This window comes from Flavobacterium lacustre (assembly GCF_027474525.2).
Classification (GTDB): domain Bacteria; phylum Bacteroidota; class Bacteroidia; order Flavobacteriales; family Flavobacteriaceae; genus Flavobacterium; species Flavobacterium lacustre.
Genome location: NZ_CP114882.2, coordinates 2,940,347 through 3,171,032 on the forward strand (window position 1 = coordinate 2,940,347; position 230,686 = coordinate 3,171,032).

Below are 230,686 nucleotides of genomic sequence, written 5' to 3' on the forward strand. Positions count from 1 at the left end.
AGCTATTCAATTCAGAAAATTTACAACTGGTGTAGGATATCATTTTCCAGTAAACGCTTACATTGGTAACGGAAAAATTAAAACCGTAATAATCCCATCTATAGAACCTACTCTAATTGATCGGTGGGGAACTCGAGGTAATGCAATATCATACGATCTAGCCAGTTCTCACTTATCTATTGGCGGAAATTTATCGCTAAGATGGCATTTGTCAAATCATGTAGCAATAGAATATATGTATAATATATTACCCCGAGTTGATATCTATGCCCAGTATTACAATAAAAACAGTGAGGGAATAGCTAGCATAAATGGGGTCCCTCTTGTGAGTAGCAATTATTTTAAATTGCTCTATAAAATCTAATAAATTGTAATCAATCTCCGATTGCATAATAATGAAATATAAAGAATAAACTACCCTTAATTTTTAGTTTTTGTAGTTAATTGCCATTTGGCAAACGAATTTTCATTGTACAAAAGTGACCAGTTTTGACCTACGATTCGATATTTAATTCGCACATAAATAAATCAAATTACCCTAAAAAAACAAGCAGATAAACCGCAAAAAAATCATAGGTTTTAATAGTAGAATATAGACTAAATCAACTTCATCAGTATTAAAAAAATAAAATAAAATCAACTTCAAAAAAATTAATTTTATGATTTAATCGTAAAAAAAAATAAATAATACTTTTTATATCTAAAATAAGCACATAAAATATTTTTTTTTAACATATGACTATTATCAGACTTCTGTATAGTATTTTATTTTATCTTTACTAAACAATAAAGATTATTCTATTGAATTAACACTTTTTACTGACAAAAAAAACAGCAAAATTAAAACCTTCAATTAAGACAAAATCAACAATCAATTAAGTTCTGTTTAGTAAAAATCAAAACTCATTATTCCAAACAAAACATACATTCCAAATTATAAACAAAAAAATAAAACATGAATTCTGTTAAAAGAAAATTACAATTAAACAAAAGCCCCGTAAAATAAGATCAATACTAATCAACTTTAAATATGAAATAAAAGAAAAATAAAAAACCAAACAATTACGACTCCTTTAATCCTACTTAAATAAAAATCGTAAAAAGAAAAACAATACAATATGCTAATGAATCTAAAAATAACACATTCAAGCCCCCAAAATCATGAAAAAGTTAATATTAATACTCGTAACATCACTTACTTTTGCCCAAAAAGGCACTGAACATTATATCTATTTTTCTGGAGCAGTAGATGTGCTGAATTTAGCTGTTGGCAGTAAACCTACAGAATATAAAAGCGGTTTAGATTATTTTCTTCAATTCGGAATGGTTGCTCGCAATTTTGAAATAAATATAGGCTACGAACGCTTTGGAATGGTTCAATTTAGCAAAAACACTATCGGCTTAGGATATCACTTCCCACTATACAGTCACATTGGTAATAAAGATATAAAAGTAGTCTTCATACCATCTATTGAACCTACCATTATAAACAGATGGGGAACATGGGGCGACGGATTATCATATGACCAAGCCAGTTCGCATTTATCAGTAGCAGGAAATTTATCTTTACGAGCGCACCTATCGGATTCTTTTGCTGTTGAATACTTGTTTAATGCCTTACCAAGAGTTGATATTTATGGTAAATACGACAATAATAATTGGAGCGGCAGAACCTCAATAAATGATGTACCTATCGTGGGCAGCAATTACCTCAAATTAATTTATAAAATTGATCATTAAAAAAACAACAACTTTATTGTCAGCTTATGATTCTAAAACTACTATTATAAATTAAAAAATAAAATAGGAACTTCATCTTGCAACTACTACCTACATATAGTTTCAAGATGAAGTTCTGATTTATTGAAAACTTGTTTCCACAAAAAATAATTTTTACTCTTCCAAAAGTACTGCTAAAACTATTTCTTCAGCATAAATTATACCTTAAGAATCTATCTGATTATACCTTTGCTACTCCATAAAAAAGCAATAAATTAGCACCATAAAAATTTTACTTAAAATACAATGAAAAATACTGCACTAACGCACATTCATGAGAGTTTGGGAGCGAAAATGCTTCCTTTTGCCGGATACAATATGCCTATTTTATATGAAGGTGTAAATGCTGAACACGAAACCGTAAGAAACGGAATTGGAGTTTTTGATGTTTCTCATATGGGTGAATTTTTACTGACAGGTCCAAATGCATTAGCTTTAATACAAAAAGTAACTTCAAATGATGCTGCAACATTAACCATAGGAAGAGCGCAATATTCTTGCTTACCTAATAATGAAGGCGGAATTGTTGATGATTTGATTGTGTATAAAATGAAAGACGAGCAATATTTATTGGTCGTAAATGCTTCAAATATTGAAAAGGATTGGAATTGGATTTCAGCACATAATGATTTAGGAGTGGAGATGAAAAACCTTTCAGACGACTATTCTTTATTAGCCATTCAAGGACCTAAAGCTGTTGAAGCAATGCAATCGTTATCCTCTTTAGATTTATCAGCTATCGCATATTATCATTTTGAAGTGGGTGATTTTGCAGGAATTGAACATGTTATTATTTCAGCAACCGGATATACAGGCTCTGGAGGATTCGAAATTTATTGTAAAAACTCAGAAGTTGAAACCATTTGGAACAAAGTTTTTGAAGCCGGAGCTGCATACGGAATCAAACCAATTGGTCTTGCTGCCCGTGATACTTTACGTTTAGAAATGGGATTTTGTCTGTACGGAAATGATATCAACGATACAACTTCTCCATTAGAGGCCGGATTAGGCTGGATTACCAAATTCACGAAAGAATTCACCAATTCTGAAAACTTAAAAAAACAAAAAGAAGCAGGTGTTACTAAAAAACTTGTTGCTTTCGAAATGCAGGAGCGCGCCGTACCAAGACACGACTACGAAATCGTTGATGCAACTGGAACTGCAATCGGAATCGTAACTTCGGGAACGATGTCACCTTCTATGAATAAAGGAATTGGTCTAGGGTATGTAACAACCGTAAATAGTACTTTGGATAGTGAAATTTTTATCAGAATTCGTAAAAATGATGTTCCTGCCAAGGTGGTAAAATTGCCTTTTTATAAAAAATAAAATGAAACTATTTTCGCTGTCCCTATTCTTGATTTCATTCTCTTTATTTAGTCAAAATGGAGACAAAACTTGCGAAATACTTTCAAAAATTAATATCTTAATTCAACAAGAACATTACAGTCCAAAACCGGTAGACGACAGTTTATCGGTTTATGTTTTTGATACCTTCATGGACCAATTAGATGCTAACAGAAATTTATTTACCCAAATAGAGTATCAAAAATTAGCGCAACATCGACTACAATTAGATAATTATATTGTACAAAAAAATTGTTCTTTTATGAACGATTTTGTTTCCGCTTACCAATTGGCTTTAAAAAGAAAGAAAAAAATACTTGATAAAATACAAAAAGAGGCTTTTGATTATAATACAAATGACACCGTTAAATTTTCAAAGAAAAACTTTCCATTTGATTTAGCAGAAAAAGACCTTGAAAGAGTTTGGAAAAAAAGACTCCGCTATGATATTCTTGAAGAAATTTCAAAATTGAGTACCAATTTAGATTCACTGAATATCCATTTTGAAAAACTCGAAAAAAACACCAAAACAAAAGTATTTGATACCAATTTATGTAAAGTAAGCAGTCTTTTGAGTAGCAAAAAGGGAATCGAAGAAGATCTTAAAAACAGCTTCCTGAATATTTTTTGTACCTATTTTGATCCACATACCAATTATTTTTCTCCAGATGCAAAATCAAGTTTTATGTCTGGTTTATCCACCAGTAACCTTTCTTTAGGATTGAATATTACTTTCAATGAAAAAGAAGAAATAATTGTAGACGAAATTGTTCCCGGTGGTCCGGCTGCCAAATCAGAGAAGTTCGAAAAAGAAGATGTAATTCTGAAAGTTTCCAATAAAAAAGGAGAAGAATATTTAGTTTCTTGTGCCTCAATAGAAAAAATTGGCGAATTGATTTATTCCGATTCCAATGCAGAAATTGAACTGACAATTCAGAAAAAAAACGGAAATATTCAAGCCGTACTTCTCAAAAAAGAAGTAATGAAAACAAATGCAAATTCCGTTTTTAGTTATATTGTCGAAAAGGAAACCAGAATTGGATACATCAATATTCCTAGCTTTTACTCCGATTTTGATGGTTCAACCGTTCAAGGTTGTGCCGATGATGTAGCAAAAGAAATTGTAAAACTTCAAAAAGATAACATCAAAGGCTTAGTGATTGATTTACAAAATAACGGCGGCGGCTCTATGGAAGAAGCCATAAAATTAGCTGGAATGTTTATAGATTCCGGTCCAATATCCGTTTTAGTAAACAGTAAAAAAAAGCAAGATATTATAAAGGATGTAAATCGTGGCAGCGCATACAACGGTCCGATTATAGTCTTAATCAACGGAAACTCCGCATCGGCAAGTGAGTTTTATAGTGCCACCATGCAGGATTATAATAGAGCAATCATCATTGGAAGCAAGTCATTAGGAAAAGCTTCTATGCAAACTATCATACCTTTAGATGAAAAAAAACAGCAGGATTTTGTAAAACTAACAGTTGAAAAATTCTACAGAGTAACCGGCGAAAGCAACCAAATAAAAGGAATCATCCCTGATATTTCGCTTCCCGTTTTATTTGACAGCATTACGACTCGCGAAGTAAGCTTCAAAACCGCACTACAACAAGACACTATTAGCACTAAAGCTAAATTTAATCCGTTAACGAACCCTAATTTTGAAAAAATAGTGGCATTAAGTAATTTGAGAGTAAAAAAATCGGAACTTTTTAATGAAATTAACATCACTAATACTGAAATAAACGCCTTGTATCTCCATCTGAAAAAACCAATCCGATTGACTTTCAAAGATGTATTTAGCGATTTTCATGAAATTGACGCCCTTTGGGAAAAAGTAAAAAAGATTGCCGAAAGTGAGTCCGGTTGTACCATTTTGAATAATTCAGAGGATATCCAAAAGATTCAATTCGATACTTTTCTACAAGATATAAATACCTACCGAATAAAAAACTTAAAGAAAAATCCTTACTTAGAAGAAGCTGTTGCAATATTGAAGGATTACACTACTGTGAATAAATAAAGGCAATACTAAATTCAATTCAGAACCAACAAATACAATTACGTATTAGAAAAACAACCGGGAGGATTTTATTTCGAAACATGCCCCAATTGAACACTAAAAATATTTGGTAAAATAAGGAATAACTGTATTTTTGCAGTACAAAATAAGAAATAGAAATGGGAAGAGCGTTTGAGTTCAGAAAAGGAAGAAAAATGAAACGTTGGTCAGCAATGGCCAAAGCCTTTACCAGAATTGGTAAAGATATTGTTATGGCTGTAAAAGAAGGCGGTCCAAATCCTGATGCCAATTCAAGATTAAGAGCTGTTATTCAAAACTCTAAGGCAGTAAATATGCCAAAAGAAAATGTAGAACGTGCCATAAAAAAAGCAACCGATAAGGACACTGCCAATTATAAAGAAGTTTTATTTGAAGGATATGCTCCACACGGAATTGCTATTCTTGTTGAAACAGCTACCGATAACAACAACAGAACTGTGGCAAATATTCGTAGTTATTTTAACAAATGCAACGGAACTATGGGCACACAAGGTTCAGTTGAATTTATGTTCGACCATACTTGTAACTTTAGAATTCCTGCAAACGGAATCGACCCGGAAGAATTAGAATTAGAATTAATTGATTTTGGTGCCGAAGAAGTTTTTGAAGATGAAGATGGTATTTTAATCTATGCGCCTTTCGGAAGTTTTGGAACCATCCAAAAAGAATTAGAACACAGAAGTATCGAAATATTGTCTTCTGGTTTTGAAAGAATTCCTCAAATCACAAAGAAACTTACCGAAGCCGAAGCTGCTGACGTTGAAAAATTAATAGAAAAAATCGAAGAAGATGATGATGTGATGAACGTATATCACACGATGGAAGAATAATAAATATCAGATTACAATTTTAAACTCCAAAGAAATTTGGAGTTTTTTTTTATTTAAAATTCTGTTATAATAAAATAGACCAATACTAAATTTTAAGCTTTAAATAGCTCAGGAATAAAAACTAAAAACTCCATCAACTTTATAGCTGATGGAGTTTTTTTATGTCTAAATATAGAATACTCTATTTTATAAATTCTATTTTTTGAGCTTCTTCTTCATTAATACTGTCAAAGAAACCTTGTTCATTCATCCAGTCATCACTAAATACTTTACTCATGTATCGGGAACCGTGATCAGGAAAAATGGCAATTACATTACTGTTTTCGTCAAATTCACCTTCTTCAGCATATTGTTTAATAGCTTGAAGCACCGCTCCGGAAGTATATCCAACAAACAAACCTTCTCTTTTGGCTAATTCTCTTGTAGAATGTGCACTTTCCTCATCGGTCACTTTCATGAACTTATCAATGATTTCAAAATCGGTTGCTGTAGGAATCAAGTTTTTACCCAAACCTTCTATTCGATACGGATAAATTTCAGCATTGTCAAACTCTTTAGTTTCATGGTATTTCTTTAACACCGAACCAAAAGCATCAACTCCTAAAATTCTAATATTTGGATTTTGCTCTTTTAAATATTTTGCAGTACCTGAAATAGTTCCTCCAGTTCCGCTACAAGCAATAAGATGGGTCAGTTTACCGTTAGTTTGTTTCCAAATTTCTGGACCTGTCGTCAAATAATGCGCATCAACATTCAATTGGTTAAAATACTGATTGATGTAAACTGAGCCTTTGGTTTCTTCGTGCAATCGTTTAGCAACACTGTAATACGAACGCTCATCATCAGCAGAAACGTGTGCAGGACACACATAAACTTTTGCTCCCAAACTGCGAAGCATATCTATTTTATCTTTAGATGATTTTGAACTCACGGCAAGAATACAACTATATCCTTTGATAATACTTACCATAGCTAAACTAAAACCAGTATTACCGGAAGTGGTTTCTATAATAGTATCACCAGGAGTTAATATTCCCTTTTTTTCAGCCTCTTCGATTATGTATAATGCTATTCTATCTTTTGAAGAATGTCCTGGATTAAAAGCTTCTACCTTTGCGTAGAAATTACCTTCTAACTCTTCGGTGACTTTATTTAGTTTAATAAGTGGAGTGTTACCTATTAATTCTAAAATATTATTATAAGCATTTATTTCTTCTTTCATAAAAAAAATAGTTAATCGAGAAAAATTTTAACCTTACCTCGATAGAGTGCAAATTTAACAAAAAAAATCTAATTAGTTTTTAATTTTCTCTAAATCTAATAAAAAACTATACTCTTTTGCTAATTCCTTAAGCGCTTCAAATCGTCCGGAAGCACCTCCATGACCTGCATCCATATTTGTATTCAGGAATAAGACAGTATCTCCCGTTTTTTTAGTTCTCAATTTCGCCACCCATTTAGCTGGTTCCCAATACTGTACCTGAGAATCATGCAGTCCTGTAGAAACATACATGTTTGGATATTTTTGTGCTGTAACATTATCGTAAGGTGAATATGACAACATGTAATCATAGTATTTTTTAACATTTGGATTACCCCATTCGTCGTATTCGCCTGTTGTAAGCGGGATACTGTCATCAAGCATTGTTGTTATAACATCTACAAAAGGAACTTGAGCAATCACTCCATTGTATAATTCCGGAGCCATATTAACTACCGCTCCCATCAATAATCCTCCGGCAGAACCTCCTTCAGCATATAAATGCTCTGGAGAAGTATATTTTTCTTTAATCACATGTTTGGAACAATCGATAAAATCAGTAAACGTATTTTTCTTTTTTAATAATTTACCATCCTCATACCATTGTCTGCCTAAATCTTCTCCTCCACGAATATGAGCAATAGCAAAAATAAAACCTCGGTCTAATATTGATAACCGTGTCGATGAAAAATAAGTATCCATCGTAATTCCGTAGGATCCGTATGCATAAAGCAATAACGGATTCTTTCCGTCTTTTTTCAATTCTTTGCGATATACCATAGAAATTGGCACTTTGGTACCATCTGTTGCTGTAGCCCAAATACGCTCTTCGATGTAATTACTTTTGTCAAATTTACCACCAAGTACCTGCTGTTCTTTCTTGATTTCTTTTTCTTTGGTGGTCATATTAAAATCAATAACTGAAGATGGTGTTGCCAAGGATTGATAGCTGTAACGCAAAACATCGGTATCAAAATCTACATTGGTAGTCGTATAAGCATTGTAAGTTTCACTTCCAAAAGGCAAATAATATTCCCCTGCTCCACTCCAAGGCATAATTCGAATATGATTCAATCCGTTAGAACGTTCTTCTACAACTAAATAATTTCTGAAAATTTCAATATCTTCGATTAAGACCTCTTTTCTATGTGGAATTAAGTCTTTCCAATTTTCTTTTGAAGTCGCATTTTCAGGTGTTTTCATTAATTTAAAATTGGTCGCTTTATCTTTATTGGTAAGCACGTAAAAAGAATCTCCAAAATGCGAAATACTGTATTCTAATCCGCGAACTCTAGGTTGAAAAACCGTAAACTCTCCATCAGGGTTGTCTGAATTCAGGATGCGATATTCGGTAGTCAAAGTACTTCCGGACCCAATTACAATATATTTTTTTGATTTTTCTTTACTCACCGAAACGTTGAATGTATCGTCTTTTTCATCAAAAACTAAAACATCATCAGCTGAATTTGTTCCCAGTTTGTGTCTAAAAATTTTATCGGCACGCAAAGTCACCTTATCCTGTCTGGTATAAAAAATCGTTTTGTTATCATTCGCCCAAACCGATCCTCCGGTAACATTTTCTATTTTATCCGAAAGGATTTCTCCCGTTTCAAGATTCTTTATTTGTATGGTATAAATACGTCTTCCAACGGTATCAACTCCAAATGTGGCAAACTTATTATCCGGACTGACACTTAAACCGCCTAACTGAAAAAAGGAATGTCCTTTGGCCAAATCATTACAATTGAACAAAATTTCTTCATTTGCCGAAAGGCTGCCTTTTTTTCTGGAATAAATAGGATAATCCTGTCCTATCTCAAAACGAGTGATGTAATAATATCCGTTATATAGGTAAGGAACGGATTGATCATCCTCTTTAATCCTGCCTTTCATTTCCTCGAATAAATCTTTCTGAAAGTCTTTCGTATGGGCAGTCATCGAATTGTAATAGGCATTTTCCTGATTCAAATAATCAATCACTTCCGGATTTTCTCTCTCATTCATCCAAAAATAATTATCAATTCTGATATCTTTGTGTTTTTCGAGCGATTTTGGTATTACTTTTGCTTTCGGAGCCAATAAGTCTGTTGACATTGTTTGTGCTTTTGTATTAGTAAATGAAGTTACAAAAATAACACAAAGACCGGGTAAGATGAATCTGTTTTTCATTATTTTTTGTTGAAAGTGAGCTCGCAAGATACTAATTTCGTAACAAATTAATTTAAAAAAGTTAAAAAAATGGATTTAATGGGAATGATGGGAAAACTTAGAGAAACCCAACAAAAAATTGAAGATACTAAAAAGAGATTAGACACAGTACTAATCGACGAACAAAGCAATGATGGTTTATTAAAAGTGACGCTAACGGCGAACCGAAAAATTACATCAATTGCCATTGACGATTCTTTATTAGAGGACAAAGAACAACTGGAAGATTATTTAATTTTGGTTTTAAACAAAGCCATCGAAAAAGCTACAAATGTAAATCAAGCAGAACTAGATGCTGTAGCCAAAATGGATATGCCGATGATTCCGGGAATGGATAATCTGTTTAAATAAAAAGTTTAAAATGTAAGGTTTAAAGTTTTGGCATTGCACATCACTTTAAACCTTACCTATTTTTACGCTAAAAAACCAATTTTTCTAAGGTTTCCAACACATACGTGTGCATTACTTCCCTGTAATCCAGATGTGTAACGATTCGTAATTTTCCAAATCCCATAGCGCTGATTGAAATGTTTTTTTGTTTTAATTTTTCAATTAAAACTACTTCACTAATACTGGGAACCACAGAGAATATCAAAATATTAGTTTCTACAGGTTCTACAGCCGCAACCCAAATGGCGTTCTTTAAGACTTCGGCAAGTTCTTTTGCTCTTCGATGATCATCCGCAAGTCGCTCTACATTATGGTTTAAAGCATAAATTCCGGCTGCTGCCAAATAGCCTACCTGACGCATACCACCACCCAATATTTTTCGGATTCGCAACGCTCTGTGAATCGTTTTTTTATCTGCTAATAAAACAGAACCTATTGGTGCTCCAAGTCCTTTTGACAAACAAACAGAAATGGTATCAAATAATTTTCCAAAGGCTTTTGGATCTTGATTTTTGGCTATTAATGCATTCCAAATTCGGGCACCATCAAGATGAAATTTTAAATTATTAGCATCGCATACTTGTCTTATTTTTTGTAAATCTTCTAATTCGTAACAAGCACCACCACCTTTATTAGTCGTATTTTCAACACAAACTAAACTCGTTAAAGGACTGTGATAAAATTCAGGATCATTTATAGCTCCGGCAACTTGCGCTGCAGTTATCATTCCGCGATGTCCGTTTAGCAAGCAGCAGGAAACACCGCTGTTAAAAGAAACTCCTCCGCCTTCATAATTATATACATGTGCATACTTATCAGCTATCAATTGTTCGCCAGGCTGCGTGTGTAATTTTATAGCGGTTTGATTAGCCATAGTTCCAGACGGAAAAAAAAGACCGGCTTCCATGCCAAAAAGTGCTGCAACTTTAGATTCTAATTCAATAACTGTTGGATCTTGCTTATAAACATCGTCACCTACAACAGCATTAAACATATATTGCAACATTTCTGGTGTTGGCTTGGTAACGGTATCACTAACTAAATTTATTTCCATTATATTTATTTTATTTTCAATACAGAAAATTCGAATTGTCTCTTCACAAAATTTTCTTATTTTTGCCCTACAAAATTACTATAATTTATGACAACTACCGAACAAATAAAAGGTATTGTAGAGCGCCTTGGTGCGTTGAGGAGGTATCTTTGACGTTGATGCCAAACTAATTGAAATTGCCAACGAAGAAGAGAAAACTTTTGCTCCAGACTTTTGGAATAACGCAAAAGATGCCGAAATCATTGTACGAAACCTTCGAAACAAAAAAAAATGGATAGAGGATTACAATAAAGCAGTTGAAATGACTGATGAATTGGAACTTGCCTATGATTTTTATAAAGAAGGGGAACTTACCGTAGAAGAATTAGACGAACAATACTCGCTCACCCAAGCCCATATTGAAGCCATCGAATTCAAAAATATGCTTTCTGACGAGGGTGATACACTGAGTGCTGTTGTCCAAATCACATCTGGAGCAGGCGGAACTGAAAGTTGCGATTGGGCTGAAATGCTCATGCGTATGTACATGATGTGGGGCGAAAAATACGGATATAAAATTAAGGAACTAAATTTCCAAAAAGGAGAAGCTGCCGGTATAAAAACGGTAACTTTAGAATTTGAAGGGGATTATTCCTTTGGTTATTTAAAAGGAGAAAATGGCGTACACCGATTAGTTCGGATTTCTCCATTTGACAGCAATGCCAAACGACACACTTCATTTGCCTCAGTATACGTATATCCGCTTGTAGATGACAGTATCGAAATTGAGATTAATCCTGCCGATATCGAAATTACAACTTCGAGATCTAGTGGTGCAGGTGGGCAAAACGTAAATAAAGTTGAAACAAAAGTACAATTGTTTCATAAACCAACCGGAATCCAAATACAATGTTCTGAAACACGTTCTCAACAAGACAACAGACAACGCGCCATGCAAATGTTGCGCTCTCAATTGTACGAAATTGAGTTAAAAAAGAAACAGGCACAACGCGCTGATATCGAAGCGGGTAAAATGAAAATAGAATGGGGATCCCAAATCAGGAACTATGTAATGCAACCTTATAAGTTAGTCAAAGATGTTCGTACCGGTTATGAAACCAGTAATGTTGATGGTGTAATGAACGGTGAAATTGACGAATTCCTTAAAGCCTATCTTATGATGATGGGACAACGAGAAGAAGAATAAATACATTAAATATTCAAAAATAAAACCTATAATTAACTTTATAGGTTTTATTTTTTTATTTCCAAAGACACTAAATCGATATCGTATAAATTATTGATAAATCAACAACCAAATCCATTAATTACCTTGATTATTATACATTTTTTTCAATAAAATTTCATAAATTTGAGAATATCTAATTTTAATCTGATTTAAAAATGAGCAAGATACTACCTGAAAAATACAGACATCCTTACGACTTTAATGAAAAATACGAGAAATCAGCCGTTTATTTCTCAATGGAATTTGCCATTGACCAATCCTTAAAAATATATTCTGGTGGTTTAGGATTTTTAGCCGGTTCTCACATGAGAAGCGCCTATGATTTGAAACAAAATCTAATAGGAATTGGAATTTTATGGAAAAAAGGATATTATGATCAATACCGAAAAGAAGATCTTTCGATGGGTTCTCTTTTTATAGATAAAAACTACAGTTTTCTGGAAGATACCAATATCCGATTTACCATAAAAATCAATAATTGTGATGTTTGGGTCAAAGCCTATTATTTAAATCCAAAAACTTTTGGAACCGTTCCCATGTTTTTTCTTTCGACAGACGTACCGGAAAATGATTATTTGGCACGATCAACAACTTTTAAATTATATGATTCTGATCCAAGTGCCAAAATTGCACAAACCATGGTTTTAGGATTAGGCGGTGCCAAATTATTAGATGCATTAGACTATGAACCGGATATTTATCATTTGAACGAAGCACATGCAGTTTCCTGTGTTTTTCACTTGTACAACAAATACAAAAGTGTCGAAAAAATCAAAGAGAAAATGGTTTTTACCACGCACACACCCGAAGAAGCTGGAAACGAAAAACACGACATCAATCTATTAGATAAATTAAGCTTTTTTGACGGTATTCCGTTAGACAAAGTTCGAGAAATAACCGGAATTTACGATAATACATTCAACCATACTTTAGTAGGATTGCGATTGAGCCATAATGCCAATGGCGTTTCAAAACTACACGGAGAAGTTTCCAGAGAGATGTGGAAAGATTTTCCCGGAATTTGTCCCATCACACACATTACCAATGCACAAAATAAAAAATACTGGGTAGATCCTTGGTTGGATGAAGCTTTTAAAGCAAAAGACAGAGCCGCTTTAATCAGCAGAAAGAAAAGATTAAAAACAAAACTTTTTGAAGTTGTAGCCGATCAAACCGGAAAAATATTCGACCCTGAAGTATTAACTATCGTATGGGCACGAAGATTTGCAGAATACAAGAGACCCGATCTTATTACACGGGATTTAGAACGCTTCAAAAATCTTCTGGCCAACACGGAGCAACCCGTTCAAATTATATTTGCAGGAAAACCATATCCGATGGATTATAATGCGATACATATTTTTGATAATTTGACTTACATGAGTACCAATATCAAGAATATGGCAGTTCTTGTAGGACATGAATTAAAATTATCCCGTCAATTAAAAAAAGGAGCCGATGTTTGGTTGAATAATCCTAGAGTTACCCGTGAAGCATCAGGTACTTCGGGAATGACAGCTGCAATGAACGGCGCTATCAATTTTTCTACAAATGACGGTTGGGTACGTGAATTTAAAGACCTGAATAAAACTCAAAATTCATTTGTTCTTCCCATTGTTGACCACTTATTACCAACCTATCAGCAGGATCAGATGGATTTAAATAATCTATATCAAATGCTTGAAAACGATATACTTCCGCTATATTATAAAAAACCTGAAAAATGGTGGGATTTAGTTGAAACCAGTATGAAACAAATTGTCCCTTATTTCGATTCTGATAGAATGGTAGATGAATATTATAAAAAATTATATAAATAGCCACAAAAAGCTGATTTGAAATAAAAAGCTCGTTTAGGATTTCTTAAACGAGTTTTTTATTGTTTTAAAAAAGCCTTGAAACAAGTATTTTTTATTGACAGGAATTTTTTAGAGGTTATTTTGGAGAATTCAAAGTTCTATTGTCAAAACCTATATTTTTATTTTAAAGTTGCGAAATAGACTCGGACAAATATAACGAATTGCATTAAAAACTTAAAGCCATTCAATTAATGAAACTCCAATTCCAACAGTTGTTTGTTCATGATTATAATCAATAAGAGTTTCGCCATACCCTTGTGAAACCCTAAAATAACCTTTCAGATTGCCTTGAATTGGATACGACCATGAAATGGTTACATTACCTCTAGTTTTTGAACCAAAATTTAAATTATGGCTTCCTTGTAAAGAAAAAACATTCTCGTTTTTAGTATATACAACATTTAAATCCCCACGTCCTAAATATTCTGAAATATCAGGATTTTCATCTTTTTCAGCTCGCAAACGAAGCCAAGGTCGTAACATCACACTCCAATTCTCCCGTTCGAATCCGGCATGAAAAATAATACGATTCCAGCCTCTTGAAAAAGGATTTCCTTTCCCATTTGATTCATGATTGAAAGCAACACCCACCATTCGAGCATTAAAACCTAATAAATTAAAACGAACAGGAAGGTTTAAAATAATTTCCGGCTCATAATTAATTTCTCTAAAAGGGCGTGACAAACTTTTATTATACAATTGCCAATGTGATTTTTGAGTATAAGCCACCCATAAATCTCCATGTCCCCAAAATATACTTTGCAAAATTTTTGTTTTAAAACTCAATTGGAATTTTGCTTCTATATTATTGTAATTTGTTCCTTCTGGTGCTACAAAATCAGGATCGGCATTCCCTGAAAAAGGAGCTTCATTAGGACTGCTGGACCAATGTACCGGTAAAATAAAAATAGGCTTGTATGGCGTTACCAAAAAAGTGCCTCTTGTAGCTGTAGTGTCCAGTTCCCATCTTTCGGTCAAGGTACGCGCTTGCGTCTTGGCATTAAACAAAGACCTAACCTGTGCATTTGACACAAAATAAGTAGAAAAAAACAACATCAAACAAAATTTCAGCAACAATAGTCTCATTATTTACATCCTTAAATTGACTTGTAAAAATACCTTAACACACTGTTAATCTGTTATATATTTAATAGTATTCCTTATATAAATCACACTTTTAAATCCTGTAAAAAAAGAACATCATTAGGAAATTTAACTGTAATTCATTTTATTTGGTATCTATTCTATTACCGTAACTAATTTTTAACTGATGAAATCCTACTCTATTCAAGAAATAAATGAAATTTTAAAAGGTGTTATTGTCGGTAATACCAGCCATAATATTACTGCACCGGAACAATTGGAAGTAGCAAAGACTACTGAAATTTCATTTATCGGAAATAAAAAATATGAAAAATTTTGGGAAGCATCAAAAGCATGTGCTGCGATTGTAAACGAAGATATTTCAATTGAACCCGGAGAAAACAGGGCTTTTATAAAAGTAAAAAATGCCGATTTGGCGATGTCTCAAGTATTGGAACTTTTTGCTCCACCAACTCCATTATTTGAAGTTAACATTCATCCGACAGCTGTAGTCGATAAATCTGCAGTTATAGGAAACGGAACCCGAATTGGAGCAGGAACTTATGTTGGACCAAATGTAGTTATTGGAGAAAACACAACTTTATATCCTAATGTCACCATTCTTGACGAATGTACCATTGGAAAAAATACAGTAATTTGGTCTGGAGCTGTCGTTAGAGAACGTTGCCATATTGGAAATGATTGTATTTTACATCCCAATTCAACCGTTGGAGCTGATGGTTTCGGATTTCGTCCATGTCCGGAAAGAGGTTTGGTCAAAATTCCACAAATAGGAAACGTAATCCTTGGAAATGGCGTTGAAATTGGTGCCAATTCTTGTGTAGACAGAGGAAAATTTAGTTCAACTGTTCTGGGTGATGGCTGTAAAATTGATAATTTAGTTCAAATTGGACATAATAGTAAGTTAGGACGCTTTTGTATTATGGCAGGACACAGCGGATTAGCCGGTTCCGTAACTTTGGGTAATGGAGTAATCATTGGCGGAAGCGCATCTATAAAAGATCACGCAACTATTGGTGACGGAGCAACAGTTGGTGCTGGTTCAGGTGTTACTTGTGATGTTCCTGCAGGAAAAGTGGTTTTAGGTTATCCCGCAGTTGACGCCAGAGATGCCTTGAAACAATGGGCAATTTTAAAACGATTAGTAAATGACACTAAGAAATAAGGATTTCTATCTTTATAAAATGTATACAAAAAACAGAGGTTCGCTTCTGTTTTTTTGGTTTAGTTTAAATCCGATTTAATTCTCTTTTTAATCAATCCTAATTCATAAAAATTATTTCTATGGTTTTTGTAAATTAGCAAACCTTATATTTGTAAAAACACTATTCCGATATGGACTTAAACTTCAACAAAAACGAAGACCACAATAAACTTTTACTTTCTCAATTGCGCCAAAAATTTACTAAAGTCAAATTAGGAGGTGGCGAAAAACGCATTCAAAAACTACATTCCGAAGGCAAAATGACAGCCAGAGAACGTATCAATTATTTGTTAGACGACAAAGCCAAAAGTATAGAAATCGGAGGATTTGTTGGTGAAGGAATGTACGCTGAACACGGAGGCTGCCCTTCTGGTGGTGTTGTTGTAAAAATAGGATTCATCAAAGGAAAACAATGTATCGTGGTGGCCAATGATGCAACCGTAAAAGCTGGTGCCTGGTTTCCGATTACGGCAAAGAAAAACCTTCGGGCACAGGAAATTGCTATGGAAAACCGACTGCCAATTATTTATTTAGTAGATAGTGCAGGCGTTTATTTGCCTTTACAAGATGAAATTTTTCCGGACAAAGAACACTTTGGACGTATTTTTAGAAATAACGCATTAATGAGCAGCATGGGAATTACTCAAATTGCTGCTGTTATGGGAAGTTGTGTTGCAGGAGGTGCTTATCTACCTATCATGAGTGATGAGGCGTTGATAGTAGATAAAACAGGAAGCATATTCTTAGCAGGAAGTTATTTAGTCAAAGCAGCCATTGGTGAAAGCATCGATAACGAAACTTTGGGCGGAGCAACGACACATTGTGAAATTTCAGGAGTTACAGATTACAAAGCTAAAGACGATAAAGATGCTTTAGACAAAATAAGAAATATTGTTGACAAAATTGGTGATTATGACAAAGCCGGTTTTAGCCGAATACATCCTGAAAAGCCAGCTTTAGACGAAAAAGATATCTATGGTATTTTGCCAAAAGCAAGAAACGAACCATACGATATGATGGAAATCATCAAGCGTTTAGTTGACAATTCTGAGTTTGAAGCGTACAAAGATGGTTATGGCCAAACTATTATCACCGGTTATGCTCGAATTGACGGTTGGGCTGTTGGAATCGTAGCCAATCAAAGAAAAGTGGTAAAAACTAAGAATGGAGAAATGCAATTTGGAGGCGTAATCTACTCCGATTCAGCCGACAAAGCCACTCGATTTATTGCAAATTGCAATCAGAAAAAAATACCTTTAGTTTTTATTCAAGATGTGACCGGTTTTATGGTAGGATCAAAATCGGAGCACGGAGGTATTATTAAAGATGGCGCCAAAATGGTCAATGCAGTATCCAATTCAGTAGTACCAAAATTTACCGTAATCGTAGGAAATTCTTATGGTGCCGGAAATTATGCCATGTGTGGCAAAGCCTATGACCCAAGACTTATTTTTGCCTGGCCAAGTGCAGAATTAGCTGTTATGGGAGGAACACAAGCCGCAAAAGTATTAGCTCAAATTGAGGCTTCTTCGCTTAAAGCAAAAGGAGAAATGGTAGACGAAAAGAAAGAAGCTGAATTATTTGCAAAAATAAAAGCCCGTTACGACGAACAAGTTTCCCCTTATTATGCTGCTTCCCGTTTATGGACTGATGCGATTATTGATCCTTTAGACACTCGAACATGGATATCAATGGGAATTGAAGCTGCCAACCACGCACCAATTGAAAAGAAATTTAATTTAGGCGTAATTCAAGTTTAACGATTCATTTACAGTTATTTATAAAAATAATAAGTACATTTATATTGAATTATCCTTTTGAAAAATAAGAATGCCACACTCTTTTTCAACAGATATTCAGCCCCTTTGAAAAATCTTAACCTTTTTATTCTAATCCTTTAAAATTAGAAAAATGAAAAAGATTTTACTCCTTTTTTTATGTACTGTATTTTTAGGAAATTTGTTTGTTGCTGCACAGAATCAAGATCAAACAGAACGTTTGCTGCGCAAAAAAGAACTCGTTTATGTTGAAGGCGGAATCAATATGTCCTTACCTGTACATATTCAAATGTACCGTTCTCACAGACTTGCCATTGGAATAAACCTGAGAGCAGCAAAACCTATATCATCAAAAACAGAATTTGGAGTTCGGTTTGAATTTGATTATCGATTCATAAAGAAAAACAGCCGAAATTTAACTCCAGAAAGCACATTGGAAGAAAGGGCTTTACACAGTAATTTTAGCTTAATCACTATTAAACCTAACTTTCAATTTAATTGGAATTCGCATTGGTTTTTGGGAGCGGAAACCGGAATTGGATATGCAATTTCGGATGAAGACCCAAAAATCGGTTTGGGTTTCATCTCCGAATATGATAGTAGCGAACAATTTGGTTCGTGCTCTGGTTTGTATATTGGAAGGTATTTTACCATTAAAAATCAAAAAAAGAAATTAGGTATTTCTTTGAGTTTTACCAATTTTGTTGCCAATTGGCATGCGGAAAACTCGCTTGGTCTAAAGTTCAATTATCGCTTAAAAAATTAACTTAGCTTTTGATTGTGAAAAATTTATAAAAAAAGAGAGCTGATTCAATAATCAGCTCTCTTTTTATTTAAAATGGGTTATTTTTTTAATTTAAGCTACCGGTATACTTTCATTTCTGATAATTTTTCCTGTAGCAGTTTGTTTAAATTTAGGAATAAACACAATATCTTTTGGTTTTTCATATCGATCCAAAACATCAAAAACGGAGTCTGCAATTTCTATAGGTTCCCCTTCTATAAAAAGCACTAATTTTTCTCCAAGTGTAGCATCAGCTTCTCCGTGAACGAAATAACGTCTTGGAATTAATGTAGATAATTTTTCTTCGATTTTTTCAGGAATCAATTTAATTCCACCACTATTAATCACATTATCATAACGACCGACCCAAACAAATTGAGTATCTGAAATTAAATTTACAATATCATTTGTAACGATTTTTTCGCTGCTGATCTTTTTTGCATCAATAACTAAACATTGATTTTCGTTAACAGAAACCGTTACATTTGGCAAAGTTGTAAAAGCATCTGCTCCTATTCGTTTTGCGGCAATATGTGTAATTGTTTCAGTCATACCATACGTTTCATAGATTTCGATTGGTAATTTTACCAATTCTTGTTCTAATGATTTATGAATTTTCACACCACCTATAATTAGTTTTTTGATGTTGTGCAATTGATTGATAGAATTTTTTGCCTGCAAAGGAACCATTCCACAAAAATCAAATGTTTCGTCAATAAACTCTAGAGGATTTGAACTTGGAGCAACAAACTCCATATCTAATCCTAAAATAAAAGATCGAACAAACATCATTTTACCTGCAACATAATTTGTAGGCAAACAATGTAAAACTTTATTTCCCGGAACTAAACCAAAGAAATCACCGGTAGCTAATGCTGAATTAACCATGGCTTGTTTGTCTACTTTAATAATTTTTGGAGAACCGGTTGTTCCTGAAGTGTTTATTTCTAAATATGTTTTATCATCAAACCAGTCTAATATAAAATCACCTAATGGTTTTTCGTAGTAATCGCCTTCTTTAATAAAAGAATAAGCAATTCGAATCAAATCTTCTTTAGTTAAATGAAAGCCATTTAATTTAAATTTGTTGTGAACGTTGTGGTAAGTTGGGTTATTCATTTTCGTTTTTTATTATATTATTATCAACTAATAGTATTTTACCTGTAAGTTTTTCCTTCCAATTATTCCAATTGTATTTACTCGAAAAAATTTTGAGCAAGATAGGGAAAATAATAAAAACTGGCAATAAAACATCCAAAGAAGCGGAAGGAATTGAAACATCTCTAAAAATAGAATGCGTTTGAAAAGCAGACCAATCCGAAGTGACTAATAATGCGCTAACTAAGTTGTTGGCGGCATGAAAACCCAACGCTAATTCCATTCCTTCATCCATCAAAGTGATGATTCCAAGAAATAATCCTGTACCTATATAATATATCATGATGATATTTCCCATTTTTGCCACTTCGGGATTTGAAATATGCATCATACCAAAAATCACTGAAGTCATCAGCAATGGAAACCATTTATTTCCAGACAAATTCGCAAATCCTTGCATCAAATATCCTCTAAAAACATATTCTTCGGTGCTGGTTTGAAAAGGAACTAACACAACTCCGATAACCACCAAAATAGCAAATGGAACTGGTTTGAAATTGATTGTGAAATTTTCCGGATTAGACCAATAAAAAAACAATGTGGTTATGATGGTAAAAACGGCCCATAAAAAAAAGGAGAAAAACACTCTGCTCCAATCTATTTTGGGTCTTGATGTTGTAACGGAAAGCATCGTTTGATTGTGCAGATAACGAACAACAAAATAGATTCCAATTAAAGCAAAAACAAAGGAAATCAGCAATAAAAATAAAGTCATATTCGGTTCAAAAAAACGCATTACTTCTTCATTTGAACTTGGATAGCGTTTTTTATTTACAAGAGTTTCATAAACAATCCCTAACAACATTGGTATTTGGCCCACAAAAGAAGCCATAATAATTAATAAAGAACCCACGATGTATTTCCAAAACTTATTCTCAGGGCGTATTCCTTGTTCTATAAACATAGTATTCTATTTAATTTGAATTCATTAATTAGTTCTGAAAAAAATATTTTGTTACCTCTAAAATACGCTTTCTATTTTGAATTTTCTTTACTTCGCAAAAAAAACATGATACAAATATACCATAATCCACGTTGCGGAAAATCAAGAAATTGCTTGTCTTTTTTGGAAGAATCAAAAAAAGAATTTGAAATTATCAAATACCTTGAAAAAACACCTTTATATGAGGAATTAGTTTCGCTTATCAAAAAACTAAATGTTCAACCCATTGCATTGGTTCGTGTAAAAGAAAAAATTTGGATAGAAAATTTTAAAAACAAACAACTATCTGATGAAGAAATTATACAAATATTAGCATCAAACCCTATTCTCATTGAAAGACCCATAGTTATAAAAGGAGAAAAAGCGATAATTGGTCGTGTATTAGATGATGTGTCTGCATTTATTTAAAGCATTAACATTTATTTGTGATTCATACTATTAAACCTAAGCCTATTTTTGTGGTCTAAAAAATATAACCAAAAAATAAACTAATGAGAAAAATACAATTTGTCTTAATTCTTGTGCTCTTTTTCACAAGCCTTATCAATTTTGCGCAAGAAGCACCTCAAGCCAAAAGCAAAGTAAAAGTAAGCGGTAAAGTGATTGAAAAAATAAGCAAGCAACCGCTGGAATATGCAACAATAACATTCAAAGACCCAACGAATCCAAAAGCACTTTCAGGTGGAATTACAAATGCTAAAGGAGAATTTGACATAGCGGTATTGCCGGGAGTTTATAACATTACAATTGAGTTTATTTCTTTTAAAGCAATCGAAATCAAACAAAAAAACATACAAGCCAACAGTAGTCTAGGACTAATTTTTTTAGATGAAGACGCTTCGCAATTGAATGAAGTAGTTGTTCGTGCCGAAAAAACAACTGTCGAAATAAAATTAGACAAAAAAGTGTATAATGTAGGTAGTGATTTAATGGTAAAAGGCGGAACTGTCAGTGATGTTTTAGACAACATTCCTTCTGTTTCTGTTGATGTTGAAGGAAATGTAAGTCTTCGTGGTAATGAAAATGTTAAAGTTTTAATTGACGGAAAACCTTCAAACGCGATTAACATTGCCGAAGCTCTGCGTTTGATTCCTGCAGATGCAATTGAAAAAGTAGAAGTTATAACAAACCCATCTGCACGATATGATGCTGAAGGTGGCGGAGGTTTATTAAATATTGTTTTGAAAAAAGGAAAAAACTTAGGTTTAAATGGAACTTTTATTGCTTCAACCGGATATCCTGATAATTATGGAATAAGTGGAACGGTAAACTTTAAATCCGAAAAATTTAATTTATTTACTAATCAAGGCTATAATTACAGAAACAGCCCTGGAAATATGATTAACGAAACGGAATATCTAAACGCCGATAACACAACCAAAAACTTTGTTATTGAACCTCGAATTAATGAGCGTTATGGTAAAGGATATAATGGGAATTTTGGTATCGAATTGTATTTAGATAAATCAACTTCGTGGACCAATACCATCAATTACAGAAAAAATAATGGTGATGACACTGATAATATCTTCCAAAAATATTATGATGCTGATTATGTGTATGATTACACCCGAAATCGTATTAATGTAGAAGACAATAAAAGTGAAAATGTAGAATTTACAACCAACTTCACAAAAAATTTCAAAAAAGAAGGGCATAAACTTACTGTAGATGGATCTTTTTCATCAAATGATGATAATACTAATGCTTTAGTTACTGATTCAGCTAACAATTCTGACATCATAAAATTAGACAAAACCCTTAACCATCAAACTCAAAACAGAAATTTAATTCAAATGGATTATGTTTTGCCTTTGGCAAAAGGAAGTCAATTTGAAGTAGGTTACCGTGGAGATTTCAACAAATTGCTAACGGATTATCAAGTAGCAAATGACGGTGTAATCAATTATAATTTTACCAATACTTTAGAATATAAAGAAAATGTAAACGCATTATACACACAATACGGATTAAAAGTAAATAAAATCTCTGTTCTTTTGGGATTGCGTTGGGAAGATTCTAATATTGAAGTAAATCAATTGTCAACGAATGATTTTAACACCAAAAAATACAATAATTTTTTTCCAAGTGCCTTCTTTACTTATGAACTTTCAGATAAAAGCAGCGCTTCATTAAGCTACAGCAGAAGAATTCAAAGACCAAGAGGACGAATGTTAAATCCGTTCAGTAATCTATCTAGTAATATCAATATTTTTATTGGAAATCCTGATTTAGATCCTGCTTTCACAGATGCAATTGATTTTGGATATATCAAAAGATGGGATAAATTGACTTTTAATACTTCCTTATACGTGAATAAAACAACGGATGTTTTCCAGATGGCAAGAAGAGAATCCGGTGAATTTGTTAACGGAACACCAATCATAATTACTTCGCCTATCAACGTCGCTACAGAATATCGAACCGGTTTTGAATTTACCTTAAATTATTCGCCATACAAATGGTGGAAAGTAAACGGAAACTTCAACTTCTTCAGAAACGAAACACAAGGTGACTTTACTTATATTAATTTTAATGATAATGAAGTTACTCAAAATTTTGATAATACAGCTACTTCTTGGTTTACCCGTGTAACATCAAAAGTAACCTTGCCTTATAAAATAGAATGGCAAACTAATGCTACTTATAATGCTCCACAAAAGAATGCTCAAGGTGAAGTTTTAGGGAATTTCAGTGCTAATTTAGCTTTTAGTAAAGATGTCCTAAAAGAAAAAGGAACCGTTTCGTTTAATGTAAGTGATGTATTCAACTCTAGAAAACGAATTATGGAAACCTATCTTCCTGGCGTTCTGAATTCTCATTCTGAAATGCAATGGAGAGAAAGACAGTTTACTTTATCCTTTACGTATCGTTTTAACAAACAGAAAAACGAAAGGGAAAAACAACCTAAGAAAAGTATGAATGAAGGTGGTGAAATGGAATTTCAAGGATAAAAAAAAAAGACTCGTGAAAACGAGTCTTTTTTTATTTAAACAACAATCAAATTAAAGTGATTGTTCTTGCTTTTTCTTAGCTTTCTTTTCTTTGTATGCTTCCCAAGTTGCTCCACCTACCCAATAGGATACGAAACCAACCAAGAAAAACATTAACCAAAAACCGATCGTTAAAACGGTTAAGAATAGCAAAAAGCCTAAATACTGTGAGAAATCAAACATATCTTCCGGAATTTTTGAATGTAAGTACAAATGTATGTTTATTATTTTTGCTTAGCAATAAAAATTGTAAAAACTACAGTGATTTTTTAAAAAGAGGAACTTCCTTGATTTTTAACCTCTTTTTTAAATAGATTATAATTATACCAAATCTTTGTAACCCGATATAATTCTAAATTATTAACAGAACATTTTTGATTAAGAAATATTCATTTTACTACCTTTACGGCCTTAAATAAAAACTATGTCAGCCGCAAAAAAAGATTACAAAAGAATTACTACAAAATCATTAATTGAAATGAAAGCCAATGGCGAAAAAATTTCAATGCTTACCGCTTATGATTATACGATGGCAAAAATCGTTGATACCGCTGGAATTGACGTGATATTAGTGGGTGATTCTGCTTCAAATGTAATGGCAGGACATGAAACAACATTGCCAATTACTTTAGACCAAATGATTTATCACGCTTCATCGGTGGTAAGAGCAATAGAAAGAGCATTAGTTGTAGTTGATTTACCTTTTGGAAGCTACCAATCTGATCCTAAAGAAGCCTTGCGTTCTGCTATCCGAATCATGAAAGAAAGTGGTGGACATGCGGTAAAACTCGAAGGTGGTAAAGAAATTAAAGATTCAATCAAAAAAATATTAAACGCAGGAATTCCAGTAATGGGCCATTTGGGTTTAACCCCACAATCTATCTATAAATTTGGAACTTACACCGTTCGAGCCAAAGAAGAAGAGGAAGCAGAAAAACTGATGGAAGATGCCAAAATGCTCGAAAAACTAGGTTGCTTTAGTTTAGTTCTCGAAAAAATCCCTGCTCATTTAGCCGAAAAAGTAGCCAAAAGCATTTCGATTCCTGTAATAGGAATTGGCGCTGGTGGCGGCGTTGACGGACAAGTTTTAGTAATTCATGACATGCTTGGAATGAACAATGAATTTAGCCCTCGTTTTTTAAGACGCTACATGAATTTATATGAAGGAATGACTAAAGCCATAAGCCAATATGTTACTGATGTAAAATCAAGTGATTTCCCAAATGCAAATGAACAGTATTAGTATTTTGTAATGCATTGGCACTTTCATAATATCCATTTAATAAAACCGCTTTACTTTTGTCCAATAAAATAATTTCTAACAAAAATAACCTCCAAATTCTTCACGAAGACAATCACCTAATTGTGATTAATAAGCGCGTTGGCGATATCGTACAAGGAGACAAAACGGGAGACAAACCACTATCAGAGGTCGTTAAGGAATATATTAAAGACAAATACAATAAACCCGGAGAAGTTTTCCTTGGAGTTGTACATCGCTTAGACCGACCTACAACAGGAATTATTGTTTTTGCCCGAACAAGCAAAGCACTAACCAGAATGAATGAATTGTTTAGCAATCGGGAAACACAGAAAACGTACTGGGCAGTTGTAAAAAACAAACCCGAAAAATCCGAAGATAAACTCGTTCATTATTTAAAAAGAAACGAAAAAAACAATACTTCAAAAGCACATCTCAAAGAAGTTCCCGAAAGCAAACTAGCCAGTTTAGATTATAAAATAATCAAGGAACTCAACAACTATTTTGCTTTAGAAATCAATCTTCATACCGGTCGTCACCACCAAATTAGAGCACAACTTTCGGCTATTGGTTCTCCTATAAAAGGCGATTTGAAGTATGGTTTTGACCGAAGTAATCCTGATGGCGGAATTCATTTACACGCCAGAAAACTAACTTTTATACATCCCGTTTCTAAAGAATCCTTAACCATCATTGCACCAATACCAAATGATGTGATTTGGAATGCAATTTGATTTTTGGAAAAAAAATTCAATATGTAAATTATAAAATTTAACTTGCAGTACACTTCCTAATTTGTGTAGGTATGAACTATAAAACAAGTTTGAGTTTTAGAAAAGAAACTTTAGTACAATTATTGAATGCAATAGTTATTCATGAAGATGAAATTATTGAAGCTTTGCATGATGATTTCAAAAAACCTGCCTTTGAAGCTGTTTTAACAGAAACCAATTATGTTATCACAGAACTAAAAGATACCATCAAAAATTTGTCAAAATGGGCAAAACCCCAAAAAGTATTTCCATCGATACTCAACTTTCCATCTACCGATTTTATTTATAAAGAACCTTATGGAAAAGTATTAATTATTGCACCTTGGAATTACCCTTTTCAATTGGCTTTATGTCCAATGATTGCAGCAGTTGCCGCAGGGAATCAAGTAGTAGTAAAACCTTCTGAACTTACACCAAAAACTTCGGCAGTAATCCGTAAAATAATTGAAAAAATTTTTCATATCAATCATGTAGAATGTATTGAAGGCGGACTTGAAGTTTCACAAAAACTGCTTGCTGAACGTTGGGATTATATCTTTTTTACAGGAAGTCCCTCAGTGGGGAAAATAATTGCCAAAGCTGCCGCCGAAAACCTGACTCCGGTCACCCTTGAACTTGGCGGTAAAAACCCATGTATCATTGACGAAACTGCCAATTTAAAACTGGCAGCCAAAAGAATTGTTTGGGGAAAATTCATAAATGCCGGACAAACCTGTATTGCACCTGATTATATCTTAATTCAAAAAGATATGAAAAGTCATTTCATAGCGTATTTGAAAACCGAAATCACTAAAGCCTACGGAGAAAATCCGGCGCTTTCTCCTGATTTTGCAAGAATCATCAATACTAAGAATTGGTTACGGTTAGCCAATTTGATTGAGGAAGAAAAAGTGATTTTTGGAGGACAAACCGATATCGAAAACAACTACATCGCCCCTACTCTCATTGAAGAAAACGATATGGAAAGTTTACTAATGCAAGAAGAGATTTTTGGTCCATTATTACCCATTCTTTCCTATGAAAAAGAAGAAGATATTAAGACTGTTATTTCTAAATTCGAAAAACCTTTAGCACTGTATGTATTTAGTGAAAATAAACGATTTTCTGAAAAAATTATTACGCAATATTCCTTTGGCGGAGGCTGTATCAATGATACTGTAGTACATTTTTCTAATAAAAGATTGCCATTTGGCGGTGTAGGACACAGTGGTATCGGAGCTTATCACGGACGTTTGAGTTTTGACACTTTTTCTCATAAAAAGAGTATTGTAAAAAAAGCAAATTGGCTGGATATACCGCTGCGATATGCCCCGTATAATGATAAATTAAAATCAATTAAAAAAATACTAAAATGGATGTAACCAAAGAAAAATCGGTAAGTGAAGCCATTAAATACCGGCGTTCTGTTCGAGTATTTACCAAAGAAGCTATCGAGGAACAAAAAGTCAAAGAATGCATTCAGTTAGCAAGTCTCGCGCCAACGAGCAGCAACATGCAACTTTGGGAATTTTATCATATCGTTTCTCCTGAAATTATTCAACAAATTGCTGGAGCAAGTTTTGACCAAAATGCAGCAAAAACAGCGCAGCAAATTGTTATTGTGGTTGCCCGAAAAGATTTATGGAAAAAAAGAGTACAATCAAACATTGCCTATTTAAAAAATCAACACGGCGATAAACCGGCTAAGGAATATACCAAAAGAGAAAAGTTTGCATTAAACTATTACCAGAAAATTGTTCCGTCCCTTTACATGGATTTTTTCGGAATTTTAGGAAGAATCAAATACTTTGCTTTTCAAATAATTGGTTTATTTAAACCCATTTACAGACAAGCCCGAAACAGTGATATGCGAATTGTAGCTCATAAAAGTGCAGCTCTGGCGGCTCAGAACTTTATGATTAGCATGGCTGCAATAAATTATGACACATGCCCCATGGAAGGTTTTGATTCCTTGAGAGTGAAAAAAATAGTACATTTACCTTTTTCCAGTGAAATAAATATGATAATCGGATGTGGAATTCGGGATGTAAATGGCGTTTATGGAGAACGCTTTAGAGTTCCATTTGAAGAAGTCTATTTTAAAATATAAAAATTAAAAACTAACCCCAAAATCAAACCAATTTAATAATGGAATCAACAAAAAAAAGAATAGAAGAAATAAAGAATAATGGATATGAATTAGATTTTAGCGATGTTTTCAATCATGCTTTCGAAAATTATAAAAAAATTGCTTTGTATGCCGGATTAGCCTTATTCGTTTTTTTAGTATTGATGGGTATTATTATCGCTGGAATAGCCGTATCTGTTATGGGAATGGCAGTATTGAATGAAAAGTTTATTGAAAATTTAAAACTTGAAAACCTTTCCGGAGTTTATGTTATCCTTTATTTGATTGTTGCTGTGTTTTTTTCAGCTTTGTTGAGTCCATTTAATGCCGGTTTTCTTAAAATGGCATACAGCGCCGAAAAAGACGAAGAGTTTCACGTTTCTACTTTTTTTGAATATTTCAAAGCGCCATATTTTAAAGAACTGTTTACAGCAACTATTTTAATTACCTTAGTTAGTTCCGGACTCTCTATACTTCTTGAACTTGCCAATATCCAAATACTTGGTTTTTTAACTTCAATGGCAGTCTCCTTTTTCACTATTTTAACTCTGCCCTTAATTATTTTTGGAAACTTAAAAGCAATTGATGCTATTCAATCCAGTTTCACTATTGTACTAAAACAACCTGTAACCTTGATTTTATTAGTTTTAGTCGCTTATATCGGCTCTTTTGTTGGTCTTATTGGTTGTTGCATCGGAATATTCTTTACTATTCCATTTATATATTCTACCCAATATGCCGTTTATTGCGCTATTGTTGGAATAGATTCAAAAACCGAATTAGAAGAAATCGGCTCAGACATCGAGTAATTTTAGTTAAAATTTGTAAATTAAATTTGAGAGTGTTTTTTTATGGATATTTTTTTCTAAATTTCTTATCTATAAAATTCGCTCCTTGAGTGTGTACAATTAAATTTAAAAAAAATATATGGCATTTTGCTATACCCACATATTATGTTCCATTTCAAACTCAATTATAAATTGTAGGGTTTCTTTTTTGACGCTAATAAATTACACACAATTAATGTTTATTAATCCCAAATCATGGATTTTAATACCTGCTTTAATTAGTGCTGTATTTTTATTATTCTATAATTTTTTTAGAATCAAATCTAAATTAAAAAGCGAGTTTATAAAGAACAACACTACTATTAACTCTGTAAATAAAGAATACCAATTGTATCTTTTATTTTTAGGAATTATACTGATTATCATAGAGATTATTTTTGAAATTTTTAAAGTAAGACCTAAAAGCGCCTTGTTTCAGAACGTTTTTATAGGACTATCTTTGCTGCTCTTATACATAATGAGTAAAAGATTCTCTTACATTTATAAAAACATTAAGTCAATTTTTATTGGCATTTACATTGTTTATTATGTTTTGGTAACAAGAAATTTAATTGTTCTCACAAACGATGTTATACCTTCAATAGCATTTGTCGTTTTCTTTTTCTTTTCATATACCGTGTTCAGACCTGTAAAGTTATATTGGTATTTAACCGGTGCCCTTTTTATATATATTCTTGCGATTTTTACTTTCGATTTAGTTCCTACAAAAAAAGCTATTATTCTGTTAAATTATTACTTTATAATTCTAATATTAAACTACGTAAGACATCTCTCGTTATTAAATTTAAACGATAAATTTCGGTTTGCCAATGAAATTGTAAACAAAGGAAATTCACTCACCATTGCAGGAAATAAAAAAGGAGAAATATCTTTTTGCAGTGATACAATAACAGCCATATTGGGTTATACTCCCGAAGAAGTAATAGGTTTTGGATTTTGGGAACTTACGGAAGATCCTGATTTTGTTGGCTCGGATTATCACAATGACTTTGTAGAAAACAGAGCATACATCCGAAAATTAAAATGTAAAAATGGGGAATACAAATTCATTCAATGGAAAGATAAAAAGTATTCAGAAGATTTAGTGATTGGCATTGGTCAGGATGTGACAGAACAAATACAAATCAAAGATCAATATAAAAACCTGATTGAAAATGCAAATGATATTATTTTTGAAGTTGATCATGATGGTAATTTTACATTCATCAATAAGTTTACTTTCAAAATTTTAGGATATACTGAAAAAGAAATTATTGGTAGAAATTATTCAGAATTTATAAAGCCAGATTACATCAGTAATATGATGAGTTTCTACGAAAATTTAGAAGAAAAAGAATTTGATTTCCCAATTGTAGAATTTCCATTACTGAAAAAAGACGGTGGAGAGTTATGGATTTCTCAAAAAGTAATAATTCGTCGAAATGATTTGGGCGAAATCATTGGATATTCGGGTATTGCCAGAGACATTACCAAATTAAAAAATATTGATGAAGAAAATAAAATTAGAAATTCAAAAATTGAAGAATACAATACAGCCATAAAAAAACTGTCTACCATAAATTTCAGCAACCATGAAAACATTGATTTTGTAATAAAATTAATCATTGAAACGGCTGCAAGAGCATCACATTCAGACCGTGTAAGCTATTGGAAATATACAGATAGTCGAATCGTATGCAAAAATTTATTTCGCTTGAATACCAATGATTATGGAGAAAAAATTGTTTTAACGAAAGAAAAATTCCCGATTTATTTTGAATCCATAAAAAGTAAAACATTAATTAGTTCCGTGGATGTTTTTGATAAATGGGAAATGTCAGAATTTACAGAGAATTACTTTTTGAAAAACAACATAAAATCATCACTTGACATTCCTATTTTTATTAATGGAGAAATTAAAGGAATTATATGCTTTGAAACCACTTTAGTAAAAAGAAATTGGGATAATGAAGATATCAATTTTTCCAGAACAATATCCGACATAATCTCATTAGCAATAGCGTTACAAAAGCGTCATGAAGTAGAGAAAAAATTACAATATAAAAGTGAGCTCTTATCTGCAATGACTATTTGTACTGAGAAATTTCTGAACAGTAATGATATCAATGACATTTTTTCTGATGTTCTGATTATAATGGGAAAAGCCACGAAATCCCATCGAGCCTATTATTATGAAAATAATGAAAATACAAAATCAATAAGCCAAAAATACAGGTGGATTATTAACAATGATACACTAACAGAAAATAATGAACAGCTACAAAATTTACCTTATAACTATTTTGAAGAATTATTAACTCCACTTCTCAACAATAAAATATATACCAAAAAAGTTAGAAAAATTAAGAATGAATCTCTAAAAAATAAATTATCAAATGTTGAAGTTGTCTCATTAATTCTTTTTCCAATATATATTAAAAATAATTTTCTGGGCTTTTTGGGATTCGATGATACCCAAAACGAACGAAAATGGTCAGAAGATGAAGTCAATATTCTACAAACTTTAGCCAGAAATATTGCTTCATCAATAGAACATATTACTAATGAAACAGCCATCTATGAAAGTGAAGAGAAATTTCGACTATTAGCTAATAATATTCCCGGAACAGTTTACTTATCTAAATATGATAAATATGCCACCAAAGTTTATATCAATGACGAAATAGAAAATCTAACAGGATATCCAAAATCTGATTTTCTAAATAACAAAATATCATTTATTGACCTGATTCATCCCGATGATAAAGAGCAAACTTTATTAGGTGAAAAAGAAGCGATTAGAAAGGGGAAACAAATACGTCAAACCTATAGAATTATTCATAAAAACAAAAATATTGTTTGGGTTGAAGAATTTGGAGAAACCATTTATAAAGACGGAGAAATTATGTTTATTGAAGGGATCTTCATTGATATCACCGAAAGAAAACAAGCAGAAACCTTCGTAAAAGCAAAAGAATTAGCCGAAGCGGCAAATAAAGCAAAATCTGAATTTCTGGCAAATATGAGTCATGAAATCAGAACGCCACTCAACGGTATTATTGGGTTTACTGATTTATTAATGAAAACAAATCTCGAGAAAACTCAAGAGAAATACATGATTACCATTAATCAATCTGCTAATTCATTATTGAATATTATCAACGATATTCTTGACTTCTCTAAAATTGAAGCCGGAAAATTAGACTTATTCATAGAAAGCCTTGAAATAAATGAAATATTGAGTCAAATTATGGACTTAATATTTTATGAATCGACACTGAAAAAATTGAATTTAGAATTAAACATTGCCTCCGATGTTCCCAAATACTGTTGGATTGACATCGTTCGTTTAAAACAAATTCTAATTAACCTCTTGTCTAATGCCGTAAAATTTACCGAAAAAGGAACAATAAAATTAGACGTCAACGTATTGGATATAATAGATGAAAACACGAGCAAAATTCGTTTCTCGGTAATCGATTCCGGTATTGGAATATTAGAAAAAAATAAGGCCAAAATTTTTCAGGCTTTTTCTCAAGAAGACAGTTCAACCACCAGAAAATTTGGAGGTACAGGTTTAGGACTTACAATATCCAATCAATTATTGGGATTAATGAACAGTCACCTACAACTTGAAAGTTCCATAAATAAAGGAAGTGTTTTTTATTTTGATTTAATTTTAAAAACCAGTAATTCAATTGCCGAAGAATCCATAGAAATAATACCTGTTGATGATAATCATATCAACCTAATCTTTGAGACAAATGAAAAATATAGAAAATTAAAAATAATGATTGTTGAAGACAACACAATAAATATGCTGTTGCTCAAAACAATTCTGAAAAATTTATTTAAAGATGTAATCATTTATGAAGTTGTAAATGGCAAGAATGCTGTAGACCAATTTGAAACCATACAACCGGACATTATCTTTATGGATATTCAAATGCCTATAATGAATGGTTATGAAGCTACCAGAGCAATCCGAAAATTAAAATCCGGACAAGAAATTCCGATAATTGCCATTACTGCAGGCACGGAAAAAGAAGAAAAATTTAAATGTCTCGAAGCTGGAATGAATGATTATATTTCAAAACCTATTCTTAAAGGAATTATTGAAGAAACCATTTTAAAGTGGACGGAATAGATTGATAAAACTTACACTGTTTTATTAATATAACTTTTAAACAGAAACTATAAAGAGTTATATTACCATAATAATAACGATTCAATTATAATGGATTAAATCAACATACTATCTTTTATTTAAACAAAGACAAGTAATAAGAAGCACATCGAAAAAAATTAGCAGTACCTTCGCGCCAAATTAAAGAAGTAAACTAAACAATTGTGTTTGCTTCATAAACACTATTTATGTCATTTAAATCATTAGGCCTATCGGATGCTTTATTAAAAGCCATCAGCAAAAAAGGATACACAACCCCTTCTCCAATTCAACAAAAAGCAATTCCACCCATCTTAGAAGGCAAAGATGTTTTAGCATCTGCACAAACAGGAACAGGAAAAACAGCAGGTTTTACCCTACCCATATTACAAATATTATCACAAGGAAAACACTTAAGCCACAGACCCATTCGTGCCTTAATATTGACCCCAACACGAGAATTGGCTGCACAAATTTTAGCCAATATAAAAGAATACAGTGAGTTTGTTGATTTACGCTCTGCCGTTATTTTTGGTGGTGTAAACCAAAATCCACAAGTTAGCCAATTGCGTCAAGGTGTTGATATTTTGGTCGCAACTCCCGGTCGATTGATCGATTTACAAAATCAAGGTTTGGTATCACTGTCCAAAGTGGAGATTCTGGTTTTAGATGAAGCTGACCGTATGTTGGATATGGGATTTTTACGAGATATCGAACGCATCATGAAAGTATTGCCATCCAAAAGGCAAAACTTACTATTTTCGGCAACCTTTTCAAAAGACATCAAGAAATTGGCAATGGGAATTTTGCATAACCCGGTTCAAGTGGAAGCAACACCCGAAAACACAACTGTTGATGCCATTATTCAAAAAATATATCCTTGTGCCAAAGAGAAAAAAACAGAACTAATCATCAAACTGATTACGGATGGCAACTGGAAACAGATTTTGGTTTTTACCCGTACCAAACAAGGAGCCAACAAATTGACTGAAAGCATGATTAGCGCTGGTATTAAAGCAGCAGCCATTCATGGAAACAAAGGGCAAGGTGCAAGAACTAAAGCTTTGGCCGGTTTTAAAGACGGAAGCCTGACCGCTTTGGTTGCCACAGATATTGCTGCTAGAGGTTTGGATATTCCATTATTGCCACACGTGATCAATTTTGAATTGCCCAATATTCCCGAAGATTATGTACACCGCATTGGTAGAACCGGACGTGCCGGAGCAAGCGGAGAAGCCATTTCGCTATTTAGTCCAGACGAAACTGTTTTTCTACGTGATATCGAAAAATTGGTAGGATTGAAATTACCTAAAGAGAACATCAAAGGTTTCGAACCCGACCCTAACGCATCAAAAGAGCCAATCAAACAAGGACAAGGAAGACAGCAACGCGATTCAACTCCGCGAAAACCAAAAACAGACTCTACAAACCGAAGCAGCAATAACAGCTTTGGTCCAAGACGCCCGAGTCAAAATAATGACAGACGTTCTAATAGATAATTAATTTTTATTCTTTTTTAGGAGCAGAAAGAGTTCGTTTTTTTAGAACGTATTTCCCGCTATACACTACAATCTTGTGGGGGCTGAACGCCAGCCTCCACAAGGATTTTCATTTCTATCGGGGCTATAATTCAAGATTTTTTTTCTAAAAACCTTTGCAATCAAATCTAATAAAAAATACGCTACGCTCCGCAAAGTCTTTGACTTTGCGGAGCTTGGTTGTTAAAATAAAATGGCATAAGCAATAGGTAAAAAGTTCTGTATCAGTAAGTAGAATTCTCCTATGCATTTCACGATTCTCTCATGCATTTTGCGATTCTCCTATGCGCATTTAGGATATTGCCATGCACATTCACGATTCTCCTATGCAATTTTACGATTCTCCTATGCGCATTTAGGATATTGCCATGCACATTCACGATATTGCCATGCAATTTTATGATTCTCCTATGCGCATTTAGGATATTGCTATGCACATTTGCGATATTGCCATGCACATTTGCGATTCTCCTATACAATTTTACGATACTGCTACGCAAAGTCTCCGACTTTGAGGATGTGTTCGTCAGACTCTGACTGACCTATACATTAAACAATCCAAAATAAAATCGGTTGAAAACAGAAAATCATTACCTCAAAGTCGGAGACTTTGCAGAGCATATAATCTGAAACCAAACTCCTCTTTATATTGAAAACTGTTGTTTCCAAATATAACAATAATGTTAAGCCTTACTTTACAAATTAGTATGCTATTCATACAGATTCAAATCTAGATTAAGAATAGTACCTACTCTGCTAAACTCTTCATTAATCTTTGCATTCAAGATAAGTGGTTCATTAGTTATGGGATGATTAAAAAATAACTGATGTGCATGAAGCATCATTCCTTTCAGTTCAAAATGCTCCAACCATAATTTATTTTGTTTGTTACAACCATGTGGCCGACTTCCTAAAATGGGATGAAAAATATGTTTGAAATGTTTTCGTAATTGATGCATCCGTCCCGTTTCAGGAATCGCTTCTACCAAACAATATCGGGACGTTGGTTTATTGTTAAATTCTAACTCAATTTCGGTAGTTTGCAATCGATGAAAGTAGGTTATTGCATTCTGGATGACGTCATCATCATTGGTTAAATCATAATCAATCGTTAGTTCTTCGGGTGACCAACCACGTAAAATGGCTAAATACTTTTTTTCGACTTCGCGTGTGGCAAAACGATCATTCATAATTTTTAAAACATCCTTGTCCAGTGCAAATAACAAGACACCAGATGTTTTGCGATCTAACCGATGAATAGGATAAACGTGTTGTCCTCCTATTTGATTTCTCAATTCTTGAATCGCATAAACTTTTGCATCGCGCGCATAAAATGATTTGTGGACTAACAATCCACTTGGTTTATTAATTGCAATAATATATTCGTCTTGGTACAGAATTTCTAACATTTAGCAAAAATAAAAGAGATTCCTCTCGAAATCTCTTTTTTGACGTATTTATTTCTATACTTTCTTTTTTCATTTTAGCTCGAAAAACAAAATAGAAGATTACGAATGATAAAACTGTTATTAAAATTGTATCACTGCTCCTCATAGTTTCCGACTTTGCAGAGCATATAACCTGAAACTACCCCAACCATCCATCTCTGTCCAAACTTCTATACTGAATCGCTTCGGCAATATGAGAGGAAATAACATTTGGAGCAGCATCTAAATCGGCTATGGTTCGAGCTACTTTCAAAATCCGGTCATAAGCACGAGCAGACAAATTCAAGCGTTCCATGGCAGTTTTCAATAATTGTTTCGAAACATCATCGAGCGCACAATATTCGCGAATGTGTTTGGTATTCATTTGGGCATTGTAATGGATATTTTCCATTTGTTCAAAACGGTTAGTTTGAATTTCACGTGCAGATGTCACTCTTTTGCGAATATCAACACTACTTTCTGCTTTTCTATCATCGGAAAGTTTCTCAAAAGGAACTGGAGTTACTTCAATATGAATATCAATTCTGTCTAATAAAGGTCCCGAAATTTTGCTCAAATACCGTTGCATTTCGTGTGGCGAAGACGTTTGTGGAGAATCTGGATCATTAAAAAATCCACTTGGACTCGGATTCATACTCGCCACCAGCATAAACGAAGACGGATAAGTAACCGTAAACTTGGCTCTCGAAATAGTTACTTCTCTATCTTCTAATGGCTGACGCATTACTTCCAGAACATCACGTTTAAATTCCGGTAACTCATCCAGAAATAAAACGCCGTTGTGCGCCATAGAAATTTCACCCGGCTGTGGATAACTCCCTCCCCCGACAAGCGCCACGTTCGAAATAGTATGATGTGGACTCCTGAACGGTCGTTGATTCATCAAACCCACTTCTTTTAGTTTACCGGCAACACTATGAATTTTGGTGGTTTCGAGTGCTTCACGCAACGTCATGGGTGGTAAAATACTAGGCAAACGTTTAGCGAGCATAGTTTTTCCGGCTCCAGGTGGACCAATAAGAATAATATTATGTCCGCCGGCTGCTGCAATTTCCATGCACCGCTTGATACTTTCTTGCCCTTTTACATCCGAAAAATCAAACTCCGGAAAGTCTAATGTTTTATAAAACTCTGCTCTGGTATCTATAGTTGTAGGTTCTAAAGTTCCTTTGCCTTCAAGGAAATCAATTACTTCTTGCAGATTATCTACACCATAAACATTCAATCCGGCTACGATAGCCGCTTCTTTTACGTTTTGCTTTGGAAGAAAAAAACCTTTAAACCCTTCTTCTTTGGCTTTTATGGCAATGGGTAATGCACCGCGAATAGGCTGTAAACTTCCATCAAGTGAAAGTTCTCCCATAATGATGTATTTATCTATTTCATCTGCTTTTATTTGGGCGGAAGCCACGAGAATTCCAATGGCTAAAGTCAAATCATAGGCAGAACCCTCTTTTCGCAAATCGGCAGGCGCCATATTGATAGTGATTTTCTTGCCTGGCATGGCGTACCCATTATTTTTGAGTGCAGCGGCAATTCGGTAGCTGCTTTCTTTAATCGCATTGTCTGGTAAACCAACTAAGTGATACCCGATACCTTTATCAATATTGACTTCGACAGTAATAGTTGTGGCTTCGACACCAAAAACAGCACTTCCAAAAACTTTAACTAACATATCTTTAGATTTCTCTAAAAGTAAACAAAAATCAACATTATAATAGTAATCCTCCTATTAAATTTTAATTTTATATTATATCTGATGGAAATACTAACCCTATTTGAGTTCTCACTTCATCTACTATTTTGATAAGATCTAAACTGTTTTGATGGGACCAAAGAGTGCTTTCAATTTTATTTTCTTTGATACAACTGTGGCATTCTTCTATTTCATAAGTATATCCTTTGCCTTTTGTTGGCAATTTAAACTTCACTTTTCCATTATTTGTCACTAATGAATACGATTGTGCTTGATACCAAAGTGGATTCAAAATTATTCGGCCCGAGGTACCGCTTATTGTTGCTTTCATATTTGAAGAAGAAACAAAACTGGAATGTAAAACGGCTTGTGCTTGATTATAATTCAGAATCATGGCTGTTTGCAAATCAGCACCCGATTCATGAAAATTTGATTTTGCGAGAATTTCGTTTGGAATACCCAAAATTAAATAAGCTAGAAATAAAGGATATACTCCAATGTCTAAAAGAGAGCCGCCGCCTAACTTTAAATCGGTCATTCTATTACCATTTAGATTTTCAACATGAAAAGCAAAATCAGCATTAACGTATTTAACCGTTCCTATCTCTCCATTTTTAATTTTCAAAAGCGCTTCTCTGACGGACGGATTAAATCGGGTCCAAAAAGCTTCCATTAAAAATTTGTTGTTTTCCTTTGATGCTTCAATCATTTGCAACGCATCGGCATAACGCAAAGCAATTGGTTTTTCACACAGAACATGTTTATTGTTTTGTAACGCTTTAATCGTTATTGCTGTATGAGAATCATGGGGAGTCGCAATGTAAAGAATGTCAATTTCAGCATCTGCAATAATTTCTTCGTAGGATCCATATGCTTTTTTGCAATGATATAGTTGAGCAAATTCTTTCGCTTTATCTAAATTTCTTGAAGCCACAGCGGTTATTTCTGCTCCTTCAACAAGTAATAACTCTTTTGCAAATTGATGCGCAATAGATCCCAAACCAATAATACCCCACTTTACTTTTTCTTTCATTTTTATAGTATCATAAATTTTTTAACCAATAATTTTCAGCACACAAAAGCAATTTGAATGCAAAACTTAAAGAGCCCTGATTTACATTCAAATATAGTGCATCAATAGCACTTTTACAGAAAACAAGCCTTGAAAAACCATTCTGTAAAATGTTAATTATAGACTTAAAAAAAAGGGATTGACAAACCTAAATCTTAAATTAGCAAAACATTAGCACTGAAAACAGCTAATTTGAATTATTTTTGAAACTCATAAATTATATAAAATAAAACCATGGGACTATTTAACGCCATATTAGGCAACGCATCAGAAGTATCAATTGAAAATGTTTCTAAAGAGTTTCAACCCATTCTTATAGATGGAGAAATAATCGAAAAAGCATATAAACTCATCAAAGACATGTTTGTCTTTACCAATAAAAGATTAATCTTAGTCGAAAAACAATTGGTAGGAACCAAAGTGGATTATATGTCAATTCCATATTTCAATATCAAAAAATTTTCTAAAGAAAGCGCCGGAATACTCGATTTAGATGCCGAATTAAAAATTTGGCTGAACAATGATTCCGCTCCCATAGTGAAGCAATTTGGAAAAGGAGGTAATAATATAAATGAAGTATATAAAATCTTAAGCCAGCATATTTTAGGATAAATTAAAAGAATTATACAATAAAGGAGATACATTTTTAAATAAATGTATCTCCTTTTCTATTTTTAATACAAACATGTTCATTTTTAATAAATCTGCCTATTATTTCTTTTAAATACATTCAATAATTACCTCTAAAATCAATTAAAACCAATAATTAGGCATTAATAATTTATAAAATATCCCAATAATTTACAACATACCCATAAAATTACGGGGGGTAAAATATAAATATGATAAAAATTAATTTTTATTTATGATTTTTAATGGGGGTATGAAATGATTTTATATTTTTATCGAAATTTAAAACTAAAAACTAATAACTATGCGAAAGATTATTTTAAGTGTGATATTGATCACAATTTTGGTATTATCCCTTTTTTCAAATTATTTTCTTACTGAATCCACAACTTTAGGAGAACATGTTGTTGCCTTAAAATTAGATACTGGAGATACGGCTTGGATGATCGTTGCCTCAGCTCTTGTATTAATAATGACTCCGGGACTTGGTTTCTTTTACGGTGGTATGGTAGGTAAGAAAAATGTTATCAGTACCATGTTACAAAGTTTCATGGCTATGGTAATTGTAACTGTTCTTTGGGTTGTAATTGGATTTGGATTATGTTTTGGACCAACAATTGGTGGTTTTATTGGTAACCCAACATCAAATATGTTTTTTCAAGGTGTAGGCTCTAATACAGCTTGGGAATTAGCTCCAACTATTCCTTTTATCTTGTTTGCGTTTTTTCAAGCAAAATTTGCAATTATAACACCAGCTTTAATAACTGGAGCTTTTGCAGAACGCGTTCGTTTTTGGGCTTACTTATTATTCATGGTTTTATTTATATTATTGATATACGCTCCACTATGTCACATGACTTGGCATCCTGATGGAATGTTCTTTAAAATGGGAGTATTAGACTTCGCTGGTGGTACTGTAGTACACATGAGTGCTGGTTGGGCTGCTCTTGCAGGAGCAATGTTCTTAGGAAAAAGAAAAGTTCAAAAAGTAAATCCTGCTCGTATTACTTACGTATTATTAGGTACAGGTTTATTATGGTTTGGTTGGTTTGGTTTCAACGCAGGATCTGCTGTAGGTGCTAGCGGTCTTGCTGCACAAGCTTTAGGAACTACTACAGTTGCTGCTGCTGCTGCTGCAATGGCTTGGGTATTCCTTGATAAAATTTTAGGACACAAATTATCTGCAATGGGAGCTTGTATCGGTGCAGTTGTTGGTTTAGTTGCCATCACTCCTGCTGCTGGTTTCGTAAGCATTCCTCACGCAATGACAATTGGTATTATCGCAAGTATTATAAGTAACCTTGTAGTAAGCAAATTTCCTAAAGGAAAAATTGATGATGCTTTAGATGTATTTGCTTGTCACGGTGTAGGTGGTATGGTTGGTATGCTTTTAACAGGTGTATTTGCTTCAAAATCTGTAAATTCAATTGTAGGAGACAATCAAGGTTTAATTTTTGGTGATGCTACATTGTTTTTAATCCAATTAAAAGCGCTTGTTTTGGTTTCTATCTTCGCATTCTGTGCTTCTTACGCTTTATTCTTTATTGTTAACAAAATCACTCCATTAAGAGTTAGTGAAGACAAAGAAGAATTAGGATTAGATATTTCTCAACATGGTGAATATTTATAATAAATAAACCAATATCAAATAAATAACCAATTATTTAAAACACTCTAAAAATTAGTTTTTAGAGTGTTTTTTTTTTATCTCATACTTTCCATTTGGGCGTGCCACCATTAGAAAAAGGGGCTGCTCAAATTGTTTTAATAAAAGCCCCTTTCTCTAATGCTGTCGGGCTATACGCACTACTTCGGTAGTTTGCTGCTATCCCTCACGCAAAAAAACCAATAAACCCTACAACATTCCCCAAAAAAAAATCCCAATCTGTATTAGATTGAGATTTGATAGCAGTACGAATTGAAAATCATTAAATTAAATCTTATTTCAAATCAAACTTAAATATTAGCAAAAGCTATTTTTTAAATTTTGAAATTCCAATTTTCAACCAACTTTCGTATTCTTCAACAGAAACATAACTTATGGTTGGTTTAGCTGTATTAAGACTATTTCCTTCTAAATCAGTAAGAACATACAAAGGTTGCGTATTGGTTTTATATTTAGAAATCATAAAATCTGTCCACTTATCGCCTATCGTTTCAATTACAGAACCGGTTGTTTTCGAAGTGAATTGTTCGTTTTTTGGCAAGTCCCGTTTATCATCAACATACAATGATATCAAAACGATTTCGTTTTTCAACAGCGATAAAACACGATTGTCCGACCAAACATTATTCTCCATTTTTCTACAATTTACACATGCAAATCCAGTAAAATCAAGCATTATTGGTTTATTAACACTTTTGGCATAAGCCAATCCTTTTTCATAATCATCAAAAACCACAATCCCGTGCGGACCACTTTTAGCTCCCGATGGGAAAACTGCAATCGAATTTGAACCACCCGAACCTCCAACTCCAAAAGGACTTTCACCATATTCCATTGGTGGCGGAAAAGCGTTGATTAATTTTAATGGCGCTCCCCAAAGTCCAGGAATCATATATACCGTAAAAGACATCACTAATAATCCTAATAACAATCTGCCAACCGAAATATGAGGTAGCGGACTATCATGTGGTAAAGTAATTTTTCCAAATAAATAAAAGGCTAAAGCACCAAAAATAGCAATCCAAATCGCTAAGAATACTTCTCTTTCCAACAAATGCAATTGCAACACCAAATCAGCATTTGATAAAAATTTGAAAGCCAAAGCTAATTCCAAAAATCCTAAAACTACTTTTACCGTATTCAACCATCCACCCGATTTTGGCAAAGAATTCAACCAACCTGGAAACAAAGCAAAAAGCATAAACGGTAAGGCTAATGCTAATGAAAAACCAAGCATTCCTATAATTGGAGCAATCCCACCTTTTGAAGCAGCTTCTACCAAAAGTGTTCCAACTATTGGACCTGTACAAGAAAACGAAACAATCGCCAAGGCCAAAGCCATAAATAAAATACCAATTATTCCGCCTCTGTCTGCTTGATTATCAACTTTATTAGCCCAAGAATTGGGTAACATAATTTCAAAAGCCCCCAGAAATGAGGTGGCAAAAACAACTAATAAAACAAAAAATATCACATTAAACCAAACATTTGTCGACAATGCATTCAACGCATCGGCACCAAAAATCCAGGTTACTAAAAATCCTAAAAGAACATATATCAATATAATTGAAATCCCATAAATGATAGCATTCCGAATTCCAGCAGCTTTATTTTTACTTTGTTTGGTAAAAAAACTGACCGTCATAGGAATCATAGGAAAAACACAAGGCGTTAATAAAGCAGCAAATCCTGATAAAAAAGCGATAAAGAAAATTGACCACAAACCTCTTTGTGAAGCGGGTTTAGAATCCGATTTTTCTGTTTCTAAAGACGCAACTACCGGCTCCGCTTTAACCACTTCGGGTGAAACAATTGTATCCGCTTTCAAAGAATCGGTTGGCATCGTAACTACTGATTCAACACTTGAAACCGAAACAACTACTGAAGGAATATCAAATGTAAATTTCTTCTCTAAATTAATACAAGCATCTTTACAAACCTGATAATTTAAATCGACTTCAATTTTTGTAATCTTCAAATTAGTCACCGTTATCTCTTGTGTAATCTGAGCTTTTTTCTCAAAAAAAGTTTCATTTACACCAAAAATATCATTAAAAGCAGTTCTCGTTTTACTTTCTTTGGCTTTACCAACTAAGGTAAAATTTCCTTTTTGATTCTTAAAAATCACTTCCATTGGCAATGGTCCGCCATCTGGTGTAAATTGAGAATACATATGCCATTCGTTTTCTATTGTTCCGTTAAACGTAAGCAAATAGGTATTCCCTGATTTTTTTTCAATTTTGGTAGTCCATTTTACAGGATCTAAAATCTGAGCATTTCCTTTGGCAAAAGCCAAAAAAACAAGTAGTAAAAAAACAATTTTCTTCATTATTCAAGTTGTATTTTAAGCAGTTTTTTTGTTGTATTTGTAATTCTAAAACGGTCATCTTGCCGCATCCCTATGATCCAAACAATTTCAGTTCCAGAACAAAGTAACCAAACATTTTCTTTATCAATCAAAGATAATTTCTCGTCTTTAAAAAGTTTACTCACTTTCTTCGATTTTCCATTCATTCCAAAAGGTTGAAAACTATCTCCTTCTTTCCAATGCCGTAAAACTAATGGAAATTGCAATGCATCTTCGTCGACAAAGATAGTTGTATTTGAACCTATGCTAATGTCTGTTACTTTAGAAAACGAAAGATTTAAGGGAATATTAATTTGATTTTGAAGACTGTCAATGATATATTCTGTTTCTTCGTCAATGGTATGTAACGGACTTAAGATTAAAAAATCACGATCTTTCAACAATCTAAATTCAGCCGAAAAAACTTGTTTACCAGACTGACTGTCAACTAAATCATAAATATCGTCCCAAGCCGTAAAGCCAAATTCATTCAGCCATTGATACAAATACGATTTATAATTCGGTAATTTTTTTAACTGATTTAAATCAAAAAAAATAGCCTCTTCCTCCTGCTTTGCCACTTGCTGATACACCATAATGGAAGCATCTTCAACCAACATTTGCGCATCCTGCAAATAGTTTTGAGTGTTCTGAAAAGAGTCCATAAAATTAGGATTCAATTCTTTCAAAATCGGAATTAGATGATGTCGAATTTTATTGCGCAAATATTTATCCGAAGCATTACTGCTGTCTTCCCGCCATTCTATTTTATTTTCTTTGGCATAATGCTCAATTTCCTCACGCGTAAAACACAATAATGGCCGAATGACTTTATCATTTTGCTTCGGAATTCCGGTTAAACCTTCTAATCCTGTTCCTCGTGTCAAGTTAATAAGAAACGTTTCTATAGTATCATCCGCGTGATGTGCGGTAAGTAAATAATCGAAATTCTTAGCTTCTAATTGCTCGTAAAACCAGCTATAACGCAATTCTCTGGCAGCAACTTGTGTAGAAAGTTTATAATCTTTGGCAAAAGCCGTAGTATCAAATTGCGTTATAAAAATGGGGATGTTATTTTCCTGCGCATAGCTTTGAATGAAATTCTGATCCCCAAAACTTTCTAATCCGCGCAGTTGAAAATTACAGTGCAAAATTGCAATTTCAAAATCCAATTGTTGAAACAAATGCACTAAAACCATGCTGTCCAAGCCACCACTGACGGCCAAAAATAGTTTTTTTTGTTCCAAAAAAGGAAAGTCGTGAGCAATGTGTTTTTGGAGTTTCGCTAGCATTTTTCAAAAATAAAGATTAAAATTTAATATTGAATTTAGGAGGTAAAAGTTAAACAGTATTTTAACACAATACACAAAACAATTATATGGCGATTCAATTAAAAAAAGCTGTAATACTATTCTAAAACTTCAAGCATGGCTTTTGCTTTAAGCAAACATTCTTCGTATTCTTTTTCAGGATCTGATAAAGAAGTAATGGCACTTCCTACCGAAAAGGAAACGTATTCCTTTTCCTGATTATACAAAATACTTCGAATGACCACATTAAAATCAAAATCCCCGTTTGGCGTAAAATACCCTACTGCCCCACTATACAAACCGCGTTTGGTTTCTTCTAATTCCTCTATGATTTTCATCACCGAAAACTTTGGAGCTCCGGTCATACTTCCCATCGGAAATGTAGTTTTTATGGCATCAACCGCAGCATATTTAGAATCTAATTTTGATGTAATAGTAGAAATCATTTGATGCACCTGCAGGAACGAATAAATTCCGCAGGATTCCTTGACTTGAACAGAGCCTTTTTGGGCAGTTCGCGATAAATCATTCCGAACCAAATCAGTAATCATAATATTTTCGGCACGCTCTTTTGGGTCGGAAGCCAATTCTATTCTTGATTTTTCATCTTCAGCTGCTTCCAAAAACCGTTTCGCAGTTCCTTTTATTGGTTGGGAAATCAAATTATCACCTTCTTTTTTCAAATAACGTTCCGGCGAAGCAGAAAGTAAAAATTGCTTGTTATTTTTAAAAAAAACAGCAAAAGGCGGTTTTGAAATTTCATTGAGTTTTTGAAATTTCACTATGGGATTTAAAACTGCATTTTCGGCAAAAAACTCCATACAAAAATTAGCTTCATAAATATCTCCACGATGAATATGATCGAGCATGGCATTGACTTTCGATATATAATTGACTTTTGAAATTCGCTGTTGTACTGCAATTGTACTTGAAGCTACAGCTGTTTGCAATTGAAAAGTAGTAATTTCCTCGAAATCATCTTCCAATTCGTCCTCACACATATTCAGATATTGTATTTCGAGTTGATTTCCTCTCAATACAATTATTTTTTTAGGTTGAAAGAAGAATAAATCCGGAAATTCTAATCCATCAAAATTAGTGGAGGATAAAACCTCAATATCATTTTTTAAATCATAGGACAAATACCCAAAAAGCCAGTCTTTCGTAGTTTGTTGGTATTGTTTTAAATCTTCAAAAGCATTGAAATAATCGGTTTTTACAGACGTAAAAGCATCGACGGCAAGCATACAATCAAAACTCGAATATACTTCCGGATACGCATTACTGTCTAAAAAAACAACCTCTCGGAATTGTTGTGACCAAGCTAAAAGCTGCTGCTTAAAAGCTGCCAGATTAGAAATAGACTTATATATTGAAACTCTCAAAAACTAATTATTTTAGATTTCAAAATTACAATAAAAAATACCATCCATTAAAGTAGTTTTGAAAAGAATCTTCATTGGCTCATCTTCTTGAGGATTCTAAAAACATAGAAAAAAATATCATTGAGCGACCAAATAAATTTTAGCATCGTAATGTCAGATTTTTTGTTTATACGAAGTAGTAAATGAAATAAAACGTAACCTACTGACCAACTGATGATTTTTGTTTAAAAAAATTAATTATATTTGATATAGAATCAAACAAATCATAAAATAAAACGCTCCAAATTTTAGATTTTTGTGGATTTAGCAGTGCAAGAACTTTATTTTGAGAATTTAGTTAGGCATCAATAATACGTTTGGGATGGAAATGAAAGTGATATTGCACAATGTTATCTTATTTATTTAACCAATAAAAACCATATATTATGAAAATTGCTACTATCATTATCCGAACCTTAATTGGACTTTTACTGCTCTTTGCATCAATCAGTTATTTCTTGAACCTGATGCCTGAACCGGAAACTAACGGGAATTTTAAGGCTTTTAATGTTGGTTTAGTCGCATCAACTTATATCATGCCTTTAGCAAAAACAATCGAATTACTTTGTGGTCTGGCCTTTGTTTCCGGACGCTACGTGACTCTGGCTAATATTCTTATCATGCCGATAACCTTAAATATTCTATTCATCAATTTTTTTCTGTCACCAGATGGAATTCCAATTGCAATTCTGTTATTTTTAGGTAACCTATTTTTGATTTACAGATATTGGAATAATTATAAAAGTCTGTTCACAGCATAAGCTTATTTAAATTTTCCTATAAAAAAAACCCGATAGTCAGCTATCGGGTTTCCTTTTTATAAAAGTTTGATCAACTATTATATGTGTAATGCTCTATTATCTGTAGCTGCCAAAGCCGCTTCTTTTATAGCTTCTGCAAAAGTTGGATGCGCATGTGACATTCTTGAAATATCCTCTGCTGATGCTTTAAATTCCATTGCAGTTACTGCTTCGGCAATTAAATCTGCTGTTCTGGCTCCAATCATATGAACTCCCAGAACTTCATCAGTTTTTGCATCGGCTAATATTTTTACAAATCCATCTAAATCTCCGCTGGCACGAGCACGACCTAAAGCTTTGAAAGGAAAACTTCCCACTTTATACTCAGCTCCCGAAGCTTTTAATTGCTCTTCCGTTTGTCCCACTGCAGCCACTTCTGGCCAAGTATAAACAACACCTGGAATTAAATTATAATCAATATGTGGTTTTTGTCCAGCAATAATTTCAGCAACCATTGTTCCTTCTTCTTCTGCTTTGTGAGCCAACATGGCACCTCGAACGACATCACCAATCGCATAGATATTTGAAACTGAAGTCTGTAAATGATCGTTTACTTCTACTTGTCCTCTGTCTGAAATTTTCACACCTGCTTTATCAGCATTCAATCCATCCGTATACGGACGACGACCTACAGAAACTAATGAATAATCTCCTTCTAAAGTAATCGTTTCTCCTTTTGCATTTTCGGCTTGAACAACAACCGCATCTCCATTTCTTTCTACTGATTTCACTTTGTGTGAAACATAGAATTTCATGCCTTGTTTTTTCAATACTTTAGTCAATTCTTTAGACAACGCACCATCCATTCCGGGAATAATTCGGTCCATAAATTCTACTACTGAAACTTGCGCTCCCAATCGTAAATATACTTGTCCTAATTCGATTCCAATTACTCCACCACCAATAATAACAAGGTGTTTCGGCACTTGTTTAAGAGCCAAAGCTTCCGTAGAAGTAATGATTCTTTCTTTGTCAATTTTAATAAAAGGCAAAGAAGATGGTTTTGAACCGGTTGCAATAATGATATTTTTTCCTTCTATTGTTTCTGAACTTCCATCGGCTTTTGCAATAGCGACATGTGTAGCATCTACAAATGAACCTAAACCATTGAAAACAGTCACTTTATTTTTATCCATTAAGTAATTGATTCCGCCAGAAGTTTGATCTACAACTGCTTGTTTGCGGGCAATCATTTTTTCTAAATTCACTTTTACTTCACCGGAAAGTTCAATTCCGTGATCAGCAAAATGGGCAATTTCTGCATAATGATGCGAAGAAGACAACAATGCTTTTGATGGAATACAACCAACATTCAGACAAGTACCGCCAAGTGTCGAGTATTTCTCTATAATAGCTGTTTTGAAACCTAACTGTGCGCAACGAATTGCTGATACATATCCGCCGGGACCTGAACCTATAATGACTACGTCAAATGAACTCATAGTATGTGTTTTTATTTTTTAGTGTTGCAAAATTAAGGAATTAAGTTTTGTTTAAAGTTCAAAGTTTAAGGTTTTTTGTTACGAAAATGATGTTCTTTTCTTTATTTCAACAGATAATCCCAAATTTCTTCTCCTGTTTACTGAATTTGGATTCAAAAATAGATAGTTTCTAAAGTTCGACAACCGTTGTACTTTTGACTTCGCTAATCATAAAAGTGCTGTGTGTACTTCCAATATGTTCTAATGTGGTGAGTTTTGTGACCAAAAAAGCTCTGTAGGCTTCCATGTCTTTGACTACAATTTTGAGAATATAATCATAATCGCCACTTACATGATGGCATTCTAAAACTTCTTTGAGCTGAATGACTTCATTTTCAAATTTATCAATAAATTCTTTGGTATGCTGAATGAGTTTGAGATGACAAAAAACTACAAATCCTTTTTCGACTTTAGCACGATTGAGCAAAACAACATATTTGTCGATAATTCCTTCACGCTCCAATTTTTTAATCCGTTCGTAAACGGCCGTTACCGAAAGATGGAGTTTCAAAGACAATTCTTTGGTTGTTTTTTTGGTGTCATTTTGCAATAAATACAAAAGTTTTTTATCGATGGAATCTAATGTCATGGTCTTAAAGGTTTTGAATTTGAAATAAAATCTATAAAAATCCTGTTTACGAAACGAATTTAGAAAAATAATTTAACAAAAATATATTTAGCAGTTTTTAAATCTAATTAAAAACAACATCATTGATTATTAATCTAAAATAAAGTTATTTTGATGTAGAATTTCTTGATATAACGAAATGCCCTAGCCCCGATAGCAGTGAAAATCCTTTCTCTTCCTGACTTTTCAGGAGGAGAAAGATTGTAACGGATAGCGGGATTAAGCTCCTAAAAAATAAACTATGAAAAATTTTAATCCAGCAGATAACATTCAGGATTTACAGTACTTTGGAGAATTTGGAGGTGTAAATCCATCAATTTCCGATTCATCAACCTATACTTTTCTTTCAGCAAAAACGATGTTTGATACTTTTGAGGGGAATATGGAGGGTTGTTACTTGTATTCGCGCCATTCATCGCCTAGCAATTTGTATTTAGATAAAGCCTTGGCAGCAATGGAAGGAACGGAAACGGCCAATGTTTCGGCATCGGGAATGGGCGCAATAACTCCAACTTTGCTGCAATTGTGCGGTTCTGGCGACCATATTGTTTCGAGCAGAACTATTTATGGCGGAACCTATGCTTTTTTGAAGAATTTTATTCCCCGATTAGGCATCAAAACTACTTTTGTAAACATCACAAAACTTACAGCTGTTGAGGCGGCAATTACTCCGGAAACAAAGGTTTTATACTGTGAAACGGTGAGCAATCCTTTGCTTGAGGTGGCTGATATTGCGGGCTTGTCTAAAATTGCAAAAAAATACAATTTGACTTTTGTGGTTGATAATACCTTTTCACCACTTTCGGTTTCGCCGATAAGATTAGGGGCAGATATTGTGATTCACAGCCTGACAAAATACATAAACGGAAGTAGCGATACTGTGGGCGGCGTGACATGTGCTTCCCGAAGTTTTATTGATTCCTTGAAAAATGTAAATTCGGGCGCAAGCATGCTTTTAGGCCCTACAATGGATAGTTTACGGTCGGCAAGCGTGATGAAAAACTTGCACACATTACACATCCGAATCAAACAACACAGCCACAATGCTCTTTATTTAGCAACTCGTTTTGAAAAAGACGGACTGAAAACCGTTTATCCAGGATTAAAAAGTCATCCGAGTCATGCGCTGTACAAAAACATGATTAATCCAGAATATGGTTTTGGAGGAATGATGACTATTGATGTGGGCACTTTGGCGAAAGCCAATGAATTGCTGGAATTAATGCAATCTAAAAATTTGGGCTATTTGGCCGTAAGTTTAGGTTTTTACAAAACATTATTTAGCGCTCCGGGAACTTCAACATCCAGCGAAATCCCAATTGAAGAACAACTGGAAATGGGCTTGACCGATGGTTTAATTCGGTTTTCTATTGGCTTGGACAACTCTATCGAAAGGACGTATGAAATGATGAAAACGTGTATGATTGAATTGGGAATTTTGAAAAAATAAGGTTTAATTATTTTAATTTGTTTATTTACTTGTTTGTAGAATCCGTTTGAAAGCCATTTTCGAACGGATTTTTTTATATAAAAAAACCGACTTTCAATGAAAGTCGGTTTTGTATATTTATAACTTATATTGTTTTATACAAGGTTCAATTTACTGTTTTTTCGGCTGAAGCCAAAGTAAATAACCAAACCAATCAAAAGCCAAATTCCGAAATAAATCCAATTCCAAACACTCAATTCTGCCATCATATATAAACAACAGATTAAACCTAAAAGTGGAATCAAGGATAAATTTTCTTTGTAAGACCAAACTGTTAATCCAACTAAAACGATAAGGAAAATCCACATTGGAATTTTGTGCTTGAATAAATCAAAACCACTTTCGTATTTGATGGAATCCGAAATTGGTAATCCCGCCACAACCGAAGCATACTTCGCATCATCTTGCTGGTATTGACTTAATAAATGTTCAATATCCTGTGTTTGTTCGGTACTGTTTTTGGCATCAATACCCACTAAATAATCATATACTTTTTGAGTTTCCTCTTTGTTTAATGACGTTATGATATAAGAAGAATTGTTGATTTGAGTTTCATTTGTGATGAAATCCATGGTCGCTTTTTTGTTAAAACCAAAAGAGAATACTAAACCAATAATAATTAAAATCGGCATGATAAATTTAGAATTTACATAAGGCGTTTTGAATTTTCCTCTCGGAATATCGGTTTTATTTTGCAAAGCCAATACTCCAGCGCAAACCAAAACAAAGGCAAATAAAGTTCCAATACTACACAAATCCGTCACCATTGTTAAATTCAAAAACAAAGCGGGAACCGCTACCACAAATCCGGTTACGATGGTTGCATAAGAAGGCGTTTTATATTTTGGATGTACTTTAGAAAAACGTTTTGGCAACAATCCGTCACGACTCATACTCATCCAGATACGAGGCTGTCCCATTTGAAATACTAACAAAACACTGGCCATCGCAACTACAGCACTTACGGCAATAATTCCAGACATCCATTTTAAATCTAATTTTTCGAATACAAATGCTAATGGATCTCCAACATTTAATTCAGTATAACTTACCATTCCCGTTAAAACCAACGCAATCGCAATATATAGAAGTGTACAAATAATAATCGCCCACATCATTCCTTTTGGCAAATCGCGTTGTGGATCTTTACATTCCTCGGCTGTGGTTGAAATAGCATCAAAACCAATATAGGCAAAAAACACTGCAGAAACTCCTTTCAATACACCTGTTACTCCATTTGGTGCAAAAGGATGCCAATTAGCGGTATCCACATAAAAAATACCAACCGCTATAACCAAAAGAACGATACATAATTTCACAACCACCATTATATTACTCGCATTACGGGATTCTTTCATCCCACGATAAATTAATGCCGTAATTAAAACAATAATCAATAAAGCCGGTAAATCCGCTACAAAATGGAAAGAACCAATCACCGGTGAAGTGGTCCAGGCCATATAAGAATCTTGCAACGCCGGACTCAAATTAGCATATACTTTTCCGCCTTGCATGAGTGCTGTGGCATCATCAAAACCTTTAGAAGCCGTTAAATAATCCATTTGAACCCATTGTGGCAAATGAAGTCCGCCACTTTCGAGTAATCCGGTAAAATAATCACTCCAAGAAATGGCGACGGTTATGTTCCCAACAGAATATTCCATGATAAGAGCCCAACCAATAATCCAGGCTATAATTTCACCAAAGGCAACATAGGAATACGTATAAGCACTACCGGAAACTGGAACCATCGAAGCAAATTCAGCATAAGCAAAGGCTGCAAAACTACACGCAATAGCGGTAAACAAGAAAAGAAATATAACTGCAGGACCACCATCAGCGCTGGCTTTACCTATTGTACTAAAAATCCCGGCTCCTACAATTGCAGCAATACCAAAAGCAGTTAAATCACGGGCAGTCAAGTGTTTCCCTAAGGCTTCATGTCCGTCAGCATTATTTTTTTCAACCTGTTTTAAAATATCTTGTACTGTCTTTTTTCTAAATAAACTTGTAAGCGCCATATTGTAAATTTTATCATTAAAAATTAATATACTGTAAATTTTGCGGTTTTTATTAAAAGTAATGCAAATTTATTAAAAACCAAATATATAAAAGAATTTTACTTTTTCAAGTATTGACATCATTTATTTTTATTTCTAAATAAAAAGTCAAAAATAACCTTTTAAAAACAAGAAAAAATTAATCTGAGTTAAAATTACTGACTATATCGAAAATCCCTTTGTGCAAATGAAAATCAATTCTTTATGACAAACAACTTCTCAAAATAGTAACAGGATGCAACGCTTCTCTTTTTGTTCCGTCAAAAATTTGATGGCGACAACTGGTTCCGGCCGCTGCAATTGCTGTGGTTTCACTTGTGGCTCGCACCTTTGGAAACAACGTATCTTCGCCCATTTGCATACTTATGTCATAATGTTCTTTTTCATAACCAAAAGAACCTGCCATCCCGCAACAACCGGAATTGTATATCGTAACCGAACTGTTTTGGGGTAAATTCAACATGGCAAATGTGGCTTCAACAGAACTCAATGATTTTTGATGACAATGTCCGTGAATTTTTATTTCTTTTTGAACATCAGAAAACTGACCCGAATGTATTTTTCCGGATGTTATTTCTTTTTTAAAAAATTCTTCTATTGTGAATACGTTTTTCGAAAGTTTTTGAGCACTTTCTTTGTCATCTGCTAATCGAAGATATTCGTCTCTAAAAGTCAATATCGCTGATGGTTCTATTCCTATTAAAGGAAAATCTTCAGAAATCAAATCAGAAAAAATAGATACATTACTATTGGCGATTGCTTTGGCTTCTTGCAAAAATCCTTTCGAAAGGAAAGCTCTTCCACTTTCTTCATGGTCAACAATTTCGACTTCATAACCTAATTTTGTCAATAGTTCAAAAGCATCTATTCCTACTGAAACATCATAAAAATTGGTAAATTCATCACAAAATAAATAGACTTTCCCGTTCGGAAAAGAATCGGTCTTTGGCTCATCTGCTTTATTTTCATACCATTTTCTAAAAGTCTTTGGAGCCAAAAGTGGTACTTGCCTTTGAGGTGCAATCCCCATTCTCTTTTTTACAAAAGGCAAATTGACCATATAATTGGTAATCCGTGGCGTTATACTTCCCAGATTATTAAGTCTGGCATTGAATGCAAATATTTTATTACGAAGGGAAAATCCGTTTGCTTTTTGATATTGGTACAAAAACTCTGCTTTCAAGGCGGCAACATCAACATTACTTGGACATTCGCTGGCACAAGCTTTGCAACTCACACACAATTCAAAAACCTGATACAGTTCTTCGTAATCAAATTTATTGTCTTTATCCGAATTAGTAAGGTATTCACGAAGTGCGTTTGCGCGAGCGCGAGTAGTGTCTTTTTCGTTTCGGGTAGCGCGATAACTGGGACACAAAGTTCCGCCTGCCGATGGTAATTTTCTACAATCGCCGGAACCATTACATTTTTCGGCAGCTCGCAAAATCCCCATACTATCCGAAAAATCCTGAATCGTTTGGATTTCCGGTTCGACTCTCCCCGATTCCATCCTCAGATTCTCATCCATTTTGGGTGTATTTACAATTTTACCTTCATTTAAAATCGTATTGGGATCAAACGCTGCTTTAATTCGTTTCAACAATTCATAATTGGTTTCGCCAATCATAAAAGGAAGAAATTCACCGCGTACAATTCCATCACCATGTTCCCCGCTCAATGAACCTCTATATTTTTTGACCAAAACGGCCACTTCGGTCGCGATGGTTCTAAACAATTTTAAATCTTCTTTTTTCTTTAAATTCAAAACCGGTCGCAAATGCAATTCGCCTGCTCCGGCATGAGCATAATAAATGGCTTCCTGGCCGTATTTTTTCATCATAGCCGCAAATTCAGCAATATAATCCGGTAAATCACTTAATTCAACCGCAGTATCTTCTATTGAATCGGCGGCTTTATCATCACCTACAATACTTCCCAAAAGTCCAAGACCCGCTTTTCGCAACTCATTTATTTTATCGATATCTAAACCATAAATTTTAGGCAATGCATAGCCAAAATTATGCAGTTCAAGATCAGCTATCAAAGCATTCGCTTGTGATTCGGCATCTTCCATACTGTGTGAAGCGACTTCAAGCATAATAACCGCCTTGGGATCTCCTTGTATAAAAAAACTGTTTTTGGCTTGTTCTCTGTTGGTTTTTGTACAATTCAAAATAGTGTCATCCATCATTTCACAGGTGTACAAATGATGTTTCATGGCTATCATTACCGCTTCTAGACTTTCTTGAATGGTATGAAAATGAGCTACAACCATAACATTATTCGTCGGTGGCAAATCATCTGCTTTCAACGTGATTTCGGTTGTAAAAGCTAAAGTTCCTTCACTTCCGCAAAGTAATTTTCCTAGATTTATTGTTTTTTCAGTTCCGGAAAACAATTCTGACTGCAATAATAAATCGACTGCATAACCGGTATTTCGTCTGTGAATCTCTGGTTTTGGAAATTCCTTTATAATTTCTTTTTGAGTCGCTTCATTCGAAAGTTCCTCGTAAATGGTTTTGTAAATTTTGCTTTCAAGCGAATCCCCTTTCGTCTTTTCTATAAATTCTTCCGAAGAAAGTTCCTTGAAAACCACCGAAGTACCGTCGCTCAAAAGCGCTTTTATTTCAACAATTTTATCCCTTGTAACGCCATAGCGAATCGAAGTGGTTCCAGATGAATTATTACCAACCATCCCGCCTATCATACACCGATTTGAGGTTGAAGTATTGGGACCAAAAAACAATCCGTGTGGTTTTAGAAACAAATTCAATTCATCCCGAATGACGCCGGGTTGTACAGTAACGGTTTTTTTGTTGGCATCAAAAGAAACTATTTTGGTAAAATATTTAGATACATCAACGATAATTCCACTTCCTACCGTTTGTCCCGCCAAAGAAGTTCCTGCGGTTCTGGGCGTAAGAGAAATTTTATTGGCATTGGCAAAATGAATCAATTTAGTGATATCACCAACCGTTTTAGGTAAAGCAACAGCTATCGGCCTGAATTTATAGACAGAAGCGTCGGTAGAATAAATGGTTTTATGAAGTTCATCATATAAAAGTGTTCCTTCTAATGATGCGGACAATTGCTTTAATGGCAAAGAGTTTAACATGGCTATTATAGTATTATGCTTGTTTTGAAACTTTGAAAACAGCTTCTTCCGACAAATATAAAAATTTATAACGCATGAAAATTTAATAAATCAAATAAGAAAACAAGACCTTTTTTAATCCAATTGATTCTTTGGCACGGTCTTTCCTGATAAATACTTTTGAAAGAGAATTAGCAACCTAATTTTTATCAAAATTTTATCGGATTAACTTCGCTAAAAAAGCTATTTTTGAACTCTTTAAAAATGTATCGATTAATGATTAAAAACTGTTTTAATACTATCCTGATTTTATTTTTTTTATTTTCGTTTTCAAACGGAAATGCACAAAAAAATATCTTGTACCCTAAAAATGAATTCCGGGCAGTCTGGATTGCTACGGTAGTCAATATCGATTGGCCAAAAAATGGCGTAGATGCCGTAGAAAAACAAAAAACAGATTTTCTTGAAATTTTAGACACCTATAAAAAACTAAATTACAACGCCGTAATTGTTCAGATTCGCAGTGTTGGCGATGCTTTTTACCCATCTGAACTGGCACCGTGGTCGCGTTATTTAACGGGTAAAGAAGGACAATCGCCAAAACCTTATTTTGATACTTTGGCTTGGATGATTGCTGAAGCTCACGCCAGAGGTTTTGAATTTCATGCCTGGCTTAATCCCTTTCGCGCCACATTCGATTTAAAAACAGAAACCTTAAGTCCAAAACATGACCTTTTTAAACATCCGGAATGGATGATTAAATATGGCGGAAAATACTATTACAATCCTGCCCTGCCCGAAGTACAAAACCATTTAACGGCCGTTGTGGAAGAAGTAGTTCAGAATTATGATATCGATGCCATTCATTTTGATGATTATTTTTATCCTTACACGATTAGCGGAGAACAATTTAATGACACCCAATCTTTTGAAAAATACGGAAACGGACTCAGCTTGGCCGATTGGAGACGCTCGAATGTGAGTAATTTTGTCAAAAATATTTCCTTTAGAATCAAAGAATGCAAGCCTTGGGTACAATTTGGAATCAGTCCTTTTGGGGTTTGGCGCAATAAATCAGTAGATCCAAAAGGTTCTGACACACAATCCGGACAAACCAATTACGACGATTTATATGCAGATCCAATTGCCTGGATGGACAATAACTGGATTGATTACATCCTGCCACAATTGTATTGGAGCTTGGATCATCCAAAAGCTTCTTATTCTAAATTACTGAAATGGTGGTCGGAAAACTCAAAAAATACAGCAATTTATATTGGCAACAGTACCTACAAAATAAGAATGGATGCCGATAAAAAATGGAACCTTCCGAATGAAATACCAAATCAGATTGATTTTACCAGAACTTTTGCAAATGTGCAGGGAAATGCTTTTTTTAGCGCCAAATGGTTTGTAGAAAAAAATCAGGATGTGGCGAATTTACTTCTTGACAATCAATATAAATTCCCTGCAATTCCTCTTGCGGTTCCGCATCTGAGAAAAATTGTTGTTGATATTCCGGTCATAAATGCTATTGTTCGAGATACGGCAACTTGCCATTTTACAATAAAAAACCCACTGAATACAAAGGTGCGATATGTTGTAATTTATGCCGCAAAAAACGACATACAAATAGATGTAAATGATCCAAGTCAAATTGTAGATAAAATTGCTTTTGAAGATAAAAGCGGTAGTATTTATGTCTCTGTTCCCAATAAAAAATTAGAAGAAAATAAAACATGTGCAGTTACTTTTATCGATTTTTACGGCAATGAAAGCGTTGCCAGTTTAGTCGCTGTTCCTGACACAAGTAAAACCAATTAATGTACTAAAAATGAACACAGACAAAAGTCCTTGGTTTTGGATTCCTTTATTGAATTTCGCTTCCGGATTGCCTTACGCAATTATTATTTCAGTTTCGGTAATCATGTACAAGAGTCTGGGAATCAATAATGAAGATATTGGTATTTATACTAGCTTATTATACTTACCCTGGGTTATAAAACCATTATGGAGCCCTTTTATAGACCTGAACGGAACCAAAAGAAAATGGTTTTTAAGCATGCAATTACTCATCTCGATTGCGTTTTTAATTGTGGGCTTAACCATACCTTTAAGCAACTTTTTTATCTTGAGTTTAGCCGTATTTTGGATTGCAGCTTTTGCATCGGCATCAAATGATGTGGCGAGTGACGGATTTTATTTATTAGCCTTAGAAAAAGAACAACAATCTTTTTTTCTGGGAATCAGAAGTACTTTTTACCGCCTTTCTATGTTAACCGGAAATGGATTGATTGTAATCATTGGCGGCTATCTCGAACACTTGTATGGCGACAAACACAAAGCTTGGTCGTACACAATGATATTGGTGGCTTTACTAATGATTTTTCTAACGGTTTATAATTATTTTATGACGCCCAAAACAGCAGAAATCGCTGTTGAAAAAAATACAGAAAGTCAACACAACAAAAGCTTTGGAACTGTATTTATTTCCTTTTTTCAAAAAAAACAAATTGGTCTGATTCTGGCTTTTATCTTATTGTTTCGTTTAGGTGAATCCCAATTATTAAAAATGCTGACCCCTTTTTTAATCGATGCCAAAGAAGTTGGCGGAATGGGTTTAAGCACTGAAGACATTGGAATTATCTACGGAACTTTTGGTGTTTTCGCCTTAGTTATTGGCGGAATATTAGGCGGAATAGCTATTTCAAAAAACGGATTAGGCAAATGGATGATGCCCATGTTTTTGATGATGCATTTACCCATTATAGGTTTTATTTCATTAGCACATTTTCATCCTAGTTCCATACTCTACATTTATTTAGTGGTAGTGGTGGAACAATTTGGCTACGGTTTCGGTTTTGCCGCTTTTATGATGTACCTCATTTATGTAGCCGAAGGCGAATCAAAAACATCACATTATGCTATTGCAACTGGTTTCATGGCTTTAGGAATGATGATTCCCGGAATGTTAAGCGGTTATATCCAAGCGTATTTGGGGTATGGCAACTTCTTTATTTGGGTTTTATGCGCTACAATTCCAGGACTGATTTTATCTCGGTTTTTAATTTTCCCAAATGATTTCGGAAAAAAATCAGAACAAAAAGAAGCGTAATTTTTAAGGCAAACACGTTCCAGATGACAGTAGAACAAAAAATAGGACAATTCTTTTTTCCAGCCGTTTTTATTAATGACACCGAAGAAAACATACAAGAAACAGAACGATTAATTCGAGAGTACAACATTGGCGGACTGACTTTTTTTCACAGCAGGGCGAGTGCGGCAACGAATTATGAAACGAAGAAAAAAGTAATTTTAAACGACGATAGTTTTGAACGTTTAAAAGCATTGATTATCCGATACCAAAAAAGTGCAAAAACGCCTTTATTAATGAGCATTGATGCCGAATGGGGATTAGCGATGCGAGTAGAAAAAACACCTCAATATCCATATGCAATTACACTTGGTGCATTGCCGGACGACAAAGCGTATTTGGTTTACGAAGTTGGAAAACAAATTGGCTTAGACCTCAAATCCGCTGGAATTCATTACAATTTAGCGCCACTTGCAGATATTAATAACAATCCGAATAATCCGGTAATCGGCTATCGTTCGTTTGGTCAGAACAAAGAAAAAGTAGCTCGTTTTGCTTTAGAATATTTACGGGGAATGTCAGAAGTTGGGATTTTAGGTTGCCTGAAACACTTTCCCGGTCACGGAAACACGAATGTCGATTCCCATTTGGGTTTACCCATTTTAAATGAAAATTTAGAAGAATTACTTCAAAACGAATTATATCCTTTTATAAAAGGAATCGAAAATAATGTCGATTCGATTATGATTGGTCATTTGGCCGTTCCTGCGCTGAATGACGGAAAAGAGACTTCGGCGACTTTATCAAAACCAATTATTGAAACCCTTTTGCGAAAGCAATTAGGCTACGACGGTTTAATCATTTCGGATGCGTTGAATATGCATAGTGTTTCGAAATTGTACGACAAAAAAGGACAATTGGAATGGGAAGCTTTCAATGCCGGAAATGATGTATTGTGCTTTGTAGAAAATGTAGCGGAAGGCATTCAAGAAATCTTGAAAAATGCCAGTCCGGAAAGAATTGAAGCGAGTTTTTATCGAATTTGGAAGTGCAAACAAAAAGCAGGTCTTTTTGATTTAAAACCGACTAATACTTCTCCCTTTAATTTTGAAAAAACAGCGGAGTTAAATTTTGAAATCGCCAAAAATTGCATCACAAAAATAAAAGACAACAACACTGCGAAAATGCTTTTTGATGCTAAAAAAAGAAATTCTTTAGCCAAAATAAGCCTTTACAAAAATACGGACAACGTTTTTTTTAAAACAATTGCAAGGGAATTGGATTCGCCTGAATTCTGTATTGAAATAGGCGATGATCTTACAAACGGAATTATAGAAAAAATCACCGCTGATTTTGACACTATTCTTATTGCATTGTTTGTACCCAAAGCCAAACCTTTAAATCATTTTGACATAGAAGATGCTGTTTTATCTTTTTTAGAAAAACTGTTTCCTACTAAAAACTGTGTTTTATATGTTTTTGGAAATCCGTATGCTTTACAAGTCATTCCTAACTTAGTTCAGGCAACAGGAATCGTTCAAATGTATCAGGATTTTACAGAATTTCAGAAATGTGCAGCACTGCAATTATTAAGTAATTCAGCCTGCAACGGCAGTTTACCGGTTGTAATCAGCAACTTATAAGCAGCACGAATACTCTTGATAGTAATTTACTATCACTAAATAAATATTAATAATAAAAGTTTATCAAAAGTTATAGCATATAGTATACTTTTGTATCAAATAATTAATCAATTTTAAAACAAATAAATATGTCATTAGTAGGTAAAAAATTTCCAAGTATTGCAATTGACGCCATCTCTGAAATGGGCGATAATTTAAAAATCAACATTTTTGAAGAAGCTACAAACAATAACAAAAAAGTATTATTGTTTTGGTACCCAAAAGATTTTACATTCGTTTGTCCAACTGAATTACACGCTTTTCAAGCTGCTTTACCGGAATTTGAAAAAAGAAATACAATTGTAATTGGCGCTTCTTGTGATACAAATGAAGTTCACTTTGCTTGGTTAAATACAGCAAAAGATAACGGTGGAATTGAAGGTGTTACTTACCCAATTCTTGCTGATACCAACAGAAATTTATCTAATATTTTAGGAATCCTTGACATTGAATCTACTAGCTACAGCGACGATACAGATTCAATTATCATTGAAGGATCTAATGTAACATACAGAGCTACTTATTTGATTGACGAAACTGGAAAAATTTTCCACGAAAGTGTTAACGATATGCCATTAGGAAGAAATGTAAACGAATATTTACGTTTAGTAGATGCTTACACTCATGTACAAGAAAAAGGAGAAGTTTGTCCTGCAAACTGGGAACAAGGAAAAGACGCAATGACTGCTGACAGAAACAGTACTGCTGCTTATTTAGGGTCACACTAAGCTATAAAAATTCAACTTCAATGGCATTTTGATGATGTCATTGAAGTTATTTTTCCAACACTATAAAATAAAAGATATGTTAATAGAATTAAACGAAGATACTTTACAAAATGTAGTATCAACAAATGATAAAGTAGTAGTTCAGTTTTCAGCTTCTTGGTGCGGAAATTGCCGAATCATGAAACCAAAATTCAAAAAATTGGCTTCAGAAAACGACGCAATAACTTTTGTTCTTATTGATGCAGAAAATTCTCCGGAATCAAGAAAACTAGCCAATGTGAGTAATTTACCAACTTTTGCAACTTTCGTTGGAGGAAAATTAGTAAACGAAACGCAAACAAATAAACAAGAAGTATTAATTGATTTAGTAAAAGAAATAGTTTAATATTTTCTTTAGTTTAAAGTTGGATAGCCGTTTACTTTATCGCAACATATAAATAGTAATCCAAGAACCTTGAACTTTTTTAAATCTAAAACTTTAAACAAAATAAATTATGAAATTACCTGTTATTAAACATTTGTCGCAGTTTATTGAAGAAAACGACCAGGATTACATTATAGAAACTATTGAAGTTCTGGAAGCTATGACTGAAATTGCTTCACTGAAAGATGAAGAACTGGATGTCATTGGTGAACTTATCTCGAACATGTACGGCGCATTAGAAGTTCATAAAATGGTTAAAGACGGAATGGATAAAAAAGAAGCTTTAAACACTTTTATGAAACGGGTTTTAGGTGCTATTGATAAATAATTACTGTATCAAAAGGTTTTCCTAAATTCGCCTTTTTACCATTTTACTGCTTATTAAAATACAAAAACGTGCTCTACTAAGAGTACTTTTTTGTTTTATACCTATAACAATTACTATACATTCGTTAGGAATTGTTCTAAAATCTAAAATCACATCCCCGAAGTTTCGGGACAAAATATTAAATAATTTTCATACTTTTGAACCTCATTAAAAAACAATCAATATGGCATCCATAACATTAGGAGGAAATCCAATACACACATCAGGCGAATTACCAAAAGTTGGTTCAAAATTGGCTGATTTCAAATTAGTAAAAAATGACCTTTCAATCGCTACACTTGCAGATTTTGCAGGTAAAAGAATGGTATTGAATATTTTTCCAAGCATTGATACAGGAACTTGTGCAACTTCTGTTAGAAAATTTAACGAAAGTGCCAGTACTGTAGCAAATACAACGGTATTATGTATTTCAAAAGATTTACCTTTTGCCCAAAAACGTTTTTGTGGTGCTGAAGGTCTTGAAAACGTAGTGAACTTATCTGATTTTCAAAACGGAAGTTTTGGATTAACAAATGGTTTAGAAATAGTAGACGGTCCGTTAGCGCATTTACATTCAAGAGTAGTTATCGTTACAGATGAAAACGGCGTTATTACACATACAGAACAAGTAGCAGAAATTGCTGACGAACCTAATTATGAAGCTGCATTAGCAGTACTTTAATCCCAACTATGGAATTTCAAAAAGACAACCGTTTTGTTAAAGGCAGATTGAAAAGTGTAACCTTTGCATACAAAGGTGCATTCAAATTAATTACAACGGAACACAGCATTATGGTCCAGTTTTCGATTGGAATAATAATGACAATTGCCGGTTTTTATTTTAACATCACCGCTACAGAATGGCTTTTTCAAACTTTCGCAATTGGCTTGATTATGAGCATCGAAGGATTGAATACCGCTGTAGAAAAAATAGCCGATTTTATCCATCCAAATTATCATGAAAGAATTGGATTTATAAAAGATATTGCTGCCGGTTCCGTATTTTTTGCTGCAGTAACGGCAATAATTATAGGTTTAATAATATACGTACCAAAATTCATTTAGGCACTATTAAAATAACGAATGGCTAAAACAACAAAATCAACAGCTTTAGATAAAAAAAGCGATACTAAGAATGAAACAATCCGATCCTGGAAACTAACTAAGCAACATAAAATTGTTTTGGGAAGTCTTCTGGTCTTGTTTTCTGTTGCCTTATTATTAGCGTTTATTTCTTTCTATATCTACGGTCAAACCGACCAAAGTGCAGTTGCCGCTGTAACAGACAGAACGGAAACAGTCCAAAATTGGTTGGGTAAATTTGGCGCTTTTTTATCTGACTTGATTGTTTATAAAGGTTTTGGAGTCGCTTCGTTTATATTTGTCAGACTATTTTTCCTGACCGGATTATTTATGGTTTTGGAACTTTCGTTAAAAAAACTGAAAAACATCTGGTTTTGGGATTTATTTGCCATGATTATAGTTTCGGTTTTATTTGGTTTTTTCGCTACATCAGTTCCGGAATTAGGCGGAACAATTGGTTATGAATTGAATTTATTTTCACAGGATTATATTGGAAAAACAGGAACTTTATTGATTTTATTATTTGGTCTAATCATCTATTTAATTTTTAAAATTAAAATTTCACCGGAAAAAATTCAATCTTTTTTTGAAAATACCAAGAAAGAAATCAAAACTGATTTAGGGGCAAATCCTTTCAAAACAAAGGATAGCAACTACAATCTGGAAGAATTTGCAGTTCCGGAAGAAGAGAACGAATTAGACGAAATTCATTTAAAAACAAATGGTTCGCAATTTGAAATTAACAAAGAAGCATTAAAACCAACCATCAACAATTCTTCCGAAATTAATTTGGATCCCGTTTTGAAACCTATTGCAATGGAGGTAACTCCTCCGCCTTTCAATGCGCCAAATCCTGCAGAATCTTTTGTAATCGAAAAAGCCGAAGAAGAAGATATTATCGAGGAAAACCTTGCTTCTCGCCTAGTGGCTGATTTTGGTTTATTTGATCCAACTTTAGATTTATCGAATTATAAATACCCGACAATCGACTTGTTACGGGAATATTCTACGGGTGGAATTACTATCAACCAAGAAGAATTAGAAGAAAACAAAAATAAAATTGTAGATACACTTCGTAATTACAAAATAGAAATTGCTCAAATCAAAGCAACCGTTGGGCCATCGGTGACCTTATATGAAATTGTTCCGGAAGCGGGAATTCGTATTTCGAAAATCAAGAGTTTAGAAGACGATATTGCGTTATCACTCTCGGCTTTGGGAATTCGTATTATTGCGCCTATTCCAGGAAAAGGAACGATTGGTATTGAGGTTCCAAATAAGAATCCAACTATGGTTTCTATGAAAAGTGTGATTGGTTCAGCCAAATTTCAAGAAGCAGAAATGGAATTGCCAATCGCTCTTGGAAAAACCATTTCAAATGAAACCTTCGTAGTCGATTTAGCCAAAATGCCACACTTGTTGATGGCTGGAGCAACAGGACAAGGAAAATCGGTAGGTTTAAATGCTGTTTTAACATCGCTTTTGTATAAAAAACATCCTGCCGAAGTGAAGTTTGTTTTGGTCGATCCTAAAAAAGTGGAGCTTACGCTGTTTAATAAAATTGAAAGACACTACCTCGCAAAACTTCCTGATTTAGACGACGCCATTATAACTGATAATGCAAAAGTAGTCAACACCTTGAATTCACTTTGTGTGGAAATGGACAATCGCTATTCGTTATTGAAAGATGCGATGGTTCGAAATATAAAAGAATACAACGATAAATTTAAAGCCAGAAAATTAAATCCTGAAAATGGACACCGATTTTTACCATATATCGTTTTGGTGGTTGATGAGTTTGCCGATTTAATTATGACTGCCGGAAAAGAAGTGGAAGTTCCCATTGCACGTTTAGCACAATTAGCCCGAGCTATTGGAATTCACTTGATTATAGCTACACAAAGACCTTCGGTCAATGTAATTACAGGTTTAATCAAAGCCAATTTCCCAGCCAGAATAGCTTTTAGAGTAACTTCAAAAATTGACTCTCGTACCATTTTGGACACTCAGGGAGCTGATCAATTAATTGGTCGTGGAGATATGCTTTATACCAACGGAAATGATGTGGTACGGGTACAATGTGCCTTTATAGACACTCCCGAAGTGGAAAAAATTACTGAATTTATTGGTTCTCAAAAAGCATATGCAACCGCTTATTTGCTTCCGGAGTTTGTTGGAGAGGAAAGTGGCATTAATCTTGATATGGATATTTCCGAAAGAGACACTTTGTTTAGAGAAGCTGCCGAGATTATTGTAAATGCACAACAAGGCTCCGCTTCATTGTTACAAAGAAAACTAAAATTGGGGTACAACAGAGCCGGAAGACTAATTGACCAATTAGAATCGGCAGGAATTGTTGGTCCGTTTGAAGGAAGTAAAGCACGTAGTGTCAACATTCTGGACATGAGTTCTCTTGATCAATTTTTCAACAATGAACAAAACAATTAATACCATGAAATTCAATCGTTATTCTCAAAACAGCAAAGCAGGAAAAAACAATTTAAACCCAATAGGAAAATTGGTTTTTCTACTCACAGTGCTTTTGTTTAGTTTTTCAATACAAGCACAAGATAAAAAAGCTAAAGATCTTTTAGACCAAGTAACCGCAAAAGTAAAAAGTTACAACAGTATTGTTATTGATTTTAAATATTCTTTGAATAATGCCAAAGAAAACATCAATCAGGACAGTAAAGGAAACGTAACGATGAAAGGCAATCAATATATGTTGAATTTTATGGGCGTTACCAAAATTTTTGACGGAAAAAAAACCTATACTATTGTACCGGAAGATGAAGAAATTACCATTTCTAAAGTCAATGAAAAAGACGATAATGCGATTACCCCTTCAAAAATGTTAACCTTTTTTAATTCAGGGTACAAATACACTATGGATATTGTACAAGATATAAAAGGTAGAAAAATTCAATACATCAAACTCGTTCCATTAAGTGCAAAAGACCAAAGAAAAGAAGTTTTATTAGGGATTGACGTGCAAACAAAACACATCTACAATTTGATTGAAATGGGTAAAAAAGGAACAAAAACTACTTTAACCGTTAATTCTTTTAAAACCAATCAACCTTTGTCAAAAAATCAATTTACCTTTGTCGAAAGTAAATACCCAAATTACTACATCAATAAATTAGATTAATTCGTAGGTGAAAATTCTAGACAGATACATTCTTAAAACATTCCTGATTACATTTACTACGGTATTTGTAATCCTTTTTTTTATATTCATACTTCAAACCGTTTGGTTATTTATAGCGGAACTTGCCGGTAAAGATTTAGATTTATCGATGGTGGTTAAGTTTTTAATGTTTTCGATGCCTCGAATAATACCATTGGTCCTCCCCTTATCTGTACTATTGGCCTCTATCATGACTTTTGGAGATTTATCCGAGAATTATGAACTGGCCGCAATGAAATCTGCTGGAATATCGTTGCAAAGAGCACTGAAACCGCTAATTGTATTTATCCTTTTATTAAGTATTCTTGCTTTCGTTTTTGCCAATAATGTGATTCCGTTTGCAGAGTATAAATTTGTGAATTTCAGAAAAAACATTGCACAAGCAAAGCCGGCTCTCGCTATTGCCGAAGGTCAGTTTAGTGATGTTGGGTTTTACAATATTAAAGTTAATAAGAAATCAGGTGAAAATGGCAACATCTTAACCGGTATTACTATTCACAAAAAATCGAATATTGGCGATGGAAGCAAAACCGTTATCAAAGCCAAAAACGGAAAGCTAATCAGTAGCAAAGAATCCAGCATTCTGCAATTAGTATTAAACGACGGAAATTATTATGAAGATGTCGTTCCCAAAAAATACGAAGACAGAAACAAAATGCCTTTTGTGAAAAGTTCCTTCAAAAAAGACATCATCAATATTGATTTATCTGAGTTGAATAAAGTAGATATCAATGACGAAAGCGTAACGAATACCAACACAATGCTTAATGTTAGCGAATTAAATTACACTTTAGATTCGCTGAATAAAACCTTAAAAACAGATATTATTTCTTTTTCAGAGAATATTAATCAACGAATTGGAATCCCAAAAGAAACTAAATTCCACGTTGCTCCACCTACACCTATAATAGCCAAACCGGTTATTATTAAAAAGTACAGAAACCCTGTTCTAGATTCTATCAAAAAGACAAAAATTCAAGTACAAAAGAAAAAGAAAAAAAATCCTTTTCCAAAAGACATATTGTCTTTGTTTGATAACAAACAGAAAGTAGAAGTCTTAAAAATTGCAAGTAGTAACGTAACCAGCACAACCTATTCAATAGACAGCTCAAAAACGGAATTAGAGAATAAACAAAAAAACATCAATAAACATTTATCCGCATTGTATGATAAATTTGTGATTGCTTTTGCCTGTTTTTTAATGTTTTTCATTGGCGCACCATTAGGAGCTATTATTAGAAAAGGCGGACTGGGATTACCTATTGTATTTGCAGTATTGATTTTTATAACATTCCACTTTATAAATACTTTCGGAAAAAGAATTTCACAGGAAAGTGGATTAACTCCGTTTATGGGCGCTTGGATGTCTTCGTTTATTTTGACGCCACTCGCCATTTTATTAACGTATAGAGCTACAAACGACATCGGATTGATTAATATGGATGTCATTTTAGCTCCGTTTCAAAAAATATTTAAAAAAATATTTCCATCTCAAAATTAACACACCAAATGGTTACAAATAAAATACATCTTAATACGATTGAAGAAGCTATCGAAGACATTCGAAAAGGAAAAATTATCATTGTAGTAGATGATGAAGATCGCGAGAATGAAGGCGATTTCTTGGCTGCAGCCGAAAAAGTAACACCAGAAATGATTAATTTCATGGCTACACACGGGCGTGGTTTAATTTGTGCTCCTTTGACCGAAAGCCGTTGCAAAGAATTAGGATTACATGTAATGGTTTCGAACAATACAGACCCCATGGAAACTGCTTTTACGGTTTCTGTAGATTTAAGAGGAAATGGCGTAACTACAGGAATATCTGCTGCTGACAGGGCCAAAACTATTTTATCTTTAGTCGATGCCAAAACCAAACCACATGATTTAGCACGACCAGGACATATATTCCCTCTTATTGCAAAACAAGGCGGTGTATTGCGAAGAACCGGGCATACCGAAGCTGCGATTGATTTTGCCAGATTAGCCGGCTTCAAATCAGCTGGAGTGATTGTTGAAATAATGAACGAAGATGGTTCGATGGCTCGCTTACCACAATTGGTAAAAGTGGCTAAAAAATTCGATTTAAAATTAGTTTCTATTGAAGCATTGGTTGCCTACAGAATGCAACACGACAGTCTGATAGTTAAAAAAGATGATTTTGATTTGGAAACCCGTTTTGGCACTTTCAGATTAAGAGCATACCAACAAACTACCAACAAACAAATTCATATCGCTTTAACAAAAGGTACTTGGAATTTAGGAGAATCAATTCTGACCAGAATCAATTCCTCACAAGTCAACAATGATTTATTAGGAACATTGACGAATAATGCAGACCAACAACTCGACGATATGTTCAAAGTCATCAATGAGGAAGGAAAAGGAGCTGTTATTTTTATCAATCAAGATATGCAATCGGTAAATTTACTGAACCGCATAACTGAGCTCAAATTATTACAAAGTGAAGGCGTAATGAAAGCTCCAAAAATTGTTATCGACAATAAAGATTTTGGAATCGGTGCCCAAATATTACATGATATTGATATCTCAAAAATAAGATTGGTATCGAATACCGAGGGAACAAAACGGGTCGGGATGATTGGATATGGGTTAGAAATAACCGAATACGTAAAGTATTAAACTTATTTTTTATTTTTTTTCAAAAATAAGTTCCTTCTAAAGTATAGAGAATGAAACATTTAAAAAACAGACCTAAAAATAGATGCTTTTTTTCTAAAAATAGATTTGCATAACCAAAAAAGGTTCTTATATTTGCACTCGCAATCAGATAATGAAAGCGACATACTGGAGAAATGGCAGAGCGGTCGAATGCGGCAGTCTTGAAAACTGTTGACTGTAACAGGTCCGGGGGTTCGAATCCCTCTTTCTCCGCAGGAAATTTACCCTAACCCTTGTAAACAAAGGCGTTAGGGTTTTTTATTTTTACTTCTAGCCCACATTTAGCCCACATTCATTATATATACTATCAAAACTTATTTACAATAGAATATAAACCTTTTAAGTCGATTTTAGCTTGTAAATTCCATTCTTGATACATTGGAAGCATTTCACAAAAAACATCGTTATACGGCTTCGCAAACCCCTCTTTTATCATTATTTCATTCAATACCCTATCGTCATGCAGGACGATATACCCAAGTAATCTTCCATATTTGTCAGAAAGATTGTTTTCTTCTTGTATTAAAGTACAACTCTCCCCTATTATCAGATTGCTTTTTAAAAATTCAAACGACATATATCCGAGTTTAATTAAAAGTGCAGCTGGAAGATGTAATTCTTTTTCATCTTTTTTAATTTTAGCGCAATAACTCATTTCTGGCGCGTCTATACCGTATAATCTTATTTCAAATTCTCTTTTTGAATAGTAATCTTCTGCAATAAGTCCATCCCCATCAACAAATCTTTTTACTTTCAGAATAATTTTTCGTGTCATAGTTTCTTTAGCATTATAATGCCTTAATTAGCATCAATTAACAACTTGATTATAAATGTTTTACGTTGTAAATTTAATAATTAATTTATAAATAAACAACATATAACATGGCAAGACAGAAAGGGCATATTAAATATGTCGGCACACTAGGAGAAGTTAGACACTTCAAAATCAAAGGTAACGAAGGGTATTTTGCAGGTCTTAAAGGTGGACCAACTGCGGAACAAGTAAAAACTGCACCAGGCTTTATTCGTACTCGTGAAAACATGAGCGAATTTGCAGCTTGTGCAAATGCGGGTAAATCATTAAGAGTTGGTTTGTCTGCATTGATGAAACAAATGTCCGATAGTCAACTAACGGGACGACTTACTGCCATTATGAAGAAAATTAATATTGAAGATGGTTCCGAAGCCAGAGGGCAAAGAGCTGTTTTGGTTTCACAACAACCACAATATTTAAAAGGACTAGATTTTAATCGTAACATTTCGTTTAATGGTATTTTTAGAGCTCCATTTACATTAACTGCTGCAGCAGATAGAAACGAGAGTACATTAAGTATTCCAGAGTTTAATCCTCTTAATTTCTTAAACATTCCATCAGGTGCAACACACTTTAGAATTATCAATGCTTTGTCAATTGTTTCAGATACCGTTTATAATCCTACGACTGGAGCATACGAACCTGCTGAGCCTGTTTTAAATGAAATGTCAAACATTGCCTATTCGGATTATACTCCGGTCGATGTCGTAACCCCATCGATCGATGTTACTGCAGCCTTACCAGGTGCGCCAACAATGACAATAAATGTTGCTGTTTTGGGAAGTATCGGAATTGAGTTTTATCAAATGGTAGGTTCCAATTATTACCTATTCAATGCTGGTAATGCTTTAAAGATCCAAGAGACTTTCTAAAAAAACCATCATTTTGCAAGACTGCAAAGTTTGCAATGTTGCAAATTAAGCCCTTTCACTTGAGAGGGCTTTTTTTATTTGCATCAATTTATCTATAATGGGGGCTTATATGTGAGAAATAGTGCAAATAAGCACGGAATAAAGGTTAAACAAACTCTTGTGTTATTTTTTATAATAACTATGTAAAATTGCTCTTTTCAATTCAGTTATTAAAGTTAAGTTCTTTTGAAAATGTTGCTCTTTTTGTTCTAATAGCATCAATGTGTTTACTTGTTTTTGATGCATTTCAAAATCCAAAATCATTTCAGAAACTTTTGGATTAAAGTTTTTCTTGAATTCTGGAAGACGTAAAAATGGAATTACAGAACCGCAAAGCGACTGATGCCAGAATTTAGCTTTCCAAAGGCTGTAAGCTAACCAATAAACCGTTTCGGCATCTTCTTCGTTTTGAAAAATAATTACAAAACTATTTGTAAATGGTTCTTTCTGAGGCTTTCCACTATTCAATCCTTTGTTGAGGATATAAATTTGATTTCCTGAGTAAACAACATCCTTTCTGTGAGTTTTGACGATGAAATTTGGCATAGTTTCGGAATTAGAATGATGCTGTCGCTACGCTCCGCACCATATTATTTTTAAAAGAAAAAAAGAAAAAAAAGAAAGTCGTCATATCAGTGGAGGTTTCAAAAGGAGTCAAGTTTTTTTGAAAAAATACTACCCAACTGTTCTTATATAATGAAGTCGTCATCGTATAAGTAAATGTTGAATTGGAAATGTAAGGGTGGAGATTTTTTCAAAAACCCGGAGGGCTTGAACTTTACTTTTTGAAACCGGAACTTACCTTTACTTTCTTTTTATTTATTTTTTTTATAGCAGGATGTTTCTTGTGTGGTTTTTTTTGGGATGTTTCTTGTGGAATCGGCAATCAAACACCCCCAAGTACCGCAAGGAATGGAGCTAAAATGGAGCGATAGCGGAATTGTAGCGTAATGTATGAGGAGCGCAGTTGGCGGTGTTGCGGCAATCGAACAGCTACCATAAATGCGAGAGTTGAGCGTAGGAACGGAGCGAAACGTAGCAGATATGAGCGTGAAACGGCGGGGAGAAAATATAAGACAGCCTTTGGCGTTCCTTGATTTAGGGCAAAGTGAAGTTTTTACTGAACGGAGCTAACCCCGATGGCTGTGCGAAGGAGCAACCGCTGAAAAAATAGAGGGCTGCAGACATGATACTGCTGGAATGTAGTGAAACGTAGCCTGCGGAGTGTAGCGTAATGAAGCGGTATTGTGGATGCAACAGCCCGACCGAACGAAGGAAGAGAGCGTGTGAAGATGAGGAACGAACGGCAGAAAAAATAAGGTTGCCTATTTTTGGCTGCCTTATTTTTTAGGCTGTGAAGTGACTGTGGAATGGAGGGAAACCTAACTATTGAATTGAAATAATAAATTGCCTATTTCTCGAAAAAGTTCTTATGAAAATATAAGGTTGACCGACTGGAACAGCCGAACGGAACAAAGGGAACGACTAAAGAGAGACCGCTTGATTGCCCGTGTGCTTTGTAACGGAAATGTTGTTATGGAAATATGTTTATGAATTTATCGATGTTTGTATTGATGAACTACAATGTTGCACGTATTCTTTAAAATGACTTACTAGTTTTCATTGCTGAGGAATAAAACAATTACAGCGATGGTAGAATTGTGGTTTGGGAGGGTAAAAATACTTCTGCAATAGTGATCCTATTTTTTTTAATAATGTTTAGTTATCTGTAATAATTACTGTTTTAGAATTCATTTTATTTCATCCTATACTTTGCAATCATTATCATTATAAAAAACAATAGTAGTAAGAAAGTAACTTTTATTAGAAAGTTATACTTAATAAAAAAAAGATTGTATTGATACATTTTTTTTGAATATATCCTTGTTTTATATAGTTTTATTGTATATTTTTGTATAAACATTGATACATCTTATGAAACACAAGAGTCACGAGAGCGACGACATATTAAAAAGACTTTTTGATCCTAAACCAATTAAGGTAAAGGAATCATTAAGTGAGCTTTTTGTTAATAGACTAGAAAGTCTGGAAGTACCTAAAACAACAGCATTAAACATTATGGGGATGTCTGCTAGAAGTTTAGATGGAATTATCACCGGTGAGCAGAAGATGATTGATTATACGCAACTTGTTAAGTTATCAAATTTTCTTGGTATTCAATTAGATGAAGTTGTCAATTTATACTTAGAAAAAATACAAGAAGTTCATGCAATTGGTTTAAATGATGTAATATCTGGTGATCTAGTAAAGTTTATTAATGAAAAGTTTGATTTAGCAGAATTACGTAAAGTTGGTCTTATAAAAACGTTAACAGATTACACCGAAATCAATAATTCAATTTGTAATTATTTTGGTTTAAGGTCAATTTTTGAATACAAAGAACCTAATATAAGTATAGCTTTTAGTGCAGGCAAACGTGCTAAAAGTAATTGTAGTTTGAATAATTGGATATATCTAGCCGAGCAGAAATGTATAGAGCTCAGAAATCCAAATATTTACAACAGAGAAAAATTGATTGAATACTTTCCAAGCATAAGATGGCAATCAATGGATGTTGAAAATGGTTTGATTAAAGTTATAAAACAACTTTTTAATATTGGTATTACAGTTGTTATTGTACCTTCTTTCCCATCAGTTCACGTTAGAGGCGCAACTTTTACTATTAATGACAAACCATGTATTGCTTTAACTGATTATGTTGGATTCTATCCTACTTTGTGGTTTGGTTTAATCCATGAGCTCTATCATGTGCTTTTTGATTGGGAAGATATTAAAAATACCGATCCACATATATCAGAAGAATTAGGGTTAGATAGTATATCGCCAATAGAAAGAGCTGCGGATGACTTTGCACGTGAATATTTGTTCTCCAAGTCCAAAACTATCGAATCTTCAATATTTATAAACAATGATAATCTTGTTAGAAGTTATGCTTTAAAAAATAATATAGATCCTAGTTTTGTATATGTTTTTAATGCTTATGATGCACCTAAAACAGATAAATATGCATGGGGAAGAGCTAAAAAACATAATCCCGACATTAAAAAATTAAAATCTAAATTACAACATGACTTTGAAAATGGTACATCCTTTACTGAGCACATAAAAAAAATACGAAACACAATATACTCCTAATAATATGAAGAAATCTATCATTACACAAGATGAATTACTTAAGTTACAGCAATTACAGGAAACGAAAAACAATGAATCGTTAAAAAGATTTATACTTGAACAAACAGAGTCTTTAGTTAAAGATAAGTTTTCTGACAAAGAACTTGATGCAGAAAATGAAAAGAGACTATTGCTATCTTCAATTGAAGATATTTGGAAAGTAAAGCATCTAGACGATCAAATTTTAAGAGAGCCAACAGATTATAAATCAATATTTAAGCAAGAATACTATAAACAAATTTACAGATTAAATGCTTGGTCATATAGTAGTGTTATTTCCCAAAAAAAATGGAAAGTTGGTAAATATACAAATGAGATTATTTATTATAGATTTTCTAATGAAGTATTACCTATTTTAAGAATAATTAATCCATATATTTTGCCTGGCATAAGAAGATACAAACATCATCAACATCTTACTGGGGAAGCCAAAATGAAATTAGAGAAATTTATTAATCAAGCTATAGATTTAATGGTTGAATGTAATGATTGGAATGAATTTAGAATTAAATACTGTAAAAAATATAATGTGCCATATCAATTGAGATTATTTTAAATTAATTTATATTAATTCAATAATTATTAACGAAATGAAGCAAACAAAAAATTGATGCTAGGAATACTTGGACCAGGACCGATTTTTGTGCAGATGAATGAGATAATATTTATTGTTTTCACCATTCAAATGATTCTGTTGGATAATTATCTATCCACAAACCTATTTTGTTTTTTTAGCCTTATCTTCAAATAAAGTTAATTCTTTTGATGTAAAATACCTTTTATATTGCCAATCAATATCTGCTTTTATTATTTCTGCTGTTAAGTATTTATTACTTCATCATAATATATCATAGCTATTGAACGCCCATATCTGTCAATATCAGTTATACTATATTTTATTTGTTTACGATATATTTCTTGTGAAGTAAATTGCTTTGCTTTATTGCCGAATGGCTGACTATTTTCAGGACAGTCAATTTCACTAAACGTAAAGTTGTTTGGTTGTTTAAACTGTCTAAAAACCACTACTGTATCACCGTCTGTAACACCAACTACTCTAGCCGTAAAAGTCGTTTGGCTAAACAAAGCCGAGAACTTAAAGTACAATAAATAAAAGACAAATGTGTTTTTTCGTACTTAACAAGTATACAAAAAGCTTGACTAATTGAACTCTTTTGAAATAAAAAACTCGCATGTAAAAGAGAGAAAGATATTTTAAATAAAATCGTTAACTACTAATAAACCACAAGCTATTTATTATTAATAAAAGAAATTAAATTATGTGAGTATTTTTGAGTGATTATACAAAAATATTATTAATCGACAAAAAAAAAGTATATTTGCCTTATATTTATTTAGAAAATGAACACATCTGTATTTGATATTGCAAATTACATTTTATCACAAACAGGACAAATAACTACTATGAGATTGCAAAAATTAATATATTATTGCAATGCTTGGTCTTTAGTTTGGGACGAAAACCCATTATTCAATGATAGAATTGAAGCATGGGTTAATGGACCTGTTGTGCCAACTTTATACAATGCACATAAAGGTATGTTCGAAGTGAAAAAATTCCATAACGGAGAAGCTACTAAAATATCAGGAAACAAAAAAGAAACTATCGATAAAGTTCTTGATTCATTAAAAGATAAATCTACAAAATGGTTAATTGACTTAACACATTTAGAATCTCCTTGGATTGACGCTAGGCAAGGTATGAATTCAAATGAAAGAGGTAATAACATTATTAGTAATCAGGCAATATACGAATATTATAGTTCCTTGTAATGGCATTAAACAGAGAAGTAAGGTTTGGAAACTTAAACCCTTCTACCGAAAAAAAGGTAAAAATATCTAATAATCCTGAAAGTTATAAGCAACAAAATATTTCATGGCAATTTGGTTTAATGGACTTTGATTTTGATTATGGATGGAATCATGTTATTGATAGAATTGAGTTTTCTCACGCTGTAAAAGAAGAGATGCAAATGTATTTAGCTCAAAATAATAGTGAAGAACTTTATAATGCTATTGATAAATTAAACACAAGTGATTTTGTTAATTTAACTTCTTTCTTCAATAAAATTAAAACTATACAAAGCATTAAATTTGAAGAATTACTTTATATTTTGAGTTCATTTAAAAAGAACTTCTTTTGGAATGAATTATATCCAAAGTTAAAAGATTTTGAAAGTAAAAAATGGTGGGAATTAGAAAATGAAAAATTCGGTAAATCTGGTAAATCAAAACATCATTGGGTAAGTGTGAAGAAAATTATAAAACCTGCACAATTGAGATTATTAAAATTAAACATTGACGATATTGATGAAATATTTAGCATCAGATTGACAGGAACTCAAAGAGTATGGGGCATAAGAGATTATAACTATTTTAAAATATTATGGTTTGATTTTAACCATGAAATATGTCCTTCTAATAAAGATTAAATATCATCACTTTACTGTCTAAATATTAATCATTAAAAAAGCATCAATAAAAATAAGAAAGTTACTTAGAATAGTATCCCTTACTTTTACTTTTTGTATGTTGATTAGTTTTCTAATATTTCTAAATTTCTTTTTAACTTTTAATTGAAATTTAGAAAATAAAGTAAAGCCATTTGAACGAAATAAAGGAATTTCATAAGCCTTTTTATTTCCTCCTCCACTCCCAAGGTTCCATTGGGTTTTTATCATACCATAAACCTACTTTTTGCAATCTTGCAGAGTTTTCAAAGTTTGCTAACTCTTCTGATATAGAATATCTTTTGTAGTGCCAAGCTAAACCGTTTTTAATAAGTTCAGCGGAAAGGTATTTATTATCATCGTAGTAAATCATAGCTATCGACCTACCGTATCTATCAATATCAGTAACAACATATTTTATTTCTTTACGATATATTTGATTTGAGGTGAATTGTTTTGCTTTTGTACCAAATGGTTGACTTTTTTCTGGACAATCGACTTCCGCTAACCGTAATGTAGTTTGATGGTTTAAACTGTCCAAAACCACTACTGTATCGCCGTCTTTTACACCAACTACTCTGGCTTTATAAGTCGTTTGGCTAAATGATAAGTTAATTGATACAAATAGAAATACTAGAAAAAAAAAATTATTCATAAATTTAAATATGAGTAAAAAAAAACCTCAGATAGTATCCGAGGTTGTTTATTTTTTTATAGTGCACCGCCAATGCAAATGAAGAGCAGGACACTTTTATAGTACAAATGTAGAATATAAATATTATTTATCATAACTGTAACCCAATTTATTTGTAATAATTTCATTGATCATAGCGTTATTCTCATATTTACTTAATATTTTATGTAATTTAGTTTCTAAATCATTCTTCCTATCTGAAGAAATATTATCCATTAAATACAATAATGCTTTTATAGCTGAATCAAGGCTATGACTATAATTGTTGTTAAATTTATAACCCTCCGGCTCTACTATCCCTTCATCGATGTGTAAATCAAAAATTACTCCACTATGAGCGCAGCTATTTCGAACAAAAACCAAGGTATCTAAAAAATTTTGTAATTTATATGGTTTTTTAATATTGTACTGTAATGACACTTTTTTACGGACTACATCATCTAAAATATGTTCATAAATTTTTACAATTGAACCGAAGGTATAATATTCAAATGTTTTCCAACAAGGGGCGTAAATATCATTTGGGTATTTTATGTGATGCTTATTTATTTGAATATTTTTAGTCTTAAAATTATTATTGTAATGCGATTTAATATCTTTTAAATAATCAGCTGACATAATATCAGGATCTGAATACCATATTGAATTATTATCATAGTGCATAGAAACCCAATAAATTAAATTTGTTCTGAAATTTAATTCTAATCTATTAATGTGTTTTATTAATAAATATCTTAAATCAACATCGAGATAATACAAATCTAACACATCTGAAAACTTAGTACCTTCCTTGAAATTATGGTCACTATCAATCTCAAATGGATGCCAATAAAACCCTAAACGATAATAGCCAATATCTAATAAAACTTCAGTTATTTTAGCATCATCTGAATCTATAGTCATACCTCTTTTACGAAGTTTTACTATTTGGTTTTCTATACTTGTAGCTATATTGGCCATTAATTATACTATTTATATATTTTTAAACTTTTCTTCAAATACACTTTCTCTGTTTTCTTTATTATAGAATGGCATACCAATTAATTTATAGCTTTGATTTTGATATAATTCAACAACGGATTCTTCTTCAATACCCATTAAAAAATCTTCTTTCCAAGAGTCTGTGCTAAGTAAATGAGTTCCTTTTGGTTCTATGAATAACTGAAATATGATTTCTTCTCCTGATTTTTTCTCTGTCATAAATAACACAAAATCCGGTTCAGTAGCTTTTGCATCGGAATATCTATACAATTTAAAAAACCTTTCGTTCCTAAGTAAATAAATATCTTCGTATTTTTCTCTTAACTCTTCAATTTGGCTTTCAAAGAATTTTACTAAAAACTTCTCTTCTGATGAACCATAATTTTCATTAAAAACATACCAATCTGCTTTATTTAAATCAACATAAAATTTAGGGTTAATGTCGTGGCGCATTGTTGGTTTACCTGTTTCGGCTTCCGATCCTTTATTTAATGAAAACGATAATTTTTTATTTTTAAAATGCTTTCTAACTGGTTCTCTATAAAATGATTTAGTACCTCTATATTCTCCAAATTTAGTAGTGATTTCATTTGCTATTTTATTTGCAATATCAATTACTATATCTAATTTTTGATGCGCTGTTAATTCTTTCGTGTCTTTTTCTAATCCTGAAACATCAACGCTAATACCTCCGAAATAATTAGCATCAGTTACAAAGTGAATCATTGATTTTATAGATGGGAAATATCTTCTTATGCTTTCAAAATTATAAAACGGTATTTTATTTAAACCTTTAAGAATTATTGTTTTATCCCAAACATTTAGCTTATGCGTATTCATATAATTTGCCGCTACACGATTTTGCTTGTTTCCAGCATCATCAAAAATGGTATTAACTGCTGAACGATTGGTTCTTAATGCATAAGTATAATTTTTTGTAATATCTGGCTCCTGGTATTCTAATAATGTTTTTGGATTGTTTAGTACTTTTTTATTTAAGAGAATAAAACCATTTCTGTAAAAATTAGTTTCTTTAAAATCCTCTTTCAAATATAAATCCACCTCAACTTTTTCGTCAGGGAATAATCCTATTTGCCGAAGTGCCTGATTTAACTCTGTTATGTATCGCGGATTGTGTGAACAATGGTAATGTAATGTTTCACAAATTCTTAAAGTATTTGTAACATCATCATCGTATTTTCTTTTATCTAAATCCTGCTCTTCTGTTAATTTATAAGGAAAATATCTTGCTCCTCTACCGATTAATTGTGCTTCTTGAACTGTTGTTTTACCTAGTGTTCCTGCTTTACCATCACGAGTATCATATAAACGAACAATATCGAAAAGATTTAATACATCCCAACCCTCGTTTAATTTATCAACTGCAAATATCGCTCTGTATTCGTTGTCAATATCTTCAAGTGAATTTATAGTAATTTGTTTATCATCAGTATCATTTTTAGAGTTAACCGATATTACTTTATCTTCTGAAAAGTCTTCTTTTAATTCATCAATTAAGCCTTGATACGTAATATTTAGACTTTCGAAATATTTCATTGCTTCAACAAGAACTTCGTTATCTAGCTTAATAATATCTTTTAATTTATCTTCATTTAAGTTTTTGATACTGCTAATGAATTTTTCCTCCATTATAGCACTTTCGGCAGTAGTCTTTGATTTAAGCATCACTACTGGCTTTGCTAATACCCCATTAGATGCAAATACTTTCTTTTTGTATTGGCTTATTATTGTTGCTACTAATGCTCTTTGTATCGGTTCAAAATCAATTTGATTCGTCTTTACTTCTTTAGAATATTTATCTTCTCTGAATTTAGCAAGTGGGTAATCGTATAATAATTTATTATTATATTTAGCTGCAATGTTTGGATGTGATAATTCTAATGTAGCTGTAAACTCCATCATTATGTTATCCGGATTGGAATGAAATATTCTATCTACCGTATTTTCCCAAGTAACTGAAATTTCTTTTTCTTGTGCCGTTAATGTTTTCTTGGTTAATGCATTGATATGATGCGCTTCATCAGAGATTAAAACTACCTTTCTATCTACAAAATCATCAAACGTAATACTGTTTTCTCTAGGGTTATTTAGTTTTGTATGCAACCCTTGAATAGTAGAAAACAAGATACTTACATCCTCTTCATTAGTACTTTCAAAGCTACTAACTTCATTAATTAACACATTTATTCCATTAATATTAATAACGTCTTTAAAAAGGTATTTCGAGCTTTTAGGGTTTAAGAAATTCTCTTTTGTTTTACGGATAATAGTATCTGTATTTACAAAGAAAATAAAATTACGATAGCCCATATTGTAAAGCTCTAATATAGCACCTGCCATTATTAAAGTTTTACCACTACCTGTAGCCATATGAAACAATACCTGTGATGGTTTTGCTCTTAATTTTGAATTATTAAGATAATAATCTAAAGCAGTAAACGCTTCTGTTTGATACTCACGAGAACCAAACTTTAAATTGTTTTTTATGATAGGAGATAAGGATACTTCTAGATCACCATCTTCTATTTTTGAAGCAATTCTTTTATCTAAACGCTGGTATGTATCTTGCTGAGAAATTGACATATATTAAAAAATTAGTGATAGGTTCTTATTTAAAATACCCCAAGGAAATTCATGATTAGGAGTCAAGTATCTAAACCCTGCAAATGAATTAACAGTAACAACCTTATATTCACTTATTTTTTGTCCTTCAATCCAACCATAAAAACCAACATTCTTATTAGAAAAATCTATCCAACCTACAATAACAATATCTTTTGAAATTGGATTTTGTTCCTCTGGATATCCATATGTCCATTTATCATTTGGTAAGTTAACGGTAGTTTTTTTTGCTACTTTAATATCAATTTTCTTATTATTAATAAGGAAATCAAATTCATCCGAATTTTTTTTTGTAAAATCGGTTTCATCTTTTTTATATATTATGTTATTCGTTTTCAAATAATGTTCAAATGCAATCTCTCCTAAACAACCCAATATTGCTTTATCAATTCTACTTTCTAAAGATAAACTGAATCTTGAATACAGACCATTTTGTACCATTTTACTAGCTTGATTTGACGCTAGTTTTAATGCTTCGTCAAAATTAAAATTTACTAATAGCATATTAATTATTTTGAAGATTTATAAAAAGAATAATTAACTTTCTTTATATCGTCGGATATATTATAACTTTTATCTTCTATTTCAGAATAATTTACATATAATTGATTTTTATCTAAAACTTCAACTAAATATTTTTTCATTTCTTCAATTGGCGCCGTTTTAAAACCATCTATTCTTTCTTCAAATTCTAACTTATTGAATCGATAATTAAGAAATGCTTTTTCATGCATTTCTTTCCAAATATTAATTAAAATCTCTTTAGTTGATGCATCTTGAATTAGTTCAATATATCTCTGATTATGTTGCATTAATTCTGCATAAACAAAAGACCCTCCTCCTTCCCAATTAACAAGTTCTGATATACCTGTTTGTTCACCATTAATAACAAACTTCATTCTTTCTACGGTAACGGTATTAATATAATCCATTTGTTCAATACCAATATATTTATATCCTAATTTATGTGCAGTTGCACAAGTTGTTCCACTGCCAATGTGAAAGTCTAAAATATAATCATCTTTAGTTAATTTATTACTAACCATATTGATTAGATACATAATTAAACTTTCAGATTTTGGATAAGAAAAAACTTCTTTGCCAAATATTTTCGTTAAGTCTTTACCCGCACTTTCAGTAGTTTGAACCCCCATTTTACTATCTATATAATTTAAAGGTGCCTCAATATCATATTCTTGCTTTTCATATGAAGGAGAAAATGATTTTGTTCTAATTGATATAGAAGTTCCATTCGTTATTTCATTTTCTAATTTTTTTTGACCCCATTTAAAGTTTCCTTTAAGTTTTACTTCCTTAACAAATAAACCGTCCTTAACCTCTGTATCTTCTAATAAATAAATATCATAACTATCTGTACCATATTTTCCTTTTTCATATAAACCATTTTTTAACCCTGTCTCTACAAAATTTGCAGGAAAAGCTAAAATGCCTACAGAGTTAGTTTTATTCATTAAACCGTTACTACTAGTTGAATTCTTCTCTACCCCTTTAAATTTAACACTATCCTTGTTTTTTTCATAACATAAGATATATTCAACAACCTTTTTACTCTTCTTCGGCAAATTTGAAGGTGTATCAGTTTTTTTCCAAGAAAAAATATCTATAAAATTTTCTTGTTTAAACAATTCATCCATTAAAACTTTTAAATAAGCTACTTCATTGTCGTCACAACTAATAAAAATAATACCATCATTAGTTAGAAGCTGCCTTGCTATAGTAAGTCTATTCTTCATGAATGTTAACCAAGAAGAATGATTGAAACTATCATTGTAATTAAAGCCATCATTGCCAGTATTGTATGGTGGGTCAATATAAATAAGCTTAATTTTTCCTCTGTGAGTTTTTAGAAGTGAAGCAAGAGCCAAAAGATTATTCCCTTTGATAATAAGGTTTTCATCTCCTTTCAACTCATTAACTTTATGTTCACCATTTTTGTTAAACATTTTGAAATTAGTAAATACTTTAGCATCTAATAATCTATCTACACTATCTGGAGCAAGTGTTTCGTTCCAGAAGGTTTCGTTTATTTTTTGGTCTTCTTTAGTTTGCCCTCCTTCAAGAACGCAATCTTTGTGAGGCCAAGCCAATACAACATCATTAGAAGTAGAAATAAAATTATCTAAATCATTGTCATTGGTTATTAACCCAATTTTATTTTTGAATGCAGTATAACTATCAGGAAGAAAGGATTTATTGTTTACAAAGCGTTGAAACTTGATTTTATCAAATACTAAAACAGTTGAAACTTCCTGAAAGAAATACTTCTTGAATGTTTCGTTTTTGAGTAGTAGACTTATTAGTTGCGGTTCGACTTTTAAAGCCAACTCTATGATTTTATTTTTGTTTAAATGACCGTCAACCACTAAATTATCTTCGTGTTTGAGTAAATCTATAAGTTCGTTCTGTAAATTTTGCATATTATGTAATCCTTGTTTGACAATTATTTTTTCAAATTTGAATGTAAATATAGAAATATTAAAAAGGTTTACTACAATTTTAATTAAGCACTATTGTAATATTATGATTTTTCATATACACCATACTCAGGTTGTGCTAAATAGACACCAATACAAGTTTTAAGTAAATTGTCTACGGTTCTTTCTTTTAGATTATATGAATTACTTAATTCAATAGCTTCCTTACGTGTAAACCGTTTTGGTAAGGCGTCAAAGAATTGTTTTTTATTGTCACCTCCTTTAAATGGACCTTGTTCTCCTTGTTTTGGTAAATTATTAAACATAATGATGCTATGCTGTAAATAGGTTTTTACTAAACTTACTGCACTTTCAAAATCAACATCTAAACTATATACTTCTTTTGCATACTCATTATTTGAAAACTTACGGATTGCTGTGAAAATCATGCAAAAACGATATAAAATTAATGCCAATCTCTTTACAACACTTAATGCATCATCACTGACAAAAGTGTTTACTTGTTCTAAAAAGTATCCAAATAAATCATTGAATTTATCCCATTGCTCTTCTGATAACTGTAATTGCATCGAGTCTCTTTCGAAATACTCTACCATTTTCAAAACCTTTTTTGACTGTGTTGTAAAATAGTCGGTTAAGTTTACTGGATTGCCTTTTGGCGAAGGATCTAACCATACCGCATCTGTTTTAAAAACATAAAAAAAGAATCTACTAAACAAACCATCTTCAGCCGATGGAATGATATTAAAGATTTGTTTAGGTGTTCCTGATAATGCAATAGCAAGTTGTGGTTCATTTACTTCTACGTATTCTGAATTGGTTTTACGGCTTACTGATATATTTTCATGATGAAACGCTTTTCGCAGCATATCCGAATAACTTCCCCATTCTTTTTTCATAGTCGTTCCTACGGTATCGGCTTCCGTTTCGCAAATAATCCCTTTACCTTCATTCCAATCTAAATGTTGAATCACTCTTGCATCACTAACATTGCCAGGAATGAAAACTACTTTAAATTTAGGTTCTGCAGGCATTTCTTGTTTTTCATCTGTTTTCCCTTTACCCTTCAACATTTTAAAAGCAGCTAAGTTTTCTTCATATATTTTTCTCGTTTCTAGAGATTCGGCTAAGATTTTTTCATGATACTTATCTGCTAATGCTTTTGAAAATTTTAATACTCCTTTGCCAGAAGCTGCAGGAGCTAAAATAAACGAATATAAGCACGGATAAACCGTACTGCCGTGATACACTCCTGATACATTAGGTAAGCAACCTGAAAGAATAGCCAGTGCTCCTGTTAAAAATACGTCTCTTTCCCTTTTATCATTGAATGCTTTACAACTTTCCAGTAATATTGGTGGCAAATTATCGTAAACTGATTGAGGAATGAACGGCGTTGATTTTAAAACATCTTCTTCCTCCGGAATTGTATTACTGCTGTTATTGTTTATTACAACTTGTTCTGAGGTTTGCAAGTTTGCAAACTTTGCAAACTTTGCAAAGTCTGCAATTTGATTTTTGTATGCGCTGTTAACTGCATTTTTTATTTCTCTTGTATCTAAATCAAAATTAGTCATGCAAAAATCTAATGTATCTTCTTCATAGATGCCAAATCGATTTGAATTACTAGCAAGTAAGTGAATAAAATTATTTCGATTTCCGTTGAAGTATTGTTCTTTTTGTTCTGTGAATTTCAAGCATTTATCTAGTAATTCATCTGTTGACTGTTGCCTCACAATCTCTTTTTTCGGTGTTTTTGGAGTTTCTATTACTTCATCTTTTAACTCGAAAATTGTAGCACTTTGATTTAGATATAAATCTGCATCAGAAGATAAAAAGCACAATCGGGTAATATCTTTACACTTTGGATCAAAATCAAACCCTGATAGGTCTTTATAATAAGTTGCCACTTGATGGTAAGCTTCGGTGTGTTGTTCTGCATTAGAATTTACTTTGATAAATACTTTGATTCCCGCACCACTTGGGCTGATAAAGGAAGCCATTGTTAAATTGCATTGATTTATTAAAACTGAAATATTTTGTAAATCTTCGAGAGGAATATGGTCAAAATCTAAACCTATAACCTGAGAATAGGTATTAACATTTACCTTTGTTCTAGTTGCTCCAAAAGTTGCTGAAGTAGTAAAGCCAATTAACCCACTCTTAATTTTGTCGGCTGTTTTATCATCCCCTTTATGAATTGCATAACGGATTGAATTGATATCACTTTTGTATTTTTCCTCTTTTATTTCTTGCAGTATTTCTAATAGATTTCTACTTCCTAAGTTGTTTTTGAAGTCTTTATACACGCTAACTGTCAATCCGTTATTTAGTATTTCCATTTATTTCTTAGGATTATAATTATCATTTAGTAATTTTTGAACATCAGAAAGGCGATAATAGATTTTATTACCTATTTGGAAAAAACCAATGATTTTTTTATCTCTCCAGTCTTGAGCAGTTCTTTTGCTGATATCCATTAGATTCATAAACTCCTGATTGTTATAAATTACATCTTCCGGGTTTTGAAAAGTCCCTGATTTTAATTTTGAATTTATTTCAGTTGTAACTACTTGGATTTTTTCAAGCATTTTTTCTGTTTTATCATACCAGTCTGCCATATCTTACTTTTTTAATAATGTTAGACATTCTAATAATTCGCTACGCTTGTAGTAACGACGCGCTCCAATACCATGAGCAAGTACTTTCCCTTTATTGGTCCACGCCCATAAAGTGCTGCTGTCAATTTTTAAGAATTTGCAGGTTTCTTCTCTAGTCAGAAGTTCCTCATCATCTTTTTTGGAGTTTAACTCTTTTTGGAGTTCAATAATACCGTTTTTAACGGATGTGCCTATCAACTGTTGTAATTGTTCAACGGTTAAGGTTTGAAGTAAAATCGCATTGTTTTGCATGACTTGTTATTTTAAAGTTTAACAAGTCAAAAGTCTAAATGAAGTCGTGTTGTGGATTGAATGGAATCGTGCAGTTTATGACACGGTTTTCGTGTGGTTTATTTTGCTTTGGTGTAAATACTCTCTCTAAATGCAATTTTACCAATATCACACAAAGGTTTTATTCTGTTTATATTGATATCAAATTTGTCTAATAGATCAAAATATGACTGTTGTTTTAAATCAAAATGAATTAAGTCTTCATAAGTCATTTTATGAAAAACGAAGCTGTAGTTGGAGAGATTTTCTTTGGTGTTGCTAAATTCTTCTTGTAAGTTTTTAAAAATAGTGAAAGCTTTATAATCCTTGAAAATTTTAGGATATGGATTTATTTCGTCAGAAACACTTAATTTATCTTCAAATTCAACAGTAATTGTTTGAGGAATTTTACTTGATTGCTCTTTTATAATATCTACAATTGATGGCATTTCAAAGTGATAATCATCAAGGTCAACATTTATTCCAAATTCAGAACTTCTATATTCATTGATATAAAATAATTCATTACAGTCTCTATTAAAATCTTCATTTTCATAAGCATCTTGATTTTTAAACTCACTCTTATCATAAGCATAGTAAAGCTGTGAAATGAAATAATAATATCCGTCTCTTAAATCGTGATTTCTAACTGTTATATTTTCTATTTTATTCAACTCATTAAAAAATAATGTAAACGTATCGTTAAATGAAAAACTTTGATAAATAGAAACATTTCCTTCCATAAACTTCTGCAGTCTATAAAAAGCATTATTTATATCTGAAATGATTGCATCAATATTTTTATTAGGTATTGGATATTGTTTCCTTAATTCAATTAATTTAACTTCAAATTTCCTTTTAAAATCAATGACTGTCTCTTCATCTTTGTGATTTGCCAAAATAGAATTACAAATCGCAATCTGGTGCTTGTAATTTCGTTCTTCGTAATTTTTAAAACAATCAATTACATAATCCGCTTTATCTTCAATCGTCATTGGAAAAGTAAAATAATCAATCTTACTTTCATTGGTTTTTAGCCAAACATCCAAATCCTTGTCTATTGTATCAAGGTTGAATTCATTATCATCTGACAATATTTTTTCTTTTAGATCAAATGGAATATTAAGAAATGATTTATAAACCGAATATTGATTTATGTCACAAACTCCATGAATATAATCCTTCAACGGCCTGTATTTATAACCTCTTGATTTGACAATACTTGAAAATGTATATTTATCTAACTCATCTTTGTCTATCAAAGCTAATTCTTCTATAAGTTCTTGATAAGTGCCGATAATGAAGTTTTTAGTTATTTTATCTCTCCAATCGTAAAAGTCATATTCCTTTGGAGTAGGTTTTGTAAATTCAATTAAATACGAAGCAATATCAGAATTGCATTTGTCAATTTTAGATTTAAACTTGGCGACTTTTTTCTTTGTTACTTCAAGCTTTTCGTAATTATCAGAACATAAGGAGTAATCAAGTTTACCTTTATCATTTTCTTCTTGTTCTATTGAAAATATTTCGAAATTTACTAAATCAACAATGTAGTCAACTATTTCTAATTCACGTTTACTAAACTCGCCCATCAGTTTATTTAATTTTAAGACGTGAAAATATCAAAATAAATCCAAACTAACTAAACCTTATTAAAAGTAGTTTGTCAATTCCATTGCAATGTCTTTGTTGCTTTTTCCAATGTAGGTTAAAAACATCCCTTCTGTAGTATGACCAGTGATGTACATTAAAAAAGAGGTTGGAATTTTACCATAATTATTTGAAGCAAAAGAACGTCTACCAATGTGAGAAGAAACGAATTTCCATTTTGGATAATCTTTTTCAACTTTTTCTTTTATTTCCGGATCAAACAAAATACCGTGAATAGGGTCATTTATCTTTGCTTTTTCACAAACTTTTTTGATATGCTCATTGTATTTTTGGTCTGAAATCTTTCTTGGAAAATTACCATCGTATTTTTTGAGTATTTCCATTATTTTAGAGTGTAATGGAATAGTCATTATTTTTTCGGTTTTAACCTGTGTAAATTCGATTAAAGGTTTTAGTTCTCCGGCTTTGTTTTTCTCGTATCTAATCATCGATTTATCAAAACGTAAAAAGTCAGAAACTCTTTGTCCGCAAAAACAGCTTATTAATAACCAATCACGAGCGTTTTCTAAACCATCGGTTAGTTCGCTTATTTTTATATCTTCAATTTTCTTGATCTCCACTTCGTTTAAATAGATATTATCAACTTTATAATATTTGGCTTTAATGCTATCTAATTGATGATGCGTTTCTACTCCGTTTGATTTAGCGTGTCTACAAAAGGTTTTAACAAAACGGATATTTCTAGCAGTAGTATTTGGAGCATAACCAACACTGATACAATATTTTTCGAAATCCATTTTGAATTTAGTATCAACATCCCGAATGTACAAAATTGATTTTGTGTGTTTTTGATAACGCTGCAATAAGTGTTTAATGACATTGCATTTTGTTATGGTGCTGCTTTTTACGTCGTTCTTTTTAAACTCAATGAAAGTGTCAATATAATCTACTAATTTATCAGTATGCTTTTCTTCTACTTGTGGTGGGTTTACAAAATCTTTTAACCATAAAGCATCAACAACCTTAACACCTTTACTATTGTTGTATTCTTTAAGAAGGTCGTTTCTTAATGTTGCTAAATCTGTGTCTAGGTTGGCAAAATCAATCAATTTCATAGCTTTCTTTGTAGGTCTTTGCTCAGCATCATCCCAGTTAACTGGATCAATATGATAATTTGTTTTAGCTTTGATGTCAAGAGTTCTGCCATCACGTAACCGAACATAAATCACTGCCGGACTTTTTTTGCTTTGAAGAAGTAGATAAATAGAAGCCATATTTTTACCTTTTTATATTACCTAAAGATACAAAATCTAGTCCACATTTAGTCCACATTTAGTCCACAATCATCAAAAAACATCCACATTAATCCAATCTAAATCAAACAGAATATTTTAAAAAACGTTGTAACACATTGATTTTATTGACACTTTGTGTAAAAATAGGATTCTTTGATTTTTTACGATTTGATAAATTGTAGTCCCTCTTTCTCCGCCAGTAGAAATACAAATTGAATTAAAACCCTTTAAATCGTATGATTTAAAGGGTTTTTTCTTTTCCTATACAATCAAATTATTCATTAATGCGTGAACTGAAAGGGATAAAATCGGTTACCCTAAACTACCCGAAATTAGGGTAACCGATTTTTATCTCAACCTAGCATTCACAAGGCATTACAACCAGTTCAATGACCAGTTTAAAAATTGTACATCTTGTGTGTTAGTCTTATTAGAATTAAATTTAATAACAACTAAAAGGTTACCACGATGAAAACAAAAGTATCTATTCTCTTTTATGCAAAGAGAGCAAAAGCCAGTGTAAACGGTTTAGTACCTATCTACACACGTATTACAATCAATGGCAAAAGAATTGAATTAAGTTCCAACAGATTTGTAGAATTATCCAAATGGTCTACAGAAGCAGGCAAAATGAAAGGCAATTCAGAAGAAGCTCGTTCAATAAATAGCCATCTTGATATGTTGAAAATTCAAATCATAGATATGCAAATGGAATTAGTACACAAAAAAATTCCAGTAACAGCCGAAACTCTCAAAAGTAAAATTCTAGGAGTGGATGAAAGAGCAAGAATGCTAATCCCAATCTTCCAAGACCACAATAACAAAATCAAAGAATTGGTTGGTAAAGAATATGCACCAGGAACATTAGAACGTTATAAAACATCGTTGAGCCATACTATTGAATTCTTACAATGGAAATACAAAGTTTCGGATATCGAGATAAACAAAATAGATCACGCTTTTGTAACTGATTACGAATTTTGGTTGAGAAGTGTTCGGAACTGTGCCAATAACACCGCCGTAAAATACATCAAGAACTTCAATAAAATAATAAAGCTTTGTCTGGCCAATGACTGGCTAGACAAAAATCCATTTGCTAATTACAAATCGAAAGTTAAGGAGGTTGAGAGAGTTTATTTGTCTGAAGACGAAATTCAAAACATCATCAACAAAGATTTCAAAACAGAAAGATTATCGCTAGTGCGTGATATCTTTCTTTTTAGCTGCTTTACTGGTTTGGCATACATTGATGTCAAAAACTTAACAAAGTCGCATATAAGCATCGGTATTGATGGTGATAAGTGGATATTTACCCACAGACAAAAAACAGAAACCGCTTCAAAAATTCCAATCCTTCCAGTAACGCAAATGATAATTGACAAATACGCCAATCATCCAAAAAGTAATAATGAAGATAGACTACTTCCGATTTTAACAAACCAAAAAATGAATGCTTATCTCAAAGAAATTGCTGGCGTTTGCGAGATTGAAAAAGAATTAACCTTTCATATTGCCCGACACACTTTTGCAACGACTGTAACGCTTACAAATGGCGTTCCTATCGAAAGTGTAAGTAAAATGTTAGGTCATAAAAATTTAAGAACTACGCAGCACTATGCAAAGGTTTTAGATAAAAAAGTAAGTGAGGATATGAAGATTTTGAAGGATAAATTCAACTTATTAGCAACTAATCAAAAACAAAAAATAATTTGATAATCAATTTAAAAAATATATCAACAAACCAAACTAAATCTTTTTAACATATTATTAATGCTAAATTAATATAATTTGATTAATTTTGATGCAAATTAAAGTACAAATGAATAAGTTTCACATTTTAGTAATAGTTCTACTTGGTTTCTTCTTGATGCCAACCGTAACTTTTGCGTGTGGAGGTCATTCAGAAAAAAATTCTTGCAACAAAGAAACTTCAGCAAGTACAGAAAAAATGGATTGTTGCAAAAACGATAATCATTCAAAAAACAAGAACCACGATGGTTGCAATGGAAAATGTGGACACTCAAATTGTGTAACTACTTCAACTCAATTTAGTGCCGTTTTTTTCGAAATAAAATTCAACAACAATAACTTTGACTTTTCAGAAAAAAATCAAAATTATTTTAATTCAAAAGCTAATCTTTCTTCTGGCTTTTGTTCTCTTTGGCTTATACCAAAAATAAGCTAAATTAAATTTTGACAGCCAAAGGTGTGTCTAATTCTTAGCAGTTCCCTGCTATAAATCATTTATTTTATGGACTAATTAGTTTTTAATCATAGCATCCTGCTATTGATTGTTTCACTATGCTTTAGTCTGTTCAATAAAAAAATCAATTAATCTTAATTCGAAACAGAAGTTACCAATCGATTTTCCGATACGGGCAATACGCTGTTTCATAAATTCAAATACAAATGAAAAATTTAATCATTATACTAAGTCTGTTCTTAGCTGTAATCACTATAGCATCAGCACAAACAGCTACAAAAAAAGAAGATCCTAAAGTAGTTTATGTTTGTCCAACACATCCCGATGAAACGAATCCAATCGCTGGTAAATGTCCAATATGCGGTATGGAATTGACTAAAATCACTGAAAAAGTACCAACTAACGCTCTTAAAGGAAGCCAGCCTAAATACAAAACGGTAACTAAATATGTATGCCCTATGGATGGAGCAACTTCTGATTCTCCTGGAAAATGTTCAAAATGTGCAATGATGATGGAAAAAGTTACTGAAAAAGTGCCAACCCAAGCACTAAAAGGAAGTCAACCTATGACTAAATTAGTGACAAAATATGTTTGCCCTATGGATGGAACAACTTCTGAATCAGAAGGAAAATGTTCTAAATGTGGAATGGGAATGGTAAAAGTCACCGATACAATAGATGCCCATCCACAAAAAGGAAGCCAACCAAAAACTAAAATAGTGACTAAATATGTTTGTCCTATGGATGGATATACTTCTGATACAAAAGGCGAATGTCCCAAATGTGGAATGCAAATGACCGAAATGAAAAATCAAAAAAAGGAAGAAAACCACAAACATTAATTGCAACAAAAAATAATCCTATTAAAGTATAGAAAATTAATAATTCTTTAAAAAAAATGAAAATGAAAAATATATTTCTTTCAGCCATAGCAATGGCATTCGTACTGGTTTCTTGTAACAAAAAAAACAAAGAAGAGGCAACAACAAATACTTCTATGATGGAACACGATTCCTCAATGGTAATGTCAGATGGTTCAATGATGGATAAAAATTCCGAAAAGGCAACATCTGCTATGAGCTCAAATACTTCAATTGATGTGATTGTTGCTAATTATTTAAAACTAAAAAATGCTCTAGCAAACGATAACAGTAAAGAGGCTGCAAATTCAGGAAATGACTTACTGGCATCAATTGGGAAAGTAGATATGAATAGCATTTCAAAAGAACAAATGAAAACCTATATGGATATTGCTGATGATTTAAAAGAAAATGCAGAACATATTGGTGAAAACGCTGGTAAATTAGATCATCAAAGAGAACATTTTGTATTAGTAAGTAAAGACATAAATGATTTAATAGCAACTTTTGGTACTAATCAAAAATTGTATCAAGATTTTTGTCCAATGGCAGATGAAGGCAAAGGCGCTATATGGATAAGCGAAACCAAAGAAATCAAAAACCCTTATCTAGGTGCTAAAATGCCTACTTGCGGTACTATAAAAAAAGAATTCTAGAATGAAAAAAATCATCAAAAAAATACTTTTTATTGGGTTAATTATTTTTTTGTTGATGCAGTTATATCAACCTGCTCGAAACATTAGTTTTGAGCAGGATATAACTGGTAATTTTACAAAAGTGTATAATGTTCCTAAAAATGTTGAAATCATTTTGAGAACTTCCTGCTATGATTGCCATAGTAACAACTCCCATTATCCTTGGTACTCTTACATCCAACCAGCACGGTTTTTTATGGAAAGTCATATTAAAGAGGGAAAAGAAAATTTGAATTTTAATGAATGGGGAAATTATAGTAGCCGAAAGCAAAATAATAAATTAGATAGAATTGTCAAACAAATAAAGTCCGATGAAATGCCTTTGGCATCATATACTTTAATTCATAAAAATGCAATCCTTACAGCCACTCAAAAAAAAGAAGTATTGGATTGGATAAATAAAACAAAAGATAGTATTTCATCTCAAAATTAAAAATAATGGTAGAAAAATTAATAACATTCTCACTACGAAATAGAGCCGTTGTATTGCTGGTTTCAGCTTGCTTATTTGCTTGGGGAGTTTACAGCGTCCAACAAAACCCCATTGACGCCATTCCTGATTTATCCGAAAATCAAGTTATCGTGTTTACCGAATGGATGGGAAGAAGTCCACAGGTTATTGAAGCGCAGGTTACTTACCCGCTGGTTTCCAATTTGCAAGGCATTCCAAAAGTCAAAAATATTCGGGGAGCATCTATGTTTGGGATGAGCTTCGTGTATATTGTTTTTGAGGATGATGTCGATATATATTGGGCAAGAACTCGGGTTTTAGAAAGATTAAATTATGCACAACGATTATTACCTCAAAATGTAGTACCTACATTAGGCCCTGATGGTACTGGAGTGGGACACGTTTTTTGGTATCATTTAGATGCAAAGGGTATGGACTTGGGAGAACAACGAGCCATTCAAGATTGGTATGTGAAGTTTGCTTTGCAAACAGTTCCAGGAGTTGCCGAAGTAGCCTCTTTTGGAGGTTTTGAAAAACAATACCAATTGGTGTTGGATCCACTAAAAATGCAGTACTATAATGTAAGTATGATGGAAGTGATGAATGCCGTCAAAGCTAATAACAACGATGTCGGTGGTAGGAAATTTGAAATGAGCAATATGTCATATATTATAAGGGGGCTAGGCTATATAAAAAACATAAAAGATGTAGAAGACATTGCTATTAAAAACTATAATTCCGTTCCGGTAAAAGTTAAAGATATTGGTTCAATACAAATGGGTGGCGATTTGAGACTAGGTATTTTTGACGAAAATGGCACTGGCGAAGTTGTTGGCGGAATTGTGGTAATGCGTTATGGAGAAAATGCTGACAAAGTAATTAAAGCAGTAAAAGAAAAAATGAAAGAAGTGGAGAAAGGATTACCTGAAGGAGTTACTTTCAAAACCTCTTATGACAGAAGCGAATTGATTGAAAAAGCAATCGAATCAGTTAAAGGAACGTTAATCGAAGAAATGATTGCCGTTTCTATCATTGTGTTACTTTTTCTTTTTCATTGGCGAAGTGCCTTAATTATTTTGATACAAATACCTATATCCGTTGCAGTTGCATTTATATTTCTGCAAGCTTTTGGTATATCTTCCAATATTATGTCACTGACAGGAATTGCTTTGGCAATTGGCGTTTTGGTTGATGATGGAATTGTAATGGTGGAGAATGCTTACAGGACAATTTCGGAGAAACAGGAAGAAATGGATAATAACCAACAAGCTACTTAAAATGAAAGATAAACTAAAAAAAATATTCAAAAAAGAAAACGATCCGTTAACTCCTGAAGATAAGTTGAAGCTTATAGAAAGCTCTTCTAAATTAGTGGGACCAGGCGTTTTTTATTCAACCATAATTGTAATTGCTTCATTTTTACCCGTATTTCTTCTCACAGGAATGGAAGGCAAATTATTTAGTCCATTGGCTTGGACAAAATCGTTTATACTAATTGTGGATGCATTTTTTGCCATTACGCTAACTCCTGTATTGATTAGCTTTTTACTAAAAGGCAAACTTCGTACAGAAAACAAAAATCCAATAAATAGAAAATTGGAAAGTATTTATACTCCCATTTTAACTCTTTGTTTAAAATGGAGAAAAACAGTTTTAGCAATTAATATTGTAGCGCTGTTAATTGGGGTATTAATGTTTACTCGTTTAGGTTCAGAATTTATGCCTCCACTCGATGAAGGTTCCATTCTTTTTATGCCAGTAACTTTACCTGATGTGTCAAATTCCGAAGTGAAACGAATTTTGCAGGTTCAGGACAAATTGATAAAATCAATTCCTGAAGTGGCTCACGTGTTGGGAAAAGCAGGAAGAGCCAATACGGCAACGGATAACAGTCCAATAAGTATGGTAGAAACAATTATTTTGCTTAAACCACAACAAGAATGGAGAGAAGGCAAAAAGAAAGCTGATATTGTTAATGAAATCAACAATAAATTGCAAATACCCGGGGTAACGAATGGCTTTACACAGCCAATTATTAATCGTATCAATATGCTTTCAACTGGTATCAGAACAGATGTAGGAATAAAAATTTACGGAGCAAGTTTAGATACAATTAATGTTTTGGCTCAAAAAATTAAAAAAACATTGGAAGGAACTTCGGGAGTTAAAGATTTGTATGCTGAACCAATAACAGGCGGAAAATATATTGATATTGAAGCAAAAAGAGACGTTATTGGCAGATATGGATTAACCATAGACGACATTAATAATGTGGTTGAAGCTTCTATTGGAGGTATGAAACTAACAACAACTATAGAAGGAAGACAACGTTTTTCTGTCAACGCACGATATGCACAAGAATACAGAAATAGCCTTGAGGCTTTAAAAAAACTGCAAGTGCAAACAATGCAATTTGGACCAATACCATTAGAAACTGTTGCCAATGTAAAAATAAGTGATGGCCCTCCAATGATAAATAGCGAAAATGCAATGCTACGTGGAACTGTGTTGTTCAACGTTCGGGAGCGTGATTTAGGAAGTACTGTAAAAGAAGCACAGAAAAAACTGAATGCAATGATGACTAAAATGCCAAAAGGCTATTATGTGGAATGGAGCGGACAGTGGGAAAATCAAATCCGCGCAAACAAAACATTAAGTTTGATTCTACCTATTGTTGTTGTCATTATTTTTCTCATTTTGTATTTTACTTATCGCTCTATGAAAGAAGCATTAATCACAATGATTACAGTTCCCTTTGCATTAATTGGGGGTATTTTTATGGTTTATTTCTATGGAATTAATTTGTCGGTGGCAGTTGCGGTAGGGTTTATAGCCTTATTTGGTCTTGCTGTCGAAACAGCGATGTTAATTACCATTTATTTGAATGAAGCGATGAACAAAATGGTCGAAAAACACGGAAACAGTTCCGAAACCATTACCGAAGAAATATTGAGAGAATACATTATTGATGGTTCAGCCAAAAGATTGCGACCCAAACTGATGACAGTTTCTGTTTCATTATTTGGATTAATCCCTATTCTTTGGGCAACTGGAACAGGTGCTGATGTGATGCTTCCCATTACCGTTCCACTTATTGGAGGTACCATTACCTCCACAATTTATGTATTATTAGTAACCCCTGTTGTTTTTGAAATGTCAAAACTTCGTGAATTAAAAACAAAAGGTAAAATAGATCTTATAGATGCAAAACATTAAATTTTATATCGTAATAAGTTGTTTGATTTTAAGCTTTAATATGAAGGCGCAAACACTTTCCTTGGATAATGTATTGAGTACAATCAAAACAAACAATCCTCAACTAAAAATGTACGATGCCGATATTCAAAGTATGGATGCAGCTGCAAAAGGAGCTAAAAGCTGGATGCCCCCTCAAGTGGAAACAGGTTTTTTTACGACTCCTTATAATACCAAAATGTGGAAAGCAGATGGAACATTTCCTGGAATGGGGATGTATATGCTGGGCGTTACGCAAATGATACCAAATGCTTCCAAGCTAAAAGCTGATTCTAATCTTATGAAGGCAATGTCTTCTGTTGAAAAAGAAAACAAAAACTATACAATTAATCAATTGATAGCATTGGCAAAAACAAATTATTATCAATGGTTGGTTTTAAATAAAAAAATAAAAATAGCCGATGATAATTTGTTGCTTTTAGACTATATGATTAAAAGTATGGAAATACGTTATCAGTATAATATGGATAAATTACCTACTTATTACAAAGCAAAATCGCAATACAGCGCATTAGAAAGTATGATTCTAATGTTGCAAAATGACATTTCACAAAAGCGAATTATGCTGAACACTTTGATGGCAAGAGATAAAAACACCAAATTTGAAATTGATGAAACCTACGAAATAAAAGATTTTAATTCGGCAATATCGGATACAACTTCTCTTTCTAAAAACCGAAGCGATGTGAAAGCCATCGAAAAAACGATGGAAATAAATCAGCTCAAAATTGTGGCAGAAAAAACAAAATTATTGCCCGAGTTTGGTATAAAATACGATCATATGTTTGCTTTTGGCGAACAACCTCAACAATTTACTTTAATGGGAATGATTACTATTCCAATGCCTTGGTCAACCAAAATGAATAAAGCCAATATCAATAGTTTTCAAATTAAAAATGAAAGTCTGAACTGGCAAAAACAAATGATTTTGAATGAAGCTACAGGAATGATTTCGGGTATGACCAATGAATTGAACACTTTAAAAAAACAATACGAGGTTGCACAAAAAAGTATAATTCCTGCCCTTAAAAGCAATTATGAAACTGCAATTTTAGCTTGGCAAAACAACACTGGAGATCTTTTTGCCACTCTTGATGCGTGGGAAGCATTAAATATGGCTCAAATTGATGCGTTAGATAAATTGCAAAGGATTTTGGCAGCACAAGTAGAAATTGAAAAACAATTAGAAACCAAATAATTATGAACAAGTATATAAAATATGGTTTAGCTTTTATCGTAATTTCCATTATTGGAATTGCAATCTATTTATTTGCAATAAAATCAGACAATCATTCAGAAATGGGACATCAAAACGAGATTTACACTTGTTCAATGCATCCACAAATCATTAGAGATAAACCCGGAAATTGTCCCATTTGCGGAATGACTTTAGTAAAAAAAATAACGGAGAATAATTCAGTTGAAGATAATTCAATCGACAATCTTATAAAACCTACCGACAATTTTATAGTAGGAAATTATCAAACGACAACGGCAATAGACACTACTTTGAGCAGTGAAATAAATCTACCAGGAATTGTGGGGTATGATCCCAATTCATCGGTAAATATTGCAGCTCGAATGAGCGGAAGAATTGAGCGAATGTATGTCAATTATAAATATCAAAAAGTAAATAAAGGACAAAAACTATTTGATTTATACAGCCCTGAATTACTGACGGAGCAACAAAACTTCATTTATATGGTCATTAATGATGTTGAAAACCCTTCAATTATTGATGCCTCAAGACAAAAATTATTGCTATATGGAATGACTCAAAATCAAATAAATGCGCTGTCTAATTCCAAAAAAGTAAACCCGCTAATAACAATTTATAGTCCTGCTTCCGGGATTATTGATGGAACAGCAACGATGGATAATACAACTATTCCTGTGATGCAAAGTGCGAATAACAACACTGAAGTTTTGAATGTTAAAGAAGGGAGTTATATAAAAAAGGGAGAAGTCATTTTTAAACTATTAAATACGGATAAAGTATGGGGAATATTCAATGTTATCCAAGGATACAATAGTCTAATCAAAGCCAATCAATCCATCAGAATTACTTCCGAACTTGACAAAGATGAATTTATGGATGCAAAAATAAATTTTGTCGAAACACAATTAAACGCAGCTGATAAAACCAATAGAATTCGAGTTTATTTAAATAACAATAAATTGAAATTACCAGTTGGTTTGCGATTGCAAGGCGCAGTGAAAACAAATGCCGTAAAAGGAATTTGGATTCAAAAACAGGCAATGGTAAGTATTGGAAACAAGAAAATAGTTTTCTTAAAAATGGAGAATGGCTTTAAGGCATCGGCCATAAAAACAGGAATTGAAATAGATGATTTTATCCAAATTATTGAGGGCATTTCAGTAAAAGACACCATTGCCAAAAACGCACAATATTTAATTGACAGCGAAAGCTTTATTAAAACCGAATAATGATGAAGACAATAAAAAAAATAAGTGTATTATCAATACTATTTATGGTAATGGTGGCTTGTAATACTAAAGAAAAAGAAGACCATAGCAAACACAATAAGAGTGCAGCAACAACATTTTACACTTGTTCAATGGATCCACAAGTCAAGGAGGACAAACCCGGAAAATGCCCTATTTGCCATATGGAGTTAACCCCAATAAAACAAGATGACACAGAGGCTAATGAAATAAGTTTGAGTAAACAGCAAATACAACTGGGAAATATCACTACCCAAACTATTTCAGAAACCCAAAGCAGTTTAGAGCAAAATTATACGGGAGTCCTGACAATTAATCAAGAGAAAATCAAAACCATTTCTTCAAGAGCAATGGGAAGAATTGAAAAGTTGTACTTCAAAACCGTCGGCGATTATGTGGCTAAAAATCAAGCCGTATATCAATTGTATAGCGAAGATATTGCCATTGCTAAACAGGATTATTTCACGGCATACAAACAACTATCAATGCCTGGCGATTTTGGAAAGAATGCCCGAAATATGCTCAATGCAGCAAAACAAAAGCTGCTATTCTTTGGTTTAACCAATGCCCAAATTGAAAGTTTAAAAACCGGTAAAGAGGTTTCTCCTTATACCATTTTTTATAGCACTGCCAGTGGAACAATATCGGAAATAAGTACCACAGAAGGCAGTTATGCAATGGAAGGTTCTAGCATCATTAAATTGGCGGATTTAAACAGTCTTTGGTTAGAAACACAAGTAAACGTAAACTATGCCAAGAATCTAAAAATAGGACAAAAAGCCCAAATAACGTTTGCCGATTTTCCTGATAAAACCATAAATGCGCAAGTTTCTTTTATCAATCCGGAAATAAATCCAGACACGCGTCTACTTTTAATTCGATTGGAAATACCAAATCCAAATTTGCAATTAAAACCGGGGATGCAAGCGATGGCAAAATTAACACAATCCAATTTAAAAGGATTGTATATTCCTGTTGATGCAGTTATCAGGGAGGAAAACGCTTCCTATATTTGGGTTGAAAAAAGACCGGGAGTATTTGAAAACCTAATGGTCGAAACTGGAATAGAAACCAATGGAATGATAGAAATAAAATCAGAAATAGACAGTACAAAAAAAGTGGTAATTACTGGTGCCTATGCTATAAACAGTGAATATAAATTCCGAAAAGGCAGTGACCCAATGGAAGGAATGAAAATGTAAATATTAAAAATTATGACACATACATATATTATTTCAGGAATGACTTGTGATGGTTGTCGCACCAAAGTCGAAAAAACATTGAATGCTGTTGAGGGCATTGAAGCAAAAGTTTCATTAAATCCGTCTATAGCCACTATAACAATGGAAAAACACATTCCATTAGCACAGTTGCAAGAAGCATTATCTGCCGTTGGAAAATACACCTTAGAAGTGACTAATGGTAAAACTCCACAACAAGTAACAACCAATGAAGATGCAGCAAAATCTTGTTGTTCTAAGCATTCCCACAGCGATAAAACGGAAATCAATGTTCCTGTTAATACAAGTGGCAAATACTACTGTCCTATGCATTGTGAAGGCGAAAAATTATATGACAAAGCGGGTGACTGCCCCGTATGCGGTATGGATTTAGTAAAAGCCCCAGAGTTGACGGTTAGCAAAGCCTTATATACTTGTCCAATGCATCCCGAAGTAATTAGTGAAACGTCGGGTTCTTGTCCAATTTGTGGTATGGATTTGGTGCCAATGGAACCAAGTGATAATGAAGACCAAAAGACGTATAAGGATTTGGTAAAGAAAATGAAAATTGCTGTTGTATTTACTGTTCCTATTTTCACCATTGCTATGATAGAAATGGTACACAATAATCCTTTACTTCAAATAATGGATGCCTCAAAATGGAATTGGGTGCAATTAATATTATCGCTTCCGGTAGTATTTTATGCCTGCTGGATATTCTTTGTTCGTGCATTCAAGTCTATTGTTACTTGGAACTTGAATATGTTTACCCTTATCGGAATTGGAACTGGAGTTGCTTTTTTATTCAGTTTAGTAGGAATGTTTTTTCCTAATATTTTTCCAAACGAATTCAAAACGGAAACTGGAACAGTACTGCTCTATTTTGAAGCTACAACTGTAATATTAACTTTAGTTTTATTAGGTCAACTTTTAGAAGCTAGAGCGCACAGCCAAACAAGTGGTGCAATCAAAGAATTATTAAAACTCGCTCCAACAGAAGCAACTTTAGTTATTGATGGAAACGATAAAGTAATATCCATTCAGGACATCAAAAAAGGCGATTTATTGCGAGTAAAACCAGGAGACAAAATTCCAGTTGATGGAAAAATAACCGATGGCGAAAGCAGTATAGACGAAGCAATGATAACTGGTGAACCTATTCCAGTTGATAAAAAGAAAGATGATAATGTAATTGCAGGAACTATAAACGGTAACAAATCCTTTGTAATGATAGCCGAAAAAGTAGGTTCTGAAACTTTGCTTTCTCAAATTGTTCAAATGGTAAATGATGCCAGTCGTTCAAGAGCACCTATTCAAAAATTAGCCGATAGTATTGCTAAATATTTTGTTCCCATTGTAGTCATTATTTCGGTAGTAACATTTTTCGTTTGGGCAAAATTTGGACCAGAACCAGCTTTGGTTTACGGTTTTATAAATGCAATTGCGGTTTTAATTATTGCTTGTCCTTGTGCATTGGGTCTGGCTACTCCAATGTCAGTAATGGTAGGTGTTGGCAAAGGCGCACAATCGGGAGTTTTGATTAAAAATGCTGAAGCTTTGGAAAATATGAATAAAGTGAATGTTTTAATTACAGATAAAACAGGAACCATTACTGAAGGAAAGCCATCAGTTGAAAAGATATTTGCATCAAACAATAACGAAAATGATTTGTTACAAAGCATCGCTTCATTAAACCAATACAGCGAACATCCATTGGCACAAGCAGTAATCAATTATGCCAAATCCAAAACCGTTTCATTAATTGAAGTCAAAGATTTTGAAGCCGTTGCAGGAAAAGGCGTGACTGGAACTGTAAACAATAGAAAGATAGCATTAGGAAATAAAAAACTAATAGAACAAGTAAAAGCAACTATTGCTGACGATTTAGAAAGCAAAATTATTGCCGAGCAGAAACTAGGAAAAACCGTTTCATATATTGCTGTTAATGGCGTTGCAGTTGGTTTTGTATCAATTACCGATGCAATTAAAATATCTAGTAAAGAAGCCATAAAAGAATTAATGCGTCAAGGAGTTGAAGTAATTATGCTTACTGGCGACAATGTAAATACAGCCAAAGCAGTTGCCGATGAATTAAACTTATCATCCTACAAAGCAAGTTGTTTACCCGAAGACAAATTGAACGAAATAAAACGCTTACAATCCGAAGGGAAAATTGTAGCAATGGCAGGCGATGGTATAAATGATGCACCCGCACTAGCACAAGCAGACATTGGAATTGCGATGGGAACAGGAACTGATGTAGCTATTGAAAGTGCAAAAATCACTCTAGTAAAAGGCGATTTACAAGGCATCGTAAAAGCCAAGAATTTGAGCCACGCTGTAATGCGAAACATCAAACAAAACTTGTTTTTTGCTTTCTTCTATAATGTTTTAGGAGTTCCAATTGCAGCGGGAGTTTTGTATCCATTTTTTGGAGTTTTATTATCGCCAATGATTGCAGCTTTAGCAATGAGTTTTAGCTCGGTTTCTGTAATTGTAAATGCTTTGCGATTGAGAAATTTGAAACTATAGAAAAATATAAATCAGGCAACAGTGATACTGAAGACCGGGCAACAGCGTAACTGACGAATAATTAAATACAATTTATTATGAAAATTCAAAAATTAATTTCGACAAAAACAATTTCATTATTAACAATGTTTTTAATGATTATCTCGTTAAGTGCCAATGCACAAACTAAATCGGATTCCAACCCTACTGAAAAAATTTACATCAATAAAAAGGGTGAAATTCACGATCACGGTTGGAACAAATTAGGATTTATTACCAAAGACAATATCGTGAAAGACAACCAAGGCAAGACCATCTATTTTATTGATGCAAACGGTAATGTTATTGATTCTAATGGAAAAAAGATGGGTATGGCTAAGAAAAATGGTTCTTACTACAACATAAAAGGTGAAAACGTGGTTAATATTGGAAAAACACAAGAAGAAAAATGCGAAATACTGGATGCAAAAGGTCATAATGTAGGTAGCGTACATAAAAATTACAAACTCCACGCGTGTGCCGCTCATTGCTTATTGTTGGAGAAAAAGATGAATGATGAAAAATCAAAAAATTAATTTTCTTAATAAATGGTTCGTCCTAAAACGAACCATTTATTTTATACTATAAAATGACTTTCTGTTAATTGTAAAAACGAATAAGTAATAAGATATAGCTGTATTAAAAATGAACAACCTTACTCAAATAATCCAACAATACAAAACCGATACTGAAAGTGTTTATACTACTTGGTTTGTCGATAATGACCAACGATTAAAAGCATTTCGGACTATTCGCCGTGGTGTTTTGCAAGTGATAGACGACATCAAAAACAAAATATTTCCTAACGATTTTAAAGGCAGTAGTTTAGAATTTGTATTGAGTTGTATAGCAGAACAAAAACAAGTCTTTGTTGGCGTAGCACATCCTTTTTATTGGAAACCAAAATTAAGAATTCCGGATATTTACGAAAACCAAAACAATAAAATTGCTTTCGGTCAATTTCTCGAAAACTGCATTAATGCCAAAACAGAGGAACAAGTAGTAAAAGAAATTGTAAAACTGGACGAACTCAAAATAAAAGGTCTTGGCCCTGCCGTGGCCAGTATTCTATATTTTTTGCATCCAACTTGGTTTCCACCATTCAATACAGCCATTCTCAACGGATTTAATTTTCTGTTTAAAGACAAAAAGAAGTTGGGCAGTTGGACGGAATACCTTAAAATTAGAGAGACACTAATCGAAACCAACTGCAAACACAAAAGTGAATTATCAAATGATTTAGGAGCAATAGCAGGATTGTGTTTTGAAATTGGAACACAAAAAATGCTTATTGGCAACGATGAATATTTAAGCGAAGAAGAACGCAATAAGTTTGAAAAGAATATACTAAAACGACAAAAAGAAATTCAGGAAGAAAAACTAGAAGAAAATCTTCACAACGAAATGCAATACCACTTACTTAAAATTGGAGTTTCACTGGGGTACGATGTTACACCAGCCAGTAATGATAAAAGTAAAGCGTTTAATGGTCAAAGTTTTTCGTTTATATCAATTGGTAAATTTCCAGAATTACCAACGGACAAAGACACTCAAAACACGATTAAACTCATTGATGTGCTTTGGTTTCAAAAAGGAACAAACAAAATTATCGGTGCATTTGAAGTAGAAAAAAGCACCAGTATTTATTCAGGCATTTTACGCCTTTCTGATTTATATTTTAGTATTTCTAACGGCGAAGAGGTATTTTACATCATCATTCCAGACAGTCGCGAAAAAGATGTAATTCAACAATTAAATAGACCGGTCATAAAAAATTCAAAAATGAATATCAAATACATTCTGTTTTCAGAATTGAGAAGTCAATGTGATGCGATTTGCAAATTTGGCTCAGATTATTCAATAATGGAAAAAATCGCAAAATCAATCTAAAAATGAAACTAAAATTAGCCCTTTCAATAACTTTATAGGCTAATCTTTTTCAATTAATTTACATACAAAAATTGAACGCCAAAATCAACCAACTTCTCTCCAACCTCAACGAACAACTGAATTTTATTGATTTAGAAATTACTGACCCCATAAAACACGCTGAAAAAGCAATAGAAATGATTGTCAAATCATTAGGGAATTTGAAAGTAATAATTATAAAAACCAATTTTAGAACCCAAACCGAAGAAATACTTTTTTTCAAAGAAGTTAAGCCCCAATTTTTTTCAAAATTAATATTTCATACAAAAGTGCTAAAAATTGAAACCAAACGACCAAAAGGAACAGACAGATCTCAAAGAAAATATTTACTAAACGAATTAGATAAATTAAATCATTATTTCGATAATAATTTGGAGTTTTATCAATATTACAGAACAGGAGCAATTTTCCTTGATGAAAAATATTTTTTAAGAGGAAAATATGATATTAGGTTATCATTAGATACTTTTTTCTTCACTTCAGACCAAGAATTTAATACAAGTCACGATTTTAAAGTATCAAAAATATTAGCCAACGATTTACTTGAAATATATCTAAAAGAACAGCTGACAATATTAGACAGAAAAGAAACAATGACAACTAAAACACAAGCACTACCAAAAGTAAAACTCACTTGGACAGATAGTAAATCTGCATTAATTGAAACGATATATGCCCTTTATTATCAAGGTAGCTTCAATAATGGTACTGCTGATATAAAAGACATAGCAAATTATTTTGAAGCAGTTTTCAATATCGATTTAGGTGATGTTTACAGAAGTTGGTATTCCATCAGAGGCAGAAAAACAGAAGAAACAACATATTTAGATGGTTTAACAAGAATACTAAAGAAGAAAATTGATCAAGAAAATAATAAGTCAAAATAGTAGTACCAAGTTCATACCAAGTTGGCATAACTACATAATAAATTAAATATGTAATATATTGAAAATCAATATTTAAAACTAAATAGTGTTTTAAATATTTAGAAATTAAAAAAGATATTTGATTTAAAACAGTTCAATTCTTTTCCGAGCTGGTATTTTTAATAAAACCAAACACAATATTTAATCTGTTTTAACCATAAAAAACAGTAATTGACAAAAATTCGTTACCAAGTTGATACCAACTTGGCAAACAAAATAAATCAATTAATTCAATTTTGTACCATAACAATTTAAAACATCAGTTATGGCAATCGAAGTTATCACTCGCGAAGATTTAAACGAATTCCGTACACTTCTTCTTTCCGATTTAAACACAATGTTTAATTCAAAACCGCAACAGCAAAAACAATGGCTCAAATCCAACGAAGTCAGAAAGCTGTTAAACATTTCTTCCGGCACTTTACAAAATCTACGTGTAAACGGTACACTAACCTATACCAAAATTGGAGGAATTCTGTATTACTCCAGTAATGATTTAGAGAAAGTTATAGAAACTAACAAAGTCGAAGCAACACCTAACCTATTCAATCGTAAATAACCTCAAAGATGAATTATATAAAACATCTAACAGGATTTTTCGAGAAAGTGGCTATTGACAAAACACTCAATCCAACACACGTAAGTTTGTATATGTCGTTGTTTCAGTTCTGGAATTGCAATCGATTCAAAAATCCAATCAGTATTTCTCGTGATGAGGTAATGCGAATAAGCAAAATCAGTTCTAAAGCAACTTATCATAAGTGCCTTAAAAACCTACATTCTCTAGGTTACATCAATTACGAACCATCTTATAATCCATTCAAAGGAAGCCACGTTTATTTATTCAATTTTTCAGATGATTTAAAACCAATACCAAAAAGCGAAAAAGCAACAATGCCAAAAAATGAACCAGTTTTTGAACTGGTTGATGAACAAGTAGTGAACAAGCTTTATACTGGTAGTGGTACAAGTAATGAAACAGGTACTGAACAAGCTCTAGTATCTTATATAAACAATACAAACATACCAAACATTTCAAACGATTTAAAGATTGTAAACTTGGACGAGCAAGCAAAAAATTTTGAAATTGTCGATGAGTTTTTAAAAAGCGCGGCTTCCGAAGAAAAAGAAAAAAGTTCCGGCAAAAAAGAAAAAGATGAAATTGAAAATTCCGATTTGTCATCCCGAGCGCAGTCGAGGGAACTCAATCCAACAATTGAAAATGTCAAAGTTTATTTTCTCGAACAGAACTTTCCGGAACTCGAAGCCATTAAATTTTTCAATTATTTTTCCAGCAACGGTTGGTTAGTCGGTGGCAAAACTCCGATGGTCGATTGGCAAGCAGCAGCACAAAATTGGATATTAAACGCACCTAAATTCATTTCAAATGAACAATCCAACAGAGCAAAACACCTCAACACAGGAACAGACAAAGATTATTCAGAGCCATTATAGCTACACGGAAATAATTGCTTGGCTGGAGAAAAAAGGCATTGAATTATACGGCAATCATTTCAAAATACTTGAAAGTGATTACCCCATAATTTACAAACTCATCGCCTATTTTCTTAAAGACGAAACAACTTGTTTTCAGTACGGCATCAACGGCAACAAAGGAATTTTACTTTCTGGCCCAATCGGCTGTGGCAAAACATCCCTAATGAATTTAATGAAACACTTGGCGACAACAGAGCATAAATTTTTCGTAAAACCGTGTCGAGACATAAGCTTTGAATTTATCCAGGATGGTTACCAAATCATTCACAAATATAGCAAAGGCAAACTATACGAATCAGAACCCAAAACAATATGCTTTGACGATTTAGGAACAGAAAACAACCTGAAATATTACGGAAACGAATGTAACGTAATGGCAGAAATTCTATTAAGTCGCTATGATATTTTTACAAGTAAAAAAATCCAAACGCATATAACTACAAACCTTTCGGCTACTGAAATTGAGAATGTTTATGGGAATCGGGTTAGAAGTAGAATGCGAGAAATGTTCAATCTGATTGCCTACGACAAAACCATAAAAGATAAAAGATAAACGATAAACGATGAACCACATAACCAACTTCTGGAACCATTTCAAACAAAACAATTTTGTTTTCTTGCTCTTAAACGAAATTCCAAAAGAAGAACTAATAAAGCACTTCACAGAATTAAACAACCTCTTACGCCTATTCAACAAAGATTTAGATCTCATAATCAAAAACGGTAAAGATAAATCCGAATTAATCATCACCGCCAACGGCAATCCTTACCTTTTCAAAGAAGTAGAACTACTAGTACATTATGCTCCAGTCGTAGAACGTTGGAAAATAACTGCATTTCTTCAACCTGAAACAAACCTAACAAAATACCAACAAGGAAAAGATAAACCACTTGAATATTACGGGATTAGCCTACGAATTAGTGATATGTATTTCGCATCGATAGAAAACCTAGAAAAACAAACCGATTTAGGGATTAGAATATACCTCAAAAACTACATAATTCACAAAGAAAACCCAAGACTTCGAGAAGCAGTTTACACCCACATAGAACACCTTATTGGCGAAAAATCATTTGCAAATGATGTTGCTTTTATTGAGATTGATCAATTAACTAGTAAAATAAATGATATTGAATTGCTAGACTTGTATAATTTAGCGGATTATGTGATTTTTTTCAAAAATCAGAAATAATTTATCGCTTAAAAAATATTAATGATAGGCATTTTAGATTTGAAAAATAAGTAAATTGAAAATAGTATTTCCCTTAACAATTTATTCTGTAAATTTCCGCTTTTTAAAATTCAATCGCTTTTGAGCATCTAATTGGTCGAATTTGCTATTAATTTCCACAATTTATGAATAATAAATATGATTTTTATATCGACGAAAGTTGTCATTTAGAAAATGATAATATTCCGGTTATGTGCATTGGTTACATAAAAGTACCAATGACCGATTATGTTGAATTACAAAAAAAATTCAATCAAATACTAGCAAAGCACAATCAAAAATCAGAGTTAAAATGGAATAAATTTTCAAATGCAAGAACTGCATTATACAAAGAATTAGTAGATTATTTCTTTCGCTCATCATTACAATTTCGTTGTGTTTTAGTCAAATACAAAGAGCGTCTAAATCATACCGATTTTAACCAAGGCTCGCACGACAATTTCTATTATAAAATGACCTATTATTTATTACGCCCAAATAATAGTAATGGCGATGAATACAGGGTTTTTATAGACATTCAAAATACGCGTGGTAGAGAAAAACTAAAAAAAATAAATGAAGTTTTTGACAATGAATACAAAGGCAAAAGCCCATTCAAACAATTCCAACATTTACATTCTCACGATAATAATTTCTTTCAATTAGCCGATTTTTTTATTGGAGCAATTACTTATAAAACAAGAGTAGTAATGAAGAATATCGAGAATCCAACTCCTAACAGAATGGATTTTATTCAATATTTAGAAACTAAATCAGGTTTTAATCTCGAAGAAGGAACAGAGCCGTGGGAAACCAAATTCAATATTTTTGATCACCAACCCAAAATAAAACTATAATGGATTTATTTAATTTGGATGATCACATACCTAATTTAGGAATTGACCCATCAGCTGAACATTTAGAAGAACTATTTCGATTATTCAAAGCCGATTTTATTGACAACGTTTTTTATTTTGATGGTTGCAAAGTAAAAATAGATATAGCAAATTCAAAAGAAGATGGTTTTGAAACCTATCCACACACTTTTGTAAAAATCATTACAAGAGGAGATAAAGGCAAAAGATGTTTTGACAAAAAAAGAGCCAACAAAATTCATTGGATAAAACCAATACTTGAAAATAAAGATACGGATGATGTTACTTGTTTCCAGTTCTTAGAAGCAGATGGTAGAATCAGGGACTATTTTTGGTTCAAAGAAGGAAACTTTCTAGTAGTAATGGAAAAAATCACTCCAGACTATATGATAATTTCTTGTTTTCATATTGATGATGCAAGAAACCAAAAATACTACGAAGACAAATATACAAAGAGGGTAAAATAAAAAAAGCCACAGGCTACGGTGCTGTGGCGTACGTTTTCACGAACCAGGTCCTTTTCCCTAGGGAAATGACTTTGCAAATATACATCGTCTTAAACCAAAAAACAAATTTTCTATCAAAAACGTGTTTTTGGCTAATTTCCAGTTGTATTTTCATAAATATTTATAACAATAAATATACCTAAAAGAAAATCAATTAACCAGTCCATTATTTCATTCAGCTGCACAAAACTTTCATTTAGTCCAAGTATTCCTAAACTCAAGTCTTTGTTTGCTTCATTTCGCTAATTTCTATAAAAATAGAATACTCTTGCAATAATAGTATTTCATCCTAAAGCATTAACCCGCAAATTAATGAAGTATTATGTATTGGCAATTAAATAAAATACGTACTTTTGCAGCTGTGAAAATTCTAAACTTCATATTGTCGATTCTTTTTCTGCTACTTTCCTTTATGCCTTGTGCAGATATGGAGCAGGATGTGTCGTGTAACAAAGTGACAATTAGCAATGAATCCAATCACACTCACAACAAGGATGCCTGTACTCCTTTGTGCATCTGCAACTGTTGCGGCTGTCAAGGTTTCGCTTACAATACTATTTACCCTTATAATTTATTTGCTGTCAAAATCATAATTGACAAAAAAGTGCCGGAATACAAATCAATTCTTACTTCCAATTTCTTCGGAAGTATCTGGCAGCCGCCTCAAATTAATGCTTAATTTTTTTGATTAATGTTTGTTAAATAAATAGCGATTAATGACCTGTGCATTAATCACGCTGTTGTTTTCCATTAATCACTTTACCGTATTTGACAAATTCAAATAACGGGAGTAATAAATTAAGTATTAAAAAGTAATCCTATAAATAGTGTTAGACAAAATCATTCATTTTAGTATAAATAATAAATTCATCATTGGTTTGATGACTTTATTTCTCATCATTTGGGGAGTTTGGAGTGCATCCAAATTACCCATCGATGCCGTACCAGACATAACAAACAATCAAGTACAAATCATTACGCTATGTCCAACCTTGGCTGGGCAGGAAGTAGAACAATTAGTCACTTTTCCAATAGAACAAAGCATAGCAAATCTTCCCGATTTAGAAGAAACCCGTAGCATTTCTCGCTTTGGTTTATCGGTAATCACAGTCGTTTTCGATGATGATGTCAATATTTATTTTGCACGCCAATTAATTAGTGAACGACTAAAAGAAGCTACCGATCAAATCCCTAAAGGCATTGGAACACCAGAATTAGGCCCTGTAAGCACAGGTCTTGGCGAAGTCTATCAATATATTTTACATCCAAAAAAAGGAAGTGAAAATAAGTATTCCGCAATGGATTTGCGTGCTATGCAAGATTGGATAGTAGCAAGACAACTCAACGGAACACCCGGAATTGCCGAAATAAATAGTTTTGGGGGTAAATTAAAACAATATGAAGTTGGCGTAAACCCAAATCGCTTAAAAGCAATGGGAGTAACAATTCCTGATATTTTTAATGCTTTAGAAAAAAACAATCAAAATACAGGTGGTGCTTACATTGATAAAAAACCAAGTGCCTACTTTATTCGTGGAGTTGGTTTAGTAACATCCTTGGAAGATGTAAAAAACATCGTAGTAAAAAGCAATCCCAACAGCGTACCGATTTTCATAAAAGATGTCGCCGATGTAAAGTTTGGAAATGCTGTTCGCTATGGTGCAATGACTTTTAATGGAAAAGTGGATGCTGTTGGTGGCATTGTGATGATGCTAAAAGGGGCAAACAGTAACGAGGTGGTTCAAAGGGTTAAAGAAAAAATGGTTATCATACAAAAATCTTTGCCCGATGATGTAGTAGTAGAGCCATTTATTGACAGAAGTACATTTGTAAAACGTGCTATTTCTACTGTTGAAAAGAACTTGGTTGAAGGAGCTTTAATCGTCATTTTTGTGTTGGTTTTGTTCCTCGGAAACCTTCGTGCAGGACTTATTGTCGCTTCTGCAATACCTCTTTCAATGCTTTTTGCCTTGGCATTAATGAGAATATTTGGAGTGAGCGCAAACCTAATGAGCCTCGGTGCAATAGATTTTGGGTTGATTGTGGATGGTGCCGTAATTATCGTCGAAGCTTCATTGTACTTTCTGGAACACAATAAAAGTAAAAAAAGACTCACCCAACTCGAAATGGATCTGGCGGTTGAAAACAGTGCCAAGAAAATGATGAGCAGTGCTGCCTTTGGACAAATCATCATTATGATTGTGTACTTCCCAATTTTATCATTGGTAGGAATCGAAGGAAAAATGTTTGGCCCAATGGCAAAAACAGTTTCGTTTGCCATTATCGGTGCTATGATACTTTCGTTAACATACATTCCAATGATGAGTGCCTTGTTTTTGCCAAAACACATCAGTCACAAGAAAACATTTTCGGATAAAATGATGGATTTCTTGTACGGCAAATACGAACCTCTTTTAGAAAAAGTAATTGCCATAAAATACAAAGTCGTAGGTCTTACTGTTGCTTTATTGTTGATTACCGTTTTTATTTTTACCAAAATGGGTGGAGAGTTTATCCCCAATTTAGCCGAAGGAGATTATGCCTTTGAATTTAAAATGCCGCTCGAAACTTCATTATCCCAAAGTATCGAAACTTCGATGCAAGGCGCAAGAATTGCCAAACAATTTGAGGAAGTAAAAATGGTGGTTGGAAAAACGGGTGCAGGTGAAGTGCCTACTGACCCAATGCCTCCCGGAGCCACAGATATGATGATTATCCTGAAACCACAAGACGAATGGAAATCAGGCAGAACGTATGATGAATTAGGCGATGCGTTAGAAGAAAAATTAAGCGTGATTCCTGGAGTTTTTGTAGAAAAAAGCCAACCCATTCAAATGCGTTTTAATGAACTAATGACGGGTATTAAACAAGATGTGGCCATAAAAATATTTGGAGAAAACCTGGACAGCCTTTCTGTATATGCCAAAAAAGTAGAAAGTGTAATCGTAAAAGTAAAAGGGGTTTCATCGCCGCAGGTAGAACAAGTGGATGGTTTGCCACAAATTAACATTGAATACGATCGTTTACGAATTGCCAATTATGGACTCAATGTAGAAGATATAAACAGTATTGTGAGTACTGCTTTTGCAGGAAAAGCAGCGGGTGTAGTTTACGAAAACGAACGAAAGTTTGATTTAGTGGTAAGGTTAGACAGTACGTCAAGAAGAAGTATCGACGATGTAAATAATTTATTGATACCAACACCTTCTGGTAATCAAATACCATTATCACAAGTGGCAAAAGTGGCTTTTAAATTGGGTCCCGCACAAATCAGTAGACAGGCTGGTAAACGTAGAATTGTTATTGGTTTCAATATAGAAGATAGAGACGTACAAAGTGTGGTAAAAGAAATTCAGGATAAATTGGCAACAAAAGTAAAATTGCCATCAGGGTATTTTTTTACTTATGGAGGTACATTTGAGAACTTACAAAAAGCATCCAACCGTTTGATGATTGCAGTGCCAATTTCTCTTTTGCTGATTTTTATGCTTTTGTATTTTACGTTCAATTCAATGAAACAAGCTGGTTTAATTTTCACGGCAATTCCAATGAGTGCCATTGGTGGTGTATTTGCTTTACTGCTTCGTGGAATGCCTTTTAGTATTTCGGCAGGGATTGGTTTTATTGCATTGTTTGGAGTAGCGGTATTGAACGGAATTGTATTAATCGGCACATTCAACCAACTCGAAAAAGAAGGTTGGGATGATGTCATAAAACGGGTAATTGAAGGAACAAAAATAAGATTACGACCAGTTTTAATGACGGCTACCGTAGCATCGTTAGGATTTTTACCGATGGCAATGTCACATAGTGCGGGTGCCGAAGTACAAAAACCATTGGCTACCGTAGTAATTGGCGGATTAATCTCGGCAACATTCTTGACCTTGTTCGTATTGCCTTTGCTTTACATTATTTTCAACACAAAACTAAAATTAAAAAGAAAACCAAGAGTGAAATCAATTACAACTATTTTAGTTATTGGATTATTATTTTCATTCAATAATGGTCAAGCACAATCCCGAAAAAGTATCGATGAAGTTTTGAACTTGGGCTTAAAAGACAATTTGCAATACAACATCAATCAATCGCAAATCGCAAAAAACCGGTTCCTGATAAAAGGAAACAAGGAATTTCCCAAAACGGGAATATTTGTAGAAAATGAAGATTTGCGCCCTTCGGATAAAACGGGTATTTGGAAAATAGGTTTACAACAAAGTTTTTATATGCCACAAGTAAACCAAGCCAAGAAAAATTACTATCGGGAGCAAACAAAATACTTCGAATACAACAAGGAAGTAATCAATACAGAGCTGAAAAAAAATATCCGTTCGGTATATTATCAATTGTGGTATTTACAGGACAAGACAGCTTTGTATCAGCGATTAGACAGCATTTATATTGGATTGTTGAAAACTACAATTCTAAAAGTAAAAACGGGAGAAAGTGCCGGTATCGAAAAAATTTCGGCTAATGTAAAACTGAAAGAAATTGAAACTAACATCATCCAACTTCAAAAAGAAATGCTAGTGCAACAACAGGCATTAATGCAATTGCTCAATAGTTCTGAAGTCATTCTACCGCTTTCCGAGCCTTTAGTAAAATTGGAATATGGGTTGCAAAACACAACAGAAAATCACCCTAACCTTCTTTTATTGCAACAAAATGTTGAAATTGCCAATAGTGAAATTGCCATCCAAAAAAGCAATCGCTTACCAGAATTTACAGGTAGGGTTTTTTCGCAGAAATTATATGGCGTTAAAGACCCCTATAGCGGTTTTTCAATAGCGACTTCATTCCCTGTTTTCGGAACTGGAGCCAATAGCAATAAAATAAAAGCGGCCAAAACCGAAAAAGAAACGCAAGAAAAACAATTGCAATACCAAACGCAAATACTGAAATCTTCTTTGACACAACGTCAAACCGAAGTCGAAAAAAGTGTGTCGGGTTTACAATTTTATGAAACTTCGGGTTTGCAACAGGCAGACGAAATCATAAAAGCCGCTAATCAATCCTATCGTGCCGGAGAAATTAGTTACGCCGATTTTTCATTGTATTTGAGCCAAGCCATCGAAATACGAAAAAACTATTTAGACAATCTAAATGCGTACAACCAAGCCATTATTCAATACAATTATTTCACAAATAAATAAATTAAAAAAAATGAAATCTTTAAAAACATATAAGAATCCCCTTTTACTACTTGCCTTTTGTCTCTTGCTTGTTTCTTGCGGTAAAACTGAAACTAAACCTCAAGAAGAACAAAAAGCAACAACAGAAGAAGCATCTTCTACAATTGCTTCGCTCACAGCCGAACAAATTAAAACTGTGGGTATACAATACGGAACCATCGAACAAAAAGAATTAACAGCCACATTGAAAGCCAATGGAGCATTACGGGTGCCTAATAATAACAAAGCCAATGCCACTTCAATGTATGGCGGCGTGGTCAAAAGTATTAACGTTCAGCTAGGCGATTTTGTTAAAAAAGGCCAAGTAATTGCTACAATCGCCAATCCACAATTCATACAATTGCAGGAAGAATATTTGAGTACTTCCAGTAAAATAATCTTTGCCGAACAAGAATTAGCAAGACAAAAAGAACTCAATTCAGGAAATGCAGGAGCATTAAAAAACTATCAAAATGCCGATGCAGAACTAAAATCAATTAGAACTCGCAGAGCCTCTTTACAACAACAAATCCAGCTGATGGGTATCAATCCAAGTAGTTTGAACAACAACAATTTACGTTCTGCATTGTCAGTGACAAGCCCTATAACTGGCACCATAAGCAATGTGTTTTCTAAAATTGGAAGTTATGTGGATGTGTCTTCACCAGTTGCCGAAATCGTGGATAACTCACAATTGCATTTGGATTTGAATATTTTCGAAAAAGATTTACCAATGCTAAAAGTGGGACAAATTATACATTTTAGAATTACCAATAATTCGGGTGAAGATTACAATGCTAAAGTATATTCAATAGGAGCTGCCTTTGAGAATGACAGTAAAAGTATCCCAGTACACGCCACCGTTCAAGGTAATAAAACCGGACTAATAGACGGAATGAATATAACTGCAATAGTAAGTTTAAATAATGTTACTACCGATGCTGTCCCTACTGATGCCATTGTAAGTGCAGATGGCAAAGAATATATTTTTGTGGTAACCGATAAAAGAGTCGAAGAAACAGAAGTAGAAAACGATAAATCCGAAAAAACAAAAACCCAAGTGACTACAACAAATTTTGAAAAAATAGAAGTCGCAATTGGCGTCTCTAATATGGGTTATACAGCTATAACATTGGTAAAAGACATTCCTGCAAATGCAAAAATTGTGACAAAAGGGGCATTCTTTGTAAATGCAAAATTGACAAACAAAGGGGAAGAATAAACAGTAATACTCATTGGATGCAATTATTAAAAACAGTAATTCACTTTTTTTTAAATAATTGCTCCAATGGGTTAATTAATCTAAAATTGTAGAAAACCAAAATCATTTAATATAATAGATTTATGGATATAAATGCCGAATTAATTATTGTTTTTAAACTGATTGTATCCTTTTTATTAGGAGCATTTATTGGTTTAGATAGAGAAAGACACGGTAGTGATGCTGGTATAAGAACCTATGCCGCAGTTTGTATTGGCTCAACCTTATTTACCGCTATTACTGCACATTTAGTTAATAATTCTGCGGATACTTCAAGAGTAATTGCAAATATTGTAACAGGTGTTGGTTTTCTAGGTGCAGGTATTATTTATCGCAATTCTAGTACAGGAACATCACACGGATTAACAACTGCAGCTACGGTTTGGTGTACTTCAGCTGTTGGTGTTGCCGTTGGATTAAATATGTTCATTATAGCTATAATAGGTGCTTGTGCGTTGTATTTTCTACTTTCATTACACCATCAAAAAAGGTATATAAAATGGAAGCAAAATATGATAAACAAGTATGGTGAAGAAGACTGCAACAATTAGTACTTAAAATAGTGAAATTAATTTAAAAGATAATAATTATGACTACATCAAACACAACTTCTACTGAATCAAAAGTTGCATCACCTATGGTAAAATCTAGTATTTATTAACATAAAAAAGAATTAGTCAACTTTGAATTTCAAAATATTTATAATTATGCTACAGCTTTTAGATTTTACAGGGGAAAATATCATAGCTACAAGGGCAAATGATTTATTGGGTATTAAAGATTATGAAAAAATTCATCCGTTTATCCATAATATTATTGGTACTGGTAAAAAAGCTCGATGGTATTTTGAAATGGACGATGATTCTGGTTCAAATGGTTTTTGGGAAGATGGTGTAATCGAAATCAATTATGGAAAAATGAATTTCACACATTCTGCTGATATCGAAAGAATTGCTATTGTAGGTGGTGAAAAATGGGAAAAGAGTATGCGTTCAATTATGAAACCATTTACAAAAGCGAAGTTGATGTATTTTGATTTGCCCGACAGAGAAAAAGCAAAAGAATGGATTCTAAATCAATAAGTAGAGATTGAAACGATTTACAATGATAATAAATAAACATAAATACTATACAAACGATAAATTGATTTGATTACATCAAAATTAAATAATTATGAAACTAAAATCAAATATAGACAAATTTGGAACAATAGGGCTTTTTACAACAGCCCTGTTGTCACCTTGTTGCTTCCCATTATTTGCTTTCGGGGTATCAGCACTTGGACTGGGAAGTATCGAACTATTTGGAGGTTGGACAATGTGGATTTTTCAAGCGATGGTTTTAATTTCAATCGGAGGACTTTACATTTCTTATCGAAAACATCTTTGTTTGTATCCTTTGCTAATTGCTATTCTGAGTGGAATAGTAATATTCTTTGCTTATTATTTTAGCAAAATAGAAAATCCAACTTACTTAATTTATACCGGAATGTTTGGACTTCTTATTGCTACAATCGTAAATTATTACCAAAATAAACTACACAGAAATTGCAAAACCTGTACAACCTTTGAAGGGAAAACAGTTGAATTAAAATCAACTTTAACTTGCCCCAACTGTGGTTACAGAAAAGAAGAAATAATGCCAACCGATGCTTGTCAATTCTTTTACGAATGTGAAAAGTGCAAAACAATACTCAAACCATTAGAGGGAGATTGTTGTGTTTATTGCAGCTACGGTTCGGTAAAATGTCCACCAATACAAAAAGGAGATAATTGTTGCTAATTAATATCAAAACAAAATGAAACACCAACACAAATACGATGAAAGTGGCAAACAGCTTTGCTGCACATTAGAGGAAAAAATAAATCGTAAAACCGACAAACAAACAGGGTGTTGCACAACCCTCAATGAGCCAGAACATTCTGACGATGACGGACACGACCATTCAGGCGGTGACCAAACCACGCTTCAAATGTTTCTACCGGCAATCATAAGTTTTACACTATTACTTGTCGCAATTGGTTTCGACAACTATTTTACACCAACTTGGTTTACAGATTGGGTTAGAACTGCGTGGTATATAATAGCCTATTTACCTGTTGGATTACCTGTGCTTAAAGAAGCATTTGAAAGCATCCGAAAAGGTGAAATATTTTCAGAGTTTTTATTAATGAGTATTGCTACCATTGGAGCTTTTGCAATTAGCGAATATCCAGAAGGTGTTGCTGTAATGCTGTTTTATGCAATTGGCGAAGTATTTCAAACATTAGCAGTTCAAAGAGCAAAATCAAACATTAAGGCACTATTAGACCAAAGGCCAGATACTGCAACTGTATTGGAAGGTAAAAATGCTGTTTCTAAAAAAGCATCCGAAATCACCATTGGAGAAATCATTCAATTAAAACCTGGAGAAAAACTGGCACTGGACGGAAAGTTAATTTCTGACACCGCTTCGTTCAACACTGCTGCCCTAACAGGAGAAAGTAAACCTGATACCAAACAAAAAGACGAAACCGTTCTTGCTGGAATGATAAACCTGAATACAGTTGTTTTGGTCGAAGTAACAACGGCTTATTCAGATAGTAAGCTCTCAAAAATCTTGGAAATGGTGCAGGAAGCAACCGCCAAAAAAGCACCAACCGAATTGTTCATCAGAAAATTTGCCAAAATATACACGCCAGCAGTAGTGTTTGCAGCTATTGCCATTTGTCTCATACCTATTGCTTTTGTCGATAATTATGTTTTCAGCGATTGGTTGTACAGAGCATTAATCTTTTTGGTTATTTCCTGTCCTTGTGCATTAGTAATCTCCATTCCGTTAGGATATTTTGGTGGAATTGGTTCAGCGAGCAAAAACGGAATATTATTTAAGGGTTCTAGTTTTCTCGACATTATGGCATCTATACAAGTGGTTGTTATGGATAAAACAGGGACATTAACCAAAGGTGTTTTCAAAGTGCAAAAAGTGGTAGCCGTTGATGTTCCCGAAGCCGATTTAGTAAAATATACATCGGCACTCGAAACCAAATCAACCCATCCTGTTGGAACTGCTATTATTGAATATGCCAAAGGTGCTGAAAAAAGTGTAACCGTTACCGATGTGGAAGAAATTGCAGGACACGGACTAAAAGGCAAAGTAGATGGAAACGAAATCTTGGCAGGAAATGTAAAACTGATGAAGAAATTCAACATCAATTACGATACCGAAATAGACAATACACCATTTACAATCATCGTTATTGCCATCAATCAAAAATATGCAGGATACTTTCTAATTGCTGATGAAATCAAAGAAGATGCTAAACAGGCTATCGAAAGTCTTCATAAAATAAATGTAAAAACTGTTATGCTTTCCGGCGATAAACAAGCTGTTGTTGATGCTGTGGCCAAAGAGTTAAATATAGATCAGGCTTATGGCGATTTATTGCCTGAAAACAAAGTTGAAAAAGTCGAGGAATTAAAATCTCAAAACTTAAAAATTGCCTTTGTAGGCGATGGTGTAAACGATGCCCCTGTCGTTGCCCTTGCCGATGCAGGAATTGCAATGGGTGGTTTAGGAAGTGATGCCACAATTGAGACTGCTGATATCGTAATACAAAATGACCAGCCTTATAAAATATTTACAGCGATAAACATTGGTAAAAAAACCAAGCAGATTGTGTATCAAAACATTGGTTTAGCATTCGCCGTAAAAGCAATTGTTTTGGTTCTTGGAGCAGGTGGCTTAGCCACAATGTGGGAAGCCGTATTTGCAGATGTTGGTGTGGCAATGTTGGCAATTTTAAATGCGGTTAGAATACAACAAACGAAGTTTTAAAGTTAATTATATATTTTAGAAAAGACGTTTGTTTTAAAAGGCAGATGTCTTTTTTTTTTCTTAATCATTATCTCATTCAGCTGCACAAAACTTTCATTTAGTCCAAGTATTCCTAAACTCAAGTCTTTGTTTGCTTCATTTCACTAATTACATTTATCATAACGAGAACATTCTTTTTCGTTCACTGGTGAAAGAACGTTTTACATTTCAGTTGCCACTCCTTTGCCAACGCTCCAAAAAAAATTACTGTCACGGTTTTTGAGACAAAAACACGTACACTGCGTGACTCGCGCCAGTAATTTTTTTCCCCAAGCTGTGTTACATAATTGAGTATTATAGTTCATTACAAAGCTTTTATATTGTTTTTTTGGTTTTTGCAATGAAGCTATAATATCATTTATGTAAAACAGCCGCCACACCCAACGCGCTTGCCAGTGGCTCCAGGACAACATTTTTAATTGCTTCCTCGCACCGGCCTGCAATAAAAAATGCTGCCCTTCGCCACTGTCATTAACAACGTTCGCCATTTCATAAGAACTTTTACTGAACTACCTAGTTTCAAGGACGTTCACGGTCACTGTTTTTAGCAACTTGATGTTTAAAGCGGTGAGTATTTGCATTGTTTTTGTGCGTGTTGCAAATTGCTTATCAACTCTATTTCTAACATTCACGACATAGGAATAAGCAATTTACAACACCCACAAAATCAAGAGAAGCCAGCAAGAGTGTGGTTTTTTATTTGCCAGAAAACAAGCAGTAATTGCTTCAGCGGAAAAGCCGATGCCATACCGTTCCTAAATATAACTCTGACCAGCCCGAAGCATCTTTTTTCTTTCAAGTCTATGGCACCAGCTTTTCCACTAAAGCAATCAGAAACACCCCAGTAAGCAAATAAAAAACCACACACTTGCTTTGAGCTGCTGCCGACGCACTACGTATTATTTTTTCATTGTTTTTGTAAGTATTGAAAATCACTTGAAAACCTGTACCATAAAATTAAAAACCTCCGTAAAGTGATTTTCAATACCCACAAAATCAAGTCCACGAAAGAGTGTGGATTTTTAAAACAGAAAAATAATTGGAATGGATTTGATATTTCTTTTTTCTGTTTTAAAAATCCACACCCTTTCCGAAGACGCCCTTCTATCTCATTAACGTTTTCAATCTGTCTTAAATAGAAACACCTCGGTCAAAAAGAAAATAAAAAAATAAATAAAAGAAAGTAAAGGTAAGCTCCAGTTTCAAGAAAAGAAAGTTCAAGCCTACGGTTTTCAATAAAATCTCCACCCTACGTTTTCGTTTCGCTACAACATTTGATTAAACTCAAAAACCCACTTCCGAACAACTTTATCGTAAAAAGCCGGGTAGTATTTTCTTGAAAAAACTTGCTTTTCTTGAAACCTCCACTTGTGAGATGACTTTCTTTTTTTTCTTTTTTTTTCTTTTAAAAATTTTAAGTGTGGCGAGTTCAACGAGGCACATCCCTTAAATCCGAAGCTATGACCAATTTTATCATCAAAACCCACCGAAAAGACACTCTTTACAACAAACCCCATTTATTCGTCCTTAACAGGGGTATGAACAGCGGGAAGCCCCAAAAAGAGCAGTTCACAAATAGTTTTGTCATCATTTTTGAGAAAGAAGAAGATTGCGAAAACCTATTTTTTGTGGCGTATAGTTTATGGCAAACAAAATTCTGGCACCAGTTTTTAATTGGTTCAGTAATTCCTTTTTTACGCCTTCTAGACTTCAAAAAAGAATTCAATCCACAGGCCAGTTTGATGATGGTGGAACACGAGCAGCATCTAAAAAATGTGGCAGCACTCAAACTTCTGGAGAAAAAAGAAAAGCAATATAAAGAGGATATGATGCTCATAAATGACATCCGTAAAGCCATTTTGTACCGCTATTGCAGAAAATAATTTTTATTAACCTAAATGATCTATACTATGAAACTGTTCATTCTATACCAAACCGATATTTGGAAAAGTAAAATATCAAGAGTCTTTTTCGGAATATTTGACAGCAGACCAAAAGCCATTGACTGCGCAAAATATAACGGATTATATTGCCCGAATGCAAAAGTAGTTATCGAAGAAGTGACCTTGAATATCTTCGAAGAAATCTAAACCAAAAAAGCCAGGTCTCACGACTTGGCTTTCTTAGTTAGTCCGGAAAAGGTTACCAATCATAACCGAACTATTTATTTTTAGATTTTGTCAACCATTTTAAAAGGAGCGAAACCATAAAACTAGCAGTGGCTCCCACGACCGCTAAGATAATTGTTTTTGCAATATCTTCCGAAAGAATATTGGGCAAAATGCTCAAAAATGTTCCGGATACGGTTCCAGCTCGGAGGGATAAATTAGTCTCCATCTCTCGATTTATTTTGGTTTTCTTCAGCTACTGTCATTTGGCTAACTGCCGAAATAACCCCACCTGCCACTGCCATATAACCGGCAACAGTTACCACCGTTACAGGCAAAACAATAGGTGCTGCCACAATTGTTCCACTGATGGCCAACAAAGCCAAACCAATACTTCTCAAAATCTTGAAAAACTTTGGTGTGGGTGCATTTATTCTTTCAACTAATTTCATTTTTTAATATTTTTTGTCATTCCCGTGAAAACGAGAATTAAGATTTAACAATCAATTCAACACTTTCTTTACTATCCAAAGCTTTATAAACCAAGGCTTTTAATTGGACAAAAGCTTTTCGAGACATAAGACCTAAACCTGGTCCTGAAAGTTTCATTACTGGAGCAATACAACCGTTTAATTCTCGTAAAGCATTATTTGCTGGATGAAATAGAATTAAGCTTCTGTTTTTTACATTAATAATTTCCAAATGCCATTCAAATTTCTTGCTGTATCGCTTTTTTATAAAATATTTCCCTTCCGGAATACAGGAAACCTTCGTTTCGTTTTTCTTCCAAGGCAATTCAATGGTATTGCAAATGAATTTACCCTCGCATTCGAGTTTACCATTTGTTCCATCGGGGAAATAAGTTCTTGACAGCCTTAAAACCATCTTACAATCCGCTCACCTGCACCAATGCCAATGGGTTGTAAGCACCGTTTTTCAAGGCGTACATTTGTCCATTAACTTCTTGGTAAAATTCAACTCCTAAAGCCAAAAATAATGGTTTGGTACTGTTTGGAGTCACGGCATTTACTTGGTTAATGACAACAGTTGCCACACCATCCCAAGGAAGGATTGCAGTTTCAGAATGTGCTTCCACAAAAGTTTCTGCTTCAAAATCAATCTCGGCACCAGCTGAAATGATTTTAAAATGCGTTGTTCCTGTAGGAGCAGCAATCATATTCGCCGGAATAAATGGATCAATATCAACAGTGATATCGCCAGACACACGGTCAATTGCTCCCACAAATGGTGCAAATAAACTGGTGCCCAGTTTTCCCCTGATGTTGAATTCAAAACCGGCAAGCAATTCCGCTTCGCCATCAATCACGTTTCTCAACCCTCTCAAACTGGTTACGTCCGCCTGGATCACTTTGACCATCGCTTGAGTCAATCTACTCACCATTCTGCCATCGGCAGAATTCAAGAGCAAAGCTCTCAAGGAGGTCCTCAAAATCTTGCCGGCTTTCCCGGCTCTTCCAAATTCGGAACCGTTCTCACGTGTTCTTTGGAATGCTGGATCGCTCGCAATTCTACTCGCGTCGATTCCCCCCTTTTCACGAGCCAAATGCCCGTCTTGGGTTTTGTAAAAAGTAATATCTCCAATAGTACCTTTTAATTTAATTATGCCTTTCTGTCTTGCCATAATTTCTAAAATTTAGATTAATAATTGCTCTAAATCATCTTTCTGTTGCAACATCTTCCGATTGATTTCGAAACAAATTTTAGTCAATTAAACAGAATAAAAAAGCAAGGACAGTTCCATATGTCGCAAAGTGACACAAATGGCTTAAATCGACATAAATTGCTATTTAAAAGCATCCTAAACCAATGTAAATTGCAGAAGAAATTTATATTTCAAAAAAAGTTACTTTTGTATAACCTTAAACATTGCTTACCTGCAAGTTTAAGCTAATCAAAGCCTAGTCAAAGGCATAGATAGTGTATGAAAATTGAAAAACAGAGGGTTTGCATCTATCCGAAAGACATACAGCGCATAACAGGCAAGAGTTATCGCCAAAGCACCAGATTAATGCAAAAAGTAAAAACTGACCTCAACAAGCTCGAAAATGAGTTTTTAACTATCGAAGAGTTTTGTTTGTATGCGGGATTAAAATATGAACAAGTAGCTCACTTAATTTTTGGTTAAATTTTGAAAAATATAGCAATCAATATTTTATCCAAACGGAACAGAAATGGTATTAAGCAACTAGTTCAATTTTTAGTATTCTTTTATTCAAATCGCCTTGTTTTATTAGATTTTATTCGTACTTTTACTACTCACAATTTAATGTAATTAATTACGATTAAAAAGGGGGTAAATTCGGTTACCCAAAAATAATTTAACTTATATCACTCTGGTTAACAACAATATAGAATGAGCAATTAAATCCCTCTTTCTCCGCTGAAAGCCCCTCAAAGAGGGGCTTTTTACATTTCAATTCTTTTCTTTTTTTACAAAATCCTATATTTTACGGCACCTAAGAGTTAGTTTGAATTAAGTTATTCAAAAATGAGTAATATCATTTTATACTTTAAATCTCATTCGACAGGTACCCTATTTGGTACCCTATGATGATGTCAAATAAATTAGGGTACCAAAAGTTGGCAATTGCCAACTATAGCTTGAGCTTGGGAACTTTCAAAAGTAGTTTTGTATAAAAAAAAAACAAAAACTTATGAAAAAATTGAAAGTGAGCTTCTATCTTAAAGGAGACAAAAAAAACCAAAATGGTGAAACTGCTATTTATGGAAAAATTTATTTGGGAAATGTTTATTCTACATTTTCAACTTCAAAACACATCCTACAGGAACGATGGGAAAAAACAAACAGCCTAAGAAAACCAGTTAGAATGGATAACGAAATCAATTTAAAAAACTACTTAAAATCACTAAGTGATTCAATAGAAGAAAAATATATTGATTTACTTAAAACTTACAATGGAAATGAAGATATAACTCCTTTGTTTTTAAAGAACTTTTGTTTCAATGAAAGAACTGAAAAGAAGATAACACTTTTAGAAATAGTTAAAAATCATAACGAATACTTTAAAAAACAAGTTAAAAAGGGTGACCGTGCAGATGGCTCCCTAGAAAAATATGAGCGTATGGGTGACGTTATTACTGATTACTTAAATTCCAAATTGAAAGTGAAAGATATAGAATTTGATAAGATAACTAGAAAATTTGTTTTTGGTTTTGATGAATTTTTGCGATTTGAACGAAGACATGGAAGTAAAACTGGGTTAGCCAACAACACAACAGTTAAATACATCCGAAATATATCATCAATGGTAAGTCATGCAAAAAAAATGGGACTAGTCGCAGAAAATCCATTTTCGATTTATGATAAAAAATTGAACGAAGTTGAAACAACATTTTTAACTTTAGAAGAGCTAAACAGTATTGAAAATAAAGTTTTTTCAAACAGAAGATTAGATGTAACTCGTGATTTATTTTTATTTAGTTGTTATACAAGCTATGCCCCTGTTGACGTTATGAATTTACGAAAAGGTAATTATACCTTAGATGAGGATTGCGATAAATGGTTAAAAACGAAGCGTCAAAAAACAAATGTGAGAACCAATGTACTTGTTATACCTCCACTTAAAAGGATTATTGAAAAATACAAAGATGACCCAGAATGTATTGAAGATAATAGATTAGTACCAAATAGAAGTAATAGTAACATGAATGCCTATCTAAAAGAGATTGCTGATTTATGTAATATTGATAAAAATTTAACATGGTACGTTGGTCGCCATACATTTGCAACTACTGTAGCATTGGCAAATGATATACCTATGGAGATTATTAGTCAAATCATGGGGCATAAACGAATAACTCAAACACAACATTATGCTAAGTTGATGGACACCTCTGTTAAAAAGCACATGAAGGGTTTATACAGTAATTTTGAATAAATCATTATATTTGAAATCCGCTATTATAGCGGATTTCATTTTTTAAACTAACATTATGGATTATTACACCGAAATTAAAGTATGTATTAAAGAAATTGGTCAAGCAAAAATTGAGTTCCAGACAAATACAAAAGATTATACTTTCAACGGTAAGCCCCCTAGAGATATTCCTCAAGACCGATATACCAAACTAAATGAGCTATTTGAATCCTATCTTTCAAATTACATTAGACAAAATTGTAAGGTTGAAGATATTATTAAACTTATTACAATCACAAAAGAGACAATCCAACAGTTGAAGCTGTCAGGAGATAATCATAGAGTTAATTTTTTACTTTCAAGAAGTAAAAATGAGTTATCAGAAACAGCAACTTTTAACCATGATGATATTAATTCAATAATCTCAACTCAAAAATTAGTATTGAGTAAAATACTTAATCATTTATATGAAAAAATTGATTATCTCAATTCAAGTATAGATAACGAATTAATAGGTGATATAGATAATGAAGACCTAAGCTCTAGTGAAACAGATACGAGCGATATACCATTTAAACATATTGGACGTGCTACATTTAAACTAAATAAAAAGGAATCTCTAATGTTATTATATATTTTAGAACAGGAACATCTTTTAGAGTTTGAATCAATTGAACATAGACGCTTGTTTATAGAGAGTAATTTCAACTTTACCGAAACAAGAAATAATGCAAACCAAGGAAATCCTTTTCCTATGAAAGGTATTAGTAGTGAACTATCTGATTTTAGTAGTTATTCAGAAAGAGCTTCAAACAATAAGACATTAGAAAAACTATTAAAAAAGCTCAACGAAACAATTCATCTTTTTGAATTTAAAAAATAAAGTTGGCAATTGCCAACTATAACTTGACGCTAGCAACTTCTGAAAGTACTTTTGCAGTATAAATTTTAATATATATACTATGAGGTACTTAGAAAATGAATCAGAGCCAATAATAAAGCTCCTAGAGGAAATCAAATCTAAATTTGATACAATTCGACAACCAAAAAAATACTATCGTAATAGCGATTTAAAAGAGTTATTTGGGTTGAGTGATAACACCATACTGACTTATCGTGATAAAAATATTTTACCCTTTTCTAAAATGGGTGAAATCTATTATTATCCAATCGCTGAAATTGAAAACCTTTTGTCAAAAAACAGTAATTTCGATTTGTTTGGTAATCGCTACTAACGAATAGGTGCAACACTACTACCTATTTAACTACTCAAAATCCAGTATGCTATGATTGATTTTATAGTAAACTGCCAGAAAAAATAAAAAGAATTGCTTCATAGTGCAGTTTTTTTCAAAGTTTCACATATTTATAATAAACGAACCAAAATAACGACTGGGACAACCTTATCCCTCTTGACCTTATTATATCCAATAACCAATGAAAAAACAGTATAACCAATTATTAAACGAATCAAATAAGAAAAGAAGTAACATTTACTACCAACTTAACCAACTAACAGAAATTACGGGGTTAAGCCCAAGAATGCTTAAATACAAAATGCTTAAAGTAAAAGACAAGTATGAAAGCGTAACCAATTTATTAAAAAAAGAAGGTAGAAATTGGCAAATACATCATTCAATTATAAATGAGTTTATGCCAATTAATAAACGAAAAAATAGTAATGAAAAAAATTACGATTGGAAAAGTTTTGTTAGTTGGAACCCCTATAAAAACTATGATTGCGATTACCATTTTGAATTGATTAAAGAAATGAAATCCAATCTTCCAGAGATTACGATAAAATATACCATAGAACTCGATGGAAGAGGTTTTAATCACGTTCATTTCATTTCCGATGCTTCGGTACCAGATATAAAAATGATGGTTGACAGAGTGATTTCGAAATATTTCTCATGGTATGAAATATCTTATCAAGTAAGCAAAATTAATAACAAATACAGTAGCATAAGCTACACTCAAAAGGCTCCAGTAAAAATTGGAACCCTATAATAACAAACAACTAAAAATTAAAAAAATGGAACAAGTAACAGACTTAAACCACAGCCCAAAACTAAAAGAATTACTTAAATTACATGTGTCAAGAATGTATGAAGAAGAAGCCCAGTTCGATGATTGGCATCTATTTGAAGAGTATATCTGGTTAAGAAACAACAACCAATTAGACGAACTTTTTCAAGAAGAGTATTTAATAAACCGATTGAACCATGAACGATAAAACCACACAAGATAAAATTGCAATAACTCAAACACAATTGAACCTTGAAGATGACTTTATAGTAAAACAGGAGTTACAAAAAAAACTAAAAAAGTTACAACTACAAAAAGAGATAGAAGGTATTAAAAGGCGTATTGAGCAACTGGAGTGACTTCCTCCCTCCCTACTCAAAATAAAAAGTAAAATATTGCTGTTACCTTCCTCGATATAGCTATAATCAACCTCTTTATTTTTTAGTATATAATTAGATTCAAAAAAATTTCTATAATTTTTTTAGCTTAAATTAAGGTTCCTTTTTACCCCCACACTAGCAACCTTTTATTATAAAATGGATAAGTATAAATATTGTTTTAAACAACCAACGACATGGATTCCTTTTAAGCTATTCGTGAAGTGTTTTAAATAAAATGCTCGTAATTATTACGAGCATTTTTGTTTTAGTAGTACTCTATTAATAATAATTGCATTTTATTATTATTATAGATATTTTACAAATTTATAATTGCCTATTTTTGAAGTTTAAAATTCAATTCTGATATAAATGAATAAATCCCAAATAGAAAAAAATGTTGATGAATTAGTACAATCATTCGATAAAGAAAACTTTATTTATGATTTACTAGTAGCTTATGGCATTTCAAAAACATCTATAACACGTTTGAAGAAAGGCGATTTCAATTTATCAAAAATTGAAGGAGAGGTTTTATATAAAAAGAAAGTGTTTTTTAAAGAAGTTGCAACGGATAAACTTTTTGCAACTATAGATGAATTAACAAAAAACGAAGAAGACTTAAAACACAATCCTCGTTTTGTTATTGTCACCGACTATAAAACATTATTAGCCAAAGATACCAGAACAGGATTAACTCTGGATACCCCAATTTTAGAAATCAATAAACGCTATGATTTCTTTTTGCCTTGGGCAGGTCAAGAAAAATACCAATCTAAAAACGAGAATCATGCTGACAGAAAAGCCTCTTATGAGATGGCTAAATTATATGATATTTTGGTTCACGAAAACCCAGATATTTATGAGGATGGCGGACATAATTTAAACATTTTTTTATCTCGTTTGTTGTTTTGTTTTTTCGCAGAGGATACAGGGATTTTTGAAGAAGAAGGAATTTTCACAAATACATTAGCACAACACACCAAACCAGATGGTAGTGATGTTAATTCGTTTTTAGACCGTTTGTTTAAAGTTTTAAATACCAAAGATAATAGCAACGAACCAACCTATTTGCAAGCGTTTCCTTATGTAAACGGTGGTTTATTCAGAGATACTATAGTTTCACCAAAGTTTTCGTTAAAGGCTAGAAAAATTATTTTAGAATGTGGTGATTTGAATTGGAGCGAAATCAACCCAGATATATTTGGTTCAATGATACAGGCAGTAGTAAATCCAGAATACCGAAGCGGTCTAGGGATGCACTATACTTCTGTGCCTAATATAATGAAGGTGATTGAACCATTGTTTCTTAATAAATTACGTGAAGAGTTTGAAAAAAGCAAAGGCAGACCAAGCCAATTACGAAAGCTAATTTACAGAATTTCTAAAATAAAATGTTTTGACCCCGCTTGTGGTAGCGGTAACTTTTTAATTATTGCATATAAAGAACTAAGAGCTCTAGAAATCGAAATTTTACAGGACATTTACAATACAGAAAGCCAAGTATCTATTGTTTTTACCGAAATTAAACTTTCTCAATTTTACGGTATTGAGTTAGACGATTTCGCACACGAAATGGCCATATTATCACTTTGGTTGGCTGAGCATCAAATGAATAAAATATTTATTGATGAATTACATGATTATGGAAGGGCTAAACCTATTTTACCATTAAAAGAGGCGGGTAATATTACACTAGGAAATGCAACACGTTTAGATTGGAAAACAATTTGTCCTATAACTAATGTTGATGAAATATATATATTAGGAAATCCTCCATATCTTGGTGGAAAATCTCAATCTAAAGAACAAAAGGAAGATATGAATATAGCTTTTGAAAGAGAGAAAAAAATCGGAGAGCTTGATTATATTTCTTGTTGGTTTATTAAAGCATCTAATTATATCAAAAACTTATCAAGTTTTGCTTTTGTTACAACTAACTCAATTTGTCAAGGCTCTCAAGTTCAACAATTATGGCCTAAAATTTACAATAATAATCAAGAAATATTCTTTGCTTATGAACCATTTAAATGGACAAATAATGCGAAAAATAATGCGGGAGTAGTTGTTACAATTATTGGAATAAGAGATAATTCAACAAATGAAAAATATATCATAAATGAAAAATTAAAGAGAAATGTAAATAATATAAGTCCATATATAACAGACGGAAGTAAATCGATTATTTATCAAAGTTTAAAACCTATTTCAAAGTTACCTCAAATGTTAACTGGAAATAGTCCTTATGATGGAGGTTTTCTATTATTAAGTGATGAAGAAAAAAACATTATTACTAATCAATTCCCAAATATTGATATGTTTTTCAAACGAATACATGGGTCGTATGATTTTATTAATTCTGAAATCAGATGGTGTATTTGGTTAAATGAAGAAAATTATGATGAAGCAGTTAAATATGATTTTATTAAAGACAGAATTGAAAAAACTTTAGCTTTTAGAAAAAAAGGGGGAGATGTTGCAAGAGGTTTAGTTAATCGCCCTCATCAATTTAGATATACTCATGAGGCCTTAAATAATTTAATTATTATACCAAGAGTATCTTCAGAAAGAAGAAAATATATTCCTTTTGGATTTTTGAGTTCTGATTTTATTGTGTCTGATTCTGCACAAGTTATTTATGACCCAGAGCCATTTATATTAGGAGTTTTATCATCTTATTTACATATGTTATGGGTGAGAATTACTGGTGGATATTTAGGAACAAGTATAAGATATTCATCAGGGCTATGTTATAATACTTTTCCTTTTCCGAATATTTCGGATAAACAAAAAGAACAAATCAATTTACATGTGTTTGAAGTATTAGATGAACGAGCTAAATACTCAGAAAAAACATTAGCTCAACTATATGACCCAGATAAAATGCCAAAGGGTTTAAAAGATGCTCACCATGAATTAGACCTTGCCATAGAAAGATGTTATCGTTTAAAACCTTTTGAAAGTGATGTTGAGCGTTTAGAATACCTGTTTAAAATGTATGAAGAAATGACTACTAAAAACAGTTTGTTTCAAAAAGAAAAGAAAACCAAGAAAGCCAATTAATTATGCCAGATATAGTTCACGTACAATACAACCAAACAGGTAAAAGCAAAAAAACCAATGAGTTTGGGATGAGAGAAATGCAGGAAAGAGCTTTTGAAGCACGAACTGCTCAATATCTTTTAATCAAAGCCCCACCCGCTTCTGGTAAATCAAGAGCTTTAATGTTTATTGGTTTAGATAAATTAATCAATCAAGGCGTTAAGAAAGTTATTGTTGCTGTTCCAGAGCGTTCTATTGGTAGTTCATTTTCAATTACCGATTTAAAAAAAGATGGCTTTTTTGCTAATTGGGAACCAAACGATATATACAATCTTTGCACACCAGGTGGTGAATCTAGTAAAGTAAAAGCTTTTAATAATTTTCTTGAAAGCGATGAAAAGATTTTGATTTGTACCCATGCTACTTTGCGATTTGCTTGTGAAGGTGTTGATGAAAACGTATTCAACGATTGTGTAATTGCTATTGATGAGTTTCATCACGTTTCGGCAGATGGTAATAATAGATTGGGAGAAGTTTTACGTTCAATAATGGCAAAGTCTAAAGCACATATTGTGGCCATGACTGGTTCCTATTTTCGTGGAGACAGTGTTCCAGTTTTATTACCAGAATTAGAAGCTCAATTTACCAAAGTAACTTATAATTACTATGAACAATTAAATGGCTATGAGCATCTAAAATCTTTAGGTATTGGTTACCATTTTTATCAAGGGAAATACACCTCTGCAATTGATGAAATATTAGATGAAAGCAAAAAAACTATTGTACATATTCCAAGTGTTAATTCTGGTGAATCAGAAAAAGACAAATACGAAGAGGTAAATAGAATAGTTGATAGTTTAGGAGATTTAGAATATCAAGATTCTTCAACAGGGGTAATGTTTGTTCGTAGTAGAAAAACAGGAAACCTTTTAAAAGTTGCCGATTTAGTAAATGACAATCAAAAAGAAAGAGATAAAATTCAAGAGTATTTAAGAGTATCAAATAATGCTGATGATGTAGATATTATAATTGCACTAGGAATGGCAAAAGAAGGTTTTGATTGGCCTTTTTGCGAACATGCCTTAACAGTAGGCTACAGAGGTTCATTAACTGAAATTATTCAAATTATAGGTAGATGTACCAGAGATAGTGAAAATAAATCTCATGCTCAATTTACAAATGTTATCGCTCAACCAGATGCTGAAGATGGAGAGGTGAAATTATCTGTAAATAATATGCTTAAAGCTATTACCGCATCACTATTGATGGAGCAGGTATTAGCACCAAATTTTAAATTTAAGCCTAAGTTCCCAGATGAGGATGAATCAGATGATGATGATGAGACTATTAGAATTAGAGGTTTTAAAAAACCTACATCACAAAGGGTTAAGGATATTGTAGAATCTGATATTAACGATTTAAAAGCTAAGATTTTACAAGATGATAAAATGGCTAAAGCATTACCTGGTAATGTTGACCCAGAGGTAATCAATACCGTTTTAATTCCAAAAATAATTCGTGAAACGTATCCAGATTTATCAGAGGAACAAGTAGAAGAAGTTAGGCAATATGTAGTAGTTGATTCTGTTGTTAAAAATAGTACAATTGAAACACAAGGCGATAAACGATTTATAAGAATGGCGGATAGCTTTGTTAATATTGATGACATAAATATTGATTTAATTGACCAGATAAACCCATTCCAAAAAGCATTTGAAATATTATCTAAATCAGTAACTGCATCTGTATTTAAAGCAATTCAAGAAACAATTGATGCTACAAGAATTGAAATGACTGAGGAGGAAGCTATTGTTTTGTGGCCAAAAATAAAAAATTGGGTTGCACAAACAGGAGAACAGCCAAGTATTCAATCCTTTGACCCACAAGAAAGAAGATTAGCAGAAGCAATTATATTTTTGAAAGAACAAAGACGTAAAGCAAAAGCAAATGAGTAACAAGAAAACATTAGAAGATATTTTTAATGATGATGAATTTGGAATACTAGAATCTAAAGCTAAAGTTTCAAATATAAAATCAGAAGATGAACGCTTAATTGATTCGTTCCGAGAAATCAATACTTTTTACGAAAAAAATAATCGAGAACCAAAAGCTGATGTTTTTGTAGTATCTGAAAGAGGTTTGGGAGTTGCATTAAGAGAGTTACGTAAAAATATTAAAAAAGTAGAAATCTTAAAGCCTTATGATGTGCACAATTTGTTAGGGAATATTACTGTAGAAATAAATTCAATAGATGACATTTTAAACGATGACGAATTTGGATTATTAGATACCGATGAAACATTAGAAATATTTAAGCTGAAAAATATTCCAAGTTCAAAAGACAGAGAAGAGACCGATTTTGTTGCAAGGAGAAAAGCAATTAAAGAAAATGAATTTATTCAATACGAAACTGCTTTTAAGAAAGTACATCAAGAATTAAGAGAAGGAAAAAGAAAGCTTCATGAGTTTAAAGATGTAGAACAAAACCTTGAGCAGGGAAAATATTATTTGCTAGATGGTTTACTATTGTTTTTAGAAAAAGATGGTATTGAAGAAAGACAAATTAAAGACCGAATTAGAAAAGACGGTAGAACAAGAATTATTTTTGAAAACGGTACAGAAAGTAATATGTACTATCGTTCTTTAGCTAAAGCTCTTTATAACAACGGAAGAATTGTTTCTGATACAGATTCTGAAACAGAAAACGAATTATTCAAGAATGCCAATATTGTTAATGAATCTGATTTAGAAACTGGATGGATTTATATTTTACAATCCAAGTCAACCAATAAAAATATTTCAGAGATAAAAGATTTATACAAAATTGGTTTTTCAAAAACTGATGTTCGAGATAGAATAAAGAATGCTCCAAAAGAACCAACCTATTTGATGGCAGAAGTTCATTTAGTAAGTACCTACAAATGTTATAATGTGAACCCTCATAAATTTGAACAGTTACTACATAGGTTTTTTGGAGATGTATGTTTGAATGTAGATATACATGATGACAAAGGAAGACGAATAACTCCTAGAGAATGGTTTGTTGTTCCGTTGCCAATAATTGATAAAGTTATTGATTTGATTCTTAATGGTGAGATTGTAAATTATAATTATGATGTTGCAAACAAATTCCTTTTAAAAATAAATTAATTATTCATCTCTAAATAATTTCATTAGTTAAGGTTAGACAATTAATAAAAGTCTAACCTTTTTCGATTTTAGACAAATTATTATTATTTATTTTCAAGAATTTTAAGAGATTTTTCTAACAACTCTTTTACTTGGTTTACTTCTGACTGCAAAACATTTGTGCCTTTTGTTGGGACAAACATTTCTCTTATATCAACATCTAAAGCTTCTGCAATTTGCAAAAGTAAACTTATTGTAGGTAAATTTTTTTCAGAATTTATATTACTTATTGTAGTCATAGAAACCCCTACCTTATTTGCTAGTTCTTCTCTGCTGATTCCTTTTTTATTCATCAACTCTTTTAGTCGTAATACTTCCATTTATTTATTTTTAAGAATACAAATATAGTAAAAATAAAGTAATACTTTATTTTTTAAAAATAAAATCAATTAAAATTTGCTTTTAAGTAAATTATTGCTTTACTTTGTAATGTATTAATCAAGTGATACTTTATTTATGACTGCTACAGAATTTAAAAACGGAATTAAAGAAATCAAAGAAAGTTTAAGAGGATTAACCCTTCAATTGGTTCATGCTAATGGATATAGACCATACTTTAATTTAAGAGAATTCGGTAATGCAATCTTAAATGAAGAGGTTAAAGGAAATGATTTTAAAGTTAATCAAGTTTGGACAACAGATGGAATTGTAGGAGTTAAATCAATTCAACACTTGATTGAATTAATAAAAACAACTACTGTCACTGCAATACAATTTGAGAGTTTTTATAATTACAAAACTACAGAAGAATTTATCAGAAGCTTCGGTTCATTAGACTAAACATTAAAAATACAAAAAATGGATATAACATCAAGAACAATGGAAATTGCACAAACTATCTTGGAGCAAATTAGATATACTGATAGAAGTGCATTAATGGCTTGGGGAGCTAAAAATTTTTCTGCAATCAGTGAATCAAAAGAATTTCAAGGCGGACTTGCATTTCAGGTTAATGGACTAATTCATAAAGGTTGGATAAAAGTTTGTCTTAGATATGTTGATGATTACACAATAATATTTATCACTGAAAACCGTGAAGTAGTTAAAACTTTTGAAGGTGCTTACTGTGATATGTTAGTTGCTGTGATTGATTGGATTGAAGGTAAATAATATTAAATTATGTTCAAAAATAGATTATAACCATACGTTGCCCAATTGAAAAATTTATTAAACAGCAATATCAACTAAAAAAATTGTGCAAAATACACCACCCTAAAAATTCACACTTTTCATTAAATATTAACCTATAATACCAATTTAATAACAGCTATGAAGAAAGCTAGATATATCCGCCAAAGTACCAGTCAACAATCTAACCTCCGCCAATTAGCGAAAGCCCATCCAGATGAAAAACTTTTTGTTGATATTATTAGTGGTTCGGTTCCATTTGATGAACGCCCACAAGGCATTAAGCTCATTCAAGCAATTGAGGCTTCTGAGGTAAACTATGTGAGTTTTCATGCCATCGATAGAGCTGGAAGGTCAACTATCAACGTATTACAGACATTAAAATATTTTTTCGATAAAGGTGTTGTAGTCAAAATCGATAATCTTGGGCTTGAATCAATGATAAACGGAAAAGCAAATCCAGTTTTTAACCTAATTACAACAATCCTTTCGGAGCTATCGAGTTTAGAGAAATCATCACTTTTAGAGAGGCAGGCAGAAGGGATTATACAGGCTCGTCTACGTGGAGCCTATAAGGGGCGAATGAAAAATACAAGTGATTCCCCAGCTATGACCTTAGATAAACATAAGAAAACCATAAAAGCTTTAAAAGCTAATCCTAATCTATCACTCAGACAAATTGCAAAATTGGCCTCAGATGTTGATTATAAGGTTTCAGCTAATACGGTAAAAAAAGTAAAAGGATTATTGAACCGAACGGTTGAATAGGTATGGAAATAAAACTTTTTTAGAATATTTCTTCTCGATTTGGTTAATAGAATTAATTTAAAATATAGAGTTCACCTGAGATAGAAACATTTGAAATTTTATGCTTCTTTATACCTATGCACTCAACTTTATTTTCATCAAACAAAACAATATTAACTCCACCTAGATGCAATGAACTATTAAAAATTATGCCATCTGCATTAGTGATATACCTTATAAATTCACAAATAAATTGAGTTGGAATGTATTCAAGTTCTGAATCAGTTCTTTTGAGTGGCTTAGACAAATCACTGCTTATGTATTTTTTAAGTAATAGACTCTTAGTATAATTCAAAATGTCACCCATATTCAGAAAAGCATTCGCACATTCCGTAAAATCTACTAATATAACTTTATTATCTTCTTTAATTTTAAATTCACCTACGCTAACTTCATCTAAATAAGTTGTCCTTGTTTCATAAAATGTTGTTTCTGATGACTTACTAAGATACAAATATGGAATGCCTTGAGGATTAGCCCTACCGCCAGACACTATCATTTTATTTGGACAACCCATTTCTTGCAAAGAAAATGAAGTATCTTTATTAGTATGAATTCTTGCTCTAAATAAAACATCATTAGGATTTGCTAAAGATTGCTGATTAAAAAAACCATCCCAACCTAACTCAATAATTTTATCAATATCTGTAAGAAATCTTCTTCTCCATTTTAAATCCTCTTTTAGTTCATCCCAATAGTTTACACAACTATTAATTTCGTCAATATAGTCAACACAAACATTGGGAGAAGTAAAACTTGATTTTAACAATCTCATGATTTCAGCCAAAATTAACGAACTGATGTTTTCAGATGAAAACAATTTCCAATCCCTATCTATAATTTCTACTAATGATGTAGATTCTTCCTTTTCTTGAAATATATTAAGAAATTCAGCGAAAAAATCTAACAACTCTTCAAGAGATAAAATTTCAATATCTAAATCATCACTACAAAAATCACATTTTCCAGAAACTGACGAGGATTCGACAAATTTTTTAAGCTCCGAATCTTGAAAACAATTAACACAAACATTCATAATTGCTATTCTATTATTCTATTAATCAATTCAAGATGATTTTTAATTGAAATCTTTTTAACTGTACCTAATCCTGGGTATTTAGATTCTTCAAAACATTTCAAAAGTTCATCTGTAGCTGAATTTTGAATATTCTTGCTTTTTATAAAAGTTACAGCTTTTTCCAAGGCTTCTGCAAATTTCCCTTGAATATTTGCTCTGTCGTAATTACTGGTAGAAGTAAAATGTCTAATCCAAACTTCTTTATTTTCTTTTTGGTACGTTAAATGAATTGCGACTGCATAAGGTGCACTTCCCCCTTCGATAAAATCGCTCACTAGAACGGTATAATCTGAAAATCCATAATATTTATCTTCTTTATAGAATAAATGTTCTTCAGAAAACCTTTCTTCTGCCATTTCTAAATAATCACTATTTCTTTTTTGCCCATTAAAATTATCATCAAGTCTGATTAAACACTTTGTATCTTGAAGTTTCCTTTTTAAGGTTTTATTTTCAGCAGAAACAATATATTTTACTTCTGGCGAAGTAACTAATTTTAAAAAACTCTCATTGCTAGTATCAGTTAATTCAGTGCAAATAACCATTACATCATTATATGTAGTTTCTACAATAAGTCGAGAAATTTCCTCGTACTTATTTGTAACTATAAAAGCGGGAATCCATTTTGAAACATCACCTAAGCATCCATTTAAACCCTCAAAAATTTGATTGGTATTTTTTATATCACCAACTTGAGGATTAAGGACTAATGCAAATTTGACGTTGCATTCTATTAATTTAGGTAATGCCAATCTCATACTGTTAAATGTATCTTTAACTGGTTCAATGATTGGTATTACGTTATTAATATCACCAAGAACATCCGCAAATTCACGTAATGCTATTAATTCAAATTGACGACCTCTTAAAAATGGAAAATACATAGAATTAGATTTGAATAGATTTATTAAGTTTAACTAATAATTGTGCATGCACCTTTTCATTAATATTCATTGCAAGTCCCATTTGTCTCAATTCCTTTTGAAAAGTTGCTATTTTTAGAGTATTAGACTTTCTTAATTTTAGTTGATTAATAAATAATCTATTTAGTTCATCTGATGGAATTTCTGCTATTAATTCTTCACATTTTGAAAACATATTAAAACTATTCATTTCTGGTAATTTCCCATAATAATTTTTAATAATGTCTTTATATTCCGAAGTTCTTATAGACCTTATGATTGTATTAGGACATATTTCAGAATTTTCTACAGAAGCCCGAATCTCTTTCATTTTCAGAGATTTATTTCGTTCTACTAAAATAATAATTCCAACTGATTCGTCATATTTTAAATACTTATCAGCTAAAGCTTCATGGGTTATTATATAATTATGTTTAAATATTTTTTTATAATCTAATAACTGGTTGCTTAATCTTTTATTTGAATCTAATTCTGTCTTAATTTCAAAAGCTTTACTAGTTCCATTAAACATTACAATATCTGCAATTGAATTACCTACTCTAAATTCATTGATAGCTACCGTATTTTTTACGCCATATTTATCTAGAAGTAATTCATTTATAAAGGTATTTTTATAAATGTACTCATTACGGTACTTAGATTTTAGTTCTTTATAAATATAACTTATATAATCATGATATGTATTAAACTTAATTCCAACTTGTGCTAGGTCATATTTTTTAATATTGGAATTTATAAATGAATAGTCATCATTTTGAATTAATTTTGAAAAATAAGTACTTGAAAAAACGGAAGAATAACTTCTCATTTTGTTTATCACAAAATTATTGTCAACATGTTTCATTTATACTTAATTTCAATTTATCCGTACAAATATAAACATTTTGAACTTATTCTTTTTATAATTAGAATTTAGCACAAAACAATCATTAAAAATAGATTAAGCAATATCCCTCTTTTTATTATATTTGTCCCATTAACACTTTGAAAGTTCTTAGTCCGATTGGTACCCTCATTGGTACCCTGTAAAATATAGCTCTGTAAAACATTGAAAACATTGGCTTGAAGCGATTTAAAGAGGAACCTCTTTCTCCGCAGAATTCGGGAAGCACTTTAAACAAAGGCTTCCCGTTTTTTTTACCCCTGTTTTTTACTCAAATTACCCACAAACTTCACAATACCAAAACAGATAAACTTTTGAATTAACAAAAAACTCAAATACTACTGCAAAAAAAATTGATTTCATCAACACAGATAATGATGCATTATCTTCCTGAAAAGCTACTATCAGAGAATTATTAGTTAAAAACGACATTGAAATCATTGAAGGAATTAAAATTATACCGAGCAAATGGAAGTTTAGGAGAAAGTAAAATCTCAACTACTAGGTATTTTTAAAACCAAAGAAACATATACTAAAAGAGCATTTTATAATAGATTTTCACTCTTTTTGTTACTTTAAAAACAATTATTTTGTCATAAATAGTTACTGACTTTATGAAAACAATATCAACAAAATATTGAAAACAATGCGTTCTATAACATTGTTAGACGTTTCTCAGTCCATAAAAACACTTTCGGTCAAAGTATTTATAATACAACTTATATTTAGCAAATCAACAACAACCGATATTCGCCTTTATTTTCTATTGGTGCTCTGTGAATACAAGGTAGCACCTGTTGTTGTGGATGATCTACCGCCAAGCGCCATAGATGGCCTAATCCTAAATTAACAGGTACTGCATGAGGTAGCGCCTGATAATGCAAATCAAAATAATTTTCCTTCAAAAAGTCTTCAAATTCCTCCGATGGGCCGTCATGTAAGGCTGCTAATTTATTCCGAATTTCAGGAATTAGAATTTTTTGTTTCGCTTGCGCATTTGAAATAATATCACTTGCTGCTCCGTGATAGGTGCATAAAAAAGTATCTGTTGCAATGGGCGAACGATCCACATGAAACGAATATACATCTGTGGATATGAAATCAAATTCATCATCACGTTCATAACATTTAAGTAAATTAAGAGCCGGAGAGGCTCCGAAATCGGTTAACAACCGTAAATCATTTAAGATAATTTCCCTTGCTATATTTCCCTTTTCTGATAGTTGAAGTGCCAATAAATCTTTAGGATAAACCTCCGTTATATTTTCTTTTATCTTTAATTTGGCTACAATCTCGTTAAAATCTCCATCCAAATTTCGGTACCAACACAAGGCATTCCTTTCTCCCTTAAAATCCGTATGTACAAGTTCAGAAAAACCGGATACCGTTCCAATTTGGTTACTATCTGAAAAAATATTGTGCATAGTATGATATTAAGAAGCTAGTTTATTCATGCGTTACAAAATTATGTAATAGTAGTTAGCTACGCCATAATTATTTTATAAACTTTAATATTTACCCAAATACACAAAATCACTGTAAAGCGTATATGTAATAAAATACTGTTAATTAATTCTCTTTAAATCTAACAAAACCATATCAAAAAATTGTAAAACAAAATCTCTTTTATCTTACAGTTTTTTTGTTATAATAGGCTATTATTTATTATTATATGGAGAAATGACAAATGAAAAACTTAAATTTTTACTTGCAGGAACCCTATATTTCTCCAAAGTAATTGGACCACATGTAGCATTCCCTACTCCTTCCTGAATACAATCTAAATTCAGAAAGGTTTGAGGTTTTCTAATATCAATTAAAGCAAAATCATGTTTTGCGTCCCACAATTCTTGTTCACTATAATGAAGGGCGCTAAATGATAATCCGTTCTTTGCTGTAATTTTGATTCCTGTTCCTTTTTTATCAGTAATGTTTAACCATCGAACCTCCTCACGATTACCCATATTTTGACTCGTCACATAATGCTCTGATGCCATACCATCAACTGTAGTTTGATAGTCTCCAAAAAATGCACTTCCCTTACGGTCTTGATAATTTTCATGTGGTCCACGGCCATACCAATTTACTGCCTCAAAACCAGGAGCTAATTGAACTTGAAGACCAGCACGATGAATTATAAAATCTCTCGATGGTGTTTCAAACAGTCCGTCTACCTCGATTTTACCATCATTAAATATCGTGTAGACTATTTTATAAGGTAATATTGTAGCTTGCCCATTAGCAATAGTTACATAAGTCTCTGCTGTTATTTTGACCGATTGCCCATTTTCGGCAACCTTATAGTCAAACTTTTTTGCATCATAAGTGGTCGGATAATATTTTTGATCCGCATATTTGTCGTTATTTAAACTTCTGTACCAGTTCAATTTTAAACCTTCACCATTAAAAATTAAGTCACTACCATTATACATCAAGGCATCCAAAATCCCTGTAGTAACATCTACTTTAGCCGTAAATGTTTCACCAGTAATATTTAAATGATCATTTTCTTTAGTAACAGTCAATCGTTTGGTTACTTTAGAAGATTCAAGTTTAACTACCGGTCTAGCATTTATTCTTACTTGTTCTTTAGCTATCAAATATCCTTTATCAGCCCAAATGGCTTTCTCTTTTAAATGAAAATAAACATTTACAAAATATTCAGAATCCTCTTTAAAGTTTGTATCTAATGGAATATTAATCGTAGTTTTTTGATTTGGTTCTATCCCAACCGAAGGTAAATTACCCGATTTGATTACTTTACCATTCTCAACTTCTTCCCAAGAAATAGTAAATTTATCTAGGTTTGTAAAGTCGTATTTATTTTCTATTTCAATTTGTCCCTTTTTTATATCTAGCGGGCGAATTTTAATGTATTGGTATATTTTTTTAAGTTCAATCAGTTTTGCAGTTACTCTACAATCAGGGGTTGTCAGCCCATTGTCACAAAAATCATTATCATTTGGTGTGTCTCCAAAATCACCTCCATAATAAAAAACATCCTTAGGATTTATTGCCTGATTAACCATTTGATAAGCAACAGGAACATCTCCTTTTGTTGATATTTTCCCTAATAAAGTGCTATTATCACCACCAACAGGAATAGGTCTATTTATTGCCTGATCTACCCAGTCCCAAATACAACCACCAATTAATCGGTTTGAATTTTCTATAATTTCCCAATACTCTGCCAAATTCCCCATAGCATTCCCCATAGCATGCGCGTACTCACAAATAAAATAAGGCTTTTTAGAACCATTTTTATCGTTTTTTTCCAAATTAACTAAATCAGGATACATCTGACTATCCATATCGGCAGATTCATTTCTTCCTTCATAATGTACCGGTCGCGTAGGATCCATCATTCGGGTCAATTTTGCATTCGAATCATTATTTATACCGTTTCCACTTTCGTTACCCATAGACCAAAAAGTAACCGATGGATGATTTTTATCTCTCTCAATCATCCTCCTAACACGGTCGTTAAAAGCGGGTATCCATGAAGGCATTTCGCTTATGGAACTATTACCATGATCTTCAATATCTGCCTCATCCATAATATACAACCCATAATAATCGTATAACGCATAACTTTTTGGCTGATTAGGATAATGACTGGTACGTATCGTATTGATATTATTTTGTTTCATCATAATAACATCTTGAATAATGGTTTCTAATGGAATTGATCGTCCAAACTGAGGATGAGTCTCATGACGATTTGTTCCTTTAAAAAGTACTTGCTCATTATTTATATATACTTTGCTCTCTTTTATTTCTATTTTTCTGAATCCAAATTTTGAAGAAAGAACTTCCGTTACATTACCTCCTTCATCTTTTAAACTAAGTATTGCAGTATATAGATAAGGTGTTTCTGCAGACCATAAAATAGGATGATCTAAGTTTGCTTGTATTATTATTTCTTTTTCTGAATTTTTATCTATTGAATTTATTTTAGAAGAAAAATTTAAAACTTTCATTCCACTACTATCCAGTAAATCAACTTCTAAAGTACATGCTTTGACTTTTTTATTATCATTATTGGCTATTTTTCCATTTACTTTAAACTCAACATTAGAGAGATCATTACTTAGAAAATTTGAGTTTAAAGCGAAATCTCTTATATGTACTTTTGGAGTAGCAAATAAATAAACATCTCTATGAATTCCACTCATACGAAACATATCCTGATCTTCAAGATAACTACCATCAGTCCATCTAAATACTTGAACAGAAATACTGTTTTTTCCTGATTTCACAAAATTGGTAATATTAAATTCAGACACATTATTAGCACCTTGACTATATCCTACTTTTTTACCATTTACCCAAATGAAGAAACCGCTATACACTCCATCAAAATGAACAAAAATCTCGTTTCCATCCCAATTTTGAGGAATTTCAAAGTCTCTTCTATATGATCCTACTGGATTAACTTCAACTTCATTTGTATATCCCTTTTGAGGTTGAATAAAAGGTGGGTTATTCTTAAAAGGATAAGTAATATTTGTATAAATTGGTGTACCGTAACCTAGCATTTCCCAGCATGAAGGAACTGGAATATCACTCCACTCTGAGACATCAAAATCTTTCTTAAAAAAGCTCATAGGTCTTTCTTTTGGCTCTTTAACCCAATTAAATTTCCATGTCCCATTCAACGACATATACCACTCTGATTTTGGCTCAAGCCAAGGATAATTATATGAAGTATCTTTTTTAAGCGATTCTATTGTGGGGTAAGGAGTATAAGTAGCATGACCTGATTCTTTGTTAACGGCAAATATTGTTTCATTTTCCCATTCATCATTTCCTCTTATTGCTTCTAATCTAGGCATTTTTAATTTAGATGGAAAAAGTTTCCATTTCATCTTTTGAGGAGATTGCATAATAGTTGCACCTTCTACGTCAGCACCTTCAAAACCAAGAAACATTTTACTATTTCGTTGAATAAATTCATATTCACCATTGCCTACGGCTTTTAAAATAAATTGCTGATTTGAATTATTTGTGTTTGTGTCCCATTGAATAACTGGATTACCTAACCCGGTATTCTTATTAGAATTATCAATACTTTTTTTAGTAAAAGGGTTCGAAATTAAATAAAAACCATCATTAATAGCAGTAATTAGCCACACTTGTCCTTCCTCATTAGGTTTAGCTGCTGTCAAGAAAAGATTAGCCTCATTATTTACATCATTATTATTACTAATGACCAATCCAGAAGGACTTTGAAGCTTATACAACTTATTAGAATTTATTTTTTGAGCAGTAGCAATACAGCCAAATATTGAGGTTAGAAATAAAAATACTACTAGTTTAAAAAAAATGCTATCCTTCATAATCATTAATTTCGAATTACAAAAAAGCTATATTTTTGCTTTATTCAATGCTTTAAAACTCTTTTTACAGTATCTGATTTATTATCCTTAAATTATTTCTTGTTTTCGGTTTTCCATTTCAAAAGTTGCAAATAATAACCAGCAACTACAGACCTAGCCTTAAAACCTACCATATTCCCGTCTAAAGTCTCATGCCAATCACTTAATGGAACTCTACTATTAGTTTCATTTGCATATTTCCAAATTGGATCTACTATCGCATCAAAATCCTCCTGATTATCTGTCAAAGTAGCTGTCCACATTATCCAGTCAGATTTAGTATAATTTTCACGGCTGTCTAATGGTAAACCATATTTATTTTGTTTCGTCAAATAATAAGCAATTTCTGTTTTTCTAATAGTTGAAGGAAAAACATTAAGATCTAAAATGGTATCCCAAGCCAAGTTGTACTTTTGACTCCATGTTCCCGGTTTTTCAAAAGCTAAAGTGTAATGATCATTATCTTTTGCCAATTCCATCCACTTTAAAGCCATTTCTTTTGCTTCAGCTATATATTCTCTCTCCGTTTTTTTATCCCCTAAGATTCCAGCTAACTTTCCATAGGCTGCCAATGCTTCAATAGCTTTTGCAGAAAGATTTGCATTTCTAGCCAAATGTCCAGCAAAGTCGTCTGTAGATAATTGGTTTTCAGGATCAAAACCACTTTTTCTTAAGTAAGTAGCCCATTCTGTAAGTGTTGCCCAATGTTTTTTGGCATAATTAGCATTGCCTTCCTGTTGTGCAATTGCCGCTACAACAATAATTGCATTTCCTGCTTCTTCAACCGGCATATCTTCTCCATAAGTTTGTCCTGTAGCAATAGGGTATGTTCCTAAGTCATGTGCAGGAAAAGGCTTTTTCCATTTTCCAGATTCACTGTAATAAAAAATTCCATTCAACATCCCTTCCATTAATTTGGGATTGTATAATAAAAATAAAGGTGCTGATGGATATGTTAAATCGACCGTATTTACAGAGCCATTACTGTTATTTTCTTTTGATAGAAAAAGAATATCTCCGTTTGGAGCTTCAGTAATAGAGTGCGCTGCAATAGCTTCTCTGTATGCTAAAACACATAAATCAGCATATTTCTTACCACCCGCTTTTGTAGCGTCTAACTTCAGCTGAGCATCAAAATCATTGCATCTTTGCATTATTTTTTTGTACTCTTTATGCGCTTGATAAAACTCCCCTTCTATTGTATTCCCGTCTTTTTTCCACCATGGTTTTAGGTTCGTGCCAAAATAATTTACTGCATATAATTCATCATAACCTAACATAAATAATTGCTCTATCTCTTTGTTATCAACAGTGCCTATATCGATAATAGTATTCATCAACAAATTAGTTCCTTTTTTATTTGATGAATTTGGAACTGCTTTATTGGATAAAAAAGGCTCTAAACTTTTATTTGAAGAAGAAATATATTGTTTGGCATTTTTAGAAGATGGTATTGCTACATAAGCATATCCCCAATCGATACGTAAATCATCCCCTTTTTTTTGAAGAATCGGCTGCTCTGCAGTTCCTGCTTTAAGAATTGATAAATTATCTTGGTTGTATTTCCATGCTTCCACTTTTTGTCCTGGTGAATCAACAGCAAGAGCACTTGAAGCTCCAAAATAAAGTTGCACGTTATGCTTCTTATTATCATTAGCACTAACAACAACCGAAACATAAGTTACCGGTCTACTTAATAATTTTAAATCATCTAAAAGAAGTGGTGATGTAAATGTTACTTTAAGTTGAGTTTTACCACAATCAAACGTATATTTTGTACTTGTTGCTTCTAAAGTTACCTTTGTTTGATTTGCTTTAAGTATTTCTATATTTTTCATTGAAAGATCCTCAGTAACTAAACCAGCATCCAACCATTGTCCTCCAGCCGTGTTCTCAATATGAATAGCAAGTACATTGTTTTTACTTTTTAGCTTTTTAATAACGGCTTTTTCAATTTCAATAAATTTATATTGATGTTTCCATCCGCTTACATCATAAATTTTTTCTCCATTAAGATATACATGGATATTATCATCATGACGTAATTTTAAGAACAAACTTTTTAAGTTTTTATCTTTCAAATCAAAAGTTCTTCTGAACCAAAGATTTTTAGATTTCCAACTCGTTTTTGCCTGGGAATCATCATCTGTAAAAGGAGCTTGACCTGATTTCCAAGAAGAATCATTAAAATCACTTGTAAACCAATTGTCTGCAGGTGCTAATTCGGAGTATTTTGCAGTGTATTCTTCTTCGTCAGTAGTTGGCAATACTGTTTTGTAGTTTATAGATTGATTGCCTAAAAACCTATATATTTTTCCATCAACTTTTACTAATCCTGTTAATGAATGGTCTGTTCCTGTCCAGTGTTGAGTTGCAGTACCATTTAGTTCATTTCCTACTGACCAAATGCTTTGATAAGGGGTATGTGTAACTAAAGGGTATGCTGGCGCCCTTAATTCTTGCGCATTACTCTTATTACTTATAATCAGTACAATTGCTATTATTAATATATTAAATTTTGTAATTATCTTCATAAGTGAATTTTAGTTAAATGAATAATTGGTTTATTTTTAAAATCAAAACATTTCATACAGAAGTTTGTTTTTAAAATATGGTTAGTAATTCGTTAATAACAACAAATATAGTAAAACGATTTAGTGAGTAATAAAAAAACACATACTCCATTTTATTATATGGCCATAATGTTTTAATTTAAAACCAATAAAAAAAATTAATAAAAACCTAAATTTTAGAATTAAAGAGTTTATTGAAAATTTCATCCGTGAGGTAAAATTTAAAATCCCATCTTGTAACAAGATGGGATTTTATTTAACAATAAACTTATTATCTAATTTGCTTTTCGTCTAAAACTGCAGCCCATCCGCCATTTCTCACCATCTTTATTTTTACAGTACTATTATTGTCTACTGTTAATGTTTTTTTTCTGTAATCCATCGCTTGATATCCTGCATTAATTCCGTCTTCAAATGATGTCAAATTGTATTTTTTATCTTTTAAAAAGTCTAATTTAATTTCAAAATTCCTTTCTTTCTCAGCGCCATTAGTTATTCCTCCTATAAACCACTTTGTTCCTTTTCTTTTGGCTACAATGGCATACTCGCCAACCTTAGCTTCTAGTACCACGGTTTCATCCCAAGTAGTTGGTACAGCAGTTATAAATTCGGTGCTTTCTTTTTCTTTATAATAATTGGTAGGACTATCCGCAAGCATTTGTATACCACTTTCAAAAACCACAAAAAGAGCAAGCTGATAGGCTCTGGTGCCAATACTTGCAGAATTAGGTCGCTCTGATATGTATACTTCCGGCTGCATACTTATCATGGCTCCAGGAGTATAATCCATAGCTCCAACAGCATTACGCATAAATGGAAAGTACACGCTATTATCAGGTCTACATCCTCCCATTTGTTCCATTCCTCGAACACCTTCATAGGAGATTAGATTAGGATATTTATATTCTAACCCAGATGGTTTAAAAGCTCCATGAAAGTCCACAAATATTTTATGTTTTGCAGCTTCTTTTACTACATTTTCATAGTAATTAACCATTACTTGATCACTACGATCCATGAAGTCAATTTTCACACCTGCAACTCCCCATTCACTAAACGTTTTAAAAAGTTCCATATTTTTATCAACGGTAAGCCAAGTAAGCCATAACACGACACCCACATTTTTTTCCTTTCCATAGCGTATTAGTTCGTGTACATTCACATTTGCATTTGGTGAATAAGGATCAGTTGTACTATTAGCCCAACCTTCATCCATAATAATGTATTTAACACCATTTTTTGAAGCAAAATCTATAAAATACTTATACGTATCTAAATTGCACCCAGCAACAAAATTAACATCTGGACCAAACGGTGAAGCTCCGTTCCACCATTCCCAACTAGCTTGCCCCGGTATTATCCAAGAAGTATCTTTTAGCTCATTTTTAGGTGCCAATTTTAAAGTCATTGTATTTTCAATAAGTTGCTTATCATTTTTGGTGATAACAAAGTAACGCCATGGGAAATTTCGTGTCCCAGTTGTTTTTGCAATATAATTAGCTTCTTTTACAATAGCGACACTTCGGTCTCCATCTGGTCCAAATTCTAAAGGAACTTTTGGAAACGTAGATACAATTCCACTACCAGTTCCTTTTACAAACATTCCTGGATAGTCAGACAAATCAGATTCACTAATTAATATCTTATAATTCTTTTTTGTGTCAATTAGAATAGGGAGTGTTGACATCTTATCTGAAGGTTTCCAATTACTCGATTGAATATGAGAATATTCTTCTTCAGATGATGTTTTAAATCCTCTAGTTTGTTGAAGGTGTAGCAGGTAATTACCTGTAAAGTTTACCGAAAAATCTTCATTTACGACTTCAATTTCACTTTTTTTATTGGTTATAAAACGATGTGCAATACCATCATTAAAAGCACGAAATTCTACTGAATAGCCTTCCTTAAAATTTAATACTAAATAATTATAACTAGCTGTAACCGATGCATATTTAAGAGGAACGACAGGATGTATCACTTCACTTTTGTTTCCTTTTTTAGTTCCGGATAAGGAAGGATTCAGTCCTAAAGTTTCGTTTTTAAGAATTAATGCAATATGGTTTTTGGATGCTAATTCTTCGTTTCCAATACTAATTGAATAATATATTTTATCTGCCAGAGCAATTGAAACTTTTATGGATCCGTTTGGTGATAGTAGTTCAAAATTCCTTTTTTGTGCTTCGCTGGTGCTCCATCCAAACAGTAAAAAAAAGCACGTTAGTAATTTAATTGTTTTCATATTTAATTGTTTTTTTTTATATAAATTTTATTCTTTGCATTCTTTTTATTTTTTATTTATAACTGAATTAAATGGAAGGAAAAAGACTTGTTTTAGTTATTTTATCCGATGAAAATTCAACTGAAAGTCCTTGTCCATAACTTTCTTGGAAATATTCTACACGAATTGGCAGAAGGCCTTTCTTTAATATCATTTCAGATTTTTTTTCGTTAAAACCATGTAATCCATCATTGTCAATAACCAATTGGTTGTTTATATACAGTTTACTACCGTCATCAGAAGCGATATAAAAAGTGTATTTCCCATCAGCTGGAATATTTATATATCCATTGTAGACTAAGCCATAATTATTGCTGTCATGGTTAATTTTACTCAAATCAAAATCAGGAACATAGCCTGAATCAACAGGTGTAAGTTTGTTGAAATCTGGGATTTTATCCCAAGTTCCTTTGTATAAACTATAATTTAATCCTGTTTTCTTGTTATAAAATATTTTTGAAATAACAGAACTGCAGGCGCCATTTTCTGCAGGACATGCAATAGCGTTTACACGTACCGGAACTGCAACTTCGAATGTTTTTGTGTAAAGTTGTGAATGACGGGTTGGCACGGAACCATCCGTTGTATAATATATTTTATCAGTTCCTTTTGTAACAAACTCTACCTTAGCTTTCGTTTCAAATTGAGACTCGCTTGAAGTATTTTTAAATTCGGGTCTTTCGGCAACACTTCCGTATTTTTTTAGCAATTCATAGTAAGGAGTATACTCTTTGTTTGTTACACTAACAGATTGAATAATCGAGAGCGCATTGTTCCAACGGTCGGCAAAACCATCAATAAGTGGTTTAATGTCCGTAAGATTATATTCTAAATTTTGACCAAATTGAGAAAGCGATACTATTCCGGAAGCATCCTGTAATCCGTCATTCCAATTATTTAACAAACGAAATGCTTCGAAATTTTTCATGTACTTAAGTTGTCCTTTTTTACCTGAAAGTAATTGTTGATCATAATCAGGGAATTGTACCTGAACCGAAACGGTTTCATTGGTCGGAAATTCCGGTAAATAAATACGTGTTTCAAAATCGTTTCCAGCATATAACCAGCTCCCCACTTTAGCCGCAGCACTGTATGGAATATTTTGACCATTTACTGATACAGTCGTTGGAGGAAAAGAGCCCGGGAAACGAAGTTCATAACCTCTAGAAGACAACATACCCGGGAATGATCCCTCAACTGGTGCTATACTAATAGTCATTGTGTTCCCTGAAAGTTCTGAAGATATTGGAGTATATGTAAAAGTTCCTTTCTTGAAATTGTTATTATTTCCTTCATCTTCATAAAGTTTCAAAGCTCCTTTTTTGCCAGGATAAAAAGAAAGAATTAAAGGATTGAGTGGTTTTTCATCTGTTCTTTCCGCTTTTGACTGCATTGGAATAATGGCTCCTTCTTTTACAAAAACAGGAATATCACCTAAAGTAAAAGGCATCGTAACTTTTTTGTTCCCCTTTATTATACTTCCTGTACTACATTCGTACCATTTACCTTCAGGCAACCATGTTTCGTGTGACAAAAAAACATTCCCCTTGTCGATAGGTTTAGTAATGGGATGCACAATCATATCCCGACCAAACATATATTGGTTGGGTATACCATATGCGTTTTCTTCCTTTGGATAATCATAATACATTGGATGAACTGTAGAAACACCTGTTTCATAGGTATTACGTGCTTCATTATATAAATATGGAACCAAAGAATATCTCAGCAAATAAGCATCTCGCATAATAAGGAAATTTTCGAGTGGATATGCCCATATACGTCGTTCATGATGTGATGCAGAAGTTGCGTGTGTTCTAAATATTGGACTAAAAACACCCCATTGAATCCATCTAGTATACAGTTCAGGAGAACCTGCATCACCCTGATGCCCACCAATATCATGACTCCAATAACCAAATCCTACATTGGCCGCGGTAGCGGTGAAATAAGGCTGATAATTTAAGGATTCCCAACTTACATGAGTATCCCCGGAAAACCCGATTTGATACCTATGATTTCCTAATCCTCCCCAACGGTGAAATATAAGTGGACGCACTTTGTTTTGGCGTTCCATGTCACTATAATGTACATAATTTAAGTAAAAAGTAGGATTAACGCCTGGAATATTAGTACTTCCCCATTGTTGCCAATCCAGCCACCAAAAATCGACACCTGCTTTTTCAATTGGGTGTAATACGAGATTCATGTAATTGGTTGCAAATTTTTTATCTGTAATATCAAAAGGCACATATTTTTTTGAAGCAGGATCTATTCCCATTGCCTTTGCCATTTCCGGATATGCTTCTTCGTAGGGTTGTATTCCTGAAGCAGGATGCAGATTCAAACAAGTTTTAAGATGTTGCTCATCTGTCCATTTTAAAAACTTTTCTGGAGAAGGAAAGAAATTTTTATTCCATGTAAAACCAGTCCATCCGGCATCTTCTCCAGCTTGATCTCTTTGTCGTTGCCCATTTTTGAAAAATTCAGGCAATGATTTCACATGCCAATCCATATCAATTACAAATACATCAAGAGGAACATCATGTGTCTTGAACTCACCAACAAGTTCACGAAATTCTGTATCAGTGTATTCTCTGTATCGCGACCACCACGCCCCGAAAGCAAATCGTGGAGGCATAGCAATTTTACCTGCAATATTAGTATAGTCTTTTAGAGCCATTTTATAATCAGAATCATATGCAAAAAGATACATATCCTGAGGTTTATCACCAGGTCGTGCCATTACCCAAGACCATTCGGACTTATCAAAAAGTGGGCGCTCACTGTCGTCTATCAAATACCATCCATCGCGTGAAATTATACCTTGTTCCAATTCCTTTGCCGGACCATCAACTCCATCCAAAGTTCGGGTTGTACCCAAAAGGTTTCCTTTGTTTGACATCCCCGGTTTCCAGGTAGTTATCTTACCATTAACTGTAAAATCTATGCTCAAATTATTCTCGGTAAACTTGCCTGTACCGGATTTATATTTAAGTTTTACCACATCTGTAGTTATTTGGAGTACACCATTAGTCTCCTTTTTAGTAAACAATGGTACTGGAAGATTTCGATTAACGAAAGTTAACGAAGCATTGTCTATAAACTTTCCATCTGCACTCCATTCCATTCGTATTACACGTGGAGAAAGTACCGTGAATCTGGCATTTCCAGACACTACAATTGCCAATGGGTTTGCTTCAGGTTTTAATTCCTGAGCGAATAACGTTGCCGAAGCAATACAAAAAATTGCAACTAAAATTTGTTTTGTTTTCATATTCTATTTTAAAATCAATTTTAAATAAATACTTTAAATAAACTCATCAAAAGCTTTGATTATTTATAATTTGAAAAATTTTATTTGAAGTATATACTTTTTATTTTGGGTTTATTTTTTAATAAATTTCTTAATATATTTAGCACCATTAATTTGAATTTGCAGCAAATACATCCCTTGTTTCAAATTCCCTACATACAAATCGTTGTAATACTTTTTTGGATTAACCAATAGTCTGCCTTGAATATCATATATTTTTATATCTGCTGATGATAAATCAACATCGGATATAATATGCAATAGCTGATCAACAGGATTTATCATAATGATATTAGGACTTATCTGTGGATTCTGAATACCTAAAGTACTTTCATAAAATTGTGACATCGGTATTACTTCTCTGCCTTGCAAAAAATTTGACCATTCCAGTTTGCAACTAGCAGCACTGCTGTTTTCAAAATATTCTAATTTGATATCATATTTCTGTCCGGCCACAAGAGAAATTTTTCCTCTGTATTCTCCTGTATCATCAATCCATCCATCAACAATCAGTTTGTCATTAACCCATAACCTTCTTCCATTATTACTAGTCACATAAAAAGTATATTCACCACTATATTTTGGTTGTATTTGACCTCTCCAACGCACTGTGAATTGATCTGAATTTACACTAGAGTTTGGAGCAGTAAATGCCCAGTCAAAATTAATAGTAGCATCTACTCTGTTGAATACCGATGTTTCAAAATTCATTCCGTTGAAATAGTTTCCTGACAGACCAGTTCCACTCCCAATTATTGGATTCACATCCGGCATTAAATCAAGCTTCCAGCGTTGGGCATCATTTCCATTGTCTGTCCATTGTTGAATATTTGTCCCCGGTTCCGAAAGATTATTGCTTACATCAAGACATTTATTAGTCCCCTTATGGGTTAACTTATAATAACCGTCAGGCATCAAATCCAGTTTCCAGCGTTGGGCATCATTATCAGTATCATTCCATTGATGAACATTGGCACCATCATTAGCGCTGTTATTATCAACATCCAAAACTTGATTGGTTCCCTTATGCTTCAGCTGATAAAATCCATCACTTTCTAAAGTAATATACCAGCGTTGTGCATCAACATTTCCGCTATCAGTCCATTGATGAACATTGGCTCCCGGTGAAGTACTGTCTCTGTCTACACTTATAACCTGATTCGTTCCTTTGTGGGTTAATTTGTATAGTCCTCCCGAAACAATTGGAGCTTGAATTAATTCCAATTTCCAACGCTGTCCATCGTTACCGTTGTCTGTATATTGTATTATATTGGTAAGAGGAGCATTACTGTTTTGATCTGCTGCTAAACATTGGTCGGTTCCTTTATGTGTTATCTTAAAATAACCATCTGTCATCGCTTCTAATTTCCAATGTTGACCATCATTACCCGTATCAGCTCCTTGTTGAACATTGGCTTCAGGCTGACTACTGCCATTATTAACTTCTAAACATTGATTGGTACCTTTATTAGTCAATTTATAAAAACCGTCTGATTCAAGAGTAACAACCCAACGCTGAGAATCGCTGCCGTTATCTGTATTTTGATGCACATTAGCACCTAGCTCACTGCTATTATCTTCTACTTCTAAACACTGATTGGTGTCTTTGTGTGTCAATTTATAAGTTCCGCCTGAAACAATTGGAGCTACCGGTAAGGATGTACATGAATTGTCGGGTGTTCTTGGTTTTACCCCATAATTAGTCATATTTATAGGTTCGATTAAACCAGCCGCATTAAAATACATATGATCAATGGCAATTTTTCTATCTCCGCTTGAAGCATTTTCATAACGATGATATACAATATAATACTCATCACAATCTCCCATCTTTATAACGGAATGATGTCCTGGTCCTTTATCCTCACTATTCGAGCTAAGAATAACACCTTGATAGGTCCAGGGTCCTATAGGAGAATTAGAAGTAGAATACCGAACATTATAAGAATCATTTCCCCAATATCCATTAGAATACATCATATAGTAAATCCCATTTCTCTTTACCATAAAAGGTCCTTCGGTATAATTTGGAGGAGTTATATCAGTAGGTTCAGAAACTGAAACCATATCGGCACCTAATGTACGTACCGACAATTTGCTTTGGCCTGACCCCCCATAATAAATATAATTTTTACCGTCATCATCCGTAAATACCATGGCATCAATAATATCAGTCATTTTGGGGTCTGTTGCGATAAGCGGCGTATCATTTGTATCTTTAAAAGGGCCAATGGGTGTATTACCTATTGCCACGCCTATTTTAGCTTCAGCTGTGTAATAGAAATAATATTTGCTATTGCGAAAAACAACTGCCGGTGCCCAACCATTATTTTGTGCCCAAGGACTATCTGGATAAAGATCCATAATAACACCTTCGTCTTTCCAATTGGTTAAGTCAATTGAAGAATACGCATGAAACTGTGTACCGTAAGTGGCTGTAGTATAGATGTAATACTTATTTTCAAAATAATGAATTTCGGGATCTGCCCCTGAAAATAAAGGATTTCCACTCAACTGTGCCTGCATGGGAGCAGCCAAGCTTATAAACATTAAAAATACCGTAAGACGAAATCTCAATTTATCAATGAGATTATTCCTATTTATTTTAATTCGTATCATAATTTATTTTTTTGTAAGATATTTTTATGAATTAATTCTTCGTTTTGAAAAACAAGAATAGTGTTTGCTATTATTTTTTAATAAATCGTTTTGTAATTTTAGTACCATCTTTCTCAAAAACAGCAAAATAATTTCCCGTTGTTAAACCCGAAACATCTAAACTATTATCCTTAATTTTTTGCTCTAAAACCAAACTTCCGATTGGAGAAAAAACCTGAACCTGAATTCCCTTCATTTCAGTAGTAAAGAAAAGTGTATTTTGCACCGGATTTGGATATACATTTATATCCATTCCCTCAATTTCGTTATCTGCTTTTAATAAGGAATTAGCAAATTTGGCAGTACTTGTGGTAGGTTTTATTAAATCCAGTTTCCAGCGTTGGGCATCGTTACCATTATCTGTATATTGGTGTACATTTGTTCCCGGTTCAGCCAGATTATTTACAACATCCAGACATAAATTGGTGTTTTTATGGGTGAGTTTAAAATAGCCATCACTCATCAGTTCTATTTTCCAACGCTGTGCATTAGTGCCTAGGTCTGTCCATTGCTGCACATTGGCTCCAGCCTGACTGCTATTGTTATCGACATCCAAAACTTGATTGGTCCCTCTGTGGGTTAATTTATAAAAACCATCTGATTCCTTAGTAATAACCCAGCGTTGAGCATCAGTTTCATTAGGATTATGTTGCTGCACATTTGCACCTTGCTGAGTACCTCCTCCACTCACATCTAGTCTTTGGTTAGTCCCTTTATGAGTCAGTCTGTAAACACCTCCGGAAACAATTGGAACTTCAATCAAATCCAGTTTCCATCGCTGCGCATCATTATTAGCATTAAGATTATCTGCCCATTGCTGCACATTGGCTCCCGATTGATTGCTATTATTATCAACATCCAAACATTGATTGGTCCCTTTATGAGTCAATTTACAATAGCCATCAGACATCATCTCAATTTTCCAACGTTGTGCATCAGTAGCAAGATCTGTCCATTGTTGCACATTGGCACCAGCTTGACTACTATTGTTATTAACGTCCAAAACTTGGGCTGTTCCTTTATGAGTTAGTTTATAAAATCCATCAGCCTCAAGTGTAACAATCCAGCGTTGTGCATCGTTACCATTGTCCGTACTTTGCTGGACATTTGTTCCCGACTGGCTTCCGTTATTATAAACATCCAGACATTGATTGGTCCCTTTATGCGTTAACTTATAAATACCTCCTGAAACTATACTTTGGGTAGGACAAGATTGATCTGGTACTCTGGGCGTAACACCATAATTAGTCATATTAACAGGTTCAATCAAATCAGAGGAATTGAAATACATTCTATCTATAGCAATTTTCCTGTCGCCTGACGTACCATTTTCATACCTATGGTAAACTATGTAATATTCATCACAGTTCCCTATTTTTAATACTCCATGATGTCCAGGACCTTTATCTTCTATGTTAGAACTTAATATTTTACCTCTATATGTCCAAGGTCCCATAGGAGAATTAGAAGTAGAATATTGTACATTGTAAGTATCATTAAACCATGATCCGTTAGAATACATCATGTAATAAATCCCTTTGCGCTTTACCATATAAGGCGCTTCAGTATAATTTTGAGGTGTTATATCCGTGGGACCGGTAGCCAAGGAAATCATATTGGAGTTTAATTTACGCACCACCATTCTGCTTTTGCCTGATCCCCCATAATAAATATAGGCTTGTCCATCATCGTCGATAAAAACATTAGCATCAATAATATCATCAGTGTAAGGATCTGTTCCGATAAGCGGTGCTCCTATATCCGTAAAAGGACCAATTGGCGTATTACCCACGGCCACTCCTATTTTAGTTTCGGCAGTGTAATAGAAATAATATTTATTATTACGAAAAACAACTGCTGGTGCCCAGCCATTATTTTGTGACCACGGACTATCCGGATAAAGATCGAAAATAAGACCTTCGTCATACCAATTGGTTAAATCATTTGAGGAATAAGCATGAAACTGGGTGCCGTAAATAGCTGTAGTATAGATATAATATTTATTATTAAAGTAATGAATCTCAGGATCAGCCCCAGTAAACAAAGGATTTCCACTCAACTGTGCCTGCATGGGAGCTGCCAAACCTATAAACATTAAAAATACTGCAAAATGCAATCTCAATTTATCAATGAGACTATACCTATTTATTTTAATTTGTATCATAATTTATTTTTTTATAAGATATTTTTATGAATTAATTCTTAATTAAAAAAAGGAAAATTGTGTTTGATTTATTTTTTAATAAACCGTTTTGTAATTTTAGTACCATCTTTCTCAAAAACAGCAAAATAATTTCCCGGTTAAATCTGCAAGGGTCCTCAGTAATTCTTGCGGACTATTTCTTTCGATAACAATCACTCTGAATCCATCGGTGTGACTGATAAAGAAGGGTTCAACAAGGAAACCAACACGAGTAATTTAAATCCTTTTTTCATATTCAGATAATATTAAATTTTGGAAATATGATATCGCCATGATTATCTTTATTAGCTTTTACACTTGGAAACCATGGCGATTTCATAATTATTTTTTTATGATTTTTATTGAATTCTCTTTTCCATCTTTATTTGTAACGACAAAATAGATTCCTGAACTTAATTTAGAAACATTAACACTGTTATTTGCATCCACTTTTTGCTGTGCAACCAGGCTACCCATAACAGAAAAAATTCGAACATTAATTCCTTTCATTTCTTTGTTAAAGAAAAACGAATTGATTACTGGATTTGGGTATACTTGTAAACCTTTTTGATAAATAGGATCTGGCATTCCAAGCGATGTTTTTTCAAAAGAGATGACCTTGTTATCTAAAACCGGCGTTTCATTCAAGTGAACATATACAATTCCATTCGCAATCCACCAGCCTTCTCCAGAATTCGGAGCTATAACATTCAGTGCGATATCGTTCAAGAGAACCTTCGTTGGAATTACTGCATTGTACAATACAATATCATAAGCGCGTTTTTGAGGCGCACCATTATAAGTACCTTGCTGTGTTGGTATAGTCAGTTTTTGTTGTGCGTCATCATAGGTTAATCTAGTTAGCGCATAATTACCTGCTTGATAGTTGCGATTATCCCCTTCATCTTCATATAAAGAAAAATCACCATCAGCTCCAGCATATACTTTTAAAGTAAGTAAATCGTCCAGCTTTTGACCAATAAAATCAGTATAGGGTTTTAGCGGTATAATTCCTCCAGCTTTGATGTAAGCAGGCATTGCACTATAATTGACAGTTACTGTTTTTGTGGCAGGTCCTGTTACAACTTCATTTGTAAAGTAATTAGTCCATTTACCATTAGGGAACCAAACACTCGTAGAAGCCGTTTCTCCACCTGTTACAATTGGCGAAACTAATATGTTTTCTCCATAAAAATATTGCTTATCAAACGAGTATGCCTCTGGCGATTCTGGATGATAAAAATACATCCCTCTCACAATTGGTAAACCACCCGTCGAAGATTCATGAGCCAAAGAATAAGTATAAGGCACTAAAGCGTGACGCAATCTAATAAAATCTTTTGCTTGGTTTATTACATTAGGATATTGCCAAGGCAAACGATTACTATCTGTATTTTCATCAGCGTGCAAACGAAATATCGGCTGAAAAGTTCCAAACTGAAGCCAACGTATGTATTTATCGTCACTCAACGTTCTTCCTTTAAAACTACCCATATCATGTGACACATAAGGTATTCCAAGGTTTCCTTCTCGAATAGTAAACTTTGCTGCAAATTTCAGTAAGTTCCATTCATCAAATGTATCCCCTGTAAAGTGGAGTGTATAACGGTGGTCTGACCAAGCCATATCTGGCACTCCGTTATTTCCATATCCATTATAACCACCTCCAATACGCGAAAATGCAAAACCACGCATGTTTCGGTCCTCCATATTTTTCACATATAAATGACTAAGCCATGCTTCTACCGGTAGTCCTTTTACTTCCGTATTCACTGTTTGATCTACCCAATCCAACCACCAAAAACGAATTCCCTGATTATTAAATTGCGTATGCAGATCAAAATAAGCTTTCGCATGACTTTTTTTGCTGTAATCAAAAGATAATCTATCACCAACTCTCCCTAAAAGGCCTCCTCCTGCGGTAGCATCTGCTGCTGCGAACTTTGGATCATTACTAAGAATAGAAGGGTGTATATTAAGAGCAATCGCTAGACCTTCGCCTTTACCCCAATTAATAAAACTTTGAGGGTCTGGGAACAGGTTGTTATCCCAACTCCAACCATTCCATTTGTCTGGAGACTTCCAATCAGTATCAACAACTAAAACATCCAAGGGAACTTTCTCCGATCTAAATCTTGGTAATAAAGTATTTTTATAAAAATCACTTGTATAAGGTGCGTATTTTGAATACCAAACTCCAAAAGCCCATTTAGGCAGCAAAGGCGGATTTCCTGTAATTTTATAAAAATCTTTTAATGCCGCTTGATAATCTGTTCCGTATCCGAAGAAGTAACCGTCTTGATATCCGCCAGAATGTGATGGTCTGGAAGATACCCAGCCGTCAGCTTCTGTTAATGCCGTTTTACTATCGTCAATCAAATGCCAACCATCTTTACTCATAAGGCCATCCCACAAAGGTGTTTCCCCAGATTTTAGATCAAGCGAACGTATCCCGCCTCCTAGGTTTGTTTTTTGGAATTTACCAATAGTATTTGGCAGCGGCTGCCCAACAGGACTAACTCCAAGCCAATCGATATTTACTTTTCCGGAATCTCCATTGTCGTATGAAATTTTAATAATATGAGGCCCAGCACTTAGTGAAACATTTTGTTGAAAAACATTCCAGGTGTCCCAATTATCAGTAGGAGGCAGTGCTATTTGGCTTTTTACTCCATCAATGTACAAACTCATAGTACGTGTTGTAAGTTGGCCATCTCCTCCAGTACCGTTAGCATATTGCATGGAAATTGTATAATCCCCATTAGCTAATGGTTGATCAAAGCGCCAAGTAATAGCAGGCCCTGAATTTTCAAAGCCGGAAGCAAAACCTGTCCCAGTATAGGCTGGGTGGTTAGTATCGACACTAGCCCCTCCTTCCAATATTGCGCTTTCGGCTTCATTCACAGTGTTTACAGTTGGCACCGGACTCAGTGCCAAGTAATCAATATTTACATTGTAAGTATCACCCGCATCACAGACAACTTTAATGCTATGAGATCCTGTTGACAATGAAATCTTTTTTCGAAAAATACCCCATGTATCCCAATTTGCAGTTGGACTCAGTGTTATTTGAGTTTTAACACCATCAATATACAAACTAACTGTTCTGTCATTTCCCATTCCATTGCAATACTTTAATATAAAATTATAATCGCCACCAGAAATGTTCTCATTCAAATCCCATTGTAATCCTGGTCCAACCTTAATATACCCTGCAACAAAACCTGAACCTGAATAACCAGAATGGTCAGCGGCTAAGCTAGCTCCTCCGAATAGCGCTAGGTTTTCTGCTTCGCTTTTATATTCAGCAGTGCCACCAAACCAAGGAGTTGCTTCAACAAGCTGCCCTTTAACAGTTAAACTGACTTTTAGATTAGATGCACTAAAGCTTCCTGAATTTTGTTTATAGCGCAATAATAATTTATCTGTTCGAATCTCGAGCCAGCCGTCATTTACAATAGATGTATATGCAGGTGTCGGTAAATCGAGGTTGGTTATATTGAAACTTTTTTTAGTTTCGAATATGCCGTCGCCTGAATATTCCGTTTTAATCAAAATTGGGCTAAGCACAGTAAATTTGGCATTACCATCAGTTACTACACCTTGCTGTGCATTAATTGTGTTAAAAAGAAGTAGGCAAAAGATGCTTACAAGTAGATTTTTTTTCATTTTTTGCTGCTATTAATTTTTTATTTTTTCAATATTTTCTTTGTGATTTTATTAGCATCTTTATTTATCGTAATGAAATATATACCTGTTTGTAATTTTGAAACATCAACACTGTTGCTATCATCTGCATTTTGTTTTAAAACCAAACTTCCCGTAGGAGAAAAAATACTTATCTGGGATCCTTTTATATCGGTGTTAAAAAAAAGTGTGTTTTCAACTGGATTTGGATATAGATTTAAAGAAGATGTTATTTCGTCTTGTGGCGTCAATCCTAATGACTCGACTTTTATTAATTTCCATTGTCCACTAGCTTGTCCGTTAACATCTTCCCATTGTTGAACGTTTGCGCCATTTGCATTACTGAAATTTGAAACTTCAACCAATTTACCGCTAATTCTAGGGATAATTTTGTAATATCCATCTCCTGTGGAAACTAACACAAACTGTTGGTTTGGGGTTGCATTGTATGGGTATTGATTGACATTAGTACCATTGTCAGCATTATAATCATCAATATTCAAGGATTGCCCGCTATTTTTTGCAATAATTTTATATAAACCATCTCCTAAATGAGTGAACATAAATTTTTGATTATCCCCGGCAGTTGCTGTTCCTTGTGCTACATTGCCACCAGTTGACTGACTAGAACCCCATACATCCATGTTTAAACCGCTGTTGCGATTTTGTAAATTATAGGTGATATCTCCTAAATTGACATCTCCATTGGCACGAACACGTAAGGATGTCGCTTTATTATTCCAATCTGTAGTCAAAACAGTATCTGAAAAAAAATCTTTTGACTCTCCTGTGAAATTATCACCTTCATACAGCGTAACCTTAAACCCTTTTGAAATTTTAAAAGAACTAATATCGTTGTCTGATACCCCTTTGGATTGGAGCTGTTCTAAAGTATAATCGCCAATATCAAGCGCAACATTATAACCTGTAAAATTTACATCTTGAAAAACATTCATTACAGAACTGTCTATAGCGATAGAACCTGTAGCCGGACTATTAGTATCTACAATTTTTATAGACGAAATTCTATCGTTCCAAGCGGCAAGCCAAGCGGTGTTTGCCGTAAAGGTTTGAGATGTACCCGTAAAATTATCATTTTCATAAACTGTAACCTCATAACCAAGAGGAATGGTTAAAGAAGTAATGAAGTTATCAGGAACACCTCGTGACAAAAGCTGTGCTGTTGTATAATCTCCCTGTGAAAGTTGGGAATAAAATCCAGCATAATTAATGTCTTGATATACATGTACCTTGTTTAAACTAGCTACCGATTCAAACAAATGAAGACCGCTTGTTTGAGTGGATAAATCAATTGATTCCGTTGGTAGTTTCCTCCAATCATAATTAGTTAAAAATGTGGATTTATCTACTGCGTGTGACCATACGTAATCAGCAGTATAATTAATGATTTGCAAATAATGTTCTTTTCTGGATTTAGGTAAATTCCCAATGCGTACAAACTCTGTAAACCATTTTGCAAAAATTCCTTTGAATAGACCACCATCACCTTGTCCTGTTTCATTTAAGTAAAATGCTCCACCATTAAATTTTCTATAATTCATCATAAAATCAGAAGCCTTGATACCATCATCAATATAGGATTGTTCTCCTGTAACGATGCTGAGTTCCAAACAAGCAGCGATAAACATTCCCGAATTATAAGAGAATTGCCAGCCAGGATCAAAATTATTTGGACTATCCCAAATTCCTCCTTGAGCGTTAAATACATTAGTCTTCATCCAGGCATGAATGTCTTTTGCCATTTGCAAATTCGAACTGTCACCTTCTAATTGATACAATTTAACAGCGATAACAATAGCTGGTCCATTTGAAATGGAATTATTACAAGCAGAATCACATCCTTTTTTCCAGGCTATCGCTCCATTTGCATATCCTGTTTTTATTTCAGCCCATATTTGATGTACAGCATCCAGAAACTCTGTATCCTTGGTTGCGTTGTAACAGTTAAAACTAGCTAAACACAGCCATTCTAAATCATCATAGTAATCATTTCGATATGTACCTTGACCGTAAAGATTGTATTTTCGTATTCCAGCAATAATGCTTTTCATACGATCTATATAAACAGTATTACGAGTTCTTTGATAAGCATCTGCTAAAGTTTCAAGAGTATGTGCTTGTGTCCAGTACCCATAACCATACGGATCATTATCCGAAGTGCTGTTATGTTTATAATAACTTTTATCAAAGGACATGAAAATAGCATTAGTTGCATCTTGTACCTTATCTGCACGCTGATCAGCTGTTTGTGCAAATAAATTTGAAACACATAGCATAAATAATAAGACACCTGAATTTCTAGTTTTCAAAATATTTTTATTCAATATTTTCTTCAAAATCATTGACTTAAGTGATTAGAATTGCCTTTATTTAAGATATTTATAAGCTGTAATTTTTAATGTAATCATCACAAAGTTCATCAACTGTTTTATTGGTTTCTTTTTTCCAAACAGCATCGGTATAAGTTCCGGTTCTACATTTATCGTCTAATGTATCGACTATGCCTTTTTTAACTTTTAAATCTATCCAAAGTAAAAACCGTGCAGTAGTTCTATAAGATGCCTCGTATTTATTTCCTTTGTCGTCTAATGTTTTGGGTAAAACCCAACCACTTGATTCATTGCTAACGCCATAAATTTCTCTTACATAATCTGCAATTCCTTCTACGAGCCATCCTGGAGTATTTTTATTGTATTTGTATGCCTGAACTAAATGAAACCCTTCATGTACAATCACATCTATATCTTTTTCTCTTCCAGGGTTTGTGAAAAATTTTGTAAAAACAGTGATTTCATTATTCATTGCATGAGCCGGATGGTCAGTATCTTCATTACTAAAAGTGATGATAACACTCTTTGTCGCTTTTGGATTAAAATGATTCAGCATTTTAGGATAGACAAGAAAAAAGCGTTCTGCTATGTTCTTTTTGAATTCTTGACTGAGCTTTGGATCATTATTTTTTAATGTCAGTTGGAAGCCATTTTTAATGATTATACTATCTTCAAAAATGGAATTATTTGTATTTATTTCAGTTGTAGCAATATTGTGCTTTTTATTATCTGAAGAGCTAATTTCTTGTTGAGAAAAAGAAATTAGTGGTAATATAAGGATTAAAAAAAAGCTTGTATTCTTGATTTTGAAATTCATATAGCAGTTTTTATGCTGTTTGTTTTTTAACAATATTCAGCTGGGATTTCTAATTCTGTTCTTTGATGATGCAAAGTATAGTGGTTTATGGTACAAATGGACAGAAGAATCTATTTGAAAAAATACCTTTTCAACAAACGGTGATAAGACGTTGTTAATTATAGTTTTGCCATGATTTGATTATTTTTAATAGTAGCAAATGGAGAAATTAAATTAGCATATCCATAGATCAATTCTTAACAATGTAAAGTACTTTTAATCCTATAAGCAGATTTTTTTTTATAAAAAATGAAGCCAAAACTTTCCAATACAATTTAGATTTAAAAGTTTTGACTTCATAATTGGTAATTTAATTATCTTGAAAATATATTTATTACTAAGACTACAATTTCTTTAACCTAATGGTCATTTTTGCAGGATTAATAATGAGTTCATAATTTCCAGTGGTTTCAATAATCCATTTATTATCTGGATTAGCATTAGGCATCAACATCATTGGTGTAGCTTCGCCATCAACTATAAGTTTAGTACCATTTACTGGAGCCATTAAAGCTCTACCATTCCAGTCACCCTGTTGTGTATAAAGTTTAAATTCACCAGCGTCAAATTGTCCTTTATACGAAAAGACTTCAGGGTTCTTAGGATCCCATGTGGTTTGTTTAGCTCTTCCAATATCCCAACCTATACCAGTTATTGCATTACCAACCATATAAACATTTTCATAAGGTGTATAGGCAAAAATGTAAGTCAGTTTTGAGCGGCTTACGAACAAAGAATAACGACCCGCTTTAGTTACATTAAAATTAGTGGCTGTTTGAGATTGTGTCTTGTTATAAGCAAGATTAAATTCATCTAAAGGGTTATAAGATGGCCATTCGCTGCCTGGTTTGTCGATTATTTTAAATGATCCTACGGAGAAATCTCCAGTATACGTATATTGTGATCTTTCGATTACTTCATTAATTTTTTTACCAGTATTATAATCCCATCCTCCACTTATAGCATCGCCTACCAAGAACAACGGTAATGGTCCTTGACTAAAAGCGGTTGCCGAAAATGAAGTAGATGCCACTTCTGGTTTTTGATATTGAGGACTATTTTCTACTTGAGCTATTATTTCTGCTTCAAATTTGGCAGTAGAACCGCCAGCATATCCCCATTTTTCAATTAATAACTCATTTAATTCTCCAACTGTAAAGGATTTAGTAAATACATCAACAGGCATTTCTTGCAGTAACGTAGTCGCTTCTGCAAAATTATTACCTACAATATCCATACGGAAAAAATATTTCAAAGTAGTTCCAGTTCCTCTATCATTTCCTGGAGTCCAGGTAAATGTGATGGCTACTGCATCATCATTACCAGCTGTCATAACGACTTCATCACTAGATGGTGTTAAAGTCATAGGCTTAACAAAGCTTGGTTCTTTAAGCCAGTCAGCATTCTCTAGTCCCTTATCTTCACAAGAGATTAAAATTATACTCATTATTATAAATGAGATTATATTTTTTATATTTTTCATTTTATTTACGTGTTTATTTAAATTCTACCAAAAAGGTGCTTGAACTAAGTTAGGATTCTTTACAATTTCAGATAAGTGTATTGGAAACCAATAAAAAGATTTTCTATATACTCTTTTTTGATAAGCAGTTCTCTTATAAAAATCTGTAGCATTTTGACCATAGAAATTCATTCCGTAAAAATCTGTGTTCAATACATTCTCGGCTTCTTTCCATCTTCTTAAATCATCATAACGAATACCTTCTGTACAAAGTTCCACTCTTCGCTCCATGTGTATTAATTTTCTAACATTAGCTTGATCACCAAGATCTATATGAATACTTGTAGGACTTGTAGAACCTGTAGTATAAGTTCTTACTCCTGCTCTTTCTCTAATCTTGTTCAAATAAACCAAAATGTCAGCATCGCCTGGATTCGATTCATTAAGTGCTTCAGCATAATTTAAATACACTTCTCCCAATCTGTATACAATTCCTGAACGAGGTGTAAAGTAATTATTAATAGGATCACGTGATGGATCAGTTTTCTTTCTTGATAAATACCCGTTTTGTGGAGCATCATGTGTATTATTGTTGTCTTTTTTACCATTAAAGAACTCTAATTTTCTGGAGTCTTTACTATACCATTGTCCATTAAAATTAACAGCCAAATAAAATCTTGGTTCACGGTTGCAGTACATATTATAAGTTCCAGCCAAAGTAACTTGTCCTTCATTTTTCACTTCTTTCCATTTTGTTGCTCCGTTTGACCAATAGCCATCTTCTGATGAGAAACCATTTTCTACATAACCTGATCCAGATTCTGATATTGGCAATCCATTAGCAGTAAAAAAAGCATCTACTAACGATTGTGTTACACCATATCCTCCAAATCCTCCACTTCCTCTTGGTGCTGAATGTTGATCGTATTCTCTGTAATTAGAATCAGGTCTAGCAAACAATACTTCAGTATTTCCTTTACTGGCATCTTTAAAAAATAAATTTTGACAAGACATAAAAGGATCAATTCCTCCATTAGCATTCAACTCTATATATAATTTATGACCTGCTGCTTCAGCCGTTTGAATTAAGTCTTTACTTGCATCAGCTGCTACTTTCCATTTATTGGCATCATAAGTAGTACTAAATAAATGTTTACCTTCTTTATCAACGTGACTGGAATACTCAGAATTACCATTAACTAATGGACTTGCAGCAAAAAGCAACATTCTGGCTCTAACAGCCTTACACATAATAGATGTTGCACGACCATATTTTCTTCCGTCAGCATAAGATGTAGGTAAAATTTTAGACACATCGTCTAATTCTTTATCAACCCAGCTTACAATTTCATCATAAGGTGTTTGACCCACTAATAAATCAGAAAGATTATAATTTACCGGAGTAATTTCTTCTGGTTTAAAAGGAACAGGTCCATAAGTATTAATCAATAAAGAATAATAATAGGCTCTTAAAAAACGAGCTTCTCCAATAATCAATTTCACATCCTCTTCTGTAAATTTTTGCTCAGGCATCGCCCTTACATTTTCCATAAGAATGTTACACTCTCTTATTTTTTGAGGAAGTGAAGCCCAATATCCTGGACCCCAATTTGTATTTGTTGACCAACTACCCAAAGCAATTGGAATCATTTCCCAACCATAATTACGCCATCTTTCAGAAGGAGTCATATCATCGCCTAAGACTTCCCAGCCTAAATCACGTTGATAGCCCCAAAGAGGATCCGGAATCATAGAGTAGCAACCTGCTAACCACTGCTCTGTTTTTGTTTTACTACTAAAGACATTATCCAAAGTAAGTTCGGTATCATTCTCCTTATCCAAATAATCAGAGCAGGAATAAGACAACGTTAATCCTAAAAAAAGGAATATTGATTTGATATATAATTTTTTCATTTTCATTATTTTTTTTATTATAAACTGATTTCTAAACCAAAAAGAATTGATTTTGAAGATGGATATTTCAAGCCTGTTCTTGTGTCTAACTCTGGATCCCAAAGTTTAAATTTTGATAAGTAAAACAAATTGTTTCCGCTTACATACCCTCTTAATCCGGTTAATTTAATTTTTTCAGCCGTAGTTTTTTTCAATGAATATCCAAGTTCAATTGATTTCAAACGAATGAAGCTCATATCTTTTTTCCACCAAGTAGATGAAACAGAGTTGTTAGTGTTTGTACCATAACTCAATCTAGGCCAAAATACATCTTGACTTTGATTTTCTTCCGTCCAACGGTCGTTATAATTAGTGTAAATATTACCTAAAGTACCTGTACCGCTTCCAGGAATAAAACGAGCAGAATCCTCACCACCTTGTCCTATGATTTCATATGTTTTTGCTGTTCCTTGCCAGAAAAAACTCAAATCAAATTGTTTGTACTTAGATGTACTTCCGAATCCATAAATAATCTGAGGATCTCTTGTTCCGCCTATGAAACCTTCATCTAATGCGTTTATAACACCATCAGCATTTTTATCTAAATATTTTATATCTCCAGGACGAACAAGACCACCAAGCTCTGATTTTGGTAAATCTGCATTTAACAACCCAGTAACTGCGTCAAAATCAGCTGTAGTATATAACCCTAAAGCGGTTTGTCCCCATAATGTGTTGTTTTGAATACCTGTAGATGATTTGTAAGGATACAATTCTTTTACAAGAGCAGGCTCATCTCTTTCTGTCACTTTATTTTGTACATATGTAAAATTGGCACGCCAGTTCATAAAGAAATCAGGAGTTATTTGCTTGTTAAGATTCAATGCAATCTCAATTCCTTTGTTTTCCATTTTTCCAAAATTAGCAAATGGAGTGTTGATGAATCCTCCCTGAGTAGGAACAGTAGCACGTCTGATAAAGATATCTTTCCTTTTTTCTTTGAAAATATCTACTGTCAAATCAAGCATATTCCATAACCCTAATTCTAAACCAACATCTGTTTTTGCTACTTTTTCCCAAGTCAAATTATCTACTCCTACTTCACCTTCTTGAATACCTCCTATATAATTACCGGTACCTGTACCCCAGCTGTATCCTGATGAATTACCATTAATTGTTGTTTGATAAGCGAACCTTCTTTCTGACCCAATATTATCATTCCCAACTAAACCATAAGAACCACGAAATTTAAGTTTGCTAACAATGTCTTTGATCGGCTCCATAAATTTTTCTTCACTAGCAACCCAACCCAAAGCTACCGATGGAAAAAAACCAAAACGCTCTCCTTTTGCAAAATTTTCGGATCCGTTATAACCAAAGTTGAATTCCCCTATATACTTTCTGTCAAAACCATAAGAAGCTCTTCCTGCAAATCCTTGATGTCTAAAAGGCTGAATCCCTCCATTATCATAACTATTTTGATTATACAGCAACAAACCATTTAGATCGTGTTTTCCAAAAGTACGTCCGTAAGTCGTACTCGCCTCTAAATAAACGCGTCTGTCTCCATATTCTCCCCCATTACTAAACCCAAGAAATTCTTGACCATACTGTTGAATATCATGAATTAAATTCCCTGAAATATCTCTTCCAAGAGCAACATTATAATAATCCGGGTCTTTATGACGAGTAACTCTGTTAGCAGAATAATTATCAAATGAATACACTAACTTCCCTTTTAATCCTGGAGTAATAAGATTGCCAAAGTCTTGCTCTAACGAAACGAAACTTTCAATTTTACTATTCCCTTGTTTGTAATATCCTTGTTGCGTTGAAACAGCCCATGGGTTTGGTCGTGCAGGTACTTTAGGAATGGTACCGTCCGAATAAATAGCAGGGTGCGCATATGGAGTAGTTTCAAAAGCAGTATTAAACAAATAATCAGTACTACTGTCTCCTTTGTTAAGTTGTTGTAAAAATCCACCAACATTTACTCTAAATAAAGTAGTTTTGGATAAATTAATATCTATGTTTGTTCGAACAGTAGCTCTGTTTAAACGAGTTTCTGAATCATAAGATTGTTTAGGATCAGTTGCAAGAATACCTTTCTCATTATAATAAGAAGCCGTCAATGCATATCTCAAAATTTCAGATCCACCAGCAACATTCAAGCTGGTTCTTGTGGTAGCCGAATAATCATTAGTAATTGCATCTATCCAGTTTACATCTGGATACAAATCCGGATCATAACCATTAGCGGTTTTTGTAATACGATCTTCAGTAAATGGTTGTGGTTTATTAGCATCAGAAGCTAATTCGTTTATCAAGCTCATGTAAGGGGCAGCTTTAATAAATTTAGGCAATTTTGTAGGCTCCTGAATAGCTGACTCCGTTCTAACTTGTATGATTGGCTTTCCTACAAAACCTCTTTTGGTATTTACTAAAATAACACCATTTGCACCTCGCACTCCATAAACCGCACTTGCAGCAGCATCTTTCAAAACAGAGAAAGATTCAATAGACGCTATATCAACATCGTTTAAATTTCTTTCGATTCCATCTACCAATACAAGAGGGTTTGTACCTCCCGCAAAAGTAGAAATTCCACGAATCTTAATATCTGAGGCATCATAACCAGGCTCACCAGAACGCTGAACCGCAATTACACCTGTAATTTGACCTCCCAAATTGTTTCCAAGCGTACGAGAAGTCCCAACTTGTAATACAGAAGGCTTTAATGTACTAATCGCCCCAACAACCGAGGCTTTTTTCTGAGTACCGTAACCTACAACTACCACTTCCTTAAGTTCACTAGTTTCATCTTCTAACACAACATTTAGTGTTTCAGAATTACTCAAGGACTTTTCGACTGTTTTCATTCCAATAAATTCAAATACAAGTACTGCTTGATTTGAGTTTACTGAAATCGTAAAAACTCCGTCATAATTTGTTTGTACAGCATTATTAGTACCTTTTTCAAACACATTCACACCAGGTATTGAATTTCCCTTAACATCTGTTACTTTACCTGATATTTTAATTTCTTTCTGAACATAAAGCTCCGAATAACTGGTTTTTGCATACGTATTCCCAATGCAAAGCATTAGAAATAGCAGACAAACAAATCCAGACTTACGAAAATTAAACTTACTCAAGGTAAATAAGCTTAATTGCGTTGTTAACATTTTCCAAGTCGTTTTCATTTGAGTTTAAATTTTTTGGTTTTTTAATTTGTTAGTTGTTTTTTAATTAAAATAAATCTTTTAAGGATAGTTCAAAACACAGGTAATTCAACAACTATTAATAATCAATTTTAATTCATTAATTTTTACAGCTTATTAAAATATCATTGCTTTTTTTTATCAATAAAATAATTTATGCATTAAAAAATTCATTTTAATTTTTGACCAAATTAGGATAATGAAGACATAATTTTCGTCTCATTTTGTTTCATAATTGTGTTTAAATGGTTCATATGACCAACTAAAACGTTGTAAATATGCAATATGAATCAAAATGAATACTTAATATGGTATTAAAGAAAATTAATTTTTATGAAGCGCTCAACCGGCAAGTATTTTCAATACGCAAACAATCGTTTATCTTTTATTATAGACAACTATTTTAGTTAACAATATTATTTTAAACGGTAGTAAAATGTAGTTGGTTTTTCAAATAATACCGTTTATATTGATTAAAAAAAACGGATGGATTTTATAGTTTTTTACCAAAATTGTTTGAATCATTTCAGGTTATCGTTTCAAGACTTTCAAAATGGGATAAACCCCAAATTACCTCTAGAAATTAAGAGTATACAATCATTGCAGGAATTCAAGAATTATATTTTGACAGAAATAAATAATAAAACCATAATAGTCAATGATTTAATGACAAAATCAGCTTTTGTTAAAACAAAAAAAGTACTATTTGCACAAAAAAAACCTAGAATACTGATTTACATTAGTTTATATTCAATTAATTCCAAAAAAAATGCTCCAAAAATACTTTTTTGGAGCATAAATATTGTTTTACGCTATGATAAGCAAGTCAGAAAACAAATAATCAAATACACGACATTTTATTTAAGATTTGTAGCGGAATTTTCAAATTATTTAATCAAATGTTCTTTTACGCCTTCGTTAGTTATAACAACGGGTTTTATATACCCATTTTCATCAAAATGCATTTCCTCTATACAAGTTTCTCTTGAATTTGCATCAGTTTCAGTAAGCGGTCTTCTATGGTAAATAATATAATACTTATCAGAATTAGGTACATTTATGACTGAATGATGTCCTGCTCCAGTAGCAATTTTAGGGTTTTGTGCCAATATTTTTCCAATTCTTTTGAAAGGTCCCATCGGAGAATCTGCTATAGCATAGGCCACGGAATAATCAGGTCCTGTCCAACCACCTTCAGACCACATAAAGTAATATTTATTATTTCTGATAAACATAAAAGGACCCTCAACATAGTTTTCAGGAGTAATTTCTTTGAAAACAGTTTTGTCTTTGAAAGGGATAAAACCCGTAAAATCACCCTTTAATTTTGCAATATTACAATGTCTCCATCCTCCATAAATTAAATAATGTTGCCCATCCTTATCTCTGAAAACAAATTGATCTATTGGTTGCGCACCATTATGGAATTTATCAACTAAGGGTTTTCCCAAATAATCTTTATATGGGCCTTCAGGTTTTGATGCGACAGCAATACCAATTCCTCCAATCTCCTTGTCATTCTGAATATCATTTGCTCCAAAAAACAAGAAATATTTATTTTTATTTTTAATGATAGAAGGCGCCCACATCGCTCTCTTTGCCCATTTAACAGCTGATGTGTCTATGATTCGGGAATGTTTTGTCCAATGTGTTAAATCCGGAGAAGAAAAAGCATCCAGAAAAACCTGATCATTATACGGAGCAGAAAAAGTTGGATAAACCCAATAAGTTTTATTAAAAATAATTCCCTCTGGATCGGCGTACCAACCTTTGAATATTGGGTTGTTGTTTTTATGATTATCAGAAACTATTGTTTGTGCAATTGTTCTTGAGTAAAAAACAACAAAAAGAAAAAATAAAATTTGTTTCATAGCCTTAATATTACAGATGCTGGTTAATAATATGTATTTAAATTATATGCTATTTTAAAGTAATGGTAACTCCACCTTTAAGAGTACCAGAACCTAGATAAGTTTTACCGTTAAGTAATAAATTTACATTTATTTTTTTCAATTCCTCATTGCAATTTCTTTTGCCTTGTTGACCGGAAATCTTAACTGTAACAGTATTCTTGTTTTTTTCTGCACTAAAAGTTAGTAACGAGTAATCCCCTTTCTCGAATCCAAATCCATCACCTGAATCTAAATAAAGCTCTCCCTTTGCCTTACCATTAGCATCAAGGCAAACAAAAAGACTTAATGGATCAAAGGAATTCTCTCCAGCATTCTGGATAACTTTACCTGCAGGAATAATACTTCCTCCTCTAATACTCAATTTTGCCTGATATTTATCTGTTTTCTCACCTTCTACAAGATTTAACTCTTCCCAAATACCAGAAGGAAGCATCGGATTTTTAGCAAATGCAGGCACTACCAAAAGATTCTCTCCCATCAAGAAAGCCTGTTCCTCAGCTCTAAGGCGAGAATCTTTAACGTCAGCAAAAAATACCGGAGCCATTACAGGCATTCCTTCTTTAGAGGATTGATAAAAAAGTGTGTACAAATAAGGAAGCAAGCGATAACGTCTTTCTAATGCGATACGGGAAGTTTTTTCAATTTCTGCGCCGTAAGCCCAAGGTTCTTTATTATTTGTTCCTGCACAGGCGTGCCCACGTGCAAAAGGCATAAATGCTCCAAAGCCAAGCCAATTTGCCCATAAGTCCCCACTTGTATCTCCAAGGAAACCTCCAATATCTGGACCGTTAAAAGGCTGACCCGATAATCCTAGTGTAAGAGACATGGGCACTGATAATTTCATGTGCTCAACACTAGCATAGTTATCGCCTGTCCATGTTGCCGCATATCGTTGTCCTCCCAGTAAATTAGATCTGGTTAAAAGAAAAGGACGCTTCGTTGGGTTTGTTTTTAAAATCCCATCATATGAAGCCTCTACCATTAATCGACCGTAAGCGTTGTGATAAAGTAAGTGTGAACCCTGAGGTAAATTACCACCGCCTTTATGTGGTGTATCATAAGGCATTGTTCCCAAGCGTTTATCTTCCGGAAAATCATTATCATTTACAGCAGGTTCATTCATATCGTTCCAAACTCCATCAATACCCGTATTTAAGAAATCTTTGTAAAGTCCAGCCCACCAATTTCGAGCTTTTGGATTCGTAAAATCAGGAAAAGCACAATCGCCCGGCCATACTTTTCCGTGATATTCTTCTCCGTTCTGTTTCTTAACCCATACATCATTTTCGGTACCCGTTTTATAAACAGAATAATCTTTATCTACTTTTACTCCGGGATCAATCATGTAAACAGCCTTAAAACCTTTTTTATGCAAATTATCATTTAAAACTTTAGGATTTTTAAATCGGATACTGTCAAATGTAAATACTCTATATCCTTGCATATAATCAATATCCATCCAAATTACATCGGCGGGAATTTTCTTTTCTCTGAAAGTTTCGGCTATTTCCATTACACGCTTTTCGCTGTCATAAGAAAATCGGCATTGATGATAGCCTAATGCCCAACGAGGTGGTAATTTGATTGTGCCTATTAATTCAGAAAGTCCTTTTATCACTTCCTGAGGCGATTTTCTATCAATTACATAGACCCTAAACAAAGCACCTTCAGAATTATAAATTATCTGATCTGAGTTTGTAATTAACTCTGCTTTCCATGTACTGTCAAAAATAATTCCGAATGCAGAACCGTCTTTACGCACACCCATTACCCATGGATGTGTCTGATATAATCTTTTGCCGCCTTCTACGCTGTAAGCACCGGTATCTGTATTCCATAATTTAATAGACTGACCGTTACGTAAAAGAGGTCCTGTAACTTCTCCTCCTCCATATAAACTTATATCTCCTTTCAAATTTAAAACAGCACTTGCCTTATTATTTTTGAATGCAAATTCAGGAATTAAAGACCAATCTAATGGCAGCTTACCTTTTGATTTGGTTTCAGATGCAAGAATCAATGAAGGTGTCTTAGTTTTATCAAAACCTTTAGGTATAAATTCTACTATACGATTGCCTACCACTGATTTTTTTAGCAGAGGGACTTGTTGGGCATAGATTGTTATACCTGCTGAAATAAATAATATTGAAGATATTATAGTTTTAAAATTCATTATTATAAATTTAAATGTTACTGTATTAGTAAAAGTGTAAAAATAATTATACTAAAACGATTTATCAAATAAATTGAAACAATTTATTCTAAAAATATTTTATAAAAATTATTTTCTATTAAAGCAAACGGCAAATTATTTTAAAGGCAACCAGAGAATAAAATATACTAGAGCTTTTGTGAAAATTTATAAACAGAAACCGTATGATAAACACCTTTTGGTTCTAATGTTATTGATGGGAAATTAGGTTGATTTGGGGCATCAGGAAAATGTTGCGTTTCTAAAGCAAATGCTGTTCTGTAATCATCTTTCGCTCCCGATTTAAAGGTGTTTTTGCCTTGCATAAAATTCCCACTATAAAACTGAAAACCTGGCTCTTCGGTATATACATTCATCACAACGCCTGACAAATCTCCAGTTACTGAACCTACATGAATCATATTATTCCCTTTAGTAGTGTTCAATACAAAATTATGATCGTATCCGCCTCCATTTACTAATTGAACGTTATCTGTATTGATACGTTCTCCGATCGTATGAGGTTTCGTAAAATCGAATGGCGTGCCAATAACCGTTTCCAATTTTCCTGTCGGAATTAAACCTTTATCAACTGGCGTATATTCTTTGGCATTAAATTGTACAATATGATTTAAGATAGTCCCATTCCCTTCTCCATTTAAATTAAAAAAGGCGTGATTAGTTAAATTCACAATAGTTGTTTTATCAGTTGTTGCTTCATATTCCATTTTTACTTCGTTGTCATTTGTCACGCTATAAGTGACCTTTACTTTTAAGTTCCCAGGAAATCCCATTTCCATATCTGGAGAAACATAAGTAAAAACCAAAGTCTGGTCATTAGTTTTTTCTGCATTCCAAACTACATCTTGGTATCCTTTTGTACCTCCATGCAAAGCATTTTCGCCATTATTAATGGGAATACTATAGCTTTTCCCTTTCAAATTAAATTTCCCCTTAGCAATTCGATTGCCCACACGACCGATAGTAGCACCAAAATAAGGTTCCGTTGAGTTTTGATAGTCTTTTATACTTTTAAATCCAACCACTACATCTACAAATTCGTTATTTTTATTTTTAACCAATAAACTAACCAAACGGCCTCCGTAGTTAGTAAAAGCTGCCTGAATATTTTCATTTTTTATCCAATAAAGGCTCACTTTTTTCCCTTCAACTTCCCCTATAAAATTGCTTGAATCAAGAATTGCCGGTTGAATATTTGTAGTTTCGGTTAGCGGTTTATCTGATGCTTGGATCTTTTTTTGCTCTTTTTTTTGACAAGAAGTCTGAAGTAACAATCCTAAAAAAAGAATGGTAACTAATTGTATTTTTTTCATTTTGGTAAATTTTTAATTTATATTTATTACATCGTAGGAATAGCTAAGGAAACTCCCTCAGATATTGGATTTCCAATAACAGGATTTCCATTTTTATCCCATTTTATTTGTTGCATTCTAGGCGATCTTTTCACACCGCAGCCGTCGCCAGGATTTGAATTTGCATGGTATAAAATCCAGTCTTCTTTTCCATTTGGTGATTTAAAAAACGAATTGTGTCCTGGAGCATACACTTTGGTTTTATCTGATTGTTCCAAAATTGGTTTATCTGTTTTCACCCATGCCGAAGGATCCAATAAATTATTTTTTCCGGTAAAAGTGAGCAATCCTAAACTGTAATTATCCGTCCAACAACCACTTGCCGAAAAAACAATAAATACCTTCTTTTTATGAGTTAGAAATTGAGGTCCCTCATTTACATTTACTTGTGCTGGATTTACGTCATCGTGTAATGCACCATACAATTCCCAAGAGTTTGTTGGACTGGAAATTAGAACTCTTTCTCCATCAATTTGAGTAGGAGTTTTCATTTTGGCGATATAAATATTTTGTTGGCCATTAGTGTCTCCTTCCCAACCAGCCCAAATCATATACAATTGTTTTTTATACGTAAAAACATTACCATCAATAGCCCATTTATCGGTTTGTGAGGCGATTTTTCCTTTAAAAATCCATTCGCCTTCCATTGGGTTTTTAGAAGAATTTTCTAAAGCATACATCCTGTGTGAATTGTTAGAACCGTTGTCTGCTGCAAAATACACATACCATTTGCCCTTAATAAAGTGAAATTCAGGTGCCCAAACTTCGGAAGAATATTGGGTATTTTTTGGAGCAATCCAAATGGTTTTTCTTTCAGCATTTTTTAAATCAGCTAAATTTTTAGTTTTCCAAAGCACTATTTGGTTTTGCATGGTATGAGTATAGTAATAATATCCGTTATGATAAGTACTATATGGGTCGGCACCATAATCTAAAATAGGATTGGTAAATGTTTGTTGTGCCGATACAGTGTTACTTCCGATACAAAATAGAATCAGTAATAGTGTTTGTTTTAACATGGAATTATTTATTTTCATATATAGCTGTTTATTATTTATTTGTGACCGATTTTTGGTCATGCTCCTTCCGTTACCTAATTAATGGATTGTATTACTTCTTGATTTATCTTTTTAATCTCTCTAAAATTCATTTTATCCACTTTTCTGTCATAGGTCATAAAACCATTTACTTCGCCTTCCACATCAGTAGTTTGTGTGTAAACTGCCGCCGAAAATCCTGATTTTGCCATTGTTTTTAATTGTTTGGCGTATTTTATATATTCGGCAGTTACTTCATCAGAATTTTTAAATTTAACGTACCCCCAGTTATTATCTGATTTCCATAAATGTCCTTCAAGCGGCAATCCAATTCCGCCATATTCTCCTAAAACGGTCACTCTTTGTCCGTCATACAAATACATATCAGGCCCAGGATAATTGTGCAAATCCAGAATATCACCAGTAGTAAAATGATTTCCGCCACTAGCTGGATTAATCAATCGTGTAGGGTCGTGAGCCATTGTCCATTCTGCAATTTCTGTAGTCTTGAATTGCCCCCAACCTTCATTAAATGGAACCCAGACAACAATACTTGGATACGAATATAAATGATTCATTATTTCTTTCCACTCTTTTCTGTAAATAGCTTCCGATTCCGCTGTACGATGCAATTCTGTTCCGTTAAAATATTTTAAGTTTTGCCAAATAGGTTGTTCATCGCCACTTGGCATGTCCTGCCATACTAAAATTCCCAGTTGATCACAGTGAGTATACCAGCGTTCCGGTTCTACTTTTACATGTTTTCTAATCATATTGAAACCTAATTCCTTGGTTTTAATAATGTCATATTTTAAAGCTTCATCGGTAGGAGCCGTATACAAACCATCAGGCCACCAGCCTTGATCCAGTGGACCAAATTCGAAGTAATTTTTGTTATTCAGTTGCATTCTTACAATTCCGTTTTCATCTCGTTTTTTTGAAATTTTTCGCATTGCAAAATACCCTTTTACTTCGTCTAAAACGGTTTTATTTTTCAATAATCTAATTTTGGTATGGTATAGAAAAGGAGATTCTGGTGACCATAATTTAGGAGTTGCAATTGCAATTTCAATGGCTTGTCCTACTACTGCTTTAGCACTTCCTATTAATTGGTCATTATCATAAATAGCAACTTCAACTATCTCTTCGGCTGATGATCCGGCAATTTCCGGAATCAATTGAATTGTTTTAGTATCTATATTTGGAGTAGTTTTTACAGTAGTAATATACTTTTTGCTAACAGGTTCAATCCAAACGGTTTGCCAAATTCCAGTTACAGGAGTATACCAGATTCCTTCGGGATTTTTCACCTGTTTCCCTCTTGGTTGCGGCCCTTCATTAGAAGGGTCCCAAACTTTAACTGTTAAGGTTTGATTTTTTGAAGTCAAAAAAGGTGTGATATCAAAAGAAAATGGCGTGTATCCGCCTGTATGAGAACCAATTTTGATTCCATTTAACCAAATTTCAGTTTTCCAGTCAACTGCTCCAAAATGCAATAATATGTTTTTTGATTTCCAATTAGCAGGAACGGAAAAATTAGTTTCATACCATAACTCATTTTTGGCACCAACCTCTTTCATAACCCCAGATAAACTTGATTCAATTGCAAATGGAACCAGTATTTTGCCATCATATTTTTTGGGCATATCATTACCCACTTCTTTTATGGCATAATTCCATAAACCGTTTAAGTTTTTCCATTGCTCACGTTCCATAATTGGCCGTGGATATTCGGGTAAAACAGCATTTGGATCTACTTTTTCGGACCAAATTGTTTTGAGCTTGTTCCCTTGAGGTTTCCATTGTGCATGAACTGCACAAATCAAACTCAAAAAGAGCAAAACAGTTATTTTATATTTCATTCTATTTTTTATAAGATTAAACTAAAAATCAAATTACCGGGACTAAATATCCCGATAATTTGAACCACTTAAACTAACCAACCACAGTTATTATCAAAAAATATTCTATTTTTTTATTGTGCAAATATTGTATCTCTTTTATTTAGAATTTACTTCAGATGTAATTTTTTTAATAAAATCAGTTTCTGATTTTTTATAGGGTGTTCCATCCGAGTTAAATATTTCATGAAACCATACTGGAGGTGCTGCAGTATATTTTTTTGTCCAACTATCCCAAGGGAATTTAGTTTGTGTTTTTCCGTCTACAAATCCCCAATTGATCATAGCAATTTTATTTTCTTTGGCAATGGGTAAAAATCCTTCAAATGTGCTGCCATTTGGTCTAGCCATGTATTCAGTACATAACAATGGTTTTCCGTAGCGTTTTAGTTCCTTAATCCTGTTTGTAAAATCAGCAGGTTTATCATAACAATGAAAAGAAATAACATCCGATTGTTCCAATTGTAATTTAAAAATGGGTTTCATCCCTTTTTCAGACCAATTACCTGCCCAAACTCCTGATGTTAACGGTTGCGAAGGATTACTTGAACGAGCCCATTCGAAAGTTTTTTCTAAGAGTTTATAAACTAGTTCTTCTTTATTGGCTGTTTCTACTTTTACATAAGCAGGTCTGTTCATGTTGTCTGGCTCATTCCAAACATCCCAGCCCAAGATCCGATTGTCATTTTTAAAATGCGCAACCGTTTCTTTAATGTATTTTTCTAAACGTGGCATTTGTTTTTCATCCAAAAGCGCTTTTTGTCCCGGAGATTGTACCCAGCCAGAATTGTGTAGAAAAGACTGAGGAGCTCTTTGTTTTCCAGATACAGGAAACGGATCCCAACAAGAATCGAATAAAACGAATAATGTCTTTATATGGTGTTTATCTGCAATGGTCAAATATTCATCCATTCTTTTATACAACCCTTCCGAATCATCTTTATGCAGTAAATCATGAAGATAAACGCGCATCACATTCATTCCTATCCCTTCTGCCCAACCTAATTCCTGATCAATCTTTTTGGGGTCAAAAGTATCAGCCTGCCACATTTCTAATTGGTTAATGGCATTACCAGGTGTGAAATTAGCTCCTACAAGCCATGGTTGTTTTGCATACCATGTATTAGCCTTCTCTTTGGTCCAGATTGTTCTTTCGGTAGCAGCAGTTTCTGTTGGGACTTGCTCCGTTTTAACCTCATTTTTGTTTTTGTTACAGCTAATCGTTAGTACCGAAAATAAAGCAATAGCTATTAATTTATTTTTATTTTTCATTTTAAAAGATATTTGAATTAAACTTTGGGAATCTTTGATTAATATTTTTCCCAACCGATGCTTTTTAGGAACCATTGTATTCTTTCGTTGTCCAGTCTTTGTTTTTTCAAAATTTCTGGAAGTTCTTTATAGCTTTTATCAAACTGATTAACCAATTCATTTACATTTTTTGGAGAATAAAGTAAAGCTTCCTTAATACTTCCCATTTTTCCCAATTCATCAATCAGCACAATTCCTGGATCTTTGTATTTCAATTGTTCAATAGCTTTTGCAATTCTTTTACTCTTACCTGCAATACCATTTGTCAAGTCTACAGCTCCTTCAGGGTATCTTACGCTAATATTTTTTACTTCATTACAAGCTAATGTTCCCAACTGTACCAAAACTGCAAATTCATTTTGTAAATACTTAAAGGGTAGCGATTTTCCGTTTAAAGTAACTGATTCCGGCATTACCGAAGACATCAGTTTTATACTGTAACCACGTGAAGCTGGCATATTCTCATATTTCCCTTTTCTGGAATCAATGTTAATCTGAAGTTCATTCCCTTTTCGTATTGACTTTAATTCGGTTACAGCAAAACTATTTTCATAATTTTTATCATTTCCATTATCTTCATAAACAGAGAATGAACCCGCTTTTCCAGGAAAAACAGTAACAACATAATCTTCATTGTTTCCGTTAAGATTCATCACACTATCCGAATAAAGAGGAAGTATAGCTCCTGCCTTAACATAGATTCCAAATTCATCAAGAGCAAAATTTCTTTTTATCACTTTTCCTCCTTTTAACAACGTTCCAGTATGCCAGTCATACCAGTCTCCCTCAGGAAGCCAAACATCCATTTCAGCAAAACCATTTTCTGATTCTTTGGTAACAGGTGCAACAAGAATATCCTTTCCGAACATGTATTCATTTTTGAAATCGTATGCTTCTTTGATTTGAGGATAGTCATAATACAATGGATAACATAAACCAATTCCTTTGTCGTAAGCATTACGCGCCATTGTATAAATATAAGGAGCCATCTCATAACGTTGCTTTATCGTATTCTTAATAATGGTAAATACTTCCTGATTGAAAGCCCAAGGTTCCTTGTTTTTATCAGCACTTTTACCAGTGTGAGTACGCATAATAGGACTCAATGCTCCAAATTGCAACCAACGCAAATACATTTCTGTCTCAAAATGCCCTCCGGTATGTCCACCGATATCATGACTCCAATATCCGTACAAAACATTGGAAGCTGTTGCGTTAAAATAAGGTTGATAATCCAAAGATTTCCAAGTCATGTGAGTATCTCCCGAAAAACCAATCTGATAACGGTGATTTCCTAATCCGCCCCAACGATGATAAAGCATTGGTCGCACATTGCTATTGCGTTCTTTATCACTAAAGAATAAATAATTAATCCACCAGGTATTACTTAACTTATCTACATTTTTATCGAATGGATGTTGCTGCCAATCCAACCACCAGAAATCTACGCCCTGTTTTTCCATTGGGTGAAGAATATTTTCAAAGAAAGCTGTGGCAAATTTTTTATCTGAACCAATCCACGGAATATTTTTTGTGGTCGAAGGATTTAATTCTAAATCTTTACTCATGCCCTTAAAACCTTCTTCATAAGAGGAAACTCCGTCAGCAGGATGCAGATTCAAGGTTACTTTTAAATTATTATCATGCAAGTATTCTAAAAATTTTGGCGGGTCGGGAAATAAATTTTTGTTCCATGTCCAACCAGTCCATCCACCTCTTCCTTCATCAGTATAATGCCAATCCATATCTACAACTAAGACATCTAACGGAATTTCATACTTATGAAAATTATCTATCAATGATCGAAATTCGCCATCAGAATAAGACCAATATCTGGACCACCAATTACCAAATGCATAACGAGGCGGCAACGGCATTTTTCCAGCAAATACGGTAAAATCTTTTAGAGCAGCTTTGAAATCATCGCCATAAGCCATAAAATACCAGTCTTTGCCATCTTTATTTTTACGTTCTGTTACCCAAGCCCAATTACTGTCATCAAAAAGAAAATTCTTGGAATCGTCAATAAAAGACCAGCCATCCTTAGAAAGAAGTCCATCTTCTAATTTACGTTTTTCACCACTTTTAGCTTCTGCAACACTTCCTCTCTGAAGATCTCCATCCATTTCGTCCAAGGTTCGTAAAGTTCCGCCAAGGTTGTTTTGTTGTTTCATCCCAGGCTTCCATTGGAAAGGTTTAATGCCTTTTGCAGCAGTAATCTGAAGATTATTTGCAGTAAAATCACCACTATTTTTTTTATATCTCAACTTCATTTTTGAAGTTTCAATTTCAATCCAATTTCCTTTTTTAAGTTTATATGCAACCTGTGGATATTTTCTTTCAGAAGCAAGAAATGAAGGATTATTTACAAAATTACCAGAAGGCTGCCATTCCATGCGTATTACACCATTAGTAATTACAGTAAAACGTACATTGTTGTCACTATAAGCGATATTGGGTTGCGATGCTTGTGCAAAGCTAGTTGATGAAAAAATAATAGAAAAAATTATATATATAATTTTTAAATTGTTTGAATTCATGATTAAATGATTTAATAAAATTTAATGTGTAATAATTAAGGTTTTAGTGTTTTCTATTTTTTTTACTTTTCTGTTTTTTTTCATTACGATTTAAAAAATAAGTTTTAAAAATTTAATTTTGTATTAGTAAAAATTAAGTAATATTGCAACTCCATAAAACCAAATCTATTAATAATCTTTAAAGTATTTTCGATTTTTTTAATAATACTTTAATTTATATACTAAAAAAAAATGTCATTTTAATTTTTGACCAAATTAGGGTATTGACGACATAATTTTAACCCCATTTTGTTTCACAATTATGTTCAAATGATTCAAATCCCATATAAATACAGCACGATTAAGCAATGCAAATCAAAATGCATTCTTATGACACAATTGGATAAGTTATTTTTATAAAAATTAATAAAACAGTAACATGCAAAGATTTTTCAAAATAGGGACATTAATTTGTCTTTTGTTTTTGTCAACTACAACTTTTAGTCAGGAATATTATTTTAAACATTATAAGGTCGAAAATGGGATGTCAAACAATTCTGTTTTGGCCTCTATTCAAGACAAAGATGGTTTTTTATGGTTTGGCACTAAAGATGGTTTGAATCGTTTTGATGGATATCATTTTAAAACATTTCGCAGTGGGGCAAACCCTAAAACATCTTTAGGAATAAACTACGTTCAATCGCTGCATGAATACAAAAATTATATTTGGGTAGGAACGGATAAAGGATTGTATTCGTACGATAAAAAGTTAGAAAAATTTACTTTTTTGAACGAGGCTATAAACAATCGTATCAATGATATTGAAAATGATTTAAAGAATAATTTATGGTTTATTTCTATTGGAACATTGGTTAAATATAATGTTGACACAAAAGAGACCACGATGTTCGACGGTAGAAATTCCTTTTATGCCACATCTATCACTTGTGATAAAAACGGAGTAATTTGGGTATCTTCTTATGATGATTTATATCGGTATTCTGAAGCGACTCAAAGTTTTGATAAAATTAAGGTGCAGTTACCTAATAGCACCTTTTTAATTTCGGTCATTTATGCATTAGATGCAAATTCAGTTTTAATTGGCACAAAAGACCATGGTGTTTACAAGTATGATGTTTCAACTGGAAAAACGTCACCTTTTATTAACGGCGCCGAAAGACCCATTTTTGTCAGACAATTTAAAAAGAACAATAGAAATGAATTATGGATTGCCAGCGAATCGGGAGTCTCTATTTATAATTTAAAAAATAAAACGATTAAAATTCTACGTAAGAGTCCAAGTGATCCTTATGCCATTTCAGATAATGCAGCTTATTGTATCACTATTGATAAAGAAAATGGGGTCTGGATTGGAACCTATTTTGGTGGAGTAAATTATCATCAAAAACAATATGATCAGTTCAAAAAATACTTTCCCCGCAAAAGTGAAAATGCAATTGTAGGAAGTGCTGTTCGTGAAATTCACAAAGACAATCAAGGCAATCTTTGGATTGGTACGGAAGATGCTGGAATTAATAAATTTAATCTACAGACCAAGAAATTTGTTAATTTTCAGCCCAATGGAACAAAATCAGGACTTTCTTTTTATAATATCCATGCTGTTTTACCAAGAGGAAATAAAATTTGGATAGGGACTTTTGAGCATGGATTAGATATTATGGATGCTAATAGCGGAAAAGTTGTAAAACATTATGACCACACTTCAAGCAATTTTAGAAGTGATTTTATTGTTACATTTTATGAAACTCCCGAAAAGAAATTATATGTAGTCACCTCTTTGGGAATCTATTTATATGATGATAAAAATGACACTTTTAACATTTCTGATATTTTTTCGGAAAGCACCCATTACACCTGTATGTTTAAAGACAGAAGAGGGAACTTATGGGCAGGATCTTATCGTGACGGACTGTTTTATTACGATTCAAAAACTAAAGAGAAAGTAGTTTACAAACATGATTTTAATAATGACAAAAGTATCAGTAATGACTTTATAACTTCTATTTTTCAGGATAAGCAAAATAATCTGTGGATAGCAACCGAAAATGGCTTGAATTTATTTGATTACAACAAAAAAGAATTCAAAAATTATACTACTAAAGATGGATTTCCCAGCAATGTAATTTATTCTATTTTGCAAGATGAAAAACAGAATTTATGCATCACGACTTCAAAAGGCTTAGTCCGATTTAATCCTAAAACAAAATCAGTTAAAATTTTCACTACCGCAAACGGATTATTAAGTGATCAATTTAATTATAATTCGGCTTTTAAGGATTCTAATGGAGATATGTATTTTGGAAATCTTAATGGTATGATTAGTTTTAATCCTAAAAATTTCAGTACAAATAAATTCAATCCTCCAATATTTATTACCGGGCTTCAAATAAACAATCAAGATGTAGTGGTAAATGATGAAGACTCTCCACTAGACGAATCTATTTCGTATATCAAAAAAATTACTTTAAAAAATCATCAGTCGAATTTTAATATTGATTTTGCTTCGTTAAGCTATACAGCACCGGAACTTACAGAATATTGGTACAAATTAGACGGTATCAACGATGATTGGATTTATTTGAATAAAAATAATAAAGTGTTTTTTACCGAGCTTCCATCCGGTGACTATAAATTTAGAGTTAAATCATTAAGCGTGAATGGAATTTGGAGTAAAGAAGCTGTTATTGACATTACAATTTTACCTCCATTTTGGGCAAGTAGTTATGCTTTTTTTGGCTATTTTTTACTAATAACGGGATGTCTATATTGGCTTTTACAAAGGTATCATCACATGAATATTAAGGAAAATAATCAAAAAATCACTTATCTAAATAACGAGAAAGAGAAGGAAATTTATAATGCCAAAATCGAATTTTTTACCAATATTGCCCATGAAATCCGAACTCCTCTAACTCTGATTAAGAGCCCTTTAGAAATTTTGCTGAAGAGAACGTATGAGTCTGCTGAAATTCCACAGAATTTATTAATAATGGAGAAAAACACCTCTCGCCTATTAAACTTGGTTAATGAATTGCTTGATTTTAGAAAGACCGAAATGGAAGGGTTGAAATTAACTTTTGTGGAAACAAATATATCTCTTTTGGTTAGACATTTACAATCAGAATTTGCTCCTTTAATTGAAGAAAGAAATATTCATTTGAAATTAGAATTGGGTGAAAAAAATATTTATGCTTTTGTGGATGAAGAAGCCATTAGAAAAATTCTAAGTAATTTACTTAGTAATGCTATAAAATATGCCAAAAGCGAAGTACTAATTACAATGTTTAGAGACGAAAATTCTCTGGAATTTATAGTTAAAAATGATGGAAATTTAATTCCAAAAGGTCTTAAAAGTAAAATTTTCGAGCCTTTCTTTAGAATATTAGGTACTGGAAATCAAACCGGAACCGGAATTGGCTTATCACTCGCACATTCTTTGACCGAATTACATAACGGGACTTTAAAATTGCAATTTCTGGACGATACGATGAATACTTTTGTATTACAATTACCACTGCGTCAAGAAAGTGAGTTCAATCTTTACAAGGATACTTCCGAAACTGATATAAAAGAAAGCAATGAAGAATTTGAAAATGAAATTATAGCTAAAAATATCAAAACACAAATACTTGTTGTCGAGGATAATTTGGAGCTACTCAATTTTATGAGTAAAGAACTTGGAAAAGAATATAAAGTTTTTAAAGCTACTAACGGAGAAGAAGCTTTAAAAGTAATTCATAATGAAATTATACATGTTGTTATTAGTGATATTACAATGCCAATTATGGATGGAATTGAATTATGCGACCGTATTAAATCTAATATTGAATCGAGTCATATTCCGGTAATTTTATTAACAGCCTTAAGCGCTGTACAATCAAGAATAAAAGGTTTAGAATCTGGGGCTGACGCTTATATCTCTAAACCATTTTCGATAGATTTTATTTTGGCACAAATAGATAATTTATTATCCAATAGACGCCATGTTATGGAATATTATGCAAGTTCTCCTTTATCCCATTTAAAGACTATTGCTCACAATAAAATCGACGAAGAATTCATTAAAAAACTAGAGGATATTATTGATCAAAATATGACCGATACCAACTTAAGTGTCGAATCATTAGCCGATATTTTGCATATGAGTCGTTCAACTTTATATCGTAAAATAAAAGATATCTCTAATTTAAGCCCAAATGAACTAATAAATAATGCCCGCTTAAGAAAAGCTGCAGAGTTACTACTTTCTGGTAAATACAAGGTCTATGAAATTTCTGAAATAGTAGGTTACAATTCGCAATCTAGCTTCAGCAGAAATTTTCAAAAAAGCTTTTCGATGTCACCTTCGGAGTTTATTAATAATGGAAATTAGGGAATAAAGTACCAATTTTAAAGCTATTTCAAATTTAAAAACCCTAACATTGATGTGTTAGGGTTTTTAAATTTATAAACGTTTTTACTAGAATTATAAAAGAGGTTTTCTTTAGTTTTTCTTTTCTGCCTTCACAAATACTCCAGCGGCTGTAAATTTAATTTCTAATTTAATTCCTGTGGCCGTTTGAACATATACTTCAAAACCTCCGCTAGACTGACTATGAGCGGATACTATAGTTGCATTTGGATAATTTGTAGTGATATAAGTAGTAATCTCTGCTAACAAATCAACTACGGCAATTGATGAATCATCATCAGAATTTGAATCATCATCAGCTTTTACCGAAATAAAGACTCCTGCTGCAGTAAATTTAATTTCTAATTTAGTTCCTATAGCCGTTTGAACATATACTTCAAAACCTCCTTCGGACTCATTATGAGCGGCTAAAATAGTTGCATTTGGATAATTTGTAGTGATATACGATAAAATATCAACCGACAAATCAGCCACAGCAATCGGTGAATGATCCTCAGAATGTGTGTCATCATCTACTTTTACAGTAATAAAAACTCCTGTAGCAGAAAAACTCAATTTTAGTTTAACAGCAGATGCAGTTAAAATGTATACATCAAAAGTACCATCAGATTCTTTATGAGCTGAAACTATTTTAGCTCCTGCATAATTAGTATTGATATAAGTTGTGATATCCGTCAATAAATCAGCGATAGCCACTATAGAATGATTACCTGAATGAAAACTTCCATCCGCACTAACCGAAACAAACTCTCCCGTTGCAGTAAAATTCAAATTCAGTTTTGCACCAGCGGCAGTAACAATAAATACATCAAAACTTCCGTCAGATTCTTTATGAGCTGAAACTATAGTTGCATCGGTATAATTAGTCGAAATATAAGTTGTAATGCCTGCTAATAAATCCACTACCGCTACCGAAATATGGTTGCCAGAATGTTTGTGTTTGTGATTTCCATTCGCTTTAAGCGCACTTGCTGATACAAATGTACCGTCTGCAGCAAAGTTCAATTTTGCTTTAGTTCCATCTACATTAAGAATTAATACATCAAAACTCCCATCAGATTCTAAATGCGCAGAAGTAATAGTCGCTCCTACATAATTTGTGGCAATATATGTAGTTATAGTAGTTAACAAATCAAGCACCGCCAGAGGGTTTAGCGTTTTTACAGCAACTAAATTTCCTTTAGCTGTAAAAAGCAATTTTAATACAGTTTCTGATTTAGATGTAGCACTCGATTTAAATGTCGTTCCTGCTGCGGGAGCTACATACGCCACATAAGTCCCATCTGAATTCAAATTTGCTTCTGTTGTCGTCGAACCTACATATTTTGATGCAATATAAGTCGAAATAGTAGTTGGCAAAGCTGTAGTGGCTACCACTTCATAAGTTGATGCAGCAGTTGTATCTGATGTTGTTGAAGCAGGGCCATCGTTTGAACAACTAAATAATAATACACATGATACTAGTAGTGCTAAAAGGGATCTTTGATTTGTTTTCATTTGCTTAAAAATTAAAAGTTAAGTAAAAGTGTTTCATACATTTTTTTAATTGATTTATAGATGTTTTATCTCTTCCCAAAAAAAGAAAAACTGTATTTATATCTATATAACAATTAGAAACAAAATCACCCTACCTAAATTGCTGTATTTTTTTTAAGTGATGTATTCAATTGAATCAAATAGCTGTTCAACTAACTTGAAATAGGTTTTAAAATTTGTTGGGTATTATTTTTTCCTTTTATTTCCCAATAAAAATAACAATCAATAAATTAAAATTTTAGAAGGGATTCATATTTAAAATCCCTTCTAAAAATAAACCCCTTAAAATTCGATTATTTTAAGGGGTTTTACTTTTTTTAATTCCTGTTTCTATACTCATTGGGAGTGAAACCCGTACTTTTTTTGAACATTCGGTTAAAATGCTGAGGGTATTTAAAACCGAGTTCAAATGCGATTTGGCTTACTGACTTTTCAGTATCAAAAATTCTTTCTTTCGCTATATCTATTAGTTTTAATTGTATGTGTTCTTGAGCTGATTTACCCGTTTCTTTTTTAATTAAATCTCCAAAATAATTAGGTGAAAGATGCAAACAATCTGCAAAATAGCTCACAGACGGAAGTCCTAAATTCTGAGGCGTTTCGGAATGAAAATAGGTATTTAATACCTTTTCAAATTTGGATAAAATATCAGTATTAATATTTTCACGGGTTATAAATTGTCTGTCATAAAAGCGAACACAATAATTTAAAAACAGCTCAATGTTATTTGTTATAATACTTTTGCTATGTTTATCAATCGATTGACTCAATTCATATTCAAGTTTACCGAACAAGTCTTTTATAATTTGTTGTTCTTTTAAAGACAAATGAAGCGCTTCATGCGATTCGTAAGAAAAGAAAGAATAGTGACTCATTTTTTTTCCTAATGATGTTCCTTTTATTAAATCAGGGTGAAAAAGAAGAGCCAATCCTGAAGGTTGATAATTTTCTTCATTATTAACTTCTAAAACTTGTCCGGGAGCAATAAAAACTAGTGTTCCGTCATCATAATCATAGTTGTTACGTCCATATCTTAATTCTCCACAATTTCCAGCTTTTAAAAAAATCCCATAAAATCCAAAATGCATCCGACTGTGATTTGGTAATGCTTTTGTTTTCGAATTATCAAAAACACTTATTAAAGGATGTTTTGTTTCAATTTCTTTGAGTTGATTGTATTGCGCAATTTTTTCAAGTTTAATAATCTGTTCCATACCCAGTTCTTTAATTTTATTATGCAAATATAGTGCGCAGATTGTTAATGTGTTAGCACTACAACTCAAATCAGTAATAATGGTACTAATAGCAGTAATCTGTATACTAAATAGAAACTGGTATTGAAGGAACTTTGTACTATTAAAATTCTATAGAAAAGAATAAAACAAAAACATATTAAATGAAAACAAGAATATTAGGAAACAATGGATTAGAAGTTTCAGCTCTTGGAATGGGTTGTATGGGATTGAGTTTTGGTTATGGTCCGGCAACAGATAAAGAGTCAGCCATTAAATTAATTAGAGAAGCGTATGAACAAGGAATCACTTTTTTTGATACAGCTGAAGCATATGGCAAAGCCAATGAAGAATTGGTCGGAGAAGCTTTGGCACCTTTCCGAAAAGATGTAGTTATTGCAACCAAATTTGGATTTAAAGAAGGAGATTCCAGCAAAGGACAAGACAGCCGTCCAGAACGCATAAGGGCCGTTGCCGAAGAATCCTTGAGACGACTCAAAACAGATGTGATTGATTTATTTTATCAACACCGAGTAGACATCAACGTACCTATGGAAGATGTTGCCGGTACGGTTAAAGATTTGATTGCAGAAGGAAAAGTAAAACATTTTGGACTTTCGGAAGCGGGTGTTCAATCGATTCGAAAAGCCCACGCTGTACAAGCTGTAACGGCTTTGCAAAGTGAATATTCCATTTGGTGGAGAGAACCTGAATTGGAAATCATACCAACATTAGAAGAGCTGGGAATCGGTTTTGTTCCGTTTAGCCCATTAGGGAAAGGATTTTTGACCGGCGCTATCACAGAAAACACTCAATTTGACCCTACCGATTTTAGAAATATCGTGCCTCGTTTCAGTGAAGAAAACCGAAAAGCAAATCAAAAGTTGGTCGAATTATTAGGTGCCATTGCCACGCAAAAAAAGGCAACACCGGCACAGATAGCACTTGGTTGGTTATTGGCTCAAAAACCGTGGATTGTTCCTATTCCAGGAACCACAAAATCACATCGATTGACCGAAAATATTGGTGGTGCTTCCATTATTTTATCAGCAGCAGATATTCAAGAGATTGATGCCGCTTTCGCCAAAACCAACGTTCAAGGAGACCGTTATCCAGCACATTTGCAACAAAGAGTAGGAAAATAATACAATAAAGTCAACTAAAATAACCCCTTAAATTAAATATTATGCAACATAAAAATAGAAGAGATTTTCTAAAATTAGGTGCGCTTGCCGGAAGTTCTTTAGTCGTATCTACTGCTTTTGGAATGCCGTCAAAGAATGAAAACATCAAATTGGAACCAAAAGAAACTACCAATGACAAAATTTTAGGAAATCGTTTTTTAGGCTCCGGCAACCACAAGATAGAAGTTTCGGCAATGGGATTGGGTTGCATGGGAATGTCTTGGAACAGAAGCTTTGTACCCGATAGAAAACCTATGATAGGCGTAATTAGAAATGCTTATGATATGGGAGTAACTTTTTTTGATACGGCAGAAGCTTATGGTGCTTACACAAATGAAGAGTTGTTGGGAGAAGCCATCGCGCCTTTCAGAGATAAAATAACGTTATGCAGCAAGTTTGGTTTTGACATCAAAAACGGAAAACTTACCGGAGCATTCAATAGTCAGCCAAAACACATCAAAGAAGTGGTGGAACAATCTCTGAAAAGATTGAAAACCGACAGAATAGACTTACTCTATCAACACCGAGTTGATCCTAATGTACCTATTGAAGATGTGGCAGGAACTGTAAAAGATTTAATAAAAGAAGGCAAAGTTTTGAATTTTGGATTAAGTGAAGCCGACGCATCCACCATTCGAAAAGCACACGAAATACAACAACTAACCGCTATTCAAACCGAATATTCGCTACTGACAAGAGATCCTGAAAAAGACATTCTGAATGTCTGTGAAGAATTAGGAATCGGATTTGTTCCTTACAGTCCGCTTTGCAGAGCCTATTTGACCGGATATATCAACGAACGCACCCAATACAATCCTAATAATGATAATCGTGGAAAATTACCGCGTTACCAACCAGAAGCCGTTATTGCCAATTGGAAAATAATTGACGTATTGACTGAATTTGGAAATAAAAGAGGACTAACCGCTGCACAAGTATCATTAGCTTGGTTGTTAGCACAAAAACCTTGGATAGTTCCCATTCCAGGTACAACCAAATTGGCACACTTACAGGAAAATCTTTGGTCTATTGATTTTCAATTTACACCAGAGGAATTAAAGAGTTTGACCGATACTCTTTCTAAAATCACTATTGTTGGAAATCGGTATTAAAACAAAAGCAGCTACAACTCTTGAATAAATTAAAGAATGAAAATGAAACTAATTATTACGTTAACCCTATTCATCTGTTTGTTTTCCAATTTTTCTGATGCCCAAAACAAGTTGGTGGTTGAACCTAAATATAAAAAAATGAAAAATGTACTCGTAATTGGAGCGAGCGGCAGTCTTGCTAAATATGTAATCGATACGTTGAAAAATGTACCCGATGTTCACCTAACGCTATTGGCAAGAAGCAAAAGCCGTATCGCAAATGACACCACCAACTGCACAGTTGTTGAAGCCGATGTAATGGATTATGCCAACCTAAAAAATACAATTGCCGGTCAGGACATTGTGTATGTAAACCTTGCCGGAAACTTGGAAACCATGACCCAAAACATTGTAAAAGCGATGCAAGAAGCCGATGTGAAAAGAATTATTGCCATTAGTTCCATCGGTATTTATGAAACGCCTTTAAAACCTGTTTTAGTTCCTTACCGAAAGTTGGCAGACGTAATCGAAAGTTCAGGATTGGATTATACCATTTTGCGTCCCGACTGGTTTACCAATGGCAACGAAATTGATTATGCGATTACCCAAAAAGGCACACCCGAAACAGGTTCAGCGATTTCAAGAAAGAGCATTGCTGCTTTCGTGGCAACGCTTGTTCAAAATCCAGAGTTACACAAGAATGAAAACTTAGGAATTAGCAAACCCAATTAATATGAACGCTTTAAAACAAAAACCATCCCCTTTTTGATAAACTGGGGCAGTTTTTCAACGAGAATTTAAAATAAAACAAACTCAAATAAGGTTTATCTGAAAGCAATTTTGACAAACCTTTTTTGTATCTAATCCTTAAAAGTGATAAGTATCCCTATAATTCATTCAACAGTTGCTAAAAATAAATTAAGGAAACATTAAATACAATAACTTGTCCTAATGAAGTCTTACCTTTGAAATAGTTTTTCAAAAGAAGGCTCTTATTAAAATAAAAAAACTATGAATACTACACCAGTAAAAGCATATGGTACTGAAGCTGCCGATGCCGATTTGAAAGAAATGAACATCAACCGAAGAGCTGTTACTTCAAAAGATATCGAAATTGAGATTTTGTATTGCGGCGTTTGCCATTCCGATTTGCACACTGCTCGAAATGATTGGGGATTTACGGTGTATCCTGCTGTTCCTGGTCATGAAATTGTGGGTAAAGTAACCAAAGTGGGAAGCGAAGTAACCAAATTAAAAGTTGGTGATTTAGCAGGAGTTGGTTGTTTAGTTGACTCGTGTCACACTTGCGACAGCTGCAAGAATGACCTTGAACAATATTGCTTAACCGGTTTTACAGGAACTTACGGTAGTGCTGATAAACATTTGGGCGGATACACTTATGGTGGGTATTCTCAAAAAATTGTAGTCGATGAACACTTTGTATTGAAAGTGCCTTCCAACTTAGATTTAGCAGCCGTTGCTCCATTACTTTGTGCCGGAATTACCACTTGGTCTCCGCTTCGTCATTGGAAAGTGACCAAAGGAAGTAAAGTTGCAGTAGTTGGTTTGGGCGGATTAGGTCATATGGCCATCAAATTGGCAAAAGGTTTGGGTGCAGAAGTTACGCTGTTTTCAAGAACGCCGGATAAAGAAAAAGACGCTTTAGCATTAGGAGCCGATGCCGTGATTATTTCTACAGATAGTAATCAAATGAATTCGGTAAACGGAAAATTTGATTTGATAATTGATACCGTTCCTTACGTACACGATGTTAATCCTTATGTTGGAACTCTAAACATTAATGGTACTTTAGTTTTGGTTGGCTATTTGGGAGGTTTAGAACCTTTTTTAAATACGGTTCCAATGATATTAGGACGAAAATCTGTTGCAGGTTCTGTAATTGGTGGCATTGCCGAAACTCAAGAAATGTTAGATTTTTGTGGAGAACACAATATTGTTTCTGAAATTGAGATTATCAAAATGCAGGACATCAACAACGCTTACGAGAGAATGTTGAAAAGTGACGTGAGATACCGTTTTGTAATTGACATGGCCTCGTTACAATAAATCTTTCAGGAATTCTTGTAAGGATTAAAATATAAAAACCGCAATATCAATAGACATTGCGGTTTTTTAATTTTATTTGAACAGTATTATTTAGACTTCAAATAAGCCAAAACATTCTTTTCAATTCGCTCATTGATATTTGAAATATCAGCTTTTACAAATTGCTCTCCAAGAATATTTTCATACAATTCGATGTATCTTTCAGAAACTGTTGCGATGTATTCGTCAGTCATATTTGGAATTTGTTGTCCCGTTTGTCCTTGAAAACCGTTTTCAATTAACCAACGACGTACAAACTCTTTTGACAATTGTTTTTGCTCTTCGCCTCTATCTTGTCTTTCCTGATACCCTTCAGAATAGAAATAACGAGAGGAATCCGGAGTATGAATTTCATCAATCAGAACAATTACTCCTTCTTTGGTTTTACCAAATTCATATTTGGTATCTACCAAAATTAATCCGCGAGCAGCAGCGATTTCTGTTCCTCTTTGAAACAAAGCACGAGTATATTTTTCTAAAACCAAATAATCTTCTTCGGTAACAATTCCTTTAGACAAAATATCTTCTCTTGAAATATCAGCATCGTGTTCGCCATTATCTGCTTTTGTAGTTGGCGTGATAATTGGTTCCGGAAACTTATCATTTTCCTTTAACCCTTCTGCCATTTTTACCCCACAAATTTCTCTTTTACCAAGTGCATATTCACGGGCAGCATGACCTGAAACATAACCGCGTATTACCATTTCTACCTTGAAAGGCTCGCATAAATGCCCAACAGCAACATTTGGATCCGGAGTTGCAATCAACCAATTCGGAACAATATCTTTAGTCAGCTCCATGAATTTGGTAGCGATTTGATTCAAAATTTGTCCTTTATACGGAATTCCTTTTGGCAAAACCACATCAAAAGCCGAAAGCCTATCTGTGGCGACCATTACTAAAAGTTCATCGTTTATGTTGTAAACTTCTCTTACTTTTCCTCGGTAAACCGATTTTTGATTTGGAAAATTAAAATTAGTGGTGGTGATTGTATTGCTCATTATTTTTAGTATTGTGTTGTTTTTTTATGAATGCAAATTTAGGATTATTTTAGGATATAAAGCAAAGAATCCCATTCAGTTCCACTAATTAATCAATAGCTGGATGAAATAGAATCTGATTCCGTTGGAGTTACAAACCTCGTTTTAAAATCAAAACCCGTTTATTCTAACAATATCGTAAATAAATACTTTGCAACTCCATCATTATCATTTGAAGCAATCACTTCTAAATGAGATAGTTTGTCTTTTAAGTTTTCGGGAGCGTTGCCCATAATTAACCCTTTTCCGGTAGCTTTCAACATATTTTCATCATTAAATCCGTCGCCAAAAGCAATTGCTTCCTGAAAACTAAAATTTTCTTTTTCTAAAATCTTAGCAATCGCCACACTTTTATCTACCGATTTATCCATGAATTCTAAACAAATTGGCAAACTAAACGCATGACTGAATTCTTCCGAATGATCGACCAAAATACGTTCTTTTAAGGCTACTAATTTTTCGTGATTATCGTGTGTGAAAAATATTTTTATGGCACTAAAATCCTCCAAAGTATCAAAATCAACTACCTCAGGCGGATAGGTCATTTCTTTTTGGAAACTGTTTAGTTTTTTATTGGTTTTTGAGGTCTGCCAAACTTCTTCTTTAAATAAAACAGTTGTAATTTCCGGATCAATTTCTAAAGACAAAACAGATTGTACTGCCTCACTTTTTAAATTAAAAGCAAATAGCAATTCTTTGGTTGGCGAATGAATTCTCGCACCGTTTGAAGTCACTAAATAAACCGGAAAACCCAATTCTTCAATGATAGCCATTGCGTCTAAATGATGGCGTCCCGTGGCCACAATTATTAAATAATTCTGATCGTGAAGTTCCTTAAAAATAGATTTGGTATAAGAAGATATTCGGTGTTCGGAGTTGAGTAAAGTGCCGTCTAAATCGCTAATTACTACTTTAATTTTTTCTTTTGTCATCGTCGTTTTTGGCTGTTCTTATTTTTTATACTTTCAAATTTATTGCATTTTGAACAGAAACACAAAGAAAAAAAGAGAGTTGTGAAAAGATTAATAGCGATTTTACCTTTTATTAAAATAACATTCCCGATTTTTAACTATTCGATTTGAGGTTTGAAGCCAAACCATTTTCCCGATTTTTGGATAAAAAAAACCACGGATTCTCGAATTAAAATTCGAAAATCCGTGGTTTATACTTGTCTGATTACCAATAATAATTAATTATTTTCTAGTCATTATTTTCAATCATCTTATACGCATCAATTACTTTTTTGACTAATCGGTGGCGTACAATGTCTTTATCATCCAGATAAATGATTCCGATTCCGTCAATGTCTTTCAAAACTAATAAAGCTTCTTTAAGCCCCGAAATGGTTCTGCGGGGTAAATCGACTTGGCCGGGATCGCCCGTAATCATGAACTTGGCACTTTTTCCCATACGGGTCAGAAACATTTTCATTTGGGAATGAGTCGTATTTTGTGCTTCATCCAAAATAACAAAAGCATTATCTAAAGTTCGTCCGCGCATGAAGGCCAATGGCGCAATCTGAATAATACCTTTCAAGATGTAATCCTCTAATTTTTCATTCGGTAACATATCGCGTAACGCGTCGTATAAAGGTTGCATGTACGGGTCTAATTTTTCTTTCATATCCCCCGGAAGAAAACCCAGGTTCTCCCCTGCTTCTACCGCCGGACGCGTAAGAATAATTCGTTTGACTTGCTTTTCTTTCAACGCTTTTACGGCCATGGCAACACCAGTATATGTTTTTCCTGTTCCTGCGGGACCTACGGCAAATACCATGTCATTTTTATCCATCGTATCCACCAGAAGTTGCTGGTTAGGCGTCATCGGTTTGATGATTTTTCCGCCCACGCCATGCACTAATATTTTATCATGGCCCTGCATTTTTCTTTCTTCTTGACCGTCCATAATCACGCGTTCAATCACATTAGTATCAATTGTGTTGTATCGTGTAAAATGCAACATCAACCGCTGAAACCGCTTTTCGAACTCGTCCAAGACTTCTTTTTCACCAAAAGCTTTTATTGTTGTTCCTCGGGCAACAATTTTCAATTTTGGGTAGTATTTTTTAATAGTTTCAAGATGAGTGTCTTGAGCGCCCCAAAAATCTTTTGGAGCGATGTCTATGAGCTCGATGATTCTTTCGTTCAAAAGCTGTCGTTTTTAAGTTATTTTAAATGTAAAGTCGCAATCTGACATCCTTTAATGTGGCCTAAAACGGCACATCTGCGGATGAGGCAATTTCTTGCTAAAAGACTGAAGACTGCAAAAAAACAGAAAAACTAAAAAGAAAGTATTTATCATAGTATTGCGTTTTAAATTCAAATTAAAAATCTATTTAATTAAAGCCTAAAATACTTTAGCTTTGCATTTCTCAAATTTAATTAAAATTAGGTTTAAGTTACGCCAATAGTTATAAACAAAATTATGTCAATAATTACCCTTACTACCGATTACGGCTTGAAAGATCACTTTGTCGGTGCTTTAAAAGGGAAGATTTTATCCGAATATTCAGATGCGGCAATTATCGATATTTCGCATGACATAGACCCATTCAACACTGTTGAAGCAAGTTACGTTATTGGCGCTTCCTATGCCAGTTTCCCAAAAGGAACAGTTCACTTGATTGGAGTGGATATGGAATGGAATAAAGAAAACCAACATATCGTCATGCAATGGAACGACCATTATTTTATTGCAGCCGATAATGGTATTTTGAGTATGCTGACGCAAAAAATTGTTCCCCAAAAAATAGTTACCATCAACATACACGACCGCCTTCACAATGAAGCCACCGATATGGATGTGTTTGTCAAAGTAGCCTGTCATATTGCCAAAGGTGGTTTGCTAAACGTCATTGGCAAAGAAATCAACACCATCAAACAAGTAACTGAATTGCAAGCGGTTTTAGCTGCGGACAGTAATTCCTTAAAAGGCCATGTCATTTATATTGATCATTTTGGAAATGTTGTCACCAATATTTCAAAAAAACAATTTCTTGATGTATCCAGAGGAAGACCGTATGAAATTGTAATGAAAACTAAAAATATCAAAACCATTTTGCCCAATTATTCGGCAATTGCGAGTTCTGATAAATATCCAATCAAATATTACGAAGGTGAAAAATTAGCCATTTTCAATGAAGCCGGTTTCTTAGAGATTGCCATTTTCAGGAGCAATCCTTCCAAAGTGGGTTCTGCCAATAGCTTACTGGGATTGAATTACAGGGATACAGTACTAATTAAATTTGTTTAAAGCAGCGCTACTTTGAACTTTTTGAATTTTAAACAAAAAAACAATGTTTGTACGAATAGTAAAATTGAGTTTTCACGAGGAACACATTCCTGCTTTTTTAGCCAACTTCGAAATAATGAAAGAACGGATACGAAATGCGCCCGGAAACCGTTTCTTAGAATTGTATCAGGATAAAAATAATCCTTCTATTTTCTTCACCTACAGTTATTGGGAAACCGAAGCTGATTTAGAAAATTACAGAAATTCAGAACTTTTTAATGAAGTCTGGTCTTTTACCAAAAAACTGTTCAATGACAAACCCGAAGCGTGGAGCGTAAATAAATTAGCAAGTTTAGAGTAATAGATGCCCGTTTCAAAATAAACAAATCAACGAATAAACATATAGAATGAAATCAATAGTATTACGGGAAATAAAATCCTTTTTCGGTTCCCCTGTCGGTTATTTGGTCATCGCCATTTTCCTGATTTTGAATGGCCTTTTTCTTTGGGTTTTCGAAGGAGAATACAATATTTTGAACACTGGTTTTGCAGATTTGACTCCTTTTTTCACCTTATCTCCATGGATTTTAATCTTTTTGATTCCTGCTGTAACCATGCGCAGTTTTTCGGATGAAAAAAAACAAGGTACTTTAGAATTATTACTGACCAAGCCCTTGTCGATTTGGCAAATCGTAAACGGAAAATTCCTTGGCGCAGTATTATTAATTACAATGGCAATTATTCCAACATTTATTTATGTAGCGGTAATTTCGGGTTTGGGAATGCCGGAAGGCAATATCGATATGGGAAGCACAATGGGTTCTTATTTTGGATTATTATTCCTGATTGCTGCTTATTCCGCCATCGGGATTTTTACTTCTACCCTGTCTGAAAACCAAATTGTGGCATTTATAGTTGCCGTTTTTGTCTGTTTCTTCTTTTATTTTGGGTTCGAAGGTTTGTCTGCCATTGTTCCGAATTTCTCTTCGAAAATAGCAGCTTTAGGAATGCAAGACCATTTCAAAAGCATGAGCCGAGGCGTATTAGACACTCGAGATATCATTTATTTTAGCAGTATAACGATTGTCTTTCTTTCGTTTACTGTTTATAATCTAAAATCGTTTAAATCGTAATGACAACTTCTAAGAAAAACAACCTGAAATCGGTACTCGGCATTCTTTCCTTTGTATTGTTTTTGAATGTGTTAAGCAATGGATTTTTTCATCGTTTTGACCTTACCAAAGACAAAAGATATACGCTTTCGAATACTTCGTTGAGTATCATCAAACAAGTCAAAAATCCGCTGTCTGTAAAAGTCTATATGCAAGGTGATTTGCCTGCAGAATTCAAGCGATTACAACAAGAAACACGTCAATTATTAGAAGAATTTCAAGGCTATAATTCTAATATTGTTTTTGAATTTGTAGATCCATTGGAAAACGAAGACGAAAGCATGGACAACATCAAAGAGTTGTACCGAAAAGGACTTACACCAATAAACATAACCGTTGACGACAAAGGAAAACAATCTCAAGCTATGGTTTTTCCTTGGGCAATTGCGGTGTATAACAATAAAGAAGTTAATATTCCTTTGTTGAAAAACAGAATGGGCGCTTCGACTACTCAAAAAGTGATTGGTTCCGTGCAACATCTGGAATATTCGATTGCGGATGCTTTGAATAAAATCACCAAAGAAAAACAGAAAAAAGTAGCCGTAATCAAAGGAAACGGTGAACCTCATGAAGCTTATATTGCTAAATTTCTGTTGCAGGTTCGAGAAAGTTACCACATTGGTCCGTTCACATTAGATTCTGTTGCAAAAAATCCTATCGGAAGTTTAGAAGCTTTAGAAAAATATGATTTGGCTATCATCGCCAAACCTACGAAAACTTTTACTGACGGCGAGAAACAGGTTTTAGACCAATACATCATCAATGGCGGTAAAACCTTGTGGCTTGTAGATCAGGTTGCGGTTGAAATGGACAGTTTGTACAACAGTTCCGGAGCCACTTTGGCCTATCCTAGAAATTTGAATTTAAATGATATGTTCTTTAAATATGGCTTCCGAATCAATCCGGATTTAGTCAAAGATGAGCAAGGAAGTCCAATCAAGTTAGCTTCCGGAGAACAAGGAAGTGCGACTCAATTTCAGGAATTTAACTGGAAATTTGCGCCACAGGTGTATCCAACGAGCTTGCATCCGATTGTGAAAAATTTGGGAGGTATCAAGTTTGATTTTGCCAATGGCATCGACACTTTAAAAAACGGAATCAAGAAAACCATTTTGTTGCAATCTTCCCAATATTCAAAGAAAATAGGAACTCCGGTTGAAATTAATTTGAATAGCGTGACAGAGGAAACGACTCCTGCCGATTATGTGAACAAAGGCAATATTCCGCTTTCGGTTTTGCTTGAAGGTTCTTTTCATTCGATGTTTGAAAACAGAGTGCTTCCTTTTGACCAAAAGACTTTTGAAGCCAAAGGAAAAGAAAATAAGATGATTGTCATTTCGGATGGGGATTTAATCCGAAACCAATTGGATAAAAACTTTCAGCCTGTAGAATTGGGTTACGACCAACGCTCAGGTAATTTGTATGATAATAAAGATTTTTTGATAAACTGTGTCAATTATCTGTTGGATGACAACGGACTTATTAACATTCGAAGTAAAGATCTTGATTTGCCTTTATTGGATAAAGAAAAAGTGTATGAAAACTACACCCGAACCCAATTCCTAACTATCGGGCTACCAATTCTTATTTTAGTGCTTTTTGGACTTGTGTTTACTTTCCTCCGCAAAAGAAAATACAGCCGGTAGATGTTAATAAAAAAATTTAAAAACTAGAATAGTTTACGATATATTTGTAAAGTGTATGGTTTTTAAAGAAATCAAAAAAGATACCCAAAATAATAAAACATAACAGATGAAATTTATAGTATCGAGTTCGTACTTATTGAAACAATTACAAGTTTTAGGTAGCGTTATCAACAGTAGCAATACTTTACCCATTTTAGATAACTTTTTATTTGATTTAGATCATAACGTACTAACCGTTTCTGCTTCTGATCTTGAAACTACCATGTCTGCGACTTTAGATATTGATTCTACCAGCAAAGGTAGCGTTGCGGTTCCTGCAAAATTACTTTTAGAAATCCTTAAAACGTTTCCAGAACAACCGTTGACTTTTACTGTTGAAGAAAACAGCACGATAGAAATCAGTTCAAATTCAGGAAAATATGCGTTGGCTTATGCTCCTGGAGAAGAATTTCCTAAAGCAGTAAACTTAGACGAACCATCGGTAACACTTGTTCCTGCTGATGTTTTGGCAACAGCCATCAGTAAAACGATTTTTGCTGCTGGAAATGATGATTTACGTCCGGTGATGTCTGGTGTATTCTTTCAGTTTTCACCACAAGGATTGACTTTTGTTGCTACTGATGCTCACAAACTAGTAAAATATGCGCGTACTGATGTAACGGCTTCTCAAGTAGCTGATTTCATTATGCCTAAAAAACCGTTGACTATTCTAAAAAATATTCTTACAACTTCGGACGCAGAAGTGAAGATCGAATATAACGATTCGAATGCTACTTTTTCTTTTGACAATTACATTTTAATGTGTCGTTTGATTGATGGAAAATATCCTAATTATGAAGCGGTAATTCCAAAAGAAAATCCAAATAAGTTAATGATTGAACGTTCTCAGTTTTTGAGTTCTGTACGTCGTGTTGCGATATTTTCGAATAAAACAACACACCAAATTCGTTTGAAAATCGCTGGAGCTGAATTGAATGTTTCTGCCGAAGATATCGATTACTCCAACAAAGCCGAAGAAAGACTGACTTGTGATTATCAAGGTGATGATATGCAAATTGGGTACAATTCCCGTTTCTTAACCGAAATGTTGACCAACTTACAATCGGATATGATTATGCTTGAAATGTCATTGCCAAACAGAGCCGGAATTCTAACTCCAGTAGACGGATTAGAAGACGGAGAAACAGTGACCATGCTTGTAATGCCAGTAATGTTGAACAGCTAATTTTCAGCATTCAAAATATAGAATTCGCTAACTAACCAAAACCATTTATATTCAAAAAAACCGCAATTTCTAACCAGAATTGCGGTTTTTTTTATGCTACAAAGTTGAAATTAATTATGGTAAGATTTTTATATCCTACAATAGTTCAAGCTGCTACCTAAATTAAATTACGCCCATTTTTTTCATTAAGAATGTAGCACTTCTGTTTTGGCAAATGCCGTCCCGAAGTTTATAATCAAAATGCAATTCGTCATTGTGTATTTCTACTTCAAAGCATTTATTGGTCAGCACATTTGGGTAATCATTTGTTGTCAAACACACTTCAATATCATGCGTGGCAATAGCACCAATGGCTTTCTTTGCAATTACTTTTTTCACAACCTCAATAGTTCCGTTGCGCTTATCATCAGAATTCGTACCGCGCAGAATTTCGTCTAATAATACAAAAGCAGGATTTCCTTCTAAAGCTTCCATGATTTGTTTTAAACGTTTGATTTCGGCAAAGAAATACGATTCACTATCCGATAAGGAATCTGATAATCGCATGGAAACTAAAACAGGTAAAGGATGTACATTCGCTTTATCAGCAGAAACAGACGAACCCATTCCAGCCAAAACCATATTGATTCCCAAACTTCTCAAAAAAGTACTTTTACCGGACATATTAGAACCGGTTAAAATCATGAACGACTGCGGATGAAATTGTACTTCATTCCCAATTCTGGTTGCAGGATTTAGCAAAGGATGACTCAGATTAGAAAAATCTATTTGAAAATCAGTGTTTAATGTCGGATACGTAAACGACGGATTATTATGGGAGAAATTCGCTAAACTATTGAGCATTTCGAATTCGCCAATAATTTCCAGCCAATTTTCTAATGCTTCGGTATGTTCTTTTTTCCATTGCAATAACGCTTTTAAAACATGAACATTAAAAAGAAATGTTGCGTTGAACAGAATGGCAGTGACAAAATTCCCAATGCTGTCCATGTTCCCAAACAAAGAAGCTAATTGCTTTAAATGCACACTGGCATTTTCTTTTTTGAAGGTGAGTTTTTGCTGCAGGTCTTTTAATTTTTGAGATTGAAAAGATTCCTCTTCAATTTTCTGCATCAATAAACCGTACTGTTTGATGGTTTTATCTATGTTGGATGCATTGGCAATTTCGATTTGAATGCGTTTCAAAAACAGTCCTAAAAACCCTAAATTAATAACTACCAATAAGGAAATGACCGATAAAAAGGCGGGATTTGAGGTCACTACATACGCTATAAAAGTGACCAAAAACAGTATAGGCAATACAAAAGAAAAGACAACACTGACTCTTGACAAAGGGCTGCCGGTAAATGAATTCCATTGCAAAAGCGTTTCATAACCGGATTTAGTGTCATCACTGACTTTGGCTAAAGCCAAAAACTCCTGACGCCAATCTAATTTCTCGTCTAATTCAAGAATCGCTTGTTGGTTTCTAACAATTTCTTCGTTTGCCAAAAGGGTTAAAAGTTGTTTTGCCAACGTTTTTTTTCCTATAAATGTAGCCGTCCTGTTCAGATTTTGGAATAATGAATGGTCCCCAAAAATATCCAAATCATAGGCATACGGATGATGGAAATCATTGAATTCTACTCCGTTTTCGAAAGGTATTTTTTCCCGGTTTAAATACGCGATTTCATTTTCATTAATAGCCAATAGTGCTTGTTTGATTTTCTTTTGAAAAAGCAGTCGGGAATGAAAGCGCATTAAAACAATAAAAAGCACAAAGAGCAAAACGGCCAAAACCATGAAGAAAACCGTACTCGTTTTGATGTAATAATAAAGGGACACCAAAAAAAATACAATAGTTAAAAGCCTTAAAATGCTGATACTATTGTATTTTTTGTTGATTTTATGTAACGCTTCCGAATATGCTTCTTTTTTTACTTTGTACACTTCCATAATTCAATTGATGAATTGCAAATATAGCAGGGTTATTTAGAAATGCGCCTATGTATTTCGTTTTAGCTTGCGCTAGTTATCGAATTATTTTCAGAACGAAAGATTCAGTCGTGTCGTCAATTAATCTATGGGTATGGCCAGAATTGGAATTTCAAAATTAGCTGCCATTTTTTTGGTTAAACTCGGTTTGAATATCCCTTCAAAAAAGCCTCTTTTGTAGGTCAACATTGTTAAAACATCAATTTCTTTATAAAGGATAAAGTCTAAAATGGTTTCTTTTACCGCATCGCTGGTAATGACAAAAAACTCAATTGGTTCCTGCATAAACTCGGCTTCCCATTTTTCTATTGTCTCTTTTGAAACATCGGAGCTGCTGGTTTTTACATACAGGCATTTTACTTTGGCATTTGTTTTTTTGGCAATATCCAAAACGGTTTTCAGTGCTTTTTTATCTTTCGTTCTAAAACGGGTGGTAAAGCCTATTGTTTTGATTTTTTTGAATTTAGCTTCTAATGGAACGCAAAGCATCGGAATATCAATTTCGGTGATTACGGAGCCGGTATTAGTCCCTACAAAGAAGGCTTCCCATCCTGTAGCACCAGAAGTTCCCATGATAACAAAATCGATTTTGTCCTCCTTGATGGACTTTCTGATATTAGACAATAAATCCCCATCCATCAACCGATGGGTCATTTTTATTTTATCTAAATGGTGTTCTTCGGCTATGGCACGGAGTTTTGGAATTTCATCCTTAAAAGCATCAAATTGAGACAACTCTAAGGAATCATAAATGACAGCATAGTTCTCCGGAAAAAACTGATTGTCATAGACCGGCAATTCAAATGTGTGCAATAAAACCAGTTCAGCATGAACTACTTTTGCAAATTCTAAAGCATGGACAAAGGCGTTATTGGCCACTTCAGAAAAATCTGTTGGGAATAGAATCTTTTTCATTTTTATACGAATTAATAGGGTTCATTTATCAAAGTAATCACAACAATTGAATTATAAATATATAATTATCATCTGTTTACAACAACCGTTTAAGTAGGATAAAATTCTCATTCAAACCGCTAAAACTATAACCAATAGCTATTTAAATCCTGCTATTCATGAATGGCCAGAATAGGCACATTTACATGATAGGATAATTTTTTTGAAAGACTGATTTGGAATAGTTTTTCAAAGAAATTTTTATGATAGACATGCATTGTAATCATATTGATTTTATGCAATTCGATAAAATCGAGTATGATTCCTTCCACATCATTTCCGGTGATGGAATGCAAGGTAATGTCTTGATTTTCTACAAGGGATTTCCAATCCTCCATGCTGTCTTTTTTGTTCGATATGTGGAGTGCTTCTACGCGTAAACAATCGATATGAGCCTGAAATACTTTGGCCAAAGCCATCACTTTTTCTAAAACTTTACGATCAGCGGGAACGTATTGGGTAATAAAAAGTATTTTTTTGATGGGTTGGTATTTACAGTTTTCGGGAATAGCCAGCACTACTGCTTTGGTATCATTCATCACTTTGGTCGTGATTGTTCCCAAAAAGGTTTCTTTTAATCCCGTGGCACCTTTGGTCCCCATAACAATATAATCAATGTTTTCGGCATTAGAAATTTCGATAATTTTACTGATTAGATTCCCATTTTCCAAAACATTACTGATTTTGATGTGTCCTAAATCATTGGCTTCAGCAATATTTCTCAACGCAGGAACCTCATCACGGTAGTTTTCAAAATTGCTTAATTCCGTCACTTCGTAGATTTCATATAAATAAGCTGAAACATCTATATAATCCGCCTGTGGTAATTCATAAACATGCAATGTAATAATCTCAGCACCGATACTATCCGCCAGTTTTAAAGCATACAGAAACGCATTTTTTGATGTATCCGAAAAGTCCGTAGGAAATAGAATTTTTTTCATGATATTTGTTAATTAATTGCCAATCAATTATTTACATAAAATTACAAAACTAATGCTGAAATACTATGATAATTGTCAGTTTGGCATTTTTTTAACTAAAAATAAAGTGAATGGTTTTGTAAGCAGGCTTGTTGCATTCCCAATTTTAGTTACTTTTGCATAAAATTTCAGATATGATTTCACAAGATTCCATTGTAGCATTAGCGACGCCTTCGGGAGCCGGAGCGATAGCCGTAATCCGTATTTCGGGCGATGATGCCATTGCTATTGGTCATTCTGTTTTTAAGTCTGTAAAAAACAAAGATTTAAGGATTCAAAAAACACATACGCTGCATTTGGGTCATATTGTGGATGACAGTAAGACTTTGGATGAAGTTTTGGTCTCTATTTTTAAAGGTCCAAATTCCTATACCGGCGAAAACACCATTGAAATTTCCTGTCACGGTTCTACTTATATCCAGCAACAAATCATTCAGTTATTGCTTCGAAAAGGCTGCCGTATGGCCAATGCCGGTGAATTTACTTTACGCGCTTTCTTGAATGGTAAACTCGATTTGTCGCAAGCCGAAGCCGTTGCCGATTTGATTTCATCGGATAATGAAGCTTCCCATCAAATTGCTATGCAGCAAATGCGTGGTGGCTTTTCGAATGAAATTGCCAAATTGCGGGAAGAACTATTGAATTTTGCTTCACTGATTGAACTCGAATTGGACTTTGCCGAAGAAGATGTAGAATTTGCCGACAGAACCCAATTTCATGACTTGCTGAACCGAATTGAGTTTGTACTGAAACGATTGATTGATTCATTTGCCGTGGGGAACGTCATCAAAAACGGAATTCCTGTGGCTATTGTTGGAGAACCCAATGTAGGGAAATCAACGCTTTTGAATGCTTTATTGAATGAAGAACGCGCCATTGTTTCTGAAATTGCGGGAACTACGCGTGATACTATCGAAGACGAATTGGTCATTGGCGGAATTGGTTTTAGATTTATAGACACCGCCGGAATCAGAGAAACCGAAGATGTGGTGGAAAGCATCGGAATCCGTAAAACGTTTGAAAAAATTGAGCAAGCTCAGGTCGTGATTTATTTATTAGACAGTAGTTTACAGTTTGCAGATGGCAGTTTGCAGATGAACCAAATAGAAATTGAAAAAATCAAGAATCAGTTTCCTTTAAAACCTTTAATTATTGTTGGTAACAAATCGGATTTGCTTTCTGAAAATGAAGCTGATACTCTTAAATCTGAAATCCACAATTTGAACTTAATCTCTGCCAAAGAAAATATTAGCGTAGACGAACTTAAAAATCAGCTCCTTTCGTTTGTCAATACCGGTGCTTTGCGCAATAATGAAACGATTGTTACTAATACCAGACATTACGATTCGCTACTGAAAGCATTAGACGAAATCCAGAAAGTAAAATACGGACTGGAAACTAATTTGTCCAGCGACTTAATGGCTCTGGATATTAAAGAAGCCTTGTATCAGTTTGGAATGATTACCGGACAGGTTACTAATGATGAGTTGTTGGGGAATATTTTTGCTAATTTCTGTATCGGGAAGTAAATCACCCCAATTGAATAACTGTATTCATTAAAGGTGGTGCTCCTGCCTTATGGTTTCCCTTATAGCAGTTTAGAGCAGATATCGTCGTATTTGACACCATAGTACTCACAAAACTCTTGTACTGTAATGAGTTGGTGTTTTTCTTTTTTATAATACTCCCGTATTTTACCAATGATGTTTCGGGCTTGCCTGTCGCCTATCCCTATTACATTTTGTACGTCACCCGTGGTGATAATTACTTTCTTCATTGGTTTTATTTTTATTGAATTACTCTGCATCTCACTTTTGAATCTGTTCCCTTTATCTACGGAGTATCCTCCCTTTATCCTCCCATCATCTTGCCCGTTGTAGCAGGAGACTTCTTTTTTAATTGGCTTTAGCATAAAAAAAGACTCTTTTTAGAGTCAAAAAGCAGTGTCTTTTTTCGGTTTCTCATTACCTCAAATATACGAAAAATAATACGGAAATGAGCCACTTTTTTTAGAAACTTTGGCACTAAACGGAAAGAAGCGGAAATGCGTATTTGCCTCACTGTCATTGGTTTTATATCTTTGAATATCAATTAAAAATCGAGCAGTTATGGCTAAATTAAATGGGATCTTAAAGATCGAGGGTACGTTAGATAATCTAACGTTTTACAAAAGTGGTGACGGACATATGGTTCGTACCAAAGGGGGTGTTTCTAAGAAACGAATTCTGAATGATCCTGCGTTTATTCGAACACGTGAAAACGGAGCAGAATTTGGAAAAAGTGCCAATGCCGGCAAAATGTTGCGTATGGCTGTGGGTCCATTAGTCTTTAAGGCGAAAGATGCAAAGTTATCGAGCAGGCTGTTGCAGCTTATGTCTAAGATTAAGAATCTGGACACTATTTCCTTACGTGGAGAGCGTAATGTAGCCGAAGGCATCCTGACTGCCGAAGGTCAAATGGCGTTACGCGGTTTTGATTTCAACATTCAAGCGCCGTTGCAAGGGGTTTTATTTTCCCCTTACACACTAGACACTGTAACTGGAGCCGTTACTATTCCGGATTTGAACCCATCAGAACAGGTTCGCTTTCCTGGCGGTGCAACCCATTTCAGTTTGCGCAGTGCATTTGTCAATCTGGATTTTAGCAGCGGGGTGTCAAGTGTAACCTACAGTGATGTAGCTGTTTTAGCGATTGACACCACTATTGCTACACAAACTATTACTCCTAATGGTGCTCCCGATGGTTCTGCGACGCAGCTTTACCTCTTGTTGATTGAGTTTTATCAAGAAATGAATGGTATTCAGTATCCGTTGAAAAATGGCGCTTTCAATGTTTTAAATATACTGGAAGTCGTGAAAAATTAGATTCTCTTGTTTGCCTTTTGAAATTTACTCCCCGTAGTTGTGTACTGCGGGGAGTATTTTTTTTTGTTGAAAAGTCGTACAAAATGTGAATAAATATCTCTTCTAACCAACAACAAAAACACATATCTTGTAGTCTAAAATTTGTTAAAATATATGATGACAAAAGCTAAAAAAGACACCCACCCATTAGCTATCAATATTAGAAAATTTCAACGCTATAACTATAACTATTTTAGTTGCGAAGAAGTTGTTTTTTTTGAATATCTAGTAGTAAAAGCAAATGCCTTTAAACAAGTTCCTTTTTTTCACAGTAGTGAAACTATTTTTAAAGAAACGGGGATCAGAAAACATGCTCTGAAAACCATTATTAAACGTTTTGAGAATTTGAATTATATTTCTATTGAAGTAAAAGGAATGCCAAGAGTAAAGTATTTCACTGTTCATTATCCCAAAATACAAGCCGATTTGGAGCACATTTATCTATTGGAGGATAACGGTAAACCTTTGTATGAATTCAGACAACTATTAGCTGAATTCTTTCTTCCTTTGGTTGATACCTATCAAGAAAAGAATATTATAAAGAATATTAATAAAGAAAATAAAAAAGAAAATGATGACGGATTATCAGATATGGATACGCAAAAATTAAAAAATTTTAATTCTACCCTCTCTTCTTTAAAATTAAAACTAGAATTAACTCCTTCGCAATATAGCTATAATGATATGGATGTCTTAAGGGCATTAAGGGAATACACCGCCGACGAAGTAGTTTACTATTTAGAAAAATATTATAAAAAGGGGGCTCAAAAAAAATTAAACGGCTTTTTAAAATTTGATGATTTGGCCCCTGAAAAATTAGTATTTATAGAAGAAGAAAAAATGGAAGAGGAAAAGTTTATCGATTCTTTTATTGCAAAACTTCAAAGCAATTATGATAATCGTATTAAGTTGCATAATGATGATAAAAAAAATAAACGTGGCAAATCATACACTGCTTTAGTTGTTAATAGAAACATAAGAAAAAAAATAAAAGATGCCTTAGATAACAAAGGAGAAATAAGCATAACAAATGCTTTTACGGCTTATACCGATGCCGTTTTGAAAGAAATCATCAACCCTGATAAATTTTTACCTTACTTCTTTTCAACACAATTTGGCGAATATGGTGTTATTGAAACGTATCTTGATTATTTTAATATTCAATATGGTTATGAAAAATAAAAAATAAAAAAAATTAACTCTCTATATTTTATTTAAGAACTCACTTACAAATACCTAATACTTTTTTAAATAAAAATAGGGCAACTATAGTATTAAAATAGTATTTTTGAGGACTAACATAAAGAAATGAAAGCAAAACCTTTTTTAAAATGAATCAGAGTAAAATCTAATTTATTGCTTAAAAGATATTTATAAATCTTTATTTGAAAATAAATTCCACTGTTAATGAACTTAAATTTCAATATAGACCTTGCAGAAGGATATAAGAGTAATTCACAAATTGCAAGAGTTTTAACTGAAAATTGGGTTAAAGAAAATTCATATTGTCCAAACTGTGGTCAATTACCCTTGAATGATTTTGTTAATAATATGCCTGTTGCAGATTTCTATTGCTTAGGTTGCAAAGAAGAATTTGAATTAAAAAGTAAAAACGGAAAATTAAGTACTATAATTAATGATGGTGCTTATGAAAGTATGATAAAAAGGATTACTTCGGATACAAATCCCAATTTCTTCTTTTTGACATATGACAAAAATACGGTTAATAATTTTTTAGTAATTCCAAAACAATTCTTCACTCCAGAAATTATTATCAAACGAAAACCTTTATCTATTACTGCTAAACGAGCAGGTTGGGTTGGTTGTAATATTGACATATCAAAAGTTCCTGAAAGTGGAAGAATTTTTATTGTTGAAAATTCAAAAATAATTGAACAAGAAAAAGTACATTTAAAATTAAAAAGCACTGATTTTTTGAAATCTAAAAGTTTAGATGCGAGGGGTTGGATATTGGATATTTTAAATTGTGTTGAAGAAATTAAAAAGCAAACATTTACATTAGATGAATTGTATGCATTTGAAAATAAATTAAAAATTAAATATCCAAACAATAATCATATCAAAGATAAAATCCGGCAACAATTACAATTTTTAAGAGATAAAGGATTAATAGAGTTTAACGGAAGAGGAAATTATAAAAAAATTGAACTATGAAAAAATTTATATTTATATCACCTGAAGGCTCAACAGAAGCCCCAAACAGTTCATACGAAGTAAACAATATGCAAGTTATAGGAATTGTTGAAGACGTTAACAATGAGGACGAAGCATTAAAAAAACTTTTGATAGAAAATGAATGGATAATTGACGCCGAATTCAATATTGCCGAATTCATAGTTTATGAAATCTTATAATTTTAAAACCAAAAATCTACCTTCAATACCAGAATTTTTTAAAGCTAAAGCATTCTCTTTTCCATATGCAATTAAAACACTTGGAGCAACCGGCCTTCCGCTTTGTATTCCAAATACGTCATAGAATCTAATTCTTCCCTTAACAAATAAAATAGCATTCGCATCATTCCAAATATGTTCAAAAAAATATTTAGTTTCAGTTCTTGCATAAATTAATGCTATTCCATTTCCGTGATTTTTTAATTTTTCCATCCATAATTCCATTCCTTTACCATAAGGAGGATTTAGATAAACTCTACCAAACCAATCTTTTGATAAACCATCATCAGAAATTGTAAAATTATTTTTTGCGTGTAAAAATGGAGCGTTGATAGGACTACACGGGTCTAAATCAAATTTTCCTAATTGAATCACCAATTCAGGTGGTGTTAACCATTCAACCGTAGTATTTTCAGAGCGTTCAAAAGAAGTATCCATAACAATGATTTTAATTGTTCAAAGAAATAGATAAAAAAAATACTGGACAACCCACAATAAGTGTGATTCTGTTAATTTTTTATAATCTGTAAACAAAGGTAATTGGGACAAATCAGAAGGGTTTGATTTTATCAATACTTTCAATAGAAATTGGTTGAAATTGGTGCGTGATAAAATGAAAGACGATGGAACCATTTGGATAAGTGGCACCTACCATAACATTTTTTCCATTGGGCAAATCTTGCAAGAATTGGATTTTAAAATCTTAAATGTTATCACTTGGGAAAAGAATAATCCACCGCCTAATTTTTCGTGTCGGTTTTTTACCCATTCTACAGAGTTGATTATTTGGGCAAGGAAGAAAGAAAAAGTGCCGCATTATTATAACTATGAGTTAATGAAAAAACTCAACGGCGACAAGCAAATGAAAGATGTTTGGAAATTGCCTGCTATTGCTCGTTGGGAAAAGTCGTGTGGCAAACATCCGACACAAAAACCTTTATCGGTATTAACTCGAATCATTTTAGCTTCAACAAAACCTGGCGCTTGGATATTAGACCCTTTTGCAGGAAGTTCTACTACAGGAATAGCCGCTAATTTATCCAACAGGCGGTATTTAGGAATTGATATGGAAACTGAATTTCTTGAAATAAGTAAAAACAGAAAACTTGAAATTGAAGACGAAAACATAGCAACCACTTATCGACAAAAAATAAATGGTTTTGAGGATAAGAAACAATTGCAATTCTATTTAGCTGAAGAAGCTAAACCAAAAGAAAAAGTTGCACTAGGATATATAAGAAGTAAAGATTTAACTAAATTAAAAACGCTAAACACCTTTTATTTTCATTCCACCGACAAACAAAATAATTTTCTGAATTTTCCTTATGATTTATACAATGCCGGTAAACTAGTTATTTATTCTGGTGGTCGTTCTAAACCTTTTCATTTAACTTCCTATTTTGGCGAAATTGAATCCATACAACACAAGCATAAATCAAAGATAAAAGGCAAAGAAAAATCTGAAACAGCATACTATTTTGAAGTCAAACTGAAAGCCAATTTTTCTGAAAATATTTCAATAGAAAATAATCCCAACATCAAAAAATGGATAAAGGACTATAGGGATGAATATGAATTAAAATCGGTAAACTATTTACCCGTATTGACTTTTACCGAGAATGTTTTTTGAAAAAACGGGGTAAAAATGAATCTTTTATCCTTAACTATATCGTCCTATTAGCAGAAAAGCGTTTTAAAATGGAGCGTTAAATTCAAACCTTATTTGGAAAAACCTTTCTAAATCAAGGCATCTACATTTGCTGTAATCGCAAATTAAGTTTGGGCTAAAGCGCGTTTAAGTTCACCTCCTTCAACTACAATACATCAGTAGTCCCAAAATAAATAAAGCCTTTTACGGAAAACCGTAAAGTGGCTCTTTTATTTTAGGTTAAGTTTGAATACTATTAATTTAAAACTTACAAAAAATGAAAAAATGGACTATTGTATTACTTATTATTATTTTATTAGTTCCCAAACAATCTAAAGCTCAAAATAATGGTGCAGCTGCGGCAGTAGCTGTTGGTGCAGGTCTTCTGGCTATTGGTGCAGGAATTGCTGCGGTTGAAGATATGAAAGAAAGAGCCGAATTGACCGCTACCCAATGGGTTTTAGCCAATAATCCTGAACTAAATAGTTTTTCATTGAAAACACTTGATTTCAATGGCAAAAAAACAAAAGATATGTCGGCAACGTCGGTTATTTCTTTTAAAATACAAGAATTTAATCCAACAGATAATCCATAGCTTGATGGCAAAAAACAGGTGTTACTCGCTTTTACCAGCTATGGTTGGATTAGTGACCAAGGCATTGACTTTAACAAAGTAAGTTGGTATTTGATAGATAGTACCGAATGGCTGAATATGATGGTAGCCTACGCAAAAGTATCTTCTAAAGAAAAAAACGAGACCATTCTCAAAGAGGCATTAAGTAATGGTGTTGTTGTGAATAAAGGAATAAAAGCAAAAGGCAAATCTGAAATTCCATTTTTTAAATTAGAAGGCGATATGTATTTAGTAACCGATTATTCTTCGGAAATGAAATTAATTTATAATGAAAAAACACTAGGTATATTTTTAAAAAATACAGGGAATTTAGTTCAAATGGGAAGAACTGCCGTTATTGATACTCATGAGTTCTTATTTCAAAAAAACTAGTATCTACAAAATGTGCCGAGCCGATGGTTCTACAAAATGTATCGAACCAATGGTTCTACAAAATGTATCGAGCCGATGGCTCTACAAAATGTGTCGAGCCGATGGCTCTACAAAATATATCGAACCAATGGCTCTACAAAATGTATCGAACCAATGGTTCTACAAAATGTATCGAGATGGTTTTACAATATATATCGAGCCGATGGCTCTACAAAATGTATCGAACCAATGGTTCTACAAAATATATCGAACCAATGGTTCTACAAAATGTATCGAGCCGATGGTTCTACAAAATGTATCGAGCCAATGGCTCTGCAAAATGTATCGAGCCAATGGCTCTACAAAATGTATCGAACCAATGGTTCTACAAAATATATCGAACCGATGGTTCTACAAAATGTATCGAACCAATGGCTCTGTAGCACGAAGCCTGTGAGTCGACTGGACTGAAGTCCAGCCTTACAAAATGTATCGAACCGATGGTTCTACAAATATATCGAGCCGATGGCTCTTTATAACTAACATGAATAAAAGTCCTGTAAGGACGACACGTCTTGTAGCAACGGATTTTAATCCGTTGAAATAATAATAAAACAAATATAAAAGTCCCGTAGGGACGTCACATTTTGAAATAACGGATTTTAATCCGTTGGAATAATAAAATTATAATATGGCAAACACCTACCATCAAGTATATTTACAAGCTGTTTTTGCTGTAAAATATAGAAAAGCAGTTCTACACAAAGATTGGCGGAAAGCAGTTTTTGGTGTCATTGGAAATCTAATTAATGAAACGGGGTGTAAAACGATTATTGTCAATGGTGTTGAAGATCATGTACATTGCTTTTTAGGATTAAAACCAACGGTTTCAATTTCAGAATTAATGAAGACCGTAAAAGCAAAATCATCAAAATATATTAATGATAACCAACTACTTTTAGATCGTTTTGAATGGCAAGAAGGTTATGCCATTTTTTCTTATAGCCATTCTCATATTGACAATGTATATCAATATATTGCTAATCAGGAAGCACACCACAAAAAAGAAACTTTCAAAAAGGAATACTTAGAATTTTTAAATAAGTTTGAAATTCAGTTTGACCAGCGTTATACCTTTAAAGAGTTAACGTAGACTGAAGCTGAGACTGACTATAATAGTAAATTTTACGTTGTATTAAAAGGACTTAATTTCAGCTTTAGAAAAAGTACCGATCAGATGCCTCTACCCCTTTTACCGGTATTTAAAGGCACTTTATAAATTAGAACAAAAAATTTCTTTTTGACAGACAGTTACTCAACAAGCCTTCTCCTCTATCGAGAAGGCTTCGTTTTATAATGCAAATCCAATCGTTCTGAAAGCAATACTTGGTTTTCCTATTCTTTTTTACGCTGTTGTAATGTGTTAAAAACACATACATTTTGAATTACACCCAACGCATTATTTTTATTTATATCTTTACAACGTATTGCTTTTTTAATCCAAATCAGGACTAGATTCCTTTCTAAATCAGCAGTAATAAACCGCATTCAACAACTGCACCGTATCCGAAAATGAAAAAATATTACCTACACCTCAACAATGAAACCCTCGGTCCATTTTCCTTGGAAGAATTGAAAATTAAGAAAATAACCAAATCTACTCCAGTTTGGTTTGAAGGGATGGAAAACTGGAAATATGGCGGCGAAATAGCCGAATTACAAGCTGTTTTTATTGCGGTTCCTCCTCCTATCACCGCTTTTAAGGCTGTACCGCCTGCGGCAAAAGAAGAACAAAAAGTAGCGCAGCGCACCATTTTAGGGCTATCAAAGAGTACCTTTTTTTGGGTTTTAAGTATTTTCATTTTGCTTGTCGGAACCCTTATTTTTGATCAATACCAACAAAACAGAAGCGACGAATTAGAACAAAAAAATAAAATAACCGAAAGAGAGAATCAACAATTTTTGCTGCAGCAAAAAGAGATTGAAGAACAAAAAAACCAAATTGCCGCACAAGAAAAATTAGAATTCGAACGCGTTGTACAAGAGCGAAAACAAACCATCAGCAACCGACTCAAAGCAATTGAGCAATTACTGCTTGAGAACAACACTGCATTAGAGGATGCAAAGGAGCAATTAAGTGCAGCAAAAGACTTTAAACTGTTACGTACCAGCGGTGAACGAAATGACGAAATTCGTTTGATAGAACTGAATATCGAACAATACAGCATTGCCATTGAAAAGCTAAAAGAAGAATCAGCTCAATTGAATTTAGAATTAGAAAAAATACATTAGTCTGCTTTTCAAAAACTGAAAAAAACACAACTACAACACAATTCTGTACACAGAACTTCTGAAGAAACAGAAAACCATTAGGATACACCGTTTGTAATTCCTTGTGTTTTTCTGTTTGTTATACTCTCAAAATACAATTGACATTCCTGAAACCGGAAAATCCTGTTGCATAATCGTCAGTAGGAATGCTTATTTCTGAACGTTTCTAGCCTCTTTGAAGTATTCGCAATACAATTGGCTAAAATTATCGATTTAAAGATATTTCAAAACAATACACCCCTATTATTATCATATAAATTCCATAATTTATGATTTTTTTTCAATATTTGTAAACACCAAATAACTGCAAAAACAATCCTTTATTATGTCTATAAAAATAGCCATTTCACACCAAACAACATACAAATTCGACCAAAGCGTTAAATTATTCCCTCATGTTTTCAGACTTCGTCCAGCGGTACACTCCAGAACTGCTATAGAAGGATATTCTTTTAAAATCACACCTGAGGATCATTTTATCAATTGGCAACAAGACCCTTTTGGAAATTATCAAGCCAGAGTTATTTTTCCTGATAAAATCAAAGAATTAAAAGTCGAGGTCGAAGTCATTGCCAAACTTCAAGTCATCAATCCTTTTGATTATTTTGTAGAAGAATATGCCCAGAAGTTTCCGTTTAAATACAATAATACACTCGAACAAGAATTAATTCCGTATTTAAAATTAAGTGAAGAAAGCCCCATATTCTTAAAATATATTGAAAGCATAAAATTAAATGATTCCATAGAAATAAATGATTTTTTGGTTTACCTCAACCAAAGTGTTTATAAAACGCTTACTTACAATCTACGGATGGAAGTTGGTGTGCAAACACCAGAAGAAACATTACGAATAAAAAGTGGTTCTTGTCGAGATTTTGCTTGGCTATTAATTCATATTCTTCGCCATTTTGGATTAGCTGCCCGATTTGTTTCCGGTTATATTGTACAATTAGCACCCGATATAAAATCGCTTGACGGACCATCAGGACCAGAACATGATTTTACCGATTTACACGCTTGGGTTGAAGTTTATCTTCCGGGTGCAGGTTGGATTGGATTGGATCCTACCTCTGGACTTTTTGCCAGCGAAGGACATATTCCGTTATGTTGTACCCCTCATTATGAAAGTGCCGCGCCTGTAACAGGTGCTACCGAAAAATGTGAAGTCAGTTTTGATTTCGAAAATAAAGTTACTCGCATTCATGAAGATCCTAGGGTAACCAAACCTTATTCTGACAGACAATGGGAAGCTATCATGGCAGTAGGAAACGTGGTAGATCAGGATTTGATTGACGGTGATGTGCGACTCACAATGGGCGGAGAACCGACCTTTATTTCAATCGATGATTTTGAGGGAGCCGAATGGAATACGGCGGCAGATGGGCCACTGAAACGAAAACTAGCCTACGATTTAGCCCTTCGTTTAAAACAACGATTTGCTCACGGAGGATTACTTCATTTTGGCCAAGGAAAATGGTATCCCGGAGAATTATTCCCGCGTTGGCAATATGGATTGTACTGGAGAAAGGACGGATTCCCTTTGTGGAAAAATGATGCTTTGGTAGCCAAAGAAGGAGAAACTGCATTTACTTTTCACGATGCTGAAAAATTTGCTGTCGAATTGACCCAATTTTTAGGAATCGATACTAAAAATATCTTACCTACTTATGAAGACCCCATTTATTGGGCGCTGGAAGAAGGTAAACTTCCGGTGAATTTAGATCCACTGAAGGTGAATTTAAAAGATTCTATTGAAAGACATAATTTGGCTAAAGTTTTAGAAAAAGGCTTGAATAACCCATCCGGATTTGTTTTACCCATTCGAAAAAATTACGCTCAGGATAATTGGGAAAGTTGTGCTTGGGAATTCAGAAGAGGGAATTGCTTTTTGATTCCTGGAAATTCTCCAATCGGTTTGCGTTTACCCTTAGATTCCCTTCCAAAGGTTTCCAAAAACAAGAGAGAAACGGTTGTAGACAGAAGTTTATTTGAAGATTTACCGGCTTTAGGAGATTACTCTGAAAAAGTAAAAAATCGGTATGGAACTATTTCAAAGATTTTTAAATCCGTTAAAAAAGTATTGTCTAAAAAAGAGGCTAAAAAGGAAGAAGATTCCTTATTGTTTGAAGTCGACACTTTCATTACAGCCATGTGCGTACAAGAACGCGATGGAATGTTGTATGTTTTTCTGCCACCAACTGATTATTTAGAAGATTATGTAGACTTAATTACTTCGATAGAAAGTACTGCCGAAAAATTGCAAATGCCAGTACGAATTGAAGGATACCAACCCAAAACGGATTACAGAGTCGAGAAAATGATGGTTACACCAGATCCTGGCGTTATCGAGGTTAATGTTCATCCCGCCAAATCGTGGCAAGAAATTGTAGACAACACAACGGCACTCTATGAAGAAGCCTTTTTATCTCGTTTAGGCACCGATAAATTTATGGTTGATGGTCGTCATACCGGAACTGGAGGAGGAAATCACGTCACATTAGGTGCCGAAAAACCGGAGGACAGTCCTTTATTAAGAAGACCTGATTTATTGCGAAGCTTAATTACCTATTGGCAACACCATCCTGTTTTAAGTTACCTCTTTGCGGGACCCTTTATTGGCCCAACCAGTCAAGCACCACGTATTGATGAAGGTCGTGATGAGCGTCTTTATGAAATGGAAATTGCTTTTGATCAAATCCCAAAAGATAAAGAAGTTCCTTTTTGGATGGTCGATCGTATTTTTAGGAATCTATTAACCGATATCACCGGAAACACACACCGTTCGGAGTTTTGTATCGACAAATTATATTCTCCAGATTCTTCTACCGGACGTTTGGGAATATTAGAGTTAAGAGCTTTTGATATGCCTCCGCACAAACATATGAATTTGGTGCAGAATTTATTAGTTCGTGCCTTGGTTGCTAAGTTTTGGAAAGATCCCTATGAAAAAAAACTGGTGCGTTGGGGAACGGAATTACACGATAAATTCCTGTTGCCCCATTTTGCCTATTTGGATATGATTGATGTGATAAACGATTTAAAAGATGCCGGATATAATTTTGACATTTCATGGTTTGACCCTTTCTTTGAATTTAGATATCCACATCACGGTAACGTGACTATTGATAATATCCAATTAGAAATTCGTTTAGGAATAGAACCTTGGCACGTACTTGGCGAAGAACAGTCCAGCTCCGGAACCTCTCGGTTTGTAGATTCCTCATTAGAGCGCTTGCAAGTAAAAGTTTCTGGAATCGTACCCGATCGTCATGTTTTGTTATGCAAAGGCTGCCGAATTCCGTTAAGGAGCACTGGTACAAAAGGTGAATTTGTAGCAGGAATACGCTACAAAGCCTGGAATCCGCCATCTGCATTGCATCCTAATATTGGAATTGATGTGCCTCTAGTTTTTGACTTAGTCGATACTTGGAATAATAAAGTAATTGGCGGTTGTACCTATTTTGTAACGCATCCGGGCGGAAGAAGTTTTGACAGTTTCCCAATAAATAGTTTTGAAGCAGAATCCAGAAAAATAAGTCGCTTTTGGGATTTTGGCCACACCCCTTCTTCCGTATTAGAAGATGTAGAAAAAGAGAAAGAAATGATTGCTAATAATGCTGCAACTTCTCGTTTTTTAGTCGAATCTAAATCAAACCTACAACTCGATACTCCAATAGAACTTATTAACCCTGAATACCCTTACACTTTAGATTTAAGACATTATTGGAAAGCAAAAGAATAGAATAATTACATTGTTGTTCGCTTTAAAAGCCTTTATTTTGCAAACCTTAAATGCATTTCATACACTATTAACAAATGATTCAAGATATTTCATTGGGACTACTAAACGCCTATAAAGAGACTATCAATTCATACGATGAAGTCTTAGACCAAAACGGACAGGTAAAGCCGTATTGGAAAGGGCTTTTTGATACTTTAGAATCCGTAGGAATTGAAGGATTGGAGTTGCGCAATCAGGAAATCATAAAAAAATTAAAGGAAAACGGTGTTACCTATAACGTTTATGATTCGAATAATGAATCCAATCGTGCTTGGAAACTAGACCCGATTCCGTTTCTAATTCACCAATCGGAATGGGAGACCATTGAAAAAGGACTGAAACAAAGAGCGCATTTGCTGGATTTGATTTTAAAAGACATCTATGGTCCACAATTACTGATTAAAAACGCCATCATTCCTGCCGAATTAATTTTTGATAATTCCGGTTTTCTGTTGCCTTGTTTTGATATTAAACAAAAACATGACAAACAATTACTGACGTATGCCGTGGATTTAGCCCGTGGTCCTGACGGGAAAATGTGGTTGTTAGACAATAGAACCCAATCGCCATCCGGTTCCGGATATGCGTTGGAAAACCGAATCGTAATGAGTAAGGTTTTCCCGGAACTCAATAAAAAAACGTATAGAAGCAGGCTTTCCCCTTATTTCAGTCAGTTGCAACAAACCGTTGACACGCTGGGAACGAATACGAATGAAAACCCAAATGTAGTCTTCCTGACTCCCGGTCCCGGAAATGAGACTTACTTTGAACACGTTTATCTTTCCTCGTATTTGGGATATACTTTGGTACAAGGAAACGATTTATTAGTCCGAGATGGTTTTGTATGGCTAAAATCAATCGATCAACTCGAACGTGTTGATGTTATTATAAAAAGATTGGATGACGAATGGTGTGATCCACTTGAATTACGAAGAGATTCTTTGCTGGGTATTCCCGGTTTATTGCAAGTGATTCGTCTCGGCAATGTAGCGGTTTTAAATCCTCCCGGAACCAGTGTTTTAGAAAATTACGGACTCATGGCTTTCATGCAAAATGCCTGTAAATTTTTACTCAAAGAACCTTTATTGATGCCTTCTGTTGCTACCTGGTGGTGCGGACAAGCAAAAGAATTGCAATATGTTTTAGAACATTTACCACAATTAATTATAAAAAAAACCAATCGGAAACAAGGTTTCCGATCTATTTATGGGCGGTTGTTGAATAAAGAACAGTTAGAAGATCTGAAAAAGCTGATTCAAAAAAGCCCCAAAGATTTTGTAGCCCAAGAAGAAGTGAGTTTATCGACCACCCCTTCTTTCATCAACGGAAAAATAGAACCCCGATACGCTGCCATGAGAGCGTTTTTAGTCTCAGACGGTGACGAATATAAAGTAATGCAAGGCGGCTTAACGCGAAGTTCTGCCGTAAAAGGGAAGTTTGAAATATCCAATCAATTGGGTGGGATTTCAAAAGATACTTGGATTATAACCGATACGCCGACCGAATACCAAGAGAAAACGGTAGAACGTAAAAATGCCATCAACCAACTCAACAATTCGTTGACCAGCCGAAATGCTGAAAACCTATTTTGGGTAGGACGCATGTGCGAAAGAACGATGGCACTTCGAAGTTTTCTGAAAATCATACTGAACCGACTCAACGAAAACGTAACGACCAAAGGGAATAAACAACCTGATTTTCTGATTGTTTTATTAAAATCGCTTACACATCTCACCCAATCATATCCTGGATTTGTGGGTAAAATAACCAAAGATCAAGAAGAAGTTGATACGGAAGCCGTTTTAGAAAATCCAATTGCGGAATTGCTGCTTTTGATTAACGATTCCAGAAAAGCGGGTTCTGTCAGTTACAACGTTCAAGCGTTATTGAACACCATTAATCAGGTGAGCGAAAAATGGAATCATGATACGCGTCGTATTATTAATTTAGTCGAAGACAGTCTTATTTCCCTTAAAAATACCAATACCAGCAACATCAATCAGGTGAATCATGCTTTAGACAAATTGCATATTCGATTGTTTTCCTTTTATGGAAATATCTATGAAACGCTTCCTCGTGATAATGGCTTTTACTTGTTAGAAACCGGAAAAAATGTAGAACGAATTCTATCGCTGATTTCGGTTTTTCGATCTACTTTCAATTTCAAAAAGAATCATGACGAAGAAATTGTTTTGATGGAAGCGATTTTAGAAAACCATCATCTTTTAGCGCAATACCGAAATATTTACAAGTCACATTGGAGTTTAAAAGCGGTTATTAATATGGTATTTTTAGAAAAAAACCTGCCTTATACGTTGTCGTATTTATTGGATACGCTGTCATATTACTTATCGAAATTGCCAAAAACAATGGAGCCGAATCGATTGAGTATTGCTGAAAAATCAGTTTTGGAAGCCAGTACGATAATCAAATTAATCGATGCCGAACGTTTGATACAAGTACAGGAAGAAACGCAATTTCGTCCTGAATTAGACCAAACGCTTTCACAAGTATTTGAACTCATTTCGAATGTTTCAAATAACTTGGCAAGCTTGTATTTTAACCATTCGGTGATGCAACATTCTATTTTAAATACTCTTGAAACTATAGATTCTGATGAAATATAAACTCAAACATCAAACGATTTACACCTATGTAAATTCGGTACACAATTACCAGAGTATCTTGTGTTTACAGCCCCAGAATTCTGCGAAACAAATTTGTAAAAACTTCAAAATAGACATTGAGCCGAAACCTTCTAAAATTTACAGCAGAACGGATTATTTTGGAAACATACAGCACTATTTTTCGCTTCATGAGTCGCACAAATCACTGAAAGTTACGGTATCAAGTGAGATTGAAGTTTTGAGCAATGTCGTGCAACCTTTAAACCCAATTAGTTGTGAGGAAGCCCGAATAAAATTCCGTACAAATCATGCGCTCAAAACAGCAGTTTTGCAGTATCAACTGCCGAGTCAATTCATCAGTTGGGATGAAGAAATTATAGCATTTGCCCAAAGTTGCCTGATCCCGGAGGTTTCACTTTTTGAAGCTGTTTTAGATTTAATCAAAAAAATATATACTGAATTCCAATTCAAATCAGGTGCCACCAATGTTAATACGCCTTTAAAAACAGTACTAAAAGAGCGAAAAGGCGTTTGCCAGGATTTCTCTCATTTGGCCATTGCCTGTTTGCGAAGCGTAGGTATTCCAGCACGATATGTGAGTGGTTATATTGAAACGCTTCCGCCAAAAGGCAAGCCAAAACTAGAAGGTTCTGATGCCTCACATGCTTGGATATCGGTTTACATTCCGGAAATGGGTTGGTGCGAATTTGACCCGACTAACAATATGATTCCGCAACAGCGCCATATTGTAACGGCTTACGGAAGGGATTTTGCCGATGTATCACCTATGAAAGGTATTATTTTCAGTTCTGGAGATCATAAGGTAAAAGTGGAAGTTGATGTAATTCCAGTACTTTAATTTATGAAAAATAAACCGCAGATTCGCAGATTTAAGTGAACCCTAAAAGAAAAAAAAGTTATTTTATTCTTGAAACCATTAAGAAATTAAGGTTCATTAAGGGTAAAAACTTAATTTTCTTAATTTCTTAATGGTTTAAAAAAACAGAATGAAAGTTTTTTGTCTACTTTGCAGAAAGTCCAGTTAAAATTATTAAATACTATAGTATCAAAAAAAAACACCCCCTTTTAACGCCCAGAAAAGCATCAATAGTAGATCTAAATACAGCAAACGCTTTATTTGCAGCAATTTTACAATATGGAATTCCGTTTGGTTATCAACAAGCTAATTGCCATAATATTTCGCATTATATCAGTATGCTGTTAGCTTCTAAAGGCTATCTATGCGCCAAAATTTGGGCATTTGCGCCAGTGGTGTATTCTACATCCAGCAGCAAATTAATTTCGTTTGCCGATAAAAAAAACATATCTCCAAATGGAAAAATAGATTGGGGATATCATGTAGCTCCAGTACTTCAGGTACGAATGGGTACTAAAGTGCGTAAAATGGTTCTTGATCCGGGATTATTTCCAAAAGGTCCAGTTCGTTACAGAACTTGGCTGGCCAAACTAAAAACCAGAAAACTGATTTATTTAATTGTGGATTCCGAATGGTATTTATTCAATTCGTCAGTGATTCCTAATTCGCAATTGCAATCCGATTCGGATGGATTATCTGATTCTAATCAGCCTAACGTAAAACTACCCGATTGGTTTTCGGACAAACTCATAACTGATTTTTTTAAATACGAAGAAGATTCTTTAGAACAGAATTGGATAGAAAAAGGATTAGCCGTAAACGAGACCGCCATGACTTTCTATAATGCAGAAATCAAACCCCTACTGCATTCGAAACAAAACCTCCTTTTAGTTACCGATTATAAAATGCTAGTTGGTAATGTCTTTAATTTCGAAACTATTTTCAGAGACACGAATTGGAACAACGAAATGAATGATGACTTTCAGTTGAGACACCAAGATATAATTGCCAAATACCGGGAAATCTACCTTTGGAATTTCAACAAATGGAAAGAATCGCTTGCAGCATTAAATGAAATCATCAGCAAAAACAGCATAGGATAATTTGGTCGTTTTAGCGCTGCGACATCACTATTAATACAATCGCAATTAAGGCCAGAAAGAGACCCGTATAATTCATTTTGCTGAGTTTTTCTTTAAAAACAAAAATGCCCGTCAGGCTCCCAATGATAATTACTCCCATATTCATTCCCGCAAAAACAGTAGAAGGATTTTCGGCAAAAGATTGATGCGCTTTCAAATAGAATAAAATATTTCCGAAGTTAAAAAGCCCTACTAAAGCTCCAAAAAGAATGCTTTTGTACTTTAATTTTCTTTTTTTATACCATATTTCAATACTTATAACCACCAGCATTATGGCCATTGCTATACCGAAAACAACAAACAAAGAGGTGGTATAGGGCAGATTCGTATATAATGCGATTTGCTTGAAAAGAATATCTATCAGTCCAAAACCAACCAAAACAACCGCAGGATAAACCCATTTATTTTCCGTATTGTCTGAAGGCTTTGTCAAAATAAGCAGCAATGCCGGAAAAGCAATTAAGAAAGCTGTTATTTTTAGTGTATTAAATTGTTCTCCAAAAATCAGCCAAGCGGCTAATATAGGAATGAATAATGATAATCGTTGAGCAGCATCGGTTTTTACAATTCCCATGTGTTGTATTGAAGCCGCCAAAAAAAGAAATATCGACGGTAACAAAATACCAAGCGGAATATAAATTCCCCAAGGAGCTTGAGCAGTAACCGTTGCAAGATCCGGACTGAAAAAAAAGTAACAAAGAATAAGTGCCAATACGTAATTTGTGGTGACAATTTGTGTAATGCTGATGGTGTATAGGCGGGCAACTTTAAAGAGAACACCTACGGTAACACTGCATAGTATACTTAAAATCAGGAATAGCATAGCTCAATATTTAATCCGTAAATTTACTATTTATATGTTTATGTTAACCCGTTAAAACCGCTACAGTATTAGAAAATTACAAGTTCAAAAGCATCAATCGCTCTTTAACCAACCGGTAATACTCATTCGGGTATTTTGGGTTACTAAAACTTCATGTACTAATTCATCACTTTTAAAGAAAACCGTTTTACCTTGAGTCGGACTGATTTTCTGGTTGTTATCGGCTTGATGAATGAGCAATTCTCCGCCATCACTTTCCTGCCAATTGCTATTTAAATAACTGATCATAGAGTATTTTCGGCTGGGATTATTCTTGAATTGGTCGAGGTGTTTCAAATAAAAATCACCCGATTCATATAACGAATAATGAAATTCGTATCCTGTTATTCCCGCATAACAACTTTGGTTCAAATACAGAATAAAGGCTTCGATTTGAACAAAGAATTCATTTTCGAAAGCATTGTTGTGTTTTTTATCCAACCAATAAATAGAATCACTTCTAATGGCGCCATCGTAAGAAAGTTTCTCTGAATTGCCGATTCCTGCCGCCATCAACAAACTTTTCTGATTCAGCGCAATTAGGTTTTGTTTTAAACTATTCGCCAATTTTGTACTCAAAAAATGTTCGGATATCCCTACTTTATTTTCAATAAAAGTAGCAATCAAAGCTTCAAAGCTGTTTTCCATGTCTGTTTGTATTGACTGGAAATGCAATCAACGGGACAAGGTAGACTAATTAAAACTGGTAAGGGACAATCTGCTCTAAATAAAAAAATGATTCTTTATTCTTTGAAATAAGAGAACTGTTTTAAACAAAAAAAGGGTCTAGAAATTTCCTAAACCCTTTTTAAAATTTTACAATTTACTGATGTAACTTCCGTACATATCCTTAAACTGATAGCCTTCGGATAAGCGGTCTTTGCTCAATTTATTATATTCAACCAATCCCCAAAGAATAAATTCTTTCATGAAATACGTATCCTGAATTTCGATTTGCGGTTGGTACTTTTTGATTAAAACTTCCAGCGGCGCGATACTGTCTAAAATACTTTTGTATTCCACATCCGAACAATCGTCTAATAATTCGAAACCACTTTCGGTAAAAAACCATTCTAGCGTATCAGAATACGGCGTTTTCTCGTCTTGTTTCTCTAATTTTTCAATCTTTGGAAAATAAGCCGGGAAGAATGTATGAATCGCATCGCCGATTAAATGTTGCGCTACAACTGCAGCTCCCTCCTGCTCGCCTTCATAAACCAATTCTACTTTTCCTGTAATTGCCGGAATGATTCCCATAAAATCTGACAATCGCAATGTGGTTTTATCTACGCCGGATTTCAAGGCTCGACGTTCCGCAGTACTCAATAAATTTTCAAAAGCCGTGATACTCATTCTCGCACTTACTCCGCTTTTATTGTCAATATATTCGCTTTCTCTGGCTTCAAAACTTATTTGTTCCAATAAATCCATCGCTAAAGATGGTACATATACCAAATCACTTTGTGCGACATCAAGTTTCGCCTCTTGCTCCGTAATCGTTCGGGCGATTTTAATAGTTTCCGGATAATGTGTCAGGATTTGAGAACCAATCCTATCTTTTAATGGTGTTACAATACTTCCACGATTCGTGTAATCTTCAGGATTTGCAGTGAAAATAAACTGCATGTCCAGCGGCATTCGCAGCTTGAACCCACGAATCTGAATATCGCCTTCCTGCAAAATATTAAACAAAGCCACTTGAATTCTGGCTTGTAAATCGGGTAGTTCATTAATTACAAAAATGCAGCGATTGGCTCTTGGAATCATACCAAAATGAATTACGCGATCATCCGCATACGACAGTTTTAAATTGGCTGCTTTTATTGGATCGACATCACCAATTAAATCGGCAACCGTAACATCCGGCGTAGCTAATTTTTCGAAAAAACGCTCGCTTCGGTGCAACCAGGAAATCGGTGTTTCGTCTCCTTTTTCGGCAATTAAATCTTTGGCGAAACGGGAAATAGGTTGCAACGGATTATCATTGATTTCTGAACCGGATACAAACGGAATGTATTCGTCTAATAATTCAATCATTTTTCGGGCTAATCTGGTTTTGGCTTGACCACGAAGTCCCAACAAATTGATGTTATGACGCGATAAAATTGCGCGTTCTAATTCGGGAATAACCGTGTTTTCAAATCCGTGAACTCCTTCAAAAGTAGGTTTTCCTGATTTAATTTTTTCACGCAGATTGTAACGCAATTCATCCTTGATGCTTTTGCTTTCGTAACCTGATTTTTTTAATTCTTCGAGTGTTTTTATGTTGTTCATTGGTTGCTGTATTGTTATTTAATAACTGTGTTTAGTATTGGATAATTATATTTATTTTTAAACACATAGAAACATAGATTTTTTACTTCCGATTAGGCGTTTCACTTTATTGTAGTAATTCATAACTAAGTGAAACCAAAAAATTGGGCTATCTAACTCTTTTTTCTATGATTTTATGTTTTTCCATTTTTTATTTCTGTGAATTCCAACTTTTTACTTTATCCTTTTTTTACGATTGGTTTCATAATCTTCAAAAATCATTTCGCCCAACCCTTTTAAACCGGTATAGAAAGCTTTTCCCTGATTGGCTTCGGTAAATCGATTGACAAATTGCTGTAAATACGGGTCATTGGCAATCATAAACGTCGTGATTGGAATGTGTAATTTACGAGCTTGTTGTGCCTGATTGTAGCATTTGTCAACAATATATTCGTCAAGTCCGTTGCTGTTCATATAATAGGAACCGTCTTTTTCGCGAACGCAACTTGGTTTTCCGTCGGTAATCATGAAAATTTGTTTGTTGGTATTTCGTTTTCGTCGGAGCAAATCCATCGCCAATTGTAATCCGGCAACGGTGTTTGTATGATACGGACCCACTTTTAAATACGGTAAATCCCGAATGGCAATCGTCCAGGCATCATTACCAAAAACCAGAATATCTAAGGTGTCTTTTGGGTAACGAGTCGTAATTAATTCGGCCAAAGCCATCGCTACTTTTTTGGCAGGCGTGATTCGGTCTTCGCCGTACAAAATCATACTGTGGCTGATATCAATCATCAAAACCGTACTCATCTGTGATTTATACTGTGTTTCTTCTACAACCAAATCATTTTCGGTCAACATAAAATCGGCAACGCCATTATTGATTTGGGCATTGCGTAGGCTTTCTGTCAAAGAAATCCGTTCTAAGCCGTCTCCAAAATGAAACTCCCGAAACTCACCGGTATGTTCGTCCCCGTTTCCAGCGTGTTTGGTTTTGTGATTCCCGTTTCCGGAACGTTTTAAATTCCCAAAAATGTTGTCTAATGCTTGTTGGCGTATCGCGCGTTCCGTTTTGGCAGTAATTCCAATTCCTGAAGTTCCATCGTCTTTGAGTTCTTCTCGGATGTAGCCTTTTTTCTTTAAATCTTCAACAAAATCATCGATGGTATAAGCGGAATCCGTTAGTTTATATTCCTTATCTAATTCCCGCAACCAGTCGATAGCTTCGTCAAAATCTCCCGAAGTATGCGTTATCAGCTCTTTGAAAATAACAAAGAGTTTATCAAACGGAGATTGAAACGGTGCTTCGTATTGCTTGAAATAAAATCCTTTTTTGATGGTATTTTTCATAATCTTTAAAATTACATCATTTTAAAATGTACAGAACTCAAACGATTATTAATTTTTAGTTAAAAGCATTTAACCGCACTTTTATCTTTTTAGTTTATTAAGATTATTTGTACCTGAATTTTTTATTTATTAAATTTATCGTAATCAATTTTTAATTTTAA

At 33.4% G+C, this 230,686-nt stretch carries 178 protein-coding genes, 1 tRNA gene and 3 pseudogenes (1 of these 182 only partly in view); 109 read left to right on the forward strand and 73 right to left on the reverse strand.

The features are described from left to right. The 5 genes from O6P34_RS12775 to O6P34_RS12795 all read left to right on the forward strand — a co-directional run. A protein-coding gene (locus O6P34_RS12775) for a hypothetical protein (RefSeq protein WP_269684898.1) crosses the window boundary here: on the forward strand, positions 1 to 364 show its 3' portion. 209 nt of this gene lie to the left of the window's left edge; only the last 364 of its 573 coding nucleotides appear in the window; its start codon lies beyond the left edge, outside the window; the stop codon is at positions 362 to 364. Positions 365 to 1,161: 797 nt separating this feature from the next. Further along, positions 1,162 to 1,740 (forward strand): hypothetical protein, encoded by a 579-nt coding sequence (locus tag O6P34_RS12780; protein WP_269684899.1) that lies wholly within the window; start codon positions 1,162 to 1,164, stop codon positions 1,738 to 1,740. A 285-nt stretch (positions 1,741 to 2,025) separates the two neighbouring features. Next, entirely contained in the window at positions 2,026 to 3,108 is a 1,083-nt protein-coding gene (gene gcvT / locus O6P34_RS12785) for a glycine cleavage system aminomethyltransferase GcvT (protein ID WP_269684900.1), read from the forward strand. Between the two features lies 1 nt (position 3,109). Next, the gene (locus O6P34_RS12790) at positions 3,110 to 5,152 is read left to right on the forward strand and encodes a carboxy terminal-processing peptidase (RefSeq protein WP_269684901.1); all 2,043 of its coding nucleotides are present in this window, start codon (positions 3,110 to 3,112) and stop codon (positions 5,150 to 5,152) included. A gap of 158 nt (positions 5,153 to 5,310) precedes the next feature. Continuing rightward, positions 5,311 to 6,021, forward strand: a complete 711-nt coding sequence (locus O6P34_RS12795; RefSeq protein ID WP_269684902.1) for a YebC/PmpR family DNA-binding transcriptional regulator — start codon at positions 5,311 to 5,313, stop codon at positions 6,019 to 6,021. A 181-nt stretch (positions 6,022 to 6,202) separates the two neighbouring features. On the opposite strand, the gene capA is transcribed toward O6P34_RS12795, so the two are convergent. After that, a complete protein-coding gene (gene capA, locus O6P34_RS12800) occupies positions 6,203 to 7,243 on the reverse strand; it encodes a cysteate synthase (protein WP_269684903.1) in 1,041 nt (346 codons plus the stop codon). A 72-nt stretch (positions 7,244 to 7,315) separates the two neighbouring features. Then, positions 7,316 to 9,451 carry a S9 family peptidase gene (locus tag O6P34_RS12805; RefSeq protein WP_432419575.1) on the reverse strand — a complete coding sequence of 712 codons (2,136 nt, stop codon included), beginning with the start codon at positions 9,449 to 9,451 and terminating at the stop codon, positions 7,316 to 7,318. 69 nt (positions 9,452 to 9,520) lie between these two features. On the opposite strand from O6P34_RS12805, the gene O6P34_RS12810 reads away from it, so the two are divergent. Further along, positions 9,521 to 9,841, forward strand: a complete 321-nt coding sequence (locus O6P34_RS12810) for a YbaB/EbfC family nucleoid-associated protein (protein WP_269684904.1) — start codon at positions 9,521 to 9,523, stop codon at positions 9,839 to 9,841. Positions 9,842 to 9,908: 67 nt separating this feature from the next. Here O6P34_RS12810 and O6P34_RS12815 read toward each other — a convergent pair whose 3' ends face one another. Beyond that, positions 9,909 to 10,934 (reverse strand): threonine aldolase family protein, encoded by a 1,026-nt coding sequence (locus O6P34_RS12815; RefSeq protein WP_269684905.1) that lies wholly within the window; start codon positions 10,932 to 10,934, stop codon positions 9,909 to 9,911. 87 nt (positions 10,935 to 11,021) lie between these two features. Between O6P34_RS12815 and prfB the strand changes: the two genes are divergently transcribed. Further along, positions 11,022 to 12,120 (forward strand): peptide chain release factor 2 gene (prfB, locus tag O6P34_RS12820; protein ID WP_269684906.1). Its coding sequence is split into 2 segments (ribosomal slippage): positions 11,022 to 11,084 and positions 11,086 to 12,120, totalling 1,098 coding nucleotides; the frame shifts between segments, so codons are not numbered across the junction. 197 nt (positions 12,121 to 12,317) lie between these two features. Next, positions 12,318 to 13,982 (forward strand): alpha-glucan family phosphorylase, encoded by a 1,665-nt coding sequence (glgP, locus tag O6P34_RS12825; RefSeq protein ID WP_269684907.1) that lies wholly within the window; start codon positions 12,318 to 12,320, stop codon positions 13,980 to 13,982. A gap of 213 nt (positions 13,983 to 14,195) precedes the next feature. Here glgP and O6P34_RS12830 read toward each other — a convergent pair whose 3' ends face one another. After that, positions 14,196 to 15,077 (reverse strand): phospholipase A, encoded by an 882-nt coding sequence (locus O6P34_RS12830; protein WP_269684908.1) that lies wholly within the window; start codon positions 15,075 to 15,077, stop codon positions 14,196 to 14,198. Between the two features lie 214 nt (positions 15,078 to 15,291). Here O6P34_RS12830 and lpxD point away from each other — a divergent pair, with 214 nt between their 5' ends. The 3 genes from lpxD (at position 15,292) to O6P34_RS12845 (ending at position 18,873) form a co-directional block, all read left to right on the forward strand. Then, positions 15,292 to 16,290, forward strand: coding sequence for a UDP-3-O-(3-hydroxymyristoyl)glucosamine N-acyltransferase (gene lpxD / locus O6P34_RS12835; RefSeq protein WP_269684909.1), 999 nt, complete (start codon positions 15,292 to 15,294; stop codon positions 16,288 to 16,290). A gap of 170 nt (positions 16,291 to 16,460) precedes the next feature. After that, entirely contained in the window at positions 16,461 to 18,089 is a 1,629-nt protein-coding gene (locus O6P34_RS12840; protein ID WP_269684910.1) for an acyl-CoA carboxylase subunit beta, read from the forward strand. 151 nt (positions 18,090 to 18,240) lie between these two features. Then, the gene (locus O6P34_RS12845) at positions 18,241 to 18,873 is read left to right on the forward strand and encodes a hypothetical protein (RefSeq protein ID WP_269684911.1); all 633 of its coding nucleotides are present in this window, start codon (positions 18,241 to 18,243) and stop codon (positions 18,871 to 18,873) included. Positions 18,874 to 18,963: 90 nt separating this feature from the next. Here the strand turns inward: O6P34_RS12845 and O6P34_RS12850 are convergent, their stop codons facing one another. Together O6P34_RS12850 and O6P34_RS12855 are read right to left on the reverse strand one after the other, a co-directional pair. Next, positions 18,964 to 20,010: an AMP-binding protein gene (locus O6P34_RS12850; RefSeq protein WP_269684912.1), complete on the reverse strand. Its 1,047-nt coding sequence runs from the start codon at positions 20,008 to 20,010 to the stop codon at positions 18,964 to 18,966. After that, positions 20,003 to 20,953 (reverse strand): CPBP family intramembrane glutamic endopeptidase, encoded by a 951-nt coding sequence (locus tag O6P34_RS12855; RefSeq protein ID WP_269684913.1) that lies wholly within the window; start codon positions 20,951 to 20,953, stop codon positions 20,003 to 20,005. Before O6P34_RS12855 ends, O6P34_RS12850 begins: the two co-directional genes overlap by 8 nt. A 105-nt stretch (positions 20,954 to 21,058) precedes the next feature. Here O6P34_RS12855 and O6P34_RS12860 point away from each other — a divergent pair, with 105 nt between their 5' ends. Together O6P34_RS12860 and O6P34_RS12865 are read left to right on the forward strand one after the other, a co-directional pair. Beyond that, positions 21,059 to 21,400 carry an arsenate reductase family protein gene (locus tag O6P34_RS12860; RefSeq protein WP_269684914.1) on the forward strand — a complete coding sequence of 114 codons (342 nt, stop codon included), beginning with the start codon at positions 21,059 to 21,061 and terminating at the stop codon, positions 21,398 to 21,400. A gap of 83 nt (positions 21,401 to 21,483) precedes the next feature. Continuing rightward, the gene (locus O6P34_RS12865) at positions 21,484 to 23,946 is read left to right on the forward strand and encodes a TonB-dependent receptor (protein WP_269684915.1); all 2,463 of its coding nucleotides are present in this window, start codon (positions 21,484 to 21,486) and stop codon (positions 23,944 to 23,946) included. Positions 23,947 to 23,997: 51 nt separating this feature from the next. Here O6P34_RS12865 and O6P34_RS12870 read toward each other — a convergent pair whose 3' ends face one another. Beyond that, on the reverse strand, positions 23,998 to 24,168 hold the full coding sequence (locus O6P34_RS12870) for a hypothetical protein (protein ID WP_199711408.1): 171 nt from the start codon (positions 24,166 to 24,168) through the stop codon (positions 23,998 to 24,000). Positions 24,169 to 24,409: 241 nt separating this feature from the next. Here O6P34_RS12870 and panB point away from each other — a divergent pair, with 241 nt between their 5' ends. The 7 genes from panB (at position 24,410) to O6P34_RS12905 (ending at position 34,617) form a co-directional block, all read left to right on the forward strand. Next, entirely contained in the window at positions 24,410 to 25,228 is an 819-nt protein-coding gene (gene panB / locus O6P34_RS12875) for a 3-methyl-2-oxobutanoate hydroxymethyltransferase (protein WP_269684916.1), read from the forward strand. Between the two features lie 56 nt (positions 25,229 to 25,284). Further along, positions 25,285 to 25,980 (forward strand): RluA family pseudouridine synthase, encoded by a 696-nt coding sequence (locus O6P34_RS12880; RefSeq protein ID WP_269684917.1) that lies wholly within the window; start codon positions 25,285 to 25,287, stop codon positions 25,978 to 25,980. A 71-nt stretch (positions 25,981 to 26,051) separates the two neighbouring features. After that, positions 26,052 to 27,380, forward strand: a complete 1,329-nt coding sequence (locus tag O6P34_RS12885; protein WP_269684918.1) for an aldehyde dehydrogenase — start codon at positions 26,052 to 26,054, stop codon at positions 27,378 to 27,380. Continuing rightward, the gene (locus tag O6P34_RS12890) at positions 27,371 to 28,108 is read left to right on the forward strand and encodes a nitroreductase family protein (protein WP_269684919.1); all 738 of its coding nucleotides are present in this window, start codon (positions 27,371 to 27,373) and stop codon (positions 28,106 to 28,108) included. The genes O6P34_RS12885 and O6P34_RS12890 overlap by 10 nt, the downstream gene beginning before the upstream one ends. Positions 28,109 to 28,146: 38 nt before the next feature. Next, entirely contained in the window at positions 28,147 to 28,935 is a 789-nt protein-coding gene (locus O6P34_RS12895) for a hypothetical protein (RefSeq protein WP_269684920.1), read from the forward strand. Positions 28,936 to 29,431: 496 nt separating this feature from the next. After that, on the forward strand, positions 29,432 to 33,100 hold the full coding sequence (locus O6P34_RS12900; RefSeq protein WP_269684921.1) for a PAS domain S-box protein: 3,669 nt from the start codon (positions 29,432 to 29,434) through the stop codon (positions 33,098 to 33,100). A gap of 227 nt (positions 33,101 to 33,327) precedes the next feature. Further along, positions 33,328 to 34,617: a DEAD/DEAH box helicase gene (locus tag O6P34_RS12905; RefSeq protein WP_269684922.1), complete on the forward strand. Its 1,290-nt coding sequence runs from the start codon at positions 33,328 to 33,330 to the stop codon at positions 34,615 to 34,617. A gap of 749 nt (positions 34,618 to 35,366) precedes the next feature. On the opposite strand, the gene O6P34_RS12910 is transcribed toward O6P34_RS12905, so the two are convergent. The 3 genes from O6P34_RS12910 to O6P34_RS12920 all read right to left on the reverse strand — a co-directional run bounded on the left by O6P34_RS12910 (position 35,367) and on the right by O6P34_RS12920 (position 38,833). Beyond that, positions 35,367 to 36,065 carry a pseudouridine synthase gene (locus tag O6P34_RS12910; protein ID WP_269684924.1) on the reverse strand — a complete coding sequence of 233 codons (699 nt, stop codon included), beginning with the start codon at positions 36,063 to 36,065 and terminating at the stop codon, positions 35,367 to 35,369. A gap of 178 nt (positions 36,066 to 36,243) precedes the next feature. Further along, positions 36,244 to 37,779 (reverse strand): YifB family Mg chelatase-like AAA ATPase, encoded by a 1,536-nt coding sequence (locus O6P34_RS12915; RefSeq protein WP_269684925.1) that lies wholly within the window; start codon positions 37,777 to 37,779, stop codon positions 36,244 to 36,246. A 70-nt stretch (positions 37,780 to 37,849) separates the two neighbouring features. Beyond that, on the reverse strand, positions 37,850 to 38,833 hold the full coding sequence (locus tag O6P34_RS12920) for a Gfo/Idh/MocA family protein (RefSeq protein WP_269684926.1): 984 nt from the start codon (positions 38,831 to 38,833) through the stop codon (positions 37,850 to 37,852). A 273-nt stretch (positions 38,834 to 39,106) separates the two neighbouring features. Between O6P34_RS12920 and O6P34_RS12925 the strand changes: the two genes are divergently transcribed. Both O6P34_RS12925 and O6P34_RS12930 read left to right on the forward strand, forming a co-directional pair. After that, the gene (locus O6P34_RS12925; protein ID WP_269684927.1) at positions 39,107 to 39,484 is read left to right on the forward strand and encodes a PH domain-containing protein; all 378 of its coding nucleotides are present in this window, start codon (positions 39,107 to 39,109) and stop codon (positions 39,482 to 39,484) included. A gap of 322 nt (positions 39,485 to 39,806) precedes the next feature. Continuing rightward, positions 39,807 to 41,132 (forward strand): ammonium transporter, encoded by a 1,326-nt coding sequence (locus O6P34_RS12930; RefSeq protein ID WP_269684928.1) that lies wholly within the window; start codon positions 39,807 to 39,809, stop codon positions 41,130 to 41,132. A gap of 343 nt (positions 41,133 to 41,475) precedes the next feature. On the opposite strand, the gene O6P34_RS12935 is transcribed toward O6P34_RS12930, so the two are convergent. From O6P34_RS12935 to O6P34_RS12945, 3 genes are all read right to left on the reverse strand, one after another. Next, positions 41,476 to 43,497 (reverse strand): protein-disulfide reductase DsbD family protein, encoded by a 2,022-nt coding sequence (locus tag O6P34_RS12935; RefSeq protein WP_269684929.1) that lies wholly within the window; start codon positions 43,495 to 43,497, stop codon positions 41,476 to 41,478. Continuing rightward, positions 43,497 to 44,807, reverse strand: coding sequence for a tRNA lysidine(34) synthetase TilS (tilS, locus tag O6P34_RS12940; RefSeq protein WP_269684930.1), 1,311 nt, complete (start codon positions 44,805 to 44,807; stop codon positions 43,497 to 43,499). Before tilS ends, O6P34_RS12935 begins: the two co-directional genes overlap by 1 nt. Positions 44,808 to 44,923: 116 nt before the next feature. Next, positions 44,924 to 46,210: an anthranilate synthase component I family protein gene (locus tag O6P34_RS12945; protein WP_269684931.1), complete on the reverse strand. Its 1,287-nt coding sequence runs from the start codon at positions 46,208 to 46,210 to the stop codon at positions 44,924 to 44,926. Between the two features lie 425 nt (positions 46,211 to 46,635). Here O6P34_RS12945 and O6P34_RS12950 point away from each other — a divergent pair, with 425 nt between their 5' ends. Next, a complete protein-coding gene (locus O6P34_RS12950) occupies positions 46,636 to 47,010 on the forward strand; it encodes a DoxX family membrane protein (protein WP_269684932.1) in 375 nt (124 codons plus the stop codon). A gap of 77 nt (positions 47,011 to 47,087) precedes the next feature. Here the strand turns inward: O6P34_RS12950 and lpdA are convergent, their stop codons facing one another. Continuing rightward, positions 47,088 to 48,491: a dihydrolipoyl dehydrogenase gene (gene lpdA, locus O6P34_RS12955; protein WP_269684933.1), complete on the reverse strand. Its 1,404-nt coding sequence runs from the start codon at positions 48,489 to 48,491 to the stop codon at positions 47,088 to 47,090. A 169-nt stretch (positions 48,492 to 48,660) separates the two neighbouring features. Then, positions 48,661 to 49,119: an Lrp/AsnC family transcriptional regulator gene (locus O6P34_RS12960; RefSeq protein WP_269684934.1), complete on the reverse strand. Its 459-nt coding sequence runs from the start codon at positions 49,117 to 49,119 to the stop codon at positions 48,661 to 48,663. A gap of 280 nt (positions 49,120 to 49,399) precedes the next feature. On the opposite strand from O6P34_RS12960, the gene O6P34_RS12965 reads away from it, so the two are divergent. Further along, entirely contained in the window at positions 49,400 to 50,608 is a 1,209-nt protein-coding gene (locus tag O6P34_RS12965) for an aminotransferase class I/II-fold pyridoxal phosphate-dependent enzyme (RefSeq protein WP_269684935.1), read from the forward strand. 134 nt (positions 50,609 to 50,742) lie between these two features. Here O6P34_RS12965 and O6P34_RS12970 read toward each other — a convergent pair whose 3' ends face one another. Together O6P34_RS12970 and O6P34_RS12975 are read right to left on the reverse strand one after the other, a co-directional pair. Then, positions 50,743 to 52,668 carry an amino acid permease gene (locus O6P34_RS12970; protein ID WP_269684936.1) on the reverse strand — a complete coding sequence of 642 codons (1,926 nt, stop codon included), beginning with the start codon at positions 52,666 to 52,668 and terminating at the stop codon, positions 50,743 to 50,745. 241 nt (positions 52,669 to 52,909) lie between these two features. Continuing rightward, entirely contained in the window at positions 52,910 to 55,822 is a 2,913-nt protein-coding gene (locus tag O6P34_RS12975; RefSeq protein ID WP_269684937.1) for an FAD-binding and (Fe-S)-binding domain-containing protein, read from the reverse strand. Between the two features lie 228 nt (positions 55,823 to 56,050). Here O6P34_RS12975 and O6P34_RS12980 point away from each other — a divergent pair, with 228 nt between their 5' ends. The 13 genes from O6P34_RS12980 to O6P34_RS13040 all read left to right on the forward strand — a co-directional run bounded on the left by O6P34_RS12980 (position 56,051) and on the right by O6P34_RS13040 (position 69,264). Beyond that, a complete protein-coding gene (locus O6P34_RS12980) occupies positions 56,051 to 57,625 on the forward strand; it encodes a glycoside hydrolase family 10-like protein (protein ID WP_349293437.1) in 1,575 nt (524 codons plus the stop codon). Positions 57,626 to 57,635: 10 nt separating this feature from the next. Next, positions 57,636 to 58,916, forward strand: a complete 1,281-nt coding sequence (locus O6P34_RS12985) for an MFS transporter (RefSeq protein ID WP_269684938.1) — start codon at positions 57,636 to 57,638, stop codon at positions 58,914 to 58,916. A 23-nt stretch (positions 58,917 to 58,939) separates the two neighbouring features. Further along, positions 58,940 to 60,538: a glycoside hydrolase family 3 protein gene (locus tag O6P34_RS12990; RefSeq protein ID WP_269684939.1), complete on the forward strand. Its 1,599-nt coding sequence runs from the start codon at positions 58,940 to 58,942 to the stop codon at positions 60,536 to 60,538. 128 nt (positions 60,539 to 60,666) lie between these two features. Next, a complete protein-coding gene (locus O6P34_RS12995) occupies positions 60,667 to 61,305 on the forward strand; it encodes a peroxiredoxin (protein ID WP_269684940.1) in 639 nt (212 codons plus the stop codon). A gap of 76 nt (positions 61,306 to 61,381) precedes the next feature. Further along, entirely contained in the window at positions 61,382 to 61,690 is a 309-nt protein-coding gene (locus O6P34_RS13000; RefSeq protein WP_269684941.1) for a thioredoxin family protein, read from the forward strand. A 109-nt stretch (positions 61,691 to 61,799) separates the two neighbouring features. Beyond that, positions 61,800 to 62,057 (forward strand): DUF6952 family protein, encoded by a 258-nt coding sequence (locus O6P34_RS13005; protein WP_269684942.1) that lies wholly within the window; start codon positions 61,800 to 61,802, stop codon positions 62,055 to 62,057. 223 nt (positions 62,058 to 62,280) lie between these two features. Further along, complete coding sequence (gene tpx / locus O6P34_RS13010) at positions 62,281 to 62,778, forward strand: thiol peroxidase (RefSeq protein WP_269684943.1); 498 nt, start codon at positions 62,281 to 62,283, stop codon at positions 62,776 to 62,778. Between the two features lie 8 nt (positions 62,779 to 62,786). After that, positions 62,787 to 63,161 (forward strand): diacylglycerol kinase family protein, encoded by a 375-nt coding sequence (locus O6P34_RS13015; RefSeq protein ID WP_269684944.1) that lies wholly within the window; start codon positions 62,787 to 62,789, stop codon positions 63,159 to 63,161. An 18-nt stretch (positions 63,162 to 63,179) separates the two neighbouring features. Next, positions 63,180 to 65,627, forward strand: a complete 2,448-nt coding sequence (locus O6P34_RS13020) for a DNA translocase FtsK (RefSeq protein ID WP_269684945.1) — start codon at positions 63,180 to 63,182, stop codon at positions 65,625 to 65,627. After that, positions 65,611 to 66,330: an outer membrane lipoprotein periplasmic chaperone LolA1 gene (gene lolA1, locus O6P34_RS13025; RefSeq protein WP_432419576.1), complete on the forward strand. Its 720-nt coding sequence runs from the start codon at positions 65,611 to 65,613 to the stop codon at positions 66,328 to 66,330. Before O6P34_RS13020 ends, lolA1 begins: the two co-directional genes overlap by 17 nt. Before the next feature lie 7 nt (positions 66,331 to 66,337). Beyond that, positions 66,338 to 67,870, forward strand: a complete 1,533-nt coding sequence (locus tag O6P34_RS13030) for an LptF/LptG family permease (protein WP_269684946.1) — start codon at positions 66,338 to 66,340, stop codon at positions 67,868 to 67,870. A gap of 8 nt (positions 67,871 to 67,878) precedes the next feature. Next, a complete protein-coding gene (ribB, locus tag O6P34_RS13035) occupies positions 67,879 to 69,012 on the forward strand; it encodes a 3,4-dihydroxy-2-butanone-4-phosphate synthase (RefSeq protein WP_269684947.1) in 1,134 nt (377 codons plus the stop codon). A gap of 167 nt (positions 69,013 to 69,179) precedes the next feature. Then, a tRNA-Ser gene (locus O6P34_RS13040) sits at positions 69,180 to 69,264 on the forward strand. A gap of 94 nt (positions 69,265 to 69,358) precedes the next feature. Here O6P34_RS13040 and O6P34_RS13045 read toward each other — a convergent pair. Beyond that, positions 69,359 to 69,826, reverse strand: coding sequence for a thermonuclease family protein (locus O6P34_RS13045; protein ID WP_269684948.1), 468 nt, complete (start codon positions 69,824 to 69,826; stop codon positions 69,359 to 69,361). Between the two features lie 107 nt (positions 69,827 to 69,933). Here O6P34_RS13045 and O6P34_RS13050 point away from each other — a divergent pair, with 107 nt between their 5' ends. Continuing rightward, positions 69,934 to 70,737 carry a hypothetical protein gene (locus O6P34_RS13050; RefSeq protein ID WP_269684949.1) on the forward strand — a complete coding sequence of 268 codons (804 nt, stop codon included), beginning with the start codon at positions 69,934 to 69,936 and terminating at the stop codon, positions 70,735 to 70,737. Positions 70,738 to 70,899: 162 nt separating this feature from the next. Here O6P34_RS13050 and O6P34_RS13055 read toward each other — a convergent pair whose 3' ends face one another. After that, positions 70,900 to 71,322 (reverse strand): DUF6943 family protein, encoded by a 423-nt coding sequence (locus O6P34_RS13055; protein WP_269684950.1) that lies wholly within the window; start codon positions 71,320 to 71,322, stop codon positions 70,900 to 70,902. Positions 71,323 to 72,711: 1,389 nt separating this feature from the next. Here O6P34_RS13055 and O6P34_RS13060 point away from each other — a divergent pair. Continuing rightward, a complete protein-coding gene (locus tag O6P34_RS13060) occupies positions 72,712 to 73,932 on the forward strand; it encodes an ImmA/IrrE family metallo-endopeptidase (RefSeq protein WP_269684951.1) in 1,221 nt (406 codons plus the stop codon). Positions 73,933 to 73,936: 4 nt separating this feature from the next. Continuing rightward, entirely contained in the window at positions 73,937 to 74,527 is a 591-nt protein-coding gene (locus O6P34_RS13065; protein ID WP_269684952.1) for a P63C domain-containing protein, read from the forward strand. Positions 74,528 to 74,790: 263 nt separating this feature from the next. On the opposite strand, the gene O6P34_RS13070 is transcribed toward O6P34_RS13065, so the two are convergent. Beyond that, positions 74,791 to 75,057: a thermonuclease family protein gene (locus tag O6P34_RS13070; RefSeq protein WP_269684953.1), complete on the reverse strand. Its 267-nt coding sequence runs from the start codon at positions 75,055 to 75,057 to the stop codon at positions 74,791 to 74,793. Positions 75,058 to 75,333: 276 nt separating this feature from the next. On the opposite strand from O6P34_RS13070, the gene O6P34_RS13075 reads away from it, so the two are divergent. Then, complete coding sequence (locus O6P34_RS13075; RefSeq protein WP_269684954.1) at positions 75,334 to 75,765, forward strand: Panacea domain-containing protein; 432 nt, start codon at positions 75,334 to 75,336, stop codon at positions 75,763 to 75,765. Continuing rightward, the gene (locus tag O6P34_RS13080) at positions 75,765 to 76,424 is read left to right on the forward strand and encodes a hypothetical protein (protein ID WP_269684955.1); all 660 of its coding nucleotides are present in this window, start codon (positions 75,765 to 75,767) and stop codon (positions 76,422 to 76,424) included. Before O6P34_RS13075 ends, O6P34_RS13080 begins: the two co-directional genes overlap by 1 nt. A 205-nt stretch (positions 76,425 to 76,629) precedes the next feature. On the opposite strand, the gene O6P34_RS13085 is transcribed toward O6P34_RS13080, so the two are convergent. The 10 genes from O6P34_RS13085 to O6P34_RS13130 form a co-directional block, all read right to left on the reverse strand. Beyond that, a complete protein-coding gene (locus O6P34_RS13085; protein WP_269684956.1) occupies positions 76,630 to 77,097 on the reverse strand; it encodes a thermonuclease family protein in 468 nt (155 codons plus the stop codon). 123 nt (positions 77,098 to 77,220) lie between these two features. Continuing rightward, on the reverse strand, positions 77,221 to 78,096 hold the full coding sequence (locus O6P34_RS13090; protein WP_269684957.1) for an Abi family protein: 876 nt from the start codon (positions 78,094 to 78,096) through the stop codon (positions 77,221 to 77,223). A gap of 12 nt (positions 78,097 to 78,108) precedes the next feature. Next, positions 78,109 to 80,721, reverse strand: a complete 2,613-nt coding sequence (locus tag O6P34_RS13095) for a DEAD/DEAH box helicase family protein (protein ID WP_269684958.1) — start codon at positions 80,719 to 80,721, stop codon at positions 78,109 to 78,111. Positions 80,722 to 80,724: 3 nt separating this feature from the next. Next, entirely contained in the window at positions 80,725 to 81,264 is a 540-nt protein-coding gene (locus O6P34_RS13100) for a hypothetical protein (RefSeq protein ID WP_269684959.1), read from the reverse strand. Between the two features lie 5 nt (positions 81,265 to 81,269). Continuing rightward, a complete protein-coding gene (locus O6P34_RS13105) occupies positions 81,270 to 83,198 on the reverse strand; it encodes a DNA methyltransferase (RefSeq protein ID WP_269684960.1) in 1,929 nt (642 codons plus the stop codon). A gap of 101 nt (positions 83,199 to 83,299) precedes the next feature. Next, complete coding sequence (locus tag O6P34_RS13110) at positions 83,300 to 85,558, reverse strand: DUF3987 domain-containing protein (protein WP_269684961.1); 2,259 nt, start codon at positions 85,556 to 85,558, stop codon at positions 83,300 to 83,302. Continuing rightward, entirely contained in the window at positions 85,559 to 85,837 is a 279-nt protein-coding gene (locus O6P34_RS13115) for a helix-turn-helix domain-containing protein (RefSeq protein WP_269684962.1), read from the reverse strand. A 3-nt stretch (positions 85,838 to 85,840) separates the two neighbouring features. Further along, a complete protein-coding gene (locus tag O6P34_RS13120; protein WP_269684963.1) occupies positions 85,841 to 86,128 on the reverse strand; it encodes a helix-turn-helix domain-containing protein in 288 nt (95 codons plus the stop codon). Between the two features lie 98 nt (positions 86,129 to 86,226). Next, positions 86,227 to 87,738 carry a hypothetical protein gene (locus O6P34_RS13125; RefSeq protein WP_269684964.1) on the reverse strand — a complete coding sequence of 504 codons (1,512 nt, stop codon included), beginning with the start codon at positions 87,736 to 87,738 and terminating at the stop codon, positions 86,227 to 86,229. 60 nt (positions 87,739 to 87,798) lie between these two features. Beyond that, entirely contained in the window at positions 87,799 to 89,031 is a 1,233-nt protein-coding gene (locus tag O6P34_RS13130) for a phage integrase SAM-like domain-containing protein (RefSeq protein WP_269684965.1), read from the reverse strand. A gap of 489 nt (positions 89,032 to 89,520) precedes the next feature. Between O6P34_RS13130 and O6P34_RS13135 the strand changes: the two genes are divergently transcribed. The 28 genes and pseudogenes from O6P34_RS13135 (at position 89,521) to O6P34_RS13270 (ending at position 119,942) form a co-directional block, all read left to right on the forward strand. Next, positions 89,521 to 90,765, forward strand: a complete 1,245-nt coding sequence (locus O6P34_RS13135; protein WP_269684966.1) for a site-specific integrase — start codon at positions 89,521 to 89,523, stop codon at positions 90,763 to 90,765. 106 nt (positions 90,766 to 90,871) lie between these two features. Next, positions 90,872 to 91,237: a hypothetical protein gene (locus O6P34_RS13140; protein WP_269684967.1), complete on the forward strand. Its 366-nt coding sequence runs from the start codon at positions 90,872 to 90,874 to the stop codon at positions 91,235 to 91,237. Between the two features lie 224 nt (positions 91,238 to 91,461). Further along, complete coding sequence (locus tag O6P34_RS13145) at positions 91,462 to 92,097, forward strand: heavy metal-binding domain-containing protein (protein ID WP_269684968.1); 636 nt, start codon at positions 91,462 to 91,464, stop codon at positions 92,095 to 92,097. 62 nt (positions 92,098 to 92,159) lie between these two features. After that, entirely contained in the window at positions 92,160 to 92,771 is a 612-nt protein-coding gene (locus O6P34_RS13150) for a DUF3347 domain-containing protein (protein WP_269684969.1), read from the forward strand. A 1-nt stretch (position 92,772) separates the two neighbouring features. Next, complete coding sequence (locus tag O6P34_RS13155; RefSeq protein ID WP_269684970.1) at positions 92,773 to 93,243, forward strand: heme-binding domain-containing protein; 471 nt, start codon at positions 92,773 to 92,775, stop codon at positions 93,241 to 93,243. Between the two features lie 5 nt (positions 93,244 to 93,248). After that, positions 93,249 to 94,538, forward strand: a complete 1,290-nt coding sequence (locus O6P34_RS13160; RefSeq protein ID WP_269684971.1) for an efflux RND transporter permease subunit — start codon at positions 93,249 to 93,251, stop codon at positions 94,536 to 94,538. Between the two features lies 1 nt (position 94,539). Then, complete coding sequence (locus O6P34_RS13165) at positions 94,540 to 96,477, forward strand: efflux RND transporter permease subunit (RefSeq protein WP_269684972.1); 1,938 nt, start codon at positions 94,540 to 94,542, stop codon at positions 96,475 to 96,477. After that, positions 96,464 to 97,714, forward strand: coding sequence for a TolC family protein (locus tag O6P34_RS13170; protein ID WP_269684973.1), 1,251 nt, complete (start codon positions 96,464 to 96,466; stop codon positions 97,712 to 97,714). The genes O6P34_RS13165 and O6P34_RS13170 overlap by 14 nt, the downstream gene beginning before the upstream one ends. 2 nt (positions 97,715 to 97,716) lie before the next feature. Beyond that, positions 97,717 to 98,964 carry a heavy metal-binding domain-containing protein gene (locus O6P34_RS13175; protein WP_269684974.1) on the forward strand — a complete coding sequence of 416 codons (1,248 nt, stop codon included), beginning with the start codon at positions 97,717 to 97,719 and terminating at the stop codon, positions 98,962 to 98,964. Further along, on the forward strand, positions 98,964 to 100,184 hold the full coding sequence (locus O6P34_RS13180; protein ID WP_269684975.1) for an efflux RND transporter periplasmic adaptor subunit: 1,221 nt from the start codon (positions 98,964 to 98,966) through the stop codon (positions 100,182 to 100,184). The genes O6P34_RS13175 and O6P34_RS13180 overlap by 1 nt, the downstream gene beginning before the upstream one ends. Before the next feature lie 12 nt (positions 100,185 to 100,196). Beyond that, positions 100,197 to 102,734, forward strand: a complete 2,538-nt coding sequence (locus O6P34_RS13185; RefSeq protein WP_269684976.1) for a heavy metal translocating P-type ATPase — start codon at positions 100,197 to 100,199, stop codon at positions 102,732 to 102,734. Positions 102,735 to 102,811: 77 nt separating this feature from the next. After that, complete coding sequence (locus O6P34_RS13190; protein WP_269684977.1) at positions 102,812 to 103,288, forward strand: 5-fold beta-flower protein; 477 nt, start codon at positions 102,812 to 102,814, stop codon at positions 103,286 to 103,288. A gap of 109 nt (positions 103,289 to 103,397) precedes the next feature. Beyond that, positions 103,398 to 104,642 (forward strand): hypothetical protein, encoded by a 1,245-nt coding sequence (locus O6P34_RS13195; protein ID WP_269684978.1) that lies wholly within the window; start codon positions 103,398 to 103,400, stop codon positions 104,640 to 104,642. Between the two features lie 71 nt (positions 104,643 to 104,713). Then, positions 104,714 to 105,568 (forward strand): RteC domain-containing protein, encoded by an 855-nt coding sequence (locus tag O6P34_RS13200; RefSeq protein WP_269684979.1) that lies wholly within the window; start codon positions 104,714 to 104,716, stop codon positions 105,566 to 105,568. A 304-nt stretch (positions 105,569 to 105,872) separates the two neighbouring features. Then, positions 105,873 to 106,166, forward strand: coding sequence for a helix-turn-helix domain-containing protein (locus O6P34_RS13205; protein WP_269684980.1), 294 nt, complete (start codon positions 105,873 to 105,875; stop codon positions 106,164 to 106,166). Positions 106,167 to 106,174: 8 nt separating this feature from the next. After that, complete coding sequence (locus tag O6P34_RS13210) at positions 106,175 to 107,062, forward strand: transcriptional regulator (protein WP_269684981.1); 888 nt, start codon at positions 106,175 to 106,177, stop codon at positions 107,060 to 107,062. Beyond that, the gene (locus tag O6P34_RS13215) at positions 106,995 to 107,657 is read left to right on the forward strand and encodes an AAA family ATPase (protein ID WP_269684982.1); all 663 of its coding nucleotides are present in this window, start codon (positions 106,995 to 106,997) and stop codon (positions 107,655 to 107,657) included. The genes O6P34_RS13210 and O6P34_RS13215 overlap by 68 nt, the downstream gene beginning before the upstream one ends. A gap of 10 nt (positions 107,658 to 107,667) precedes the next feature. Beyond that, positions 107,668 to 108,297, forward strand: coding sequence for a hypothetical protein (locus tag O6P34_RS13220; RefSeq protein ID WP_269684983.1), 630 nt, complete (start codon positions 107,668 to 107,670; stop codon positions 108,295 to 108,297). Between the two features lie 164 nt (positions 108,298 to 108,461). Continuing rightward, a complete protein-coding gene (locus O6P34_RS13225; RefSeq protein WP_269684984.1) occupies positions 108,462 to 109,172 on the forward strand; it encodes a DUF3800 domain-containing protein in 711 nt (236 codons plus the stop codon). Then, on the forward strand, positions 109,172 to 109,657 hold the full coding sequence (locus O6P34_RS13230; protein ID WP_269684985.1) for a hypothetical protein: 486 nt from the start codon (positions 109,172 to 109,174) through the stop codon (positions 109,655 to 109,657). The genes O6P34_RS13225 and O6P34_RS13230 overlap by 1 nt, the downstream gene beginning before the upstream one ends. Positions 109,658 to 110,018: 361 nt before the next feature. Next, positions 110,019 to 110,375 carry a DUF6660 family protein gene (locus tag O6P34_RS13235; RefSeq protein WP_269684986.1) on the forward strand — a complete coding sequence of 119 codons (357 nt, stop codon included), beginning with the start codon at positions 110,019 to 110,021 and terminating at the stop codon, positions 110,373 to 110,375. Positions 110,376 to 110,523: 148 nt separating this feature from the next. Continuing rightward, positions 110,524 to 114,846, forward strand: coding sequence for a CusA/CzcA family heavy metal efflux RND transporter (locus O6P34_RS13240; protein ID WP_269684987.1), 4,323 nt, complete (start codon positions 110,524 to 110,526; stop codon positions 114,844 to 114,846). Positions 114,847 to 114,856: 10 nt separating this feature from the next. After that, positions 114,857 to 116,086, forward strand: a complete 1,230-nt coding sequence (locus O6P34_RS13245) for an efflux RND transporter periplasmic adaptor subunit (RefSeq protein WP_269684988.1) — start codon at positions 114,857 to 114,859, stop codon at positions 116,084 to 116,086. Between the two features lie 122 nt (positions 116,087 to 116,208). Next, the gene (locus O6P34_RS13250) at positions 116,209 to 116,676 is read left to right on the forward strand and encodes an MgtC/SapB family protein (RefSeq protein ID WP_269684989.1); all 468 of its coding nucleotides are present in this window, start codon (positions 116,209 to 116,211) and stop codon (positions 116,674 to 116,676) included. 156 nt (positions 116,677 to 116,832) lie between these two features. Then, the gene (locus O6P34_RS13255; protein ID WP_269684990.1) at positions 116,833 to 117,207 is read left to right on the forward strand and encodes a SpoIIAA family protein; all 375 of its coding nucleotides are present in this window, start codon (positions 116,833 to 116,835) and stop codon (positions 117,205 to 117,207) included. A gap of 91 nt (positions 117,208 to 117,298) precedes the next feature. After that, positions 117,299 to 117,637, forward strand: a pseudogene (locus O6P34_RS13260) (MerC domain-containing protein); the annotation flags it as partial. Between the two features lie 69 nt (positions 117,638 to 117,706). After that, positions 117,707 to 117,907: pseudogene (locus tag O6P34_RS13265) on the forward strand (GDCCVxC domain-containing (seleno)protein); the annotation flags it as partial. A gap of 16 nt (positions 117,908 to 117,923) precedes the next feature. Then, positions 117,924 to 119,942, forward strand: coding sequence for a heavy metal translocating P-type ATPase (locus O6P34_RS13270; protein ID WP_269684991.1), 2,019 nt, complete (start codon positions 117,924 to 117,926; stop codon positions 119,940 to 119,942). Between the two features lie 200 nt (positions 119,943 to 120,142). On the opposite strand, the gene O6P34_RS13275 is transcribed toward O6P34_RS13270, so the two are convergent. Further along, the gene (locus O6P34_RS13275) at positions 120,143 to 120,469 is read right to left on the reverse strand and encodes a hypothetical protein (RefSeq protein WP_269684992.1); all 327 of its coding nucleotides are present in this window, start codon (positions 120,467 to 120,469) and stop codon (positions 120,143 to 120,145) included. Between the two features lie 972 nt (positions 120,470 to 121,441). Here O6P34_RS13275 and O6P34_RS13280 point away from each other — a divergent pair. Beyond that, positions 121,442 to 121,864: a DUF6943 family protein gene (locus tag O6P34_RS13280; protein ID WP_269684993.1), complete on the forward strand. Its 423-nt coding sequence runs from the start codon at positions 121,442 to 121,444 to the stop codon at positions 121,862 to 121,864. Between the two features lie 27 nt (positions 121,865 to 121,891). Next, positions 121,892 to 122,071 carry a hypothetical protein gene (locus tag O6P34_RS13285; protein ID WP_269684994.1) on the forward strand — a complete coding sequence of 60 codons (180 nt, stop codon included), beginning with the start codon at positions 121,892 to 121,894 and terminating at the stop codon, positions 122,069 to 122,071. A gap of 70 nt (positions 122,072 to 122,141) precedes the next feature. On the opposite strand, the gene O6P34_RS13290 is transcribed toward O6P34_RS13285, so the two are convergent. The 4 genes from O6P34_RS13290 to O6P34_RS13305 are packed head-to-tail and all read right to left on the reverse strand — an operon-like array spanning position 122,142 to position 123,731. After that, positions 122,142 to 122,318, reverse strand: coding sequence for a hypothetical protein (locus O6P34_RS13290; RefSeq protein WP_269684995.1), 177 nt, complete (start codon positions 122,316 to 122,318; stop codon positions 122,142 to 122,144). Continuing rightward, positions 122,308 to 122,541, reverse strand: coding sequence for a hypothetical protein (locus O6P34_RS13295; protein WP_269684996.1), 234 nt, complete (start codon positions 122,539 to 122,541; stop codon positions 122,308 to 122,310). The genes O6P34_RS13290 and O6P34_RS13295 overlap by 11 nt, the downstream gene beginning before the upstream one ends. A 37-nt stretch (positions 122,542 to 122,578) precedes the next feature. After that, positions 122,579 to 122,974, reverse strand: coding sequence for a DUF5675 family protein (locus tag O6P34_RS13300; RefSeq protein WP_269684997.1), 396 nt, complete (start codon positions 122,972 to 122,974; stop codon positions 122,579 to 122,581). 1 nt (position 122,975) lies between these two features. Continuing rightward, the gene (locus O6P34_RS13305; RefSeq protein ID WP_269684998.1) at positions 122,976 to 123,731 is read right to left on the reverse strand and encodes a hypothetical protein; all 756 of its coding nucleotides are present in this window, start codon (positions 123,729 to 123,731) and stop codon (positions 122,976 to 122,978) included. A 1,033-nt stretch (positions 123,732 to 124,764) separates the two neighbouring features. Here O6P34_RS13305 and O6P34_RS13310 point away from each other — a divergent pair. The 9 genes from O6P34_RS13310 to O6P34_RS13350 all read left to right on the forward strand — a co-directional run bounded on the left by O6P34_RS13310 (position 124,765) and on the right by O6P34_RS13350 (position 134,585). Next, complete coding sequence (locus tag O6P34_RS13310; protein ID WP_269684999.1) at positions 124,765 to 126,009, forward strand: site-specific integrase; 1,245 nt, start codon at positions 124,765 to 124,767, stop codon at positions 126,007 to 126,009. A 55-nt stretch (positions 126,010 to 126,064) separates the two neighbouring features. Next, complete coding sequence (locus O6P34_RS13315; protein ID WP_269685000.1) at positions 126,065 to 126,871, forward strand: hypothetical protein; 807 nt, start codon at positions 126,065 to 126,067, stop codon at positions 126,869 to 126,871. A 79-nt stretch (positions 126,872 to 126,950) separates the two neighbouring features. Then, positions 126,951 to 127,223: a helix-turn-helix domain-containing protein gene (locus O6P34_RS13320; protein WP_269685001.1), complete on the forward strand. Its 273-nt coding sequence runs from the start codon at positions 126,951 to 126,953 to the stop codon at positions 127,221 to 127,223. Between the two features lie 202 nt (positions 127,224 to 127,425). Continuing rightward, positions 127,426 to 127,998, forward strand: coding sequence for a hypothetical protein (locus O6P34_RS13325; RefSeq protein ID WP_269685002.1), 573 nt, complete (start codon positions 127,426 to 127,428; stop codon positions 127,996 to 127,998). Between the two features lie 25 nt (positions 127,999 to 128,023). Further along, on the forward strand, positions 128,024 to 128,224 hold the full coding sequence (locus tag O6P34_RS13330; RefSeq protein WP_269685003.1) for a hypothetical protein: 201 nt from the start codon (positions 128,024 to 128,026) through the stop codon (positions 128,222 to 128,224). Beyond that, positions 128,214 to 128,375 (forward strand): hypothetical protein, encoded by a 162-nt coding sequence (locus tag O6P34_RS13335; RefSeq protein WP_269685004.1) that lies wholly within the window; start codon positions 128,214 to 128,216, stop codon positions 128,373 to 128,375. The genes O6P34_RS13330 and O6P34_RS13335 overlap by 11 nt, the downstream gene beginning before the upstream one ends. A gap of 390 nt (positions 128,376 to 128,765) precedes the next feature. Next, positions 128,766 to 131,456, forward strand: coding sequence for a class I SAM-dependent DNA methyltransferase (locus O6P34_RS13340; RefSeq protein ID WP_269685005.1), 2,691 nt, complete (start codon positions 128,766 to 128,768; stop codon positions 131,454 to 131,456). A 2-nt stretch (positions 131,457 to 131,458) separates the two neighbouring features. Continuing rightward, positions 131,459 to 133,390, forward strand: a complete 1,932-nt coding sequence (locus O6P34_RS13345; protein WP_269685006.1) for a DEAD/DEAH box helicase — start codon at positions 131,459 to 131,461, stop codon at positions 133,388 to 133,390. Further along, positions 133,383 to 134,585: a GIY-YIG nuclease family protein gene (locus tag O6P34_RS13350; RefSeq protein ID WP_269685007.1), complete on the forward strand. Its 1,203-nt coding sequence runs from the start codon at positions 133,383 to 133,385 to the stop codon at positions 134,583 to 134,585. The genes O6P34_RS13345 and O6P34_RS13350 overlap by 8 nt, the downstream gene beginning before the upstream one ends. Positions 134,586 to 134,668: 83 nt before the next feature. Here the strand turns inward: O6P34_RS13350 and O6P34_RS13355 are convergent, their stop codons facing one another. After that, the gene (locus tag O6P34_RS13355; protein ID WP_269685008.1) at positions 134,669 to 134,944 is read right to left on the reverse strand and encodes a helix-turn-helix domain-containing protein; all 276 of its coding nucleotides are present in this window, start codon (positions 134,942 to 134,944) and stop codon (positions 134,669 to 134,671) included. A gap of 136 nt (positions 134,945 to 135,080) precedes the next feature. On the opposite strand from O6P34_RS13355, the gene O6P34_RS13360 reads away from it, so the two are divergent. The 3 genes from O6P34_RS13360 to O6P34_RS13370 all read left to right on the forward strand — a co-directional run bounded on the left by O6P34_RS13360 (position 135,081) and on the right by O6P34_RS13370 (position 136,520). Beyond that, positions 135,081 to 135,404 carry a hypothetical protein gene (locus tag O6P34_RS13360; protein ID WP_269685009.1) on the forward strand — a complete coding sequence of 108 codons (324 nt, stop codon included), beginning with the start codon at positions 135,081 to 135,083 and terminating at the stop codon, positions 135,402 to 135,404. Positions 135,405 to 135,422: 18 nt separating this feature from the next. Next, positions 135,423 to 135,734, forward strand: a complete 312-nt coding sequence (locus O6P34_RS13365) for a hypothetical protein (RefSeq protein WP_269685010.1) — start codon at positions 135,423 to 135,425, stop codon at positions 135,732 to 135,734. 159 nt (positions 135,735 to 135,893) lie between these two features. Continuing rightward, positions 135,894 to 136,520, forward strand: coding sequence for a recombinase family protein (locus O6P34_RS13370; RefSeq protein ID WP_269685011.1), 627 nt, complete (start codon positions 135,894 to 135,896; stop codon positions 136,518 to 136,520). Between the two features lie 52 nt (positions 136,521 to 136,572). On the opposite strand, the gene O6P34_RS13375 is transcribed toward O6P34_RS13370, so the two are convergent. The 23 genes from O6P34_RS13375 to O6P34_RS13485 all read right to left on the reverse strand — a co-directional run bounded on the left by O6P34_RS13375 (position 136,573) and on the right by O6P34_RS13485 (position 183,564). Further along, positions 136,573 to 137,595: an RES family NAD+ phosphorylase gene (locus O6P34_RS13375; RefSeq protein WP_269685012.1), complete on the reverse strand. Its 1,023-nt coding sequence runs from the start codon at positions 137,593 to 137,595 to the stop codon at positions 136,573 to 136,575. Positions 137,596 to 137,600: 5 nt separating this feature from the next. Then, positions 137,601 to 138,521 (reverse strand): sce7725 family protein, encoded by a 921-nt coding sequence (locus O6P34_RS13380; protein WP_269685013.1) that lies wholly within the window; start codon positions 138,519 to 138,521, stop codon positions 137,601 to 137,603. 4 nt (positions 138,522 to 138,525) lie between these two features. Beyond that, the gene (locus O6P34_RS13385) at positions 138,526 to 139,404 is read right to left on the reverse strand and encodes a sce7726 family protein (RefSeq protein WP_269685014.1); all 879 of its coding nucleotides are present in this window, start codon (positions 139,402 to 139,404) and stop codon (positions 138,526 to 138,528) included. Between the two features lie 764 nt (positions 139,405 to 140,168). After that, positions 140,169 to 140,867: a DUF1826 domain-containing protein gene (locus O6P34_RS13390; protein WP_269685015.1), complete on the reverse strand. Its 699-nt coding sequence runs from the start codon at positions 140,865 to 140,867 to the stop codon at positions 140,169 to 140,171. Between the two features lie 234 nt (positions 140,868 to 141,101). Continuing rightward, on the reverse strand, positions 141,102 to 144,686 hold the full coding sequence (locus tag O6P34_RS13395; RefSeq protein WP_269685016.1) for a glycoside hydrolase family 2 TIM barrel-domain containing protein: 3,585 nt from the start codon (positions 144,684 to 144,686) through the stop codon (positions 141,102 to 141,104). Between the two features lie 188 nt (positions 144,687 to 144,874). Beyond that, a complete protein-coding gene (locus tag O6P34_RS13400) occupies positions 144,875 to 147,355 on the reverse strand; it encodes a glutaminase family protein (protein ID WP_269685017.1) in 2,481 nt (826 codons plus the stop codon). Positions 147,356 to 147,665: 310 nt separating this feature from the next. Then, positions 147,666 to 149,633 carry a glycoside hydrolase family 97 protein gene (locus O6P34_RS13405; RefSeq protein ID WP_269685018.1) on the reverse strand — a complete coding sequence of 656 codons (1,968 nt, stop codon included), beginning with the start codon at positions 149,631 to 149,633 and terminating at the stop codon, positions 147,666 to 147,668. 67 nt (positions 149,634 to 149,700) lie between these two features. Then, the gene (locus O6P34_RS13410; RefSeq protein ID WP_269685019.1) at positions 149,701 to 152,949 is read right to left on the reverse strand and encodes a TIM-barrel domain-containing protein; all 3,249 of its coding nucleotides are present in this window, start codon (positions 152,947 to 152,949) and stop codon (positions 149,701 to 149,703) included. 111 nt (positions 152,950 to 153,060) lie between these two features. Then, complete coding sequence (locus O6P34_RS13415; RefSeq protein ID WP_269685020.1) at positions 153,061 to 155,607, reverse strand: RICIN domain-containing protein; 2,547 nt, start codon at positions 155,605 to 155,607, stop codon at positions 153,061 to 153,063. 70 nt (positions 155,608 to 155,677) lie between these two features. Next, positions 155,678 to 157,810: an RICIN domain-containing protein gene (locus O6P34_RS13420; protein ID WP_269685021.1), complete on the reverse strand. Its 2,133-nt coding sequence runs from the start codon at positions 157,808 to 157,810 to the stop codon at positions 155,678 to 155,680. Between the two features lie 360 nt (positions 157,811 to 158,170). Further along, on the reverse strand, positions 158,171 to 161,497 hold the full coding sequence (locus O6P34_RS13425) for a TIM-barrel domain-containing protein (protein WP_269685022.1): 3,327 nt from the start codon (positions 161,495 to 161,497) through the stop codon (positions 158,171 to 158,173). Between the two features lie 20 nt (positions 161,498 to 161,517). Beyond that, positions 161,518 to 163,845: an RICIN domain-containing protein gene (locus O6P34_RS13430; protein ID WP_269685023.1), complete on the reverse strand. Its 2,328-nt coding sequence runs from the start codon at positions 163,843 to 163,845 to the stop codon at positions 161,518 to 161,520. A gap of 70 nt (positions 163,846 to 163,915) precedes the next feature. Then, a complete protein-coding gene (locus O6P34_RS13435) occupies positions 163,916 to 164,683 on the reverse strand; it encodes a basic secretory protein-like protein (protein WP_269685024.1) in 768 nt (255 codons plus the stop codon). A gap of 382 nt (positions 164,684 to 165,065) precedes the next feature. Then, positions 165,066 to 166,169 (reverse strand): SusE domain-containing protein, encoded by a 1,104-nt coding sequence (locus O6P34_RS13440; RefSeq protein WP_269685025.1) that lies wholly within the window; start codon positions 166,167 to 166,169, stop codon positions 165,066 to 165,068. Between the two features lie 60 nt (positions 166,170 to 166,229). After that, complete coding sequence (locus O6P34_RS13445; protein WP_269685026.1) at positions 166,230 to 168,098, reverse strand: RagB/SusD family nutrient uptake outer membrane protein; 1,869 nt, start codon at positions 168,096 to 168,098, stop codon at positions 166,230 to 166,232. Positions 168,099 to 168,115: 17 nt separating this feature from the next. Further along, positions 168,116 to 171,280: a SusC/RagA family TonB-linked outer membrane protein gene (locus O6P34_RS13450; protein ID WP_269685027.1), complete on the reverse strand. Its 3,165-nt coding sequence runs from the start codon at positions 171,278 to 171,280 to the stop codon at positions 168,116 to 168,118. Positions 171,281 to 172,185: 905 nt separating this feature from the next. Next, positions 172,186 to 173,169, reverse strand: coding sequence for a glycoside hydrolase family 43 protein (locus tag O6P34_RS13455; protein ID WP_269685028.1), 984 nt, complete (start codon positions 173,167 to 173,169; stop codon positions 172,186 to 172,188). Between the two features lie 49 nt (positions 173,170 to 173,218). Next, complete coding sequence (locus O6P34_RS13460) at positions 173,219 to 175,384, reverse strand: TIM-barrel domain-containing protein (protein ID WP_269685029.1); 2,166 nt, start codon at positions 175,382 to 175,384, stop codon at positions 173,219 to 173,221. A gap of 167 nt (positions 175,385 to 175,551) precedes the next feature. Then, the gene (locus O6P34_RS13465) at positions 175,552 to 176,736 is read right to left on the reverse strand and encodes an aldose epimerase family protein (protein WP_269685030.1); all 1,185 of its coding nucleotides are present in this window, start codon (positions 176,734 to 176,736) and stop codon (positions 175,552 to 175,554) included. 26 nt (positions 176,737 to 176,762) lie between these two features. Then, the gene (locus O6P34_RS13470) at positions 176,763 to 177,812 is read right to left on the reverse strand and encodes a glycoside hydrolase family 43 protein (protein WP_269685031.1); all 1,050 of its coding nucleotides are present in this window, start codon (positions 177,810 to 177,812) and stop codon (positions 176,763 to 176,765) included. Between the two features lie 56 nt (positions 177,813 to 177,868). Continuing rightward, entirely contained in the window at positions 177,869 to 179,674 is a 1,806-nt protein-coding gene (locus tag O6P34_RS13475) for a glycoside hydrolase family 2 protein (RefSeq protein WP_269685032.1), read from the reverse strand. Positions 179,675 to 179,812: 138 nt separating this feature from the next. Continuing rightward, complete coding sequence (locus O6P34_RS13480; protein WP_269685033.1) at positions 179,813 to 180,985, reverse strand: cellulase family glycosylhydrolase; 1,173 nt, start codon at positions 180,983 to 180,985, stop codon at positions 179,813 to 179,815. 38 nt (positions 180,986 to 181,023) lie between these two features. Continuing rightward, complete coding sequence (locus O6P34_RS13485; protein ID WP_269685034.1) at positions 181,024 to 183,564, reverse strand: TIM-barrel domain-containing protein; 2,541 nt, start codon at positions 183,562 to 183,564, stop codon at positions 181,024 to 181,026. Positions 183,565 to 183,982: 418 nt separating this feature from the next. Here O6P34_RS13485 and O6P34_RS13490 point away from each other — a divergent pair, with 418 nt between their 5' ends. Next, on the forward strand, positions 183,983 to 187,936 hold the full coding sequence (locus O6P34_RS13490; protein ID WP_269685035.1) for a hybrid sensor histidine kinase/response regulator transcription factor: 3,954 nt from the start codon (positions 183,983 to 183,985) through the stop codon (positions 187,934 to 187,936). A gap of 111 nt (positions 187,937 to 188,047) precedes the next feature. Here O6P34_RS13490 and O6P34_RS13495 read toward each other — a convergent pair whose 3' ends face one another. Further along, a complete protein-coding gene (locus tag O6P34_RS13495; protein ID WP_269685036.1) occupies positions 188,048 to 189,472 on the reverse strand; it encodes a PepSY-like domain-containing protein in 1,425 nt (474 codons plus the stop codon). 356 nt (positions 189,473 to 189,828) lie between these two features. Beyond that, positions 189,829 to 190,725 (reverse strand): helix-turn-helix domain-containing protein, encoded by an 897-nt coding sequence (locus O6P34_RS13500; RefSeq protein ID WP_269685037.1) that lies wholly within the window; start codon positions 190,723 to 190,725, stop codon positions 189,829 to 189,831. 182 nt (positions 190,726 to 190,907) lie between these two features. Here O6P34_RS13500 and O6P34_RS13505 point away from each other — a divergent pair, with 182 nt between their 5' ends. The 4 genes from O6P34_RS13505 to O6P34_RS13520 all read left to right on the forward strand — a co-directional run bounded on the left by O6P34_RS13505 (position 190,908) and on the right by O6P34_RS13520 (position 195,085). Further along, positions 190,908 to 191,888: an aldo/keto reductase gene (locus O6P34_RS13505; RefSeq protein ID WP_269685038.1), complete on the forward strand. Its 981-nt coding sequence runs from the start codon at positions 190,908 to 190,910 to the stop codon at positions 191,886 to 191,888. Between the two features lie 41 nt (positions 191,889 to 191,929). Continuing rightward, on the forward strand, positions 191,930 to 193,039 hold the full coding sequence (locus O6P34_RS13510) for an aldo/keto reductase (RefSeq protein WP_269685039.1): 1,110 nt from the start codon (positions 191,930 to 191,932) through the stop codon (positions 193,037 to 193,039). Between the two features lie 138 nt (positions 193,040 to 193,177). Then, positions 193,178 to 193,750 (forward strand): NAD(P)H-binding protein, encoded by a 573-nt coding sequence (locus O6P34_RS13515; protein ID WP_269685040.1) that lies wholly within the window; start codon positions 193,178 to 193,180, stop codon positions 193,748 to 193,750. Positions 193,751 to 194,029: 279 nt separating this feature from the next. Beyond that, a complete protein-coding gene (locus tag O6P34_RS13520) occupies positions 194,030 to 195,085 on the forward strand; it encodes an NAD(P)-dependent alcohol dehydrogenase (RefSeq protein WP_269685041.1) in 1,056 nt (351 codons plus the stop codon). Between the two features lie 86 nt (positions 195,086 to 195,171). Here O6P34_RS13520 and O6P34_RS13525 read toward each other — a convergent pair whose 3' ends face one another. The 3 genes from O6P34_RS13525 to O6P34_RS13535 all read right to left on the reverse strand — a co-directional run bounded on the left by O6P34_RS13525 (position 195,172) and on the right by O6P34_RS13535 (position 198,312). After that, the gene (locus O6P34_RS13525; protein ID WP_269685042.1) at positions 195,172 to 196,125 is read right to left on the reverse strand and encodes a phosphoribosylaminoimidazolesuccinocarboxamide synthase; all 954 of its coding nucleotides are present in this window, start codon (positions 196,123 to 196,125) and stop codon (positions 195,172 to 195,174) included. Between the two features lie 161 nt (positions 196,126 to 196,286). Then, complete coding sequence (locus O6P34_RS13530; protein WP_269685043.1) at positions 196,287 to 197,096, reverse strand: Cof-type HAD-IIB family hydrolase; 810 nt, start codon at positions 197,094 to 197,096, stop codon at positions 196,287 to 196,289. 268 nt (positions 197,097 to 197,364) lie between these two features. Continuing rightward, positions 197,365 to 198,312, reverse strand: coding sequence for a PhoH family protein (locus O6P34_RS13535; RefSeq protein ID WP_269685044.1), 948 nt, complete (start codon positions 198,310 to 198,312; stop codon positions 197,365 to 197,367). Positions 198,313 to 198,588: 276 nt separating this feature from the next. Here O6P34_RS13535 and O6P34_RS13540 point away from each other — a divergent pair, with 276 nt between their 5' ends. The 5 genes from O6P34_RS13540 (at position 198,589) to dnaN (ending at position 203,438) form a co-directional block, all read left to right on the forward strand. Beyond that, positions 198,589 to 199,416 (forward strand): SAM hydrolase/SAM-dependent halogenase family protein, encoded by an 828-nt coding sequence (locus O6P34_RS13540; RefSeq protein WP_269685045.1) that lies wholly within the window; start codon positions 198,589 to 198,591, stop codon positions 199,414 to 199,416. Between the two features lie 43 nt (positions 199,417 to 199,459). Further along, a complete protein-coding gene (locus O6P34_RS13545; protein WP_269685046.1) occupies positions 199,460 to 199,756 on the forward strand; it encodes a putative quinol monooxygenase in 297 nt (98 codons plus the stop codon). A gap of 46 nt (positions 199,757 to 199,802) precedes the next feature. Then, entirely contained in the window at positions 199,803 to 200,528 is a 726-nt protein-coding gene (gldF, locus tag O6P34_RS13550) for a gliding motility-associated ABC transporter permease subunit GldF (RefSeq protein ID WP_269685047.1), read from the forward strand. Then, entirely contained in the window at positions 200,528 to 202,213 is a 1,686-nt protein-coding gene (gldG, locus tag O6P34_RS13555) for a gliding motility-associated ABC transporter substrate-binding protein GldG (RefSeq protein WP_269685048.1), read from the forward strand. The genes gldF and gldG overlap by 1 nt, the downstream gene beginning before the upstream one ends. 106 nt (positions 202,214 to 202,319) lie before the next feature. Next, entirely contained in the window at positions 202,320 to 203,438 is a 1,119-nt protein-coding gene (gene dnaN / locus O6P34_RS13560) for a DNA polymerase III subunit beta (RefSeq protein WP_269685049.1), read from the forward strand. A 162-nt stretch (positions 203,439 to 203,600) separates the two neighbouring features. On the opposite strand, the gene O6P34_RS13565 is transcribed toward dnaN, so the two are convergent. The 3 genes from O6P34_RS13565 to O6P34_RS13575 form a co-directional block, all read right to left on the reverse strand. Then, entirely contained in the window at positions 203,601 to 205,373 is a 1,773-nt protein-coding gene (locus O6P34_RS13565) for a MutS-related protein (protein ID WP_269685050.1), read from the reverse strand. A 120-nt stretch (positions 205,374 to 205,493) separates the two neighbouring features. Then, entirely contained in the window at positions 205,494 to 206,327 is an 834-nt protein-coding gene (locus O6P34_RS13570; RefSeq protein WP_269685051.1) for a universal stress protein, read from the reverse strand. 152 nt (positions 206,328 to 206,479) lie between these two features. Beyond that, entirely contained in the window at positions 206,480 to 207,310 is an 831-nt protein-coding gene (locus O6P34_RS13575) for a universal stress protein (RefSeq protein WP_269685052.1), read from the reverse strand. Positions 207,311 to 207,483: 173 nt separating this feature from the next. Here O6P34_RS13575 and mnmE point away from each other — a divergent pair, with 173 nt between their 5' ends. Beyond that, positions 207,484 to 208,878, forward strand: coding sequence for a tRNA uridine-5-carboxymethylaminomethyl(34) synthesis GTPase MnmE (gene mnmE, locus O6P34_RS13580; protein WP_269685053.1), 1,395 nt, complete (start codon positions 207,484 to 207,486; stop codon positions 208,876 to 208,878). 59 nt (positions 208,879 to 208,937) lie between these two features. Here the strand turns inward: mnmE and O6P34_RS13585 are convergent, their stop codons facing one another. Then, positions 208,938 to 209,261: a hypothetical protein gene (locus tag O6P34_RS13585; protein WP_269685054.1), complete on the reverse strand. Its 324-nt coding sequence runs from the start codon at positions 209,259 to 209,261 to the stop codon at positions 208,938 to 208,940. A 196-nt stretch (positions 209,262 to 209,457) separates the two neighbouring features. Here O6P34_RS13585 and O6P34_RS13590 point away from each other — a divergent pair, with 196 nt between their 5' ends. The 4 genes from O6P34_RS13590 (at position 209,458) to O6P34_RS13605 (ending at position 212,627) form a co-directional block, all read left to right on the forward strand. Next, positions 209,458 to 210,213, forward strand: coding sequence for a hypothetical protein (locus tag O6P34_RS13590; protein WP_269685055.1), 756 nt, complete (start codon positions 209,458 to 209,460; stop codon positions 210,211 to 210,213). Positions 210,214 to 210,366: 153 nt separating this feature from the next. Beyond that, positions 210,367 to 211,434, forward strand: a complete 1,068-nt coding sequence (locus tag O6P34_RS13595; protein WP_269685056.1) for a hypothetical protein — start codon at positions 210,367 to 210,369, stop codon at positions 211,432 to 211,434. A 225-nt stretch (positions 211,435 to 211,659) separates the two neighbouring features. Continuing rightward, the gene (locus tag O6P34_RS13600; RefSeq protein ID WP_269685057.1) at positions 211,660 to 212,427 is read left to right on the forward strand and encodes a DpnI domain-containing protein; all 768 of its coding nucleotides are present in this window, start codon (positions 211,660 to 211,662) and stop codon (positions 212,425 to 212,427) included. Further along, the gene (locus O6P34_RS13605; RefSeq protein WP_269685058.1) at positions 212,424 to 212,627 is read left to right on the forward strand and encodes a hypothetical protein; all 204 of its coding nucleotides are present in this window, start codon (positions 212,424 to 212,426) and stop codon (positions 212,625 to 212,627) included. The genes O6P34_RS13600 and O6P34_RS13605 overlap by 4 nt, the downstream gene beginning before the upstream one ends. Here the strand turns inward: O6P34_RS13605 and O6P34_RS13610 are convergent. Next, the gene (locus O6P34_RS13610) at positions 212,622 to 213,104 is read right to left on the reverse strand and encodes a DNA N-6-adenine-methyltransferase (protein ID WP_269685059.1); all 483 of its coding nucleotides are present in this window, start codon (positions 213,102 to 213,104) and stop codon (positions 212,622 to 212,624) included. The two genes, O6P34_RS13605 and O6P34_RS13610, sit on opposite strands and share 6 nt — an antisense overlap. An 85-nt stretch (positions 213,105 to 213,189) precedes the next feature. Here O6P34_RS13610 and O6P34_RS13615 point away from each other — a divergent pair. The 10 genes and pseudogenes from O6P34_RS13615 to O6P34_RS13660 all read left to right on the forward strand — a co-directional run. Continuing rightward, positions 213,190 to 213,819, forward strand: a pseudogene (locus O6P34_RS13615) (DNA-methyltransferase); the annotation flags it as partial. A gap of 772 nt (positions 213,820 to 214,591) precedes the next feature. Then, the gene (locus tag O6P34_RS13620; RefSeq protein WP_269685060.1) at positions 214,592 to 214,909 is read left to right on the forward strand and encodes a hypothetical protein; all 318 of its coding nucleotides are present in this window, start codon (positions 214,592 to 214,594) and stop codon (positions 214,907 to 214,909) included. Between the two features lie 18 nt (positions 214,910 to 214,927). Next, complete coding sequence (locus tag O6P34_RS13625) at positions 214,928 to 215,320, forward strand: hypothetical protein (RefSeq protein WP_269685061.1); 393 nt, start codon at positions 214,928 to 214,930, stop codon at positions 215,318 to 215,320. A 23-nt stretch (positions 215,321 to 215,343) separates the two neighbouring features. Continuing rightward, positions 215,344 to 215,742: a hypothetical protein gene (locus tag O6P34_RS13630; RefSeq protein ID WP_269685062.1), complete on the forward strand. Its 399-nt coding sequence runs from the start codon at positions 215,344 to 215,346 to the stop codon at positions 215,740 to 215,742. A 248-nt stretch (positions 215,743 to 215,990) separates the two neighbouring features. Beyond that, complete coding sequence (gene tnpA / locus O6P34_RS13635) at positions 215,991 to 216,452, forward strand: IS200/IS605 family transposase (protein WP_269685063.1); 462 nt, start codon at positions 215,991 to 215,993, stop codon at positions 216,450 to 216,452. Positions 216,453 to 216,871: 419 nt separating this feature from the next. Continuing rightward, positions 216,872 to 217,591, forward strand: a complete 720-nt coding sequence (locus O6P34_RS13640; RefSeq protein ID WP_269685064.1) for a GYF domain-containing protein — start codon at positions 216,872 to 216,874, stop codon at positions 217,589 to 217,591. A gap of 364 nt (positions 217,592 to 217,955) precedes the next feature. Next, positions 217,956 to 221,372 carry a transglutaminase family protein gene (locus tag O6P34_RS13645; protein WP_269685065.1) on the forward strand — a complete coding sequence of 1,139 codons (3,417 nt, stop codon included), beginning with the start codon at positions 217,956 to 217,958 and terminating at the stop codon, positions 221,370 to 221,372. A 74-nt stretch (positions 221,373 to 221,446) separates the two neighbouring features. After that, positions 221,447 to 224,038: a circularly permuted type 2 ATP-grasp protein gene (locus tag O6P34_RS13650; RefSeq protein WP_269685066.1), complete on the forward strand. Its 2,592-nt coding sequence runs from the start codon at positions 221,447 to 221,449 to the stop codon at positions 224,036 to 224,038. After that, positions 224,028 to 224,897 carry a transglutaminase family protein gene (locus O6P34_RS13655; RefSeq protein ID WP_269685067.1) on the forward strand — a complete coding sequence of 290 codons (870 nt, stop codon included), beginning with the start codon at positions 224,028 to 224,030 and terminating at the stop codon, positions 224,895 to 224,897. The genes O6P34_RS13650 and O6P34_RS13655 overlap by 11 nt, the downstream gene beginning before the upstream one ends. Positions 224,898 to 225,145: 248 nt before the next feature. Then, positions 225,146 to 226,018, forward strand: coding sequence for a protein-glutamine glutaminase family protein (locus tag O6P34_RS13660; protein WP_269686760.1), 873 nt, complete (start codon positions 225,146 to 225,148; stop codon positions 226,016 to 226,018). Between the two features lie 10 nt (positions 226,019 to 226,028). On the opposite strand, the gene O6P34_RS13665 is transcribed toward O6P34_RS13660, so the two are convergent. From O6P34_RS13665 to O6P34_RS13680, 4 genes are all read right to left on the reverse strand, one after another. Then, complete coding sequence (locus O6P34_RS13665; protein ID WP_269685068.1) at positions 226,029 to 226,880, reverse strand: EamA/RhaT family transporter; 852 nt, start codon at positions 226,878 to 226,880, stop codon at positions 226,029 to 226,031. A 93-nt stretch (positions 226,881 to 226,973) separates the two neighbouring features. Then, entirely contained in the window at positions 226,974 to 227,567 is a 594-nt protein-coding gene (locus tag O6P34_RS13670; RefSeq protein WP_269685069.1) for a 2OG-Fe(II) oxygenase, read from the reverse strand. A gap of 168 nt (positions 227,568 to 227,735) precedes the next feature. After that, a complete protein-coding gene (locus O6P34_RS13675) occupies positions 227,736 to 229,193 on the reverse strand; it encodes an AAA family ATPase (protein ID WP_269685070.1) in 1,458 nt (485 codons plus the stop codon). Positions 229,194 to 229,406: 213 nt separating this feature from the next. Continuing rightward, a complete protein-coding gene (locus O6P34_RS13680) occupies positions 229,407 to 230,525 on the reverse strand; it encodes a vWA domain-containing protein (protein ID WP_269685071.1) in 1,119 nt (372 codons plus the stop codon). Between the last annotated feature and the right edge of the window lie 161 nt (positions 230,526 to 230,686).

Coding starts and splice junctions, on each gene's coding strand:
- O6P34_RS12890 (WP_269684919.1), top strand. CDS start 27,371: ATGGATGTAACCAAAGAAAAATCGGTAAGTGAAGCCATTAAATACCGG.
- O6P34_RS13255 (WP_269684990.1), top strand. CDS start 116,833: ATGCTACAGCTTTTAGATTTTACAGGGGAAAATATCATAGCTACAAGG.
- O6P34_RS12865 (WP_269684915.1), top strand. CDS start 21,484: ATGAGAAAAATACAATTTGTCTTAATTCTTGTGCTCTTTTTCACAAGC.
- O6P34_RS13145 (WP_269684968.1), top strand. CDS start 91,462: ATGAAAAATTTAATCATTATACTAAGTCTGTTCTTAGCTGTAATCACT.
- O6P34_RS13455 (WP_269685028.1), bottom strand. CDS start 173,169: ATGAAACAAATTTTATTTTTTCTTTTTGTTGTTTTTTACTCAAGAACA.
- O6P34_RS13460 (WP_269685029.1), bottom strand. CDS start 175,384: ATGAATTTTAAAACTATAATATCTTCAATATTATTTATTTCAGCAGGT.
- O6P34_RS13345 (WP_269685006.1), top strand. CDS start 131,459: ATGCCAGATATAGTTCACGTACAATACAACCAAACAGGTAAAAGCAAA.
- O6P34_RS13065 (WP_269684952.1), top strand. CDS start 73,937: ATGAAGAAATCTATCATTACACAAGATGAATTACTTAAGTTACAGCAA.
- O6P34_RS13270 (WP_269684991.1), top strand. CDS start 117,924: ATGAAACACCAACACAAATACGATGAAAGTGGCAAACAGCTTTGCTGC.
- O6P34_RS13215 (WP_269684982.1), top strand. CDS start 106,995: ATGAACAATCCAACAGAGCAAAACACCTCAACACAGGAACAGACAAAG.
- O6P34_RS12860 (WP_269684914.1), top strand. CDS start 21,059: ATGATACAAATATACCATAATCCACGTTGCGGAAAATCAAGAAATTGC.
- O6P34_RS13590 (WP_269685055.1), top strand. CDS start 209,458: ATGGCTAAATTAAATGGGATCTTAAAGATCGAGGGTACGTTAGATAAT.
- O6P34_RS13600 (WP_269685057.1), top strand. CDS start 211,660: ATGAACTTAAATTTCAATATAGACCTTGCAGAAGGATATAAGAGTAAT.
- O6P34_RS12840 (WP_269684910.1), top strand. CDS start 16,461: ATGGACTTAAACTTCAACAAAAACGAAGACCACAATAAACTTTTACTT.
- O6P34_RS12925 (WP_269684927.1), top strand. CDS start 39,107: ATGGGACTATTTAACGCCATATTAGGCAACGCATCAGAAGTATCAATT.
- O6P34_RS13305 (WP_269684998.1), bottom strand. CDS start 123,731: ATGGCAAGACAGAAAGGCATAATTAAATTAAAAGGTACTATTGGAGAT.
- O6P34_RS13310 (WP_269684999.1), top strand. CDS start 124,765: ATGAAAAAATTGAAAGTGAGCTTCTATCTTAAAGGAGACAAAAAAAAC.
- gldG (WP_269685048.1), top strand. CDS start 200,528: ATGACAACTTCTAAGAAAAACAACCTGAAATCGGTACTCGGCATTCTT.
- O6P34_RS13105 (WP_269684960.1), bottom strand. CDS start 83,198: ATGCAAAATTTACAGAACGAACTTATAGATTTACTCAAACACGAAGAT.
- O6P34_RS13020 (WP_269684945.1), top strand. CDS start 63,180: ATGGCTAAAACAACAAAATCAACAGCTTTAGATAAAAAAAGCGATACT.
- O6P34_RS13520 (WP_269685041.1), top strand. CDS start 194,030: ATGAATACTACACCAGTAAAAGCATATGGTACTGAAGCTGCCGATGCC.
- O6P34_RS13665 (WP_269685068.1), bottom strand. CDS start 226,880: ATGCTATTCCTGATTTTAAGTATACTATGCAGTGTTACCGTAGGTGTT.
- O6P34_RS13510 (WP_269685039.1), top strand. CDS start 191,930: ATGCAACATAAAAATAGAAGAGATTTTCTAAAATTAGGTGCGCTTGCC.
- O6P34_RS13180 (WP_269684975.1), top strand. CDS start 98,964: ATGATGAAGACAATAAAAAAAATAAGTGTATTATCAATACTATTTATG.
- O6P34_RS12855 (WP_269684913.1), bottom strand. CDS start 20,953: ATGTTTATAGAACAAGGAATACGCCCTGAGAATAAGTTTTGGAAATAC.
- O6P34_RS12885 (WP_269684918.1), top strand. CDS start 26,052: ATGAACTATAAAACAAGTTTGAGTTTTAGAAAAGAAACTTTAGTACAA.
- O6P34_RS13630 (WP_269685062.1), top strand. CDS start 215,344: ATGGTTCTACAAAATGTATCGAACCAATGGTTCTACAAAATGTATCGA.
- O6P34_RS13090 (WP_269684957.1), bottom strand. CDS start 78,096: ATGGCCAATATAGCTACAAGTATAGAAAACCAAATAGTAAAACTTCGT.
- O6P34_RS13480 (WP_269685033.1), bottom strand. CDS start 180,985: ATGAAAAATAAAAATAAATTAATAGCTATTGCTTTATTTTCGGTACTA.
- O6P34_RS13450 (WP_269685027.1), bottom strand. CDS start 171,280: ATGAAAACGACTTGGAAAATGTTAACAACGCAATTAAGCTTATTTACC.
- capA (WP_269684903.1), bottom strand. CDS start 7,243: ATGAAAGAAGAAATAAATGCTTATAATAATATTTTAGAATTAATAGGT.
- O6P34_RS12990 (WP_269684939.1), top strand. CDS start 58,940: ATGACAGTAGAACAAAAAATAGGACAATTCTTTTTTCCAGCCGTTTTT.
- lolA1 (WP_432419576.1), top strand. CDS start 65,611: ATGAACAAAACAATTAATACCATGAAATTCAATCGTTATTCTCAAAAC.
- O6P34_RS12960 (WP_269684934.1), bottom strand. CDS start 49,119: ATGACATTAGATTCCATCGATAAAAAACTTTTGTATTTATTGCAAAAT.
- O6P34_RS12810 (WP_269684904.1), top strand. CDS start 9,521: ATGGATTTAATGGGAATGATGGGAAAACTTAGAGAAACCCAACAAAAA.
- O6P34_RS13545 (WP_269685046.1), top strand. CDS start 199,460: ATGTTTGTACGAATAGTAAAATTGAGTTTTCACGAGGAACACATTCCT.
- O6P34_RS12930 (WP_269684928.1), top strand. CDS start 39,807: ATGCGAAAGATTATTTTAAGTGTGATATTGATCACAATTTTGGTATTA.
- O6P34_RS13120 (WP_269684963.1), bottom strand. CDS start 86,128: ATGCAAAACAATGCGATTTTACTTCAAACCTTAACCGTTGAACAATTA.
- mnmE (WP_269685053.1), top strand. CDS start 207,484: ATGATTTCACAAGATTCCATTGTAGCATTAGCGACGCCTTCGGGAGCC.
- O6P34_RS13245 (WP_269684988.1), top strand. CDS start 114,857: ATGAAATCTTTAAAAACATATAAGAATCCCCTTTTACTACTTGCCTTT.
- O6P34_RS13350 (WP_269685007.1), top strand. CDS start 133,383: ATGAGTAACAAGAAAACATTAGAAGATATTTTTAATGATGATGAATTT.
- O6P34_RS13220 (WP_269684983.1), top strand. CDS start 107,668: ATGAACCACATAACCAACTTCTGGAACCATTTCAAACAAAACAATTTT.
- O6P34_RS12830 (WP_269684908.1), bottom strand. CDS start 15,077: ATGTTGTTTTTTTCTACTTATTTTGTGTCAAATGCACAGGTTAGGTCT.
- O6P34_RS13365 (WP_269685010.1), top strand. CDS start 135,423: ATGGATATAACATCAAGAACAATGGAAATTGCACAAACTATCTTGGAG.
- O6P34_RS12910 (WP_269684924.1), bottom strand. CDS start 36,065: ATGTTAGAAATTCTGTACCAAGACGAATATATTATTGCAATTAATAAA.
- O6P34_RS13230 (WP_269684985.1), top strand. CDS start 109,172: ATGGATTTATTTAATTTGGATGATCACATACCTAATTTAGGAATTGAC.
- O6P34_RS13515 (WP_269685040.1), top strand. CDS start 193,178: ATGAAAAATGTACTCGTAATTGGAGCGAGCGGCAGTCTTGCTAAATAT.
- O6P34_RS13015 (WP_269684944.1), top strand. CDS start 62,787: ATGGAATTTCAAAAAGACAACCGTTTTGTTAAAGGCAGATTGAAAAGT.
- O6P34_RS13190 (WP_269684977.1), top strand. CDS start 102,812: ATGAAAATTCAAAAATTAATTTCGACAAAAACAATTTCATTATTAACA.
- O6P34_RS13110 (WP_269684961.1), bottom strand. CDS start 85,558: ATGGAAATACTAAATAACGGATTGACAGTTAGCGTGTATAAAGACTTC.
- O6P34_RS12895 (WP_269684920.1), top strand. CDS start 28,147: ATGGAATCAACAAAAAAAAGAATAGAAGAAATAAAGAATAATGGATAT.
- O6P34_RS13155 (WP_269684970.1), top strand. CDS start 92,773: ATGAAAAAAATCATCAAAAAAATACTTTTTATTGGGTTAATTATTTTT.
- O6P34_RS13295 (WP_269684996.1), bottom strand. CDS start 122,541: ATGAAATTAGTTGAAAGAATAAATGCACCCACACCAAAGTTTTTCAAG.
- O6P34_RS13130 (WP_269684965.1), bottom strand. CDS start 89,031: ATGGCTTCTATTTATCTACTTCTTCAAAGCAAAAAAAGTCCGGCAGTG.
- O6P34_RS12870 (WP_199711408.1), bottom strand. CDS start 24,168: ATGTTTGATTTCTCACAGTATTTAGGCTTTTTGCTATTCTTAACCGTT.
- O6P34_RS13575 (WP_269685052.1), bottom strand. CDS start 207,310: ATGAAAAAAATTCTATTTCCTACGGACTTTTCGGATACATCAAAAAAT.
- O6P34_RS13050 (WP_269684949.1), top strand. CDS start 69,934: ATGGCAAGACAGAAAGGGCATATTAAATATGTCGGCACACTAGGAGAA.
- O6P34_RS13195 (WP_269684978.1), top strand. CDS start 103,398: ATGAACAACCTTACTCAAATAATCCAACAATACAAAACCGATACTGAA.
- O6P34_RS13005 (WP_269684942.1), top strand. CDS start 61,800: ATGAAATTACCTGTTATTAAACATTTGTCGCAGTTTATTGAAGAAAAC.
- tilS (WP_269684930.1), bottom strand. CDS start 44,807: ATGCTAGCGAAACTCCAAAAACACATTGCTCACGACTTTCCTTTTTTG.
- O6P34_RS13360 (WP_269685009.1), top strand. CDS start 135,081: ATGACTGCTACAGAATTTAAAAACGGAATTAAAGAAATCAAAGAAAGT.
- O6P34_RS13335 (WP_269685004.1), top strand. CDS start 128,214: ATGAACGATAAAACCACACAAGATAAAATTGCAATAACTCAAACACAA.
- O6P34_RS12985 (WP_269684938.1), top strand. CDS start 57,636: ATGAACACAGACAAAAGTCCTTGGTTTTGGATTCCTTTATTGAATTTC.
- O6P34_RS13085 (WP_269684956.1), bottom strand. CDS start 77,097: ATGAATAATTTTTTTTTTCTAGTATTTCTATTTGTATCAATTAACTTA.
- O6P34_RS13645 (WP_269685065.1), top strand. CDS start 217,956: ATGTCTATAAAAATAGCCATTTCACACCAAACAACATACAAATTCGAC.
- O6P34_RS13505 (WP_269685038.1), top strand. CDS start 190,908: ATGAAAACAAGAATATTAGGAAACAATGGATTAGAAGTTTCAGCTCTT.
- O6P34_RS13470 (WP_269685031.1), bottom strand. CDS start 177,812: ATGAAAATAAATAATTCCATGTTAAAACAAACACTATTACTGATTCTA.
- O6P34_RS13420 (WP_269685021.1), bottom strand. CDS start 157,810: ATGATACAAATTAAAATAAATAGGTATAGTCTCATTGATAAATTGAGA.
- O6P34_RS13400 (WP_269685017.1), bottom strand. CDS start 147,355: ATGAAGATAATTACAAAATTTAATATATTAATAATAGCAATTGTACTG.
- O6P34_RS13275 (WP_269684992.1), bottom strand. CDS start 120,469: ATGGCGAACGTTGTTAATGACAGTGGCGAAGGGCAGCATTTTTTATTG.
- O6P34_RS13445 (WP_269685026.1), bottom strand. CDS start 168,098: ATGAAAAAATTATATATCAAATCAATATTCCTTTTTTTAGGATTAACG.
- O6P34_RS12780 (WP_269684899.1), top strand. CDS start 1,162: ATGAAAAAGTTAATATTAATACTCGTAACATCACTTACTTTTGCCCAA.
- O6P34_RS13370 (WP_269685011.1), top strand. CDS start 135,894: ATGAAGAAAGCTAGATATATCCGCCAAAGTACCAGTCAACAATCTAAC.
- O6P34_RS13185 (WP_269684976.1), top strand. CDS start 100,197: ATGACACATACATATATTATTTCAGGAATGACTTGTGATGGTTGTCGC.
- O6P34_RS13160 (WP_269684971.1), top strand. CDS start 93,249: ATGGTAGAAAAATTAATAACATTCTCACTACGAAATAGAGCCGTTGTA.
- O6P34_RS13640 (WP_269685064.1), top strand. CDS start 216,872: ATGAAAAAATATTACCTACACCTCAACAATGAAACCCTCGGTCCATTT.
- O6P34_RS12795 (WP_269684902.1), top strand. CDS start 5,311: ATGGGAAGAGCGTTTGAGTTCAGAAAAGGAAGAAAAATGAAACGTTGG.
- O6P34_RS13140 (WP_269684967.1), top strand. CDS start 90,872: ATGAATAAGTTTCACATTTTAGTAATAGTTCTACTTGGTTTCTTCTTG.
- tnpA (WP_269685063.1), top strand. CDS start 215,991: ATGGCAAACACCTACCATCAAGTATATTTACAAGCTGTTTTTGCTGTA.
- O6P34_RS12915 (WP_269684925.1), bottom strand. CDS start 37,779: ATGTTAGTTAAAGTTTTTGGAAGTGCTGTTTTTGGTGTCGAAGCCACA.
- O6P34_RS13080 (WP_269684955.1), top strand. CDS start 75,765: ATGGCATTAAACAGAGAAGTAAGGTTTGGAAACTTAAACCCTTCTACC.
- O6P34_RS12905 (WP_269684922.1), top strand. CDS start 33,328: ATGTCATTTAAATCATTAGGCCTATCGGATGCTTTATTAAAAGCCATC.
- O6P34_RS13375 (WP_269685012.1), bottom strand. CDS start 137,595: ATGAATGTTTGTGTTAATTGTTTTCAAGATTCGGAGCTTAAAAAATTT.
- O6P34_RS13290 (WP_269684995.1), bottom strand. CDS start 122,318: ATGGAGACTAATTTATCCCTCCGAGCTGGAACCGTATCCGGAACATTT.
- O6P34_RS13620 (WP_269685060.1), top strand. CDS start 214,592: ATGAAAAAATGGACTATTGTATTACTTATTATTATTTTATTAGTTCCC.
- O6P34_RS13475 (WP_269685032.1), bottom strand. CDS start 179,674: ATGAAATATAAAATAACTGTTTTGCTCTTTTTGAGTTTGATTTGTGCA.
- O6P34_RS13650 (WP_269685066.1), top strand. CDS start 221,447: ATGATTCAAGATATTTCATTGGGACTACTAAACGCCTATAAAGAGACT.
- O6P34_RS12900 (WP_269684921.1), top strand. CDS start 29,432: ATGAGTAAAAGATTCTCTTACATTTATAAAAACATTAAGTCAATTTTT.
- O6P34_RS13495 (WP_269685036.1), bottom strand. CDS start 189,472: ATGAAAACAAATCAAAGATCCCTTTTAGCACTACTAGTATCATGTGTA.
- glgP (WP_269684907.1), top strand. CDS start 12,318: ATGAGCAAGATACTACCTGAAAAATACAGACATCCTTACGACTTTAAT.
- O6P34_RS13225 (WP_269684984.1), top strand. CDS start 108,462: ATGAATAATAAATATGATTTTTATATCGACGAAAGTTGTCATTTAGAA.
- gcvT (WP_269684900.1), top strand. CDS start 2,026: ATGAAAAATACTGCACTAACGCACATTCATGAGAGTTTGGGAGCGAAA.
- O6P34_RS13135 (WP_269684966.1), top strand. CDS start 89,521: ATGAAAACAAAAGTATCTATTCTCTTTTATGCAAAGAGAGCAAAAGCC.
- O6P34_RS13485 (WP_269685034.1), bottom strand. CDS start 183,564: ATGAATTCAAACAATTTAAAAATTATATATATAATTTTTTCTATTATT.
- O6P34_RS13095 (WP_269684958.1), bottom strand. CDS start 80,721: ATGTCAATTTCTCAGCAAGATACATACCAGCGTTTAGATAAAAGAATT.
- lpxD (WP_269684909.1), top strand. CDS start 15,292: ATGAAATCCTACTCTATTCAAGAAATAAATGAAATTTTAAAAGGTGTT.
- O6P34_RS13045 (WP_269684948.1), bottom strand. CDS start 69,826: ATGACACGAAAAATTATTCTGAAAGTAAAAAGATTTGTTGATGGGGAT.
- O6P34_RS13415 (WP_269685020.1), bottom strand. CDS start 155,607: ATGATACGAATTAAAATAAATAGGAATAATCTCATTGATAAATTGAGA.
- O6P34_RS13100 (WP_269684959.1), bottom strand. CDS start 81,264: ATGCTATTAGTAAATTTTAATTTTGACGAAGCATTAAAACTAGCGTCA.
- O6P34_RS12965 (WP_269684935.1), top strand. CDS start 49,400: ATGAAAAATTTTAATCCAGCAGATAACATTCAGGATTTACAGTACTTT.
- O6P34_RS12815 (WP_269684905.1), bottom strand. CDS start 10,934: ATGGAAATAAATTTAGTTAGTGATACCGTTACCAAGCCAACACCAGAA.
- O6P34_RS12975 (WP_269684937.1), bottom strand. CDS start 55,822: ATGTTAAACTCTTTGCCATTAAAGCAATTGTCCGCATCATTAGAAGGA.
- O6P34_RS13525 (WP_269685042.1), bottom strand. CDS start 196,125: ATGAGCAATACAATCACCACCACTAATTTTAATTTTCCAAATCAAAAA.
- O6P34_RS13530 (WP_269685043.1), bottom strand. CDS start 197,096: ATGACAAAAGAAAAAATTAAAGTAGTAATTAGCGATTTAGACGGCACT.
- O6P34_RS13610 (WP_269685059.1), bottom strand. CDS start 213,104: ATGGATACTTCTTTTGAACGCTCTGAAAATACTACGGTTGAATGGTTA.
- O6P34_RS13300 (WP_269684997.1), bottom strand. CDS start 122,974: ATGGTTTTAAGGCTGTCAAGAACTTATTTCCCCGATGGAACAAATGGT.
- O6P34_RS13340 (WP_269685005.1), top strand. CDS start 128,766: ATGAATAAATCCCAAATAGAAAAAAATGTTGATGAATTAGTACAATCA.
- O6P34_RS13595 (WP_269685056.1), top strand. CDS start 210,367: ATGATGACAAAAGCTAAAAAAGACACCCACCCATTAGCTATCAATATT.
- O6P34_RS12850 (WP_269684912.1), bottom strand. CDS start 20,010: ATGAATAACCCAACTTACCACAACGTTCACAACAAATTTAAATTAAAT.
- O6P34_RS13405 (WP_269685018.1), bottom strand. CDS start 149,633: ATGAAAACAATTAAATTACTAACGTGCTTTTTTTTACTGTTTGGATGG.
- O6P34_RS13115 (WP_269684962.1), bottom strand. CDS start 85,837: ATGGCAGACTGGTATGATAAAACAGAAAAAATGCTTGAAAAAATCCAA.
- O6P34_RS13210 (WP_269684981.1), top strand. CDS start 106,175: ATGAATTATATAAAACATCTAACAGGATTTTTCGAGAAAGTGGCTATT.
- O6P34_RS13585 (WP_269685054.1), bottom strand. CDS start 209,261: ATGCTAAAGCCAATTAAAAAAGAAGTCTCCTGCTACAACGGGCAAGAT.
- O6P34_RS13490 (WP_269685035.1), top strand. CDS start 183,983: ATGCAAAGATTTTTCAAAATAGGGACATTAATTTGTCTTTTGTTTTTG.
- O6P34_RS13235 (WP_269684986.1), top strand. CDS start 110,019: ATGTATTGGCAATTAAATAAAATACGTACTTTTGCAGCTGTGAAAATT.
- O6P34_RS13675 (WP_269685070.1), bottom strand. CDS start 229,193: ATGAACAACATAAAAACACTCGAAGAATTAAAAAAATCAGGTTACGAA.
- dnaN (WP_269685049.1), top strand. CDS start 202,320: ATGAAATTTATAGTATCGAGTTCGTACTTATTGAAACAATTACAAGTT.
- O6P34_RS13465 (WP_269685030.1), bottom strand. CDS start 176,736: ATGAAAAAAATACAATTAGTTACCATTCTTTTTTTAGGATTGTTACTT.
- O6P34_RS12805 (WP_432419575.1), bottom strand. CDS start 9,451: ATGAAAAACAGATTCATCTTACCCGGTCTTTGTGTTATTTTTGTAACT.
- lpdA (WP_269684933.1), bottom strand. CDS start 48,491: ATGAGTTCATTTGACGTAGTCATTATAGGTTCAGGTCCCGGCGGATAT.
- O6P34_RS12845 (WP_269684911.1), top strand. CDS start 18,241: ATGAAAAAGATTTTACTCCTTTTTTTATGTACTGTATTTTTAGGAAAT.
- O6P34_RS13435 (WP_269685024.1), bottom strand. CDS start 164,683: ATGAATTTCAAAATCAAGAATACAAGCTTTTTTTTAATCCTTATATTA.
- O6P34_RS13325 (WP_269685002.1), top strand. CDS start 127,426: ATGAAAAAACAGTATAACCAATTATTAAACGAATCAAATAAGAAAAGA.
- O6P34_RS13055 (WP_269684950.1), bottom strand. CDS start 71,322: ATGCCAAATTTCATCGTCAAAACTCACAGAAAGGATGTTGTTTACTCA.
- O6P34_RS13655 (WP_269685067.1), top strand. CDS start 224,028: ATGAAATATAAACTCAAACATCAAACGATTTACACCTATGTAAATTCG.
- O6P34_RS13380 (WP_269685013.1), bottom strand. CDS start 138,521: ATGTATTTTCCATTTTTAAGAGGTCGTCAATTTGAATTAATAGCATTA.
- O6P34_RS13410 (WP_269685019.1), bottom strand. CDS start 152,949: ATGAAAACAAAACAAATTTTAGTTGCAATTTTTTGTATTGCTTCGGCA.
- O6P34_RS13680 (WP_269685071.1), bottom strand. CDS start 230,525: ATGAAAAATACCATCAAAAAAGGATTTTATTTCAAGCAATACGAAGCA.
- O6P34_RS12935 (WP_269684929.1), bottom strand. CDS start 43,497: ATGAAGAAAATTGTTTTTTTACTACTTGTTTTTTTGGCTTTTGCCAAA.
- O6P34_RS13570 (WP_269685051.1), bottom strand. CDS start 206,327: ATGAAAAAGATTCTATTCCCAACAGATTTTTCTGAAGTGGCCAATAAC.
- O6P34_RS13170 (WP_269684973.1), top strand. CDS start 96,464: ATGCAAAACATTAAATTTTATATCGTAATAAGTTGTTTGATTTTAAGC.
- O6P34_RS12790 (WP_269684901.1), top strand. CDS start 3,110: ATGAAACTATTTTCGCTGTCCCTATTCTTGATTTCATTCTCTTTATTT.
- O6P34_RS13385 (WP_269685014.1), bottom strand. CDS start 139,404: ATGAAACATGTTGACAATAATTTTGTGATAAACAAAATGAGAAGTTAT.
- O6P34_RS13425 (WP_269685022.1), bottom strand. CDS start 161,497: ATGAAAAAAAATCTACTTGTAAGCATCTTTTGCCTACTTCTTTTTAAC.
- O6P34_RS13540 (WP_269685045.1), top strand. CDS start 198,589: ATGTCAATAATTACCCTTACTACCGATTACGGCTTGAAAGATCACTTT.
- O6P34_RS13440 (WP_269685025.1), bottom strand. CDS start 166,169: ATGAGTATAATTTTAATCTCTTGTGAAGATAAGGGACTAGAGAATGCT.
- gldF (WP_269685047.1), top strand. CDS start 199,803: ATGAAATCAATAGTATTACGGGAAATAAAATCCTTTTTCGGTTCCCCT.
- O6P34_RS13000 (WP_269684941.1), top strand. CDS start 61,382: ATGTTAATAGAATTAAACGAAGATACTTTACAAAATGTAGTATCAACA.
- O6P34_RS13605 (WP_269685058.1), top strand. CDS start 212,424: ATGAAAAAATTTATATTTATATCACCTGAAGGCTCAACAGAAGCCCCA.
- O6P34_RS13285 (WP_269684994.1), top strand. CDS start 121,892: ATGAAACTGTTCATTCTATACCAAACCGATATTTGGAAAAGTAAAATA.
- ribB (WP_269684947.1), top strand. CDS start 67,879: ATGGTTACAAATAAAATACATCTTAATACGATTGAAGAAGCTATCGAA.
- O6P34_RS13320 (WP_269685001.1), top strand. CDS start 126,951: ATGAGGTACTTAGAAAATGAATCAGAGCCAATAATAAAGCTCCTAGAG.
- O6P34_RS13500 (WP_269685037.1), bottom strand. CDS start 190,725: ATGGAACAGATTATTAAACTTGAAAAAATTGCGCAATACAATCAACTC.
- O6P34_RS13125 (WP_269684964.1), bottom strand. CDS start 87,738: ATGGGCGAGTTTAGTAAACGTGAATTAGAAATAGTTGACTACATTGTT.
- O6P34_RS13165 (WP_269684972.1), top strand. CDS start 94,540: ATGAAAGATAAACTAAAAAAAATATTCAAAAAAGAAAACGATCCGTTA.
- panB (WP_269684916.1), top strand. CDS start 24,410: ATGTCAGCCGCAAAAAAAGATTACAAAAGAATTACTACAAAATCATTA.
- O6P34_RS13150 (WP_269684969.1), top strand. CDS start 92,160: ATGAAAAATATATTTCTTTCAGCCATAGCAATGGCATTCGTACTGGTT.
- O6P34_RS13280 (WP_269684993.1), top strand. CDS start 121,442: ATGACCAATTTTATCATCAAAACCCACCGAAAAGACACTCTTTACAAC.
- O6P34_RS13565 (WP_269685050.1), bottom strand. CDS start 205,373: ATGGAAGTGTACAAAGTAAAAAAAGAAGCATATTCGGAAGCGTTACAT.
- O6P34_RS13390 (WP_269685015.1), bottom strand. CDS start 140,867: ATGCACAATATTTTTTCAGATAGTAACCAAATTGGAACGGTATCCGGT.
- O6P34_RS12970 (WP_269684936.1), bottom strand. CDS start 52,668: ATGGCGCTTACAAGTTTATTTAGAAAAAAGACAGTACAAGATATTTTA.
- O6P34_RS13205 (WP_269684980.1), top strand. CDS start 105,873: ATGGCAATCGAAGTTATCACTCGCGAAGATTTAAACGAATTCCGTACA.
- O6P34_RS13330 (WP_269685003.1), top strand. CDS start 128,024: ATGGAACAAGTAACAGACTTAAACCACAGCCCAAAACTAAAAGAATTA.
- O6P34_RS12920 (WP_269684926.1), bottom strand. CDS start 38,833: ATGAAAGAAAAAGTAAAGTGGGGTATTATTGGTTTGGGATCTATTGCG.
- O6P34_RS13175 (WP_269684974.1), top strand. CDS start 97,717: ATGAACAAGTATATAAAATATGGTTTAGCTTTTATCGTAATTTCCATT.
- O6P34_RS13355 (WP_269685008.1), bottom strand. CDS start 134,944: ATGGAAGTATTACGACTAAAAGAGTTGATGAATAAAAAAGGAATCAGC.
- O6P34_RS12995 (WP_269684940.1), top strand. CDS start 60,667: ATGTCATTAGTAGGTAAAAAATTTCCAAGTATTGCAATTGACGCCATC.
- O6P34_RS13250 (WP_269684989.1), top strand. CDS start 116,209: ATGGATATAAATGCCGAATTAATTATTGTTTTTAAACTGATTGTATCC.
- tpx (WP_269684943.1), top strand. CDS start 62,281: ATGGCATCCATAACATTAGGAGGAAATCCAATACACACATCAGGCGAA.
- O6P34_RS13060 (WP_269684951.1), top strand. CDS start 72,712: ATGAAACACAAGAGTCACGAGAGCGACGACATATTAAAAAGACTTTTT.
- O6P34_RS13075 (WP_269684954.1), top strand. CDS start 75,334: ATGAACACATCTGTATTTGATATTGCAAATTACATTTTATCACAAACA.
- O6P34_RS13670 (WP_269685069.1), bottom strand. CDS start 227,567: ATGGAAAACAGCTTTGAAGCTTTGATTGCTACTTTTATTGAAAATAAA.
- O6P34_RS12950 (WP_269684932.1), top strand. CDS start 46,636: ATGAAAATTGCTACTATCATTATCCGAACCTTAATTGGACTTTTACTG.
- O6P34_RS13315 (WP_269685000.1), top strand. CDS start 126,065: ATGGATTATTACACCGAAATTAAAGTATGTATTAAAGAAATTGGTCAA.